Here is a 183,208-nt window from a genome sequence, read left to right as displayed (position 1 = left end):
CTCCGGCAGGGCGGCGGCGTCGCCGACCTCCAGCACCGACAGCTCCTCGACGTCGACCGTCGGGACCTCGGCCGACTGCTCGGCCTGCGGGGTGTTGATGGACTCGCTCATGATGGAACTCCGTTTCTCAGTGGGCTTGTTGACGCTGGATCAGCAGCAGCAGGTGGACGAGGAGGAGGAGCAGCACATGGTGCCGCCGCTGGAGGCACCCATCTCCGGCAGGGCGGCGGCGTCGCCGACCTCCAGCACCGACAGCTCCTCGACGTCGACCGTCGGGACCTCGGCCGACTGCTCGGCCTGCGGGGTGTTCACGGACTCGCTCATCTGTGGATCTCCATGGGATCTCATCGGTTCGCTCCGGGATCGGGCCCGTTCGGGCCGCATTCCGGGCTCCACGCGGCGGATGCCGGCGCGGCGGGGCCGGCCCGGGAGGGCCGGCGCTCACCCCTGACGGGGGAGGTCTGTGGGGGGATCAGCCGATCCCGGGGAAAGGGCCGCGCGGGCGGCCGGTCGTTCGGCCTGCGGCGCGGGCGCCTGGCCGGCCACGCGGGTACCTGGTCGGCTACGCGGGTGCCCCGACCTGCGGCACGGGTGCCCGGTCGGCTACGCGGGCGCCTGGTCGGACAGTTCGGCGACCAGCAGGACGCCGGTGTCCAGGCCGTCCAACTGCGCGGCCATGTCGAGCAGTTCCTGGTCGTGCACCCGCGGCCAGCGCACCGCGAAGCCGTGGGCGGCCGCGGCGCGCGCCAGACCGCAGCGCAGGCCGTCCAACACCGCCGGGTCGGTCCGCGGCTCGCCGGCGAGCACGCACCAGAAGGATCCGTCCGGCTGTCCGGCCGGCGTGCCGAGGGCGGCCGCGAAGGCCTCGGCGAAGGCGTGGCCGTGGTACACCCGGTCGCCGAGCGGGAGGAGGACCCGGCCGTACCGGCCCGCCGCCCGCTCCAGCGCGAACCAGCGGCCCTCGGCCGGCGGCGGCCCGACCCTCTCGGCGAGCTCCGGCAGCAGGGTGGCGCAGGCGCGCTCGTACCCGCCGGCCGGGACGGCCGTCGTCCCGGCCGCCGTCCCGGTGACGGTCACGCCGCGGCCGCCGTACGGTGGCCCGCCCAGAGCTCGATCAGCACGCTGAGCAGGAAGACCTCCTGCTCGGGGCCGAAGCCCAGCCGGTTGAGCGTCATGTGCAGGTGCGAGGCGAGGATCTCCGGCGGGCTGGAGCTCAGCTCCCCGGCCAGGGCGGCGTCCCGCCAGACGTCCATGGCGGCGCCCAGCCGCTCCGCCCACCGGTCGGCGGCCCGGCCGGCACCCGGCAGGGCGCCCGGCCCGCCCGGGAAGCGCTCGGCGAGCAGTTCCGCGGAGCGCAGCGACGCCTCGCGGGCGGCGAGCGGGTTCATGCCCGGGTGCTCGGCGCGCCCGGCCCAGGTCAGCCAGGAGGTGCGCAGTCCGCGCAGGAACCGCTCCTGGGAAACGTGGTCCGGATCGGCCGCGCGGACCGCCGCCGCGATCGTGAGCAGGGCGAATGTCACCCGGCCGTTCCAGGTCGGACGGGCCCGCAGGACGGCCGTCACCAGCTCGCTGCTGTCGCCGAACAGCGACTCGCTGAGCCCCAGCAGGGCCGGCCCGCCGTAGCGGTCGGTCTCCGGGGCGTACGGCTCACGGTGCACCCCGCCCGGTCGCAGCTCGGCCAGCGGCAACGCCTCGAAGCCGTCCGCGCCGCCCTCGCCGGCCTTGGCGATCGGGCCGGTGCTCCGGTGGTACTGCTCGGTGCTCATCCGTTCGCCGTCCGGGACGCCCGCGTTGACCGGGGCAAGCCGTTCGGCGAGCGCAGCCGTGACGCCGGGCTCGGCCGACTCGTCCAGACCGGCGAGCCGCAGCCGCAGGTGCGGCCCGTGCTGCCAGTACCGGATGAAGAACCAGCCGGTGATCGCGTCGTCGGCCCGCAGCTCGCGCACCACCGGTTCGACCACGTCCAGCAGGACGGTGTCCACCAGCGCCGGTGCGGCGGAGTCGAGGTGGAGGTGCCAGCAGCTCCAGCGGGGTCTGCCGTCCAGGGTGCCGGTCATGACCGCAGGTCCAGCATCGGCTCGCGGAACCGGCCGGTGCCGCAGACCACCTGGAAGACGGCGGTCTGGTCGCGGTCCAGCTCCAGCGTGCGGGCGATCCGCACCTCGTCGAAGGCGCGGGCCGGCCGGGCGTACATGCCGTACGCCGCGGCGCCGAGCACCAGGCCCTGTGCCGACCAGCCGCACGCGTACTGCAGCAGCTTCCACGCGCTGGGCCCGAACTCGGCGAACAGCGCGCGCAGGTCGGCGGTGAAGGTCCAGACGAAGGTGGCGTGCCGCACCGGGCAGTCGTTGCCGCCGCTCAGCGGGTACCCGAACTGGGAGTCCAGCGCGGCGTGCACGCCGGGCCGGGCGAGGTGCCCGGTGAGCCTGTTGCCCTCGACGCAGTGGATGCCGTCCGGCAGCCCCTCGACGTCCTGGACGCAGAGGGTGAGCCGGATGTGCCCGGCGACGGCGGCGAGCAGCGGGGACGGCGGCGGCGCACAGGCCAGCGCCAGGCTGTCGGCGGCGGCCGCGTACGGCTGGGGCGCCCGGACGCCGGAGAAGCCGCCGATCCCCTCGGGGGTGCGCCCGGCCGTACGGTTCCAGAGCACCTCGGCCCAGCTCAGGCCGTTGCCCTCGACCGGGTACGGGCCGGTGCCGGTGGCCTCGGCCGCCGGGGCGGGCGCCCCGGACGGCCGGGTCATCCGGTCGATCCGCAGCACCCGGTCCAGTGCCTGGTCTCCGGTGGGCGCCGGCCGGTCGGTACCGGGACGCCAGCGCGGGGTCGCGCCGTCCAGCCGGACCGCGACCGGGTAGGCCCAGCCCTCGGCGGGCCGGATGCCGATCCGCTCGGCCAGGCCCTCGGGGTGGGGGGTCGGCAGTTCCAGCTCCGCCCGCACCCCGAACAGCTGGGCCGCGAGGTACAGGCTGCGCAGGTTGTGACCGATTTCGAGGTCCACCAGCGGGCCGCGCAGCAGCGCGTACTGCGGCGGCAGGTCGGTGTGCCGCCCGGCCAGCACCACGGTGGTGCCGTGCTCGCCGGGGGCGGCGGGGGTGCCCTCGACGTCCAGGAGCGCGTGGCGCCGTACGTCCAGGTAGCGGGTGGCGCCGTCCTGCAGCAGGTAGGGGCGGACCGGGAACTTGCTGCGGACCGACGGCACGACGCGGTGGTCGTTGAAGGAGTTCGACGGCTCCCGGCGCTGCAGGCCGAACGCGGTGACCAGCAGATGGTCCAGGGTCTCCTCACCGGCTGCCGGCCCGTCCTCCGGCCGGAGGCCGGCGGGGAAGGGGGTGCGGCGCAGCAGCCGGGAGGTGCCGAGGGCGAGCGGGCGGCCGGCGTCGGGGCGGACCGCTGCGGGGAGCTGCCCGCTGGTGGTGCCGATCGAGGGGTCGATCTGCGGGCCCGGGGCGACGAAGGCCTTGCCGGCGCCCTGTTCGAAGGCGAAGCGGCGCAGTTCCCGCAGGTCGTCGATGCCGTTCGGGGCGTCGGTGCGCCGCGGTTCGGCGGTGCCCCGCGGTTCGGCGGTGCCGGGCAGAGCGTCGCGTTCGAGTGTCTGGCTCATCGGTCCTCCTCTCACGGGAACGGGTGGGGGTCGAGCGGAAGGTCGTCGGCGGTGACCGGGCGGCCGTCGACCAGGAGGCCGTCGGTCAGCCTGGTGAGGCCGAGCAGCCGCTGGTTGGCGTGGCCGAAGGTCATCGGCAACGTGCCGGGGACGATCACCTTGGCGGCGGCCAGCCCCAGGTCACGGTGGTCCCGGGTGGACTGGTCGACGACGATGGCGGTGTCCATCCCGGCGTCGGCGTACAGGCCGAGCACGGTCTCCAGCGAGGCCCGTACGTCGGGACGCGCGCCGGCCGCCGGGCGCAGCGCGTCGGGCCAGCCGGGGAAGGCCTCGTCCAGCCGCACGACCGGGCCGCCCAGCACCTCGGTGACGCGGGGCAGCAGTTCGGGCCGCTTGTAGAGCTGGTAGTGGTCGTCGAGCACGCGCACCTCGAACGGGTCGGCGATCATCCGCTCCACCGCCGCCGGGTCGAACGGCACCCGCTCGTGGACCAGTTGTGCCAGTTCCCACAGGCCGGCCTCGACCGCGGCCTCCGGGTCCGGGTGGGTACCGGCCGCGGAGTAGCTGGCGGGGAACAGCCCGTCCCGGTGGACGGCCAGCACCCACACCGAGGGCAGCGGGATGTCCTGGCTCGCCGCCAGCAGGTGCACGTCGTAGCCGCGCGAGCGGATCAGGCCGATCAGCTCCCGGCTGCGCTCCCGGCGCACCGACGCGGGGTCGATGGCCGGCAGCGGGCGCCGCCGGTGCCAGGCGAGCAGGAACGCGTCGCGCTCGGTGACCTCGAAGAGGGCGTGCAGCGCCGCCTCCTCCAGGCTCGCGCCGAGCGCGCAGCCGCTGGAGGACTCCAGGAAGTGGATCTTCCGGTCGCCTTCCCGCTGCAGCTTGTACTGGTAGAAGCCGACTTCGGCCGGCACCAGCACCGGCTCCCCGGTGGGGATGCGGTGGCCCCAGACCCAGTCGGTCGGGGTGTCCGGCGCGTACGGCAGCACCCGGCAGTAGGGGTGGGCGAGCTGTCGCGCGGTGTGCCCGCCCAGCGTGGCCGGGTCCAGCGCGGGCAGGTCGATGTCCTGGTGGGCGAGGTTCCTGACGACCCGTCCCGTGCCGTACGGGAACCCGCCGATCCGCTCGTACATCTCCAGGATGGCGACGGGATCGCTCTCCCGGTAGGTGGCGCCGCGGCCGTGCCCCGCGCCGACCGGTCCGCCGGGCATCACGGCGTTGCTCATCGCGAACGGGGCCTGGGTCTCCCGCTGCACCCCGACGAAGGGGCCGAAGCGGGCGTCGACCGTCCGCCGGTGCAGCTCGTCGGCGGGCATCGGCAGGCCGGGGCGCTCGCGCAGCGGCAGTCGCTGTGGCGACGGACGGTCGGAGAGCACCAGGGGCTCCGGCGTCCGGACGGGCGGCGCGGCGGTGCGGTCGTGGGGCATGCCCGCGTCCCCGCAGACCGGGCAGGCGTGGTACCGGGCGATCCGGTGCCGGCGCAGTCCGCCCGGACGGACGGACAGCAGCTCGCCCGGGGCCAGGGGGGTTCCGGCGGCCAGCGCGGCCCGGGCCAGCAGCGGGAGCAGCGGCGACGCGCCGGTGCCGGAGCGCCGGGCACCCCACTCGCGGGCGATCGGGTGGCCGCCGGCGATCGGTGCGGCGAGTCGCTCCCGCGCCTCGGCGCAGCCCGCGCAGGAGGGCGCGGGCGCGGCCGGGTCCCACAGCGGGCCGATCTGCACCTCGTCCGGGAGGACCCGGACGGAGAGCAGCGGCACCCCGGCCTCGCGGGCCGCCGTCCAGGCGGCGCGCTCCACCTCGGTGTCCCAGCCCTCGCTCATGCTGAGGCGGGCACCGTGCAGCTCGGCGAACTCCGCCCAGGGGGTGGACGGTTCGGTGATCGTCAGGACAGCCATACCGGCCCCCAGCACAGCTTCTGCTCCCCGGCCAGCGGGTCGGCGACGACACGGACCCCGAGCGGACGCACCCCGTGGGCGTGGCAGTACGCCTCGATGTCCCCGGCCAGCGCGTTCAGCTCGGGCTCGGTCATCAGGTCGATCAGTTCGGTTCCGGGCGCCGGGTCGACGGTGCCGGGGTGACCGGCCTGTTCGGCCCGACGGGCGCCGTGGGCCGCGGCCAGCGCCAGGCCGGCGGCCCGGTCGGTGCTGTCGCCCCAGGCGGAGCCCAGCACGGCGCCGGTTCGGGCGTCCGCCACGGTGACGGTGCACCAGGGGCCGGCGAGTCCGGTGGGGCGGCCGAGCGTGAGCGCGACCGGCTGGTCCTCGTACTCCTCCAGGGTGCGCCAGAACCGCAGGGTGTCGTGGTCGGTGACGTCGTCCCAGCCCAGGACGGTGGCCGGCGTCGCGGCGGAGCGTGCCAGGATCCGCAGGACACCGTCCAGCAGCCAGCGCGCCTCGGTGGTTCCGGCGGCCGACACCGAGCGCTCCAGGACACGGATCCCGGGCGGGTACGGCACGGCGGCCAGGACGCGCAGCCCGGCGAGGATCGCCTGGACGGCGGCGGAGCCGTGGTCGATGCCGCGGCGGACGAGGGGCCCGCCGAAGTCGGGGGTGAGGCCTTCGAGGACGGCCAGGGCGGACGGGAGCTGCGGCAGGTCGTCGGGGGCGATCCACCGGAACGGGCCTGTCCAGGGTGCGAACAGCGGCAGCGAGTCGGTGAGCACCTCCTCGGTCACGACCGGCGCGAGCCCCGACGGGTCGGCGTCGCCGAGGCTGCGGATGCCGCTCCACTCGGCCTGACCCGATCCGGCTAGCACGGCCTCGTCGGACTCCAGCGCGGGACCGTGCACCACCGAGACGGAGCTCTCCGGCGTGCCGAGGCCGATGTGCTGGAAGGCCCGGTGGGCGGCGAGCGCACCGGCCATGATGGCGCCGGTGGGCGACGGTACGGTCCGCGCCTGGTCACCCTGCCGGATCACCGCACGCTCGACCAGCCTGCCGTGCAGACCGGGCGCCTCGCCCGCCGTCCGCAGCGGGCCGACGACCTGGGGGCCACCGGCCCGCGTCGCGTCCGAGGTGGTCACCGGGACGATCGCGGCACCGGGCGCGAGTTCGGCGGTCGCGTCGACCGACGGCGCGGCGTCCACGACCACCGCCACGCAGGCACCGGACAGCAGTCCGGCGGCCTCGGCGGCGGAGGCGGGCAGCACGACGCGGTCGAGCTCCGGGTCGAGCAGCAGCAGCCCGGACGGGTCCGGGGCGCTTCCGTCCGTACCGGCCAGGACGACGCTGCCGAAGCCGGCCGCGGCCAGGCCGCGGGCCGCCGACTCGGCGGCGGGCCCCCGGCCGAGGACGGCCGCCCGGCCCTCGCGCACCCGGCGGAAGGCGGTGTACGGCTCGTCGCTGCGGGTCTCCAGGTAGGCGAGCGTGTCGCCGTACGCGGCGCGCTCGTCCGGCCCGGGCTCCGGGGTGTCCAGCCGGTCGAGGTCGAACAGCAGCTCGCGCAGGAGGAGCTGTCCGGCCACCCAGCGCACGACACCGCGGGTCTTCTCGGCGCCGGCCGCCGCGACCAGTTCGTCCTCGGTGGCGCCGCGGTCCAGCAGCGGGGTCAGCCGGTCGACCAGCTGGAACAGGCTCGCCGGGCCGGCCAGCAGGAACGCCCCTTTGGCGGCGGAGACGTACACGCCCTTGCTGACCGGTGCGTAGTGCACGCCGGGGCGGGATCGCACGCCGCGGAGCGGCAGCGGAGAAGGTGCGGCAGACATGGGTCCTCGATCGCGGGTCGGATCAGCGCAGATCAGGTCGGGTCAGGTCAGGTCGGGTGGGCGCGGCCGGGTCGGGCTCCGGCGGGGCCCGCGGTCACTCCCAGCGGAGGTCGCCGTGGCCGCCGTCCTTGCCCGGCTTGTGCCCGACCGGCTTCGGGACGAGGTGCAGCGGGTCGGCGTCCGGCCCGGCCGCCGACGCGGTGGCGGTGCCGGCGGTGCCGGTGGTGGCGGTGGCGGTGGCGGCGGCGGTGCCGGCGGTCACGGTGCCGGCGGTCGCGGCGGACGCCGGGCCGGCCATGACCGCGGTGGCGAGAGCGGTCAGAACGAAGCAGGAAGCAAGGCGCTTGCCCATGGTGTTTTCCCCCGTTGTGTCGATCGCCGGATCACGGCGTCGTACGTTCCCTCGGACTCCTCCGCCGTTTCCGGCCGGGAGCCGCACCTGCTTTCCGGTGCAGCTCCACAGTGGCCCGCCGGTTGGGGGGATCTCCACCTCACGCCCCTGTCATAAAGTTGCAGCGCAGCGAAATCACTATGATCAAACGGGGGCAATCATGGTCAGTCCGGACATCCTTCCGTCACTTTCAGGCCGCCTCGACGAGACGGCCGCGAGAGTGTTCACCTGGGCCGTCAGACACGGCCGGCTGGATGAACGGGCAGCTGACGAGCTCGGCCTGACCTCCGGCCAACTGGAGCAGGCGACCGGCGCCCTCTCCGAGCTCCGCCTGCTGCGCCCCGCTCCCGACGGTTCCTCGGCGCTGATCGCCACCAACCCCGAGCTCGCCGCGGCCGAACTGATCGGCCCCATCAACGCCGCGCTGCAGGCGCGCCAGCAGCAGGCCGCCCAGGTGCGGACCGAGCTGCTCGGGCTGGTGCCCTTCTACTACGAGATGAGGCGCGAGCGCAGCAGCTCCGAGGCGATCGACGTGATGGACAACCCCGACGACGTCCGCGCCATGTTCCAGGAGCTGGCCGGGAACTGCCGTACAGAGGTGTTCAGCGCACACCCGGGCATCGGCTCGACCGAGGGCATGGCGGACGCGCTCGAGCGCAACCTCGAACTGCTCGACCGCGGCGTACGGATGCGGGCGCTGTACCAGCACACCGTCCGCGTCAATCCGGCCATGCAGCACTACGCCAGCCAACTGACCGCCTCCGGCTGCGAGTTGCGCACCGACAACGAGATCGTCGACCGCGTCGTCATCGTGGACCGCGAGGTCGCTTTCATTCCCCGGACGGGGATCGGCGCACCCAGCGGCGCCGTCATGGTGCGCGAGCCCGCCCTCGTCGACTACCTCTACCGTTCGCTGGAACAGTGCTGGGGCCGGGCCCTGCCGTTCGGCCAGGAGGAGACCCGCAGCGTGGTCGCGGGCTACGGCGAGGCCGGCGCGGCGATCAAGAGCTCCATCGCCCGGATGCTCGCCGAGGGCAGCACCGACGAGCAGGCCGCCCGGCGCCTGGGCATGTCCGTCCGCACCTGCCGCCGGCACATCGCCGAGCTCATGGACAGCCTGGGCGCGGACAGCCGCTTCCAGGCCGGCGTCCTCGCCGAACGGGCGGGCGTCGTCACCGCGGCGGCCGCCTGAGCGGACCGCCGTCCGCCGCGGGGGACCGCGGCACCGGACTCCGGGACCGCCGCGGACTCCCGGACCGCCGCACCGCTCCGGCGGGTGCGACGGGCCCGCCCGGACGACCGGGGCTCCCGGCCGTGAGCGGAGCCACGGCCACCGTCACAGCAACGCGTAGAGGGCCGAGGCGTCGTCGTGCGCCTTGCCGCGCGGCCAGCGCTCGCAGGCGGCGTCCGCCCGCTCGACCGCCCGTACCTGGGCGATCAGCTCACCCGGCCCCGACTCGGCGAGCAGCCGCAGCGCGTCGGCCCAACTGCCCAGACCGAAGCGCTCGGTGTAGCGCGAGGCGCCGTCGGTCAGCGCGGCCACCGCGTGCAGCCGGTCCACGCCGACGAAGCCGGTCTCGGCGTGCTGGGCCGCCTTCGGGCTGGCGGCGGCGATCCACGGGCCGTTGCCGGTGTTCCGGGCGGCGCGCACGGCCAGCGCGTACTCCAGGTGCAGCGCGGCGCGCTCGGCCGAGCCGGGCACCGTCGACCAGACCTGCCGGCGCAGCTCCTCGCCGCCGGGGAAGCGCTGGTTGTCGCCGATCACCTTCGGCGGGCCGTCCTTGAACTGGAGCACCAGCAGCGAGTCTCCGAGCACCAGGTACTCCAGCGCGGCGCCGTGCCGACGGGCGGCGACCACCATGGCCGCCGGCGTGTTGGGGTGGCCGAGGTCGCAGCGGCCGCCGTGCAGCGCGGCCGTCTCCGCGATGGCGTCGGCCAGGCACTCCCCGATCGAGCGGTCCGCGCGGTCGGTGAGCCGGGCCAGCAGATGCACCCCCAACCGCCGTACGTACCAGGGGGTGCCGTGGCGGCACCCGGACTCCAGGCCGGTCGGCGAGCTCGAACCGTCGAGCAGTACGAGCGCCTCCGGCGAGGCCGCCGCGAAATCCTCGCTCTCGCGGTCCGGCCGCCGTGCTTCCCCTGCGAGCTGTACCTGCATCCCGACAGTGTGGCCGCCGACGGCGCGCAGGCCCAGACCCGTGCACGCGGCGCGCGGGTTCGTCCCGGTGGCAACGGGAGTAATTCGGCCATACCGTCGGATACCGAGTGGACAATTCGGCCAATCAGGGCCTGCGGGGTTTGGGATCTCCTTCGGGGGGCCCGGCCTTCCGGCGCTGACGGGCCTCCCCAGGACTGGCGAGGAGCGAGAAAATGGTCTGGCAGTTCTTCGTGCTACTGGCCGCCTCGATCGGCTTTCCGATCGCCGCGCTGCTCTTCCTGATCGGCGGACCGCGCTTCCCCGACGAGCAGCGCGACGGGCGCTGAGCCCGGCCCCGGGCCGGCGGGCGGCGTCCACGCCGGGTCGCGGCCGAGCAGCGCCAGCGCGCGGTCGAACGGCCCGGCGCCGTCGGCCTGCTGACGGCGCTCCCGGAACGCCCGCCCCGGCGCCCGGTCCGCGGGCGCGGCTGGCACCAGCCCGGCCACCGACAGCAGGGCGGCCGCGAGCCGCTCCTCGCCGTCCACCGCCTCGGCGATCCCCTTCGGCACGCCCAGCGCCGCCGCGACGTCCCAGGCGTGCACCAGGGTGTCCAGCAGGTGGAAGCCGACGGCCTGGCGCAACGGGAAGGGGCCGCCGTCGCGGATCTCGGGCAGCCAGAGTTCGCGTCCGGCCGTGGCGTGCGCCTCGGTGAAGGCCGCCGTCAGCTCCTCGGCCGAGCGCCGGAACGCGCCCGCCGGATCGCCGTCGACCGGGACGTCCCGCCAGAGTGCCCGGTCGGCCCCGGCACCCCGGGCGGCCGCGGCGAAGCCCCGGTGCTGGCCGACCACGTGCTCCAGCAGGCGGCGGAGCGTCCAGCCGGCACAGGGCGTCGCCAGCACCAGCTGTTCGGGCTGGACGGTGGTGATCACCTCGGCGGCCAACGCCAGGGACCGGGTGTGCAGTTCGAGCAGGCTCATGCGGCACCGACCTCCTGCGCGACACCCTGTGCGACATCCCGCGCGACATCCCGCGCGAGGTCCGGGCCGCCAGGACGGCCGGCCGCCAGGAAGCCGACGGCGTTGTCGATGACGGTGGCTTCGGTGAGGATCCGGCGGTGGCCGAGGCCCCGGGTGACGACCAGGTCGAGCCGGTCGCCGTACGCGGCCTTGAGCCGGCGGGCGTGGCCGACCGCGACCACGTCGTCGCCCTCGTCGTGCAGCACCAGGATCGGCAGGCCGATCTCCTCGGGGCGGCGGGCGGCGTCGAAGTACTCGGTGACGTCGCCGACGCCGGGGAACATCTCGCGCTCCATCAGCCGCCGCAGCCGCCGCTCGACCACGCCGTTCAGCCCGGCCTGGGCACAGAAGGCGGCCGGCATGAAGGAGATCTCACTGACCCCGGCGATCGCGACCAGCCGCCCGGCCCGCAGGCCGCCCCGCAGGGCCAGGAAGGCGGCGTTGACGCCGAGCGAGTGCGCCACCACCGCCTCGAAGTCGCCGTACCGCTCCTGGAGCCGGCCGGCCAGCTCGCGGAGGTCGAGCACGGTGCTGGTGCGGCCGCCGGAGTCGCCGTGGCCGGGGGCGTCGAAGGCGACCGGGCTCAGGCCGAGCGCCCTCATCCGGGGCACGAAGGCGGCGAACCGCGAGGCGCGGGACTGCCACCCGTGCAGCAGCAGGACGGGCCGACTGCCGTCGCCCCAGCGGTAGACCACCACGGGCTCGCCGCGGACGGAGAGCCGCTCGGTGACGGCCTGTGCGTGGACCTCGCGTTCGAGGGTGCGTACCCGGCCGCGCCGCAGGGGGTGGCGGAAGAGCCGGAACGCGGCCTGGCCGGCCAGGCCGGGGGCGATCAGCGAGGTGGCGTTGAGGGTGGTGCGGATCAGTGCGACGGCCGGGTCCATCGGGGACTCCCTGTCGGTGTTGACGGGTCTGCCTGGGTGCGGGGGCCGAACTGCGGAAGATATTAGCACGATCGTTCGTGCAGTTTTATGCCCCAGAGCCGGCCACCGGGACACCACGTGGGAATCAGGCGCGGGACCGGGCACGCGGGATCAGACAGGTCGGCGCCGGGCAGGGGTGGCCGGGCAAGGGTGGCCGGGCAGGGGGATCAGGCGCGCGGGATCAGGCCAGCTCGGGCGCCCGCGGGTCGGCCGCCTCCGCCCGCAGCAGCCGCAGCGCCACACGCCCCGCCCGGTCGTACGGGGTGTCCTCGCCGAAGAGCAGGGCCTGCGAATTGGCCGTCTCCAGCACCGCGATCAGCGCGAACGCCAAGTCCTCCAGGTCGGCGTCGGCCCGCAGCCCGCCCGTCGCCCGGGCCTGCGCCAGCGTGTCGAGCAGCAGGTCGCGCCACTCCCGGGCGCAGCCGGCCAGCGCGTCGCGCAGCGGGCCGGGGCGGGCGTCGAACTCGGCGCTCACCTCGTAGAAGAAGCAGCCGCCGGGGAAGACCCTGGCCCGCGAGTACGCCAGCCAGCTCTCGCAGAGCCGCCGGGCCCGGCCGAGGCCGGGGGCGGTGTCCTGGACGGGGGTGACCACCGCGTCCGCGAAGATCCGCCGGGCGGCGCGGACGGTGGCCAGCTGCAGCTCCTCCTTGGAGCCGAAGCCCGCGAACACCCCGCTCTTGCTCAGCCCGAGGTCGGTGGCCAGCCGACCGATCGACAGCGCGTCCAGCCCCTCGACGGAGGCGATCTCGACCGCACGGCGCAGCACCGCCCGGCGGGTCTCCTCACCGCGCTGGACCCGTCCGTCGGCCCGCCCGTCGGCACGGACGGCCGCGCGTCCGTCGGTTCGCGGGTCCGTGTGCCGGTCCGTGACAGAGCCGCTCACAGTCCACCTCTGCTGTCCGTCGGGACGGGAGACCCGTCGTAGCGGGAGCGCCGCCGGGCGGCCCACAGTCGTGAGCCGCCCGGTGCGCCTGCGTCCCGCCAGGGTATAGCGGTGGACGCCCCCGTTCACTTGGCCGGGACTCCGAGGGCCGGCGCCCGCAGGGCCGGCCGGGCCGGGAGGGTGGTGGCGGCCAGGGCCAGCACCGCGGCCAGCGCCAGCACCCCGGCGTAGCCGGTCCAGCCCCAGGCCACGTCGGCCGTGCCGGTCATACCGAGGCTGAAGGCGGTGAGCACCGCGAAGGCGATCGCCGAGCCGAGGGTGACACCGGTGACCGCCACGGCGACCGACTCCAGCCGCAGCATCCCGAGGATCTGGCGCCGGGTCGTGCCGGTCAGCCGGAGCAGGGCGAACTCCCGGCGGCGGTCGGCGGTGGCCATGGCCAGGGTGTTCACCACCGAGATCGCGGTGAAGCCGAGCACCAGGGCCATCCCGAGGTAGTTGGCCTCGGCGCCGTTCTGCCGGGCCTCGGCCGCGATCTCGCCGCTCTGCGCCCGGTCGAGGACCCGGACCCCGGGGAATCCCGCCACCGCCGCGCCCAGCCGCTCCCGGGTGACCTGGCCGTCGGCGGCCACCAGGACGGCGGAGGCGAGCGGATTGTCGACGTGCCGGGCCAGCAGGGCATGCGAGAGCGTGAGGTCGCCGAAGCCGAGACCGCGGGCGTAGACGGCCCGGACGGTGAGGGTGGCGGGGGTGCCGTCGCCGAGGACCAGCCGCACGGTGGAGCCGGGGCCCACCCCGAGGCTGCCGGCCGCCGTCGCGCTGACCGCGAGGTCGCCGTCGCCGAATCCGGCCAGCGTGCCCGCCGTCACCTCCGGGTCCCAGCTCGCCGCCAGGCCCTCGGTGGTCACGCCCTGCACGGTGTACTTCTCCAGGTCGATCCGGGCCGAGCTGCGGAGCACCTCGGTGACCGCGGTGACGCCGGGCAGCGCCCGCACCGCCTGCGCCGCCTGGCCGGGCACGCCCGGCGCGCTCGCGGCCAGCGTCCACGGGGCGCGGACGCCGTCCTCGGCCTGCCGGGCGGCCGCGCCTCCGAGGGTGGACTGCGTGAACAGCACCGTGCAGACCATCGCGGTCAGCAGGGCCAGCGGCGCGGCGGCGGCGCCGAGCCGGCGGGACTCGGCCCGCAGGTTGGCGGCGGCCAGGTGGCCGCTGACCGGGAAGACCCGCAGGGCCCCGCCGATGGCGGCGGACGCGACCCGGGCCAGCACCGGGCCGAGCAGCGAGACCGCGATGGCCAGCACCACCACGGCGGCGAAGGTCACCGGGGTGGCCGCCTTCTCGGTGTCCAGCACGGCGAGGACGGCGACCAGGACGATGCCGCCGACCAGCACCAGAGCCCCCGCCAGTGCCCGCGCCCAGCCGGCGCCCGGCACCTCGACCGCGGCCTCGGACAGGGCCTGGCCGGGGCGGATCCGGGACGTCCGGCGGGCCGAGATCCGGGCGGCGGCCCAGCCGGCCAGCAGGGTCGCGACCACCGCGGCGAACATCGGGAAGACGCTCAGCGTGTGGTGCAGGGTGTCCGGCACGGCGCCGAGGTCGACGAAGCCGTCGTACAGCCACCCGCCGGCGGGCAGCCCGGCCAGCGAGCCGAGCGCGCCGGCGGCCAGGCCCAGCAGCAGCGCCTCACCGCCGATCATCCTCCGTACCTGGCCGGGCGTGGCCGCCACCGCGCGCAGCAGGGCGATCTCCCGGCCGCGCTGCTGGATCATCAGGGCGAAGGTCCCGCTGACCACCAGGACGGCCACCAGCAGCGCGGTGCCGCCGATCGCCGCGCCCATGCTGACCAGCTTCACCCGGGCACCGGCGGCGTCCGGGAACTCGGCCTGCCCGCGGTCGGCGCCGCGGTGGACGACGGCGTTGCTGCCGGCCAGCGCCGGGGCGAGGTCACGGGCGAGCTTCGCCGGATCGGTGCCGGGCGCGGGCAGGACGGCGACCGCGGCGACCTGGCCGGGCCGGCCGGCCAGCCGCCCGGCCTCGGCCGGGCTGAAGAACAGCGCGCTCTGCTCGGTGAGTTCGACGCCCCGGGCGGCGGCGATGCCGGAGATCCGGTAGGCGACGGGCGTCTGCGTGGAGCGGACGGTCAGCCGGTCGCCGACGTGCAGCCGGGCCCGCGCGGCCAGGCCCGCGTCGACCACCAACTCGTCGGCCGCGCCCGGCGCCCGGCCCTCGGTGAGGGTGAACGGGGTCAGCTCGGCGGAGGCCCAGGAGTGGCCGTAGCCGGGGAGCCGGTCGGAGGCCACCGGCTGGGCGGGGAAGGTGAGTTCGGGCACGGCGGCGCGGACACCCGGCACGGCGGCGATCCGGTCGGCCAGCCCGGCGGGCAGCCAGGCCCGTTCGGCGAGCGGCTTGGCCTTCTCCTTGGTCTTGGTCTTCCCGTTGCCCTTGTCCTTGACGGTCGTCTGGTGCACCTGCTGATCGCCGGCCACCACCAGGGGAGCGCCCGCGTACCGCTCGGTGCGGATCTCGCCGCGCAGGCCGGTCTCCAGCAGGGTGCCGCAGGCGGTGACGGTCAGGGCGGCGAAGAACAGCGCGCAGAAGGCGCCCACGAAGCTGGACCGGCGGGCGTTCAGGCTCTGGAGTGCGTAGGAGAACAGCATCAGACCCACGCTCCCGGGCGGGTCGGGGCGAGGACGGCCCGGCGGGAACGGCGCTGCGGGCTGGGGTGGCGGGGCGGCTTCGGCATGGACTCACCCTCCCGCGCACCCGGGTGCGGGCGCAGTGCGGCGGTCCGGCGGATCCGGGCGGGGGTTAACCCCCCGTCCGCGCTACCCGCCGGCCCCCAACACCCGTTCCAGCACGGCCGCCTGTGCCAGCAGCCGTTCGTCGGCGCCGGCCGGGCCGACCACCTGGAGGCCCAGCGGAAGTCCGTCCGCCGTCGTACCGGCCGGCAGGCTGAGCGCGGGGAGCCCGGCGTAGCTCCACGGCAGCGACATCACCGCCTCACCGGTGCTGCCCAGCCCGGACGGGGCCGGACCGGTCGCGGCGGGCGCCACCACGAGGTCGGCCCCCGAGGCCGCCCAGGCCTCGGCGATCCGGCCGCGGAGGTGTGCGCGGGCGCGCAGCGCGGCCGCGTAGTCCTCCGGCTGGACGGCCTGGCCGTGCCGGATGCCGGCCACCGTCTCCGGCCGGTAGAGGCCGCCGAAGCGGGCGAACCAGTCGGCGTGGGTTCGGGCCTGCTCGAACCGGTTGATCGTCTGCAACTGTCGTACCAGGTCGGCGAAGTCGGGCAGCAGATCGATCCGACGCACCGTCATGCCCGCTTCCGCCAGCAGCTCCAGCTGCTCGTCGAAGGCCTTCCGCGCCTCCGGCAGGGCCCGCTCCAGATAGGGGCCGGCCGGCACCCCGAGGACGGGCGTCCGTCCGGCCGGGCGGGCCTCCTCGGCGCGCCAGTCGTCGCAGAGCAGGGGCGCCGCCAGCGCCGCGCCCGCCAGGTCGGCGGTGAACAGGCCCAGGGTGTCGAAGCTCGGCGCGTTCGGGATCACCCCGTCCACCGGGATCCGCCCGTAGGTCGGCCGGAACCCCACCACGGCGCAGTAGGCGGCGGGCCGGATCACCGAGCCGACGGTCTGGGTGCCGATCGCCAGCGGTACCAGCCCGGCCGCGACGGCGGCCGCCGAGCCGCTGCTGGAGCCGCCCGGGGTGTGTCCGGAGTGGTGCGGGTTCCGGGTCGGGCCGGGGGCGGTTCCCGCGAACTCGGCGGTCACCGTCTTGCCCGCGACCAGCGCGCCCGCGGCCCGCAGCCGGTCCACCACGACGGCCTGCGGCCCGGCCAGCACACCCGGCGGCAGGGCGGATCCGGCGTGCGTCGGCAGACCGTCGACGTGCACGATGTCCTTGACCCCGACCGCCACCCCGTACAGCGGCGGCGCGGCGGCCGGGTCGGGGTACCGCGCGGCCAGCGCGCGGGCCTCGGCGTGCAGCCGCTCGGGACGGCCGGGCTCGGGCACGAAGGCGTGGATCAGCGGGTCCACCTGCTCGATCCGGCCGCAGAGCCGGTCGACGTGGACGGCCAGGCCGGGGCGGCCGGCCCGCAGCTCGGCGGCCTCGCGCACCAACGACCGCGGCCGGACCAGGGATTCCTCCATACCGACCACGGTAGACCCGCCTGACGGCCCACGGTCGCTACTGGTGCTCCGGCGCCAGGTACGGCGTCTCGCGCAGGTAGTACGCGCCGCAGGTGTGGCAGCAGAGTTCGGGCGTTCTGCCCCACTCCACCGGCTCCCGCAACGGCGCGTCCTCGTCCAGTTCCCGGCCGCACATGGCCACGGTGTCGGAGCCGCGGACCATGTGCCACAGCCTCACCCCGGCGGCCGGGCCGCCGTCGCCGTACTCGGCGCGCATCTGGTGCATCATCTCCCCATCGTCCGGCGGCGGTCCGGCACCGGCAACCGGGGGAGTCCGCCGGCCGGACCGGGTGGCCGCGGACGACGCCGGCCGCCCGCGGGACGGGGTCAGACCAGGCTGCCGTGCAGCCGCAGCCGGGCGATGCCGCCGTCGGGGAAGACGTCGAGCCGGACGTGGGTGGCGGGCCGGGGCGCGTCCAGCACCAGGCGGTGGACGGCGTCGGGCTGGAGCCTGGTCCGCGGCACCAGCTCGAACCACGCCTGCGGGTCCGCGGCCTGCTCGTCCCGCCCGTACAGCGCGGCCCAGCCGGCCGCGTTGCCCACGTAGTAGCCGGTGTCGATCTCCACCGCGCGGATCGCGCCGCGCCCGGCCAGCCGGAGCCGGACCCAGTCGTGGCCGTCGTCCCGGCGCCGGCGGTTCTCCCAACCGTCGCCCATCGCACGGGACCTGCCCGGCAGCGCGAGGTTGGACGGGGGCGAGAAGAAGCGGTCCGAGGCGTCCTCGACGGTGCCGCCGTGCTCGATCGCGGCCAGGTCGAAGGTGCCGAGTGCGGCCAGCCAGGCGGCGTCCGGCCGGGCCTCGCCGTGCACCCGCAGCCGGGCGATGCCGCCGTCGGGGTACTGGCTGAGCCGCAGGTGGGTGAGACGGCGGCCGCCCTCGACCGCGAAACCGTTGGCGGCGTGGCCGCGCACCGGCGAGCGGGGCACCAGCGGGTGCCAGACGGTGGAGCCGGCGAGCAGCTCCTCCGGGCCCGGGGTACCCGGGAGTTCGGCGCCTTCGACGCTGATCTGCAGCGGGTGGTTGCCGCGGAAGTGCGCGGTGTCCACGATCACGCCCTGCACGACTCCCGGCACGCCCAGGCGGATCAGCGCCCAGTCGTGGTCGTCGGCGGTCGGGTGCGGGCGGTCGGTGCCGGCGCCGCGGCGGCGGCGGGTCTCCCAACCGTCCATGATCTGGCCCTTGTTGCCGAAGGTGTGCGGGCGGAACTCGGCGGGCTCGGGCAGCAGCAGGTTCTCGCGCTCGGCGAACAGCTCGTCGTTGGCGGCGATCACGGCGCCGCCGAGCCGGCGGTCGGCCAGGTCGGTCAGCGCGGTGAAGGCGAAGTCGCCGGTGCGGTAGTCGGCGTAGGGGTTGCCACCCGCGTAGGGCAGCGCGTCGGCGTCGGGAAGGGTCCTGGGAGCGTTGTCGGTGGCCATGAATCCACCTTGGCCCCGGCCCACTCGTCAGGTCCATCACAAAGAACTGAGCAAACCGTTCACTCCTGCTGAACGGTCGCCGCGACCTCGACCAACGCGGCCAGCACCCGGCGCAGCGGCGGCGTCGCCTCCGTCCCGGCCCGGACCGCCGCGACCACCCGGCGGGTCGGCAGGTCGGCGGGCAGCGCCCGGACCACCGCCCCGCCCCCGCGCCCCGCCGACGCCAGCCGCGGCACCAGCGCCACCCCGAGGCCGGCCGCGACCATCGCCAGGATCGCCGCCCAGTCCGCCGCGGTGTGCGCCCGCTCGGGCCTGAACCCGGCGTCCGCGCAGGCCGCCAGCGTGATCTCCCGCCAGGGCCCGGCGGCGCCGTAGATCCAGGGCTCGCCGGCGAGATCCGCCAGCCGCAGCCCCGGCGCGCCGGCCAGCGGGTGGCCGGGCGGCAGCGCCACGTCCAGCGGGTCGCTCAGCAGCACCGACTCCACGAACCGCGGGTCGCCGCCGGCCGGCTGCACCGCGAGCGACAGCGCCAGGTCGACGTCGCCCGCCGCCAGCAGCCCGTACGCCCCGGCCGCCTCCGCCTCGACCACCCGCACGCCCAGCCGGGGTGCCGCCTCGCGCAGCCTGGCGATCGCCGGCACGAGCAGCCCGCCGATCGCGGTGGCGAACGCGCCGACCCGCACCTCGCCGGCCTCGCCGTGCAGATACCCGGCGAGCTCCGCCTCGGCCCGCTCCAACTGCCCGAACACCAACTCGGCATGGTGCAGCACCAGCCGCGCCGCACTGGTCAGCCGGACCCGCCGGCCGTACGGCTCCAGCATCGGCGCGCCCAGCTGCTTCGCGAGCGCCGACACCTGCTGCGAGACCGCCGACGGCGACAGGCAGAGCCGCTCGGCCGCCGCCGTCACCGTGCCGCACTCACCGACCGCCCGCAGCACCCGCAGCCGTCGCAGATCCCACTCACCCACCGCACCCATCGCGCCACCGTAGATCCCTTCCGGCCACCCCAGCCGAAGCCCGGCGCCCACCCCTCGATAGGGTGCCGCTCCTGCGCACCGCCGGTGATCACAACCAGGCGTCAAGTCGCGCGTAAAGAGACATCATTCACCTCAATGGGGGCAAAGATCGTGCGCTCTTCCCGCCTACTGGCCGCGTCCACGCTGCTCGCGCTCTCCCTCGGCGCGACCGTCGGCACGGCCACCGCCGGCGCCGCCGCCATCTCGCCGAGCCCGAGCGCGACCACCTCGGCCACGCCCACCCCGGCCGGGACCCCGACCCCGACGGGCACGAAGTCGGCCACCGCGACGGCGACCGGCTCCCCGAGCGCCTCCCCGACGGGCACCCCGTCGGCCACCGCCACGGCGAAGCCCACCGTCCGGCCGACCAGCCCTGCGCCGACGCCCACGTTCAACGACCGCTGCCACGGTGGGGTGTACCAGAGCTCGCTCCTCAAGGTCACCGGCACCGGCCTGTACGGCACCACCCTGGTCAAGGGCGGCCCGGCCGCCGAGATCACCGTGACCTGGGAGAACAACAGCGGCGTCGACCTGCCCGCCGTCCACAACTCCCTCTATGTCACCGACGAATTCGGCGGGGACGGCGGCCCGGTCCAGTGGAGCACCGAGTTCTTCGACGTCCAGCTGAACAGCGGATCCGGCTGGAAGCCCGCGAAGCTCGACGACCGCGCGCTGCTGGTGCCCGACTTCAAGCTGGCCAAGGGCGAGAAGCACACCGTCCAGGTCCGGATAGCCGCCACCGCCAAGGCCCCGGCCGGGAAGTACGGAGCCAATTACGACTCCGGCTCGGACGCGTTCGACAACGACAAGGTCCCCACCCCGGCCAACAACAAGCCGAACGCCTGCACCCAGTTCTACGGCTACTACGAGGGTGAGTTCAAGGTCGCCGAGGCCGGTGCCGCGACCACCACCACCGCCCCGGCCACCAGTGCCGCCAAGGTCGCCACCAGCCCGGCCGCCGGTCCGCAGCTGGCCCAGACCGGTTCCAGCTCCAACACCCTCCCGATCGCCCTCGGCGGCGCCGCCGTGCTCGCCGCGGGCGCCGGCACCCTGCTCGTCCTGCGCCGCCGCAAGGCCGGCGCGCACAGCTGACCCCGGTCGTCAACAGGAGAAGGGGTACGGGCGCGCCGCCCGTACCCCTTCGGCGTACCGGGGATCAGCAGGCCCGGAGGAGGGCGTCGTCCTGCCACTTGAGGATCTTGTCGAAGCTGACGATCGCGCCGCGCAGCGGGTGGTTGCGCAGCTGGACGTGGTCGGTGAGGGCGTGGATCAAGAAGAGGCCGCGGCCGGACTCGGCGGTGAGGTCGGGGAGGGTGTCGAGGTCCACCGGGCGCAGCGTGGGGGCCGGGGGCCGGCAGGGCAGTACATGGGTGTCGTAGGGGCGGCCCTCGCGACGGGGGCGGTGGGCGGTGAGGACCGGCCCGGGGACACTGGCCCGCCCGCGCCGGCTGCGGCGGGGCCCTCGGCCGGCCACCGCGGGGCGGGCCGGCGGGGCGGCCGGCCGCCGCAGCGGAAACGGTCCGGGCGCGGCGGGCGCGGCCGACGCGACAGGGCCGGTGGCGGGGGCGGAGACGCCGGGCCCGGAGTCGGTCACCTCGATCCGCAGCAGGTCGCCGTTGATCGACGCGGTGACCTGGAAGCCCTCGTCCGGCCGGCCGCCGGCGCCGTGCTCGACGGCGTTGGCACAGGCCTCGCTGAGGGCGACACCGAGGTCGTGGGCGACCTGCGGGTCGACGCCCGCAGTCGCCATCGCACCGAGCAGGATGCGCCGGGCCAGCGGAACGCTGGCCGGGTCGCGCTTGAGGTGCAGAGTCCACCAGATGTCCACGGGAGGTCCCTCCTGGCTGCGGCTCCACATACAACTAGGTATCTCCGGGCGATCCGGCGGCGAACCGTGCCGAAGGTCCGCCACCGCCCGTTCGGCGGATGGACTGGGGCCGCGGACTGTGCCGAGCGGCGCACACCGGGGGTCGCACGCCGGGGCCGAACGGGGCATTCGTAGGGATTTCCCACCCTGCCCGTGTCCCCCCTGTAGGCGATGAGATGATGGGCCCCGCCATGACTGCCCTCGCCGCCGCCCCGCACCCGGGCGCCCTCGCACCGGACGCGCCGGTGGGGGACGCCGCCTGGGATCTGCGGCTTGCGCGGGCGGTGCCGTTCGCCCTGGTCTGCACGCTGATCGCGGCCGCCGGGCACGCCCTGGCCGGCGGCGGGAACGTGGCACCGGCCGCGCTCGCGACCGGCTTCGCCGCCGTCCTCGCCCTCGCGGTGGCCTTCGGCGGGCGGGAGCGCTCGCTGGCCGCCATCGCCGGTGCGCTCGGCGCGGGCCAGCTCGGCCTGCACTGTCTCTTCCACGCTTTCGGCGGGCACGCCACCGCGGCGGCCGGCGCCATGGCCGGCATGCACCACGGCGGCTCCGGGCCGCTGACCCTGCCGCAGGTGGCCGGCCGGCTGATCTGCAACGAGGCCCGCCCCGGCACGCTGGCCGGTCTGCCCGGCAACCCGTCCGCCGAGCAGCTGGTCTCCAGCGCGGGCCTGGACCCGCAGGCGTACGCCGTCCCGCCCTGGTGGCAGGGCGGTCTCTTCGGCATGACGCCGTCGATGCTCGCGGGCCACCTGGCCGCCGCCCTGGTGGCCGGCTGGTGGCTGCGCCGCGGCGAGGCCGCGCTCTGGCGGCTGGTCCGGATCACCGCCGCGGCCGCCCGGGAGCACTGGGCGACGCCGTTGCGGACGGCGTTCGCACTGGCCGCCGTCCTGCTGCGCGGCCTGCTCGGCACGCCCGGCGGCCCGGCCCGCCGGTTCGACGCGCGCGGCGGGGAGCACCCGCTGCCGGCCGGTGCCGCGCTGCGGCACAGCGTGGTGCGGCGCGGCCCTCCGTTCGGGGCGCTCGCGTACTGACCCGCCGTCCTCGGAGCGCCCACTCGCTCCGGGCCCCGGGTGTACGCGGCAGCAGAGCCGTACCCGCACCCTCGCGCGGTCAGCGGCCTCCCCCACTCGTCCCCACGCCGCGCGGCCCCGCCGGCGCACGGATCACCGTGCCCGCAGCGGGCCTGCCGCCGAGCCTCCGAACGGAGACCCCGCCATCATGCGTTCCCTTCCCGCCCGTCGTATCGCCGCCGTCGCCCTCACCGCCGCCGCGTCCGTCGTGGCCCTGGCCGGCCCGGCCTTCGCGCACGTCACCGTGAACCCGGGCAGCGCCCCGCAGGGCGGCTACACCGCCGTCGACTTCCGGGTGCCGAACGAGAACGACACCGCCTCGACGGTGAAGCTGGAGGTCAACCTCCCGCTGGACCACCCGCTGGCCTCCGTCCGGACCCTCCCGATGCCGGGCTGGACGGCGACCGTCGAGAAGTCCAAGCTCGACAAGCCGATCAAGGTGCACGGCAACGACGTCAACGAGGCCGTCTCCAAGATCACCTGGACCGCCGACGCGGGCACCAAGATCGCCCCCGGCCAGTTCCAGGAGTTCCGCGTCTCGCTCGGCCCGCTGCCGACCGACACCGACAAGCTGACCTTCAAGGCGCTGCAGAGCTACGACAACGGCGACGTCGTCCGCTGGATCGACGAGGCCAAGGACGGCCAGCCCGAGCCGGCCAAGCCCGCGCCCGTGCTCGCCCTCACCAAGGCCACCTCCGAGGACGGCCACGGCGTCACCGCCTCCGCCGCCCCGGCCGCCGACGGCCACGGCCACGACGGCGCCAAGGACGAGGCCACCGGCTCCACCAAGTCCAGCGACTCCACCGCCCGGGTCCTCGGCGTGGTCGGCATCGTGGTCGGCGTGATCGGCACCGCGTTCGGCATCCTCGGCCTGCGCCGCAGGAGCGGCGGCTCGGCCTCCTGACCCCTCGCACCGGCGGGGCCGTCCCCGCGCCGCACCCGTGCCCGGGGACGGCCCCGCCGGTGATCCACCGCGCACGATCGGATCCCCCATGGCCCGCACCCCCCGCACCACCCGCCTGGCCGGCGCCGCCGCCGTGGCCCTCGCCGCCGCCCTCACCCTGACCGCCTGCGGCTCCGACGGCGGCAGCGGCACCAGCCCCGCCAAGGTCACCAAGCAGAAGGCCGACTCGCCCTACGAGGGCACCGTGCTCGGCAAGAACTTCGAGAAGCCCGACCTCCAGCTGACCGACACCGCCGGCCAGCCGTACGACCTGCGGCAGAAGACCAACGGCAGGACCACGCTGCTCTTCTTCGGCTACACGAGCTGCCCGGACGTCTGCCCGACCACCATGGGCGACATCGGCGTGGCGATGAAGAAGCTCTCCGCCGAGGAGCGGCAGAAGGTCAACGTCGTCTTCGTCTCCACCGATCCGCAGCGCGACACCCCGCAGGTGCTGCGCACCTGGCTGGACTCGATGGGCACCGACTTCATAGGCCTCACCGGGGACCTCGCCAAGGTGAAGACGGCCGCCAAGTCGCTCGGCATCATGATCGAGGACCCGGTGGTCAACGCCGACGGCACGGTCACCTCCACCCACGGCGCGCAGGTGCTGGCCTTCCTGCCCTCGGACGACAAGGCGCACGTCCTCTACCTCAGCGGCACCGAGGAGAAGACGTACGAGCACGACCTCCCGCTGCTCGCCAAGGGGGTCCCGGCGTGAAGGGCACCGGCGTGCTCGGCTTCCGGCGGACGGCGCTCGCGGGCGCGGTGCTGGCGACGGCACTGGGCGGCGGCGCCATCCTGGTCGCCTGCGGTGCGGGCGGCCAGGACGGCGCCGCCGCAGCTGCCGACGGACCGGCCAGGCTGAGCGTCGCCGACTCCTACATCCCGCTGCCCCCGGCGGGCGGGATGGCGGCCGGCTATCTGACCGTGCGCAACGACGGCGGCGGGGACCAGCTGGTGAAGGTCTCCAGCCCGGCCGCCAGCTCGGTCACCATGCACCGCTCCACCGCATCCACCATGGAGCAGGTCGAGCGTCTCGACGTCCCCGCGCACGGCGCGTTGCAGCTCGCCCGCGGCGGCAGCCACCTCATGATCATGGGATGGCAGAAGGCCCCCGTCCTCGGTGACGAACTCGAGCTCGACCTGACCTTCGCCCGGACCGGCACCATCACGGTCAAGGTGCCGGTCAAGGAGCTCACCTACCGCCCCGGCCAGCAGTAAAGGGACCCGCGAGATGCTGAAGGCCGCGTTGCCGCAGACCACCCGCCGCAGACTCGCCGGGCTGCTCGGCGCCCTCGGCGCCGTCCTCGCGCTGATGCTCGCCGGCGCCGGACCGGCCTCGGCGCACGCCACCCTGGAGTCCACCGACCCGCACCAGAACTCGGTCGTCGCCACCGCGCCGCAGACCGTCACCCTGACCTTCAGCGAGTCGGTGTCGCTCTCCGGCGACTCGGTACGGGTGCTCGACCCGGCCGGCAAGGCGGTCGACACCGGCAACCCGGCGCACGCCGACGGCAAGGGCAACACCGCGCGCGTCGGGCTGAACAGCGGGCTGGCCAACGGCACCTACACGGTGGCCTGGCGGGCCGTCTCCGAGGACTCGCACCCGATCGGCGGCGCGTTCACCTTCTCCGTCGGCGCGCCCTCGGACACCTCCGTGTCCGCCACCGCGCTAAGCGGCGCCGAGGCCGACGGCGTGGTCGCCGCCCTCTACGGCGCCGGCCGGACCGTCGCGTACGGGGCGTTCGCGCTGCTGGCCGGCGTGGCCGCGTTCGTGCTGATCTGCTGGCCCGCCGGGGCGGCGCAGCGCGCGGTCCAGCGGCTGCTGATGTCCGGCTGGGTGGCGCTACTGGTCTCCACCGTCGCGGTGCTGATGCTGCGCGGCCCGTACGAGCGGGGCTCCGGGGTCGGACAGGCCCTCGACCTGTCGCTGGTGCGCGCCACGCTGGACGAGCGGATCGGCACCGCGCTGGCCGCCCGGCTGCTGCTGCTCGCGGCGAGCGGGGTGTTCCTGTCGCTGCTGGTCGGCCAGCTCGGGCAGCCGCAGCGGACCACCGGTCCCTCGGCCGCGAGCCCGGGTACCGACACCGGCACCGGCACCGGCACCGGCACCGGCACGGAGGACGCCGAGGAGAGGGAGCTGCGCGAACTGGAGCAGCGCGCCGCCGAGCGGCCGCTGCGCGAGGCCCGGCTGGGCCTCGGAGTGGCCGGGCTGGTGCTGGCGGTCGCCCTCTCGGCGACCTGGGTCGGCGCCGACCACGCCGCGGTGGGCATCCAGGTCTGGCTGGCCCTGCCGCTCGGCGTGCTGCACCTGATCGCGATGGCGCTCTGGCTGGGCGGCCTGGCCGCTCTGCTGGTCGGGCTGCGCCACGGGATCGGCGCGGACGTCGCCGACCGCTTCTCCAGGCTCGCCTTCGCCGCGGTCGCCGTGCTCACCGCCACCGGGATCTACCAGTCCTGGCGCGGCCTGGGCAGCTGGGGCGCGCTGACCGGCACCGAGTACGGGCGGCTGCTGCTGGTGAAGACCGGCTGCGTGGTCGCGATGCTCGGCGTCGCCTGGACCTCCCGTTCGTGGCTGGCCCGGCTGCGGGCCACCCCCGAGGAGGCGGTGGCGGTCGCGCCGGCCGAGGCGCCGGAGCCGGTCGCCGTGGCCGCGCACTCCGACGACCCGGTCCGGCAGGCCCAGCTGGCCCGCCAGCAGGCCGCCCGGGAGAGCGCCGGGCGCGACCGCGGGCTCACCCCGACCCGGGCCGGGCTGCGCCGCTCCGTCCTGGTCGAGGCGCTGGTCGCGGTGGCCGTGCTGGTGGTCACCACGATGCTCACCAACTCGCCGCCCGGCCGGGTGGCGGGCGAGGTCGCGGCCGGTGCCCCCGCCACCGCACCCGCCGCGGGCGCCACGCCCGCCCCGCAGACCGTGCCCGGCCAGACCCTGGAGCTGAAGCTCCCCTACGACACCAAGGGCCGCACGCCGAACGCCAAGGGCACCGCCACCGTCACCCTCAACCCGGCCCGGACCGGAGCCAACGAGGTGCACCTCAGGCTGGACGGCGCGGACGGACAGCCGGTCGACGTCCCCGAGGTGCAGCTCGCCTTCACCCTGCCGGACCGCGACCTCGGCCCGCTGCCGGTCACCCTGACCGCCGAGGGCACCGGCCGCTGGAGCGGCACCGCGCAGCTGCCACTGGCCGGCAACTGGGTGGTGTCGGTGCAGGTCCGCTCCTCGGACATCGACCAGACCACCGAGATCAAACCGCTGAAGATCGGGTGAGCGCGATGGACGGCACGACGGGTACGGAGAGCACGGAGAGCGCCGCGAGCGCGGGAGAGGCCGGCCGCAGGCCGCGCGGCGGCGTCACCCGGCGGGCCCTGCTGGGTACCGCCGGGGCCGGGCTGGTGGCCGGGGCGGCGGGCGCGGCCGCCCTGGACCGGCCCCCGACGGCCGCGCCCGCCGCGGCCGGCCCCACCCTCGGCGCGGGGCGGCTGCCGTTCCACGGGGAACATCAGGCCGGCATCGTCGAGCCGCAGCAGGCCCGGGTCCAGCTGGCCGCCTTCGACCTCGCCGGCGGGGCCGGCCGGAACGCCCTGCGGGCGCTGCTCCAGCGCTGGTCCCGGACGGCCGCCCGGCTGGCCGTCGGCGAGCCTGCCGACGAGTTCGAGAACCAGGTCGCGCTGGACGCCGGCCCCTGTTCGCTCACCCTCACCTTCGGCTTCGGCGCCACCCTGTTCGACAAGGCCGGGCTGGCCGACCGCCGCCCGGCCGCGCTGGAGCCGCTGCCCGCCTTCCCCGCGGACGCCCTCGACCCGGCCCGCGGCGACGGCGACCTCCTCGTCCAGATCTGCGCCGACGACGCGCTGGTCGCCGTCCACGCGCTGCGGGTGCTCCAACGTCAGGCGGCCGGTACGGCGGCGCTGCGCTGGCAGGCGGCCGGTTTCGCCCGCGCCCCCGGCGCCGCCACGCACGGGATCACCGGGCGCAACCTGATGGGCCAGATCGACGGCACCAACAACCCCAAGCCGAGCCAGGGCGACTTCGCCGCCAAGGTGTTCTGCACCGCCGGGGGCGACCAGCCGGCCTGGCTGGCGGGCGGCTCCTACCTGGTGTTCCGGCGGATCCGGATGCTGCTGGACAACTGGGAGGCGCTGCCGCTGGACCGCCAGGAGCGGGTGATCGGGCGGCGCAAGTCGGACGGCGCCCCGCTCTCGGCGGCCCCCGGCAGCAGCGAGTTCACCCCCGCCGACCTGGCCGCGCAGGCCTCCGACGGCTCGCTGGCGATCCCGTCCGACGCGCACATCCGGGTCGCGGCGCCGGCCGCCAACGGCGGCGCGGCGATGCTGCGGCGCGGCTTCTCGTACCACGACGGCCTGCTGGCCGACGGTTCGCCGGACGCCGGGCTGCTCTTCCTCGCCTTCCAGGCCGACCCGCGCAAGGGCTTCACCCCGGTGCAGCGCAAGCTCTCCCGGGGCGACGGCCTCTCCCGCTTCCTGCGGCACGAGGCGAGCGGCCTGTACGCCGTCCCGCCGGGCGCGCCGGAGAACGGGTACGTGGGGCAGACGCTGCTGGAGTAGCGCCCGCCCACGGCCGGGACGAGCCACCGGGGGCGTGCCCGCGGAACCCCCGCCCGCCGACTCCGCCGTCCGCCTCCACCGTCCGGCTCCCGGCCGCCCGCCGAGCGGCCGGGAGGCGGCGTGCACGCCCCGTGCACCCCGCCCCGCCCGCCACTTCCCACGGACCGGAACACCCCCGTGGGGAGCCTGCGAAATGGTTAAGGTGGCGTGCTCGGTAACCCTTTCGCATGGAGGCGCGGCATGTCGGCGACCCGCTACACCTACCTCGGCCCCGCGGGCACCTTCACCGAGGCCGCGCTGCGCACCCTGCCCGAGGCGGCGACCCGGGAGCTGGTCCCGCTGGCCTCGGTGCCGCTGGTGCTGGACGCGGTGCGCGGGGGCGAGGCCTCCGGCGGGTTCGTGCCGATCGAGAACTCCGTCGAGGGCGCCGTCACCGCGACCAACGACGAACTGGCCTCCGGCGCCCCGCTGATGATCTACCGCGAGGTGCTGCTGCCGATCTCCTTCGCCCTGCTGGTCCGGCCCGGGACGGAGCTGGCCGGGATCAAGACCGTCACCAGCCACCCGGTGGCCCAGCCGCAGGTGCGCCGCTGGCTGGCCGCCAACCTGCCCGACGCGCAGTGGGAGTCCTCCGCCTCCAACGCCGACGGCGCCCGGCAGGTCGCCGAGGGGCGGTTCGACGGCGCGTTCGCGGGCGAGTTCGCGGCGCCGATCTACGGCCTGGACCCGCTGGTCAAGGACATCGCCGACGCGGCCAACGCGACCACCCGGTTCATCCTGGTCGGCCGGCCCGGCCGGGTCTCCTCGCCGACCGGCGCCGACAAGACCTCGATGGTCGTCTGGCTGCCGGACGACCACCCGGGTGCGCTGCTGGAGCTGCTCCAGGAGTTCGCGGTGCGCGGGGTCAACCTGATGCGGATCGAGTCCCGGCCGACCGGGGAGGGGCTCGGCAACTACTGCTTCCTCATCGACTGCGAGGGGCACCTCGCCGACCGGCGGGTGAGCGAGGCGCTGATGGGCCTCAAGCGGACCTGCCCGCAGGTGCGTTTCCTCGGCTCCTATCCGCGGGCCGACCAGCAGGTCTCCGAGCACCAGCGGCCGGGGACCTCGGACACCGCTTTCACCGAGGCGGCCGACTGGCTCTCCCGCTGCCTCGACGGTCGCGGCGACATTTGAGGCCCCGGCGACATCTGACCGTCGGCTTTTGTCTTCCTGACCTTTTCAGACCGTTTTCGACCCCGCCCGGACGGCGGGAGGGGTGACCGCACCCGCCGTCCGCCCGTCGTCCACAGGGGCCCTCACCGCCGGAACCGGCTGTCCACAGGGCCGCCCGCTGTCCACAGCCCGAAGTTATCCACAGCCCTGGGGATGAGTCGACAAACCGGTATAGCCACTGCCCGTTTCGGTCGGATCAGCGGTTAGCGTCGCAGAGATGACTTATCGGACCAGAGTCACCCGTGTGCCAGCAAATCACCCGTCCGAGTGCTTCAATTCCCTCACCCGGGAAGGTCAAATGAGGTTTGAAACCTCAATTCCTTGGTTGCGTGCGCCGTCCACCCCCGAGGCCCGACCATCCACAGCCCGCCGGGCCCGCCTGTGGATAACCCCCGGGGGCGGAGTTCCCCACAGAAGTTATCCACAGGCTCCGGTGAGTTATCCCCAGGGGAAAACCCGTACCGGTGGAAGGGCCCCCGCCCGGTAGGCTTGGGCCCGTGATTGACCTTCGCCTGCTCCGTGAGGACCCTGACCGAGTGCGCGCCTCGCAGCGCGTCCGTGGCGAGGACGTCGACCTGGTCGACGCCCTCCTCTCCGCCGACGAACGGCGCCGGTCCTCGGGCAGTCGCTTCGACGAACTGCGCAACGAGCAGAGGACGCTCGGCAAGCAGGTGGCCAAGGCCCAGGGCGAGGAGAAGACCGCCCTGCTCCAGCGCACCAAGGAGCTGGCCGCCGAGGTCAAGGCCGCCGACGCCGAACAGGGCGCGGCCAAGGAGGAGGCCGAGCGCCTGCTCCGCTCGCTGGCGAACCTCATCGACCCGGCCGCCCCGGTCGGCGGCGAGGAGGACTTCGTCACGCTGGAGGAGATCGGCACCCCGCGCGACTTCGCCGCCGAGGGCTTCGAGCCCCGTGACCACGTCGAGCTGGGGCAGATCCTCGGCGCGATCGACACCGAGCGCGGTGCCAAGGTCGCCGGCGCGCGGTCCTACTACCTGACCGGTGTCGGCGCGCTGCTGGAGCTCGCCCTGGTCAACATGGCGATCGCCCAGGCCACCGCGGCCGGCTTCACCCCGATGATCACCCCGGCCCTGGTCCGCCCGGCCGCCATGGACGGCACCGGCTTCCTCGGCCAGGCCGCCGAGAACGTGTACTTCCTCCCGGAGGAGGAGCGCTACCTCGTCGGCACCAGCGAGGTCCCGCTCGCGGCGTACCACATGGACGAGATCATCGACGCCGAGAAGCTGCCGCTGCGGTACGCCGGCTACTCGTCCTGCTTCCGCCGCGAGGCCGGCACCTACGGCAAGGACACCCGCGGCATCATCCGCGTCCACCAGTTCGAGAAGGTGGAGATGTTCGTCTTCACCTCGCCCGAGGACGCCGAGAACGAGCACCGCCGCCTGCTCCAGTGGGAGAAGGACTTCCTCAACGCCCTGGAGCTGCCCTACCGGGTGATCGACGTCGCCTCCGGCGACCTCGGCTCCTCGGCCGCGCGCAAGTTCGACATCGAGGCGTGGATCCCGACCCAGGGCAAGTACCGCGAGGTCACCTCGACCTCCAACACCACCGAGTACCAGTCCCGCCGGCTCTCCATCCGGATGCGCGAGGAGGGCAAGGTCCGCCCGCTGGCCACGCTGAACGGCACCCTGGTCGCCGTCCCGCGCACCATCGTGGCGATCCTGGAGAACCACCAGCAGGCCGACGGCTCGGTCGTCGTGCCGGAGGCGCTGCGGCCCTTCCTCGGCGGTCGCTCCGTCCTGCCGCCGGTCAAGTAGCCCCCGGCAGGACCGGTACCGCCGCAGCACCCGCACCACCTGCACCACCTGCACCACCGCCCGAAAGCAACTCCCGGGAGACGCACGGCCCATGAGCAGCATCAGCCCCAGCCCCGTCTCCCTCGTCGACGGTGGCGGCCTGCCCTTCCGGCTGGTCGCCACCGACCTCGACGGCACCCTGCTGACCAGCGACGAGACCGTCTCCGCGCGGACCCGCGCCGCGCTGGCCACCGCCACCGGCGCCGGGGCGCTGCACATCATCGTCACCGGCCGCTCGGCCGCCTGGGCCCGGCCGGTCTTCGACGAGATCGGCTACCGCGGTATAGCGGTCTGCGGCCAGGGCGCCCAGGTCTACGACGCGGGCGCGCACAAACTGCTCACCTCGCTCACCCTGGACCGCCGGCTGGCCGCGGTGGCGATCGCCAGGATCGAGGCGGAGACCGGGCCGCTGGCCGTCGCCGCCAACCAGGACGGCCTGGACGGCGAGGTGCTGGCCGGCCCCGGCTACGAGCTGCTGATCGGCTCCGACCTGCCGGTGGTCCGGGTCGACAAGGACGAGCTGTTCACCGCCCCGCTCAGCAAGCTGTACGTGCAGCACCGCGGACTGACCGACGACGCCCTCGCCGAGGTCGCCCGCCGGGTGGCCGGCGACCTGGTCGGCGTCGTCATGGCGGGCGCCGGCATCGTCGAGCTGCTGCCGCTCGGACTCTCCAAGGCCACCGGGCTGGCCGTCGCCGCCCGCCGCCTCGGCGTGAAGGCCGCCGACACCATCGCCTTCGGGGACATGCCCAACGACGTGCCGATGTTCGGCTGGGCCGCGCACGGCGTCGCCATGGCCAACGCGCACGAGGAACTGCTGGCGGTCGCCGACGAGGTCACCGTCAGCAACGACGAGGACGGCGTCGCGGCCGTCCTGGAGCGGCTCTACCCGGCGGGGTGAGCCGCGGGGGTCCGGCGGGGGCCGGGGCGGGGGCGGATCCGGTCACGAATTGTTCCGACGGCACCCGGATGCTGACCGTCACAGAAAGAGTTTGTATGCTCCGCTGAAGCTCCGCGTCTCCCGGTGCGGTGCTCCTGTGCGGTGCTCCCGGCGGACCCGGGCCGTGCCCCCGGACACGTACAGGATTGCTGCTTCCGCCGCTGAGAGGTACGCGCATGTCAGGCCAGTGGGACGAGAGCACGTCGGGGGCGGACGGGCGGCGGCGCGCCGAGAACGGCTCGCGCGGCGGCGGTTCCCCGCGCGGCGCCGGACCGCGCGGCGGCTCCCAGGGCGCCGGCACATCGCGTGGCGGCGTGCGCACCGAGCGGCCGGCCGAGACGGGCGGGCGCGTCCCCGCACCCCGGCCCGGCGGCCGGGCCGAGGCCCGGCGGGCGGCCCAGGGCAAGGGCGGCGGCCGCGGCAGGCCCGACGGCGGCCAGGGCGGCGGGCGTTCCAACGGCGGCCAGGGTGACGGCGGGCGGGCGGACGGCGCCCCGGCGGGCGGCCGCGCGGCCGCCCGCAACAGCCGAAAGCCGAAGCGGAACGTCAAGAAGATCGTGACCTGGTCGGTGGCCGGCGCCCTGGTGGTGCTGGCGGGCACCGGCGGCGCGATCTACTACAAGCTGAACGGCAACATCAAGTCCTTCGACGCGGACGCCATCGCCACCGACCGCCCGCCGGAGGCGGTCGCCGACGCCAACGGCAACAAGCCGGTCAACGTCCTGCTGATCGGCTCCGACTCGCGCGCCGGGAACAACAGCGACCTCGGCGGCGGCAACGAGGACGGCGCCCGCTCGGACACCACGATCCTGTTGCACGTCTACGCCGACCACAAGCACGCGGTGGGCATCTCGATCCCCCGCGACGCCCTGGTCACCATCCCCCCGTGCAAGCTGCCGAACGGGAAGTGGACCAAGGAGCAGCCCGGGCAGATGTTCAACTCCGCCTTCTCGGTGGGCAACACCGAGACCGGCAACCCGGCCTGCACCCAGAACACCATCGAGAAGCTCACCGGCATCCGGGTCGACCACACCATCGAAGTGAACTTCGAGGGCTTCGCGGCGATGACCCAGGCCGTGGACGGTGTCGACGTCTGCCTGCCCAACGACATCTACGAGGGGAACATCAACCCCAATCTGGGCAAGAAGGGCAAGCTCGTCCTGCCCAAGGGCAAGCAGAAGGTCTCCGGCCAGAAGGCGCTGGACTACGTCCGGCTCCGGCACGGCATCGGTGACGACTCGGACGTCGGCCGGATGAAACGCCAGCAGGCCTTCCTCGCCTCGATGATGGCCAAGGTCAAGGGCGAGGGTCTCAGCCCCACCACGCTGCTGCCGCTGGCCGACGCGGCCACCAAGTCGATGACGGTCGACCCCGGCCTGGACTCGGCCAAGAAGCTCATGGACTTCGCGCTGTCGATGAAGAACATCGACCTGCACGACGTCAAGTTCCTCACCACGCCCTGGCGCTACAACGGCCCCCGGATCGACCTGGTCCACCCGGCCGTCGACAACCTCTGGAAGACCCTGCTGGCCGACCGGACCATCGACGGCCAGGACGCCACCGGCAAGCAGGAGGACGCCCCGCAGACCCCGGCCGCCGCGCCCGAGACCACCCCGGCCGCGCCGCCCGCGCCCGCCGCCGTGGAGACCCCGGTCAAGGTCGCGGTCTACAACGGCACCACCGCGAACGGGCTGGCCGCCAAGGCCGCCGACACGCTCAAGGCCGCCAAGGTCACCGTCACCGGCGTCACCACCGCCAAGAACACCAACAAGGCGACCACCACGGTCGAGTACGGCAGCGGGCAGAAGGCCAACGCGGAGAAGGTCGCGGCGATGTTCCCGGGCGCCGCCCTGACCCCCACCTCGGCGGCCGGGATCAGCCTCGTCCTCGGCAAGGACTACGCGGCGGCCAACGCCACCACGGCCCCCGCCGCCGGCGCCGCCCCCAGCGCCCCGGCCCCGCTGCCCAGCGAGGTGGTCAACGAGGCCCGCTCGGCCGACGACGACATCTGCAGCAACGTCTCCTACGGGTAGGACGTACCCCGCGGACCGGGTCGGCTGACCCGGTCCGGTCCGCGGGGCACACCCTCACCGCCGCCGGCCCGCTCCGACCCGGGCGGCTCAGAGCGCCGCGCGGATCCAGCCGTCGACCAGGCCGGTGAGGTCCTCGCCGGCCTGGCCGTGCTCGACCACGTGGGTGCGGATCACGTCGCCGCCGCCGTGCCCGAAGAGGCCGCCGCGCTTGTCCGCCTCCAGCACCACCTCGACCTTGTGCGGGGTGGTGACGAAGCTGACCTCCAGCGAGTTGCAGGAGTGCGCGTACTGCGGCGCCGGGGAGAACTCGATCTCCTGGTAGAACGGCAGCGTCTGCCCGGTCCCGCGGATGTGGCCGGCCTCCAGGTCGGCCGAGCGGAACCCGAAGCCGAGCTGGAGCAGGGTGTCCAGGATCCGGCGCTGCACCGGCAGCGGCTCGACCTCCAGCGGGTCGGAGTCGCCCTTGTCCAGCGCGCCCGCGATGTCCACCTCGGTCCGAACGTCGAGCTGCATGCCGTGCAGGCGCTGCCCGGCGACGGTGGTCACCGGCGTCTCCCACGGCACCTGGACGGCGAACGGGATCGACCGGTTCTCCCCGGGCGCCAGCACCAGCGGGGCCGTCACCGAGAACTTCGCGAACGGGTAGAGCCCGGTGCTCTCCCCCTCCTCGTGCTCGATCTCCACCCGCGCGACCAGCGTCAGCGTGATCCCCCGGATGTCCGCCTCGACCGTCCCGCCGGTCAGCTCGACCGTCCCGTGCAGCGTGCCGCCGGGCTGCACCACCGGCGTGGTCAGAACGGTGTCGACGCCGGGACCGCCGACGCCCAGGGCACCGAGCAGCTTCTTGAACACCATGCGGGCGCTCTCCTCGTATAGGGGTGGACCGAAGTCGTCGGGAGCAACGCCGGGACGGCCCGGACGGTTCCCGGGCAGGTCGCGGGGCAGTTGTAGGATGACCGGGCAATCGGTTGTAGGATGACCGACGACCAGGACCTGAAGGGAGCTCCGCCATGACCGCATCCGGCCACAGCCAGGACACGTTGCAGGCCGCCGGGCGGCGCTCCCTGGTGGACACCACCATCGACCAGCTGCGCGAGCAGCTCGCGGCGGGGGCCTGGCCGGTCGGCTCGCGGATTCCGACCGAGCACGAACTGGCCGAGCGGCTGCGGGTCGGGCGGAACACGGTGCGGGAGGCGATCCGGGTGCTGGTGCACGCCGGCATGCTGGTCTCCCGGCAGGGCGAGGGCACCTTCGTGCGCAGCACCAGCGACCCGGCCTCCGTCCTGCGGGGCGTGCAGCGCTCCGGCGTACGGGACGTGCTGGAGGTCCGGGCGGCCCTGGAGGCCGAGGCGGCCCGGCTGGCCGCGCTGCGGCACACCCCCGAGGACATCGTCCGGATGCGGGCCGCGCTGGCCCGCGAGGCCGAGGTGATCGCGTCGCACCCCGAGCGGGCCGGCCGCGAGGCGACCGTCGAGCACGACCTGGAGTTCCACACCGCCGTCGTCGAGGCCGCGCACAACCCGGCGCTGGCCGAGGTGTACCGCTACTTCGGCGCCTCCGTGCGCGAGTCGATGCGCACGGCCTTCGGCGACCACGAGATGCCCGAGGTGGTCGTGGCCACCCACGAGGCGCTGGTGGACGCGATCGAGAGCGGCGACCCGGACCGCGCCGAGAGCGCGTGTCGCGCGCTGCTCGCCGAGCCGACCGCGGCCGTCGAGCAGCTCCTCGCGGCCATCGCGGCCCGGAAGTAAGCGGCGCCCGCCCCTTCCGCCGTCCGCCTCCCCGGTTCCACGTCTCACGTTTCACGAAAGAGCAGCACGCCCCATGGCAGTCACCCGTGCCCCGCAGCCGGTTGTCACCACCTCCCCGCTCCCCGTCCGCAGCCGGCTGGCCCACCCCGCGCTGCTGCTGACCGGCATCCTGCTGGTCGCCCTCAACATGCGCGCCTGCCTCGCGGCGATCTCGCCGATGGTCGCCGAGATCCAGCGGACCTTCGGCCTCTCCGCCACCGCGAGCGGTCTGATCACCACCGTGCCGGTGCTCTTCCAGGGCGTCGGCGCCCCGCTCACCCCCCGGCTGACCAGGCGGTTCGGCACCGAGCGGGTGGTACTCGGCGCGGTGCTGGTGCTCGGTGCGGGCGTGCTGGTGCGGGTGCTGCCCTCGGTGGCGGCGCTGTACGCGGGGTGCGTGGTGATCGGCGTGGCGATCGCGGTACTGAACGTCTCGATGCCGGGCCTGGTGAAGCGCGAGTTCCCGGGCCGGGCGGCGGCCATGACCGGCGTCTACTCGACCACCATGCTGGTCGGCGCGACGCTGGCGGCCGGGACGTCGGTGCCGCTGGAGCACGCCCTCGGCGGCGGCTGGCAGGCCTCGCTGGGCGCCTGGTCGCTGCTGGCGCTGGTCGCCGCGGTGGCCTGGCTGCCACAGGTGCTGCGCACCGCGAACGGGCGCAGGGGCACGGCGCCGGCCCCGGCATCGGCGTCCGCGACGGCGAACGCGAAGGCCTCGGAGCAGGAGCGCCCGGCGGCGGGCCGGGCGGACGCAGCCAGCATCTGGCGCACCCCGATGGCCTGGCAGATCAGCCTCTTCATGGGCATCTCGTCGCTGCTCGTCTACACCCTGGTGGCGTGGATGCCGACCATCCTGGCCGACCACGGGATGGACCGCGGGGAGGCCGGCCTGGTCTTCGCCTTCTCCAACCTGGTCCAGGTGGCCGGTGCCTTCCTGGTGCCGCTGCTGGCCGGCCGGATGACCCGGCAGCGGGGGCTGGCGGTGGCGATGGCCGCGCTGAACGCGCTCGGCATCGCCGTCCTGCTGATCGCACCGGTGCCCGGCGCCTGGGTGTCGGCCACCATCCTGGGCGTCGCCCAGGGCGGTTCGCTGGGCCTCGGCCTCGCCTTCATCGTGCTGCGCACCGACAGCGCCGCCGGCGCCGCCCGGCTGGGCGGCATGTCGCAGGCGGTCGGCTACCTGGTGGCGGCGGCCGGGCCGGTCGGCGCCGGGGCACTGCACCAGCTGACCGGCGACTGGACCACCCCGCTGGCACTGATGCTGGTGCTGGCCGCCGTCGTCGGCGTGGCCGGCTGGGGCGCCGGGCGCAACCGGACGCTCTGAGGCCCCGGCCGCGCCCCGCCGCCGCGGGTCACTCCTCGGCGGCCAGGGTCAGCCCGGCCAGCTTCACCGAGGCCAGCACCGTCGCCGCCACCGTGAGCACCAGCAGCATCGGCACCGCCACGCCGAGCCCGACCGGTGCGGTGACGGCGCCGTCCGCGGCCACCGCCTTGGCCAGCGACAGCCCCCACTGCTGGACGCTCAGCGTCCGGGCGCCCTCGACGAAGTTGCCGATCAGGGACTCCCAGATCAGCGCGTAGGCCAGCCCGGCCACCACCGCGTGCCGGGTGACCACGCCGAGCAGCAGGAACAGCGCGCTGTACGCGGCCCCGGCCACCAGCGTGGCGACGGTGTAGCCGAGCGCCAGCCCGTCCTCGGTGCCGTACATCAGCAGGCCGGCGAGCAGCGTCGGGATCGCCGCGAACGCCCAGGTGGTGCCGACCGCGACCACCAGCTTGGTGGTGATGATCTTCCAGCGGGGCAGCGGCTTGGCGAGCAGGTAGACGATCGAGCCGTCGTCGATCTCGGTGGCGATGGCGCCGGTGCCGACGACCAGGCCGAGGATCGGCAGCAGCGTGCCGAGGCCCAGCCGGCCGAGGATCGTGACGGTCAGGTCGTGCTTGTCCCCGCTGGATCCGCTGGCGATCGCCGAGACGAGTAGCAGCAGGGCGGGGACCACCAGCAGCAGGACGCCGCGGCGGCGGCCCAGCAGGCCGCGCAGCGTCAGCCTGGCGACGGTCGGGTTCATGGTGTGGTCGGCCTTCCTGGGGTCCGGTTCCGGGTGGGTGCTACGCGCCCGCGCCCTCGGGCGCCGGGTTCGTCCGTCGGACGGCCCCTAGGCGGAGACGAGGTACGAGAAGACGCTCTCCAGCGACTCGTCCGCCGGTGCGACGGTGTACAGCCGGATGCCGGCCTGCTGGGCGACCTTCGGCAGCAGGGTGGTGAAGCCCTGGAAGTTGACCGCCTGGACGCGCAGTGCCTTCTCCTGCCGGTCCAGCTCGATCCCGGCCGTCGACGGGTCGGCGATCAGGGCGGCCGCGAGCCGCCGGTCGTCGCTGGAGCGGACCAGGTAGCGGTGCGGGCGGTCGGTCATCAGCCGGCGGATCTTCCGGAAGTCCCCGGAGGCGGCGTGCCGGCCGGCCACCACGACCTCGATGTGCCGGGCCAGCTGCTCGACCTCCTCCAGGATGTGCGAGGAGAAGAGCACCGTCCGGCCGTCGGCGCCGAAGCGGCGCAGCAGCTCCATCAGCTGGAGCCGCTGGCGCGGGTCCATGCCGTTGAACGGCTCGTCGAGCAGCAGTACGGACGGGTCGTGGACCAGCGCGGACGCCATCTTGACGCGCTGCTTCATGCCCTTGGAGTAGGTGCCGGTCCGCCGCTCCTGGGCGTACTCCATCTCGACCAGGGCCAGCGCGCGCCCGGCGGCGGCGCCCGGGTCGGCGAGGCCGTGCAGTTCGGCGTTGGCGAGGACGAACTCCCAGCCGGTCAGGTAGTCGTACATGGACTCGCGTTCGGGGACCAGCCCGATCTGCCGGTACACCTGCTGGTTGCGCCAGATCGGCGCGCCGTCCAGGGTGACCGCCCCGGCGGAGGGGGCGAGGAAGCCGCTCATCATGTGGATGAGGGTGGACTTCCCCGCGCCGTTCGGCCCGAGCAGACCGGTGATGCCGGGACCGATGGCCATGCTGACGTCGTTGACGGCGACCACGTTGCCGAACCAGCGCGAGACCTTGTCGATGGTGATGGTGGCCATGACGCCCTCCCAGATCCTGCGGTTGTCAGATGCGGTGGTAGCGGCGCAGCAGCAGCGCGTACGAGCCGGCCACCATCGCGACGGCGGCGGCGGCGAAGACGACCACGCCCAGGGTGCCGGGGGCGTGCATCCGGCCCGGGTCCTTCCCGAGGTCGAAGAGCTGGTTGACCAGGCTCTCCACGAGGCCGCCGGGCGAGAGCAGCGCCACCCACTGCGCGGAGTCCGGCACGATGAGGGAGGGGCCGCTGCTGATGCCCACGACGATCCCGACCACCGCGGTGGAGACCGCCAGGTACCCCATGATCGCGGCCACCCCGAAACCGCGGCGCGGCGTGGCGGCGGCGATCACCAGCGCCACCGAGGTGGGCACCACCGCGTAGAGCACCGCCGCGACCAGGCCGTACAGGAAGTGCGCGCTCTGGTGACCGAAGCTCATCCCCGCGAGCAGCGCGCCGACGTAGAGGACCAGCAGCGGGGCGGCCGTCAGCAGCAGCTGTGCCGTGGCCATCGCGGCGAACTTGGCCCGGACGTAGTCGGCCCGGGTGATCGGGCGGGAGAAGTAGAGCGGGACGGTCTGGTGGCGGAGGTCCCGGGAGAGCAGGACGGGCGCCTGCGAGGCGAGGAAGATCGAGACGACCAGGCCGAACATCCCCAGGTACTCGGGGTAGTCGACCGGCAGGTCGCTCCGGTTCTGCATCAGCGCGAAGGCCACCATGAACACGGCGGGCACGGTGATCGCGCCGAGCACGACCATCGGCAGCACCTTGGACTTGCCGGAGCGCCCGAGCCCGTACGCGGCGCGCAGGCTCTGGGTGAACAGCGAGCGGGTGGCGTACGCCCGGCCCAGCCGGGGGCCGGTGTAGCCGCGGTAGCCGATGTCGTGGATGACGCCGGTGTCGGCGGGCCTGGTCTCAGGAGGCAGCGACATCTGCGGTACCTCCCTCTGCTGCGGCGGTGTCGGTGTCGGTGTCGGTGAACAGCTCGGCGACCCGGTGGCGGCGCTGCTCCAGCCGGACCAGCCCCAGGCCGAGGTCGGCGACGGCGTCGCGGATGGCGTCGTACGTCTCGTCACCCGTGAGCCGGACCAGCAGGATCCGGGGGCCGTCCGTCTCCGCCGCGTGCCCGGCGGCGGCCAGCCGCTCCCGGACCGCCGCGCTCGCGTCGAGGGTGTGGTCGGACGGGAGGTCCGTCACCTCGACGGCGAGGGTCGCCGTGGCGCCGGTGAAGGAGGCGGTGGACGAGGACCGCAGCAGCTTGCCGCCGTCGATCACCACCAGGTGGTCGCAGGTCCGTTCCAGCTCGCCGAGCAGGTGGGTGGTGACCAGCACCGAGATGCCGAAGTCGGTGTACACCCGGCGGATCAGCGCCAGCATGTCGTCCCGGCCGACCGGGTCGAGACCGTTGGTGGGCTCGTCCAGCAGCACCAGCTTCGGGTCGTGCACCAGCGCCTGCGCCAGCTTCACCCGCTGCTTCATGCCGGTCGAGTACCCGCCCATCGGCCGGTACCGCTCCTCGTAGAGCCCGACGTGCCGCAGCGTGTCGGCCGTGCGTTCCCGCGCGGACGCCGCCGGCAGCCCGGCCATCCGCGCCATGTGCACCACGAACTCGGTGGCCGAGACGTCCGGTGGCAGGCAGTCGTGCTCCGGCATGTAGCCGACGCGCTCGCGGATCTCCGACCCCTGCGTGGCGATGTCCAGTCCGAGGACCTGCCCCGTACCCGACGTTGCGGGGGCCAGCCCGAGCAGGATCTTGATGAGTGTGGACTTGCCCGCGCCGTTCGCCCCGACCAGGCCGACCACCCCGGGCTCCACCTCAACGGTGAGCCGATCGAGGGCGGTGACCCGGGGGAACCTCTTGGTGAGGCCGTCCGTCTTGATGACAGTGGACACGTTCCACACCGTAGTGTGCTCACCGCGTGCAGGTCATGAGCTGGAATGACGACGCTCCCTGCTGCTGCGGTATGACCTTTCCCCACCTGTCCCCTAGGGGTCGGCAGTGACGATCTCCGCTTGTACTCTTGTCGGAATCTTTACGGGGGCGTTCGGGCCAAACTGCCCGACCGGGACGGAAGTGGACTGATGACGGATCGCGCGACCGAGTTCGACCGGATGATGAATCCCTGGGCGTACGACGCCAACGGCAATCTGACGGCAAAGGCCCAGCACCAGGAGACCGCCCGCACGCGGCTCAACTCGAGCAACGCCCCGGGTGACGGCGGCGGCACGGTCGGCGTCGACCCGGCCGCGCTGGACGCCGCCGCCGGCTCGTCCGACGAGATCCACGGACGGGTGAACGGCGACGGCCGGGCCGCCGACGACGAGACCTCCAAGGTGTCCACCTCGCTGGCCAACTGGAGCACCGGCAAGGCCGCCGCGCAGACCGCGTCCACCTGGGACCAGCAGATCGCCGCGCTCAACTCCACCATCGGCGAGATCACCCAGGCACTGCGGCAGAGCGCCACGAACTACCGGAACAACGACACGGCCGTCAAGCACGACATGGGCGCCTGAGGGGTACGGACAGATGGTCGACTTCCACGAACTGAGCACCGCAAAGCTGGACTCCCTCGGCGAGGCCGCCACCGCCTGGGAGGACGTGGTCAAGAAACTGCAGGCCATGGACCGTGACTGGGACAGCGCGGTGGTCGGCAAGGTCAACTCCGCCAACTGGAGCGGCCCCTCGGCCGACCAGGCCCGGCCCAAGATCCAGCGCGTCAACGAGCAGATCACCGCCGCCGTCACCCAGGCCACCGCCATCGCCACGGTCTTCAAGGACGCCGGCAACGACTTCCGGGCCGCCAAGGCCAAGCTGGACAAGGCCGTCGCCGACGCCAAGGGCGCCGGACTGACCGTCACCGCCGACGGCACCGTCAGCTGGCCGCCGGCCGACAACGCCACCCGGCACGACCCGGAGGCCAGCCGGGCCTACAACGACGAGTACCACACCAAGGCCGAGGTGTCGCGCAAGGCCATCGACTCGGCCGTCCAGGAGGCCACCGAGGCCGACGAGCGGGCCGCCTGGGCACTGCGCTCCGACAGCACCACCGACGAGCTGAAGTCCTTCAACGCCAAGGCCGTCGGCGCCGGCCCGGACGCGGACGGGATCCGCGCCGCCCAGCTCGCGGCCAAGGGCGGCAAGATCTCGGACGCCGAACTCACCGAGCTCAACTCGCTGTTGGCGGCCAACCAGAACGATCCGATCTTCTCCACCCGGTTCTACCAGGACCTCGGCCCCAAGGGGACGCTCCAGGCCTGGAACAACATGGTCGGCGACGAGTCACAGTTCAACGGCGCCAGCGACGCCCGCTGGAAGCAGTACCAGGAGCTGCAGAAGAACCTCGGGCTCAACCTGGCCACCGCCACCCGCACCACCAACGTGCCCCACCTGCCCGACCAGTGGGCCGCCGACCTGCGCAAGGCCGGTGCGGAGCCGCTCTGGGACAAGCCCTACCGGCAGAGCGGCCTGGACTACGCCCCCTACGGCTACCAGGTGCTGTCCGGCATCCTGCGCACCGGTGACTACGACCCGCACTTCCTCAACCCCATCGCCGAGCACGTCACCCAGCTCGACACCGACGAGAAGTACTGGCCGGCACCGGTCTACGGCCCGCGCAGCGACCGGCGCGGCTACAACCTGCTGGGCCAGGACGGCGGTTCGGGCTTCGAGCCGACCACGGCGATCCTGGAGGCCCTGGGCCACAGCCCGGAGGCGGCCACCAAGTTCTTCCACGACGCGCCGACCGCCTACAACACCGACGGCACCGTCAACCCGAACGGCAAGGTCAAGCCGGCGGACTACCTCAACTACTTCACGCACGACAAGGAGTACACGCCGGACACCGTCTCGCAGAAGAACGACCTGCGCCAGGCCGGCATGAAGAGCGGCCCGGACGCGCTCGGCCACGCGCTGGAGGCGGCCACCACCGGCCGGCCCTACGACGACCACTCCGGCACGCCGGTCAAGCACACCGCCGACCAGGCCGACGTCATGAACAAGGTCGTCCAGACCTTCGGCACCCACGGCAACGGCGGCGTCCTCGACGAGGTCAAGGGCGAGGACGGCAAGTTCGCCCCGCTGCGGGACAGCCTCGGGCACATGTCCGCCGACTACATCGGCGACGTCCAGCGGGCGCTCTCCCCGCACAAGGACGACCTGCCGGTGAACGGCGCCGCGGCCAACCTCAAGGAGGCCCCGGTCCGCGGCCTGCTGGACGCGCTCGGCCGCGACCCGGACGCCTACGGCGCGGTGGCCAACGCCAACCAGGCCTACTCCACGGCACTGGTCCGCGGCCACATCGAGAACGGGGCCGACTTCGCCCGGCTCGAGTCCGACATCGACTCCACCTCACGGGCCGGCGGCGTCATCAGCGGCATCCTCAACGAGGCCCGGATCAACGAGGTCCACCAGGAGCACGCCACCTCCGACAAGGAGTACAACGAGGCCCTGGAGAAGAACGCCGGCTACGCCCAGACGGCTTTCACCACCACCATCGGCGCCGTCACCGAGAAGGTGCCGATCGCGGGCGAGGCCGCCAACTTCCTGGTCGAGCAGATCACCGACAGCGTGGTCGAGGCCAACCAGCGGGACACCACCGAGGACGGCAACCAGGAGGGGCGCGACTTCGTCGCCGAAGGCCGGGAGGGCACGGCACTCGGCGCCAAGCAGGCCGTCATCGATGCCGCCAACGGCACCAAGCTCAGCCCCGAGGACGTCCGCCGGCTGGCCGACAGCGCCGGCGACCGGGCCCTCGACGGATACACCGACGGCTCCGGCGGCAGCCAGAGCTCCAACGCGAAGGTCTCCGGATGATGAGGGCAGCACGCCGGACGGCGGGAGCCGCGATCGCGCTGTCCGCCGTCCTCGGCCTGGCCGGGTGCGGCGGCGACGGCTCCGGAAAGGCCTCCGCCGAGAGCACGGCGTGCGACGGCGTGGTCCGCACCGACCGCGCCGGCGCGCTGCTCGACGAGGGCGCCGCCCCGGCGTTCAAGCTCGACAAGCAGCTCGACGCCGCCCAGCAGCCCGGGCTGCAGCTCCTGGACTGCACGGCCGAGGCCAAGCAGGGCATCGGACTCAGCGTCCGGCTGACCGGCAGCGAGACGCCCGGTGGCGGCCTCAAGCCGCCCGCCCCGCCGGCCGGCGAGCCGGTGTACTCGCTCGGCTTCGGCGACCACAGCACGGTCACCCGCTGGGGCGCCCGGCTGACGTTCCGGTGCGACGGCACCTACGCGAAGTCGGGCAAGTCGCTCTACTTCACCGTCCAGGCCGCCCCGTACCAGGCCTCGGGCCCGGCACCACAGTCGCCCGCGGCACGGTGGACCGCCGAGGCCTGGGCCAGGCTCGCCACCGACAGCGCGCAGCGGGCGGCCGGCGGTCTGCTCGGCTGCTCGGCGCCGGTCGCCTGGCCGAGCGGGGAGCCGGTGCTCTCGCCGGCCACCACCGCGCCGGACCCGTCCGGGACCTCCGGGTGACCGGAAGACCCCCCGGCGCCGCCGCCGCCGACCCGCGGCTGCGGCGCCGTCTGCTGCTCGGCGCCCTCGGCGTGGCCGTCGTGGGCGCCGGGGCGGTCGGCTACCTGGACTGGAGCCGGCACCGGCCGGCCGAACCGGCCGGGCGGGCCGCGACGCTGTGCGACCTGCCCACCGGGGCCGGGACACCGCTCGGGCGGCTGCTGCCGGACGGCGGCCAGGAGACCGAGGAACGCGCGTTCCGCTGGGTGCTCTCCACCGAGCCGAAGGGCTGCTCGGTCCGGGTGGACGGCCGGGTGGCGCTGACCGTCCGTGCCGCCGTGCACGACGGCACCGTGGAGCAGCTTCCGGTCGCGAGCGCCCGGCCGGACGAGGTGAAGAGCTTCGACGCCGGCTCCCGCTCCGCCTCCTGGCCCTCCGGCGCGGCCGTGGCCGACTACTGCCCCGGGAAGCAACTGCCGATCCGGCACGTGGTGGTGGAGGTCGCCCCGGGCGAGGCGGCGCGGACCGGGCAGCCGGACAGCGACCGGGCGGACTTCGAGGCCGTCGCCCGGGACCTGCTCGGCGCCTACCAGAAGGCGGTGTGCGCGTGAGGACGACCCGTACCGGCGCACGGCAGGCCGGAGCCGCCGCCGGCGTCCTGGTCCTGCTCGGAAGCGGCCTGGCCGGCTGGCACGCGTACCTCGACGCCGCGACGGACCACCCGCCCACGGTGTCGCTGACCCATGGCGAGTGCCGGGGAGCCCTCGCGGACGAGCGGGTCGGCCGGCTGCTCGGCCCGGCCCGCACGGTGCGGGTGGAGAGCGATTACTGGCCGGCGCAGGACGGCCGGCCGCCGCGGCTCCGCTGCTTCGCCGCCGGGCGGGGCGAGCACGCGCTCTCCTTCGAGGTCGAGGCGGCGCGGTCGGCCGACGACCGCGCCGACGCCGCCGCGAGGGCGCTCCCGAACGGGGCCCGCAGGTTCGACGACGGCGGGGCCGACCACCGCACGGGCGTGCTCCGGTTCGACTGCGTGGTCAAGACGCCGGGGACCGGGGAGGAGCGCACCGCCTACTACCTGGCCACGGTGAAGGCCGGCCCGCGGAACAAGCCGCCGGCCATCGGGCCCGGTGCGGAGACGATGGCCGAACTGGCCGTCGTGCTCAGCCGGCAGGCGGCGGAGCAGGTCCTGGGCTGCACCGGCCCGGTCGACTGGCCGGCCACTCCGGTGCAGTTCGCGTAGCGGACCGGCGCTTCCGGGTGGGCGGCTCGATCGGGTGAGCAACACCTTGGGGTGAGCGGCGCTTTCGGGTGACGCTCCCGGGTGGGCGGCGCGTACTGCGCCCCGCCCACCCGGGAGCGGTCGGACCGGGAGGTCGGACTGGGAGGTCGGACCGGACGTCAGGCCAGGAGGTCGGACTGGAGGGTGACGACCTGACGGAAGGCGGCGGTGGCGACGCCCTTGGGGTTGGTCATGGTGACGACGCCGACGAGGTCACCGGCCGACAGGTAGGCCACCCGGCCGGTGGGGCCGGCACCGGCACCGGTGGCCGGGGTCTCGCGGGTGGCGAGGTCGACGCCGGAGACCGAGTCCCAGCCCTGGGTGGGGCCGGTCCTGAGGCCGGGGATGTCCTTCGGGTCGCCGTTGGCACGGAGATCGGCGAAGACGTCCCAGGCCTCGGCGGACGCGCCGAAGGCGAGGAGGCGGACCTGGGTGCGGGTGCCGTCGGTGGCGGTCCACTCCCGGACGGTGGCGGCGCGGCAGGCGTTCTGCAGCAACAGGGCGCGCAGCTTGGCCGGTTCCTTCTGCTCGCCGGCGAGGGCGTCGCAGGGCACCCAGTCGGCGGTCGGAGCGGCGGACGCGGAGCCGGCGGACGCGGAGCCGGCGGAGGCGGACCCGGTGGGCGTCGCGGACGAGGTGGCGCCCGGGCTCGCGGCGGTGGAGCCGGACGCGCCCGGCGACGCCGTCGCACTCGCCGTCGCGGTCGGGGGCATGGTCGGGGTCGGGAAGACCACCGGCCCGGTCGAACCGCCGGCCTCCTTGGGTGCGGGCAGGAGCAGGTACCGCAGGTCGGCGGCGTGGCGGCTCTTGCTCTCCCTGGGCACGGCCTTGCCGGAGGGCAGCGGCGGCAGCGCCAGGGCAGGGAAGGTGTAGCGGCCGTCGTTCTCGGTGGCCAGCCCGGGGATGTCCGTGCGGTCGGGCGTCGTCACGGCCACCGCGGCCTCGGTACCGGCCAGCACGCAGACCAGGGCGGCGACGCCCCAGCGCACGGCCGCCCGGCGCCGGCGGGTGCGGCGGGCCGCGAGTTCCTCGGGACTCAACGGCACCGCGAACACCTGCGGGACGGGGAACGCCTGCGGGTCGGGGGCGCCCCACGGGTCGGCGGGGGCGGTCCCGCCGGCCGCGGTGGCGGCCTCGGGCGCGGGTGGCGCGGGTGGTGCGAACGCGGCCGGGGGTGCGGCCGGCGGCGCGACGGGCGGTGTGACGGGCGGCATGACGGGCGGTGTGACGGGCGGGCCCGCCGGCTCGTCGGCTGGAGTGGCCGCGCTGTCGTGCGGGGTGGCGTGGTCGGTCATGCGGACGCTCCCGGGGTGGCGAGGCGGTCGAGCTGCTGGGTGAAGAGGGCGACGATCCTGTCCTTGGGCAGCGGCGCCACACCCTCCGCCTCCATGACCACCAGGAGGTCGCCCTCGGCGGCCGAGCACTCCAGGTAGTCGATCGGCGCGGACGGCGGGGCGGGCATCAGGTAGCAGTGCGCCTCGGGGTGGTTCGGGATCGCGGGGCCGATGCGGAAGATCCCGGTGTCGCCCGTGAAGACGGCGGTGTACTCGTTCAGCTTCTGCACCTCCTGCTGGTTGAACTGGCGCAGCTTCATGCCGATGACCAGGTCGTCCGCCTTGGTCTTGTAGGTGCGCACCCCGGTGGCCTTGACGTGCAGACCGTCCCAGTACTGACGGAGCTTCTCCTGCTTGTCCTTGGGGATCTGCTGGAGGCCGCTGTCCAGCTCGGCGGAGAGCTGGTCCGCGCTCAGCTCGACGTCGTTGCCGTAGCCGCCCTCGTCCGGGCCGAGCGCGTAGTCGGCCGGGACGGGCAGCAGCAGGTCGCGCAGGGAACCGAAGTGGTTGCCGTTGGACTTGGCGCCGAAGGGCGTGGGGGTGGCGGACGGGGCGGGCGCGGCCGTCGGCCCGGCGACGGTGACGGGCGCCGGGTCGTCGTACTGGGTCTTGATGATGCCGACGCCGATGACCACGCCGACCAGGGCGGCCGCCACGGTCGCGCCGGTGGCGCGGAGGAGGCGGGAGGACGGGGCGGGGGCCGCTGGCGGCACGGGCGCCTCGACGGCGGGCGTCGCCACCGGGGGCGCGTCGGCGGGCGTCGCCACCGGGGCCGCGTCGGCGGGCATCTGCTCGGGGGTCCCGGCGGCGGACGTCAGTACGGGCGCCTCGACGGCGGGCGTCTGCTCGGGGGGCGTGGCCCCGGTCACGGTGCTGTCGCTCATACCAGCCGCTCCCACTGCTGCTTGGCAATGCCCTTCACGACCTCGGGGTTCACCGACTGGGTGCCGAAGACCTTGATCTCCATCACCACCGTGCCGCGCTGCGCGAGGGCGGTGCCGAGGTAGTACTGCTCGGTGGTGTCGGCCCAGTACGAGGCCTGGCTGTCGACCTGGTAGCCGCCGTTGGCGTCGTCGGCGAACGGCTTGAGCCGGTAGCCGGACGCCCGGGACTTGGCCTCGGCTGCACGGTCGACCGAGTACTGGATGAGCGAGACCCGGACCTTCAGGCCGTCCTTCTGCCAGTCGACCTCGGCGGCGCGGCGGAACTCCTTGGAGTTCAGGCTCTTGAAGACCTCCGCCGACCGGCCGCTGTGCTCGGCGAGTTCGCCGACGGAGATCCAGCTCGGCGAGTCCGGGTAGTCACCCCAGGCGGTGCTGCCGGTCGGGGCGGTCATCAGCAGCTTCCGCAGGTCGCCGTCGATGGCGAGCGGCTTCGGCGCGGCCGCGGCGGCTGCCGCCGCGTCCACCGGTGCGGCCGGGTAGGACGGCAGCGCGACCTGGATCGGCGGCAGCGGCGTCGGCGGGCGGCTCGCCTGGATCGCGTATCCGACGGCGCCGCCGACCACGGTGCCGAGCACCAGCCCGGACACCGCCAGCAGCACCGGCCGCGGACGGCGGGGGCGGCGCACGGGCGCGGGGGCCTCGGCGGGCGGGAAGGCGGAGGCCTCGGCCGGGACGACGGTGGGGCCCTCGGCAGCGGACGGCACAGCGGACGGTACGGCGGACGGTTCGGCGGCGGGCGCGGGTGGCGGGACGGCCGGCCCGGCGGGCGTGGCCGGCGGAGGCGCGTCGGCGGGCGACGGCTCCACGGATTCGGTGGTCACGGAGTGGCTCCAGAAAGGGAAAGGTGACGTCGGGCGTGAGCGGCGGCGGGACTCAGCCGCCGGAGGACAGCCACTCGCGCTGGCGCTTCATCAGCTCGCTCAGCAGTGCCTTGTCCGGAGTGCCCTTCACATCGACGTCGATCGTGTACTGCACGTCGCCCTGGCTGGAGATTCCGGTCATCGAGCCGGTGTAGGCCTGCTGCTTGGGCTTGTGCACGTAGCCGTGGGCGTTGGGGTCCCCGTCGATGGCGATCGGGTCCAGCTTCATCGTGTAGTTGCGGGCGAAGTCGCCCGCCTGCCCGGTCGATCCGAAGTGCAGCAGGGTGACCGTGACCTCGGCCTTGCCGTCGGCCGTGCGGTACGTCCGGCTGGCGGCGTCCTTGTACCCGTAGGAGCCGAGGATGCGCATGATGCCGTCCTGGTTGCCGAAGTTCGCGGCCACCTCGTCGTCGGTCATCGTCATGCCGTCGGCCGGCCCGTAGGACTCGCCGCCGTCGGGGATCGGGAGCAGGAAGTAGCGCAGGTCGCCGGCGTGCTTGCCGCCGCTGACGCTGCCCTTGACGGTGCTGGCCGGCTTGGGCGCGGGCGGGGCGGTGGTCGGCGCGGCGGTGGGCGTGGCCGAGGCGGCGGCGGTGGCGGAGGGCGACGCGCTCGGGCTCGCACTGGGGCTGACACCGGGCGAGGCGCCGGCCGCTCCGGCGACGACGGCGGGCCGGGCGTCCGGCTTGCCGACGGCCACGGTGACGGCGGCACTGGTCGCCGTCACGGCGAGCAGGCCCGCGGTGGCCAGGGCGACGCCGACCGCGCGCGGCAGCTTCCGCGCGGGCGCGGGCGCCGGCACGGCTTCGGGTCCGACGGACGCGGGCGCCGGGGCGTACGGACCGCCCTCGGCCACCGTTGCGGAAACCGCACCGGAATCGGGTGCGACATCAGTTTTCTCGAATGACGGCCCCTTTGCCGGATCAGCGGCAGGCGGCACGTTTTCGGGCGCGGACAAGGAACTCCCCCCGGGACATGTGGAATGTCGCGTGCGGGCCCCTTGCAGGCCACCCCCCGTGGCTCCCAGGCCGACCGTCACGCGTCTCAGCAGGAATTATGAGAGCCGGTCCACACCCGTGCCAACAAAGTTAATCACCGCACTCCCCCGCATGATCGACTAATCGGACACGCCGTGATCGAACCGCAATGGGCGGGCCGGCCGCCGTCGCCGACCCGCCTGCGAACTCCCCGATCCCCCGGTCAGGAGTGGGCGCGCTCGGTGGCCTCGACGACCTTGCCGGAGGAGTCGATCGCGATCTTGTAGTCCCCGCCCGAGCAGGGGTAGAAGCCCTTGGTCGCGGTCGGGTCCGCGAGGCACTCGCCGATGTGCTTCACCAGGTCGGCGACGTTGACGTCCTTCGGCGGCGCCAGGACCGAGTTCAGGTGCCCCTTGGCGGTGGGCGCGAACGGCGCGCTCTTGTCGGCCCCGGTCGGCTCGAAGACGACGTCGTTGACGCCGCACGCCGTCTTGGTGTCCTTGTAGACCAGCGTGGTCGTCGTCGTCCCCTTCGCCGGGTAGACCCACTTCTGGCCCGCCGGCAGCGGCGTGGCGTCACAGAACCCCTCCGGCCCGTCGCTCGCCCCGCCCGAGGGCTTGGCCGTCCCGCTGGGCTTGCCGGTCGTGCCGCCGGGCTTGTCGGTCGCGCCGCCGGTCGGCGCCGCGGTACCGGTGGCGGCCGGCGCGGTCGTCGCCGCGGCCGTGGCGGCGGGCGCGCTGCCACCCGCCTGGTCGGAGGAGTTGTCCGGCCCGCAGGCGGTGAGCCCGAGCGCGGCCGTGGCGACCAGTCCGGCACCGAGGAGCCGCTGGGCGGTGGTCATTCCCTGGAAAGCAGGCATGCTGAAGAAACCCCCGTTTAACGCATGATCAGATCGCGTGGTGCGGCGGAAAGACTAGCGCCTCCCCCCGTCACCGCTCCGCCCCCTTCGCTCGACGGTCGGCTACCGTGAGCCTTGGCGGGGCGGGGGGTCCCGCCCGTGGACAACGTTCCGGGGGGAACGCACGCCCAGCCCCTGGCCTGGCCTCAGAGCAAGGGCAACGGACGGGCGATCGTGTCGCTTCGTCTCTCCCTGCGTCTGGCCGGACGGAACCAGGCCGCCCGGTTAGGGCCCAGGTCTGGGCCTCCGGGGGCTGCACCGCTCCAGGATCAGTGCCCGCGGTCCGACGCCCGGTGCTCGTAGGCGGCCCGAGCCGCGTTCACGTCGTTGATGTACCGCTCTGCCCAGTCCCGGACCGCGCCGAGTGGGGCCTCCAACGTCAGCCCCAGTTCGGTGAGACGGTACTCGACCTTGGGCGGCACGGTCGGATGGACGGTGCGGCTGACGAGTCCGTCGCGTTCCAGACTCCGCAGGGTCTGCGTGAGCATCTTCTCGCTGATGCCGTCGACGGTCTCGCGCAGCTCGCTGAAGCGCAGCGTTCCGTTCGCCAGGGCGCCGACGATCAGCGCGGTCCACTTGTCGGCGATCCGGTCCAGGGCCGCGCGGGACGGACAGGGCGCACTGTAGGCGTCGGCCGGCTTGCCGTCCGGCAGCCAGGCCAAGACCCGGCCGGGGGTTCCCGGCCGGGGACGGGCGGTACGGGGGGCGGGCATGCTCGTACGCTAGTCCACCGCCGGTGCCGCGAGGGGTGCCGGCCCGTCGCCGCTACCCCGCTGCGACGGCGGCGGGACCGCCGGCCCAGGTCCGCCGCAGCGCAGGAGGGACGACCCGCCCGAAAACATGACCGGCGAAGTGACCTCCAGCCAGGAGTGTGTCCCCGTCCTCGAGTTCCTTGAGGAGCCGGGCGCGGGTGCGCAGGCCCTGCTCGGGATCGTCGTCGAACACGCACGTCCACTGATCCTGGGTGATCTGCACCTGGCAGTGCATGACGTCGCCGAGGATGATCAGGCGCCGGTTGTCGGCACCGGACGGATCCGTGACGATCAGACTGCTGTGACCCGGCGTGTGCCCGGGCGTCGAGAGGATCCGTACGCCGGGCGCGATCTCCTCGCCGTCCACGACGAACGCGACCACGCCCTCGAGCGGGGCCTGCACCGACTTCGCATCCGGTCCGGGAAACGCCCCCCGCCCTTCCCAGTGCCGCCACTCCGCCTCGCTCACCAGGTGCCGGGCCTCGTGGAACGTCAGTCCGCCGGCCTCCCGGCCGTCAGGGAAGTGCGGCGCCGGAGCGACGTCGCTGGTCCACCCGACGTGGTCGTGGTGCAGGTGGGTGTAGACGACGGCGTCCACATCGGCGGGTGAGAGGCCCTCCGCGGCCAGACTCCTCACCAGCGCACCCGCCTTGAAGGAGGCCACGTCGGGAATCGCGTAGTCGACGGCGCCAAGGCCCAGGTCGACAAGGACGGACCGCCCGCCGGCGCGGATCAGGAACGAACCGATGCTGACCGGGAACCGGCCGTGCTCGTCCAGGAACTCCGAATGCGTCGCCCAACCGTCCGGCATGCTGCAGGGAAAGAAGGCGGCCGGATCGAGCCATCCCTCTCCGTCGGGCAGGTAGGTCACCGTCGTCTCGCCGATGGCGATCTGGGCGCGAAGCGCGGGCTGAACCACAGTTCTCTCCTCAACAGGCTGGCACGCTCGGCGCGGCCGGAAAGGCGCACCGTTCGCTACTGACTATTGGAGAGCGGCAACACATGGGGAAGTACGCACTTGCAAGTGCGTCCCCACCGCGTCCGCAAGGTCCCGCGGCAGTTCGAAGGCCGTTGAGCGTGGCGGCGGCGCGTCCGCGCTCCGTGCAGGCGGCGGCCGGATTCTCCGGCTGCCCCGCGACCACGGCCGGGGCCTGCTCGACCGGCACGTCCGCCGCGCGGTCGCGTCGCATGTCGTCGGCCAGGGTTCGGAGTTCGCGTTGGCCTTCGAGGCGGACGTCGGCGATCAAGACATCGAGCGCCAGGTGTTCCTCAAGACCCTTTCGCTCGACGTCTGCGAGGCGGTCGGGCCGGCGCATGATCGCCCCTGGGCGCGCGAGCCTCTTCGATGTCCGGGGCCCGCTCCGCCCGCCGGCGCGGGCGGAGCGGGGCTGCCGTTCAGGAGCCGAGGCGGTTCAGTGCTGCGGCAACGATGCCTTCGACACGGGTCGGGGCGTCGGTGGGCCGGCCGGTGAGCTCGACGATGGCGACCCTGGTGCCGCTGCGAAGGACCGCGACCCCGCCGCTGACGGTGTTGTCGCCGTTGTAGGCCGGGTACCAGCGGGCGGCGCCGCCGGCGACGGTCAGGGTGTGGGCCGCGCCGTAGTGCCAGTGGCCCGCGGGCTCGTCCTGGCAGTCCTGGACGAGCGCGACGAGCTGCTTCTCCCAGGTGTCGGCCGCAGTCCCGGTGGGGGCGCTCGCAGCCGACTCGGTCAGTCGGCCGTCGGTGTCGAAGATCCAGGTCACGGACGCGTACGCGGTGGCCTTGTCCTTGGTCAGGTCGCGCATCGTCTCCTCGCCGGAGCACGCGGACAGCCCCTGGCGTCCGGTCAGCGCAACGGTCGCGCCGACCGGGTTCAGGCCCTGCTGGAAGTCCTCGCTCTGGACGAGGTCGGAGGAGCCGAGTCCGGGCGCGGCGACCGCAGCCGGGTGGGCGGCGGTGACCGGGTGGGCGGCGACCGCGGTGCGGTGCGCGGCGTTGTGATCGGCCCCGTCGGCGGTGGCCGACTGGGTGCCGACGACGCTGGCCGTGATCAGTGCGGCGGCGAAACAGGCCGCGGCGGCGACCCGGTTGCGGCGAACGGACTTCTGCTGGACGGCCTGGTTCTCGGTCATCTGGTCCCCCTGCTGGTCGGGACGCCTGCTGCGTCCTCGTACAACCGGGGAGATGCCGCCGGAGAAGGGAAAGTTGGAGCCCTGACCGGCTGTTTCACAGCTGTGACAGAGCGGTCCTGACGACGCGGTCCATCGCGGCCGCCCCCAGGCAGGCATCGACCTCCAGCACCCCGTAGTGGGTGCCGCTGCGCAGCACGGCGATGCCGCCGCAGGGTTCCTTGCCCTCGGGCGCCGTACCGGTGGTGTTGAGGGATCCCTGGTAGGCGCCCATCCAGCTCGCGGTGACGTCCGGGGCGAGCTGCACCGTCGTGGTCCTTCCGTAGACCCAGTGCCCTGGCACCGCCTCCTGGCAGGGCACCTCCTCCAGCAGCAGGCGCTCGGCGAAGTTCTGCGCCAGGGAGGGGCTCCGGGTCTCGGCGGCGACCTCGCGGGCGACCTGGTCGACGTGGGCGGCGGCCAGCGTGGGGTCGGCCGGGGAGGTGCGGGTGCCGGTCATCAGTCCGCGGAAGTGGGCACCGGGCCCGCCCAGGGTCTGGGTGAGGGTCTTCTCGCCGGAGCAGGCCGCGTTGGCGTAAGCCCCGTCGCCGTACCGGTCGGTGACGTGGATCTGCCCGATGCCGGCGTCCGGGCTGAAGGCCGCGGGGCCCAGAAGGTTCGCGGCCGTCACCAGCCCGGTCGCACCGGTCGGCGAGGCGGAGCCGGAGGCCGAGGACGCGGGCGTCGGGACGGACACGCCGGGCGTCGCATGAGCGGGCGCGTCCTGGGATGCCCCGCCGACCACGGCACCCGACCGCGCTGCCGGGTGCGCGGTGGCGCCGGGGGGCGGTGGCAGGACGAATCGGCCGGTCGCCAGCCCGAGCGCGGCGGCTGCCACCAGGGCGGCGACGGCGGATCGGGGCCGGACCACGGCGTGGCCGCCGCCCGCCGCGGGACCGCCGTTCACAGACCGGTGCCCAGGCGCTCGCGCATGAAGCGGCGGGCCTGGTGGATACGGTCCTTGACCGTGCCCAGCGGGGCGTCCAGCTCCTCGGCCACCTGGACGTAGGTCAGGTCGCCCAGGTCGCGCAGTACGAAGGACTCCACCAGGGTGGGGTGCTGCTGCTCCAGCGCGGCCAGCGCCTCCATCAGGTCGAGCCGGGTCCCGGCGATGACGCTGGTGGTGCGCGGGTCGACGGACTCGGGGAGGTCGGCGTGGCTGTCCTCGGCGCGCCGGCGCATCGAGCGGTAGGTGGACCGGGCGGCGTTCGAGGCGATCACCGTCACCCAGCCCAGGAAGGAGCCGTGGCCGCCGTACTCGCCCAGGTGCGCGCTGATGGACAGCAGCGCGTCCTGCGCGGCCTCCTCCGCGTCGGCGTGGTGGGGCAGGAAGCGCGAGCAGCGGCGCAGCACCACCGGCCGCAGCGTGGCCAGCAGGTACTCCATCGACCCCGGGTCCCCCGCCTGAGCAGCCGCCACGAGCCGTTCCAGCTCGCCTTCCTCGAACACCCGGATCCCCCGTTTCGTCCCGCCTGGCATCCCACCCGTCGAATGGGAGTTCCGCACTCCCCCCGATTCCGGCAGAATGCTGCCACATGCGCAACCTCGGCCGTTACCTCCTCCTGGAGCGGCTCGGAGCCGGTTCCTTCGCGACGGTCTGGAAGGCCTACGATCCGGAGCTCGACACCGAGGTCGCGGTGAAGGTGCTGGCCGAGAACTGGGCCGCCAACGCCGATGTGCGCGAGCGGTTCCTGGCGGAGGCGAGGCTGCTGCGCCGGATCGCCAGCCCACGGGTGGTCCGCGTGCACGACGTCGGGGTGCAGGAGGACCGGCCCTACTTCGTCATGGACTACGTACGCGGCGGCACCCTGGCGGACCGGGTCGGGCAGTGCGGCCCGCAGGAGGCGCTGCGGCTGGCCGCGGAGGCGGGCTACGCGGTCCAGGTCCTGCATGATGCGGGCGTGGTGCACCGCGACGTCAAGCCGTCCAACCTGCTGCTCGCCACCGGCCCTGCGCCCGCCGCGGTGCTGGTGGCGGATCTGGGCAGCGCCAAGCAACTGGCCGACGCATCCGGGCTGACGGTGACCACGGGCACGCCCGCGTACATGGCACCGGAACAGGCCTTCCAGACCAGCGGGTTCGACGGGAGGGCCGACGTGTACGCGCTGGCCGTCGTGGCCTACGAGCTGCTGACCGGGCAGAAGCCGTTCGGCCCGGGCGGACGCGCCGCAGCCCTGATGACCGCCCAGCCGACCGCCTCGACGCTGCCGGCGCTCCCAGCCGGAGCGGAGCTCCCACCGCACGTCGCCGTGCTGCTACGGGCCGCGATGTCCGTCGAGCCGGCGGACCGACCGCCGACCGCCCAGGCCTTCGCAGACGCGCTGCTGGCTCCGGTCCCGCAGTCCCAGCCTTTGGAAGGCTCCGGGTGGCTGACCCCGCGCGCGGTCTGTCTGGCGTCGGGCACGGTGTTCACGGCGACGACCCTGCTGAGCTGGCTGCAGCGTTGAATCCGACAGGGAGCCGGTCCCGACCCTGACGGCGGCCGCGACGGCGACCGGGCGGATCCGCCTCGGCACCCTCGTCACCTCGGTCAATCCTCTTTCACCCATCGCATGCTGACCTGCGGGAACACCAACCGAGAGGGTTCGAGTCCCGCTCGGGCTCAGATTGCGATGAGCCGTACGCGGGCGCCGCAGAGCTTGGCCATGTCGTCGACGTCCGAGGAGAGCATGGCCACCGGCCCCGGCTGCCGCAGCGCCATCTCTGCCACGGTCGCGTCGATCGCGTACTTGTGCCCGTGCAGTCCGGCCTGCTTCAGCAGCCTGGCCGAGGCCCTTGCGGCCTGATCGGTGACCGCCTCCACCTTGACTCGGGAGAGTGTCCAGTTCAGCCGGGCTTCGTTCACACGGGCGTGCGTGACTTCCACGATCGTGTTCGCGCCGACCACGAAGTCGGCTCCCATGGCGTGGAAGACCTGAAGCATCGCCAACACGCCGCGGTCCTGTGTGATCCACGAGGACAGTCCCTCGGAGTCCAACACGACCGTCTCGAAGCGTTCGGTCACGCGGCGCTCGCCGAACCCGCCGACCCGGCGGAGCCGATGATCCTGGCATGCGCCTCTAGCAGCTCCTCATCGGTGAACGCGCCCTGCTCATCCTGGTAGCGGCGAAGATCGTCCGCGAGCAGCTGGTGCCGAATCTGGCGGGCTACTGCCTCCGCGACATACCCGGAGACGTTGTCGGTGAGCTTTCTGAGCTCGTCCACCTGTTCCGTCGGGAGAGTGACGGTGATGCGCGTGGTCGCTGCCATGAAAAGAGCATACTCCGGTATGCACCTTAGTGGCAGGCTGTTCGGGACATAGGGTCGGGTTCATGCGACTGAGCACGGTGATCCTCCCCATCCACCGGTGGAGCGAGGGGCAGAAGACCTGGCGGCGGGCCGAGGACCTCGGCTTCCACGCCGCCTACACCTACGACCACCTCTCCTGGCGGTCGTTCCGGGACGAGCCCTGGTTCGGGTCGGTCCCGACCCTGACGGCGGCCGCGACGGCGACCGAGCGGATCCGCCTCGGCACCCTCGTCACCTCGCCGAACTTCCGCCACCCGGTGACCTTGGCGAAGGAGCTGGTCACGCTGGACGACGTCTCGGGCGGGCGGGTGACGCTGGGGATCGGGGCCGGCGGGACGGGGTTCGACGCGACGGCGATGGGGCAGGAGGCGTGGTCGCCCAAGGAGCGGGCGGACCGGTTCGGGGAGTTCCTGCCGCTGCTGGACGAGCTGCTGCGCAAGGACGCCACGACGCGCGAGGGGACGTACTACTCGGCGGTCGAGGCGCGGAACATCCCGGGCTGCGTCCAGCAGCCGCGGGTGCCGTTCTACGTCGCCGCGACCGGGCCGCGCGGGCTGCGGCTGGCGGCGGAGTACGGGCAGGGCTGGGTCACCTACGGCGACCCGCGCGGGCCGGCGGACGTCCCGGTCGAGCAGGCGCCCGCGGTGATCGCGGCGCAGCTGGCGAAGCTGGCGACGGCCTGCGAGGCCACCGGCCGGGACGTCGGCGAGCTGGAGAAGGTGCTGCTCCAGGGGTCGACGGCGGAGAAGCCGCTGCAGTCGCTGGACGCCTTCGTGGACTGGGCGGGCACCTACCAGGAGCTCGGCATCACCGAGCTGGTGATCCATTGGCCCGTGCCGGACTCGATCTTCGAGAACGACCTCGCCGTCTTCGAGAGGATCGCCACCGAGGGCCTGGCCCAGCTGTCCTGACCGACCACGCGGAAGGAGCGCTCACCCGTCGGGTGGGCGCTCCTTCCGCGTGTCCGCCCGCAGGCCGCCCACAGGCCGGCGGCGCGGCCGCCGATCCGGCCGCCGGCCTGTGCGGAGATGGGGCGGGTGCGATGGATAGGGCGTGGATAGGCGGGTGGTAGCGGCGCCGGTTCGGGCGGATAGCAGGGGCCGGGAGAGTGGTGCTCACCAAGGCGACCTCCGCCGAATCGTGAGGACACTCAAGATGATCGATTACCAGACCCGCCCGGCGTCGAGGGGGGCGACGTCCCCTGATGCCGCTGTGCTCAGCACCGTCGTCAAGCGCTTCACCAGCGCCAAGGGCGAGGAGTTCACCGCCGTGAACGGGCTGGATCTGCGGATCCGGCGCGGCGAGGTGGTGGCGTTCCTCGGGCCCAACGGTGCCGGCAAGTCGACCACCATCGACATGCTGCTGGGGCTGACCCGGCCGGACTCGGGACAGGTGGAGCTGTTCGGGCAGGCGCCGCAGCAGGCGGTGCGGGCCGGGAAGGTGGCGGCCGTCCTGCAGTCGGGCGGGCTGCTGCCGGACCTGACGATCGAGGCCACGGTGCACATGCTGGCCTCGCTCCACCCGGGTGCCGACCCGGAGCGGTGCATGGCCCGGGCCGGCGTCAGCGAGCTGCGCAACCGCCGGGTGTCGGCGTGTTCGGGCGGTGAGCAGCAGCGGCTGCGGTTCGCGGTCGCGCTGCTGTCGAGCCCCGAGTTCCTGGTACTGGACGAGCCGACGGCCGGGATGGACGTGGGGGCCCGCCGGGACTTCTGGGCCGCCGTCCGCGAGGACGCCGGGCGCGGGATGACCGTCATGTTCGCCACGCACTACATGGAGGAGGCGGACCAGTTCGCCGACCGGGTGGTGATGATCAACAAGGGCTCGGTGGTGGCCGACGGTTCGGCCTCGTCGATCCGGGCCGCGATCAGCGGGCGCACGGTGTCCGCCGTGATCAGCCCGTACGAGGCGGAGCTGGTGGCGCGGTCGGCCGGGGTCCGGGCCACCACCAGCCGCGGTGACCGGTCCTACTTCAACTGCACCGACTCGGACGCGCTGTTGCGGGTCTTGGTCAACGAGACGTCGGCGACCGAGATCGAAGTGGCTCCGCGCAGTCTCGAAGAGGCCTTCATGGCCATCACCGACAACGGCCGCACCGTCCAGAAGGGGATCTGATGGCCGCCCTCCCGGCGCCGAGCGCCGCCCGCCCGAGCACCTCGCCGTTCGCCGGCGTGAACCCGACCTTCGTCCGCTACGAGCTGCGGCGGCGGTTCAACCGCCAGACCACGATCTTCACGGTGCTGCTGCCGGCCGTCCTCTACCTCGCCCTGTTCCGGACGAGCCCGAACAACGCGACGCTGCCGCACGGCAACTTCGCCGCCTGGATGATGATCGGCCTGGCCGTGTACGGCGCCGCGACGGCGGCCGTCAGCTCGGCGGCCACCATCTCGGTGGAGAAGTCGGTGGGCTGGATGCGCACGATCGCGCTGAGCCCGCTCACCCCGCCGGGGTACCTGCTGGTCAAGGTGGTCTGCTCGGTGCTGATGGCGGGAGTGCCGGTGGCCATCGTCGGGGTGCTGGGGGTCGCCACGGGGGCGCAGGCCGATGCCGGCGTCTGGGTGACGTCGCTGCTGGTCGCCTGGTTCGGTGCGGCGGTGTTCGCCGCGCTGGGCATCGGGATGGGCCTGGCCCTCAAGCCCGACGTGGTGATGCACATGCCGGGCCTGACCATGACCGCGCTCGCCTTCCTCGGCAACCTGTTCATCCCGCTCAGCGGGACCATGCTGGAGATCTCGCGGTTCACCCCGATGTACGGGGTCGCGACCCTGGCCCGCTACCCGCTCACCGAGGGGTACGCGTTCAGCGGGGAGCACTCCAGCGTGGCGGGTGCCGTCTTCAACCTCGTCGCCTGGTTCGCCGGGTTCTCGTTCATGGCGATCCGCCGCTTCACGAAGAGCACCGGCCGGCCGTAGCCGCGACCGCCTCCGCACCAGCGGCACCGCACCGCACCGCACCGCACCGCACCGCACCACCGCTTCCGCACCATCCGACACCGCACCGGGCGCAGCGCGCCGTGCGAAGGGCACCAAACACGAAAGGGGGATAGAACACATGTTCGCATTCATAGCGCCGGGCCAGGGCTCCCAGACCCCTGGGATGCTGGCCGGCTGGCTGCGGGACCCGGTCCACGCCGAGCGCGTACGGGCCTGGTCCGAGGCCGCCGACTGCGACCTGGTCCACCTGGGCACCAAGGCCTCGGCCGCGGAGATCGCCCGGACCGAGAACACCCAGCCCTTGCTGGTCGCCCAGGGCCTCCTGGCGCACGGGGCCCTGGACCGGACGACGCCCGAGGGCAGTGCGGTGGCGGCCGGCCACTCGGTGGGCGAGCTCACCGCCGCCGTGTACGCCGGGGTGCTGAGCGCCGCCGACGCCGTACGGCTGGCCGCGATCCGCGGCCGCGCCATGGCGGCGGCCTGCGCCGACGCGCCCACCTCGATGGCGGCGGTGGTCGGCGGGGAGCAGGCCGAGGTGCTGGCCCGGATCGCCGAACTCGGCCTCACCGCGGCCACGTTCAACGGCCCCGGCCAGATCGTGGCCGCGGGGCTGACCGAGCACCTGGAGCAGCTGGCCGCCGCACCGCCGCCCTCGGCGACGGTCAAGGCGCTGCCGGTCGCCGGGGCCTTCCACACCCCGTACATGGAGTCGGCGCGGCAGACCGTCGCGGCCGCGGCCGGGGCGATGCACTTCGCGCGGCCGGCCCAGCTCCTGCTCTCGAACGCCGACGGCGCGGTGGTCACCTCGCCCGAGGAGATCCGCCGGCGGCTCGTCGACCAGGTGGTCCGGCCGGTCCGCTGGGACCTCTGCCTGAAAACCCTCGCCGAGCTGGCGCCCGAGCTGACGGTCTCGCTGCCGCCGGCCCGCACGCTCGCCAACATCCTCAAGCGCCAGCACCCGGACCTCGACGTCCTGTCCGTCAACTCGCCCCGGGAGCTCACCCGGGCCTACGAGCGGCTCGCCGCCGCTGTCGGAAAGGGGGAGCCCGCTCATGCTGGTGTCTGATCTCCTCGACCGTCCGCGCGCCGAGCGCGGCGACCACCCCGCGGTGATCGACACCGAGGGCACGCTCAGCTACCGCGAGCTCGGCACCGCCGTGGACCGCGCGGCCGGCTGGCTGCGGGGCCAGGGCGTCGCCCCCGGCGAGCGGGTCGTCTACGCCGGCGGCAACGACCGCGCCTTCCTCGCCCTCTTCTACGCCACGCTGCGGATCGGCGCGGTCTTCGTGCCGGTGCACCCCGAGCTCACGGACGTCCAGGTCGGCCACATCGTCGACGACTGCTCCGCCGCGCTGGCGATCTGCGCGCCCGCCGCGGGCCGGCTCGCCGGGCGCACCGTGGAGGTGGAACGGGCCTGGGAGGAGATCATGCGCGGCCCGGCGGACGGCTTCGCCGCCGAGATCCCGGACGACAGCGTCGCGATGCTGATCTACACCTCGGGCACCACCGGCCGGCCGAAGGGCGTGGTCTGCCCGCACCGGCAGATGATCGCGGCGGTCGAGGCGGTCAACGCCTGCCTGCGGTACGACGCCGACGACGTCGTCCTCTGCCGGCTGCCGCTCTCCTTCGACTACGGGCTCTACCAGGCGCTGCTCTGCGCGCTGACCGGCGGCACCCTCGTCCTGACCCGGCGCAGCCACGACGTCGGCCTGCTGCGGACCATCGAGCGGCACGGCGTGACGGTCGTCCCGCTGGTCCCCTCGCTGGCGCAGATGCTGACCCTGCTGCAGGGCAAGCTCCGCCGGCCGACCAGGGTGCGGCTGTTCACCAACACCGGCGCCCGCCCGGGCCGGGCGGTGATGGCCGAACTGCTGGACGTGTTCCCCGGATCGTCCTTCGCCTCGATGTACGGCATGACCGAGTGCAAGCGGATCTCGATCCTGGACCCGGCCGAGTACGCGGCCCACCCCGACTCGGTCGGGCGGCCGATCCCCGGCGACCACGTACGGATCGTGGACGGCGACGGGCGGACAGCCGGCCCGCGGACGACCGGCGAGATCGTCGTCTGGGGCCCGACGGTGATGGCCGGTTACTGGCGGATCCCGCTCGCCGGGCAGAACCGGTTCGTCCCCCGCGCCGACGGCTCCCTGGAGCTGCACACCGGCGACCGCGGCTACCTCGACGAGGACGGCCGGCTCTACTTCGTCGGCCGCGACGACGACGTCATCAAGCGCCGCGGCATCCGGCTGGCCCTGACCGAGATCGAGGACGCCGCCGAGCGGATCCCCGGGGTGACCGCCGCCGTCGCGCTGCGCCCCGAGTCGGAGGACGCGCCGCTGCACCTCGCCGTGCAGAGCGCCCTGTCGCCGGAGGAGATCCGCGCGCACCTCACCGACCGCCTCGACCACGCCCGGATGCCCGACCTCATCGTCCCGATCCCCGCGGTGCCGCTGACCGCGAACGGCAAGCCGGACCGCGCCGCCGCCAAGCGCCTGACCGAGGCGCCGGACCGCGCGCCCGGAGCACCCGAGCCCACGGCACCCGCGCACGACGCCACGCAGCCTCCCTTCGCACAGACGAGGACCATCCATGAACCAGTCGCAGTTTGACCAGCTCGTCGAGCGGATCTGCTCGGTCAAGGTCACCGACCCGCAGACCCCGCTCGTGGACCTGGGCGTGGACTCGCTCCACACCATCGCCCTGGTGATGGCCGTCGAGGAGGAGTTCGGGATCGAGGTCGACCCCGACGCCCTCGCGGACCCCGCCCTCGCCTCCCCCGCCGGCCTGCTGCGCTACGTGCAGACGCGGGTCGACGCCCCGGCCCCGGCCGGGATCTAGGAACCGGAAACCGATACCCATGTGGACCGACACCAGACCCGCGGCCGAGATGCCCCGGCTCTTCGAGCGGGGCGGGGATCTGATCTCCTTCGCGGGCGGCCTGCCCGACCTGGACGTCCTCCCGCTGGAGGCGATCTCCGGTCAGCTCTCCCGACTCGTCCGGCTCGGCGGGAAGCTCGCCCTCCAGTACACCACCCCGCACGTCGCCAAGGCCCTCGTGCCGGCGATCGACGACCTGATGGCCCGTGAGGGCGCCCCCGTACGGGCCGCGAACCTCGTCCCCACCAGCGGCTCCCAGATGGGGCTGATGGCGGTGGCCCTCGGGCTCGCCGCGCCGGGCGAGAGCATCCTGGTCCAGACGCCCGCCTACCCGGGCGCCACCGCGGCCTTCCGCACCGCCGGCCTCACCCTGCACTCGGTGGCCGACGACCAGGACGGGACGGACCCCGCCGAGCTGCGCCGGACGGTCCTGGGCCTCCGTGCGGACGGGCGGACCGTGCGGCTGCTCTACTGCAACCCGACCAACCAGAACCCGACCGGCCGGACCCTCTCCGTCGAGCGCCGCAAGGAGCTGCTGGCGGTCTGCCAGGAGCTCGACCTCCTGCTGATCGAGGACAACCCGTACGGCCTGCTTTCCTTCGACGGCGGGACCACCACCGCGTTCCGGGCGCTCGACCCGGACCGGGTGGTGTACCTGGGAACCTTCTCCAAGATCTTCGCCCCCGGCCTGCGGGCCGGCTGGATCGCCGCCCCCGACCACGTCCTGCCGGCCCTCAGCCGCACCGCCGAGGTGATCGCCCTCTCCCCCTCCGCCCTGGCCCAGTCCGCCCTGGCCGCGTTCTACACCCGGTCCGGCTGGTCGGAGCTGATCGACGGTTACCGCGCGAGCTACCGGGAGCGCTGCGCCCTGATGGCCGACGCCCTGGAGCAGGAGCTCGGCACCTCGGGCCCCTGGACGTGGGAGCGCCCGAACGGCGGCTTCTACATCTGGCTGCGCCACCGCGAGGGCGTGGACACCGCCCGGTACGCCGCGGCGGCGGCCGAGCACGGGGTCTCCTTCGTGCCCGGCACCCACTTCAGCGTCGACGGTGAGCACGCCGACGGCCTGCGGCTCTGCTTCAGCCACGTGCCGAAGAAGAAGATCGCCGAGGGCGTCGCCCGGCTGGCCGCCGCACTCGCCGGGCCCGCGCAGGCGCCGGAAGGCGGGGAGGACCGATGACCGGCACCCTCGAAGCGACCGGCACCCCCGTGGCGGCCGCCACCCGTGAAGCAGCGACCGGCACCCGCGAACCCAAGACCGGCGCCGGCGAGACGGCCGCTGCCGTCGACTGGTCCGCGTTCGCCCCGTCCTACCGGCTGGGCAGCACCGACTGGCGGGTCTGGGGGGTCGGCCTGCTCCGCAACGCGGGCTTCCCGGTCTCCGGCGTGAACCTGCTCGGCGGCGAGCACGCCCCCCGTGCGGCGGCGCAGCTGGAGAGCGGCGCGGCCGGCCACGAGGCCTTCCTGGCCGCGTACCAGGCCGACTGCGACGCCGAGACGGCGCAGCTGGCCCGCCTCGCCACCGACGAGAAGGTCCGCCTGGCCATCGCCTGGCAGAACCGCACCGTCCACCAGATCCTCGACTCCCTCGCCTCCGGCAAGGGCAAGGAGACCAAGCGCCGGCAGCGCGAGCGCACCCTGGCCATGTACTGGCTGCGGTACTGCGCCAAGGCCGAGACGATCGGCTTCTTCGGCCCGGGGGCGTGGATCTCCGTCGGGCGGGGCCGGCAGGCCGTCGAGTTCGAGCACGGCCCCTCTCTCACCTCGGCGAGCCGCACGTCCTTCGAACACTGGACGGTGGCCGCGCTGGGCGACTGGATGGCCGGGCAGCCCGGGGCCCGCTGGTGGTTCCCGCCGGTGCTGCGGCCCGACGTCCACCTCGACGGCGACCGGCTGGTCATGTCGAACCGCAAGGTGGTGCGGCTGCGCGAGGACGACGCCGTGGTGCTGCGCCTGGCCGACGGCGACCGCAACGGCGAGGCCATCGCCGACGCGCTGGTCGCCGGCGGGCAGTGGGACGCGGCGACGGCGCGGGAGCGGGTGGACAAGGTCCTGAACCGGCTGCTCCGGCAGCGGGTGCTGGCCTGGGACGCCAACATCCCGGTCGACGTGCGGGCCGAGGAGATCCTGCGCAGGCGGGTGGCGGCCGTCGGCGACCCGGAGCTGTTCGTCCGGTTCGACGGGGTGCTCACCGAGCTCGGCCGGCTGCGCGACGGCATCGACCGCGCCGCCACCGCCGAGGAGCTGGTCGGGGCGCTCGACGAGCTCGACGCTTTCTTCGTGGCCACCACCGGGCAGGCCGCCTCCCGCGAGGAGGGCAAGGCGTACGCCGGCCGCACGCTCTGCTACCAGGACGCCCTCCGGGACTGCCGGATGGACCTGGGGCGGGACTTCCTGGACGGCATCGCCCGCCCGCTGACCCTGGTCGCCGACGCGGCGGACTGGTTCGGCAACCGGCTGGCCGAGCTGGTGGAGGCGGAGGTCGCGGCGCTGGTCCGGGCCGCCACACGGCGCCACGGCACGGTGACCCTGGCCGACGTCTGGCCGCAGGTGCTGGCCCTGTTCTGGGGCGAGCACAACGTGCCCGTCCAGGCCGCGACCCGCGAGCTGGCGCAGAAGTGGCGCGAGGTCATCGCGCTGGATCCGCAGGCCCCGCCGTCCGAGCACGTCCGGCTCTCCGTCACCGGGATCGAGGACCGCGCCCGCGCCGTCTTCGCCACCGGCCCGGTCCGCTCGCCGCACCTGGCCGTGCACAGCCCGGACCTCCAGGTGGTCGCCCCGTCCGTGGAGGCGGTGAACGCCGGCGACTACACGGTGGTCCTCGGCGAGCTGCACGCCTGCCTGGCCACCCTCGACCTGCCGTTCCTGGACTGGACCACCGACCGGGGGTCGCTGCGGGACAAGGTCAACGAGGCGATCGGCGCGCCGCGGCTGGTACCGCTGCTGCCGGTCGGCTGGAAGCGCAACAGCGGCCGGATGGTGCCCGCGCCGATCGGTGCCGGGGACCGGCTGATCGGCTTCACCCGGGCACCGTTCGACGAGCGCGACCGGATCGAGCCGGCGGCGTCCGTCACCCTGGCCGAGTCGGACGGCACCGTCACCGCCACCACGGCGGACGGGCGCACCTGGACCGTCCCGGAGCTGCTCGCGGTGCTGATCTCGATCATCGCCTGCGACGCCTTCAAGATCGGCCTCGACCGCAGCCACGCCCCCCGGGTCACCCTCGACGACCTCGTGCTCTTCCGCGAGACCTGGCGGCTGCCGGCCGAGGGCGTCGCCCTGGCCCCGAAGGCCGACCGCCACCGCGACTACCTGGCGGTGCGCCGCTGGGTGACCCGGCAGGCCCTGCCCGACCGCGCCTTCGTCAAGTTCCCCGAGGAGACCAAGCCCTCCCTGGTCGACTTCACCAGCCCGACGCTGGTGCTCTCCTTCGCCAACCTCGTCCGCCGGGCACGGCAGCTCGACCCCGACGCCGTCGTGACCGTCAGCGAGCCGCTGCCGGCCCCGGAGGAGTCCTGGCTGCCGGACGCCGCCGGCGAGCGCTACGTCAGTGAGCTGCGGCTCCAGATCAGCAGGAAGGTGCCGGAATGACCGTCCTCGTCCCCGACAGCGCGGCACTGCGGGTCCGCCCGCACCGTTCGTCGGAGCCCGACATCGTCGCCACGATCGGCGGGACCCCGCTGGTCGCCCTCGACCGGCTGTTCCCGCCCTCGCACTTCCAGGTGTACGCCAAGTGCGAGCGGTTCAACCCCGGCGGCAGCATCAAGGACCGCGCCGCCAAGTCGATGATCGAGCAGGCCATCAGGACCGGCCGGCTCGTCCCCGGGGTCTCCACCGTGGTGGAGTCCTCCTCGGGCAACCTCGGCATCGCCCTCGCCCAGCTCTGCAACTTCTACCGGCTCGACCTGATCTGCGTGGTCGATCCCCGGACCACCACGCAGAACCTCGCGATCATGCGGGCGTACGGTGCGCGGGTCGAGGTCGTCGAGCACCGCGACCCGGCCACCGGCGAGTACCTGCCGGCCCGGATCGGCCGGGTCCGGGAGCTGCTGGAGAGCGTCCCCGACGCCTGGTGGCCCAACCAGTACGCCAACGAGGACAACGCCCGGGCGCACCACACCACGATGCGCGAGATCTGCGAGGCGCTGCCGGGCGGCCCCGACTACCTCTTCCTCGCGGCCGGCACCTGCGGCACCCTGCGCGGCTGCGCCGAGTACATCCGCGACAACGGCCTGGAGACGAAGGTCGTCGCGGTGGACGCCGTCGGCAGTGTCATCTTCGGCCCGCCGGAGCCGTGGGAGAGCTCGCACAGGCGCACCATCCCCGGGCACGGTGCGGCGGTCGTCCCGCCGCTGCTGCTGCCGGGGCTCGCGGACCGGGTGGTCAAGGTGACCGACTCCGAGTGCATCCGCGGCTGCCACCAGTTGCTCGCCCAGGAGTCGATCCTGGCCGGCGGCTCCTCGGGCGCCGTGATCGCCGCCCTCCGGCAGGCCCCGGACTGGATCGAGCCGGGCGCCACCTGCGTCGCGGTGCTGCCCGACGGCGGCGACCGCTATCTCGACACCATCTACTCCGACCAGTGGGTGGAGTCCTACCTCCGGCAGTACCTGCCGGAGCACGACCAAGAAAGGAGTGAGTCATGAGGATCCTCGGCCGCGACGACGTCCGCGCAGCGCTGCAGGGCCTGGACTCCACCGTCCTCGACTCGGTGCGGACCGCCTACGTGCTGCACAGCCAGGGCCAGTCAGACCTCCCGTTCTCCACCTTCCTCCGCCCGCTCGGGCGGCCGGACTCCCGGATCATCGCCCTGCCCGCCTACCTGGGCGGACCGGCGCCGGTGATGGGCCTCAAGTGGATCTCGTCCTTCCCGGAGAACGTGAACCGGGGACTGCAGCGGGCCTCCTCGCTCTGCATCCTCAACGACCTGGAGTCCGGCTACCCGGTGGCCCTGATGGAGGGCAGCCAGATCTCCTCGGTGCGGACGGCGGCGAGCGCCGCGCTCGCCAGCGGTCTGCTGAACGCGGGCCGCCGGGTGCGCACCGTCGGGCTGATCGGCTGCGGCACCATCAACCACCGCGTCATCTCCTACCTGACGCAGGTCCACCCGGACATCGAGACGGTGCTCCTCCAGGACGCCTTCCCCGAGCGGGCCGAGGTCTTCGCCGGCGAGCTGGCCGCGGAGTACCCGGGCATCACCTTCGAGGCCGTCGACGTGGCCCGGGCCCTGAGCGCCGAGACCGTCTCCATCGCCACCACCGACTCCACCTACTGGCTCGACCTGGCCGACCACCCGGACCGGCCGCACGGCCAGGTGATCCTGCACCTGTCGCTGCGCGACCTGAGCACCTCCTCGGTGCTGGCCGCGTACAACGTGGTCGACGACGCCCAGCACGCCGTCCGCGAGCAGACCTCCCTGCACCGCGCCGAACAGCAGGCCGGGCACCGGGAGTTCGTCCACGCCGAGATCGGCGCCGTGCTGGACGGACGGACCGGCCCGGGCGACCTCGCCCGTACGGTCGTCTTCTCGCCCTTCGGCCTGGGCGTCCTGGACCTCGCGGTCGCCGAGGCCGTCCTGACCGCCGCCACCAAGGCCGGCCTGGGCACCGAGGTCGAGGGCTTCGACCCGGGCAGCCACAAGGTCACCTCGACGCTCGCCGGGGGTGCGGCATGAGCGCCCCGGGACGGCTCTTCGCCGAGGGCACCAAGGCCCTGGTCACCGGCGCCTCGCGCGGCATCGGCGCGGCGATCGCGGTCGCCCTGGCCGAGCACGGCTGCGACGTCGCCCTCAACTACCGCTCCAGCGCGGGGAAGGCGGAGGAGGTCGCCGAGCGGATCCGGGCGCTGGGCCGCAGCGCCCTGCCGGTCAAGGCGGACGTCTCCGACGAGGCCCAGGTGGCCGCGATGTACAAGGAGATCCGCGGCGCCTGGGGCAACCTCGACGTCGCCGTCCTCAACTCCGGGGTGACCGCCGACGGCCACATGGCGGCGATGAGCTCCGCGAAGTGGCAGGAGGTCATCGGCACCAATCTGACCGGCGCCTTCCTCACCGCCCGCGAGGCCACCAAGCAGATGTACGCGAGCGGCGGGTCGATCGTCCTGATCGCCTCCACCAGCGGCATCGCCGGCCGGGTCGGCCAGGCCAACTACGCCGCCAGCAAGGGCGGGGTGATCGCGATGGCCAAGACCCTGGCGTACGAGACGGCCGGCCGCGGCATCCGCGTCAACGTGGTGGCGCCCGGGTTCATCGACACCGACATGGTGAAGAAGGTGCCCCCGGCACAGCTCAAGGAGGCCGCCCAGGCGATCCCGCTCGGACGCATGGGGACGCCGGAGGAGGTGGCCCAGGCGGCCGTCTTCCTGGCCAGCCCGGCCGCGTCCTACATCACCGCCAAGGTCCTCACGGTCGACGGCGGAATGCTCTACAGCTGACCGACCTGCCCGCACGGCAGACGAACCGCCCCTCCATCAACTCCCCAGAAAGGGAACCCCCATGTCCGTCGCCACCTTCGAGGACGTCCGCGCCCAGGCCGAGCAGCGCCTGGAGAAGAACATGAAGATCAAGTCGATGATCATCGACCGCCTGGGCCTGGACGCCGAGCCGGGGGTCGTCTCCGACAACCAGCCGCTGTTCGGCCGCGGCCTGGAGATGGACTCGCTGGACACCCTGGAGATCGTCGTCATGATCAACAACGAGTACGACGTGCTGATCAGCGACGACGACTTCGAGGCCTTCGGCTCGATCAACGCCCTGGTCGACTTCATCGAAGCCCGCGAGGTCTGATCATGACGATCGCGCCGGAGACCGCGCCCGCGCCCGCGCGCCGGGCCGTGGCGGTCAAGGAGCCCAAGGCGGCCAAGGAGACCTTCGGTTACTCCTCGGACGACATCAAGCGGATGCTGCCGCACCGTTGGCCGATGCTGATGATCGACCGCGCGTACGACGTCGTGCCCGGCGTCTCCGGGCGCGGCATCAAGAGCGTCTCGGTGAACGAGCCGTTCTTCGCCGGCCACTACCCGGACCACTCGATCATGCCCGGCGTGATGATCGTCGAGGCGATGGCCCAGCTGGTCGCGGTGGTCTACGTGGCCGAGCTGCTGGAGTCGGAGAACGCCGGCACCGGCGACCCCTCGGCCAGCGTCGGCTACCTGGGCTCCATCAGCTCGATGAAGTTCTCCCGGCTGGTCGTCCCCGGCGACCAGCTCCGGCTGGAGGCCAAGCTCGGCCAGAAGCTGGGCGGGCTCCGCTCGGTCTCGGTCCGGGCCAGCGTCGGCACCGAGCTGGCCGCGGCCGGCTCGCTGATCGTCACCACCGAGCGCAAGGGCTGACCCCCGCCCCCACCCAGCGGAACCAGAAGACAAGGAGGTGTGGAATGTCCATCACGATCCGCCCGTACCAGGAGGGCGACGCGCATGACATCGCAGAGCTCTACAGCCGTCACCGCGACAACCCCAACCCGGTGGCCGGCGGGATCAGCGGCGACGAACTGGAGCGCGAGCTCGCCGAGCGCGACACGGCGACGTTCCTGGTAGCCGTCGACGACGGGCGTGTGGTGGGCACTTTCGGGCTGTTCCACAGCACCGGCCGGCGGTCCGCCCGGGCCGGCGAGCTCATCGCCGACATGTTCTTCGTCGCCCCGGCCTACCGCAACGGTGTGATCACCGGGCGGTTGTTCACCGAGGCGGTCGAGTGGATGATGCGGTGCGGCTGCCTCGTCCTGCGACTGACCGTCAACCCGGCCAACACCGTGGCGTTCAGGCTGTACCGCCGCGTCGGCTGCGTCTCCGTCGGCGAGACCGTGCCCGGCGAGGACGGCAACGTCGAGCTGCACAACTACATCCCGCTGATCCTGCGGAGCGTCTTCGCCGACCTCGACCCCGAGGCCGTCGCGGCCCTGGGCGGGCTGAGCAGCTTCGCCAACGTCGCCGGCGGCCGGGACGACGAACTCCGGTCCGACGTAAGGCTGGTGGACGGAATCCGCACCATCGCCTACGCTCTGGCCCTCGGCGAGTACCGGATCGACGCGAGCATCGACGTGGACCGCGGCCTGATGCTCGGCGCCGAACTCACCGCGCCGGACGGCACCACCCGGCCGCTGAGAATCGCCGAGCCGCCGTACCGGGTGAAGACCGCCCGGCAGACGCAGCCGCACCGGTTCGGGTCCGACGGCCTGGTCTGCGAGATCGACGGCGGCGACGGGACGGTGACCGTCCGCTCGGCCGGCCACCACGGACCGCTGCTCGTCTCCACCTGGCCCAGCTGCGAGGCGGACCGGTCGGCGGGCTGGCGCGAGGGCCAGCCGCGCGACCTCGACGTCGTCCCGGTCGAGAACGGGCTCCGGGTCGCCGAGCGGTCCGGGGAGGACGAGGTCGTCGGCACCATCACCCTGACCGACGGGGTGCTGAGCCAGGACTTCACCTTCACCACCCGGCCCGGCCGGATCTTCCAGACCATCGGGCTGCGGCAGGGCGTCTTCACCCTGTCCGACCCGGCGGACGGCACCACCGGGCGGCACCTGCTGGGCACCGGCATCGGCGTCCGCGACGCCTCCGAGGTGGTGGCGGCCGCCCAGGTCGCCCCGGCCGGCAGCGAACTCGCCTGGAGCGACACCACGACCCGGATCGAGGTGCCGGCCACCCGGCCGATCCGGCTGATCCACAGCGGCCTGATCGAGCGTCACCTGGAGCAGGAAGCGGACGGCGTGGCCCGGCTGCGCACGGTGTTCCGCACCGGCACCGACGCCGACGCCGGCACCGACGCCGAGGGCGCAGCACGCACCACCGCGGTGCCGCAGCCAGCCGCCGAGACCCGCAGGCTCCGGGTCCAGGCCTCCGCCGCGGGGGTCACCTCGTGGACGGAGGGCGCCGTCAAGGTCCTGCGCAGCCCGCACCCCCGCACCCGCGCCTTCGGCTGCAACCCGCGCTGGACGGCGGGGATGTGGGTCACCCGGGAGCACAGCCGGTTCAGCCGCGCCTCCGGCCTCGGCTGGGGCGTCCCGGCCGGCACGGAGTGGGAGGAGAAGCACCCGTTCGGCCTGGCCGCCCCGCAGGAGCGGATCGGCTGGGAGGTCTCCGCGCCGGAGTCCACCGCCGAGCCGGTCCGGGTCGACGTCCAGGCCCCCGGCGCCGAGGAGGAGATCGTCCTCTGGATCACCCCGAACACCCCCGCCCGCACCACCGTGGTGCTCGACTCGGCCGGCACCCGGTGGGAGCTGGACTCCCCGGACTTCCGGCAGGTCTGGGCCACCGCCGCCGCCGTCCGGCTCGCCGACGGCAGCTGGCTCGACGTCCGGCCGGCCCGGGAGGGCGCCGGCGAGGCGGAGATCGTCCTGCGCACCACCGCCTCGGGCCTGCTCATCGGCTGCGTGTCCGCGGCCACCGGGCCCGAAGGCGTCGACACGGCCTGGCAGTTGGCCGTGCACCGCGAACCCGTCATCTGATCCGCCGCTCCACCCCGCACTTCATCCCCTGGTCCATCCCCGTGAGAGGAACCCGCACATCATGACCACGACCGTTGCCGTGCCCCGCACCGCACAGGACGACTACACCACCGTTCGCACCGCCATCGGCGTCTACCGGATCAGCGCCCCGCTGGTGCGGGTCTCGGGCGGCGACCGCTACACCCTGCTCGACCGGTTCCTGGCCAAGTCGAGCGAGTACGTCGAGCCGGACTCCGTCCGCGAGGCCCTCGCGCTGAACGCCGACGGCACCCCGTTCGCGATCGTGCTGCACTTCGAGATCGGCGACGACTCCTGGCTGCTGCCGCGCACCCCGGTCACCACCGAGGCGCTGCGCAGCTACCTGGACGAGCTGGAGGCCCCCGAGGACGTCACCGTCGAGATCGAGCCCGAGGGCTGGGGCGCCACCGCGTTCGAGGGCCCGCGGGCCTGGGCGGCGGCCTCGGCGTTCGTCGAGTTCGACATCTCCGGCCTGACCCTGCACGGCGTCACCGAGTCCGCCGTCCCGTCCGACCCGACCGCCCTGGCCCACCTGGCCCGCGTCGGCACCACCGGCGAGTACGGCTACCTGCTCATCTCCAACGCGCCGCAGGCCGCCCACGAGGCCGCGGTCGCCGCCGTCCTGGCCGAGGGCGGCGCGGAGGTCGGCCCGGAGGGCCTGGCCCGCGTCCAGGCCGAGGCCGGCATGGCCGTCTACGCGGCCGGCTTCGCCGGTCTGCCCGTCCACGAGGCCGACCTCGCCTGGATGATCGACTGGAACCGGATCGGCGAGTTCACCGGCTCGGACGACCTGGTCAAGCCCACCACCGAGCTGGCCCGGATGACCGCCCTGGCCGCCCCGGCCGGCACCGGCTTCGCCGTCGGCACCGAGGTGACCGCCGGTGGCCGGAGCGTCGGCACCGTCCTCTGGCAGGCCCCGGCGGCCAACCCCGACGAGGAGCTGGTCCTCGCCCTCCTGAACGCCCCGTTCTGGGTCCCCGGCCTGGAGCTGGCGGCGCAGAACGAGGACGGCACCGAGAGCCCGCTGCGCACCGTCACCCTGCCCCGCGTCATCGCCCGCTCGCTCACCACGAGGATCTCCTGATGACCACCGAGCGCATCGCCCTCACCGGCCTGGGGCTGATCACGGGGGCCGGGGACGACGTCGAGAAGAGCTGGTCGTCCATCTCCGAGGGGGTCTCGGGCATCAAGACCAACACCCTCTTCGACACCGCCGAGCTGCTGACCGACTGGGCCGGCATGGTCACCGCCGAGCAGCCGGCCGACCTCGACCGCTGCTACAGCCTGGCCGCCACCGCGATCCGGGAGGCGCTGCGCGACAGCGGCCTCGACCTGGACACGGTCGACCGGGACCGGGTCGCCGTGGTGGTCGGTTCCAGCCTCGGCGCGATGCCGACGCTGGAGAGCGTCCACCGGGGCCTGGTGCTGGGCGGCGAGCTGGACGCCCCGCAGGCCGCCTCCTCCCAACTGCCCTGCGTGGGCGACTACATTGCGGCCGAGTTCGACCTGCGCGGCCCGCGGGTGGTGCTCTCCAACGCCTGCGCCGCCAGCGCGGTGGCCCTGGGCTACGCGGCGGAGCTGCTCTGGAAGGGCGACGTCGACTACGTGATCTGCGGCGGCGTCGACCCGCTGGCCGAGCTCTCGGCCTACGGGTTCAGCGCCCTGGGCGCCCTCGACCCGGAGCCCTGCTCCCCGATGTCGGCCTCCACCGGCCTGACCCTCGGCGAAGGGGCCGGCTTCATGGTCCTGGAGGCCGCGGACCGGGCGGCCGCACGCGGGGCCCGCGCCCTGGCCGAGCTCGGCGGGTACGGCCTCTCCTGCGACGGCTACCACCAGACCGCGCCGGACCCGAGCGGCAAGGGGGCCGCCGCCGCCATGGCGCAGGCCCTGGAGACGGCCGGCCTCGGCCCCGAGGACGTCGACTACGTCAACCTGCACGGCACCGGGACGCCGGCCAACGACGTCTCCGAGCCCAAGGCGGTCAAGCTGCTGTTCGGCTCCGAGGTGCCGCCGGCCAGCTCCACCAAGTCGATGCTCGGCCACACCCTCGGCGCCGCCGGGGCGGTCGAGGCGATCGTCAGCACGATGGCGATCGACCGCGGCACCCTGCCACCGACCGTCAACTCCCGTGGCGTGCCCTCCCCGTTCGGGCTGGACATCGTCCCCGACACCGGCCGCCCGGCCGACCTCGGGGTCGTGGTCTCCAACTCCTTCGCGTTCGGCGGCAACAACGCCACCGTGGTCCTCAACCGGCCGGGCCGGCCGAGCCGGGGCCCGCGGCGCACCGCCCCGGTGCAGGGCGTCGTGGTGACCGGCGTGGCCGGTCTGGCCGGCTCGGCCGGCTCCACCGCCGAGCTGACCGCCGCCCTGGCCGAGGGCCGGGCCGGCTTCACCGGCCTGGAGCACGTCGAGGGCATCGGCGAACGGCCGATCGGCCGGGTCGACGTCAAGGCCGCCTCCCGCAAGCTCAACCCGAGCCGGGCCCGCCGGATGGACCCGCTGGGCCTGCTCGCCGCCGCGGCCGTGGGCGACCTGTACGAGCGCCACGGCAAACCCTCGCGGGCCGAGGCCGAGGGCACCGGCATCGTCTTCGCCACCGGCTACGGCCCGGTGACCTCGGTGCTCCAGTTCCACCAGGGCGTCATCAGGCAGGGCATCACCGGGGCCAACCCCGCGATGTTCGCCAACACCGTGGTGAACGCCGCGGCCGGCCACGTGGCGATGCTGCACCGCTACCGCGGCTACACCGCCACCATCGCCAACGGCGGCACCAGCTCGGTCCTGGCGCTCCAGCTCGCCGCCCGGGTGATCGCCCGCGGCGCCGCGGACCGGATCATGGTCGTGGTCGCCGACGAGTTCCCCGAGCAGGCCCTGGCCACCCAGGCCCGGCTGCCCGGGTACGCGCGGACCGCCGAGATCGTCCCCGGCGGCCGTACCGGGACGGTGCTCAGCGAGGGCGCCGCCGCGATCCTGCTGGAGAGCGAGGCGTCGGCCGCCGGCCGGGGCGCGTCCGTCCTGGCCTCGGTGAAGGGCTTCGGTGCCTCCGGCGAGTCGGTGGGCATCGGCCGGATCGGCCGGGACGGCGAGGCCTGGGCCCGCGCCCTGCGCGCCGCGATGGCCGAGGCCGAGTCCTCCCCCGGGGAGATCGACACCGTGGTGTCGGCCGCGTCCGGCTACAGCCTGGTCGACCTCGCGCAGTCCCGGGCCCTGGGCCTGGCCGGGCTGGCCGACCGCCCGACCGTGGCGCCGAAGGCGCTGCTCGGGGAGACGTACGGCAGCGCCGGTGCGCTGGGCCTGGTGGCCGCGCTCGGCAGCGGGACGCAGCCGGGACGGCTGTTGCTGTCCAGCTTCGCCTACGGCGGCAGCTACGCCGCGGCAGTGTTCGACGCGAGGCCCTGATGGGCACGGCGTTGACGGACGCAGCGCCGGGGGAGGGCCGGGCCGGCGGGGCGGGGATCGACTGCCTCGTCACCCGCCACCCCCACCAGCCGAGGGACCGGATGGGCAACCGCCTGAGCGACGCCGGCCGCTGGCTGATCACCGGGGCGGTCGGCCGCCTGTACGGGCTGACCGTCACCGGGCGCGACCTCGCCCGGGACGAACACCGGCGCTGGAGCCTGCCGGCGTACGGCCTGACCGCCTCGGTGGCGCACTGCGACGGGTTCAGCACCGTCGCCCTCTCCACCGGCCCGCAGGTGGGGGTGGACCTCCAGGACCACCGGGACCGCCCGTACGCCATGCAGTGGCTCGGCGCCCTGCTCGGCAAGCCTGGCGAGGAGCCCGCGACGATGCGGGACTTCGCCGAGTGCGAGGCGCTGATCAAGGCCTCGCACATCCGCAAGGAGACCTTCGCCGGCGTCCGGCTGCCGGCCTGGCAGCCGGGCTGGCGCCCGACCAACGTGGGGTACCTGGTGCGGTCGGCCGTCCTCGGCCGGGGCCTGCACCTGGCCCTCGCCGCCGATGCGGCCGCCCCGGTCCGGTGGTGGTGGCAGGCCGGCCCCACCGAGCACGCCACCCGCACCGACGTCCTGACAGGGGAGCCAGCAGCATGACCGCCACCGCGACGGAGACCAGCACGGCGCAGAACAGCACGGCGCGGACCACCACGGCGCGGACCACCACCGCGACGGCCGCCCGCCCGTACACCCGCCGGATCTCGCAGATCGAGCGCGGCTACCTGAACGCCGCCGCCACCGGGACGCCCCAGCTGATCCAGATGGTGATCGAGGGCGAGGGCCGGATCGACCCGGACCGCCTCCGGGAGGCCGTCCGGGTCGCCACGCTCGCCGGCCCGGGGCTCGCCGTCCGGCGGCGGGGGGCGTCCTGGCGCGCCGACGGAACCGTCCCGCCCGTCGTCGAGCTGCCGGCCACCGCCGGGTTCGACCACCCGTTCTTCCACCGCGACCTGGACGTCGTGGCCGGCCCGGTCTGCGAGGTCGGCCTCGCCGACGGGCCGGTGACCACCCGGCTGGTCATCCGGGCCAGCCACATCGTCACCGACGGCCGGGGGCTGCGGCACTGGATCGAGGACGTGTTCCGGGTGCTGCGCGGCGAGGAGCCGGCCGGCGCCGCCGCCACCGTCGACGACACCCACTTCCGCACCGCCGCCGGCACCGTGCGCCCCGCGCCGGCCCCCGCCCGGGTCGAGGGCTTCCCCGCGATCCTCGGCAGCGGACCGGCCGACGGCACCCCTCTCTGGCTCCGGCGGAGCGTCCCGGCCTGCCCGTCCGCGGTCACCGCCCGGGTGGCCGCCGCCGTCTCCCGCCGGCTGGCGACCGCGAGCGGCCGGCTGATCGTCCCGGTGGACCTGCGCCGGCACGACCGCTCCGTGCGCTCCACCGCCAACCTGACCTCCCAGCTGGTCCTCGACCTCAAGCGGGACGACAGCTGGAACCGGCTGCACGGCCAGCTCCTCGCCGCGATGCTGCGCAAGCGCGAAGTGGCCGTGCTGGACCGGGACTTCCTGCGCAGCAACCCCTTCGCCAACTCCCTGCGCGAGGCCCAGGAGCTGGACGGCGACACGTTCCCCTGCACGGCGATCCTGACCGACCACGGCCGGATCGACACCGAGCTCTACCGCACCGACCGGTTCCGTCCCACCGAGTACTTCACGCTGCCGATGCTCGTGCCCTACGCCGAGATGTTCCTCAGCACCTGCCGGATCGGCGACCGGACCGAAGTGACCCTCTCCTGCCGCGACCGCCCCGGCGCGCGCGAGGCGAGCGAGGCGATCCTCGACGAGGTCGAGCGCGGCCTCGTCGACGCGGACTGACGTGGCTCAACCACCCTGCTGACGATGAAGGAAGCCCGAAGATGCCGACAACCAAGCTGAGCACCAAGGAAGCGCCGAGCCCGCCCGAGCCGCTGGACCTCGCTGCAGAGCTCCCGGCCGAGCCCGCCCCGGTGGAGGAGCCGGCCGCCCAGGCCGAGGCCGTCTCCGATCCCGCGGCCGAGGCCGGACCTGCCGCTTCGTCAGACCACGTGGCGGAGGAGGCGGAGAAGGCGCCGGAAGCCGAGGCCGAGCCCGACGCCACTCCCGAGGCCAGTCCCGGCGCCACTCCCGAGGCCGCCGGGACCCCCGGGCCCCCCGAGCCCTCCGAGGCCTCCGGACCGTCCGCCTCCGCCCTGCTGACCATGGCCGCCGCCATCACCGGCGGCTTCCTCGCCCTGCTCGACACCACCATCGTGAACGTGTCGATCGAGGACACCACCGCCCGTTTCGGCGGCATCAACCAGGTGCAGTGGGTGGTCACCGCCTACCTGATCGCCCTCGCCGCCGTCATGCCGGCCACCGGCTGGCTGGCCACCCGATTCGGCGCCAAGCGCGTGTTCGCCACCGCGACCGCCCTGTTCGCCCTGGGCTCGGTCGGCTGCGCGGCCAGCCAGACGCTCACCGAGCTGATCGCCGCCCGCGGCCTGTCCGGCGCCGCCGCCGGTGTGCTCACGCCCGTGTCGACCATCCTGCTCACCCGCGGCGTCCCGCGCGAACACCTGGGCCGGGTCCAGGCGTTGAACGGCAGCGTGATGCTGATCAGCCCGCTGCTCGGGCCGACCATCGGTGGTCTCCTGGTCGCGGCCGGCGGCTGGTCCGCCGTCTACCTGATCAACATCCCGCTCTGCCTCGCCCTGTTCGCGGTCACCCTGCGCTGGGTGAGGAAGGACGCCCCGGACGGCCGGAGCGCCCGGCCGCTGGACGTGGTGGGGCTGCTCTCCTCGGCGACCTGCACGGTCTGCACGGTGCTGGCCATCCACGAGTTCGCCGAGAAGGGCGCGACCGCCTCCGCCGTCCTGCTGGTGCCGCTGGCGCTCGCCGTGGTGAGCGGCGCGGTGTTCGTCGTCCGCGAGCTGCGCACCCGGTTCCCGCTGCTCGATCTACGCCTGTTCAAGAACCGCGTCTACGCGACCGCGGTGATCAACGTGTTCTGCCTGGGCTTCGTGCTGTACTCGCCGATGATGCTCATCCCGCTGTACTTCGAGAGCGCGCGCGGCGAGACCTCCGTGACGACCGGTCTGCTGATGTCCACCGGCGGCCTCGGCGTGGTGACGGCCGCCTGGCTGTCCCGCGTCCTGCTCAGGAAGCTGGGCGGCGGCGCCACCGTCGTCATCGGCATCACGCTGACGATGCTCGCGACCGCCCCGCTGACCGCGCTCTCCCCGGACACGTCCTACCTGCTGATCTGCGCCAGCCTGGTGGTCCGCGGCCTGGGCACCGGGCTGACCATCGTGCCGACCATGACCCGGGCGTTCCAGTCGATCCGTCAGGAGTCCATCCCGGACGCCTCGTCGCAGCTCAACCTGACCCAGCGGATCGGCGGCGCGCTGGCCATCGCGGTGGTCACGGTGGTCCTCACCCGGGCCGCCGAGGAGCGCCACGGGCTGGTGCCGGCCGCCTTCGCCCACTCCTTCGGCTGGCTGCTGGGGGTCTACGCGCTCACGCTGATCCCCGCCCTGGCGCTGCTCGCGGCGGACCGCCGGGAGGCGCGCCAGGGCGGCTCGGACGCTTGACGCCTGCTGCCCGTAGGCGTCCGGACGTCCGGAGTCAGCGAGTGGCGGGGAGCCAGCCGTCCTGGACGGCGTGCACCCCGGCCTCGAACCGGCTCCGGGCGTCCAGGCGTTCCATCAGGTTGGCGGCGAACCGCCGGGCGGTCCGCGGTGAGACCCCCATCCGCTTGGCGATCGCCTCGTCGGTGTAGCCCTGGGCGAGCATCTTGAGCACGGCGTGCTCCTGCGGCGGCATCCCGTTCGCGTCGCACTTCGGGGTGTCGCCCACCGGGATGGCGGTGCTCCACACGCCCTCGAACAGCGCGCACAGGGCCGCGACCGTCCCGGCCCCGCGCAGCACCACGGCGCCGGCCCGGGTGTTGTCGGTGTCGATCGGCAGCACCGCCTGGCGCTGATCGAAGATGATCATCCGGATCGGCAGGTCCGGGACGGTACGGACCTGCCCGCCATGGGAGTTGAGCCAGGTCACGTGGTCCAGAGTCGGCCGGTGGTTGCGGACGCTGTCCAGGTAGACCGTCCGCATCTGCACCCCGCGTTCGAGCAGCGCGGAGTTGGGCTCCCGGCTGGCCCGGAGGTCCTCCTCCGAATGGGCGCCGCCCGGTGCGAAGGTGGCGACCTCCTGCCGGGCCGATGCGGCCAGCTCCGCCAGCCGTTCGCGGATCGCCTCCGGTCCGATCAGCTGCTCCGAGGCCTCGTCGGTGGCGGCCGGACGCAGCGCGGAACACTCGGCGATCAACTGGGCCGCGGCGGCGCGGGAGGCCTCCACCCGCATCTGCTGGGCCGCCAACTCCGCCTGCTGGCGGGCCAGCAGGACCTCCATCGCGGTCTCCGGGCCGACCGCCCGGAACCCTATCCCCTCCCGGGCCGAGGGCTGGATCAGCGCGAGTTCACTGAGCCTGTCCAGGCCGGTGCGGACTCGCTCCTCGGTCAGGCCCAGTCCGGCCGCGAGTGCCGCGACACCACCCCGCGGATTGCTGAGCATTCCCCGGTAAATGGCCTCGGCCTCGGCGTCGAGCCCCAAAACGTCCAGCATTGATGGGATCTCCCTCGATCAGCGCCAGCGGTTCATCAGGAAGGAGAGCTTACTGACCTTGAGTAGCCGTGTGCTGACTCCGGCGTTCCCAAAAGATGTCGGGTTCACGGGCCGTCCGGACGGCGGGGGTCGATCGGCGGGAGGCGGCAAGCCGGGTCCGGACGGCCGGCATCGGAGGGGCGGTATCAGAGGGCCGGATCGGAGGGCGGGATCGGGGAGCCGGGCGGAAAAGCCCCCCCTGCTACACCGCGTCGAGCAGAGCCGCCTGCCCCACCGGACCGACGTGCGACGGGAATTCGGCGACCGCCCCCTCGACGAGCAACTCGCGGGTGCAGTCCCGCACCAGACGGTGGAACGAGAAGAGGGCCGGCGTCTCCTGCCGGATGAGGTTGTTCTCGAAGAGCACGTCGACGTAGCACTCGACCTCGTCGGCGGTCAGCCCGGTGATGGCCGCCGCCCGGGCGAGGTCGAAGGAGGCGGCCGGGTGCAGGCTGATCAGCCGGCTGAACCGCTGCTGGGCGCCGTCGAGATGCTGGTAGGAGGCCCGTAGCAGGGACATCACGTCGCGGTCGGCGGTCTGCAGGCACCGCGCCCGGCGGGCCGTGCTCGCCAGCCGGTCCACCAGGTCGGCGACGTCCCAGGCCGGACGGTCGCGCAGGCGGGTCGCGGCGATCCGGACGGCCAGCGGCAGGTGGCCGCAGAGCTCGACCGCCTCCGCCACCCGGGCCGGCTCGCGGGCCACCCGGTGCTCGCCGGCGATCCGGCCGAACAGCGTCACCGCGTCCCCGGGCGGCAGCACGTCGAGGGGGAGGGTCAGCGCGCCGTCGAGCGCGGTGAGCTTGCGCCGACTGGTCACCAGCACCAGGGAACTGCCGGTGCCCGGCAGCAGCGGCCTGACCTGGGCGGTGTCCGCTGCGTCGTCGAGGACGACCACGCAGCGCCGCCCGGCCAGCCGGGAGCGCCAGAGGCCACTGCGCTCCTCCAGGCCGTTCGGGATCTCGTCCGGGGCGAGGCCGTCGGCCCGCAGCAGCGCGGCGAGCGCCTGCTCGGGCGGCAGCGGCCGCCGCGTCGCGCTGAAGCCGTCCAGGCCGATGAAGTACTGCCCGTCCGGGTAGTCCGGGGTGGCCCGGTGGGCGACCCGCACCGCCAGGGTCGTCTTGCCGACCCCGCCCATGCCGTCGATCGCGAGCATCAGGGGCGTGCCGGCGGGCCCCCGGCCGACCGCGCCCAGCAGGGTGTGCAACTCGGCGGCGCGGCCGGTGAAGTCGGTGAGGTCGTGCGGGAGGCAGTTGCGGTGGTTGCGGGGCTCCGGCGGCGTGGCCGCGACGGGCACCGCTCGGCCGTCGGGTCTTGGCGGGTGCTGCGCCGCGGCGCGGTCCATCGTGGTGCCGGGGCCCGCGGGGCCGTGGACGCCGGGGGCGTCGGCGAGGATCTCCGCCTGGAGCGCCCGGAGTTGGGGGCTCGGTTCGAGGCCGAGCTCGTCCGCGAGGAACCGCCGGCCCTCGTCGTAGACGGCGAGCGCGTCGGCCTGCCGGCCGCTGCGGCACAACGCGATCATCAGGCTGCCGCGCAGCGAGTCCCGCAGCGGGTACTCCGCGAGCAGCGCGTGCAACTCGCCGACTAGGGAGCTGGATTCGCCGACCTTCAGGCGCAGCGCCATGAGGTCCTCGATGGCGGTCAGGCGCTGCTCGTTGAGCTTGACCGCGGCGCCGGTGACCGCGGGGCAGTGGATGCCGGCGAAGGCGTCACCGCGCCAGAGGTCCACGGCCGACTGCAGCAGCCGGATCGTCTCGGCCGGCCGGCCCTCGCGCTCGGCCGCCCTGGCCTCGCGGACCCGGCTGGTGAAGCGGTGGGCGTCGACGGCGTCCTCGGGGACGACGAGCCGGTAGCCGACGTCCACGGTGACCAGCCGGCACTCGCTGGAAGCGGACAGGACGCGGCGCAGATCGCGGATCGCGTTGTGCACCTGCGGCCGGGCCGACAGCGGCGGGTCCTCCCACAGCTCGTCCACCAGCACGTCCATCGGGACGACCCGGTTGGCGTTGAGGAGCAGCAGCGCCAGGAGCCTCTGCTGCCGCATGCCCCGGACGTCCACCAGTTCGCCCGACTGGCGCGTCTCCAGCGCGCCCAGAACCAGGAATTCCATCATCTTCGCCCCCGTTGTGCTTCGCCCGAATGCAGCGCCCATTTCCGGGAGCTGCCGGTCATCTCCGTGACATCCGGCCGGTCTGCATGACTGCCGGGACTCGTCAGCCCCAGGTGACGTCGTCGAGGCGGTCGTTGTTCGCGGCGATCTGGACGGCGGCGACTTCGTGCGAGGTGTTCTCGGAGAAATCCGCGACGGCCGTCATGGTGATCCCGCCGAAAGCGATGAGCGCGAGAGCGACGAACTTGGAGACACGGGTGGCCAGCATGGGTTTCTCCTCCAATGATTTCCGCATTCTTCCCGGAGAGATCTCCCGGGGTCCTCGCCGGCGTTCGCTCCTGCCGACATCTCTACTGTGCTGGACGGCCGGGCCGGAGGGAACAGGAGTCGGCTGGACGGAACATGCACTGTCCTAAGCCGTCCACCCCGGGCCTTCGACGGCCGGCCCCCGCCCCTCGGGCGCAGCGCCTCGACACCCGTACTGACCTGCGATGACGTGTCCGGACGGAGCCGTGGTGACGGCGGCCCGAAGCGGTCATTCGAGGCCCCACCACGAGCCCGGCACCAGGGCCGCGCCGACGGACAGGACGGCGAAACCGGCCAGGTCGGGGTGGTCGGCCACGGCGCGGGCCGACACGCGCGCCGCGCCCGCCTCGGCCTCGGCCAGGTCGGGCGCCAGGCTGAAGAACCCGAGCGTCACGCCCCCCGGCCCGTCGGGATGGACCGCGACGTGCTCCAGGCTGTCGCGCTCCTCCGCGCAGGAGCTGATGATTCCCGCCAGGCCGGGCGGAACGGCCGTGCCACCGGGGGCCCGGAGGCGCACATGGATGAGGTACATACGCTCCATCTTCGGCTCCGGAATTCCGTACTCGGGCCGGTCGGCGTAGACGGTTTATGCCATGGCATAAACCGTCTACCCCGGAATCAGTACGACAAATTGCCCTCGGACTGGCCCCATCGATTCGAACACGGGCGATGTCCGCGCAGGTCAGGCCGGATGGACGGAAGAGGACAACCCGAGATCATCGAGGCGCCCGGGAGGTGAATCCCCGGCCGCCCGGGGCCGGGACCGTCCACGCCGGCGCGCCGGCGTGGACGGTCCCGGCCGGCGCGCCGGCGCACGACGGAACGCACCGGACGGCCTACGGCAACGGGCGGCCGCCCGTGGACGCGCGCACCACAGCGGCCGCCGGCGGCAGCCCGCCGGACGGCCGCCGTCAGGGGTGGGGGCGGGTGCGCTGGGTGGGGAAGGGCGGCGGCGTGGTGGCGCGGCGGCGGGCGATCTCGGCGAGGGTGTCGACGATGATGTCGCCGATCAGGACGGGATCGCGCCGGGTGTCCGGCGTCCACGGCCGGTCCGGGGCGGTGGTCGGTGGGCGCTCGTCTTCGAGGTGGCGAGGTGGCATGGCTCTTCCTGCCGACGGGGTGGCCGTAAGCGGTCATGCCCATCCGCGCCGGTAGGGACACCCCGGGCGGGGCCGAATCGGCCGGAAACCTCGGCCCGGGGGCCGAAACGTACGCGATCCCCATACGGGTTGGGGGTATTGTCGGCCGGGTGACGGCTGGCGGGCGGCGGGTTGTGCGGCAGAACGGCGGGCGGGCGACCGCCCGGCTGCTGCTGCTCTGCGCACTGCTGGCCGGACTGTTCCTGATGCACGGCTCGCCGACCTCGGCCGGCGGCTGCCACGAGCCGGAGCCCTCCGCGGCGGTCGCGGCGCCCGTCCTGGTGCAGCACCACGGCGGGCCGGACACCGGCCCCAGCCTGGCCGGGCCGCGGGCGCACGGCGGCGACCGGCCGGCCGTCTCCTGCGTGTCGGCCCGGGACCGGGACGGCGCCCAGCTGCCCGCGCCCGGCCCGCATGCCCTCGCGCCGGCCGCCCTCCCGCTCGCCGCCCTCGCCGGACCGCGCCGCCGGCCGGCCGACGGCCCGCGGGCACCGCCCGCCGCCGGGCGGCACCTGCTGCTCCGGGTGTGCGTCGCACGGACGTGACCGGGCCCGCGCCGGAGCTCCCCGCGAAGGGAGTCCGGGCGCGCCGCGTCCTGCCCGTACACACCGGAAGCGAACCCACCAGATGTCCCTCCCCACCCGTACCCGCCACCGCGCCCTGGCGCTCGCCGCCCTCTCCCTCACCCTGGCCGCCTGCGGCTCCGACGCGATGAGCGGGATGGACCACGGCGCGAGCCCGGCGGCGGCCACGTCGCCCGCCGGCACGGCCGCCGGCGGCCACCAGGGCCACCGGATGCCCGGTGCCGACGCCGCCGGCACCCCTGCCTCCGACGCCCCTGCCGCCGGCACCGCCCCCGGGCTCGCCGCCGAGCGGAACGGCTACCGCCTCACCGGCGCCACCGAGACGCTCACCGCCGGCGCCCCCGCCGAGTACCGGTTCGCCGTCACCGGCCCGGACGGCAAGCCGGTCACCGCGTTCCTGACCGACCAGACCAAGCGGATGCACTTCTACGCGATCCGCTCCGACCTGACCGGCTTCCAGCACCTGCACCCCGAGATGGCCGCCGACGGCACCTGGACCGCCCCGCTGGCCGCACTCACCGCCGGCACCTGGCGCCTCTACGCCTCGTTCGTCCCGGACAGCGGCGCCGGCCGGGGCACCGGCCTGGTGCTCAGCCGGACGGTGACCGTCCCCGGCGAGGGAGCGGCGGCCGCCGCCGAGCTGCCCGCCCCGACCGGCACCGCGACCGTGGACGGGTACACCGTGGCGGTCGCGGGCACCCCGGTCGCCGGGAAGGCGGGCGAGCTGGAGGTCACCGTCAGCAAGGACGGCAAGCCGGTCACCGACCTCCAGCCCTACCTGGAGACCTTCGCCCACCTCACCGCCTTCCACGCCGGCGACCAGGCGTTCGCCCACCTCCACCCGGAGGCGAAGGCCGAGGCGGGCGGCGCCGGCGGACCGACCCTGGCGTTCCACGCCGAGCTGCCGGCGGCCGGGGACTGGCGGCTGTTCCTGCAGTTCCAGACCGGCGGGCAGCTGCACACCGTCGGCCTGACCCTCAGGGCCGGCTGAACCCGTCCGCGCCGGGAGGCCGCCGCAGCAGCGGTGACCTCCCGGCGGCGGTAGGCGAAGATGGACCGGTGACCACACCCCGCACCGCCCCCCGCCTGATCGCCACCGACCTGGACGGCACCCTGCTCTGCTCCGGCGGCACCGTCAGCGAGCGGACCGCCGCCGCCCTCGCCGCGGCCGAGGCGGCCGGCGTGCAGGTGGTGTTCGTCACCGGCCGGCCGCCGCGCTGGATGCAGCAGGTCAGCTCGCACATCGGCGGCCACGGGGTGGCGATCTGCTCGAACGGCGGCGCGGTGGTGGACGTGCGGCGCGGCGAGCTGCTGGAGTCGTTCCCGCTCGACGCCGGGACGGCGCTCGACGTGGTGGCGGCGCTGCGGGCCAAGCTGCCCGGCACCGCGTTCGCCTTCGAGTACTCGGCCGGGTTCGCCCGCGAGCCCCGGTACGAGGTGCCGATGTGGGGCCAGAACGAGGACCACCCGATCGGCCCGGCGGAGGAGCTGCTGGGGGCCGGCGGCCCGGTGCACGGCCTGTTCAAGCTGCTGGCCAAGCACCCGGACCTCGACCCGGACAAGCTGCTCTCCGAGGCCCGCGAGGCGGCCGGCCACCTCGCCGAGATCACCCGCTCCGCGCCGATACCGCTGCTGGAGATCAGCGCGCCCGGCGTCACCAAGGCCAGCACGCTGGCCCGCTGGTGCGCCGGGCGCGGGATCGACCGGAGCGAGGTGGTGGCCTTCGGCGACATGCCGAACGACCTGGAGATGCTGGCCTGGGCCGGCACCGCCTACGCCGTCGCCAACGCGCACCCGCAGGTGCTGGCGGCGGTGCCGCTGCACACCGTGAGCAACGAGCAGGACGGCGTCGCGGCGGTACTGGAGCAGCTGATCGGCCGGTGATCCGGTTACCCGAAACGGCCGTTGACGTAGTCGGAGGTCCGCTGGTCGCGCGGGCTGCCGAACAGCTGCCCGGTCGGGCCGGCCTCGACGATCCGGCCCGGGGTGTCGTGGGTGGCCAGGAAGAACGCGCAGGACTGCGAAACCCGCTGCGCCTGCTGCATGTTGTGGGTGACGATCACGATGGTGAGCCGCCCGCGCAGCTCGGCGATGGTCTCCTCGACTTGCCCCTGCTGCGGTGTGACCGCGGCCCGACGCGTCCACTGCTCCCCCAGTCCGGTACCTCTCCGAGACGGGAGTAAAGCTATGTGTGCACACGAGCGCGCCGGAAGGCGGGAAATGCACAACTTGCTCCGTTGGCCGGGAAGTTCTCCCTCGTTAAACTTTCACCGACTGCACACCAACTGCTCGTCTGCCCCCCCCTCTCCCTTACAGGCGGTTCGAAGACGAGTCGTCGATGACCCGCCCTAGAGGCGGGCCGTCCAACGCACCATCGTCCCCTTCCCGTACGGCCCCGGCTCGTGCCAGGCGTCCCCGCCGAGCACCTCGGCCCGCCGGGTGAGGTTGCGCAGGCCGCTGCGCCGGCCGCCGGGCGGGATGCCGACGCCGTCGTCGGTGACGGTGAGCAGCACTCCGGGGCGCCCGGCGCGGTCCAGCGACTCCGGGTCGCCGCTCACCGGGTGGCCCTCGTCGTCCAGGTGCACGGTCGCGTCGACCTCCACGCCGACCCGCGAGGCCCGGGCGTGGCGGGCCGTGTTGGAGAGCATCTCCCTCAGTGCGGCCAGCAGTTGACGGCTGGTCTTCTCACCGACCAGGCTCTCCACCGGGCCCGTGAACGTCACCGAGGGCTTGAAGCCCAGCGCCGCCGCGGCCTGGCTGCCCTCGCGCAGCACCCTGGTCCGCAGGGTGTCCGGCGCGTCGCCGTGGTTGTCGTGCTGGAGCGCGTAGATGGTGGTGCGGACCTCCTGGATGGTGGCGTCCAGCTCGTCCACCGCATTGCCGATGCCGACCTTCACCTCGGGCACGACGGACCGCCGGGCGGCGCTCTCCAGCATCATCCCGGTGGCGAACAGCCGCTGGATCACCAGGTCGTGGAGGTCACGGGCGATCCGGTCGCGGTCCTGGAAGACGGCGAGCCGCTGCTGGTCCCGCTGGCCCTCGGCGAGCCGCAGGGCGAGCGCGGCCTGCGAGGCGAAGGTCTCGGCGAGCTGCTTCTCCGCGTCGGTGAACGGCAGCGCGCCGCGCGGGCGCCAGACGCAGAGGCCGCCCAGCACCCGGCCGGCGGCGACCATCGGCACCGCCATCGACGGGCCGAAGCTGCGCGCCAGCCGGATCGTCACGGTCGGGTCGCTGGACATGTCGTCCAGGTAGACGCTCTCGCCCCGCAGGAGCCGGGCGGCGAAGCTGTCCTGCGGCAGCAGCTCGCCGCGGACGAACTCGGCCGCCTCGCCGGAGGCGTGGGCGACCCGCATCTGCCCGTCCTCGCCCCCGTCCGCGGTCGGCAGCAGGATCATGCCGAGGGCGGCGTCGGCCAGCTCCCGGACCTGCTCGGCCGCGACGGTCAGCGCGACCTCCGCCTCGTCGGCGGAGAGCAGGGCCGTGGTCACGGCGGACGCACCGGCGATCCAGCGCTCGCGGCGCCGGCCCTCCTCGTAGAGCCGGGAGTTCTCGATCGCGACGCCGGCCGCCGCGGCGAGCGCGTGCACCACCTGCTCGTCCTCGGGGGTGAAGGCGCCGCCGCCCTTCTTCTCGGTGAGGTAGAGGTTGCCGAACACCTCGTCGCGGATCCGGATCGGCTCGCCGAGGAAGGTCCGCATCTCGGGGTGGTGCGCCGGGAACCCGGAGGAGCGGGGGTCGGCGCCGAGTTCGGGGAGGCGCAGCGGCTCGGGCCGGTCGATCAGTGCGCCGAGGATGCCGCGGCCGGCCGGGAGTTCACCGATGGCGGCGGCGGTCGCGTCGTCGATCCCGACGTGGATGAAGTCCGCCAGGCCGTGCCCGCCGGGCGCGATCACCCCGAGCGCCGCGTAGCGGGCGTCGACCAGTTCGGCGGCGCCGGTGGCGATCCGGTGCAGCGTGGCGTGCAGGTCGAGCCCGGCGCCGACCGAGACCACGGCCTCCAGCAGCCGCTGCATCCGGTCGGTGACGGCGGCCGCCGACTGGAGGCGCTCCGCCACCTCGGTGACCAGCGTGTCCAGCCCGAGCGAGGAGATCTCGGGCACCCGGTGGGGCGTCGGGTCCGGTGCCGGGTGGGGTGCGGCGGCGTCGGGCAGGTCGGGCATGGGGTCCATGGGGACGAGCGTAGTTTGTACGGTTTTCTGCCGAAGGACGGCGCGACCGTCAGCGCCCGGCCAGGCTCTCCTCCAGCAGCCCGTCCGCCTCCCGCTCGCGCTCCCGCATCGCCCGCAGCCGGCTGCCGGGCTCGGCCAGCAGCGCCGACCAGGTGCCGCGCTCGGCCACCCGGCCGCCGTCCAGCACCAGCACCTCGTCGACGGTGGTGGCGTCCAGGCCGGCCAGCCGGTGGGTGATCAGCACGGTGGTCCGGCCGGCCGTGGCGGCCAGCAGGTCGGCGGTGAGCGCGTCGGCGGTGGGCAGGTCGAGGTGCTCGGCGGGCTCGTCCAGGACGAGCACGGGGAAGTCGGCCAGCAGTGCGCGGGCGAGCGCGAGCCGCTGGCGCTGGCCGCCGGAGAGCCGGGCGCCGTGCTCGCCGACCATGGTGTCCAGCCCGGCCGGCAGGGTGTCGGTCCAGTCGAGCAGCCGGGCGGCGGCGAGCGCCGCGCGCAACTCGTCCTCGGTGGCGGCGGGCCGGGCGAGGCGCAGGTTCTCCCGGAGCGAGCTGTCGAAGACGTGGGCGTCCTGGGCGCAGAGCCCGATCACCCGGCGGACGTCGTCCCCGGCCAGCTCCCGGCTGTCCACAGCCTGTGGACGGCCGGCGGCGAGGGTGACGCTGCCCGCCGTCTGGTCCAGGAACCGCAGTAGTGCCTGGGCCAGCGTGGTCTTGCCGGAGCCGGACGCGCCGACCACGGCGATCCGGCGGCCGGGGGTGAGGTCGAGGTCGACGCCGGCCAGCGCGTCCACCGCCTGCCCGGGGTGCCGGACGGTCAGGCCGCGCACCGCGATCGGCAGCGGCTGCCCGGGCAGCGCCGCCGGGGCGGCGGGTTCGGCGACGACGGCGGGCGCGTCCAGCACCTCGGCCAGCCGCGCCGCGGCGGCCCTGCTGCGCCGCCGGGCCTGCACCGCGAGCGGCATCCCGGTGACCGCTTCGAAGGCGGCCAGCGGGGTCAGCACGACCACCGCCAGGCAGACCGGAGCCAGCGCTCCGGCCTGCACGCCCTGGATGCCGACGGCCGCCGCGCCGGCCACGGTCAGCCCGGTGAGCAGCGCGATCAGCCCGGTGCCGAGCGCGATGGTGGCGGCCGAGCGGGCGGCCAGCCCGGTCAGCGCGGCGTCGGCGGAGCGGACGGCGGCCAGCCGGCCGGGCAGCGCACCGGCGACGGTCAGCTCGGCCGTCCCGGTGAAGGCGTCGACCACGGCGGTGGCCAGCCGGCCGCGGGCCGGGGCCTGCCGCTGCTCGGCGCCGGCCGACCAGCGGGCGGCGAGTGCGGGCACCAGCGCCCCGGCCAGCAGCAGCCCGAGGCCGAGCACCAGGCCGGCGGCGGGCAGGAAGGCGGCCATCGCGGCGACGGCGGCCAGCGACACCACGGCGGCGACGGCGGCCGGCAGCCGCCAGCGAAGGTAGTGGTCCTGGATGGCGTCGACGTCGGAGACCAGCCGGGAGAGCAGGTCGCCGCGGCGAAAGGCGGGCAGCCCGGCCGGGGCTAGCACGGTCAGTTGGCGGTGGACGGCGGCCCGGAGCGTGCCGAGCGTGCGCAGCACGGCGTCGTGCGAGACCAGCCGCTCGGCGTAGCGGAAGACGCTGCGGCCGATGCCGAAGGCGCGGACCGAGGTGACGGCCATCATCAGGTAGAGGACGGGCGGCATCTGGGAGGCGCGGGAGATGAGGTAGCCGGAGGTGGCCATCAGCGCGACGGCGCAGCCGAGGGCGAGCGCGCCGAGCAGCACGGAGAGCGCCAGCCGGGGCTTCACCGGCTCGGTGCCGGGCCCGTCGGCGCCGGTCTCATCGCCGGCCTCCGCGCCGTCCTCCGCGGCCGGCACCGGCCGGCCGCTGTGCGCGAGCACGGGCCGGCGTGCAGCCGCCGGCAGCCTGGGCCCGGCCAGCCGGACCCGCCGGTCGGCGGCCGCCAGCAGCGCCGGCCGGTGGGCGACCAGCAGCACGGTGCGCGCCGGGTCGGCGGCCAGTGCCCGGACGGCCTCCACGACGGCCGCCTCCGACTCGCCGTCCAGGTGGGCGGTCGGCTCGTCCAGCAGCACCAGCGGACGGTCGTCGGCGAGCAGCACCCGGGCGAGCGCCAGCCGCTGCCGTTGGCCGGCCGACAGCCCGGCGCCGTCCTCGCCGAGCACGGTGGCGAGCCCCTGCGGCAGCCGCCGCACGAAGTCGAGCGCGTGCGCGGCCCGCAGCGCCGTCCGCAGCTCGTCCTCGGCGGCGTCCGGCCGGTAGAGCCGCAGGTTGTCGGCGACGGTGCCGGCGAACAGGCGCGGGTGCTGCGGCACCCAGGCGATCTGCCGCCGCCAGCTCGCCGGCTCCAGCTCGGCCAGGTCGTACGCGCGCCCGTCGGCGGCGGTGACGGTGACGCTGCCGGCGTCCGGCACGGTGAGGCCGAGCAGGACGGCGAGCAGGGTGGACTTGCCGGCCCCGCTGGGGCCGGTGAGCGCGGTGGTCTCCCCCGGGCGCAGCGTCAGCGCGGCGCCGTCCAGCGCGGGCGCGGTCCGGCCGGGGAGCAGCACGGTGAGGCCGGCGGCCTCGACGACGGCGCCGCCGAGGGCGGGCGCGGTGACGGTGCCGGCCTCCGGCAGCGGGGTCTCCAGCACCTGGAAGAGCTCGTCGGCCGCGGTCAGCCCCTCGACGCTGGAGTGGTAGAGCGCGCCGACCTGGCGGATCGGGAAGTACACCTCGGGCGCCAGGATCAGGATCAGCAGCCCGGTCTCCAGGTCGAGCGTGCCGTCCACCAGCCGGAAGCCGATGGAGACCGCGACCAGCGCCACCGAGAGGGTGGAGAGGAGCTCCAGCGCGAAGGAGGAGATGAAGGCGATCCGCAGGGTGCGCAGGGTGGCCCGGCGGTAGTCGGCGGTGATCCGGGCGATGCCGGCGGCCTGGGCGCGGGCCCGGTTGAACACCTTGAGGGTGGGCAGCCCGGCGACCACGTCCAGGAAGTGGTGCGAGAGCCGGGAGAGGGTGGCCCACTGCCGGTCCATCCGGGCCTGGGTGGCCAGGCCGATCAGCACCATGAAGAGCGGGATCAGCGGCAGCGTCCCGGCGATGATCGCGGCCGAGGTGAGGTCGGCGCCGACGATCCGCAGCAGCACGATCACCGGGACGACCACGGCGAGCGCCAGCTGCGGCAGGTAGCGGGCGAAGTAGTCGTCGAGCGCGTCGATGCCGCGGGTCGCGAGGGTGGTGAGTTCGCCGGTGCGCCGGCCCGCCAGGTAGGCCGGGCCGAGCGCGGTGGCGTGGTCGAGCAGCCGGCGCCGCAGGGTGGACTTCACCCGGGCGACGGACCGGTGCGCGGTGAGTTCGGTGAGCCAGCCGACCAGCCCCCGCCCGGCCGCGGTGAGCGCCAGCAGCAGCAGCGGGGTGGTCAGCTCGCCGAGCGTGGCCCCCTGCTGGAAGGCGCGGACCACGATCTCGGCGATCAGGCTCGCCTGGGCGACCACCAGGGCCGCGCCCGCCCCGCCGAGGATCACCGATCCGGCGAGGAAGGCACGGGTGGTGCGGGCGTGGCCGAGGAGGCGGGGGTCGACCGGCTTCACGGCGTCAGGCCTGGTCGAGCGTGGCGGCCGGGTCGTGCCCGGGGATGTGCTGGACACCGATCCGCTTGCGGAACACCCAGTACGTCCAGCCCTGGTAGAGCAGCACGAGCGGGGTGAAGACCGCGGCCACGATGGTCATCAGCTTCAGCGTGTAGGCCGAGGAGGCCGCGTTGCCGACGGTCAGGCTCCACTCGGCGTTCAGGGTGGAGGGCATCACGTCCGGGAAGAGCGACAGGAAGAGCATCGCCACCGCGGCCACGACGGTCGCCCCGGAGAGGAGGAACGCCCAGCCCTCGCGGCCCAGCCGGTTGGCGGCCAGCGCGCCGGCCAGCGCGACGACCGCGGTCACCAGCGCCGCCAGGCTCCAGCCGTTGCCGTTGTCGGTCTGGGTCCAGAGCAGGAAGGCCAGCGCCAGCACCGCCGTCACCAGGCCGAGCCGCAGCGCCGCCGCCCGCGCCCGCTCCCGGATCCCGCCGACCGTCTTGAGCGCGGCGAACAGCGCGCCGTGGAAGGTGAACAGGCTCAGCGTCACCAGACCGCCGAGGAGCGCGTACGGATTGAGCAGGTCCCAGAAGGTGCCGACGTAGTTCTTCTGCGCGTCGATGTCGACGCCGCGGACGATGTTGGCGAAGGCCACGCCCCAGAGGAAGGCCGGGAGCAGCGAGGTCCAGAAGATGGCCTCCTCCCAGTTCCGCTGCCAGCGCGCCTCCGAGCGCTTGGCCCGGTACTCGAAGGCGACTCCGCGGACGATGAGGCAGACCAGGATCACCAGCAGCGGGATGTAGAAGCCGCTGAACAGCGTCGCGTACCAGTCCGGGAAGGCGGCGAAGGTGGCGCCGCCGGCGGTCAGCAGCCAGACCTCGTTGCCGTCCCAGACCGGGCCGATGGTGTTGATCAGGACGCGCCGCTCGGCGGTGTTGCGGGCCAGCGGCTTGGTCAGGATGCCGATGCCGAAGTCGAAGCCCTCAAGGAAGAAGTAGCCGATCCAGAGGACGGCGATCAGGACGAACCAGACGTCGTGGAGTTCCATGGTCAATCGGTCCTATCGATCCTCGGTGGTCCTCAGTGGTTCTCGGTGGTCCGCAGCGGTTCTCAGTACGCGAAGGCGAGCGGCTTGTCGGCGTCGTCGTCCGAGGAGGGGCCGCGCAGCGACGGGTCCTCGGCGGGCGGCTGCTCGGAGGTGACCGGGCCTGCCTTCGCGTACTTGACGAGCAGCCGGACCTCGATGACGGCGAGGACCGCGTACAGCGCGGTGAAGGTGGTCAGCGCGCCGATCTGCATGCCGATGCCGACGTTCGGCGAGACGGCGCTCGCGGTGGTCATCAGGCCGAAGACGGCCCACGGCTGGCGGCCCATCTCGGTGAAGATCCAGCCGAAGCTGTTGGCGATCAGCGGGAACCCCATGGTGAGGATGCCGATCCGCCAGCTCCACTTGGTGAGGAAGGGGCCCAGCTCCCGCTTGGGGGTGAGCATCAGCCTGGGCACCTCGGTGTCGCCGGTGCGGAACTCCGGCGCGAGGAAGCGCCGCTTCCTGGTGGTCCAGAGCCCGATCACGCCGGCCACGAAGGAGGTCATCCCGAAACCGATCATGAGGCGGAAGCCCCAGTAGGTGACGAAGATGCTCGGGATGTAGTCCTTCGGGTCGCCGCCGTACTTGGCGGCCTCCGCGTTGGCGGTGTCGTTGATGCCGGGCACGGAGGAGCTGAAGTCGCTGTTGGCGAGGAAGGACAGTATCCCGGGGATCTCCAGCTCCACCGAGTTGTGGCCCCTGCCGACGTCGCCGACCGCGAAGACGGAGAACGGCGCCGGCGCCCGGGTGTCCCAGAGGGCCTCGGCGGCGGCCATCTTCATCGGCTGCTGGCGGAACATCACCTTGGCGAGCGAGTCGCCGCTGAGCGCGGTGCCGAGGCCGAAGACGACGGCGAGGACGAGGCCGAGGCGGAGCGAGGTCCGCATCACGGCGGTCTTCCTGGGGTCGGCGGTGTCCGGCCGGCGCTTGGCCTTCCAGAGGTGGAAGGAGGCGATGCCGACCATGAAGGCCGCGCCGGTGAGGAAGGCCGCGGTCAGGGTGTGCAGCACGACGGTGACGGTGGTGTCCTGGAACAGCACGCGTGTGATGTCGGTCAGCTGCGCCTTGCCGGTGGCCGGGTCGATCGTGTAGCCGGTCGGGTGCTGCATCCAGGAGTTGGCGGCCAGGATGAAGTAGGCGGAGAGCACGGTGCCGAGCGAGACCATCCACATGCAGGCGCAGTGGAGCTTCCTCGGCAGCTTGTCCCAGCCGAAGATCCAGAGCCCGATGAAGGTCGACTCGAAGAAGAAGGCGATCAGCGCCTCCATCGCGAGCGGGGCGCCGAAGACGTCACCGACGAACCGGGAGTAGTCCGACCAGTTCATGCCGAACTGGAACTCCTGGACGATGCCGGTGACCACGCCCATCGCGATGTTGATCAGGAAGAGCTTCCCCCAGAACTTCGTGGCGTGGAAGTACTTCTCCTTGTTCGTCCGTACCCAGGCGGTCTCCAGCCCGGCCACGATGGCGGCCAGGCTGATGGTGAGCGGGACGAAGAGGAAGTGGTAGACGGTGGTGATGCCGAATTGCCATCGCGCGATGGTCTCGTGAGCGATTGCCAGTTCCACGTCGCCCTCTCTCCAACCGGCCCATAAGGGCATGTTCCGGACAAACTTCATCTATATCCGTAGACCGCTGCACACCAGCGCAAGCTTGTCCGCTTGTGAACGTGAACACGTTCACAAGGTCAGTATCCATCATGCTTACGAGTGGTTTGCAGGCGGGGTGGGATTGACCGGCGGTGCCGTGCGCACAGTCTGCGGAGCCGCCCGTGGGCGCCACAACGAGCGGCCGGGCGAGTGTCGCGGCGATCTTGGACGATCCGGCGCTTGACAGGCGCCGGACCGTCCTCTTGGTACTAGTGGCTGCCGTACGGCCGGGTGATGATCTCCAGACCGTGACCGGCCGGGTCGAGGAAGTACAGCCCCCGACCACCGTGGTGGTGGTTGATCTCGCCGGGCAGCTTCAGCTGCGGGTCGGCGTAGTAGGCGATGCCGTCCGCCTCGATCCGGGCGAAGGCCGCGTCGAACTCCTCGTCCGAGACGAGGAACGCGTAGTGCTGCAGGACGATCGACTCCGCCGGCACCGTCGCGAAATCGAGGGTGACGCCGTTGTCCGTGGCCACGGGGACGAACGGCCCCCACTCCGCCCCGACCTCAAGGCCGAGGATTCCCGCCAGGAACTCGGCGGACTCCCGGTTGTCCCGGGCGTGGACGATCGTGTGATTGAACTGGACTGCCATGCTTCGAATGCCTCCGTAAGGCACTCACGGGCTACCTCCATGCCTCACCCGGACGGTGACCGACACGCGATGCCGTACCACCGATCCTAGAACGGACCCCGGGCTCCCCCGCAAGGGCCGGTTCCGGCCCGTGCCAGACTCCTTCCCGTGCGGACGATGCAGACGATCATCGAGTCGATGGCCGGGCAACTGGCCGGAGTGCCGGGCGTGGTGGGCGTGGCGCTCGGCGGCAGCCGGGCCCGCGGGGAGCACCGGCCGGAGTCGGACTGGGACCTCGGCGTCTACTACCGCGGCGCGCCGGACCTCGACGCGCTGCGCGAGCTCGCCGGCCCCGGCGTCGAGGTGGCCGGCCCCGGCGCGTGGGGGCCGTGGGTCGACGGCGGGGCCTGGCTGGAGGTCGACGGGACGGCGGTGGACTGGATCCTGCGCGACCTCGACCGGGTCGGCCGGGTCTGGACGGACTGCCGCGCCGGCCGCTACGAGGTCGGCATCCAGGCCGGACACCCGCTCGGCTTCTGGTCGCCGTGCTACCCGGGCGAGCTCGCGGTCGGCCGCATCCTGGCCGACCCGAGCGGCGAACTGACAGCACTCCAGGCGGAGTTGGCCGAGTACCCCGAGCCGCTGCGGGCCGCGCTGACCGCGAGCACCTGGGAGGCGGAGTTCCTGCTCGCCGGAGCCGCCAAGGGCGCGGCCCGGGCGGACACGCTGTACGTCGCGCTCTGCCTCTCGCGCGCCGTCGGCATCCTGGTCCAGGCCCTGCACGCGGACGCGCGCCGCTGGTGCCTCAACGAGAAGGGGGCCTTCGACGTCGCCGCGGGCCTGCCCGCCGCCCCGGCCGGCTTCGGGCCGCGCGCCCGCCGCCTGCTCGCCGCCCCGGGCGGCACCCGGGAGGAGCTGACGGCGACCGTCGCCGACGCCCGCACGCTGGTCGCCGACACCGTCGCCGCGCTCCGGGCAGGCCCGGAGGCGTAGCCCCGGTCGGCCCTCCGGCGTCCGGCCTCCCGGCGACGCCCGGACGCGCCCTACGGCCGCCCCAGCAGCTGGGTGCCGGCGGCGGAGGGGCTGCGGGCGGTGAAGTAGTCGGTGAAGCCGCGGAGGAACTCCGCCTCGGTGATGGTGCCGTCCCCGTCCACGTCCAACTGCCGGAAGCCGTGCGAGAGGTCGGCGGGGTGGACTCGGGGGCCGCCGAACACGGCGCGGTACTCGGCGGCGTCGAGGGTGCCGTCGCCGTCGGTGTCGGCGGCGGTGAAGACGGCGCGCAGCGCGGGCAGCAGGCCGCGTTCGAGGTAGTCGGGGTCGCGGTCGCAGCCCGCCAGGGTGGCGGCGACGAACTCGCCCCGGCCGATCCGCCCGTCGCCGTCGGCGTCCATGGTCGAGCGGAGCTGCTCCCACCAGCCGTCGAAGGCGGCGCGGACGCGGCCCTCGGCCTCCTCCGTGAGCTCAAGCTGCCAGCAGACGTTGTGCGCCATGGCCTGGAGGTCGGGTGCGGTGAGGTAGCCGTCGCCGGTCTGGTCGAGGACCTGGTCGAAGAAGCGGTCCAGCCGGGGCGGCCGGGTGTCCCGCCGGGGCGGCCGCCGCCGCTGCGCCGGAACCGGCGGCCGCTGGTAGCGGTAGCGGCGCCGCTCGGGCAGCCTGGTCATCAGCGCCCGCCCGCCGTGGTGCAGCAGCCGGGAGAGCAGGGCCGCGCGGCGGGTGCGGACGAGGCCGAAGCGCTCGCGGTAGACGGCCGGGAGGTCGGCGACGGTGAGGGTGGTGACGACCCGGGCCGCGACCGCCCGCAGCAGCCGCCAGCCGACCGGTCCGAGCCAGTGCAGCCGCCGCGGGCAGGGCGCCTCGTGCAGCATCTCGTACAGCAGGTGGCGGGCCTGGTCGGTGAACTCCAACTGCTCGCGCACCATCGTGCGGAAGTAGCCGGGCAGTTCGGCCGCCGTGCGCGGCAGCGAGCCCTCCGGCAGCCGGAACGCGGCGATGGTCGCCGTGAACTCCCCGTACACCGCCTCCAGTTCGTCCGCCGCATACCGGTCGCCGCTCAGCTCCCTCATGGTGACGACCGATTCGAAGAGGGTGAGCAGCACCCAGGCCCGGGTGGCCGGGTCTTCGGCGTCGTACGGCCGGCCGCCCGGCGCGGTGCCGCGGATGCGCCGGTGGGCCCGGTCGAGGCGCCCGACCTCGCGGTGGAGCGCCTCCTCGTCCGCCTGGAACAGCCGTTGACCGCTGCCCATGGTGTGTTCGACCCGCCGCCACGGGTGGCCGCGGTAGGTGGAGTGCTCGGTCATCCCGGCCGAGACCACCGGGTGGGAGGCCTGGAGGACCAGCAGCCGCCAGGCGACGAGCGCGATCCGCCATTCGCTGAGATCCCGGCGGAAGGAAGCGCTCGGCCCGGACGACGACAGTGGCATGGAAAAGCCCCCGTGATTCTGTGAGTTTCCGCGTCGGCGGCGGCCTTCCCGCTGGTTCGACGGCGAAACTCCGACAGAATTAGACGGATTTACCTACCAGTTGGGGCTACTGACCCTGGGCCAGCCCCGCCAGCTCCACCAGATCCTCCGGCGCCAGCCGCAGCGAGGCCGCGGCCACGTTCTCCTCCAGATGGGCCGGGGAGGAGGTGCCCGGGATGGCCAGGACCGTCGGCGAGACGGAGAGCAGCCAGGCCAGCATCACCTGGGCGCGGGTGGCGCCGTGCCGGTCGGCGACGCGCTGGAGCGCCGGGTGCTCGGGCACACCCGTGCCGCCGAGCGGAAAGAAGGGCACGAAGCCGATGCCCTTGGCCTCGCACGCCGCCAGCACCGCGTCGCCGTGCTCGGTGTCCAGGACGCTGAACTTGTTCTGCACCGCGACCACCGGCGCGATCGCCTCCGCCTCGGCGAGTTGGGCCTCGTTGACGTTGCTGACGCCGAGGTGCCGGATCAGCCCCTCCTCGCGCATCTCGGCGAGCGCGGCGAAGGGCTCGGAGATCGACGACTGGCTGGGCATCCGCCGCAGGTAGACCAGGTCGAGCCGGTCCACCCCCAGCTCGCGGAGGTTGCGGTGGACGGCCTCGCGCAGCTCGGCCGGGCCGGCCGGGTTCATCCAGGTGCCGTCGGGGTGGCGGCCCGGGCCGACCTTGGTGGCGATCACCAGGTTCTCGGGGTACGGGTGCAGGGCCTCGCGGATCAGCGTGTTGGCGAAGAGGTCCTTGTAGAAGTAGAACCAGGCGGTGTCGATGTGGTCGACACCGAGTTCGACCGCCCGGCGCAGCACCGCGCGGCTCTGCTCGGGGTCGCAGGCCGGGCCCTGCCAGTCCCGCATCGGCAGCTTCATCGCGCCGAAGCCCATCCGGGCCACCGACAGGTCGCCACCGAGGAGCAGGGAGCCGGACGCGGTGAGGTGAGGTGAGATCGTCATGGCATCAAGCCTCCGGCCCGCTCGCCAACCGGCCCTCCGATCTGGCAGCTTGCTGCCATGAGTACCGATCGGATCATCACGCTGCACGGCGAGCAGGAGCTCGTCCGGCGCGCCGGCCACCTCTTCGTCGGCTCCCGCGAGGAGTTCCTGGTCGCGGCCGCGGACCTGATGACCTGGTCCACCGGCGTCAACGCCGCCTTCCGCGAGGGCAAGCGGCCGCACATCGTCCCGGGTCTCACCATGCGCAAGATGTACACCCGGCGGGCCCTGGCCGACCCGGAGTCGGAGCGGCGGCTGCTGCGGATCGCCGCCTCCGGCGTCGAGATCCGGATCTGCGACGGGCCGCTGGCCCGCGAGGCGATCATCATCGACCGGCGCACCGCGATCCTGGCCGGCGCCCCGGTGCGCGGGGTCCGGACGTTCACCGTGGTGAGCTCGCCGGAGGTCGTCGACGGCGTGCGCTCGCTGTTCCGTGCCACCTGGGAGGCCGCCACGGACCTCGCCGACTGCGCCCGCCCGCCGGACCTCACCGAGCAGGCCCGCCACATCCTCCGCGCCCTCGCCGCCGGCCACACCGACGAGACCGGCGCCCGGCTGCTCGGCCTCTCGCTGCGCACCTACCGCCGCCGCGTCGCCGAGGTCATGACCGCTCTCGGCGCCACCTCCCGCTTCCAGCTGGGCCTGCTGGCCCAGGGCCTGCCGGACGAGGGGATCGGTCCCGCCGGCCGCCCGTGATCCCCGGACCGATCGCGAAGCCCTTCGCCGGCCCCTCCGGGATCACGGTCTCCTCGCCGTACGGCGTCCGGGCGGAGCGGGCCCCGTGCCATCTGCACCAGGCCGCAGCCGTACGGTCGCACCCGGCCGGGGAACCCGGGGGATGAACAACCTCGGTTCTCCCGATCAGGTGGTTACCGCTGCCACAGGTCCGGATGGAAACGCCGCGGGGGAGGCCGGTGATCCGGCCTCCCCCGCGGGGTCGGGTTCGCGTCCGCCTCCCGATCGGGCGCGAACGGATGGTCAGGCGGGCTGGCCGGCCTTGCGGCGGGAGACGTAGACGGCCGCGGCACCCAGGCTGATGGCGAGCCCGGCACCCAGGGCGAGGTACGGGGTGGCCGGGTTGGAGCCGGTCTCGGCGAGCTCGGCACCCGTCGCGGTCGACGCGGTGGTCGAGGACGTGGTCGAGGACGTGGTCGAGGTGGTGGTCTTGGCGCCGGTCTTCGCGGCGGTCGTCGTGGTCGACGACGCGGTGCCGGCGGTCCCGGCCGTGGTGACGGCCGTGGTGTCGGCGACCTGGGTGACGGCGGCGGGCTGCTGGGCGGCGGGGGCCGGGTCGGCGACCTTGGCGGGCTGCTGCGCGGCGGCGGCCTTGGCGTCGGCGAGGGCCTTGTCGGCGGTGGCCTTGGCGGCTGCGGCGGCCTTCTTGGCCTCGCCCAGCGTGTACAGCTTCCGCAATTCGGCGACCCTGGCGTCGTCGAGCTCCTTGCGCGCTGCCTGGCTCGCGGCATCCGCGGCGGTCTTCGCGGTGGCGGCGGCCTTGGCCGCCTCGGTGGCCTTGTGCAGGCGGGTCAGGATGGCGACCCGCTCGTCGTCCGAGGCGGCCGGGTCGTCGAGCTTGGAGGTGGCGGCCGTGGCGTCGGCAAGTTCCTTGTCGGCGGCGGCCTTGACCGCTGCGGCCTCCTTGGCGGCGGCACGCGCGGCCTCCTCCTTGCCGAGGTAGGGCTGCGAGTCGTTCATGAAGGCCTCGACCCTGGCCTGCTGCGCGGCCTCGGCGGCGGCGGCCGTGTCGTACGCCTTGGCGGCGTCGGCGGCGGCCTGCTCCAGGGCGGCGATGGACACGTCCTGGGCCTGGGCCGACGCCGCGAAGGCGGGTGCCGCGGAGAACACGGCGGCGGGCGAGATCACTGCGGCGACCATGGCAGCCGAGACCAGGGTACGGCGGAGGTTCACGGGGATCCCTTTCGGATCGTGGAACAGCAAAAGCCGTTGTGAGAACGGTGGTTACCGCTCAGCGGCTTGATCATATGCAGACGGATCCCGTACGCTCCATGCCGACTTCCGGCAAGGAGAACGGCCTCCGGACTTCCCGATCCGTGACGGGACCGACGACCTGCCTGCCGGTCATGCCCGGCCCCTCCGCGCAGGACCGCTGCCCGGCCCCTCCGCGCGGCCCCTCAGCGCTGGTGCGGAAGCTCCACGCGGAAGGTCGCGCCGGTGCCGGGGGCGGTGTGGAGGGTGAGGGTGCCGCCGTGGGCGTGGGTGAGGGCGGTGGCGATGGCGAGGCCGAGGCCGGCGCCGCCGCCGTCGTGGCGGCTGCGGGAGGCGTCGACGCGGTAGAAGCGGTGGAAGACCAGGGCGGCCTGGTCGGCGGTGAGGCCGGGGCCGGAGTCGGCGACCTCCAGGAGGCAGAGCCCGCCCGCGGTGCCGACGCCGATCCGCACCGGGGTGCCTGGCGGGGTGTGCTTGACGGCGTTGCCGACCAGGTTGGTGACCACCTGCCGCAGCCGGGCCTCGTCGCCGAGCACGGGCGCCGGGCCGGGGGCGCCGGTGCCGGCCGGGCCGGTGAGGGCGACCGGGCGGGACGGGTCGAGGGCGGTGAGGTCGTGCAGGGCGTCCGCGGCGAGGGTGCGCAGGTCCATCGGGGCGAGGTCGAGCGGGCGTTCCTCGTCGAGCCGGGCGAGCACCAGCAGGTCCTCGACCAGGGTGCCCATCCGGACGGCCTCGTTCTCGATCCGGAACATGGTCCGCTTGACGTCGGCGTCGGTGGGCAGCGCGCCCATCCGGTACAGCTCGGCGAAGCCGCGGATGCCGGCGAGCGGGGTGCGCAGCTCGTGCGAGGCGTCGGCGACGAACCGCCGCATCCGGGCCTCGGACTCGGCGCGGGCGGCGAACGCGGCCTCGATCTGGGTGAGCATGCCGTTGAGCGCGATGGAGAGCCGGCCGACCTCGGTGCGCGGCGGGAGCGCGGGCATGCGGTGGGAGAGCTCGCCGGAGGCGATCAGTTCGGCGCCCTCCTCGATCCGGCGCAGCGGCCGCAGACCGGCCCTGACGGCGAAGAAGCCGAGCGCCCCGATCAGGACCAGCACCGCGCCGCCGATCGCCAGGAACGCGGCGCGCAGCCGGCCGACGGTGGCGTCGATGTCCTCGCGGGAGACGGCGACCATCAGGTACGAGGCGGTGGGGGTCGGCGCGGCGAAGGCGCTGGCGGGGGCCGGGGGCCGTTGGAGCGGCAGGACCAGCGCCCGCCAGGTGCGGTTGCCGCGCTGGTCGGGCAGGTCGAAGGGGGTGTCGGCGGTGGTGGCGGCCGGGTCGAGGCCGGTCAGCTGGGGCGCGGGGTCGTTCTCGGAGACGGGTTGGCGGACGACCTGCTGCACCTTGCCGTCGGCCGAGAGGTACTGGACGAAGTACTGGCTGGGCAGAGCCGCCAGGTAGTTGGGGGCGCCCCGCTTGCCGGTGACCGCCGGCTGCCTGTTCTCGGGCCAGGTGACCCGCCCGGGGGCGCGCTTCGACAGCGGCTCGGCGAAGCGCTGGAGCTGTTCGTCGAGCCGCTGCACCAACTGCACCCGGACGGTGCCGAGCACGACGGTGTCGCTGACGGCGAGCCCGGTGGTGACCAGGGCGAGCACCAGGACGAGCAGCCGGGCGCGCAGGGACAGCCGGGTGAGCATCGGCATCGGGGCGGGGCCGTCAGTTCTGCGGGGGTCGGCGCATCGCGTAGCCGATGCCGCGCACGGTGTGGATGAGCTTGGGGCCGGTTGCGGGGCCGGAGTCGAGCTTGCGGCGCAGGTAGGAGATGTAGGACTCGACGATGGAGAGGTCGCCGCCGAAGTCGTACGCCCAGACGTGGTCGAGGATCTGCGCCTTGGAGACCACCCGGCCGACGTTGGCCATCAGGTAGTGCAGCAGCTTGAACTCGGTGGGCGAGAGCGCGACCGGGGTGCCGCCGCGGGTGACCTCGTGGGCCACCGGGTCGAGGGTGAGGTCGGCGACGACCAGCCGGCCGTCCTCGGCGGGTCCGCCGGCCCGGCGCAGGATGGCCCGGATCCGGGCGATCAGCTCCTCCAGGCTGAACGGCTTGGTGACGTAGTCGTCGGCGCCGGCCGCCAGGCCCTGGACCTTGTCGCCGACTCCGTCCTTGGCGGTGAGGAAGAGCACCGGCAGGTGGTCGCCGGGGTGGCCGTGGGCGGGGCCGGCGATCTGGCCGCGGCTGGTCTGCTCGCGCAGCCGCTCGACCACGGTGAAGCCGTCGAGGTCGGGGAGCATGACGTCGAGGACGACCAGGTCCGGGCGCTCGACGGCGATCAGTTCGAGCGCCTCGGTGCCGCTGGCGGCGGAGGCGACCCGGAAGCCGGAGAACCGCAGCGAGGCGGAGAGCAGCTCGCGGATGTTGGGTTCGTCGTCGACGACGAGGAGGAACGCCTCGCCCGGGCCGCCGGCCACCGCGGAGGTTCCTGGTGTGGACACAGTGCCTTGCACGGGGGTTCCGCCTCCCGGTCGGACGATGACGTTCAGCTTGAGGCTAGCCCGGGGAGGCTATGCGCCATCGATGAATGTTGGATTAACACCTTATCGGGCGGATTTGGGCCAACGGGCCCGCAGGGCCGGGCTGGGTGGTGTGCGCACAGGCCGGGACGCGGAAAGCGCGCAGCCTCGACGGGCCCGGGGGCGGCCCTGCTGGCCGCCCGGAAGGCGCGCCACGAGGCGCACCCGGACCGGGAAAAACGCGCGGCCCGGCCGCCGGAGGTGTTCGGCCGGGCCGCGCGGACGTCCGGAGACTGCGGGGTCAGCCGCCGGACGATCCTCGGGTGCCACCTCCGCCGCCGAAGCCCCCACCAGCGCCGCCGCCGAAGCCGCCCGCCCCGCCGAAGCCGGTCGCGCCCTCGACGAGCTGGGTGGCGTTGTAGCCGCCGTCGGCACCCGGGGTGCCGACCACGGTGACGCTCTGGCCGGGCTGCAGGTCGGTGACCTTGCCCTCCTTGTTGAGCTGGACCTTGGTGGCGTCGCCGGTGGTCACCTTGACGGTGTTGCCGTTGGCGTCGGTCAGGTAGACGGTGGTGCCGTCGACGGCCTTGACCGTGCCGCGGGTGAACCCGCCCTGGCCCTGACCGCCCTGGCCCTGGCCCTGCCCGCCGTTGCGGCGGCCGCCGTTCTGCCCGGTGCCCGCCGTGCCCCCGGACGCCCCCGGACGCTGCTGCCCGCCCGCGGCCACCGCCTTGCCGGAGCCGCCGGACCCGTGGCCCTGCTGGTACCAGACGCCGCCGGCGAACGCCGCCGTGGCGATCACCGCGCCCGCCAGCGCGAGGGTCAGCCAGGGCAGCTTCCGGCGCGGCGGCGCGGCCAGCTCGGCGGTGACGTCCCGGGCGTCCGGCGGGGTGGCGAGCAGGACGACCTGCTCGGCGGGGGTGCCCGGGGTCACCGGGGCGATCTCGTTGCTCATGGGTGTCACGTCCTACTCGTGCTACTCGTGGCGGAGGGCGTCGATCGGGCGCAGCGAGGCGGCCCGGTTGGCGGGGTAGCTGCCGAAGAACAGCCCGATGGCGACGGCGATGCCGAACGCGCCGAGCACCGACTCGGGGATCACCACCGGCTTGATGCCGACGATGCTGAAGTGCGAGCCGGCGATCCCGGCCAGCACGCCGAGCCCGGCGCCGATCACCGAGAGCAGGGTGGACTCGGTGAGGAACTGCCCGAGGATCACCCCGCGCGGCGCGCCGAGCGCCTTGCGGATGCCGATCTCCCTGGTCCGCTCGGTGACGGTGACCAGCATGATGTTGGTGATGCCGATCCCGCCGACCAGCAGCGAGATCGCGGCCACCGCGCCGAGCAGCACGGTGAAGGTCTTGGTGGTCGACTCCCGCGCGGTGAGCAGCGAGGCCTGGTTGCCGATCCGGAAGTCCGCCTTGCTCGGGTCGGCGATCGCGTGGGTGCCGAGCAGCACCCGGGTGATCTCGGCCTGGGCGGCGGTGGTGCTGTCGGCGGAGGTGGCCTGCACCAGGATCTGGCTGACCGGGCCGAAGCCGGTGAAGGCGTTCTGCACGGTCGGCAGCGGCGCGATCACCACGTCGTCCGGGTCGGTGAAGCCGGTGCCGCCCTTGGCCTGGAGCACGCCGACCACGGTGAACGGCGTGCCGCCGACGGTGATCTGCTTGCCGACCGGGTCGGCGGCGGCGAACAGCTGCTTGGCGGTGGTGGCGCCGAGCACCGCGACCTTGCGGGAGCCGAGCACGTCGTCGGCGGTGAAGTACTCGCCGTGGCCGACCTTCTGGTTGGCGGTCTCGAAGTACGCGGGGTAGGTGCCGACGATCGAGCCGGGGCTGTACGAGATGTCCCCGTACAGCGCGGTGCCGCTGGTGGTGACCACCGGCGCGACGGACTTGATCGCGGTCGACTCCGTGTCGCTCGCCAGGGCCTTGGCGTCGGCGACCGTGAGCTTCTTCGCGGTGGACGCGGTGCGCGAGCCGCCGAAGGACGAACCGGCGCTGACCGTCAGCGAGTTGGTGCCGAGCGAGGTGATCGACTCCTTGACCGCCACCGAGGAGCCGTTGCCGACGGCGAGCAGCAGGATCACCGAGGCGACGCCGATCAGCACGCCGAGCATGGTGAGGACGGAGCGCACCTTGTTGGCGGCCAGGCCGCCGACGGCGAAGCGGAGCATCTGCCAGAGGATCACGCGAGCACCCCCTGGACTCCTGCGGCCGGCCGCAGCGCGGGCGGCGGACCGTCCACCGGGGCCTGCCGGACGTCACTGATGATCGCGCCGTCGACCAGCCGGATCACCCGCTTCGCGTGCAGCGCGACCTCGTCCTCGTGGGTGATCAGGACGACCGTGCGGCCGGTCGCGTTGAGGCCGTCGATGATGGCCAGCACCTCGTCGGTGGAGCGGCTGTCCAGGTTGCCGGTGGGCTCGTCGGCGAGCAGCATCGCCGGGGCGGTGACCAGCGCCCGGGCCACCGCGACGCGCTGCTGCTGGCCGCCGGAGAGCTCGTTGGGCTTGTGCCCGGAGCGTTCGGCGAGGCCGACCAGCGACAGCGCGGCCAGCGCCCGGCGGCGCCGCTCGGCGGCCCGCACACCCGCGTAGGCGAGCGGCAGTTCGACCTGGGCGAGCGCGGTGGTGCGGGGGACGAGGTTGAAGGACTGGAAGATGAAGCCGATCTTGCGGTTGCGGACCAGCGAGAGCTGCTGCTCGTCCAGGTGGCCGACGTCGATGCCGTCCAGCAGGTAGCGGCCGGCGGTGGGCACGTCCAGGCAGCCGAGGATGTTCATCAGGGTGGACTTGCCGGAGCCCGAACTGCCCATCACCGCGACGAAGTCGCCCTGTTCGATGTCCAGGTTGACGCCCTGCGGCTCGCCGGTGGCAGGGTCGGAGGGGCCGCGCAGCGCGTGCACGGTGGCGTCGCCGTGGCCGTAGGCCTTGGTGAGCCGGCGGATCTGGATGACCGGTGGTGGTTCTGAGGGCACCCGCTTGTCGATGACGTGACGCATCATCCGCGGTTACCGCCTCGGCCCGCGCCGCCGGTGCTGCCGCCGACCCCGGCCACGCCCGCGCCTGCTCCGCCGCGGCCGCCCTGGCCGCCGTTCGCGCCCGGGAAGGAGCCGTTCGGGAAGCCGTTGCTGCCGCTGGTGGTGGCGAGTTCGACCTTGTCGCCCTCCTGCAGCCCCGAGACCACCTGCACGGTGGTGTCACCTTCGACGCCCACACCGACGGTGACCCGCTCGGTGGCCCCGTCCGGGTGGACGACGGTCGCCGTCCGCTCCGCGCCGGTGCCGGCCAGGGCCGCGGTGGGCAGCGAGAGCGCGTTGTCGGCCTCGCCGGTGACCACCGAGACGGTCGCACTGAGGCCCGTCCGCAGCTTGCTGGTGTCCCCGGTGATCTGCAGCGTCGCCGCGTACTGCACGGCGGTCGCGCCGCCGGTGCCGCCGCTGCTCGCGGGCAGCGAACTGACCGAGAGGACGGTGGCGTTGAGCTTGGTGTCGGACTGCGCGTTAAGAGTGACGGTGGCCGCCTCGCCCTTCTTCAGCTTGAGCGAGTCCAGCTCGGAGAAGTTGGCGCTGACCTGCATCCCGGTCGGGTTGGTCAGCACGATGAAACCGCTCGGGGTGGCGGAGGTCGCCGCCGTCCCGCTGGACTTGCCCGTGGAGGAGCCGCTCGCGGTGCCCCCGCCGAGGGTGTCGCCCACCTTGCCCGTGATCGACGCGACCGTGCCGTCCACCGAGGCGGTGAGCGTCGTCCCGGCCAGCGCCGCCTGGGCGTTGGCGAGGTTGGTCCGCGCGGTGGCGACCTGCTGCTGCGCCTGGGCGACCGCCGCCTCGTCCACCTTGGTGGTGGTGATCGTGGTGGTCTGCGGAGCGGGCGTACTGCTCACGCCCGCTCCGCGCTCCCCACCACCCGCGGCGCCGCCGCTGCCGGCGTTGCCGCTGCCGCCGCCACCGCTGGACGGCTGCGCGGTGCCCGGGATCTGCTGGGTCGTCGTGGTGGTGACCCCGGCCTGGGCCTTGGTGAGGTTGGCGTTCGCCGTGGTCAGCGCCGTCTGGGCCGCGTCCACCTGCTGCTGGGCGGCCGTCGTGTCGACGGTGGCCAGCACCTGGCCCTTCTTGACGGCGTCGCCGACCGCGACCTTGACGGCGGTCAGCTTGCCGCCGGTGGTGAAGTCCTGGGCCGCGTCGGTGGGCGAGGTCAGGGTGCCTGTTCCGGACACGGTGGCCAGGACCGTGCCCTTGGCCACGGTCGCCGTCCGGACCTGCGCCTTTCCGGCCGGCGTGCTGGTACCGCTGTCCAGGGTGGTGTACGCCAGGGCCGCGGCGCCCACCAGGGCCACGCCGAGCGCGGAGTTGACGAGGACGGCACCACGCCGTCGCGGGAACACCTTCATGCCGCACAGCTTCGCGGGGCGCTCTTGCGGAGCCCTGGGCGCGAGCTGGGAGAACGCTGACCGTCCGAATCCGGGCATTGCGGGGCAGGCCACCCTGCCCGGGCAGTCGCTTTGGCCACCGCCTGGCCGGCCGTTGACCGGATTCCCAGCAGACTCCCAGCCGTCCCCAGGCATCCGGGAGGGCGCGCACCGCTCACCACTCGACAGATAGTCGTCGCGCAGATAATCTATGGATACATCATCTGGTCGGAGGAGGCCCCCATGTGGGAGTACGAGCACACCATCGAAACCAGCGCCACCCCTTCGGCGATCTGGCGGCTCTGGGCCGATGTCGAGAACTGGGGCGCCTGGAACGCCGAGATCGAGAAGATCGAGATCAGCGGCCCGTTCGCGACGGACAGCCGGATCACGATGACGCCCCCCGGTGACGACCCCGTCCTGCTGCGCATCGCCGAGGCGGTCGAGAACGAACTCTTCGTCGACGAGGCCGTCTTCGGCGACCTGCTGCTGCGCACCACCCACCGGATCGACCGGATCGACGGTGAGCGGATCCGCGTGGTGTACCGGATGGAGATCACCGGCGCCGGGGCCGACGAGGCCGGCCCCCGGATCGGCCCGGGCATCACCGCCGACTGGCCCGACACCATGGCCTCGCTGGCCGAACTGGCGCTGCGCTGATGCCCCTCAGCCCCGGCGAGAGCCCCGGGTTCCTGCTCTGGCACGCCACCCTTCGCTGGCAGCGCGAGATCGCCGCGGCCCTGGCCCCCCTCGGCCTCACCCACGTGCAGTTCGTGCTGCTCGCCTGCACCTGGTGGCTCAACACCCAGGGCGAGCACCCCAATCAGCTGGCGGTCGCCCGCCAGGCCGGCACCGACGTCAAGATGACCTCCCAGGTCCTGCGCACCCTGGAAGGCAAGGGCCTCATCGAGCGCGAGGTCGACCCGGCCGACACCCGTGCCAAGCGCCTGCGCGTCACCGACACCGGCGCCGAGCTGGCCCCCCGCGCGATCGCCGCCGTCGAGCTCGCCGACGCGCACTTCTTCCAGCCGGTGCCCCTCGACGACGCGATCTCCCTCCTCGGCCGCCTGGCCCACCCCCAGGCCTGAGACACCCCGCAGGCCACCGGCCCCGGAGTGGAAAGTCAGCCCCTCCGACTTCCCACTCCGGGGCCGGCCGCGCTCCACGAGCCCGAGGCGGCGTGGCGGTGCCCCAGGAGGGGCTCCAGCGTAGCGTTCACCCTCAATTCATTGCAACGAACAGGTGGTCGCCGTTGCATTATCTGCAGTCCTATTGCAACAATATTCGTGCTCTGACCTGCATTGATGCTGATTGTGCGCAACAAGCTTGTTGCCTGATGCTCGAACGCAACGTAGCTTTTGCGAAGTCAGAAACAACGAGTGCAGGAGAGACACCATGCAGAAGTTCGCCACCGCCGCCCCGATCGCCGCCGTCCTGGACATCCCCGCCGGACGCATCCGCCTCATCGCCGCCGACCGGGCCGACACCAACGTCGAGATCCTCCCCGCCAACCCCGCCAAGAGCCGCGACGTGAAGGCGGCCGAGCAGATGACCGTCGACTACCGCGACGGCGTCCTGCGGATCGAGGCCCCCGCGGCCAAGAACCGGATCCTCGGCAACTCCGGAGCCGTCGAGGTCACCATCCAGCTGCCCGCCGGCTCCCGCGTCGAGGCGAAGACCGCCACCGCCGAACTCCGCGGCGTCGGCCGCCTCGGCGACGTCACCTACGCCAGCGCCCAGGGCACGGTCAAGCTCGACGAGACCGCCAACGCCACCCTGACCCTCCAGGACGGCGACATCACGGTCGGCCGCCTCGCCGGCCCCGCCCGCATCACCACCCAGCGAGGCGACATCGACATCACCGAGGCCATCCACGGCACCGTCGAACTGGGCACCCAGGCCGGTGACATCACCGTCGGCGCCGCCCGCGGCGTCTCCGCCTCCCTGGACGCCGGCACCGCCCACGGCCGCATCCACAACGCGCTCAAGAACACCGACGGCACCCCCGGCCTCACCATCCACGCGACCACCTCCTACGGCGACATCAGCGCCCGCAGCATCTGACGGCCGGCCCGAAAAGGCCGACGAGACCGTCGAGTTGCATGGCCGCACTTCCTACCGCGACATCACCATCGACCGCCACTGATCCATCTCCGGCCCTGGAAGAAGGCACATCATGACCAGCAAGCAGTCCGCCTGGACCGGCATGGTGGCGATCGATGACACCGCACTGGCCGTCACCGACACCGGCGGGCCCGGCCGTCCCGTGGTCTACCTCAATGGCTCCTACGCCGACCAGTCGCACTGGCGGCGCGTCATCACCGACCTCGGCGGCGACTACCGGCACATCACCTACGACGAGCGCGCCCGCGGCAAGTCGAAGCGCGCCACGGACTACTCGTTCGAGGCATGCCTGCGCGACCTCGACGCCGTCCTCGGCGCCAGGGGCGTGGACCGGCCGATCCTGGTGGGCTGGTCGTACGGCGCCATGCTCGCCATGCACTGGGCCGCCCGAAACCCGGACCGCGCCCTGGGGGCGGTGTCCGTGGACGGCGCCCTGCCGCACGAGTGGCTCGACGACGCCGCCCGGGAGCAGATCCGCAAGCTGTTCCGCCGGATGAGCCCGCTGTTCCCGATCGCCCGCCCGCTCGGCCTGGCCGCGCGGATGAGCGCCGCGCAACACGCCGAGATCAACATCGAGGCCAACGAGCTCTGCGCGCCCGCCGCCCTCGACCCGGTCTTCGACCGTCTGACCGTACCCACCCGGTACGTGCTCGCCACCGGCGGCAACCTGGGCGGCGACCCGAAGCTGATGGAACAGATCCGCGCCAACCTCGACCCGGTGGTCGCCCGCCACCCGAACATCCGGGTCAGCGCGAAGGTCGCGAGCAACCACTCCAAGATCCTGCGCAACGACTTCCGAGCCGTCGCCGACGCGGTTCGGGAGCTCGCCGCCACCCGGGTCCACCAGGTCGCCTGAGCCGCGGAGGCGCCGTCCTTGCCGGTGCTCAGGTCGCCCCCCAAGCGCGGCGACGGCCATCACCAAACTCGGCACAGGTGGCCGCAGGGATCTGCCAACGGCCGGTGCTCTCGCCACGCTCCGCCATCGCCGGCACGGTCAACCCGGCTCTTGACCCTCACGCAACGGGAGACCTTACGGTCCCGAGTCATGAAGATCGTTGTTCACGACACGGCGTCCGCCATGACCGACCTCCTGCAACGCCCGGTGGAGGAACGACCCGACGCCCTACGGGAGATCTACAGCCCGCTCCGGAGCGTGATGTCCAAGGTGATGGGCGATGTGGACCTGGTCCGGATGCACCAGCAGCTGGGCAGTGGCTTCCGGATCGACCGTGAGGACGCACGGTACCTGCCGGCCGTACGTCAGATGCAGGACGCCGGGGTGTGGAACCGGATCGAGGACTCCCTCGCCGCCGCGTGGGAGCGGATCAGCCGCGCGGTGCCCGGCGTGAAACACGCCGAGACCGTGCACGTCGTGGTGGTGCTCGGCAACCCCGACGATCACCACCTGACGGTTCGCAGTGCCGGCTTCTTCGGCTCGGGCGGATTCCCGGGCGCGATCCAGCTGACGATCTGGCCCACCGACACCAGCCTGAAGAAGATCGGCCCCGCCGCCGCACACGAGCTCCATCACAACGTGCGCTACGCGAACGTGGTCTGGAACCCGGCGACCGTCACGGTCGGCGAGCAGGTGGTCGCCGAGGGGCTGGCCGAGGCTTTCGTGCGGGAGCTGGCCGGCGAGGAGGCCATGGGCCCGTGGACGAAGGGGCTGACCGGCGCCGAGCTCGACAGCGCCTACGAAAAGGTCACGGCCGGGATCGACGTGGCCGGGATGCAGAACCTGCCCGCGTACGTCTTCGGCGACGCCACCGCACAGCTCATGGGGCATCAACCCGTGGGGTTGCCGGACTTCGCCGGGTACTCGACTGGACTGCGGATCGTGGACGCACACCTGGCGGCCTCCGGTCTGACCGCCGCCCAGAGCGTCGCCCTGCCGGCGCGCGAGATCCTCGTCAACGCGGGCGTGCCGACCGGCGTGTAACCGCCCCGTGGCAAACCCGATCGGCCTCCGGGCCGGACACTGCACAACCCCGGCCCGGAGCGGCGCCTGGGAGTCGACGACGCCACCGGGTGCGGCGACCCGGAATATCGCGTGCGCATCCTGCGGACCAGTCGGGACTTCTGCGATGACGAGGACGGCCGGGCCTGGCACGAGGCCGAGGCTGACATGCGGGCCTACCTGGATGCTCTGGCCGCAGCGCTCACGACACGCTGCGGCGCTCCCGTCCTTGTCGACCTGTGGTCCATTATCTGACTGCCGGCTTGGATGTTCCGCTGTCCGCGGCGTCGTCAACATCGTCAGCTGACGTGCGCCGGGCGTCCGCTGAGCTTGATCTTTAGTCCAACACGGGAAAGTTGCCGGGTCGGCGTAGACACGCCTTCCAGCTCTCCCTAGCGTCAGGACCTGACGGCCCGTTCGGGCCAGTGCGAAGGGGCGATCACAATGACCGACAGCCCGACTCTGACGCGGCTGACCGGTACGTACAACGGTCCGAACTGCGATGACGACGACTGCCCGAACGTCTACGCCACCGACCGCGATACGTTCGTGGTCCAGGGCGACCACTTCGCGGCACTCACGGTTCCGAAGGGCGAGTCCGCGGCGGAGATCCCTCGGCACGTTCTGGAGGAGGCTGTCCGTGCTCTTGGATGGTGACCAGTGGCGCCGACACTTCGACGGGTACCGGCGCGACGCGTTCCGGCTTGAGGCCCAGCCCGCGTACACAATGCCGCGCGAGACCGAGAATCTCGCGAGGTTCCTGCGTGGCGAGCCGAAGCCTGAGAGCCACAATGCGGCCTGGCATCAGCGGGTTCAGGGGTTCGTGTCGTCCGGCAGGACGATCGGCCGCGTCCGGGTGGTGCGCCAACCGCTGACGGACTACCAGCGATATCAGTTCGCCTGGGGGATCCCGGGCAACATTGCGGCCGGTGAGGACATCCGGATTCTGGATGCCACCGACGAGGACTACGGCATCCCTGACCAGGACTGGTGGATGTTCGACGAGAAGTCGGTCGTGCATCTCAACTTCCGCCCGGACGGCACGCAGATCAACCGCGAGTTGGTTGACGAACGGGCGATCGAGTGCCAGGAGTTGAAGAGGCTGGCAATCGCGCGTTCGGTGCCCTTCTCCGACTACGTGAAAGACCACGGGTGACGCTCGATCCCGATCAGCTCGGCCGGTCGAAGCAGGATCTGGCCGGGAGCCTGAGGAAGCTGCGGCTGCAAGCCGGTCTCACCGGAGACCGGCTTGCAGTGCGTTGTGGCATAAGTCAGAGCAAGATCAGCAAGATCGAGACCGGTAGAACCACGCCTAAGGGCTGTCCCGCAATGATCAAGAAGCCCCGCTCGCGGACGCAGGAGCTGTGAGAGGAGATCGCGCGCCATCCGAGCCGACATGAGGTCCGCTGAGCCCGGAAAAACCGTTGGACCCGTGGACGGGGGCGCGTCGTAGGGTTCGGGGCGCGGAGACGCGGTCGGCGGAGAAGGAACGGTGGATGGCGGGACTGTACGAGATCTGGCAGCGGGCAGAGGTGTCGCGCAGGCTCGACGTGTTGTCGGGCTTCATCGCGATGTGCGTGGCGGGGGACGACGACGCGCGACGCCGTCTCGCCCAGCTGGCTACCGACGCGGACGCGGCCCTCTCCATCTCGCCCCCGGATTTGGTGGTCGCCTCGGAGTGCCTGGACGAACTCGTCTGGTGGGCTGACACGGAGTGGGCCGATCACCCTTACCGTCCCGTGGAAGCCCGGCCGGAGGAGGCCGACCGGCAGACGCGTGACTACGCCAAGGATCTCCGGCACGCCGCACTCCCGGTCCACGTCCGGCACGAGATGGTCCGCATCGAACTCAGTCTCGAGGTGCGGTTCCTGGCCTTGTGCCGCCGACCAGGGTTGGACTGTCGGATCCGCCAGGACGTCTTCTACGTCGCCGGGCGTGCCGCGATGGCCCTCGACCTCGGGTACTTGGAGGCGGCAGAGCGGGAGATCCAGCGCATGGAACAGGTGGGTTCCCTGGAGCGGGAGAGCCACTGCAGCTGAATCGCGACTTCCGAGGTCCATAGGTGTGGAACGATCTCATCACGTGGCTGGTGTGATCACGGTATCGGAACCGCATTGGATAGCCCCGTTCAGCGGACTGCAACCGCGCGACTTCCGCAGACTGATCGCTATGTTGCGCCGAGAAGGTGCTGAGCTGACTCGGCGAGGGCGTCCCTGGTCACTGCCGCTGGAGGACCGGGTGCTGCTGGTCATCGCCTACTGGCGCACCAACCTGTCGCTGCGGCAGCTTGCCCCGCTGTTCGGTGTGTCCAAGTTGGCGGCCGACCGGATCGTCGACCACATTGGGCCGTTGCTGGCGCTCAAGCAGCGGCAGCGTTTCCGCGCCGGCACCGTGCTGATCGTCGACGGCACCCTGGTCCCCACCCGCGACCACACGATCGCCGAGCAGTCCAAGAACTACCGGTACTCCACCAACCACCAGGTCGTCATCGACGCTCACACCCGGCTGGTCGTCGCCGTTGGCAAGCCCCTGCCGGGTAACCGGAACGACTGCAAGGCCTGGGAGGAATCCGGCGCCAAGGACGCGGTAGGCCGGACCACGACGATCGCTGACGGCGGCTATCCGGGCACCGGCCTGGTCATCCCGCACCGCCGACCCAAGGGTGGCGAGCTCACCGAGTGGCAGGCCGAGCACAACCGCGAGCACAAGCAGGTCCGGGCCCGCGTCGAGCACGTCTTCGCCCGGATGAAGACCTGGAAGATCCTGCGCGACTGCCGCCTCAAGGGCGATGGCGTGCACCACGCCATGCTCGGCATCGCCCGCCTGCACAACCTCCTCCAGGCCGCGTGAGGCGGGCAACGACCGAGCATCGACTTGCATCCGAGACGTCCGAAGATCAATTACGGGACAGCCCTTAGCCTGGTCGATGTGGAACGCATTCTGCGAGCGCTAAATGCTCCGAAGGATCTGGTCCAGGAGATAACCTCACTTGCAAGAATGGCGAACACCGAGTGGCAGGACAAGCGGTCCTCGTGGCGTCGCGGAATCGAGAAGCGACAGGCCGAGCTGTCGGCCCTGGAGGCCGGCGCCACCGAGATGCGTTGCTTCCTCCCCGCGATGATCACCGGTCTGCTTGCCACGCCGGAGTACATGCACGCCAGCCTCGGGCACTCGACGGGCGACAGGTCAGCGGTCGTCAACCGAAAGCTCGGAAGGCAGCCTGTGCTCTACAACGACTCCAAGTCCTTCACCTTCATCCTGACCGAGCAGGCGGCCAGGTGGGCTCTGCTGCCGCCCCTCGCCATGGCCCTGCAGATCGATCGGCTCGCCTCGGTGGCCCAACTGCCGTCCGTCCGGATCGGTGTGCTGCCGCTGGGCAGATCGCTGACGCGTGGCCCGATGAACACGTTCACGGTCTATGACGATCGACTGGCAACGGTGGAGACCTTCACCAGCCGACTGGTTTTCCGCGACCCCAGAGATGTTGCTCGGCACCTCGACATCTTCGCAATGTTCGAGGAGCGTGCAATATTCGGTGAGGAAGCGAGAAGCCTGCTGGCCGCATGGTCGGCCGCATATCGGGCGTGAACTGCCGCCGGTGGGAACTTTATTCGAGGTCGGGAATTCCGTTGATGGATCGACCTTGGCTACTTAAGTTGATATCTGCACAGAGAGGCCGGTAGGCGTCGACGTTCTGCGCCGACGGACACAAGGAGGCAGGCCGATGAAGCAAACGCTCGTACCCCCGTGGGGCACGACCAGGATGCAGCCGTTCGCGGAGGCCGTCGCGATTCCGGCGTTCACGCCGGTGATCGATCCCGGGACCCAGGTTGCCGTGATCGTGGACGACGACGGCCGCGTGGTCGAGTTGGGGAGCCATGGCACCAGTACGAGCGGCCTGACGCCCACCATGACGAGCCCCGGCGACGGGTCGGGGCCGGGCGGGGCGACCGATGCGGATTCCACTGAGTCGTACGACCAGGACCAGAGTTCCGGCTGATGGCCGACCGATGCGGGTCGGTGTTGGTGATGACCAACTCCCGTGATGTCACCGCGGATGTGGTGCTGCGCGTCCTGGCCGAGCGTGGCGTTCCAGTGGTCCGGCTCGATCCCGGTGCAGACCTCCACGCCAGTGCCTCGCTGACCGCCATGTACGGCATGGGCGGTCAGCGAGGCAGCCTACGCACCCGGAGTCGGGAGCTGGATCTCACGCGGGTCCGGTCCGTTTGGGTGCGCCGGGCCTCTCCGTACGGGGGTCCCGCCCAACTGGAGGAGCAGGACCGGCGGTTCGCGGCCGCCCAGGCGCTGTGGGGTGCCGGAGGGATCCTTGCCTCGCTTCCGGGGGCGCACTACGTCAACCATCCGTGGGCCAACCGGGGGGCCGAGTACAAACCGGCACAGCTCGCGGTCGCGCGGCGGCACGGGTTTCCGGTGCCGGACACGCTGATCACCAACGAACTGAGTGCTGCACAGGAGTTCGTGGCGGCCCAGGCCGGCGGGGTGGTCTACAAGCCGTTGTGGAACACCGCGTACGAGGTGGACGGTCTACCGCGCCAGGTGTGGGTACGGGAGGTGCGCGGCAACGAGCTGACCGCCGGGGTGGAGGTCTGCCCGCACCTGTTCCAGGCCAAGGTGGACAAGGCCTTCGACGTGCGGGTGACGGCAGTCGGTGACCGGCTCTTCGCCATCCGAATCGACAGCCCCGATCTCGACTGGCGTCACCGGCAGGGCCTCATGGAGTGTGCACCGGTTGTGGTGCCCGGGGAGGTGTCGCGCGCTGTCGCGGGCTACCTCGGTGAACTCCGGCTCGTGTACGGCGCGTTCGACTTCGCCGTGACCGGAGCCGGTGAGTGGTACTTCCTTGAGTGCAACCCCAACGGGCAATGGGCATGGCAGCTGCCCGAGACCACCGACGCGATCGCCCAGGCCATCGCTGACCAGTTGCAGAGAGGCCCCGACACATGAGCCCATCCGCAGAACTCCGTGCCGCCCTGGTCGACGGGCTGGCCGAGGACGGCACGCTGACCGATCCCACGTGGCGCAGAGCGGCGGAAGCCGTACCACGTGAGGTGTTCGTCGATTCGTACTTCGAGCCGGTGCCGGAGAGTTCGCCGACCGTCTACCGCCCGGTGCGGCGGAGCGAACCCGGCTGGCTGGAGGGGGTCTACGACGACCGGACGCTGATCACGCAGCTCGACGGCGCGATCCGTCCTGGTGATGTGGACGGGGAGCCGGTCGGCGGCTCCCCGTCCTCCTCGTCCACCCTGCCGTCGCTGGTGCTAGGGATGTGGCAGCAGCTCGGTGCCGCAGACGGGCACCGGGTGCTGGAGGTCGGCACCGGGACGGGGTACTCGACGGCCCTTGGCGCGCACCGGCTCGGCGATGCCAATCTGACGAGCATCGAGTACGACCCGATGGTGGCCGCGGCCGCAGCGGTGGCGCTCGAGGAGGCGGGCTACGCGCCTCGACTGATCACCGGGGACGGCCTGCGCGGGGATCCACACGGTGGCGGGTACGACCGGCTGATTGCCACCTGTTCGGTCCGGTACATCCCGATGCCGTGGCTGCACCAGGTGAAGCCGGGCGGCCGGATCCTGGTCACGCTGTCCGGTTGGAGCTACGCGTCCGGGCTCGCGCTGCTGGCGGTCACCGGGCCGGGGAGCGCGACCGGCCGGTTCCTGCCCGGTTACACCAGCTTCATGATCGCCCGGTCGCACGACCGCCCGCCCCGGCCGGCCCTCGCCCTGCTGCCCGGCCAGGAACGGCCGAGCCGGATCGATCCCGCGATCATCGGCACGTGGACGGGCAGTTGGGTCGCCCAGCTGGCCGCACCCTCGGCGGAACGGATGGGGGCGGGCGGAGCGCAGGTTCTCGTGGACGTGGCCACGGGTTCGCATGCCCGGACGATGCCCGACCCGGGCGGCGGCTGGACCGTGAGCCAGCGCGGGCCTCTGCGGCTCTGGGACCAGGTCGAGCGGGCGGTCGAGGAGTGGCAGGAGGCCGGCGCGCCGCATCAGGAAGGGTTCGGGATCACTGTGTCGGGAGCGGGCCAGCGCGTCTGGATCGGCACGGAGAACGGCCCGGGCTGGGACCTACCGATCTGAGCAGGATGAACCAAAGGAGTCGGCCCCTCGCTCGGGTGAGCGAGGGGCCGATGGGTTCAGGGAGTGGGCTGGGCGTGGCGGTCGAAGTCGCCCGCCTTGATGCCCCGGAGGAACGTGGCGAACCTGGCTGCGGAGGCGCGGAGGACGACGTCGCCGTCATCGGATTCGCGGAGTTCGACCAGGCTACCCAGCCTGCGGACTTCAACGCACGCATTGCTTGAGCCGGAGTAGCTGGACTTCTGCCATGCTGGGCTACCCATTTTTGCTCTCTATCTCTTTCATGACAGTTCGGATGAAGTCTCGGGAATCTTCTTCCGAGAGGGCTACGGACTTCATTCGAGCCAGGATCTCCCGATAGCTCGTCAGTTGGGCCGGCGCATCAAAGAGCGGGCAGCCAAAGCTGAAGTCGATTTGCACGGTGTCCAGTTCAGGCACCGGGCCGTTGATGTAGGTAAAGTTCTCGCTGGGGCCGGGCAGCGACTCGATGTCGAACGGAACAACTCGAACTGAAATTCCTGGGCTCTCGGAATCCTGGATGAGGGCACTGAGCTGCTTGGCAAGGACTTCCGGCCCGCTGAACTGCATGCGAAGTGCGGCTTCATGGACAAACGCGGTGTAGGGCGTGGAGCCCGATCGAACAATGTGCTGCCGCTGGAGCCGGAAGGCCATCCTGAGCTCAATATCCGATCGCGGAAGCGGCGGGATCGCACGAGCAAACACCGAGGCTGCATATGCGGGCGTCTGAAGTAGCCCTGGAATGAAGGTAATGGTGTAGGTGGCGATCCTCTCGGCGTAACCCTCGATCTCCGCCACGTCGAGCAGGTCAGTGGTCAGGCTGGGGCGGTACTCATCCCACCAGCCCTTCCCTCGCTCCCCGATCATGTCGGCGAGTGCGTCGATCAGGGGCTGATTGGCGCACATGCAGGCCGCCGCGATCGCACGAAGGCGTTCCACGCTGACGCCGGTCTTCCCGTTCTCCATCTGCGTCACCTGGGCAGGGGTCACCCCGAGCGTGCGGGCGAGGTGGCTGCCTCCGAAGCCGGCTTGCTCTCTCATCCTTCGCAGTTCGGCGCCGATCCGGCGCTGACGAAGGGTTGGGTTGGGGCGAAGGGCCATGGCGTCCTCTCTGCTCTGCTGAGGTCAGTGTGCCGCGCTGGCTGCGAAGGGGTCCATCGAGGGACGGGCCGCCTCGCCGGGGGCCGGCATCCCACCGGAGAGGGAACCTTGCCGCATCGGGCTTAAATTTCTGGCGGCGTGCGTTATGGTCGTTCTGACATCGATCCGACGGATCGTCAGTAATGCCTGTTTCCAGGGCAGTAGGCGCCTGCTGCCCGCGCACCGCAGAGCAGCCACGCGTGGCATCAACCAGCTCCGCCCTGGCCTGGCTCACGGCGACGTATCCGCCGGTTCGCCGACACCCCACTCCACACGACCTCATCCGGAGGTTCCTCATGCGTGCCTTCAACCCGCCCGACTGGTCCGCCGCCCGCGAGGAGCTGCGCTCCGCCCTCACCTGCGCCTCCTGGCCGGACGACCTCATCCACGACGCCGAACTCGCCCTCCATGAGCTGTACGTCAACGCCTGGCGCCATGGCGGCAGCCCCGCCCCCACCGTGGTCGTCGTCCTCAACCCCGACCGCACCCTGCGCGTCTCCGTCGCCGACGACAGCCCCACCCTCCCCGAACCCCGCACCTGCGCCGACCCCTACCAGCTGTCCGGCCGAGGCCTGCACCTCGTCCGCTCGCTCACCCACCGCTTCGGCACCGACCCCCGCAAGCACGGCGGCAAGGTGGTCTGGTTCGAGCTGGAGGCCGCCGCGTGACCGGCCCCCGCATCCCGCTCTCCCCCGACGACCCCCGCATGCACGACTACACCGACGCCCACGTCACCGCCCTCCTGCGCGAACTCCACGACCGCGGAGCCTGGTTCGGCATCCAGTGGGGCTCCGCCACCACCCACCACAGCACCGTCGACGGCCGCATCCTCGTCAACTTCGGCCACGCCCCCGTCGCCACCCTCCTCAACCTCCTCCACCTCCTCCGCGCCACCGAAAGGGACCAGCCGTGGGAGTCCTGATCCCGATGGCCGGCCAGGCCGTCCACACCGAACGCACCACCCTCGCCTACCTCACCGTCGAGCGCGTCCCCGACGCGGCCCTCCAGCTCCGCGCCGCCGTCGACCTCGACGTCCACGCCGCCCCCGGCGAACACCTCGCCCTCCCCCTCACCCACGACCAGGCCCACGAACTCCTCCACGGCCTCGCCGCCCACCTCGGCCACCGCGTCATCGGCATCCACCGATGAGAACCGGCACCGCGAGCTTCCTCGTCGCCGCCGCCCTCCTCACCCTCCTCGCCCTCGCCCTCGCCACCGTCGCCCTCGGCGTCGTCACCGCCCTCAGAGTCAACGACGAGGACGACCGGCAATCCCCACCCCCCATCACCCGACACGGCCGCTGGGAACTGCGCCAACTACCCGACGGCACCCACGAATACGCCTGGATCGCCCGCCAGGCCGGCCACTACGGCCCCGAAATCCGCCAACCGTCCACCAGACCCGGCCGCCACCGCATACCCAACTGACCCACCGCAGCACGGCACCCGGGCCCTCGCCTCCCAGGCGAGGGCCCGCCGCACGAATCGGCGATCACGCCGCGTGACGGACGCCACACCCAGCGGTCGAAACCACGCGGCCCGTTCCCCCATCAGATCCCCTGACCGATCGGATCGTCAGGGCCATATCAGGGGGAGAAGATGGCGGATGGGCCAGCAGCAGGAGGTCCCGGGTTCAACGTCCGGCCACAGGACCTGAAGACGGCCGCGCCGGCCTTCGCGAAACAGAGTCAGGACCTCAAGACCGCGCTCGACAAGCTGACGCACAGCCTCGCCGACGCCGGCAGCCCCTGGGGCGACGACAAGCAGGGCAAGGAGTTCGCCCAGGCCTACCAGGGTCCGCACGACCACGTGCTCTCCGCGCTCGACGTCCTCGTGAAGGGCCTGGCCAGCATCCACGACGGCCTGGTCGCCCACGCGGACAACCACCTCGACGCCGACCGCCGTGTCCACAAGGACCTCTCCGCATGACCGCGCCGACAGGCGGCCGGCCGTCGCAGGGGGAGCCGGACCATGGGTGAATCCGCAGCCGCGAAGATCGTCCGCAAGACCACCGGCATGTGGTGGCCCGACGCGGACCCCGGCAAGCTCCGCAAGGCCGCCGCCGCATGGGACGCGATGGCCACCGCGATCGACAACGTCACCGCCCCACCAGCCAGGCCGCGGCCGCCCTCATCGAGAACAACCACGGCCCCGCAATGGACGCCTTCGCCACCTTCTGGCACCGCTACTACGAGGGCGGCAAGGGCTGGCTCCCCGACAGCGCCAAGGCCTGCCGCAACCTCGCCGAAGCGCTGCGGAAGTTCGCCGACGAGGTCGACAAGGCCGTCAAGAAGTTGGAGGAGGAGGCCGCCATCGTCGGCGCCTCCCTGGTCGCCGGCACCGCCCTCGCCTTCTTCACCGCCGGACTCTCCGAAGCCGCCGCAGGCGTCGCCACCGCAGGCGTCATCGCCGCCGCCGAGGCCCTCGGCGTCGCCGTCTCCGAAACCATCGCCGCGATCGCCGGAACCGTCCTGACCGGCGTCGTCTTCGGCGCCGTCGAAGCCGTCACCGTCGACCTCGCCGTCGCCCAGCCCATCCGCGTCTCCTTCGGCGACGGCGGCTACAGCCTCACCGAAGCCCTCTCCGCCGCCGAGACCGGCGGCGTCATGGGCGGCGCCGGCAGCGGCCTCGGCGCCGGCGGCCGCGTAGTCGCCACCGCCGCCGAGAGCGCCGACAGCGCCTCCGTCGCCCTCGCCGCCGCCGGCAAACTCGCCGCCGCCGCCGACACCATCCCCGGCCGCATGGTCACCGGCGCCGCCCTCACCGCCGGCGCCGGCGAGGTGTTCCAGACCGGCCCCGTCATGCCCCTCGACCTCGTCCTCGGCGCCGTCGGCGGCGCGGCGGCGCCCGGTCGCGCGAAGACGCCGCACACCGACACCGAGGGCTGGGCCGGCGCGGGATGGGTCGCCGAGCCCTCGGAGTTCGCCGGCAAGGCGTACGAGCAGATCCGCGCGACCGACAACAAGGTCGACCTGCCGAAGATCGCCAAGACCACGGGCGTCGACGAGACCGTGCTCCGCCAGATCAAGGCCCATCTCTTCCGATCGCAGCACGAGGTCGCAACCGGCCCACTCACCACGAAGAAGGGGCTCTTCACCCCCCGCGACGACATCGCCCAGAACTGGCTGGACGCCCAGGCGGGCACGATTAAGCCCAAAAAGCTCGAGCAGTTCAAGGCACTGCTGGCCCACGAGTACATCGAAAGCGAGTTGATGAAGGCCGGTCTGCCCTACGTGTCGAAACATCCGGATGTCTGGGACGAGACGGGTTGGAAGCAGTTCCCGAGGGATTTGGACAACGCCGGCGCCCACGACCTGGCTCCACACTCCGACGAGGGCCACTTCAGACACTGGCCGAAGCTCGGATTGGAGCCACCTTCCACCCTTGCTGGCGATCTTTCGAACATTGATAGCGTGGTTTCCGAGATCAAGCAGGAGCTGCGCAAGAACGGAGTGAAGCTCAAGTGACAGAGGATCCGTCGCGCGTCGTGCTGGACCGTCTGCAGGCCGCCCCTTGGGGTGACTGGGACCTCGCGTACAGCCACGCCCGGTCCCGGGCGCATCTGATGAGCGAGTACCTGCGCCGGTCCGCCTGCTGGGCGAACGCCTTCGGCGCCGAGAAGCTTTGGCCATTCTTCGACATCGGCCAATACATCGACCCGACCGTCCGCGCCGCTCCCGACGTCATGGCCGAACTCGACGAGTTCGTCGACAACACCATTGGCAGGCGCACGCTTGAGGAGACCTGCCGCGGCGCTGTGCACTGGCCCGCCTTCTGCCGCGAGACGACCGCCGACCTTCCCGATCTGCCCGACCCCTACGAACCGCTGCTGCTCATGTTCGAGCGGGGAGGCGGCTTCTACGTCGAGGAAATGATCGAGCTGGACGGCATCGCCATCCCCCTGCGCCGACTGTCCCACTACCTCTCCTCCGCCCCCGCCGTCACGCTCGACCACACCACCCTCGACGCCCTCGATGCCGTCGACACAGCCCGCTGAACGGCCTCAGGACACCCGCAGGCCTGGCCGGTCGACTGCTCGACGTCGAATGGTCCCCCGAGGATTGGGACACTCGCCTGCGCATCTCGCTGATGCGGGAGTTCCTGCGGCGCTCGGCGCTCTGGGCGCAACAGCTCGGTTCGGACGCATGGCCGTTCTTCGACGTGGCCGCCCTGATCGATCCGTCCGTACGCGCGGATTCCGATGTGGTCGAGCGCATCTCACGGAGCTGCGTCCAGCAGCAGTCGGCCGTTCAGCGGAGCTGTGAATGGGCGCTGCATTTCGCCGCTCTCGAAGAGGCCGGCGGAGTCCCGTTCCAGCTCCCGAACCCCTTCGAACCGCTCGTCTCCCTCTTCGAAAACGGCGGCGGCTTCGCCCTCGACGGGACGGGGATGATCAACATCGACGCGGACGCGAGCATGAGCAAGGGCAAGCTGGACGACTGGCTCCGACCGGCTGACACTCCGACGCGGGGCCGAGATCTGCGGACCCGAGAATTCGCAAAGCGCTCCGGAAGAAGACCTGACACCCATCAAGTCCGGCGACCGCAAAGTGGCGCAGATCCTGGAGGAGTACTTTGAGCGAGCATTCCGAGAGCTACGAGGTCACCGCGCATCCGACGCTCGACGCCGACGGCGTCACCATCTGGCAGAAGTACGGCGGAAGGGCCCCGGAGGGGTACTTTTACGACGGGTGGCACAAGATCGTGCCCGGGGACCCCCGCTACGACGAGCTGCTCGCGCAGGCACGGCGGAATCCGCAGCAGAACGCGTATGACGAGGACGACGACGAGGAAGAGGCCACGGTTCACCCCGAGACCCTGGCCATCCTCCAGGAGATGCAGCGGAAGACACGGGAGCGGAACTCCGGCCACGCCCCCGGCGGCCGCCACCGCAAACCCAGCTGAGCACGCACTCGAAGGCCCTCGTCCGCTCCTGGGCGAGGGCCTCGCCGCACGGAAAGAATTCCCGGTGCCGTACGGCAGTGCGGCCCTATCCTGCCTGCCGTGACCGACTGGAGCAGGATCGAAGCCGACGACTGTGCCGTACCCGCCGACCGCTCCCTGGAGGAGCTGGTCCGCGAACTCTCCGCCGCCTTGGCGGATCCCGATCCGTCGGTCCGGGACGGAGCGCCCTACGCCGTCCTCTCGACCTGGATCGAGCGCGGGGTGATCGACGCACCCCGCCGGCTGGCGCTGGGGGACGAGATGGCCGCCCGCTTCCAGGACCGGGAGATCCAGGCCCGCACCTTCGCCCCCCTCGTGCTCGACATGCTGGTGGAGAAGGGGGACTTCAACTCGGCCTGGGTGGACGCGTTCGAGCGTTGGTACCCGGCGGAGCAGGACCTGCGCGGCCATGACGAGAAGCTCGGCTGGCTCCATGCCGTCGCGCACGGCGCGGACCTGCTGGACCGGTTGGGCCGACACCCCGACGTGGATCCGGTACGGATGCTGCACCTCGCCGCCGCCCGGCTGACGGCGCCCACCGATCACGTGCTCGACCAGCTGGAGGACGACCGGCTGGCGAGGGCGATCGCCCGTGTCCTCACCCGGACCGACCTGAGCGAGCACGACGCGACCACGTGGCTGGACCCGATCGCCGCCCGCTTCGGCTCCGACCGCATCATCACCCCGGTCCCCGCGCACGTCACCAACTGCCTGCGCACGCTGCGCCTGCTCTACGTCCTCGCGGACCGGGGCGTCCGGCCGCCGGGCACCGACGCGGCGCCGGAGGCCCTCCACCACGCGGCGGCGGTCAAGGAACGCGTCGCCGCCGTCCTCGACCGGATCGTCAAGCGGTAGGCGCGGAGTTCGGGAGGCCCAGGGCGGCGGTCGGCGCCGCAGCGGCGCTGGCCGCCAGCAGTCGCAGCCCGGCCTCCGACGACGAACCGGGCGCCGCGCTGAAGAGCAGCATCCGGTGGCCGGACGCCTCCGGCAGGGGCAGCGCCTCGAAGTCCAACTCCAGCTCCCCCACCACTGGGTGCCGGAACTCCTTCGTCCCGAACAGGCAGTCGTGCACCGGGTGGCGTGACCAGAGCGCCGCGAACTCCGCGCTCTTCATCGACAACTCTCCGATGACCTCGGCCAGTTGACGATCATCCTGGTAACGCCCTGCGGCCAGCCGCAGGAACGCCACCTGGGCCCGCGCCTCGGTCTCCCAGTGCGGGTACAACTCCCGGGTGCGCGGATCGAGGAAGAGCAGCCGGCTCAGGTTCGGCCGGTCCGCCGGCCGCTCGGGGGCCGCAAGGTCGACGTGCCCGGCCAGCAGGGCGTGGCCGAGCGGGTTCCAGGCCAGCACCTCGTTGCGGCGGCCGACCACCACCGCCGGGACGTCGACCATCGCCGCGATCAGCTGCCGGACGGCCGGCCTCGCCCGCTCGAACCGCTCGGCGGCCGCCCGCCCCTTCGCCGAACGGCCCGGGCGGGCCAGGTTGCGCAGGTGGGCGTGCTCGTCGGCGTCGAGCCGCAGGGCCCGGGCGATGGCATCCAGCACCTCGTCGGAGACGTTGCGGCTCTGCCCCTGCTCCAGCCGCGTGTAGTAGGTGATGCTGACGCCCGCCAGCTGGGCCAGCTCCTCGCGCCGCAGGCCGGGCACCCGTCGCCTCGTCCCGTACGTGGTCAGGCCGACGTCCTCGGGTTGCAGCCGGGCGCGGCGGGTGCGCAGGAACTCGCCCAGCTCGGTCGGTGTCTCGGGTGCGGTGGCTGCGGTCATGGACTCCAGTCAACACCGCCGGGCGCCACGGAGCCTGTCACTGTCAGTGCCACCCTTCGCGGGGGTCTGGGTACCCCGGGCGCCGCCGCACAGGCTGATGCCGCACCCCGAGACCTCGTCGAGTCGAAAGGCAGCTGACCGATGACCGCCACCCTGTCCGAAGCACCCGAAGCACCCGGAACACCCGAAGCCCCCGGAACATCCGGAACATCCGGAACACCATCAGCCCCCAGGACCACCACCGGCATGACCGGCCGGCAGCGGCTCGTCCTGGTCGTGCTGCTGGCAGCCCAGTTCATGCTGGCCGTGGACTTCTCGATCCTGAACGTCGCCCTGCCGGTGATCGGCCAGGGCCTCGGCTTCGGGCTCGGCAGCCTGCAGTGGATCGCCACCTCGTTCGCCCTCGCCGCCGCCGGCTTCACCCTGCTCTTCGGGCGGGTGGCCGACCTCGTCGGACGGCGCCGGGTCTTCCTGCTCGGCCTGGCCGTGCTCGGCGTCTCGTCCCTGGTCGGCGGCCTGGCCACCAGCCCCGGAATGCTGCTGGCCGCCCGGGTCGCCCAGGGCCTGGCCACCGCCGCCGTCACCCCGGCCGGGCTGGCGCTGCTCACCACGGCCTTCCCCGAGGGGCCGCTGCGCGCCCGGGCGCTGGGCCTGAACGGCGCACTGATGTCGGCCGGCTTCACCTCGGGCGCGGTGCTCGGCGGGCTGCTCACCGACCTGCTCAGCTGGCGCTGGGCCTTCTTCGTCAACGTGCCGGTCGCCCTGGCCGTGCTGCTGGTCGCCCCCCGGGTGATCGCGGAGAGCCTCCCCCGGCCCTCGGCCGGGGGGACCCCCTTGCAGGGGCGGAGCCGGATGGACCTTCCGGGCGCGGTCACCGTCACCGGCGGCCTGCTCGCCCTGATCTACGGGCTGACGACGGCCGGCGAGCACGGCTGGGGCGACCCGCTGGCACTCGGGGCGCTCGCTCTGGCCGCGGTGCTGCTGACGGCGTTCTGGTTCGTCGAGCGGTCCGCCGCGGCCCCGCTGGTGCCGGTCCGGGTGCTGCGGCGGCGCACGGTGGTCTGGGGCAACGCGGCCGGGCTGCTGGCCTTCGCCACCGAGACCTCGCTGGTCTTCCTGCTGACCCTCTACCTGCAGCGGGTGCTCGGCTTCTCCCCGCTGGCCACCGGCCTGGCCTTCGGCGTGCTGGGCGCGGGCACCGTGGTCGGCGGGGTGGCGGCACCGCGGCTGATCGGCCGGCTCGGCAGCCGGGGCGCGCTGATCGCGGGCTTCCTCGTCCAGGCGGTGGCGACCGCCTCGCTGGTCCTGCTCGGCGCGGACCGGGCCTGGCTGGGCCTGCTGCTGGCGGCGACCTTCGTCGGCGGGGTGGGCAACATGCTGGCGATCGTCGGCTTCATGGTGACGGCCACCTCGGGCCTGCCGGACGAGGAGCAGGGGCTGGCCACCGGCGTCGCCACGATGACCCAGCAGGTCGGCATCACCCTGGGCACCCCGGTGATGAGCGCGGTCGCGACCGCGGCCGCCGCGGGCACCACCGTGCTCACCGGCGTCGGCTGGGCGATCGCCGTGAACGCCGCCCTGGTGCTGCTGGCCGCCGCCGCCTCGGCGCTCTTCCTGCGGCGCGGGTGAGGCCGGCGGCAGAACGACGGAGTGGGAAGTCGGACCGACCGACTTCCCACTCCGTCGTGGTGCGTGGCAGAGCCCCTCGCGCGTCCTACAGCTCCTTGCGGAAGGCCTCGGCCACCGCGAGGAAGATCGAGTTGCCCTCGACCTCGCCGATCGAGATCCGGACGCCCTCCGGGAACGGGCGGACGATCACGCCGGCCGCGGCGCAGGCGGCCGCGAACTCCTGCGAGCGCTCGCCGAGCGCCAGCCAGACGAAGTTGGCCTGCGAGTCCGGGATCTCCCAGCCCTGGGCGCGCAGCCCGGCGACGACCCGGGTGCGCTCCTCGACCAGCGCCTCGACCCGGACCATCAGGGCCTCCTCGGCCCGCAGCGAGGCGACGGCGGCGTCCTGGGCGAGCTGGGTGACGCCGAACGGCACCGCGGTCTTGCGCAGCGCGGTGGCCACCGGCTCGTGCGCGATCGCGAAGCCGACCCGCAGGCCCGCCAGGCCGTACGCCTTGGAGAACGTCCGCAGCACGCAGACGTTGGGGCGGTCGCGGTAGAGCTCGATGCCGTTGGGGACCTCGGGGTCACGGATGAACTCGATGTACGCCTCGTCGACGACCACCAGGATGTCGGCGGGCACGGCGTCCAGGAAGCGCTCCAGCTCGGCGCGGTGGATCACGTTGCCGGTGGGGTTGTTCGGGTTGCAGACGAAGATCAGCCGGGTCCGCTCGGTGACGGCGGCCAGCATCGCGTCCAGGTCGTGGTCCCCGCCCTCGGTGAGCGGGACCGGGACGGGGGTCGCGCCAGCGACCTGGGTGATGATCGGGTAGGCCTCGAAGGAGCGCCAGGCGAAGATGACCTCGTCGCCCGGGCCGGCGGTGGAGAGGATCAGGGACTGGGCGACGCCGACCGAGCCGGTGCCGGTGGCGATGTGCTCGGCCGGGACGCCGAAGTGCGCCGCCAGCTCGGCGGTCAGCTCGGTGCCCGCCATGTCCGGGTACCGGTTGAACGAGCCGGCCGCCTTGACCGCCGCGTCGAGCACGCCGGGCAGCGGCTCGTACGGGTTCTCGTTGGAGGACAGCTTGTAGGCGTCGGCGCCGGCCGGCTTGCCGGGCTTGTAGGTGGGGATGCCGTCCAGGGTCGGCCTCAGCCGGGGCCCCTGCGGTGCCGTTCCACTCACGGTCCTGCTCCTTCTCTTCCACTCGGTCGAGCTCGGTCGAGCTCGCGGCGTTCTCACCGCTTCGAGCTGCTTCCGGCGCGTCCACGCCCGTCTCGGACGGGATCGCCGCCCGGCCCGGGAACTCGCAACGCACCCGGACCACCCCGGTCGGGTGCCCTGAACGATACCGACCGCGCTCACCCGTAGGAGTGAGATGCCCGGTCGGGTTATGGGCGCAGATCAGCCATTCTGGCGGGTTCCATTGGCACATGTCAGAGGTAAGACGGCTGGTTTCGTGCGGGTATCGAAGGGGCGCGCAGAGGCTCACTCTTGGAGAAACGTATCTCCAAGGGCCCCCGATGCGCCGGTCACAGACCCTTGTCAGGAGCCATACGATCGGTCCGCCATGACAGCAGCAGCCAACCAGAGCGGTCGGCGACCCACCACCTCACGGCGTCTGGAGCGGGCCGGCATCCGGGATGTGGCAGCAGCCGCAGGAGTGTCGATCACCACCGTCTCCGACGCGTTGAACGGTAAGGGCCGCCTGCCCGACGAGACCAGAAGCCGGGTGCGCGAGGTCGCCGAACGCCTCGGCTACCGCCCCTCGGCCGCCGCCCGCACCCTGCGCACCGGGCGCTCGGGCCTGATCGGACTGACCGTCACCACGTACGGCGAGGAACCCTTCACCTTCACCGAGTTCGCCTACTTCGCCGAGATGGCCCGCGCCGCGACCAGTGCCGCGCTCGGCCGGGGCTACGCGCTGGTGGTGCTGCCCGCCTCCTCCCGGCACGACGTCTGGGGCAACATCGCCCTCGACGGCACCGTGGTGATCGACCCGCCCGACCAGGACCCGCTGGTCAGCGAGCTCTACCGGTCCGGCGTCCCGGTGGTCAGCGACGGCAAGCCCGGCAACTGCCCGGTCACCGCCTGGGTCGACAACGACCACGAGGCCGCCGTGCTCGGCATCCTCGACCACCTCTCCGAGGCCGGCGCCCGCCGGATCGGCCTGCTCACCGGCACCAGCACCGACACCTACACCCGGCTCTCCACCGAGGCCTACCTCGCCTGGTGCGCCAAGGTCGGCCAGGAGCCGGTCTACGAGGCCTACCCCGCGCACGACCCGGCCGCCGGCGCCGTCGCCGCCGACCGGCTGCTCGCCCGCCCCGACCGGCCCGACGCCGTCTACGGCCTCTTCGACCCCAACGGAACCGACCTGCTCGCCGCCGCCCGCCGGTACGGCCTGCGGGTGCCGGACGACCTGCTGCTCGTCTGCTGCAGCGAGAGCGACGTCTACGCGGCCACCGAGCCGCCGATCACCACGCTCTCGCTCAAGCCCCGGCGGATCGGCACCACCGTCGTCAACCTGCTCATCGACGCCATCGAGGGAGTGGACTCCGGGACGGGCGTCGACATCGCCCGACTCTTCCCGCCCCGGTTCCGCACCGCCGGCAACGGCCCGCCGCCCGGCACCCTGATGCCCACCGAGCTGATCGTCCGCGCGTCCTCCCAGCGCCGGAGCCCGCGCACCACGGTCAGCCCGCCGCGCCCGCCGGGCGAGGTGTAGGACCGCCCTGGGCTCGCCGCCCGCACCCGTGCGACGAGCCCAGAGGCGGTCTAGACCATACCTAGCCGGGACAAAACGGACCTGACGGACCACCCGGCTGACGCTCCGGAGGATTGGATACCCACCAGGTGACGACGCCGGGAGAGTGGTCTTCCTATGATGGGCGAATGACACCCGAGGACCGCTTCCCCGGGCCTGAACACCCGGACTCAGGCCCCCGCCACCAGCCGGACCTCGACGTGCTGCCCTACGGCACCTACTACGAACCGGAGCCGGCCGGGTACGCCGAGGCGGCGTACGAGTCGGAGACGTACAGCGGCTACGGCGGCGCCCGCTACCTCGAACAGCACTGGCCGGGCGCCGGACACCCGGAGAACGGCCACGATCCGCAGCGGGACGGCCACGGCCGGCCGGAGCACCACCACCCGCAGGACCACGGCCTGCCGGACCACCACGGCCCGCAGAACCACGGCCGCCAGGACCACCACCCGCAGGACCACCACGGCCCGCAGGCCGCGCACGCCGGGTACGAGCCGACGCTCCCCGACCGGCCCTCGCCCGCGCACCAGAGCGACGACCCGCCGACCATCGAGCTCGGCCCCCCGTTCGCCGAGCCCGGACTGCCGTACCACCCCTACCCCGCGCCCGCCCCGAACGAGCCGCCCGGCCCGCTCTACGTCGTCGGCGACGTGCACGGCTACCTCGACGAACTGCTCGCCGAGCTGCGCCACCAGGGCCTGATCGACGCCGACGGCCACTGGTCGGCCGGCCGCTCCCGGATCTGGTTCCTCGGCGACTTCACCGACCGCGGCCCGGACGGCATCGGCGTCATCGACCTGGTCATGCAGCTCGCCGCCGAGGCCGCCGCCGCCGGTGGCTACTGCCGGGCCCTGATGGGCAATCACGAACTGCTCTTCCTCGGCGCCTCCCGGTACGGCGACGAGCCCGTCCAGTCCACCGCCGGCACCGCCTCCTTCCTCGCCGCCTGGCGGCTCAACGGCGGCCAGCAGCACGACCTGGACCGGCTGGAGGCGCACCACGTCAGCTGGCTCTCCCGGCTCCCCGCCATGGCGCTGGAGGACGGCCACCTGCTGCTGCACTCCGACACCACCGCGTACCTGGAGTACGGCGAGTCCATCGCCGAGGTCAACGACGCCGTCCACGACCTGCTCGCCGACGAGGGCGTGGACGAGTGGTGGGACTGCTTCCGCCGGTTCACCAAGCGCTTCGCCTTCCGCGGCGACGCCGGGCCGCAGGCCGTCCACGAGCTACTCGACACCTACGGCGGCTCGCGCATCGTGCACGGGCACAGCCCGATCCCGTACCTCACCGGCGCGGTGCACGCCGACGACGGCGCGCCGCTGCACATCCCCGGGCCGTACATCTACGCGGACGACCTCGCCGTGGCGATGGACGGCGGCGTCACCATGGAGGGACGCCTGCTGGTCGCGCGACTGCCGATCTGACGGTCAGACAGTCCTACCGGGCCGCTGGGCCGGAAGTCCGCCCGGGCGGCCCACCGAACACCCGTTCCCGGCGCCCGGGCCGGCCCGCACGCGCGGCCCGGGGCGCGAAATTCCGGAAAGTTACTGTCAGCGCGACCGCACCCGCCCCTACCATCGAGGCACACCACACCCGGCCGCCCGTGTGGCGGCCGTCTCCGTGCCCGTCCCTGCCCGCCCGCGGGCCTGGGCACGGGGGTCCCCCCGGCCGGAGGCCGGGGGATGGGTTCGCATGAACGGGGTCCCCATGAACAACGCCCCGCACCTGCTCGCCGAGGACCGCCCGGACTTCGAGCGCCTCCTCGACGAAGCACTGCGCGACGGCACCATCCTGACCGCCCTGCGCACGCCCGGCGCCCTCACCGGCGACCAGCTGCGCATCCAGACCCTGCGCGCCGCCGACGGCGTCGCGGCAGCGGCGGCCACCGAGTACCAGCACTACCTCCGGCTGCGGGAGAGCCTGCGCAGCACACCTCCGCCCGCCCAGGACGGTGAACCCACCGCCCCCGGGCTGCTCACCCAGCTGCGCTCCGCCAACGGCGGCGCCGGGCTCTTCCCGGTGCTCACCGTCCTCACCCCGATCCTCGCCTGGACCGCCGCACTGGTCCTGCTGCTCCTCGGGTACGGGCTGCGTGCCGCCGACCCCGAGATGGCACTAGCCCGCTCGGTACTGACTGCCGGCTGGCTCGCCCTGGCCGCCGGGGTCGCCGCGATGGCGGTCGGCATCGTCGGGCTGATCCTCACCGCCCTGCGGGACGGCTCCACCGTGCCCGCCCCGGCCGGGGCCGACCCTGACCTCGCCGCCGAGCTGGCCGAGGCCCGGCGCGAGTGGCAGCGCGCACTGCGCGACCGGGCGCTGCTGCCGTACCTGCACACCGCCCTGCGCGCCGACCCGGCACCGCCGACGGCCGCCGTCATACCGGCGCAGGCGGGGGAGGCGGCCCGGCCCGACGCACCCCGGCCCGACCCCTCCCGGCCCGATTTCAGCAGCCCCGACTTCAGCAGCCCCGGCTACACCGGACCGGGTTTCAGCAGCCCCGGCGCCGAGGGGCTCACCGACCAGGAGGGCCGGGAGCCGCGCACCGCCACCTTCACCACCCCGGACTTCACCGGCCCCGGCTACACGCCGCCGGCCTTCACCAGCCCCGACGACGTCTGAGGCCGAGGACCCGCCCCGGCCGCACCGGGGCGGGCGGGGCGGGCCGGGGCGGGCGCCCGCAGCAGGGCCGGGCCGTCGGTCGCCGGGCCGCAGCCGGCGGACGGGCCGCCGGATCGATCACTCGTCCGTCGCGGCGGCCTCCGTAGCGGCGGCATCCGTCGCGGTGGCATCCGTCGCGGTGGCATCCCTGGCGGTGGCATCCGCAGCGGCGGCATCCGTCGCGGCGCGGACGAATGCGCGGACCCGCTCGGTGGTGTTGCTCTCCCTCCAGACCAGCCCCCGTTCGATCGGCGGCGCGTCGTGGACCGGCACGTAGGCGATGTCGGGGCGGGGGTAGTACCGCCGGGAGTGCTCGCCGACGGGCAGCACACCCTGGCCCAGTGCGACGAGGGTGAGCATCTCCGAGAAGGTGTTGCCCACCGGCCCCTTCGGCACCGGCCGGCCGGACGGGGTCCGGTCGGCCGTCCGGTCCCGCTTGAACCCGGCCGAGGTGGCCGCCGGGTACTGCACCACCGGATGGTCGCCGAGGACTTCGGCCGACACCCGGGCCTCCCGCGCCAGCGGATGCCCGGCGGCCACCGCCAGCACCCGCCGCTCCGAGAGCAGCACCGGCCCGCAGACCAGGCCGTCGCCGTCGAAGGGGTAGGCGGCGATGAGCAGGTCGACGGAGCCGTCCAGCAGGCTCGGACGGGAGTTGAAGAGCTGCACCTCGCGCACGTCGACCCGGCAGCCGGGGTGGCGCTCGCCGAACAGCCGGACGGCCCCGAGCAGCACCGGCGCGGTCCACTCCCCGAGGAACGCGACCCGCAGCTCCCCGGTCACCCCGCGCCCGGCGTCCACCGCCCGCCGCACCGCCTCCTCGAACCCCACGACCAGCGGCGCCAGGTCGTCCGCCAGGCGCTGCCCGATCGCGGTCGGCCGGACGGTACGGCTGGTCCGCTCGAAGAGCCGGGCGCCCGTCCGGCGCTCCAACTTCCCGATGACCTGGCTGATCCGCCCGGTGGTCACGCCCAGTCGCTCGGCGGTCCGCCCGAAGTGCAGCTCCTCGGCGAGCGTCAGGAAAGCCTCGATCTCGTGCCGCTCCCACATACCCCGACATCCGATCGTTGAGTCCGACTCAACGATCCTAGTGCAGACGTGCGTTGATGACGCCCCCCGAACAGCGGATCATGGAACACGTCACCAGGACCACCGCCCACCCCCGGGAGCCCACCATGGCCGCCGTCCGCATCAAGGCCTTCGACCACCTCGTCCTCAACGTCCAGGACGTCGAGCGCTCGCTGGAGTTCTACGTCGGCCTGCTCGGCCTGGAGCCCGTCCGGGTCGACGAGTGGCGGGCCGGGAGCGTCTCGTTCCCCTCGGTGCGGATCACCCCGGAGACCATCATCGACCTGAGCCACCGCGAGCGCGGCGAGTCCAACGTCGACCATCTCTGTCTGACGGTGGACCCGCTGGACTGGCAGGAGGTCATCGACTCCGGCGTCTTCACCGTCCTCGAAGGCCCCGTCTCCCGCTACGGCGCACGCGGCAACGCGACCTCCGTCTACGTCCAGGACCCGGACGGCAACACCGTCGAGCTCCGCTGGTACCCGGAGGACGCGGCGCAGTAGCCGGCCCCGCACATCCACGCGGCCTCCTTCGCGACTCGCGGCCTCCTTCGCGGCCCGTCCAGGTCACGGCCTCCTTCACGGCCTCCTTCACGACCCCCGGTTCAGGCGAGCAGCTCGGCCGCCGGCGTGTGGTTGCCGGCCGCAGCGGCGCCCGCCATCGCGAACGCCGCGATCCCCGGGTCGGTGCCGGGCGGAACCACCAGCAGGAGGAAGTGGTCCTGGAAGCCCCGGGTGAGGCTGATGGTCTCGTCGCTGGCGGCGAACCAGCCGATCCGCACGACGAGCCCATCCACCACGACCGACCGGGGAATGTCGCTCCAGGCCGCGGAGTCCAGGCCGACCCGGACGATCCGGCCCAGGTGGACGCCGAGCGCGGTGATCAGATCCGGCAGCTCGGCCTGGATGTCGTTGGACCGGGGCCACCACGCCCCGTCGAACACGCCCGCGCGCGACATCGTCGGCTCCAGCACGAGACGCGGAAGCAGCGGGACCCCAGGGGTCGACCACGGCCCCGCGGCGGAGATGGGAAGAGGAATCGGCATCATCACGAGCCGCCCGTCAGGCCCTTCGGGAAGGACCGCATCATGACCCAGGGCGACACCGGTGCGAGTACCGGTATTCCACATGTCCTCGGTTGCCTCCCAGGCTACTCCGGCCGGACCCCCGGGAAGGCCCCGCCGGGAGTAGCCTGGACCTATCCAGGGCAACTCGTATCCCGGTCACCGATCCGGCCTCGTTCTGGGTGTACGACAGCACCGGGCAGCCGCAGACGGGCCGCCCGGAGGCGGGCTCGGGCGACACCATGACCGTGACCATCAGAAGCACCCCTCCCGCACGGCCGGCCGGCCCCGCCCTCACGGTCGCCGACGCCATGGAGCCGTACGAGTACCAGATCACCGACGACAGCACCGTGGACCAGGCGAACGACATCCTCCACAGCGCGAACGTCGCCTACCTGGTCGTCCGCGACCACAACGGGCTCTGCGCGGGCCTGGTGACCCGGATCGGGCTCCGCCCGTTCCTCGCCCGCTCCTGGTACACGGAGCACATCCCGGTCCGCGACACCATGCACCAGCGCGGCCCGTTCGCCTGGCCCACCATGGCCCTGGACAGTGCCGCCCTGGCGATGCGGATCAAGCGACTTGCGGTCTGGCCCGTCATCGACGACGACGGCTACCTCCTCGGCATCCTCACCGCCGAGCGCGTCACCGCCATGACGGCCGCCCGCGCCGCCGCGTGACGGCGCAACCGACCGAGCACCGGAGCACGGCGGTGCCGGCCCGGAGACACTCCGGGCCGGCACCGGCGAGCGACGCGGCGTCAGTCAGTGAGCAGGAGGCAACCCCACCGGGGACACCGGGTGTTCACCCCTGCCAGGGCTAATGCCGCCGGCGGGCAACGGCTCGTCCGCTTCGCCTCACGAGGACGACGAGTGCGCCTCCCAGGACGACGGCGATCGCCGAACCCACCGCGATGCCGACGGATCCGTCCGAGCCGGTGGCTGCGAGTGCCTGCTCCGACCCCTGGTGCTGAACGGGAGCGCCCTGCTCGTGACCGACCGGGGCGTTGTTGTGGGTGCCCTGGTCATTGCCGTGACCGACCGGGGCGTTGCTGTGGTTGCCCTGGTCATTGCCGTGACCGACCGGCGCATTGCTGTGGTTGCCCTGGTCATTGCCGTGACCGACCGGCGCATTGCTGTGGTTGCCCTGGTCATTGCCGTGATCACCGTGCTCATGACCACCGTGTCCCTGGTCGCCGTGACCAGGAGACTGGGGTGGCCCCGCCGGCCCCGCCGGACCTGCCGGACCCGCCGGACCCGCCGGACCCGCCGGACCTGCCGGGCCCGCCGGACCGGGAGCACCCGGCGAACCGTTCGCACCCGGCGAACCGTTCGCACCCGGCGAGCCGTTGGCACCCGGCGAACCGTTCGCACCCGGCGAGCCGTTGGCACCGGGCAGGCCATTCGCACCCGGCGAGCCGTTGGCACCGGGCAGGCCATTCGCACCCGGCGAACCGTTCGCACCGGGCAGGCCATTCGCACCCGGCGAACCGTTCGCACCGGGCAGGCCGTTCGCACCCGGCGAACCGTTCGCACCGGGGGCGCCGGGCGCACCGGGGGCGCCGGGGGCGCCGTTGGGGCCGGCGGCACCCGGAGAGCCGGGCGCGCCGGGCACGCCGGGCGCACCGTTGGGGCCGGGCGCACCGGGTGCACCGGGAGCACCGGGGGCGCCGTTGGGGCCGGCGGCACCGGGCGAGCCGTTCGCACCAGGCGCACCGGGAGCACCGGGAGCACCGTTGGGGCCGGGCGCACCGGGCGAGCCGTTCGCACCGGGAGCACCGGGAGCACCGGGAGCACCGTTGGGGCCGGGCGCACCGGGAGAACCGGGTGCACCGGGCGCACCGTCAGGCCCAGGAGCACCGGGCGCACCGGGCGCTCCAGGCACACCGGGGGCACCGTTAGGTCCTGCGGCACCCGGAGAGCCAGGCGCGCCGGGCACGCCGGGCGCACCGTTGGGGCCGGGCGCACCGGGGGAACCGGCCGCACCAGGAGCACCAGCAGGACCGCTCGGACCCGCCGGGCCACTCGGACCCGCCGGCCCGCTCGGACCCGCCGGCCCGCTCGGTCCGGGCGGGCCACTCGGTCCGGGCGGGCCGACGGTGCAGGCGGCCCGCGTGATGGTGTTGTCGTCCAGCGTGACGGCCCCCGTGCGCGCCAGGGCACGGCCTTCGATCACCGAGGCGTGATTCACCGTGATGGACGCGAGGGCCATGATGTTGCCCTTGAAGAAGGAGTTGACGTCGATGGTGGCGGAGCTTCCCACCTGCCAGAAGACGTTGCAGGCCTGGGCCCCGTTGACCAGGCTGACGACGCTCGACGGGGCAGTGATGAGGGTGGAGGCGATCTGGAAGATGAAGACGGCGCTGGGATCGCCCAGGGCGTCGAGAGTGACGGTCCCGGTGAGGTTCAGCGACGACGTCGCCTTGTAGACGCCGGGCGTCAGTGTCAGTCCGCCGATGTCGCCCGGAGACGTCAGGCTGGCCGTGGGGGCCCGGCCTGCGGCGTCGTTGTAGGCGATGACCAGGTCGGACTGGGCCTGGGCGGCCTGGGCGTCGTTGACGTGCTGGACTCCGTTCACGATCCCGGGCGGAAAGCCCGTCACGCTGGTGCCCGGGCTGAGCCCCAGGTCCCCGTTGATCACGCTGGGACCGGTGTTGGTGACCGTTGTGGCACCCAGGACCGCGTAGCTGGTGTCGGTCCCCAGCGTCACCGGCGCGGGTGCGGCGTGTGCGGGGCTCGCGACCAGACCTGCCGTCGCAAGCAACGTGACCCCGGACAGCAGAGCGAGCGCCCCCGTGAGTCGGGCACGTCTGCGCCCTCTCTCAGGTGGGGCGGACGGAATGGCATCGACTGCCATAGGACAGGACCCTTTCTTTTCGCCGTTGAGCTCCGTCACCCGAAAAGAGGATTTCGGAGCGCCGATGGTGAGTTCTGGTCGGACCACAAGCCCTCGTACACGCCCCTTGGGCGCCACGGGCGGCACCCCGGGAGGTCCGCAGAGCGCAGTCCGTCAGGGGTGGTGATGCACCGTCACCAACTGAGTACACCGTGCAACAGGAACATGAAAAGGAAAGAATGATAAAGATGCAAAAGGGTGACGCACTGCCGCCAGTGGGGCATTTTCCCCACGCTCCGGCGTGTCGTTGGCCTACGCACTCAACGACTCGTATAAGGCCGTCGGCTTCGGATTCGGTCGGCCCCCTCGGATACGGCCACGCCCGCGGCACCCGGCATCGCCCTCGCCGGAACCCGTCAACCCGACCGTCGTCGCGGCCCCCCCCAAAGGCCCGGCGGCGCCTTAGCAGTACCGTTTTTCCTCTTGGCTGCGTCCAGGGTGGTGAAATGACGTATCGCCCGGTGGAGGTAGTCGTTGGCCCGAATATGAACGACCCAACGAATCCGCAGGGCAGACTTCTCACGGAGGCCGAGGGCAACGCCGGCACCGTGGCCGACCGCTGCCGCCTCGCCGGCGGCCTGCTCAGAGTCACGCTCGGGGAGCTGCGCGAGGAGCTCGGATACCGGAGACTCGGCAAGTACGTCCTGGACGAGGTCGCCGAGAGCCTGGCAGCGGAGGGGCTCGGCTGGTTTCCCGCCTGGCGGCTGTCACCGAGGGAGAACGGCGAGCCGCGCAAGGAACACGACGTGTGGGTGTTCGTCCGGGACGGCGGCCTGCGGTGCCAGGTCATCGACGCCATCCAGGCGCCCGACGGCTCCGACGTCCCCAGCATCCTCAACGGGTTGCTCGCCGACCGCCCCCGGGACCTCTCCCCCGAGCGCAAACTCGGCCTCATCCGCGAGATCCTCGGGCTATGACCCCACCCCGGGCGTCCCGCTCACCGGACACCGGCCGGCCCGACCCGTCAGCTCGTCACCCGGGCCGTGTCGACGGCGAAGCTGAGCAGATAGGTGTGGAGAACAGCGCTGCTCAGGCTGGTCACCGGCTCCGGATGGCGGACCGGCGGGTACGCCGCGACGATCACTGCACGCACCCGCTCGGCGTCGGCCAGGTCGACGGATCGGACCTCCACGTGCACCAGATCCTGCGGGATCGGACTCGCCCCCGCCCGGGGGTCCCCGGACGGGCCGGGATCAGGGAGGCTCCTCCCCGTCGCGGCCACGGGAGCGACATCGACCACCAGGCGCCGGTAGACCCCCTTGGTCCACAGCCCGCCGTGCAGCCCGCTGATCGGGGTGAGGCAGGCGGCCACAGCCGCGATCACCCGCATCGGCGCATCGCCGCCCTGACCGACGACGGTGAGCTCGGCGAGGCCCGGTCGGAGCATCTGGCTCATACGTCCATGGTGCGCCTCGACCCGGGTCGACGGTCGCTACCCCGCGGCACGACACCGGCTCGCGCCTTCCCCTCCGAGGCGCGGGCCGGTGTCGTCCGGAATGGTCAGTCCGCGAGCGGGAGGTAGACCCGGTTGCCCTGGGCGGCGAACTCCTCGGACTTGGCCTGCATGCCGGCCAGCGCCTCGGCGTCGAAGTCGCTCGGGACCGCGCTGGAGCCGTCGCGTGCTCGTCCCGGATCTTCTGCGAGATCTTCATCGACGACGACTTCAGTCCGAAACCAGCACATCGCGTCTGAATGCGCCGACGTGATGCCTTCTGGGCGGCATCGAGGCGCGACTCGGGGACGGCTCGGCGTGCCGTGGCAGGGTCAGCGCCGCGGGTAGACGAGGACGGGGCCGATGCCGGTGTCGGCGCCGAAGACCGCGGCGTCCGCACCGATCAGGTCCGGGACGAGTGTCCCGGCCGGGAGCGCGGATGCCTGGCCGGTGGCCAGGACGACCGAGGTCGGTGTATCGCTCAGGCCGCCGGTGTTCTGGTCGGGTGTCTTGGCGTTGCCGTACGCCGTTCCGTCCTTGTCCACCGTGGTCAGTTGAACGGGGTTGCGGGCGCCGGTCGCCTCGAAGCAGTAGCCCTTCTTCGCCTGCAGGTCGAAGACCGCGAAGTCGGCGATCAGGTAGCGGCCGTCGGACGACAGTCGGGGCGTGGCCTTCTTCCCCGTGCACTCGACCGTGGCGAGCACTTGGCCGGTCCCGCCGTCGTGCACGGCCCAGACGGACCTGTCGTTGTCGTACCCGGTGGGCGGCCACGCGGCCACGACATGGCCATCGGGTGATCCGTAGGCCGTCACTGTGCTGGAGCCCACGATGGCGCTCGCCCCTGCGGGTACCACGTCGCCGCTGAACCAGCCGCCGAGCGCCCAGAAGGCGCCCCGGCCCTGAACCAGCGGGCCGGCCGGGGTCAGCGCTGTGACACCCGTACTGGTGTTGCAGGAGCCGAAGGCCAGCTCGCAGGGCTTGGGGGCGTTCAGGGCGGCGTTGTTCCGGTCGTACGTGGTGACCTGGCCCGAGAGTACGTCCACCACGGCCGTGGACCGGCCCAGTTGCACCGCGGCGAGGCCGCCGTCGCGCTGAACGCCGTAACCGGTGGCCTTGTCCGGGACCGTGGTCTCCTTGACCGGCGCCGCCTCACCGCTGGACGCCGTGTCGTACGCGGCAAGCCGTGTGACGCCGCTCGCCCGGTTCACGCCGTCCCCGCCTTCGGCACCCGTGACCGCGAGGACCGCGTATTCCTTACCGGCCTTGTGCGTGACGAACACCATGGCGTCGGCGTCCAGGCTGTCGCGCGTGGGATTCGCGACCGGCTTGCTCCGCCAGCGGATCGCGCCGGTCTTCGCGTCGTAGGCGAGGACGCTCGCGGTCTTCTTGTCCTCGGAGACCGAACAGAACAGGATCAGTCCCGCGTCGGATGCGACAGCCGGACCACGCAGGTTCCCGTCCTTGCCCGCCTCGACCTCCCATCCCCTTGTACTGTCGAACGCCGCCGGGATCGGTTTGGCCGGCTCGGCAGACCGGGACGGCACGGCAGACTGGGACGGCACGGCAGCCGAGGTCTGCGTCCGGGACTCCTTGGGATCACCTGCAACCGACGAACCTCCACACGCGGTGAGTGAGAGTGCCGCGAGCGTCACGAACGCTCCCGCCTTCGCCATTGATCTGACCATGCGCTTCCCCCAAAGCCAGCTCTGTGCAGCCACTATGACGGTACGACAGGTTTCCCATTCCCAGCACGGAGAACCGTCCCACCATGGCAGCACCCGGCCGCCCGCCTCGTCCACGGGATTTCGGGTGCCCGGAGACAGCAGAGCGCCGCCCCGAGGTGATCGGGGCGGCGCTCAGGTGTCCTGGGTCAGTCGGCCATCGGCAAGTAGACCTTGTTGCCGTGGGCCTTGAACTCCTCGGACATGGTCTTCATGCCCTCGACAGCCGTCTCGTCGTACTCCGGCGAGGCCTGGCCGTTGCCGAACTTCTCATTGATGGATTTGCTGATCTTCATCGAGCAGAACTTCGGACCGCACATGGAGCAGAAGTGGGCGGTCTTGGCGGGTTCGGCCGGGAGGGTCTCGTCGTGGAAGGCACGGGCCGTCTCCGGGTCGAGGGCCAGGTTGAACTGGTCCTCCCAGCGGAACTCGAAGCGGGCGTCGGAGAGGGCGTCGTCCCACTCGCTGGCGCCGGGGTGACCCTTGGCGAGGTCGGCGGCGTGGGCGGCGATCTTGTAGGTGATGACGCCGGTCTTCACGTCGTCGCGGTTGGGCAGGCCCAGGTGCTCCTTGGGCGTGACGTAGCAGAGCATCGCGGTGCCCCACCAGGCGATCATCGCGGCGCCGATGCCGGAGGTGATGTGGTCGTAACCGGGCGCGACGTCGGTGGTGAGCGGGCCCAGCGTGTAGAACGGGGCCTCGTCGCAGATCTCCTTCTGGAGATCCATGTTCTCCTTGATCTTGTTCATCGCGACGTGGCCGGGGCCCTCGATCATCACCTGGACGTCGCGCTCGCGGGCGATCCGGCCCAGCTCGCCCAGCGTCTGCAGCTCGGAGAACTGCGCCTCGTCGTTGGCGTCGGCGGTGGAGCCGGGGCGCAGGCCGTCGCCGAGCGAGAAGGTGACGTCGTAGGCCGCGAGGATGTCGCAGAGCTCCTCGAAGTTGCTGTAGAGGAAGTTCTCCTGGTGGTGCGCCAGGCACCAGGCGGCCATGATCGAGCCGCCGCGGGAGACGATGCCGGTCTTGCGGCGGGCGGTGAGCGGCACGTAGCGGAGCAGCACGCCGGCGTGGACGGTCATGTAGTCGACGCCCTGCTCGCACTGCTCGATGACGGTGTCGCGGTAGACGTCCCAGCTGAGTTCCTCGGCCTTGCCGTCGACCTTCTCCAGGGCCTGGTAGAGCGGCACGGTGCCGATCGGCACGGGGGAGTTGCGCAGGATCCACTCGCGGGTGGTGTGGATGTTGCGGCCGGTGGAGAGGTCCATGACGGTGTCGGCGCCCCAGCGGGTGGCCCAGGTCATCTTCTCCACCTCCTCCTCGATCGAGGAGGTGACGGCGGAGTTGCCGATGTTGGCGTTGATCTTCACCAGGAAGTTGGTGCCGATGACGGCCGGCTCCACCTCGGGGTGGTTCACGTTCACCGGGATGACGGCGCGGCCGCGGGCCACCTCGGCGCGGACGTACTCCGGCGCCAGGCCCTCGCGCAGCGCCACGAACTCCATCTCCGGGGTCACGATGCCGCGCTTGGCGTAGGCGAGTTGGGTGACGGCGGCGCCGCCGCGGCCGCGCAGGGGGCGGCGCGGGCGGCCGGGGAAGACGGCGTCGAGGTTGCGCAGGTTCCCGCCGCGCGGCGAGGTGTGCTTGATCCCGTCGTCCTCGGGGCGGGCCTCGCGGCCGTCGTACTCCTCGACGTCGCCGCGCTGGCGGATCCAGGGGTCGCGCAGCGCGGGCAGGCCGCGCCGGACGTCGGGTTCGTAGGACGGATCGGTGTACGGGCCGGAGGTGTCGTACAGCGGAACGGTCCTGCCGTTGGTGAGCACGACCTCGCGGTACGGAACGCGCAGGTCGGGACGGGACCCGTCGCGGTAGGCCTTGCGCCAGGCCGGGGTCGGGTAGCCGGTGCCCGCGCTGCTGACGGCGGTGTTCTGGGCAGACTGCGGCTGTGCGTCGAACGTGGTCATCAGACCCTCTACTCCCTACGCCGGCATTACCCGGTCAGGTTCCTGCGGTCGACGCAGCGGTCGGCACGTCCAGCGACGTACCGGTCAGCGTCCTCTCAGCCCGGTGCTCCGAGCTCCCGTGTCCGCAGGCGGTGTTGCCTGCGCATGACGTCCAACACCGTAGCGAGCGGATCGCCGCTGGTCCAGACGGGTTCCAGCCAGTGGGCAGGGGTGGCACACTGGCGGCATGGTGGGGGCTACCGGCCGGGTGACCGGGAAGATCGGACCAGGACTGGTCGGCGAGGTGCTGGTCCACGTCCGCGAGCGGCAGAGCACCGAGGCGTTCCTCGCCCACCCGGCCGTGCCCGGCGAGGTGCTGGCGGTCGGCACACCGGTGGTCGTGGTGGAGTACCAGCCGCCGCGCACGGTCTACGTCGCTCACGCGCTGGGCTGACGCGCCCCACCCTCCGGGGCCGTCCACGGCGTCCTGCCAACGCCCTTCCGACGTGCTTCCGGCGGCCTCCCGACGTGCTTCCGACGTCCTTTCTGGCGTCGTTCTGACGCCCCCTTGACGCGATCTTGACGGTCCTGGTGCGAACTCGGGACGAAATGTCCTTCCAACTGATCCACGGGAGGCGCAGAATCTCCTGCTGCCACCGCGTTCCGCGCCATCCTGCAACAGAGCGCAGCCACGGAGCCGGTGTGCCCTGAAGGGGGAATTCGCCGATGCTGATCGGCATTTCGGGGGCGGTCGTCGCCTCCATCGTCATCCTGGTCGTACTCTTCAAACTCATGTGGCGGGTCGCCGAGCCCAATGAGGCCCTGGTCATCTCCGGTTCCAGGCACCGCGCCGAGGGGGTCGGCGAGGGGATGGGTTTCAGGATCGTCACCGGCCGCGGCACGCTCGTCACCCCGGGCGTGCAGGTGGTGCGCAAGCTCTCCCTCGACCTCAACGAGGCGGACCTGGACGTCGAGTGCGTGACGTCGCAGGGGATCCCGGTGCACGTCAAGGGCGTGGTCATCTTCAAGGTCGGCGACGACACGGTGTCGATCGCCAACGCCGCCCGCCGCTTCCTCGACCAGCAGCAGATGATGGGCCACCGGGTCCACAACGTCTTCGCGGGTCATCTCCGCTCCATCGTCGGCGGGTTGACGGTCGAGGACATGATCCGCGACCGCGAGCGGCTGACCGGGGAGACCCGCGCCGCGTCGGGCACCGAGATGGAGAAGCTCGGCCTGATCATCGACTCGCTCCAGATCCAGGAGATCCTCGACCCGACCGGGTACATCCAGAACCTCGCCGCCCCGCACGCCGCCGCCGTCATGCGCGACGCCCGCATCGCCCAGGCGGAGGCGGACCGGCAGGCCACCGAGGCCGAGCAGGAGGCCTTCGCCCGCAAGGCCGAGGCGACCCGTAACAGCGGTATCCAGCAAGCCGGTTACCAGGCCGAGCTGGAGACGGCCACGGCCCGCGCCCAGCAGGCGGGACCGCTGGCCCAGGCCGCCGCCCGGCAGGAGGTCGTGGTCCAGGAGACCAAGGTCGCCGAGTTGGAGGCGCACCGCAAGGAGCAGCAGCTCCAGGCGGACGTCCGCAAGCCGGCCGACGCCCGCGCGTACGAGACCCGGACCAAGGCCGAGGCCGACCGCGACGCCCGGATCTCGGCCGCGCAGGCGCAGGCCAAGGAGACGGAGCTCAAGGCGGCCGCCGAGGCGAACCGGGTGAAGGTGGCCGCGGGAGCCGAGGCGGAGGCCACCAAGGCCCGCGGCCTGGCCTCCGCCGAGGCCACCCGGGCGACCGGCCAGGCCGAGGCGGCCGCGGCCGAGGCCAAGGGTCTGGCCACGGCCGAGGCCACCCGTGCCCTCGGTCTGGCGGAGGCCGAGGCGATCAAGGCTCGGGCCGCCGCCCTGGCCGAGAACCAGGAAGCCGTCGTCGCCCAGCAGCTCGCCGAGAAGTGGCCCGAGATCGTCCGCGCCGGCGCGGAGGCCTTCGGCAATGTCGAGCACATGGTGCTGCTGAACGGCGCCGAGGGCATGGGGGAGATGTTCGCCAAGGCCCTCACCATGGGCGGCACCGGCCTCGGCCTGGCCCGCCAGCTGCTCGCCGGCATGAACGGCCCGGACCGGCCGGAGCAGACCGGACGCCCTGCGCAGCCGGAGCCGGCCACCCGGGCGAGCGCGGTGGTGCCCGTCCAGCAGATCCCCGTCACGGACTGACCGGGGCTCCTCACGTGCCCGTCCGCCGTACCGGCGGGCGGGCACGCGTGCGCCGTCGATCGTTATCAGCCACCCGGTGACCGAAACGATCACCCCTGGCACCATAATGCTCACAACTGCTCCGCAGATACTTCTCCACCGCCCCACCGGTGCAGGTGACGAACGCGTCGAGCAGCAACAGACATTCACAAGCCAGGGGGAAGCACAAAGTGCGCCTTCGTCATGCCGTCGGCGTCAGCGCCGCCGTGGTCTCCGCAGTCGTCGGACTGCCGCTCCCGGCGGTCGCGGCCGAGCCCGCCACCGTCCTCTACGTCGACAACGGCCGGTCCGCCGGCTGCGACGACCACGGCACCGGCACCTCGGCCAAGCCGTACTGCAGCGTCCAGGCGGCCGCCGACGCGGCCCTGCCCGGACAGACCGTCCAACTCGCCCCGAACAGCGAGCAGCTCGGGGACCTCGTCATCACCCGCTCCGGCGAGATCGGCAAGCCGATCACCTTCCGCGGCAGCGCGCTGGCTCCGCTGAGCACCTACCAGCAGCCGTCGATCACGCCGTCCTCGGGCACCCCGATCCGGCTCACCAACGTCCACGACGTGGTCATCACCGGTATCGGCCTGGCGCACACGGAGATCGCCGGCTCGGCCCGCGTGGAGCTGTCCGAGAACTGGTTCGAGGACGCCGTCGAGACCGCCGGGCCGCCGGCGCCCGCGGTCGCCGTCAAGGGCCAGAGCGAGGCGGTCACGGTCACCCGGTCGGTCTTCTACCACACCCGCGGGCTCTCGGTCGGCGCCGGTGCGCGGTTCACCACCGTCTCCGCCAACCAGTTCAGCCAGTCGACCGCCACCGCGATCGACGTCACCGACGCGACCGGCACGGCCGTCACCAACAACACGCTGACCAACGGCATCACGATGGGCCTCTCGCTGAACGGCGCCTCCACGGGCTCGGCGGTCGTCAACAACATCGTGAACGGGTCGAGCGTGTCGCTCTCGGCGGGCGCCGCCGCCGACGCCAAGGTCGACTACAACGTCGTCCACCCCGTCCAGGGCCTGCCCGCCTACAGCTGGGCCGGCACCGGCTACCAGTCGGCCGCCGAGCTGCTCGCCGCGACCGGTCAGGGCGCCCACGACAACAACGCCGCGGTCACCTTCGAGAACGCCTTCCTGCCGCTCGCCGTCCCGACCCTGGACAACAGCAGCTCCGTGATCGACTCCGGCGACCCGGTGCCGCCCCGCGGCAACGTCGACCTGGCGGGCAACTACGCCACCGACCACCCGCTCGTCGCCAACAGCGGCCCGAACGGCAGCTTCCGCGACCGCGGGGCGTACGAGGTGCAGGGCCTGCTCGGCGTCGAACTGAAGGCCGCCGGCACCGTCCACCCGGAGCCCACCGGCCCCGGCCCGCTGACGGTCGACCTCACCGCCGTGGCCGACGACAGGTGGCACAGCGCGCTCACGTACACGTTCGACTTCGGGGACGGCAGCGCGCCGGTGACCACCCCGGAGAAGACCGTCCGGCACACTTACACCAAGGCCGGCGGCTACACCCCCACGGTCACCGTCATCGACGGCCGCGGCGGACGGAAGAGCGACGCCGTCGACTCGCCGGTCAGCGTGACCCAGGACGGTCAGATGAACCTGCTGCTGACCGGTCGCGTCAACAACATCCAGGACTCGCTCGGCTTCGAGGCGGACGCCACCGGCACCACCTCGCCCTGGGCGATCACCGGCTACACCTTCGACTTCGGCGACGGCACCGCGCCCGTCACCAACACCACCGGCAAGGCGTACCACGCCTACGCCCAGCCCGGCGGGCACACGATCAAGGTGACGGTGACCGACGACTCGGGCCAGAGCCGCAGCGGCAACCTCCCCACCACCGTCGACTACGACCCCGCCGGCTTCAAGGCGCTCTCCCCGACGCGGGTGCTCGACACCCGCTGGGCCGGCGCCCAGAACCACAAACTCGGCGCCGGCGAGACGCTCGACCTGGACGTCCGCCACCCCGTCGCCAACGGCGGCGCGACCCTGGTGCCGTACGGCGCCACGGCGGTCGTCCTCAACCTGACCGCGACCGAGGGCACCGCGGACAGCTTCCTGAGCGCCTACCCGACCGGCGGGACGCGGCCGATCACCTCGAACGTCAACTTCGGCCCCAACCAGGACGTCGCCAACCTGGTGACCGTCCCGGTCGGCCCCGACGGCCGGGTCACCATCCGCAACAACGCCGGCTCGGTGCACGTCGTCGGGGACGTCCTCGGCTACTTCGACCCGACCAGCAACCAGTGGTACCAGCCGGTCGCGCCCGCCCGGCTGATGGACACCCGCAGCACCAACGCCCCCCTCGGCCCGGACTCCACCCGCCGGCTGAAGGTGGCCGGAGTCGGCGGCGTCCCCGCCGACGCGACCTCGGTGGTCCTCAACGTCACCTCCACCGAGTCCACCGCCAACAGCTACTTCGCCGTCCACCCGGCGGGCTCCCAGCTCCCCGTGAACGGCTCCAACCTCAACACCGTTCCGGGCCGGGACATCCCCAACCAGGTGGTCGTCCCGGTGGGCGGTGACGGCTCCGTCGACATCTACAACCACGCCGGCAGCACCCACGCCATCGTGGACGTCTTCGGCTACTACAGCCCCAACGCCCGGGGCCGGTTCACCCCGGTCGTCCCGAGCCGGCTGCTGGACTCCCGCGACGGCGGCGGCGCCAAGTTCGGCCCCGGGGGCACCCGCACCGTGACCGGCGTGCCGGCCGGCGCCGTCGCGGCCGCGGTCAACCTGACCGCCACCGAGACCGACACGACCACCCACCTCATCGCCTGGGCCACCGGCTCGGCCCGCCCCGGCACCAGCAACCTCAACGCCTCCCCGGGCCTGGACGTGCCCAACCACTCCACCGTCCCGGTCGACGGCCAGGGCCGCTTCGACCTCTACAACAACGCCGGCTCCACCCACGTGATCGCCGACCTCTTCGGGTACTACAAGAACATGTAGCGCCCCGCGGGCGGGCCCTCCCACCGGACGGCCCGCCCGATCGAGTAGCCCGCCCGCGCCCACCTGAGTACCCGTACTCAGGTGGGCGCTGCGCTGCCCGCCGGAGCATGGAGGCATGCACCCAGCAGCCACCGCGCGGATCGGCATCACCGCCGTCGGATCCCACCTGCCCGCCCTCCGCCTGACCTCCCAACAGCTCCAGGACGAGGTCACGGCCGGCGGCCGGCTCCGCCTGCCGGAGCGGATGTTCGAGAAGGCGACCGGCATCGTCACCCGGCACTTCGCCGCCGACGGCGAGTACGCCTCCACGCTCGCGGTCGGCGCCGCCCGGCGCGCCCTCGACGCCCGCGGCCTGGACCCGTACGACATCGACCTGCTGCTCTACGCCTCCGCCACCCGCGACATCTGCGAGCCGGCCACCGCCCACCTCGTCCAGGCCGAACTCGGCTCGCACGCCCACGCGCTGGACGTCAGCAACGCCTGCAACAGCTTCCTCAACGGGATCGACCTGGCCCGCGCGATGATCCTGGCCGGACGGGCCCGGCGCGCCCTGGTGGTCACCGGCGAGACGCCCAGCCGGGCGATGCGCCGCGACCCGGGCGGGCTCGCCGACTTCCGCGACGGCTTCGCGGGCTACACCTTCGGGGACGCCGGCGCGGCCGTCGTGGTCGAGGCCGTCGAACGCGGCGGCATCCTCGACGTCGAGACCGAGACCGCCTCCGAGCACTGGGAAGCCGGCGGCATCCCCGGCGGCGGCTCGCGCCACCCGCGCGGCGACGAGTACAGCTACTTCCGGGGCGGCGGCAAGGAGTTGCGCGGCGTCTTCGAGAAGATCGGCGGCGCCATCCTGACCCGGGTGGCGGCCCGCACCGGCCTCGGCTGGGACGACTACGCCCGGGTGCTGGTGCACCAGGTCACCGTCCCGTACCTGGAGCGCTTCGTCGAGCTGACCGGGGTGCCCGCGGAGAAGCTGGTCCTCACCGTGCCGGAGCTCGGAAACATCGCCAGCGCCACCATCGGCGTCCAACTCGACCGAATACGGCCGGAGCTGGAGCAGGGAGACAAGGTGCTGCTGATCGGCCTCGGCGGTGGCGTCAGCCTGATGACGATGGTCTGGGAGGCGTCATGACCGACCTGTGGGTGGTCGTCCCCGCCTACCAGGAGGAAGCCCGGATCGAGGGCACGCTGAACGCCCTCGCCGCCCAGCGGGACCGGGAGTTCACCCTGCTGGTGGCCGACAACGGCTCCACCGACGCCACCGTGGCGAAGGTCCGGGCCTTCGCCGGGCGGGCGCCGTTCCCGGTCGAGGTGCTGGTCGAGCCGGAGAAGGGGGTCGGCTCGGCGATCGACACCGGCTTCCGGCACGCCATCGCACACGGCGCCACCCTGCTCGCCCGCACCGACGCCGACTGCCTGCCCGAACCCGGCTGGACGGCCGCCGCCCGGGCGGGGATGCTCGAAGCCCGCGGCCTGGTCTGCGGCCGGGTCACCGCCCGCCGGGACGAGCACGGGCCGGCCGGGCGCGCGGTCTTCCTGGCACTGGTCGCGGTCGGCGCGTTCTTCGGCCGGATCCGGCCCGCGCACCGCCGCCGGCACGGCTACCTCACCCCGTACCGGATGCACGCGGGCAACAACATGGCGATCACCGCCGAGCTGTACGAGGCGGTCGGCGGGATGCCGCGCCGGCCCTCGCCCACCGACCGGATGTTCATCAACCGGGTGCGCCGGCACACCACCGCGATCGTCCACCGCCGCGACATGGTGGTGCAGAACTCCACCCGCCGGATCCGCGCGTACGGCGTGGTCGGCACCGCCCGCTGGTACCTGGAGCGCGGCGCCGGCCCGCGCTCCGCCGACGTCCGCTGAACCGCCGCTGCTCGCCCGCCCCGCTGGGCGCCGCCGGCCGCCCGCCGAACGCCCACCGAGCGCCCGCCGCCGGCCGCCCGCCGACCGCTGACCGCTGACCGCTGACCGCTGACCGCCCGCCCAACGCCCGCTCACCGATCCCGCTCCGCTGAGGACACACCGTGCTCGACCGGCTCGCCCACGCCCTGCGCACCGTCCACCCCGACCGGCCCGCCGTGCTGCACCACACCCGCACCGGCGCGGCCAGGGTCCGGATCCGCCGCGGCGACCTCGCCGACCTCGCCGACGTCTACGCCGCCGCCCTGCACGCCCGCGGCCTCACCGACGGCGCCACCCTCGGCGTCGCCGTCCGCCCCGGCCCCGGGGCACTCGCCGTGATGCTGGCCGCGCACCGGCTCGGCCTGCGGATCGCCGTCCTCGACCCGGCCGCCGGACCGGACGTCCTCGCCGCCCGCCTCGCCCTCGCCCGGCCCGACCTGGTGCTCGCCGACGCCGCCGCCCAGGCGGTGGCCGGCTGGGCCGGTCCGCTCGCCCGCCGCGCCGACCTCGCCCTGCCCCGGCTGACCTCACTCGGCCCGGTCGCCACCCTCGGCCGCCGGCTGCCCGGCTGCGCGCCCCGGCTGCGGACCGGTGCCACCACCGCTCCCGCGCCCCGCACCGGCGGCCGCGACACCGACGCAGTGATCGTCTTCACCTCCGGCACCACCGCCCGCCCGCGCGCCGTCGTCCACACCCGGGAGGGGCTGGCGGCCGGCCTGCGGACGGTCACCGAGCTGGTCGGCCCCCGCCCCGGCACGACCGTGCTCGGCGGCACCTTCTTCGTCCTCGTCCCCTCCCTCGCCGCCGGCGCCACCGTCGCCCTCCCGGCCCGGACGCCCGCCGCGCTGGCCCGCCAGCTCACCCGGTCGGCACCGGCCCAGACCTACCTCACCCCACCCCAGCTGCGCGCCGCCCTCCGCTCCGGGGCACGCTTCCACGGCCGCGTCTGGACCGGCTCCGCCCCCGCCGACGCCGCCCTGCTGCGCCGGGTCAAGGAGGCCGGCGCCGACCAGGCCTGGGGCGTGTACGCCCTCACCGAGCTGTTCCCGGCCGCCGCCGTCGAGGAGGCCGAGAAGAGCGCCTTCACCGGCCCCGGAGACCTCGTCGGCGCACCCCTGCCGGGCGTCCGCACCGACCTCGGCCCGGACGGCGAGCTGCTGCTCACCGGCCCCGGCGCCCGCCACCGCTACCTCGGCGAGGAGCCCGACCCGTGGGTCCGCACCGGCGACCGCGCCGCCCTCGCCCGGGACGGCCGGATCGTGCTCGCCGGACGCCTCAAGGACATGGTGCTGCGGGGCGCCGAGAACATCTACCCCGGCCTGTACGAGCCGGCACTGCACCTGCCCGGCGTCGAACTCGCCGTCCTGGTCGGCGTCCCGCGCGCCGGCGCACCGGGTGACGAACGGCTGGTCGCCCTGGTCCAGCCCCGCCCCGGCACCGACCCGCACGGGCTGCGCACCGCGCTGCAGGGCCCGCTGGACCGGATGGGCTCCGCCCGCCCGGATGCGGTGCTGTTCGGCGAGGTGCCGCTGGCCGGCCGCTCCCGCAAGCCCGACCGGACGGCCGCCTCGGCCTACTGCGCACGGGAGTTGACCGCATGAGGACCGCCTCCACGACGCCCACCACCGCCTCCGCCGCGACCGCCGCCTCCCTCCTGACCGCCGCCTCCTCCCGGGCCGCCCGCCGCCGCGACCGCCGGGTCTACCTGCGCAGCCACCCCGTCCTGTTCGCGCTGCTCTGCGGCACCCGCCGCCGCCCGGTCCTCCGGCTCGGCCGGACCGTCCTGGTGCACGGCACCGACGCCTACCGGGAGACGCTCACCCGCGTCCCGCTCGACCGCACCGCACCCGGCACCACCGGCGGAGCCGCCTCCGAACTCACCGACGGCGGAATGCTCTTCGACCAGGAGGGTGACGAACACCGCTCCGCCCGCCGCGCGTTGGCCGCCGACCTGGCCGGGGGAGCGCTGGACCGGATCCGCCCGCACTGGCAGGCCGTGCTCGCCGAGCGCGTCCCGGCCCTCGCCACCGGCTCACTCGAACTCGTCGACCTCGCAAGGGAGCTGGCCGGCGTGACGGCCGCCGCACTGACCGGCTCCGACGCCGGCCCGCGCACGCTCGCCCGGGCCGCCGCCGAGGCCGCCGCGGCCGCCGCCGGCGACCACCTGCCCGGCCCGCGCCTCCCCGGCCGCCGCGCCGCCGCCACCGCAGCCGCGGCCGAACTCACCGCCCTGCTCCCCGACCCGCTCCACGCCATGCTCACCGTCGCCGCCGTCAACACCACCGTGGCCGCCCTCCCCCGCGCCGCCGCCTGGTGCGCCGACGCCGGCCTCTGGCCCGCCGTGGACGCCGCGACCGCACCCCGGCTGGCCGCCGAACTCCTCCGGCTGACCGCCCCCTCACCGCTGCTCCCCCGGGTGGCCGCCGCCGACGCCACCGTGGCCGGCTACCCGGTCCGGGCCGGCGACCGGCTGGTCCTGGTCGCCCGGCACGCCGCCCAGGCCCACCGGACCGCCCCCGCCACCACCGCGTCCGCCACCCAGGCCGTCTTCGGCGCGGGCCCGCACGCCTGCCCCGGCGCCGGCCTGGCCCGCGCCCAGCTCGCCGACCTCCTGCTCGCCCTCGCCCCCCACCGCCCGGTGGTCGCCCGCGCCCGCGTCGACCGCCGCTCCGCCCTGCCCGGCTACGCGGAGCTCACCGTCCACGCGGGGGCCGGCCGATGCGGATAGCCGTCACCGGCGCCGGCGGCTTCTGCGGCTCGCACGTCGCCCTCGCCGCCGCCGCACTCGGCCTCGACGTGCACTGCTACGGCCGCTCCCCCGGGCCGGTCGGCCGGCACGTCCGCTGGGACGCCACCGTCGAGGAGCCGGACCTGACCGGCGTCGACGTGGTGGTGCACTGCGCGGCAGCCGTCGCCGACCTGCCCCCGGGCTCCCCCGGCGAGGCCGGCCAGTACGCCGTCAACGTCACCGGCACCGAACGCCTGATGCGCGCCGCCGCCGGCCGCCCGGTCGTCTGGGTGAGCAGCGCCAGCGTCTACGACCCCCGGATCGGCCGCGAATCCGTCATGGAGCACCACCCCACCGACGGCGGCCACCTCAACGCGTACGGGCGCACCAAGGCGGCCGGTGAACGGATCGCGCTGGCGGCGGGCGCCGTCGTGCTGCGCCCGCGCGCCGTCTACGGGCCGGGCGACCCGCACCTCGCCCCGCAGCTGCTGGCCCGCGCCCGCCGCGGTCTGCTGCTGCTCCCGGGCGGCGACGTCCGGATCAGCCTCACCGCCGTGCAGAACCTCGCCGACGCCTGCCTGGCCGCACTGGGCCTGACCGGTCGCGCCGCCTGGACGCCGGGCGCGTACAACATCGCCGACGGCCGGCACTACCGGCGCGACGACGCCGTCCGCAGGGTGCTCGCCGCGCACGGCGTCCGGGCGCGGATCGGCCACGTGCCCGCACCCCTGGCCCGGCTGGCCGCCCGCACCGGGCGTCTCCCCGGCCTGACCCCGTACGCGGTCGACCAGCTCGCCCACAGCGTCACCCTCGACCTCTCCCGCGCCCGCGCCCAGCGCTGGCAGCCGTTCTGGGACCTCGACACGGTGCTGCTGCTCGACCGGGCCGCCCGCACCGGCGTGCCCGCGAACGACTGACGCCCGCACCCCCGCCGACGGGGTACGGGCGTCCGAAGGGCCGGTGGCTAGCTCTTGGCGGCCTTCTTCACGAGGATCACGACGGCGGCGGCGATCCCGACCACCACCAGCAGCTTGAAGGCCAGGCTCAGCAGCGCGCCCACCACGCCGAAGACGAATCCGATGACGTTCCAGGCCAGGATCAGCACCAGCACCGGGACGACGATGTTGCGCACCCACGAGGGCAGCGACTTCCAGAACTCAGCCATGTCCGTTCCTTCTCTCCCCTCGGGCCGGCTGCCGTCCGGTGCCGCATCCCGCTTGCTTTCGATACTTCGATCGTACGGGGACGCAAGTGCCGGAACGAGAGCCAACGGCCCGGAGAGAACCCGGAGATCGCCCCTGACCCCGCCCCGGGGGGAAACCCTCGGAATGTGCGCGGGAACACCCCGGAAAGATCTTCGAAACCGGCAGCGACCCACCGGCGGGTCGCACGTCTCTCAGTACACGGACCTCCGGGGGGAGTTCGGAGGTCACTGTCCGAGGGGATTCCCGTCATGCGTGTTCGACCCGCCCTCTCCGTGGCCGTGCTCACGGCCCTGAGCCTGACGCGCCCGTCGCCGCGGGCGCCGCTCCGGCCGCGGCCCCTCACGTCGCCCCGGCCGCGGCCCCGGCGATGATCCGCCCGGCGGCCCGTTCCCCCGGTGGGGGCGGGCCGCCCGGCGCGGCCGGGTAAAGGTTCGCCCGAGCCCCACAACCTTTTCCCCGCCCGTCGGTCTACCCAGGCAGAGACCTCCGGGTCGAGGCCGGAGGCTGCCGTCGCAGGGGGAGTCCGCATGCGCGCAAGACCCGCCACCGCCCTCGCCGTCCTCACCGCACTGGTCCTCACCGGGCCCGCCGTCCTCGCGGCCCCGGCCGCCCTCGCCGCCCCGGCCGTCGTCGCCGCCCCGCCCGTCGTCGCCGCCCCGGCGGACGACTTCACCACCCCGGCCGGCTTCACCGGGATGAGCCCGACCCGGGTACTGGACACCCGGGACGCCCTGTTCGTCCCGAACGGCCAGCAGCGGCCGCTCAACCCCGACGAGTACTACACGACCCCGCTCGTCGCGTTCAGCTCGCACATGCCGCCGGCCACCTACCCGGTCGTGCCCGCCGACACGACGGCGGTGGTGGTCAACGTGACCGCCACCGACCCGACCGCCGACGGCTACCTCTCGCTCAGCGCGGCCGGCCACCCCGGTACCGTCCCGGCCACCTCAAGCCTCAACTTCACGGCCGGCAAGACGGTGTCGAACCTGGTCACCGTCGCGGTCGCCCCCGGCACCAATCCGGCGATCACCGTCTACAACCACGCCGGCACCACCGACGTCGTCCTGGACGTGGTCGGCTACTACCGGGCCGGTGCGGCCGACAAGTACGCGCCCCTGACGCCCTCGCGGCTGGTCGACAGCCGAACCGACGGCGGCCGGCTCGGCTGGGGCGGCGTCCGTTCGGTCCAGGTCGCCAAGCCGGAGCTCGGCACGGCCGACGCCCGCGCGGTGATCCTCAACGTCACCGCCACCGAAGGGACCATGGACAGCTACCTGACGGTCTACCCGACCGGCAGGGAGCGGCCGTACGTGGGCTCGAACGTCAACTTCGCCCCGGGACGGACCGTTGCGAACCAGGTCGTGGTCCCGGTCGGCGCCGACGGGAGGATCGACGTCTTCAACCACGTCGGCTCGGTGGACGTCGTCGTCGACCTCGTCGGCTTCTACGGCCCCTCCGGTGCCGGGCTGTTCAGCGCGCTCACCACCCCGGTCCGGGCGTACGACACGCGGAGCTCGACGCCCCTGGAACCCGGCGGCACCCGCACCGTCCCCGTGGTCCAGAACCACCTCATGGGCGCGGCCCTCAACGTGACCGCCACCGAGCCGACCACCGACGGCCACCTCACGGTGTACCCCGCCGCCGCGGCGGCCAGGCCTGACACGTCCAGCCTCAACTTCACCGCCGGCCAGACCGTGGCCAACTCCGTCACCACCAGAACCGACGGCGGACTCGTCAGCATCTACAACAACGACGGCTACACCCACGTGATCGCCGACCTCACCGGCGTCTTCGTCGCGGGCTGACCGCGTCCGTGCGTTCCCTCCCCGCGCGGCCGCGGGGAGGGAACGAGGTCAGACCGGCCAGGTCTCGCCACGCCAGGCGGCGTCCCAGAACATCCACTCGTACCGCGAGGTGGTGGTGAAGTGCTCCACCACCCGGCGGCGTTCGGCAGGGGAGATCTCCTCGCCGAGCCGGTCGGTGAGCGCGAGGACCCGGCGCACCACGGACTGGAACGCCTCGTCGCCGTAGGTGGCGATCCACTTGGCGTACAGCGGGTCGGGGGAGCCCTTGGCGAGCAGTTCACCACCGACCCTGGCGTAGATCCAGTAGCAGGGCAGCACCGCGCCGACGGCCTCCGCGAAGGAGCCGCCGTAGACGGTGGCCAGCAGGTAGCTGGTGTACGCGCGGGTGGTGGGCAGCACCGGCTCGGCGGCGGCCGCCTCCGCGCTGCCGCCGAAGGCGGTCATGAAGTCGGCGTGCATGCCCTGCTCGGCCGCCAGCGCGCCGACCGCGTCGTCGGCGAAGGCCCGCACGTCCTCCTCGCCGGGCGCCTTGGCGGCGCAGACGGCGAGCGCGCGGGCGTAGTCGCGCAGATAGTGCGAGTCCTGGACGACGAAGTGGCGGAACGCCTCGCGCGGCAGGGTGCCGTCGGTGAGACCGCCGATGAAGGGGTGGTCGAGGATCTTGGCGTAGACCGGCTCGATCGCCGCCCAGAGTTCTTCCGTCAGGCTCAGGCTCATACCCCGACCCTAACCGGGCCGCCGCCCCGGCCACGGAGCCGTTCAGTCCTCGGGCGGGGAGCCGTTCAGCCCCCGGCCGCGGAGCCGTTCAGTCCTCGGTCGCGGACCCGTTCAGTCCTCGGGCGGGGAGAACACCACCAGCACCCGCAGTTCCTCGGTGATGTGGTGGAACCGGTGCGGCACGCCCGCCGGGACGTAGACCACCGTCCCGCGGGCGACCGTCGTGGTCTCGTCGCCGACGGTCAACTCGGCCCGGCCGCTGATCACCTGGTAGATCTCGTCCTGGGCGTGCGCGGTCTGCGGATCGGTGTCGCCGGGGGAGAGCGCGTAGAGGCCGGCGGACATCCGCGGCTCGCGCAGGAAGCGCAGATAGGCGCCGTCGTTGGCGGCGCGCTCGGCGTCCAGTTCGTCCAGCCGGAACAGCTTCATCGGGGGCGCCTTCCTCGTCCTGGCCCGGGTCCTGGGGCATTCAACACCAAACATGCCGGTCCAGACCTTCCCCCCGCCCGACCGGCCTGCGACGCTGGCCCCATGAAGGGTTTCGTCATCAAGACACTTATCAACGCGGCCGCCATCTGGGTGGCCGCCTGGATCGTCACCGGCATCACGCTGACCGGCGACGACTGGCAGCACAAGACCCTGACGGTGATCGCCGTGGCGCTGGTCTTCGGCGTGGTGAACTGGCTCATCAAGCCGGTGGTGAAGCTGTTCTCGCTGCCCCTGTTCATCCTCACCCTGGGGCTGATCACCTTCGTCATCAACGCCCTGATGCTCTGGCTGACCTCCTGGGCCTCGGACAAGCTCAACCTGGACTTCCACGTCGACGGCTTCTGGGCCGCGCTGTTCGGCGCGCTGATCATCAGCCTGGTCTCCTGGGGCCTCAACCTGGCGCTCGGCGACGACGACTGAGCCGCCGCCCGTGGCGCCCCGTACGAGCAGCGCCCCGTGCGAAGGGGCCCGCACCCGGTTCTCACCGGGTTCGGGCCCCTTCCGCCGTTCCGGCCGGGCGACCGGTCACCGCTCACACCCTCTGAGGATGTCCGCGAGCTGGGCGTCGAGTTCGCCGCCGGTGAGCTCCTGCCCCATCGGCACCAGCCGGTCGGTGCGGGCCAGGAAGGCGATCAGCGGGGGCGCGGAGGCGCGCAGCACGGCGTCCCCGCCGGGGGAGTGCAGCACGATGCAGACCTCGGAGAGCTCCTCGCCGACCGGGTGGATGTGCACGTCGCCCTCGCCCGCCGGCCCGCTGATCCCGTCGAGCAGCAACTCGCGGGCGAAGACCCAGCTGACCGGCTCGTCGCCGGGCAGGTGGAAGGTGCACCGGAGCGCGTACGGGTCGACGGGGTCGTAGCCGAGGTCGACCACGATGCGGAAGGAGAGCTCGGGGGAGACCACCAGGTTCATCAGCAGGTGGCCCTGGATCGTGCTGTGCTGCATGGCGCCAGTACCTCTCGTTCTGCCGGGAAGTGCGGGCCGTGGGTCCGCGGGTGGCCCGGCATGTGCAGTTCGCTGACATGGGAGGGAGTGCGGCTGTGCGGGCCGTGCGGCCGATTTGACGGTTTTGCGCCACCTCTCCCCGTTCCGCCCTCATCGTCCATGCCGGGGAACGCGGTGGACAAGGTGTGCTTCTTCCGACGGTGCACGAGGGGGATCGGGGTGGGCAGCCCATGGGGCACGAGGAGGGTCAGAGGACGGAGGGCGGGTTCATCGCGCCGACACTGCGGGGCAGTTGCCCGGCGACGGCGGCCAACCGGCCGGCCTGGGCGACGGGTGGGGAGACGGGCGGGGAGACGGCCGTGGGCTGCCGGCCCGTGCGCGACGGTGTCGTGCGGTCTGCGATCTGATCCATGGCCACACCCAGCCCCCAGCCCGAGTCATTGCACAGCAGGGCATGCGGAGTGAGGTGCTCCGATTCGCCCGATAGTGGCTCATTGCAGCACAGGGAGCACGCGGCTGCAATCACTCTCACACCGTTCTCTCGGTAATTTCCTTGGAATCAAAGGAAAAAGTTCGGACTTTGCCGATAATTACATGATCTGCATAACGTTCATCTTCACTATCCCAGATCCATCGCCGCCGTGAGCACCCCGCTGACGGACGGACCCGCACGCCCCGGTGTTTCGGCCCCCGCGGCCTGCGGGAGACTCCCGCACAACGCTCCAGCCCCGGAGGTCGCCATGGGCACCCCGCCCCGCCCCGTCGTCAAACGCACCGCCCGGGCGATCCTGCTGGAAATCGACCCGGACGACCCGCACGGCCCGGCCTCGATCGTGCTGATCAAACGAACCCGGCCCGGCTCCCCGCACCCGTACTGGATCACCCCGGGCGGCGGCGTCGAGGATGGCGACCGCACCGTCGTCGACGCCCTGCACCGCGAGGTGGACGAGGAGCTCGGCGGCAAGGTGGTGGACGTCGTCCCCGCCTTCGTCGACACCGTCAGCCACACCCACCCCCACCCTCCGGGCGGGGGGACCCCCGTCGACGACGGCACCGTGCTCCACCCGCACGGGGTCAAGGTGCAGCACTTCTTCGTCTGCCGGCTCGCCTCGATGGACCTCACCCGGCGGCACGGCCCCGAGGTGGAGGAGCCCAACGGGGAGTACGAGGTGGTCCGGCTGCCCTTCACCCGGGAGGGCGTCACCTCGGTCAACGTCGTCCCGCCCAGCCTGCGCGCCTACCTGGCGGCCAACATCGAGGGCGTCCGCGCGCTGCTCGCGCCCGACCTGGGCTGAGCCCGGCCCGCCGTCGGCCCGGGCCCTCCCCGGGCCGAGCGCACCGGTCAGCCCGCTGCGAGGTCCCCCACCAGGTCGTGCCGGATCCGGTCCGCCGTCACCCCGGCCCGCAGCAGCACGCCGACCCCGCGCCGGACCATCGCGGCCGGCCCGCTGAGGTACGCCTCCCGGCCGGCCCATGGTCCGAACCGGCCGACCACCTCGGGCAGTTCACCGGTCAGCGCCCCGCTGCCCGAGGCGCCGGGTCCGGACAGCACCGGGCGCACCGAGAGCCACGGGTGGCGCCCGGCCAGCTCGCGCAGCGCCTCCAGCTCGTACAGCTCCCCGGCCTGCCGGGCGCCGTAGAAGACCTCCACCGAACGGCCGGCCGCGCCGTGCGCGGCCACCTCCTCCACCAGCGCCCGGATCGGCGCGATGCCGGTGCCGCCGCCCAGACAGAGTAGGTCCGCGCCGGCCGCGTGGTCGACGGTCATCGCGCCGGCCGCCGGGCCCAGCCGCAGGACGTCCCCCGGCGCGGCCCGGTGGACGAGCGCGTTGCTCACCCAGCCCGCCTGGACGGCCTTCACGTGGAAGGTCAGCAGGCCGTCCGGCCGGGGCGCGGAGGCGAACGAGAAGTGCCGCCAGACCCTCGGCCACCAGGGCGTCTCCAGGCCGGCGTACTGCCCGGCGCGGTACGGATAGGCCTGGTCGGGGCGGACGGTGAGCACCGCGACGTCCCGGGTGCGGAGCTCGTGGGCGACCACCTCGCCCTGCCACCACGGCGGCGAGGTACGGGCGTCCTCCTCGGCGGCGTCGATCATGATCGAGGAGACCAGCCGGTACACCCGGCGCCAGGCCAGCTCGGTCTCGGCGTCCCAGCGGCTGCCCGCGTACCGGGCCAGCGCCTGCACCAGGCACTCGCCCACCGGGCCGTAGTGGCCGGTCAGCGTCCCGTACCGGCGGTGGCCGCGGCCGAGCGCGCTCAGGTAGGTGCGCAGGCCCTCCGGGTCACCGGCGCTGCGGGCGGCCATCAGCAGGGCGCGGAAGAGGCGGTCCCGCTGGACGTCCATGGCGGCCGGGAAGAGCGCGCGGATCTCGGGGTGGTGCAGGAAGATCAGCGCGTAGAAGTGCGCGGTGGCCCGGTCGGCGACCGGCTCGACCACCGCCAGGCTGGTCCGGATCAGCTCGATGTCCCGGGCGGTGGGCGGCTGTTCGGCGGCGGTGCGGAGGTCGGGCGCGGGCGCGGCGACCTGCACCGGGCGGGCGTCACCGAGGGTCTGCAGTGCCCAGGCCCGGCTCATCGGGGTCCCCTCGGCCGGAGGCTGGGGGAGGTCGCCCGGACCGGCCCAGTTGAGGCCGGGCGCGTGGGCGAACAGCGGCTCGACCACGGGGGCGGGCGGCCCTGCGGGCGTGGACGGCGCCGGAACGGCGGGCGGCCGGGCCGGCGGGTCGGGGATCGGCAGGGCGGCGGCCACCGGTGCGAGGACGGCGGCCGGCGCCGACACCGGCGGCAGGTCCGGCGGGTCCAGCGGCATCGGCGGGAGCACCATCGTGGCGTCCGCCCCGACGCCGGGAGCGGCCACCGGCGTGACGGCCGGAGCCGCGACGCCCGGAGCGCCGAGCGACGCGAGGTCCGCCACGGGCTCCGGCACGCTGTCCGGCGTGACGTCGGGCAGGGCGCCCGGCGTGGCGCCCGGAGCCGCGACGCCCGGCATCCCGGGTACGGCCGCGACGCCCGCCGAACCGTGCCCGCTACGGACCAGAAATGTTCTGCGGGACTTCACCGCAGCGTTTCGAGTACCCAAGAGAATCGTTTCGCCTCCGGCCGGCCTGCGCCACCACCTGGCTTGTCTCTGCTGACGCCCAGGCAGCGTGGCACGCCCGAAGTGCTCATCCGACAAATCGCGCGAAGCCCGGACACCCGCCCTCCGCACGCGCTACTCTCAGTCGATCTGCGGTCGCCTTGCGTGGCGGCGCGGCCACGCAAGGCGATCACCCGCAGGTCACAGCTGTCGCAGCAGCATCCCCGGCTGCTCCACGCAGTCCGCGACGAACCGCAGGAACCCGCCCGCCGTGCCGCCGTCGCAGACCCGGTGGTCGAAGGTGAACGACAGCTGCGTCACCTCGCGCACCGCCAACTCACCCTGGTGGACCCAGGGTTTGGCGACGATCCGGCCGACGCCGAGCATCGCCGCCTCGGGGTGGTTGAGGATCGGGGTCGAACCGTCCACGCCGAACACCCCGTAGTTGTTCAACGTGAACGTCCCGCCGGTGAGTTCGGCCGGCGTCAGCGAGCCGACGCGGGCCGCCTCGGTCAACCGGCCGAGCTCGGCGCCGAGTTGCTCGGTGGAGAGCTGCTGGGCGTCCCGCACCACGGGGACGACCAGGCCGCGCTCGCCCTGCGCGGCGAAGCCCAGGTGCACCGCCGAGTGTCGCAGGATGCCCGAACCATCCTCCGTCACACTGGAGTTGAGCTCGGGGAAGCGCGCCAGCGCGACCGTGCAGATCCGGGCCAGCAGCGCCAGCACGCTCACCTTCGGCCTCGGGGTGGCGTTCAACTGCCGCCGCAGTGCCATCAGTTCGGTGGCGTCGGCGTCGACCCAGCAGGTGGCCGCGGGGATCTCGCGGTGGCTGCGGGTGAGCTTCTCGGCCACCGCCCGACGCAGTCCGCGCAGCGGGACGACACCGTCCGCGGCCGCCGCCGTGGCCGTGGAGCCCGGCGCGGCGGCCGGAGCGGGCAGCGACTTCGCCGCGGCCGCCCGTTCGACGTCCGCACGCATGATCAGCCCGTCCGGGCCGCTGCCGGTGAGCGCCGCCAGGTCGATCCCGTGCTCCCGGGCCGCCCGCCGCACCAGCGGCGAGATCACCGGCACGACCACCGGAGCCAGGGCAGCCACCGGGGCCACCGAAGCCGGGGGAGCCACCGGGGCCACGGGAGCCGCCGGAGCGGCCACAGCCACGGCAACGGGAGCAGGAGCCGTCGGCACCCCCACCCGCCGCCGCCGGCCGCCCCGGTCCGGCTCGGCGACGCCGTACCCGACCAGCGGCCGCTCCACCTCCGCGGTGACCGGCCGTCCGGCCGCCCCGAGGCCCTCCGCGGGCCCCTCCGCAGGCGCCACCGCGACCGTCACCAGCGGCGCGCCGACCGCCACCTCCTCGCCCGGCTCTCCGTACCGGGCGGTGACCACCCCGCCGTACGGGCAGGGCACCTCGACCACGGCCTTGGCGGTCTCCACCTCCACGACCGGCTGGTCGACCGCGATGACGTCGCCGACCTCGACCATCCAGCGCACCACCTCCGCCCCGGTGAGTCCCTCACCGAGGTCGGGCAGGGTGAACTCGCGCACGACGGGCATCATCCTCAGTCCTCCCACTGCAGCCGGGCGACCGCGTCCAGGATCCGGTCCACCCCGGGCAGGTGGTGGTGCTCCAGCATCGGCGGCGGGTACGGGATGTCGAAGCCGGTGACCCGCAGCACCGGTGCGGCCAGGTGGTGGAAGCAGCGCTCGGTGACCCGGGCGGCGATCTCCGCGCCGGTGCCGCCGAAGCCGCTCGCCTCGTGCACCACGACGGCGCGGCCGAGCGAGCGGACCACCCGGCAGACCGTCTCGTCGTCGAACGGAACCAGGGTCCGCAGGTCCAGCACCGCGAGGTCCCAGCCCTCGGCCTTCGCCGCCTCGGCCGCCTCCAGGCAGACCGGCAGCGAGGGCCCGTAGGTGATCAGCACCGCGGACGTCCCGGTCCGCCGCAGCACCGCCCGGCCGATCGGCTCGACCGGCGCCGACGGGTCGAACCCGGTCTTGCCCCAGTAGAGCCGCTTGGGCTCCAGGAAGACCACCGGGTCGTCGGAGGCGATCGACGCCCGCAGCAGGCCGTACGCGTCGGCCACCGTGGCCGGGGTGACCACGTGCAGGCCGGGGGTGGCGGTGTAGTACGCCTCGGAGGCGTCGCTGTGGTGCTCGACGCCGCCGATCCCGCCGCCGTACGGGATCCGGACGGTGATCGGCAGCGGGAGCTTGCCGGCCGTACGGTTGCGCATCTTGGCGACGTGCGAGAAGAGCTGCTCCAGCGCCGGGTAGGCGAAGGCGTCGAACTGCATCTCCACCACCGGGCGCAGCCCGTACATCGCCATGCCGATCGCGGTGCCGAGGATGCCCGCCTCGGCCAGCGGGGTGTCCAGACAGCGGTCCGGTCCGAACTCGGCGGTCAGCCCGTCGGTGATCCGGAAGACGCCGCCGAGCGCGCCGACGTCCTCGCCGAGCACGTGTACGGACGGGTCCTCGCGCAGGGAGTCGCGCAGCGCCGCGTTGAGCGCCTGCGCCATGGTGGCCGTGCGCGGGGCGTCGGAGGAGTGCCGCGCGGCGGCCCCGCCGAGGGTGGCGGCGGGCGTCGGGTGGGCGGTCTGGTTCATCGGTCGTGCACCTCGGCCTCGGCGGCCAGCTCGGCGGACAACTGGGCGGCCTGCTCCCGCAGTTGCGGGGTGGGCTCGGCGTAGACGTGGGAGAACAGGGCCATCGGGTCCAGCTCTGCGTCGGTGTGGAACTCGGCCCGCATCCGGGCCGCCAGTGCCTCCGCCTCGTCGGCCGCCTCCTGCACCAGGGAGTCGTCCAGGACGCCGAGTCCGCGCAGGTGGCGTTCCATCAGCAGGATCGGGTCGTGCTCCCGCCAGGCGGTCACCTCGGTGTCGTCCCGGTAGCGGGTGGCGTCGTCGGCGTTGGTGTGCGCCTCGATCCGGTAGGTGAGCGCCTCGACCAGGGTCGGGCCGCCGCCGGTCCGGGCCCGCTCGACCGCCTCGGCGAGCACGCTGTGCACCGCGGGCGCGTCGTTGCCGTCCACCAGCCGGCCCGGCATGCCGTAGCCGACGGCCTTGTGGGCCAGGCTCGGCGCGGCCGACTGCGCGGTGAGCGGGACGGAGATCGCGTATCCGTTGTTCTGCACCAGGAAGACGACGGGCGCCCGGAGCACCGCGGCGAAGTTCAGCGCCTCGTGGAAGTCGCCCTCGCTGGTGCCGCCGTCGCCGAGCAGCGCCAGCGCGACCACCGGCTCGCCGGCGAGCCTCGCGGCGTGCGCCAGCCCGACGGCGTGCGGGGCCTGGGTGGCCAGCGGCGTGCAGAGCGGGGCGGTGCGGGTGGCACGCGGGTCGTAGCCGGTGTGGGCGTTGCCGCGCAGCAGGGTGAGCGCCTCCAGCGGGTCGACCCCGCGGGAGACCACCGCGAGGGTGTCGCGGTAGCTGGGGAAGAGCCAGTCGCGCTCGCCGAGCGCCAGCGCGGCGGCGACCTGGCAGGCCTCCTGGCCGGTGGAGGCCGGGTAGACGGCGAGCCGGCCCTGCTTGGTCAGGGTGGTGGCCTGCTGGTTGTAGCGGCGGCCGACCACCAGGCGGCGGTAGAGCTCGCGCAGCAGCGCGGGGTCGTACTTCTCCAGCTCGGGAGTGCCGAGCACGCGGACCGGCGAGGCGTCCGGGAGCAGGGGCGCCGGGTCGGTGCGCGGGGCGGTCGCCCCGGGCAGCCAGCCGGGCACCGCCGTGTGGTGTCTGTGGTCGAGAACGGTCATCTCGGGCACCTCCAGGGGTGGCGGGGGCTCCCTACCGATTGTTCGGTCGTCTGTTCATCTTGACCAGAAGCGTGACAAGGTGCTGGACAATCGGCCCGGGTGGCGGTCGACTGGTGGCATTGCGTCCAATCAGCAGGGGTGGGGGGTCATGTCGACTGAACAGACGTCCAGGCTCGACCGTGTCGACCGGGCGATCCTGCGGCTGCTGCAGCAGGACGGTCGCGCCTCGATCCGCTCGGTGGCCGAGCGGGTGCACGTGTCCCGGGCGAATGCGTACGCCCGGATATCCAGGATGGTCGAGGACGGCGTCATCCGCGGCTTCACCGCCCGCGTCGACCACGAAAAGGCAGGTCAGGGCGCATCCGCGTACGTCACCCTGAAGATCGTGCAGAACTCCTGGCGGACGGTCCGCGAGCAGCTGCTGGCGCTGCCCGGGGTGGCGCACATCGCCCTGGTCGGCGGGGACTTCGACGTGCTGCTGCTGGTGCACACCGCCGACAACCACGCGCTGCGGGAGCTGGTGCTGGGCAGCATCCAGTCCATCCCGCAGGTGCTCGGCACCCGCACGATGCTGGTCTTCGAGGAGACGGACCAGGTCCCCCCGGACTGAACCGGCCTACCGGGCCCGCAGCCCGTCGAAGGCCAGGTGGACCACCGCGTCGGCGACGCCGTCGGCCGCCCTGAGACCCGGCCGGTACCACTCCACGATCGAGTTGATCATGCCGAAGAGCAGCCGGGTGGCCAGCCGCGGCTCGACGTCCGCCCGCAGCGCACCGTCCGCGACGGCCGCCCGCAGCAGCTCGGCGACCTGGTGGTCGAACTCCCGGCGCCGCTCCAGCGCCCACTGCTCGGTGGCCGTGTTGCCGCGCACCCGCAGCAGCAGGGTGACGTACGGCAGCTCCGCCAGCAGCACCTCCGCGGTCCGCCGCACCACGTGCTCCAGCCGCTCCACCGCCGGGCCGCCGACCGCACCCGGCTCGGCGAGGATGCCGAACAACCCGTCCAGCGCCCGCCCGACGGCGAGCCGGAGCAGCTCCTCCTTGCCGCGCACGTGGTGGTAGATCGAGGACTTGGAGATGCCAGCCGCCCGGGACAGGTCCTCCATCGAGGTGCCGTCGTATCCACGCTCGTTGAAGACGTCGACGGTCACCGCGAGCAGCGACTCCACGGTGTAGGCGGTGCGCGTGGTGTGATCGGCCATCCTCCGAGTATCCCCGCCCCCGCTGCGCCGGACGTGATCGGGTCGGGTGGTCCGTGCCGGCTCCCGGTTGGTCCGCACCAACTCCGCGACCGCACGTTCTAGACTCGGCGGACGATCGTCCAAGGCCAGCAGGGTGGGGTCCAGTCTGATGAGCGAGCGCAGCGAGGTAGGGGCATGAGCGCAATACCGGCAGTCGCCTCCGACGTTCCCGAGCAGCGCAGCGACGACCCGGGATCCGCGCCGGAGTCAGGCCTGCGCGAGCGCGCCCGTGCCCTGGCCCTCCGGTTCGGGCCGGCCGTCTGGTGTTACGCCGTGCTCAAGCTGCTCGGCTTCACCGTCTTCATGAAGCTGTTGTCGTTCTCCGGCGACTACCTCAAGAAGCACCCCCGGTTCGGCGGCGGCGCCAACCCCTGGGACGTCCTGGCCAGCTGGGACGGCTGGTGGTACCAGCAGATCGCCCAGTTCGGGTACCACCCGGCCCTGGTCCCGGTCCCCGGCGGCCTCCCCGGCTTCACCATCGAGCAGAACTCGGCGGCCTTCTTCCCGCTCTACCCGGGGCTGATGCGGCTGGTCTCGGACGGCACCGGGCTCGGGCTGTACGGCGCCGGGATGCTGGTCTCGGTGGTGGCCTCGTTGTTCGCCGCCGCCGGCATCTACGCGGTGGTGGACAAGCTGGCCGGTCCGCGGGCCGGCGTGATCGCGGCCGGGCTCTGGGCGATCGCCCCGGGCTCCGGCGCCGAGTGGGCGCTCTACTCGGACTCCCTGTTCGTCGCGCTGGCCGCCTGGGCCTGCTACTGCGTGATGACCAAGCAGTGGATCGCCGCCGGCGTGATCACCCTGGTCGCCGGACTCAACCGGCCGACGTCCGCGGCACTGATCGGCGCCGTCGGCCTGGCCGCGCTGGTCGAGCTGTACCGGCGGGAGAGCGGCGTCGCCCGCCCGCTGACCGCGATGCTGCTGGCCCCGATCGGCCTGCTCGGCTACGTCGGCTGGGTCGGCTGGCGGACGGACGACTGGGGCGGCTACTTCAAGCTCCAGCACGATGCCTGGCTGCACTACTTCGACTTCGGCCACGGCACCTTCGAGGCGATCCGCGGCGTGCTGCTGGGCCGGTCGGACTACCCGTTCGCCTGGCCGGTGACCGACCTGCTGGCCACCCTGATCGTGCTGACGCTGCCGGTGCTGATCGTGCTGCTGGTCCGGCTCCGCCCGCCGCTGGTGCTGACCGCGTACACCCTGGCCACGATCGTCTCGGTGCTCGGCAGCCTGGGCATCTTCGGCAACACCTCGCGCTACCTGCTGCCGGCGTTCCCGCTGCTCATCGCGCTGGCGGTGGCGATGCGCAAGCTCAGCTGGCCGGTGCTGGCCGCGGTGCTCGGCACCGGCGCGCTCGCCTCCGGCTGGTACGGCGGGTACGTGATCTTCGAGCTGGGCATTCCGTAGGCCGCGGGCTCAGGACTCCTACGGGGGCGCGTCCACTCCGGACGCGCCCCCGTCTGCGTCCGGCAGCCGCCCCGCGCCGGGATCGGGCCGCGCCTGCGAACTGCGGTCGGACGGACCCTCTTGAGCCGACCGATCGTTCGGTTACTCTGTGACGTGTCCCGTCCTCCCCTCTGAGGAGCGCACACCATGTCCGCAGCGGTCACCCACCCCCTCGTCGCCGAGCTCGCCGAACGCCACCAGGCCACCCTGGACGCCGCGCTCGCCGCCGCCGCGAAGCGCGACTACTGGTCGCCCTACCCCGAGTTCCCGAAGGCCTACGGCGAGAGCGGGGCCGCGGACGGCAAGGCCGCCTTCGAGGCCCTGCTGAACAACCCGTTCTCCCTCGATCACCACCCCGCCGACGGCGACCTGGTCGGCGGCGAGGCCTCCCCGTACGGCGTCGAGCTGGGCATCGGCTACCCGCACGCCGAGCCGGACGCGCTGATCGCCGCGCTGACCGCCGCCCGGCCCGGCTGGGCCGCCGCCACCCCGCTCGACCGCGCCGTCGTCTGCCTGGAGATCCTGGCCCGGATCAACGCCCGCTCGCACGAGTTCGCGCACGCGGTGATGCACACCACCGGCCAGGCGTACGGCATGGCCTTCCAGGCCGGCGGCCCGCACGCGCAGGACCGCGGCCTGGAGGCGGTGGCCTACGCGTACGCCGAGCAGACCCGGCTGCCGCGGCAGGCCGGCTGGTCCAAGCCGCAGGGCAAGCGCGACCCGCTGGTCATGACCAAGGAGTTCACCGTCGTCCCGCGCGGTCTCGCGCTGCTGATCGGCTGCAACACCTTCCCCACCTGGAACGGCTTCCCCGGCCTGTTCGCCTCGCTGGCCACCGGCAACCCGGTGCTGGTCAAGCCGCACCCGCGCGCCATGCTGCCGCTCGCCCTGACCGTGAAGATCGCCCGCGAGGTGCTCGCCGAGGCCGGGTTCGACCCCAACCTGGTCTGCCTGGCCGCCGAGCACGAGGGCGGCACCGTCGCCCAGACGCTCGCCGTCCGTCCCGAGATCAGGCTGATCGACTACACCGGCTCCACCGCCTTCGGCGACTGGCTGGAGGAGAACGCCCGGCAGGCCGAGGTCTACACCGAGAAGGCCGGCGTCAACACCGTCGTCGTCGACTCCACCGACGACTACCGGGGCATGCTGAACAACCTGGCCTTCTCGCTCTCGCTCTACAGCGGCCAGATGTGCACCACCCCGCAGAACCTGCTGATCCCGCGCACCGGCATCGAGACCGACCAGGGCGCCAAGTCCTACGACGACGTGGTGACCGACCTCGCCGCCGCCATCGAGGGCCTGCTCTCCGACGACGCCCGCGCCGCCGCCCTCCTCGGCGCCGTGGTCAATCCCGGTGTGCTCCAGCGCACGGTCGCCGCGGCCGGCGGCGAGTACGGCGAACTCGCCCTCGCCCCGCGGGTGGTGACCTCGCCCGAGTTCCCCGCCGCGACCGTCCGCACCCCGGCGCTGATCAAGCTGGACGCCGACAAGCCGGACGACCGGGCGGTCTTCCGGAGCGAGTGCTTCGGCCCGGTCTCCTTCGCCGTCGCGGTCGAATCCACCGCCGCCGCAGTGGAGTTGATGCGTGACACGGTCCGCACCCAGGGTGCGATGACCGCCTCCGGCTACACCACCTCGCCCGAGGTGGAGTCGGCCCTGGTCGAGGCCGCGCTCGACTCCGGCGTCTCGCTCTCGCTCAACCTCACCGGCGGCGTGTACGCCAACCAGACCGCCGCCTTCTCCGACCTGCACGGCACCGGCGCCAACCCGGCCGCCAACTCCGCCTACTGCGACGGCGCGTTCGTCGCCAACCGGTTCCGCACCGTGGAGGTCCGGCGCCACAGCTGAGTCACCCCCTCCGGGCCCCGGCGGCACGACGCCGGGGCCCGGAGATTCACAGCCCCACCCCGGGCAGCGATGATGGAGCCGGGAGAACGCCGCCGACCGCGGCCAACCATCGTCCGATCACGGGGAGCTGACACATGACAGCCAAGCAGACCGTCACCGACGTCCTGATCGTCGGCGCCGGACCGACCGGGCTGCTGCTGGCCGGGGACCTGGCCACCGCCGGCGTCCGGGTCACCGTCCTGGAGAAGCGCGGCAGCGAATCGAACCTCACCCGGGCCTTCGCCGTGCACGCCCGCACCCTCGAAATGCTGGACGCCCGCGGCCTGGCCGACGAGCTGATCGCCACCGGCGTCCCGCTCGGCTCGCTGCGGCTCTTCGACCGGCTCCGGGTCGACCTCGGCAGCCTGCCGACCCGGTTCCCGTTCGTCCTGATCACCCCGCAGTCGAACACCGAACGGCTGCTCCAGGAGCGCGCGCTGAAGGCCGGCGCGACCATCCTGCGCGGCGCCGAGGTCACCGGGCTGCGCCAGGACGCCGAGGGCGTCACGATCGAAACGCTCCCCCACGCTCCGGGCGGGGGGACCCCCATGGACGGCGCCCCCGTCACCCACCGGGCCCGCTACGCCGTCGGCACCGACGGCGTCCACTCCACCGTCCGCGACCTGCTCGGCATCCCCTTCCCCGGCGAATCCGTGGTCAACTCCGTGGTGCTGGCCGACGTCCGGCTGGAGCGCGCCCCCGACGAGGTGATCACCGTCGGCGCCACCGAGGACGGCTTCGCCTTCCTGGCCCCGTTCGGTGACGGCTGGCACCGGGTGATCGCCTGGGACCGGCACGACCAGCACCCCGACGGCACCCCGCCCTCGCTCGAGCGGATCGCCGAGATCACCCGCGACACCCTCGGCGAGGACTACGGCCTGCACGACGCCCGGTGGTCGTCCACCTTCCACAGTGACGAGCGTCAGGCCCCCAACTACCGCTCCGGCCGGGTCTTCCTGGCCGGCGACGCCGCCCACTGCCACTCCCCGGCCGGCGGCCAGGGCATGAACACCGGCCTCCAGGACGCCGCCAACCTCTCCTGGAAGCTCACCGCCGCCGTCCAGGGCTGGGCCACCGACGCCCTGCTCGACACCTACCAGACCGAGCGGCACCCGGTCGGCAAGATGGTGCTGCGCAGCTCCGGCGCACTGGTCAGGCTCGCCCTCGCGCACTCCGCGCCCACCCGCGCCCTGCGCGGCGCCCTCACCACCGTCGCGGAGCACCTCGACGTGGTGGCCGAGCGCGGCGCGAAGATGGTCTCCGGCATCGGCATCAAGTACGCCGCGCCCAAGGACGCCCACCCGCTGGTCGGCCGGCGCGTCCCGGACCTTCGGCTCACCGGCCTGGAGCAGCCCCAGGAGGGCGGGCCGGCCGCGCCCGAACGGCTCTACGAGGCGCTCCGCGCGGGGAAGTTCGTGCTGGTCAGCAATGACGAACTGTCCGCCGCGGCCCCGTGGGCGGACCGCGTGGTCACCGCCGCCCCGGCCGACCCGCACGGCAAGCTGCGGGACACCGTCCTGCTGATCCGCCCCGACGGCTACGCCGCCTGGGCCGCCGTCGACCCGGGCCGCGGCGAACTCCGCACCGCCCTCGCCCAGTGGCTCGGCGCCCCCGCCGACGCCTGACCCCCGCCCCGCGGGCGTAAGGGCGCCCCCGCCCCTACGCCCGCACCCGGGCCACGCGTCACCCCGGCCTTCTCAGGCCTTCACCTTCTCGTAGTGCCGCGCCGCCTTCGCCCGGTTCCCGCACACCGCCATCGAGCACCACCGCCGCCGCCCGTTCTGCGACGTGTCGAAGAAGTGCAGGATGCAGGCCTCGTGCGCGCACTTCTTGATCCGGTGCGTCCCCTGGCCGAGCAGGCCGAGCAGGTCGTCCGCCGCCAGCCAGGCCGCCAGCCACTCCGGGCGGTCCACCTCGACGCTCTCGGCCGGCCCCTGCGGCCCGAGCTCCCGCCGCAGCCGCCCGTGCCGCAGCACCTCGTTCAGCCCGGCCACCGCCTCCGCCCCCGGCGCACCGTGTTCGTCGAGGTCGCGGACGACCGCCGCCAGCGCCTCCCGCGCCTGCCGCAGGGCGGCGAGCCCCGCGTCCCCGGCCGGGCAGCGCGCGGCGAGTCCGGCGGAGGCGAGCCAGATCCCGAGCCCCTCCGGTCCGGCCAGCAGGTCGTTGACCGGCGTGCCCCTCCAGCGGGTGTTCAGCAGGTCCAGCGAGAGCGGCTCGCCGATCAGCGGGCGCGGGTCCCGCGGGTCTGCTTTCCGGTCCGTCATCGGTTCTCCCTCGGTCGCGCCCGATACCCGATTCTACGTCCGGCCCGGTCTGTCCCGAATTCGTCCGGCCCGGTCTGTCCCGAATTCGTCCGGCCGGAATCGGTCCGGTCGGAATCAGGGATCCGATCGGGGGCCGAACCGGAATTCCCGCCATTAACTGTATGGAGCCGTCTCCATTCGGTTCTCCACAGTTGACTGTTTTTTAGCAACGGATTGCTTGACCATAAGCCAATTGCCGGACCCCTTCTGACATGTTCTAGCCAGCGTCTCACCCCAGCGACGCCCTGGCCCCTGCCGGCCCCCACACGCCGGCCAGAGGAGGATTCCGTGCGCCCCCGCTCCCTTGCCCTCGCCGCGGCCCTTGCCGTTCTGCCGCTGACCGCCGTCTCGCTCGGCGTCACCGCCGCGCAGGCTGCCCCGAACCCCAACGCCTCCGCGCCCCGCGTCTCGCTGCCGAACACCGTGACCCCCGCGGTGGCCCGTTCGGAGAAGAAGGGCGACGTCCCCGCCGAGCAGCAGCTCACCGTCGCGATCAGCCTCAAGCTGCGCAACACCGCCGAGCTGGACCGCTTCCTCACCGCGGTGGCCACCCCGGGCACGCCCGAGTACGGCCGGTTCCTGACGCCGCAGCAGTTCACCGAGCGCTTCGGCCCGACCCAGGCCGGCGTCGAGCAGGTCAAGTCGTACCTGGCCGCCCAGGGCCTGACCGTCTCGGGAGTCAGCGACAACCGCCAGGTGGTCAACGCGCACGGCACCGCCGAGCAGATCGCCAAGGCGTTCGGCACGCACGAGAGCGCCTACCTGGACCCGCAGCAGCAGCGCACCTTCTTCGCCAACGACGCGGCCGCGTCCGTCCCGGCGGACCTGGCCGACGTGGTGCAGGGCATATCCGGCCTGAACAACCACACCGTCCGGACGACCCGCAACATCAAGCCCTCCAGCACGCCGGCCGCCCCCAACGCGACCACCGCCGCCCCGAGCGGCTTCGGCCCGGGCCAGTACGACGGCGCCTACAACCTCGACAAGACCGGCGCCGACGGCACCGGAGTGACCGTCGCCCTCTGGGAGTTCGACGGCTACAGCGCCAACAACCTGAAGACGTACGACTCCCAGTACGGTCTGACCGGCCCGGCCGTCTCCACGGTCTCGGTGGACGGCGCCAACTACGACAGCAAGCCCGGCGAGGGCCAGGGCGAGGTCGAGCTGGACAGCGAGATCGTCCGCGGTGTCGCCCCCAAGGCGACCCAGCTCGTCTACGAGGCGCCCAACAGCGACCAGGGCGAGATCGACATGGCCGCCAAGATCGTCGCGGACAACCGGGTCTCGGTCATCTCCATCTCGTGGGGCTCCTGCGAGCCGGACACCACCGCCTCCTCGATGACGGCGGTCGACAACTCGTTCAAGCAGGCCGCCGCCCAGGGCATCTCGATCTTCTCGGCCTCCGGCGACGACGGCTCCCGCGACTGCACCCGCTCCACCAGCGGCTCCTCCGTCAAGGCGGTCGACTTCCCGGCGTCCAGCCCGCACCAGACCGGCGTCGGCGGCACCAACCTCAAGGTCTCCGGCAGCGCCTACTCCTCCGAGAGCGCCTGGAGCACGGCCGGCGGCGGCGTCTCCACCGTCTTCCCCAAGCCGAGCTGGCAGACCGGCACGGGCGTGACCGGCACCATGCGCACCGTCCCGGACGTCTCCTCCAACGCCGACCCGGCCAGCGGTTTCGCGATCTACACCGCCGGCGGCTGGCAGGTGTACGGCGGCACCAGCGCGGCCGCGCCGCTCTGGTCCGGCTACGCCGCCCAGTTCAACCAGAAGGCCAAGGCCGCCGGTCAGCCCGTCCTCGGCGAGGCGAGCCCGAAGCTGTACGCGGTCGCCAACAGCAGCAGCTACGGCACGACGTTCCACGACGTGACCACCGGCAAGAACCAGGACTTCTCCACCAAGGCCGGGTACGACCAGGTCACCGGCTGGGGCAGCCCGATCGCGGACGCCCTGAACACCGCGCTGCTCGGCACCACCCCGCCCCCGTCCGGCGGCTGCACCGCGACCCAGCTGATCGGCAACGGCGGCTTCGAGACCGGCACCGCCGCGCCGTGGACGGCGTCCAGCGGCGTGGTCGACAGCAGCACCGGTGAGGCCGCTCACTCCGGTTCCTGGAAGGCCTGGCTGGACGGCTACGGCAGCTCCCACACCGACACCCTGTCGCAGACCGTCTCGATCCCGGCCGGCTGCAAGGCCACCCTCTCGTTCTGGGTGCACATCGACACCGCCGAGACCGGCACCACCGCGTACGACAAGCTGACCGTCCAGGCCGGCTCGACCACGCTGACCACCCTGTCGAACGCCAACGCGGCCGCGGGCTTCGTCCAGAAGTCCTTCGACCTCTCGGCCTTCGCCGGCCAGACGGTGACGGTCAAGTTCACCGGCACCGAGGACACCTCGCTGAAGACCAGCTTTGTCCTGGACGACGCCGCTCTCAGCGTCTCCTGACCAGTCTCGCCCCCACCCCGTCGGGGCGGTCCGCACCTGGACCGCCCCGGCGGTGTGTTTCCGCACTGTTTCGAGATCGCTAACCTTGCTGTCGAACACCCGTGACTACTGTCATACGCACGACTGATGACGTAGCCTCTCGACCGTGCATAGGGTTCCCCACAGCTCGGTGAAGCCGCTGACGGCGCGCCTAGGCGCCGGACCGGCCGCGCCGAACCCGCCTGCTGGGGAAGGTAACCGTATGGGCTCACAACACCCCCAGGACGCCCGGCTCCGGCTGGTCGGCCCGCGCCCCGGCGCGCCCGCACCCGCCACCACGCCGATCCCGCCCTCCGCCGCGGCACCCATGACCGCAGCACCCGCGACCCCGGCGCCCGCGACCGCAGCGCCGGGCCCCGGCCGCCCCGCGCCCGCCGGGGGCTTCGCCGACGCCCTGAACCTGGCGATCGAGGCCAGCGGCCTGAGCCTGGACCGGATCCGCGCCGCACTCGCCCAACGCGGTGTCAGGGTCAGCGTCACCACGCTGAGTTACTGGCGGCGCGGCCGCAGCCAGCCCGAGCGGGCCAGCTCACTGCGCGCCGTCCACCTGCTGGAGGAGCTGCTCGGCCTGCCGCACTCCACCCTCTCCGCACTGCTCGGCCCGCCCCGTCCGCGCGGGCGCTGGGCCGCCGCCGCGAACACGGCGCACCTGCGGCTGGAGGACGTCTGGCCGGGCGAGCAGGAGATCGCCGACGTCTTCACCGAGCTGAACGCCCCGCCGGTCGGCGAGCTGGAGCGGCTCTCCATCCACGACTCGTACTACGTCGACTCCGAGCGCCGCGGCAACCTGCTGCGGATGCGCCAGGTCGTCCGCGCCACCGTCGGCGGGGTGGCCCGCTGCCTGGTCGTGCACAAGGCCGACGAGGAGGCCACCGGCTGCCCCGAGATCACCTCGGTCCGGCACGGCCGGCTGGGCAGGGTCCGCCGCCGCCCGGAGGTCGGCCTGGTGGTCGGCGAGCTGATGCTCGACCGGCCGCTCGCGCTGGGCGACAGCACGGTCTTCGAGTACGAGGTGGAGATCCCGCCCGGCGGCCCGACCCTGGAGTACAGCCGCCGCTTCGCCATCCCGGTCCGCGAGTACGTGCTCCAGGTGCACTTCGACCCGGCGGCCGTCCCGGTCCACTGCGAGCGCTACGACCGCGCCCCGGGCGAGGACGTCGACCGCCGCCGCGAGCAGCTCTGGATCGGCGCCTCCGCCAGCGCCCACGTGCTCGCCCCCGACCAGCAGCCGGGCCACGTCGGCATCCGCTGGGAGTGGGAGTAGCCCACCGCGCACCGCGCGACCGGCCTCCGCTCCGCCATCTTACTCATTTGTCATGACACCGCCACCCCCTTCTCTATCTAACCCCTTCATACCCGAGCACTGGTTGACGCCCCTACTGTCTAACCACTAATATCTATAACAACAGTTAGACATCGGCGTCCGCGGACGTCCCAGCCACGGGAGTGACCAGCCATGTCCAGCACCACCCTCAGCAGCGGCACCCTGCAGACCGGTCACGTGGGCCTGAACGTCACCGACCTGGACCGCTCGGTCGCCTTCTACCGGCGCGCCCTCGGCCTGGAGCTGATCAACGAGGGCACCGACCCGGACCGCCGCTTCGCCTTCCTGGGCCGCGACGGCCGGCTGCTGATCACGCTCTGGCAGCAGAGCACCGGCACCTTCGCCACCGCCGCACCCGGCCTGCACCACCTCTCGTTCCAGGTCGACTCGCTGGACGAGGTCCGCGCCGCCGAGCAGGTGCTGCGCGAGCTGGGCGCCGAGTTCGCCCACGAGGGCGTCGTCCCGCACCGCGAGGGCGCGGCCTCCGGCGGGATCTTCTTCACCGACCCGGACGGCATCCGGCTGGAGATCTACACCCCGAAGGGCGTGGACGAGACCGAGGCCGCCGCCCCCGCCGGGTCCGCCCCGACCTGCGGCTTCTTCTAGATCCGCGCGGACCTGCGGCTTCTCCGAGATCCGTCCGTACCTGCGACGTCTTCCGGACCCGTCCGGACCAGCGGCTTCTCCCGGGTCCGGACGGACCGACCACCCCGCCAGGACAGGAGGCACGCCATGACCGGAAGTACGCCCTACCACCCGGGCGAGCGCGCGGTGCAGGCCCGGGCCGGCCGCAGCGACCGGGCCGACCACTCGGGCCGCGCGATCGGCAGCACCATCCCGGCCGTGGCCGCCCGCTTCCTGGCCGAGCGGCAGCTCCTGGTGGTCGGCGCCGCCGACGCCGACGGCCGGCTCTGGGCCACCCAGCTCACCGGCGGGCCAGGCTTCCTGCGCGCCCGCGACGACCGGACCCTCACGGTGGCGGCCCGTCCCGCCGACGACGACCCGCTGGCCACCGCACTGGCCGGGCCGGCCGAGGTCGGCACCATCGCGCTGGATCCGGCCGGCCGGCGCCGGATGCGGCTCAACGGCCGCTCCGTGCCGGACGGCCGGGGCGGCCTGGTGGTCACCGCCGACCAGGTCTACGCCAACTGCCCGAAGTACATCCAGCGCCGCAGCCCGCTGGCGCAGCCGGCCGCCGGGACCCCGCACGCGGTGGCCGCCGGGCCGGTCCTCTCCACCGTCCAGCAGCTGGCCGTGGCCACCGCCGACACCTTCTTCGTCGCCACCGCCGGCCCGGACGGCCGGGTGGACGCCTCGCACCGGGGAGGCAACCCCGGCTTCCTCAGGGTGCTCGGACCGGACCGGCTGCGCTGGCCCGAATACGCCGGCAACAGCATGTTCATGACCCTCGGCAACCTGGAGCTCGACCCGCGCGCCGGCGTGCTGCTGCCGGACTTCGAGACCGGCGGGGCACTGCTGCTCACCGGCGAGGCCCGGACCGACTGGTCCGGGCAGGCCGCGGCCGGCCTGCCCGGCGCCGAGCGGGTGGTCGACCTCACCGTCACCGGCGTCCTCGAACTGGCCGACGCCACCCCGCTGACCTGGACCGATCCCGAGTACTCACCCGCCAACCCGCCGGCCGCCGCCTGACCGGGCGTCGCACGGCCGGCCTGACCGCCCGCCAGATCCCTCCCGGCACTACCGTCCCTCTTCCGCCCGCGCCGCGCCGGGGCCGCCGAACGGCCGTCACCCTCCCAGCCCAGCCCGCCGCGCCGAACACCCGTCCGGTTTGGGAGTTTGGTCCCGATGACACATGCCATCGGCCTGGAAGGTCTGGCCCTGTCGAGCCGTCAGGGCCAGACCGGGAAAGAGGCGGAGAATGACCCGTACCGACCAGCTGACCCCGTTGCTGCAGTTCGACGAGGTCGAACCGGACGACGACTGCATATGCGGGGGCTGCAGCGCCCGTCGCCGGGCCCGGCTGCACGCCGCCCCTGTCCACGAGGGCGGCCATGCCGCGTCCCGCAGCGCCCGCCGCCGCGCCGCCGTGCTGATGGCCGCCGTCGGCACCGCGCTCGGCGGCGGTGCGGCCGGATCCGCCGCTGCAGCCCCCACCCCCACCCCCAGCCCGGGCGGCAACAGCGCCACCCAACCGCCCAGGACCCCGCAGGGCGAGGTCAGCGACCCCTACGGGGACGACGGCCGCGGGTTCGCCGCCCCGCGCGCCACCGCGGTGCCGGTCACCCGGGCGCAGATCATCCAGCGGGCACAGAGCTGGGTCGACCAGAAGGTCCCGTACAGCATGAGCAGCTACTGGTCGGACGGCTACCGCCAGGACTGCTCCGGCTTCGTCTCGATGGCCTGGGGCCTGGGCAGCAGCCAGACCACCTGGACCCTGCCCGACTTCGCCGACCGGATCACCAAGGCCGACCTCCAGCCCGGCGACATCCTGCTCTTCAACAACCCGGCCAGCCCGCAGGCCGGCTCGCACGTCGCCGTCTTCGGCGGCTGGACGGACTCCACCCGCACCCGCTACCTGGCCTACGAGCAGACCTCCCCCGGCACCACCCAGCGGGACACCCCGTACGCGTACTGGTCCAACTCCGCCTCGTACGTCCCGTACCGCTCCAGGGAGCTCTCCGGCGGAGGCAGCGGCAACGACGGCTCCTCGTCGACCGCCTTCCCCGGAGCCGACGCGTTCGGCCCGGGCGCGAACAACACGTACGTCACCAAGCTCGGCCGGATGCTGGTGCAGCGCGGCGGCGGAAGGTTCTACACCGAGGGCCCCGGCCCGCGCTGGAGCGAGAGCGACCGCAAGGCCACCGAGGCGTTCCAGCTCGCCCAGGGCTGGCGCGGCGCCGAGGCCGACGGCCTGCCGGGCAAGGACACCTGGGACCACCTGGTCAACGGCAAGGGCCGCGACATCGACGGCGCCACCCCGCTCCCGCCCCCGCCGGCGACCCCCGGGGTGCCCGCCTTCCCCGGAGCCGACCGGTTCGCCCCCGGCGCCGCCGACGACCGCCGACCAGCCCCCGGCCAACCGCCCGCCCGCTAGCCCACGCGTCCGCCCGGCAGGGGAGCACCGGGCGGGCGCCCCGACATCCAGTGGAAGAGCCCCATCGCGACGCTGGTCGCCAGGTTGAAGCTGGAGACCCCGGGCTGCATCGGCACCGCCACCAGCCGGTCGGCGCGCGCCTTCAGCTCCTCCGAGACGCCGTGCCGCTCGGTGCCGAAGGCGAGCAGCGCGTCGTCCGGGAAGGACACCGTCCGCACGTCGGCCCCCTCCGGGTCCAGGACGTAGAGCGGGCCGGCCGGCAGCTCCGGCAGCGCCAGCCGCTCGACGGCGGTGGCGAAGTGCAGGCCGGCGCTGCCCCGGACGACGGTGGGGTGCCACGGGTCCAGGTCGCCGGTGGTCACCACACCGGTGGCGCCGAAGCCCGCCGCCAGGCGGATCACCGCGCCGACGTTGCCCAGGTTGCGCGGGTTCTCCAGCAGCACGACCGGAGCCGTCCGGGGCCGCCGGGCGAGTGCGGCCAGGTTCGCCCCGGCGGTGGGCCGGGCGGCCAGCGCGATCACGCCGGTCGGGTGCAGCCGCGGCGCGAGCTCCCGCAGCTCCGCCTCCGGCACCTCGGCCGCCAGGCCGTCCAGCGCGGGCACCACGTCCTCGGCCAGCTCGGCGGCGAGCGCCAGCAGCGCCGCCCGGTCGGCGGTCAGCACCTGCCGGACGTCCCCGCCGAAGCGCAGCGCGTGCTTCAGTGGGTGGAAGCCGTCCAGCAGCACCGTCCCGGGCGCCCGGGCGCCCGCCCGCCAGGCCCGCACCAGCTCGTCGTTCATGCCGCTCACTCTGCCACCCCGCCGTCCGGCGGCCGCAGCCGCCCGGGTCCGCCGCCCTGGCCATGGCCGTCGCCGTGGCCGTCGCCCTGACCGTCGCCGTGACCGTCCGGCACGCCCTACCGGGCCGTCGACTCCTGCGCGCGCTGCGCCGGGGTGGCCGTGCCGCCCCCGCGCAGTGCCCGTTCCAGGTCCTTCAAGGCCTGGAGCAGCAGCCGGGTACTGGACCGGACGACGTCCCGCTGCACGCCGGGCGGCGCCCCGGCCAGGCGCTCCTCCAGCTGGGCGTGCGCCTCCCGGACCGCGCCGAACTCCACCGGCCGGCCGGTGAGCAGCGCGCCCGCCGCCAGCGCGGTGGCCAGCCGCAGCTCCTCCGCGAACTCGGCCGTCCCGGGCACCGGTTCGGCGTCGGCGGCCGGCAGGTGGGCCTCCAGCAGGACGGCGACCCGCCCCAGGTGGCCGACCGCGGCCCGGGCCCGGTCGAGCTGACGGCGGCTCACCCCGGGCAGCCCGGAGGCGTGCCGGCCGGGTTCGGCGTCGGCCCGCTGCATCGCCTGGAGCAGCTCGGAGCGGGCCTCCCGGGAGTCCAGCAGGGCCGACCTCACCTCCCGCCCGCGCGGCGCCGCCGGGTGCTCGTAGACGGCGACCACGGCGGCCGCGTACCGCCCGGCGGCGGCCAGCCACTCGGCCAGCCGTTCGCCGAGCCGGGCGGTCTGCCAGGTCGGGAAGAGCGCGTAGACGAGCAGCGCGACCGAACCGCCGAGCAGCGTCAGCCCGACCCGCTCCACCGCGGTGACCAGCGGGTTCCCGGCCTGCAGCCCGAGCAGGAAGACCACGTACGAGGAGACTCCGACCGTCATCAGCGCATAGCCGGTGCGCAGCGTCAGGTACGCGACGCCGATGCAGAACACCGCGAGCGCGGCCAGCACCCTCCCCCCGGGGTGGGCCAGCTGCACCACCAGGGTGGAGACGGCGACGCCGACCATCGTCCCGGCCAGCCGGGCCACGCCCCGGCTGTAGGTCTGCGCGAAGTCGGGCCGCATCACCATGGCGGCGGTCATCGGCGCCCAGTAGCCGTGCTCGAAGCCGGCCAGCCGGGCGAGCAGGTAGGCGAGGGTGACCACCGCGGTGAGCCGGACGGCGTGCTGGAAGACGGCCGAGTGCGGCTGGAGCTGGCGGCGCACCGCGCGGACGGCGACCGGCAGCATCCGGGAGAGCGGCGGTTTGCGCAGCGCCCCGCCGGCCCCGACCACGGGGGTGCTGATGGTGTCCTCGTCGCCGCGTTCCAGGGTGTCGGCGGCCTTGCGCAGCAGCCCGGCCAGCCGGCGGGCGGCCCGCCGGGCGGCGCCCCGCAACTCCGGGCCCTCGACCGGGACGGCCAGGGTGAGGGCCGCTCGGAGCGGTGGGGGCACGTCCGGCCGGAGGCTGGGGGAGAGCTGCAGCGGGTCCCCGGTGCGGATCGCCTTGGCGAGGGCGTCCATGGCCTCGGCGGCGGCGGCCAGGACGGCCCGCGCCCGGTCGCGTTCCGGGCCTTCCGCCGGGGCGCCGACCTTGGGGTCGGCGAGCGCGGCGAGGGTGGGGCGGATCCGTTCGGCGAGGCCGCGCAGGCCGCGCATCTCGGGCGGCCGGTGGCGGTCCTGCCAGGGGGTCAGCGCGGCCGCGTGCCGGGCCGTCATGAACGGTGCCGGGTCGACGTGCGCGGTCGGGTCCTGGCGCAGCCGGCGGGCGTAGTCGGCGAGTTCGGCGTAGGTGTCGGCGAGCGCCTCGCGCTGGGCGGTCCAGCTGCCGATCGGCCAGAGCGTGATGACGACCGCCTGGACGAGGCCGCCGAGCGCGCAGACCAGCCCGTGGCCGAGCGCGGCCGGCACGCTGACCGGCAGCTGGACCACGACCAGCATCACCGCCAGGGTGTTGGCCGCGACCACCCCGGCGGTGGGCCCGATCGCCCAGGCCAGCCCCGCGCCGAAGGCCCAGACGGCGAGCAGCACGGGGAAGGCGCCGGGCACGCCGGCGGCCAGGTAGCCGAGGAAGGTACTGGTGCCGAGCCCGATCCCGGCCGCGACGGCGAGCGAGGCCCGGGGCCGGAAGCTGCGCTGGAAGGTGGCCGTCCCGGCGATGAAGGCGCCCATCGCGGCCGAGGTGGCGAGCCGCGGCCCGCCCAGTGCCAGTGTCGGGAAGAGCACCAGCGCGACCGCGACGGCGCCGCGGACCGCCCGTTTGGGGTCGGTGAGCGCCCGGTCGAGCGTCAGTCCGGTCCGCGCGGTGTCTCGGAGTGCGGCGAACCAGGACATACCGGTCAGCTTAGGGGAGGGGCTCCTCCGGGAGCCGGACGCCCCGGACGCGCGCCCCCACGCCCCCGATCCGCGCGGCCGCCCAGAGCAGCGCGGCCGTCGGCAGGAAGACCGCGTCCGCCGCGACCATCGCCAGCGAGAACACCGGCAGCCCGAGCAGCACCGCGATCCCCAGGTGCTCGGCCATCATCACCACCAGCAGCGCGTTCTTGACCCGCCGGCTGACCAGCGTGAACGGGAACGCCACCTGGAGGATCACCGTGCCGTAGGAGATCAGGAAGACGGGAAGCAGGGCCGAGGCGACCAGCCCGGAGAGCCACGGCCAGGGCGTGAAGTAGTCAAGGTGCAGCGGGTAGTAGAGCGCGGTGCCGTCCTGCCAGCGCGAGCCCTGCACCTTGTACCAGCCGGCCGTCGCGTAGATCAGTACCACCTCGGCGGCGATCACCAGCATCGCGCAGTTGTGCACCATGGTCGCCAGCGCGTCCAGTACCGCCCGCGGTTCGCCGTCCGGCCGCAGCCGTCCGAGTGCCCACCAGAGCCCGGCCACCGCCCAGAGGCCCCAGAACACCGGGGACCAGCCCAGGTACGGGAAGGCCGCGGTAGTCCAGGTCAGGCTCTCCCCGGAGAAGCCGCCGAGCTGGCAGACCAGCAGCACCGCGCCGAGCACCGCCCAGAGCACCACCCCGCCCGGGCCGGCCGCGCGGCGCCGGGCGTCCAGCGACCAGACCTCGGCGCAGCGGGTGAAGACCAGGTAGACCGCCATCAGGTGGACGACGTTGTCGCCGCCGTCCCCGAGGAAGACGTTGCGGTTCTGCAGCGACAGCACGGTGACGAGGAACAGCACGCTGCTCGCCCTGGTCCGCCAGCCGAGCGTGACCGCGACGGCGGCCAGCACCGCCAGGTGGTAGACCAGCTCGAACCAGAGCCGCCCGCCGAACCAGGGCAGCACGGTCAGCGCCCCGTTGTCGGCGAGCAGCCGCTCGGCGAGGTCGAGCGACCAGGGTGAGGTGTCGCCGTACAGAAGCCGCCGGTTGGGCCACTCGCGGAGCAGGTGGGCCAGCCAGACCAGGCCGAAGCCGATCCGCACCGCCGCCGCCTGGTGGCGGCCGAGCACCTGCCCGGTGAACGCGCCGAAGGCCCGCGCGCACAGCGCGCCGACACCGGGGCCCGGCCGCCGCGGGGCCGGTGCCGGGGCGGGCACGGGCTGCTGGGGGACCGCCGGCAGCAGCTGGTCCGGCGCCGTCTCGTTCACCCGAGCCCCCCGTAGTCCTCGTCGTTCACCGGCCACCACGGCAGTTCCCGGACCTTCGGTCCCGGCGGCGCGGCCTCCCCGCTCCAGACCGGAGGCGGCACGGTGGCGGTCGTCACCCGGAACTCGATCTCCATGATCCGCTCGCCGTCGGCAGCGCGGCCGATCCGCTGCAACGCGATCCGCTTGAGGTACTGCTCGGCGAGCTTGCCGCGCGGGTTGGTCAGCGAGTCGTCCTGGGCACTGTGCGAGCCGTCGTAGAAGTCCCAGGCCCGGCGCAGCAGGTTCTGGTCGGCGTGGCTGGGCGCCGGGTTGCCGCGGATCGCGGCGATGTCGCGGGCGGTCAGCCCGACCCAGTCGTGGGTCCGGGTGGCGCCGCCGGCCACGACCGTGCGGACCCGGGCGTCCAGGCTGACGTTCTGCTGGAGCGGGTTGGGGGCGAACAGCTTCCAGTTCTGCTCGAACTCCGGGTACACCACGCCGTCGACCTGCTCCCGGTACTCCCGGGAGAGCGAGTTGGCCGGGGCCACGTGCAGGAACACCGCGCCGAGGAAGAGACCGGTGACCGTGACCAGCGCCACGGCGGCCGCGGCGAGCACGGCCAGCGCCGGCGTCGACCAGGCCCTCGCGCCGGGCGGGTCCTCCGCGCTCTCGGTCATGCACTCTCCCCCAGCCTTCGGCCGGGAGGTACCCCCACCCGGCAGCCTTCGGCCGGGAAGTCACCCACCCGGCAGCCTTCGGCCGGGAAGTCACCCACCCGGCAGCCTTCGGCCGGGAAGTCACCCACCCGGCAGCCTTCGGCCGGGAAGTCACCCACCCGGACG

The 183,208-nt window shown here is 73.3% G+C and carries 175 protein-coding genes; 95 read left to right on the top strand and 80 right to left on the bottom strand.

The window, feature by feature from the left end:
- Positions 1 to 150: 150 nt before the first annotated feature.
- The 7 genes from ACZ3YO_RS14480 to ACZ3YO_RS14450 all read right to left on the bottom strand — a co-directional run bounded on the left by ACZ3YO_RS14480 (position 151) and on the right by ACZ3YO_RS14450 (position 7,656).
- Positions 151 to 324, bottom strand: a complete 174-nt coding sequence (locus ACZ3YO_RS14480; protein ID WP_465569179.1) for a thiazolylpeptide-type bacteriocin — start codon at positions 322 to 324, stop codon at positions 151 to 153.
- A 279-nt stretch (positions 325 to 603) separates the two neighbouring features.
- On the bottom strand, positions 604 to 1,077 hold the full coding sequence (locus tag ACZ3YO_RS14475; RefSeq protein WP_465569177.1) for a hypothetical protein: 474 nt from the start codon (positions 1,075 to 1,077) through the stop codon (positions 604 to 606).
- The gene (locus tag ACZ3YO_RS14470; protein ID WP_465569175.1) at positions 1,074 to 2,057 is read right to left on the bottom strand and encodes a thiopeptide-type bacteriocin biosynthesis protein; all 984 of its coding nucleotides are present in this window, start codon (positions 2,055 to 2,057) and stop codon (positions 1,074 to 1,076) included. The genes ACZ3YO_RS14475 and ACZ3YO_RS14470 overlap by 4 nt, the downstream gene beginning before the upstream one ends.
- Complete coding sequence (locus tag ACZ3YO_RS14465; RefSeq protein ID WP_465569173.1) at positions 2,054 to 3,601, bottom strand: nitroreductase family protein; 1,548 nt, start codon at positions 3,599 to 3,601, stop codon at positions 2,054 to 2,056. The genes ACZ3YO_RS14470 and ACZ3YO_RS14465 overlap by 4 nt, the downstream gene beginning before the upstream one ends.
- Before the next feature lie 11 nt (positions 3,602 to 3,612).
- Complete coding sequence (locus tag ACZ3YO_RS14460; protein ID WP_465569171.1) at positions 3,613 to 5,496, bottom strand: YcaO-like family protein; 1,884 nt, start codon at positions 5,494 to 5,496, stop codon at positions 3,613 to 3,615.
- On the bottom strand, positions 5,484 to 7,268 hold the full coding sequence (locus tag ACZ3YO_RS14455) for a serine/threonine-protein kinase (protein ID WP_465569169.1): 1,785 nt from the start codon (positions 7,266 to 7,268) through the stop codon (positions 5,484 to 5,486). Before ACZ3YO_RS14455 ends, ACZ3YO_RS14460 begins: the two co-directional genes overlap by 13 nt.
- A gap of 130 nt (positions 7,269 to 7,398) precedes the next feature.
- Positions 7,399 to 7,656 carry a hypothetical protein gene (locus ACZ3YO_RS14450; protein WP_465569167.1) on the bottom strand — a complete coding sequence of 86 codons (258 nt, stop codon included), beginning with the start codon at positions 7,654 to 7,656 and terminating at the stop codon, positions 7,399 to 7,401.
- A gap of 199 nt (positions 7,657 to 7,855) precedes the next feature.
- Here ACZ3YO_RS14450 and ACZ3YO_RS14445 point away from each other — a divergent pair, with 199 nt between their 5' ends.
- The gene (locus ACZ3YO_RS14445) at positions 7,856 to 8,887 is read left to right on the top strand and encodes a helix-turn-helix transcriptional regulator (protein WP_465569165.1); all 1,032 of its coding nucleotides are present in this window, start codon (positions 7,856 to 7,858) and stop codon (positions 8,885 to 8,887) included.
- 144 nt (positions 8,888 to 9,031) lie between these two features.
- Here the strand turns inward: ACZ3YO_RS14445 and ACZ3YO_RS14440 are convergent, their stop codons facing one another.
- The 9 genes from ACZ3YO_RS14440 to ACZ3YO_RS14400 form a co-directional block, all read right to left on the bottom strand.
- Positions 9,032 to 9,853 (bottom strand): integrase, encoded by an 822-nt coding sequence (locus ACZ3YO_RS14440; protein WP_396322807.1) that lies wholly within the window; start codon positions 9,851 to 9,853, stop codon positions 9,032 to 9,034.
- Positions 9,854 to 10,086: 233 nt separating this feature from the next.
- Complete coding sequence (locus ACZ3YO_RS14435) at positions 10,087 to 10,809, bottom strand: TIGR03086 family metal-binding protein (protein WP_465569162.1); 723 nt, start codon at positions 10,807 to 10,809, stop codon at positions 10,087 to 10,089.
- Positions 10,806 to 11,732: an alpha/beta hydrolase gene (locus ACZ3YO_RS14430; RefSeq protein ID WP_465569160.1), complete on the bottom strand. Its 927-nt coding sequence runs from the start codon at positions 11,730 to 11,732 to the stop codon at positions 10,806 to 10,808. Before ACZ3YO_RS14430 ends, ACZ3YO_RS14435 begins: the two co-directional genes overlap by 4 nt.
- 220 nt (positions 11,733 to 11,952) lie before the next feature.
- Positions 11,953 to 12,537 (bottom strand): TetR/AcrR family transcriptional regulator, encoded by a 585-nt coding sequence (locus ACZ3YO_RS14425; RefSeq protein WP_396322995.1) that lies wholly within the window; start codon positions 12,535 to 12,537, stop codon positions 11,953 to 11,955.
- A gap of 242 nt (positions 12,538 to 12,779) precedes the next feature.
- Positions 12,780 to 15,311, bottom strand: coding sequence for an FtsX-like permease family protein (locus tag ACZ3YO_RS14420; protein ID WP_465569158.1), 2,532 nt, complete (start codon positions 15,309 to 15,311; stop codon positions 12,780 to 12,782).
- 168 nt (positions 15,312 to 15,479) lie between these two features.
- On the bottom strand, positions 15,480 to 16,799 hold the full coding sequence (locus tag ACZ3YO_RS14415) for an amidase (protein WP_465569156.1): 1,320 nt from the start codon (positions 16,797 to 16,799) through the stop codon (positions 15,480 to 15,482).
- A gap of 37 nt (positions 16,800 to 16,836) precedes the next feature.
- Entirely contained in the window at positions 16,837 to 17,067 is a 231-nt protein-coding gene (locus ACZ3YO_RS14410) for a hypothetical protein (protein ID WP_465569154.1), read from the bottom strand.
- A gap of 98 nt (positions 17,068 to 17,165) precedes the next feature.
- Positions 17,166 to 18,254 carry an allantoicase gene (alc, locus tag ACZ3YO_RS14405; protein WP_465569152.1) on the bottom strand — a complete coding sequence of 363 codons (1,089 nt, stop codon included), beginning with the start codon at positions 18,252 to 18,254 and terminating at the stop codon, positions 17,166 to 17,168.
- A gap of 59 nt (positions 18,255 to 18,313) precedes the next feature.
- On the bottom strand, positions 18,314 to 19,231 hold the full coding sequence (locus tag ACZ3YO_RS14400) for a LysR family transcriptional regulator (RefSeq protein WP_465569150.1): 918 nt from the start codon (positions 19,229 to 19,231) through the stop codon (positions 18,314 to 18,316).
- Between the two features lie 150 nt (positions 19,232 to 19,381).
- Between ACZ3YO_RS14400 and ACZ3YO_RS14395 the strand changes: the two genes are divergently transcribed.
- Positions 19,382 to 20,362, top strand: coding sequence for an LAETG motif-containing sortase-dependent surface protein (locus ACZ3YO_RS14395; protein WP_465569148.1), 981 nt, complete (start codon positions 19,382 to 19,384; stop codon positions 20,360 to 20,362).
- A gap of 64 nt (positions 20,363 to 20,426) precedes the next feature.
- Here the strand turns inward: ACZ3YO_RS14395 and ACZ3YO_RS14390 are convergent, their stop codons facing one another.
- Positions 20,427 to 21,098 carry an ATP-binding protein gene (locus ACZ3YO_RS14390; protein ID WP_465569146.1) on the bottom strand — a complete coding sequence of 224 codons (672 nt, stop codon included), beginning with the start codon at positions 21,096 to 21,098 and terminating at the stop codon, positions 20,427 to 20,429.
- A gap of 230 nt (positions 21,099 to 21,328) precedes the next feature.
- Between ACZ3YO_RS14390 and ACZ3YO_RS14385 the strand changes: the two genes are divergently transcribed.
- The 10 genes from ACZ3YO_RS14385 to ACZ3YO_RS14340 all read left to right on the top strand — a co-directional run bounded on the left by ACZ3YO_RS14385 (position 21,329) and on the right by ACZ3YO_RS14340 (position 33,718).
- Positions 21,329 to 22,168, top strand: a complete 840-nt coding sequence (locus tag ACZ3YO_RS14385) for a hypothetical protein (RefSeq protein ID WP_465569144.1) — start codon at positions 21,329 to 21,331, stop codon at positions 22,166 to 22,168.
- A 187-nt stretch (positions 22,169 to 22,355) separates the two neighbouring features.
- Positions 22,356 to 23,111, top strand: a complete 756-nt coding sequence (locus ACZ3YO_RS14380) for a YcnI family copper-binding membrane protein (RefSeq protein ID WP_465569142.1) — start codon at positions 22,356 to 22,358, stop codon at positions 23,109 to 23,111.
- A gap of 88 nt (positions 23,112 to 23,199) precedes the next feature.
- A complete protein-coding gene (locus ACZ3YO_RS14375; protein WP_465569140.1) occupies positions 23,200 to 23,871 on the top strand; it encodes an SCO family protein in 672 nt (223 codons plus the stop codon).
- Positions 23,868 to 24,374, top strand: a complete 507-nt coding sequence (locus tag ACZ3YO_RS14370) for a copper chaperone PCu(A)C (protein WP_465569138.1) — start codon at positions 23,868 to 23,870, stop codon at positions 24,372 to 24,374. The genes ACZ3YO_RS14375 and ACZ3YO_RS14370 overlap by 4 nt, the downstream gene beginning before the upstream one ends.
- Before the next feature lie 13 nt (positions 24,375 to 24,387).
- Complete coding sequence (locus ACZ3YO_RS14365) at positions 24,388 to 26,421, top strand: copper resistance CopC/CopD family protein (RefSeq protein WP_465569136.1); 2,034 nt, start codon at positions 24,388 to 24,390, stop codon at positions 26,419 to 26,421.
- A 5-nt stretch (positions 26,422 to 26,426) separates the two neighbouring features.
- Positions 26,427 to 27,719, top strand: a complete 1,293-nt coding sequence (gene efeB, locus ACZ3YO_RS14360; protein WP_465569134.1) for an iron uptake transporter deferrochelatase/peroxidase subunit — start codon at positions 26,427 to 26,429, stop codon at positions 27,717 to 27,719.
- A 240-nt stretch (positions 27,720 to 27,959) separates the two neighbouring features.
- Entirely contained in the window at positions 27,960 to 28,895 is a 936-nt protein-coding gene (gene pheA, locus ACZ3YO_RS14355) for a prephenate dehydratase (RefSeq protein ID WP_465569132.1), read from the top strand.
- 536 nt (positions 28,896 to 29,431) lie between these two features.
- Positions 29,432 to 30,706 (top strand): serine--tRNA ligase, encoded by a 1,275-nt coding sequence (serS, locus tag ACZ3YO_RS14350; RefSeq protein ID WP_465569130.1) that lies wholly within the window; start codon positions 29,432 to 29,434, stop codon positions 30,704 to 30,706.
- Between the two features lie 91 nt (positions 30,707 to 30,797).
- Positions 30,798 to 31,646: an HAD family hydrolase gene (locus tag ACZ3YO_RS14345; protein WP_465569128.1), complete on the top strand. Its 849-nt coding sequence runs from the start codon at positions 30,798 to 30,800 to the stop codon at positions 31,644 to 31,646.
- Between the two features lie 215 nt (positions 31,647 to 31,861).
- Positions 31,862 to 33,718 carry an LCP family protein gene (locus ACZ3YO_RS14340; RefSeq protein WP_465569126.1) on the top strand — a complete coding sequence of 619 codons (1,857 nt, stop codon included), beginning with the start codon at positions 31,862 to 31,864 and terminating at the stop codon, positions 33,716 to 33,718.
- Positions 33,719 to 33,805: 87 nt separating this feature from the next.
- On the opposite strand, the gene ACZ3YO_RS14335 is transcribed toward ACZ3YO_RS14340, so the two are convergent.
- A complete protein-coding gene (locus tag ACZ3YO_RS14335) occupies positions 33,806 to 34,573 on the bottom strand; it encodes a sporulation protein (RefSeq protein WP_465569124.1) in 768 nt (255 codons plus the stop codon).
- Positions 34,574 to 34,728: 155 nt separating this feature from the next.
- Between ACZ3YO_RS14335 and ACZ3YO_RS14330 the strand changes: the two genes are divergently transcribed.
- Together ACZ3YO_RS14330 and ACZ3YO_RS14325 are read left to right on the top strand one after the other, a co-directional pair.
- Complete coding sequence (locus ACZ3YO_RS14330; protein ID WP_465569122.1) at positions 34,729 to 35,469, top strand: FadR/GntR family transcriptional regulator; 741 nt, start codon at positions 34,729 to 34,731, stop codon at positions 35,467 to 35,469.
- Positions 35,470 to 35,542: 73 nt separating this feature from the next.
- On the top strand, positions 35,543 to 36,832 hold the full coding sequence (locus ACZ3YO_RS14325) for a CynX/NimT family MFS transporter (protein ID WP_465569120.1): 1,290 nt from the start codon (positions 35,543 to 35,545) through the stop codon (positions 36,830 to 36,832).
- 28 nt (positions 36,833 to 36,860) lie between these two features.
- Here ACZ3YO_RS14325 and ACZ3YO_RS14320 read toward each other — a convergent pair whose 3' ends face one another.
- From ACZ3YO_RS14320 to ACZ3YO_RS14305, 4 genes are all read right to left on the bottom strand, one after another.
- Complete coding sequence (locus tag ACZ3YO_RS14320) at positions 36,861 to 37,577, bottom strand: ABC transporter permease (protein ID WP_465546645.1); 717 nt, start codon at positions 37,575 to 37,577, stop codon at positions 36,861 to 36,863.
- A gap of 87 nt (positions 37,578 to 37,664) precedes the next feature.
- Positions 37,665 to 38,582 carry an ABC transporter ATP-binding protein gene (locus ACZ3YO_RS14315; RefSeq protein WP_465546644.1) on the bottom strand — a complete coding sequence of 306 codons (918 nt, stop codon included), beginning with the start codon at positions 38,580 to 38,582 and terminating at the stop codon, positions 37,665 to 37,667.
- A 25-nt stretch (positions 38,583 to 38,607) separates the two neighbouring features.
- Positions 38,608 to 39,510 (bottom strand): ABC transporter permease, encoded by a 903-nt coding sequence (locus tag ACZ3YO_RS14310; RefSeq protein WP_465569118.1) that lies wholly within the window; start codon positions 39,508 to 39,510, stop codon positions 38,608 to 38,610.
- Entirely contained in the window at positions 39,494 to 40,471 is a 978-nt protein-coding gene (locus tag ACZ3YO_RS14305; RefSeq protein ID WP_465569116.1) for an ABC transporter ATP-binding protein, read from the bottom strand. The genes ACZ3YO_RS14310 and ACZ3YO_RS14305 overlap by 17 nt, the downstream gene beginning before the upstream one ends.
- 189 nt (positions 40,472 to 40,660) lie before the next feature.
- Here ACZ3YO_RS14305 and ACZ3YO_RS14300 point away from each other — a divergent pair, with 189 nt between their 5' ends.
- The 5 genes from ACZ3YO_RS14300 to ACZ3YO_RS14280 are packed head-to-tail and all read left to right on the top strand — an operon-like array spanning position 40,661 to position 45,269.
- Positions 40,661 to 41,092, top strand: coding sequence for a WXG100 family type VII secretion target (locus ACZ3YO_RS14300; protein WP_396322833.1), 432 nt, complete (start codon positions 40,661 to 40,663; stop codon positions 41,090 to 41,092).
- A gap of 13 nt (positions 41,093 to 41,105) precedes the next feature.
- Positions 41,106 to 43,391, top strand: a complete 2,286-nt coding sequence (locus ACZ3YO_RS14295) for a hypothetical protein (protein WP_465546640.1) — start codon at positions 41,106 to 41,108, stop codon at positions 43,389 to 43,391.
- A complete protein-coding gene (locus ACZ3YO_RS14290; protein ID WP_465569114.1) occupies positions 43,388 to 44,050 on the top strand; it encodes a hypothetical protein in 663 nt (220 codons plus the stop codon). The genes ACZ3YO_RS14295 and ACZ3YO_RS14290 overlap by 4 nt, the downstream gene beginning before the upstream one ends.
- Positions 44,047 to 44,640, top strand: coding sequence for a hypothetical protein (locus ACZ3YO_RS14285; protein WP_465569112.1), 594 nt, complete (start codon positions 44,047 to 44,049; stop codon positions 44,638 to 44,640). Before ACZ3YO_RS14290 ends, ACZ3YO_RS14285 begins: the two co-directional genes overlap by 4 nt.
- Positions 44,637 to 45,269, top strand: a complete 633-nt coding sequence (locus ACZ3YO_RS14280) for a hypothetical protein (protein WP_465569111.1) — start codon at positions 44,637 to 44,639, stop codon at positions 45,267 to 45,269. Before ACZ3YO_RS14285 ends, ACZ3YO_RS14280 begins: the two co-directional genes overlap by 4 nt.
- A 158-nt stretch (positions 45,270 to 45,427) precedes the next feature.
- On the opposite strand, the gene ACZ3YO_RS14275 is transcribed toward ACZ3YO_RS14280, so the two are convergent.
- From ACZ3YO_RS14275 to ACZ3YO_RS14230, 10 genes are all read right to left on the bottom strand, one after another.
- Complete coding sequence (locus tag ACZ3YO_RS14275; protein WP_465569109.1) at positions 45,428 to 46,603, bottom strand: hypothetical protein; 1,176 nt, start codon at positions 46,601 to 46,603, stop codon at positions 45,428 to 45,430.
- Positions 46,600 to 47,526, bottom strand: coding sequence for a hypothetical protein (locus tag ACZ3YO_RS14270; protein WP_465569107.1), 927 nt, complete (start codon positions 47,524 to 47,526; stop codon positions 46,600 to 46,602). Before ACZ3YO_RS14270 ends, ACZ3YO_RS14275 begins: the two co-directional genes overlap by 4 nt.
- On the bottom strand, positions 47,523 to 48,407 hold the full coding sequence (locus ACZ3YO_RS14265) for a hypothetical protein (RefSeq protein WP_465569105.1): 885 nt from the start codon (positions 48,405 to 48,407) through the stop codon (positions 47,523 to 47,525). The genes ACZ3YO_RS14270 and ACZ3YO_RS14265 overlap by 4 nt, the downstream gene beginning before the upstream one ends.
- A gap of 52 nt (positions 48,408 to 48,459) precedes the next feature.
- Positions 48,460 to 49,248, bottom strand: a complete 789-nt coding sequence (locus ACZ3YO_RS14260) for a hypothetical protein (RefSeq protein ID WP_465569103.1) — start codon at positions 49,246 to 49,248, stop codon at positions 48,460 to 48,462.
- Positions 49,249 to 49,646: 398 nt separating this feature from the next.
- Positions 49,647 to 50,282, bottom strand: a complete 636-nt coding sequence (locus ACZ3YO_RS14255; RefSeq protein ID WP_465569101.1) for a hypothetical protein — start codon at positions 50,280 to 50,282, stop codon at positions 49,647 to 49,649.
- Positions 50,283 to 50,590: 308 nt separating this feature from the next.
- Positions 50,591 to 51,034 carry a winged helix-turn-helix transcriptional regulator gene (locus tag ACZ3YO_RS14250; RefSeq protein ID WP_465569099.1) on the bottom strand — a complete coding sequence of 148 codons (444 nt, stop codon included), beginning with the start codon at positions 51,032 to 51,034 and terminating at the stop codon, positions 50,591 to 50,593.
- A 52-nt stretch (positions 51,035 to 51,086) separates the two neighbouring features.
- A complete protein-coding gene (locus ACZ3YO_RS14245) occupies positions 51,087 to 51,992 on the bottom strand; it encodes an MBL fold metallo-hydrolase (protein WP_465569098.1) in 906 nt (301 codons plus the stop codon).
- Positions 51,993 to 52,468: 476 nt separating this feature from the next.
- A complete protein-coding gene (locus ACZ3YO_RS14240; protein WP_465569096.1) occupies positions 52,469 to 53,185 on the bottom strand; it encodes a hypothetical protein in 717 nt (238 codons plus the stop codon).
- Between the two features lie 94 nt (positions 53,186 to 53,279).
- On the bottom strand, positions 53,280 to 54,128 hold the full coding sequence (locus ACZ3YO_RS14235) for a hypothetical protein (RefSeq protein ID WP_465569094.1): 849 nt from the start codon (positions 54,126 to 54,128) through the stop codon (positions 53,280 to 53,282).
- Entirely contained in the window at positions 54,125 to 54,670 is a 546-nt protein-coding gene (locus ACZ3YO_RS14230) for an RNA polymerase sigma factor (RefSeq protein WP_465569092.1), read from the bottom strand. Before ACZ3YO_RS14230 ends, ACZ3YO_RS14235 begins: the two co-directional genes overlap by 4 nt.
- A gap of 86 nt (positions 54,671 to 54,756) precedes the next feature.
- Here ACZ3YO_RS14230 and ACZ3YO_RS14225 point away from each other — a divergent pair, with 86 nt between their 5' ends.
- A complete protein-coding gene (locus tag ACZ3YO_RS14225) occupies positions 54,757 to 55,668 on the top strand; it encodes a serine/threonine-protein kinase (protein ID WP_465569090.1) in 912 nt (303 codons plus the stop codon).
- 155 nt (positions 55,669 to 55,823) lie between these two features.
- Here the strand turns inward: ACZ3YO_RS14225 and ACZ3YO_RS14220 are convergent, their stop codons facing one another.
- The gene (locus ACZ3YO_RS14220; RefSeq protein WP_465569088.1) at positions 55,824 to 56,225 is read right to left on the bottom strand and encodes a DNA-binding protein; all 402 of its coding nucleotides are present in this window, start codon (positions 56,223 to 56,225) and stop codon (positions 55,824 to 55,826) included.
- Positions 56,222 to 56,470, bottom strand: coding sequence for a hypothetical protein (locus ACZ3YO_RS14215; protein WP_465546615.1), 249 nt, complete (start codon positions 56,468 to 56,470; stop codon positions 56,222 to 56,224). The genes ACZ3YO_RS14220 and ACZ3YO_RS14215 overlap by 4 nt, the downstream gene beginning before the upstream one ends.
- Positions 56,471 to 56,532: 62 nt before the next feature.
- On the opposite strand from ACZ3YO_RS14215, the gene ACZ3YO_RS14210 reads away from it, so the two are divergent.
- The 19 genes from ACZ3YO_RS14210 (at position 56,533) to ACZ3YO_RS14120 (ending at position 78,776) form a co-directional block, all read left to right on the top strand.
- Positions 56,533 to 57,420, top strand: a complete 888-nt coding sequence (locus tag ACZ3YO_RS14210) for an LLM class flavin-dependent oxidoreductase (protein WP_465569086.1) — start codon at positions 56,533 to 56,535, stop codon at positions 57,418 to 57,420.
- Positions 57,421 to 57,721: 301 nt separating this feature from the next.
- Entirely contained in the window at positions 57,722 to 58,621 is a 900-nt protein-coding gene (locus ACZ3YO_RS14205) for an ABC transporter ATP-binding protein (protein ID WP_465569085.1), read from the top strand.
- A complete protein-coding gene (locus ACZ3YO_RS14200; RefSeq protein WP_465569083.1) occupies positions 58,621 to 59,418 on the top strand; it encodes an ABC transporter permease in 798 nt (265 codons plus the stop codon). Before ACZ3YO_RS14205 ends, ACZ3YO_RS14200 begins: the two co-directional genes overlap by 1 nt.
- Before the next feature lie 139 nt (positions 59,419 to 59,557).
- Positions 59,558 to 60,505: an ACP S-malonyltransferase gene (locus tag ACZ3YO_RS14195; protein ID WP_465569081.1), complete on the top strand. Its 948-nt coding sequence runs from the start codon at positions 59,558 to 59,560 to the stop codon at positions 60,503 to 60,505.
- On the top strand, positions 60,492 to 62,048 hold the full coding sequence (locus tag ACZ3YO_RS14190) for a class I adenylate-forming enzyme family protein (protein WP_465569079.1): 1,557 nt from the start codon (positions 60,492 to 60,494) through the stop codon (positions 62,046 to 62,048). The genes ACZ3YO_RS14195 and ACZ3YO_RS14190 overlap by 14 nt, the downstream gene beginning before the upstream one ends.
- Entirely contained in the window at positions 62,029 to 62,277 is a 249-nt protein-coding gene (locus ACZ3YO_RS14185; protein ID WP_465569077.1) for an acyl carrier protein, read from the top strand. Before ACZ3YO_RS14190 ends, ACZ3YO_RS14185 begins: the two co-directional genes overlap by 20 nt.
- Before the next feature lie 19 nt (positions 62,278 to 62,296).
- Positions 62,297 to 63,496: an aminotransferase-like domain-containing protein gene (locus ACZ3YO_RS14180; protein WP_465569075.1), complete on the top strand. Its 1,200-nt coding sequence runs from the start codon at positions 62,297 to 62,299 to the stop codon at positions 63,494 to 63,496.
- Positions 63,493 to 65,907, top strand: a complete 2,415-nt coding sequence (locus tag ACZ3YO_RS14175) for a lantibiotic dehydratase (RefSeq protein WP_465569073.1) — start codon at positions 63,493 to 63,495, stop codon at positions 65,905 to 65,907. Before ACZ3YO_RS14180 ends, ACZ3YO_RS14175 begins: the two co-directional genes overlap by 4 nt.
- Positions 65,904 to 66,959, top strand: a complete 1,056-nt coding sequence (gene sbnA, locus ACZ3YO_RS14170) for a 2,3-diaminopropionate biosynthesis protein SbnA (protein WP_465569072.1) — start codon at positions 65,904 to 65,906, stop codon at positions 66,957 to 66,959. The genes ACZ3YO_RS14175 and sbnA overlap by 4 nt, the downstream gene beginning before the upstream one ends.
- Positions 66,956 to 67,987, top strand: a complete 1,032-nt coding sequence (gene sbnB, locus ACZ3YO_RS14165; protein WP_465569071.1) for a 2,3-diaminopropionate biosynthesis protein SbnB — start codon at positions 66,956 to 66,958, stop codon at positions 67,985 to 67,987. The genes sbnA and sbnB overlap by 4 nt, the downstream gene beginning before the upstream one ends.
- Positions 67,984 to 68,745 (top strand): 3-oxoacyl-ACP reductase FabG, encoded by a 762-nt coding sequence (fabG, locus tag ACZ3YO_RS14160; protein WP_465569069.1) that lies wholly within the window; start codon positions 67,984 to 67,986, stop codon positions 68,743 to 68,745. The genes sbnB and fabG overlap by 4 nt, the downstream gene beginning before the upstream one ends.
- 61 nt (positions 68,746 to 68,806) lie before the next feature.
- Entirely contained in the window at positions 68,807 to 69,097 is a 291-nt protein-coding gene (locus ACZ3YO_RS14155) for an acyl carrier protein (protein WP_465569067.1), read from the top strand.
- A 2-nt stretch (positions 69,098 to 69,099) separates the two neighbouring features.
- Positions 69,100 to 69,642, top strand: a complete 543-nt coding sequence (gene fabZ, locus ACZ3YO_RS14150; protein ID WP_465569065.1) for a 3-hydroxyacyl-ACP dehydratase FabZ — start codon at positions 69,100 to 69,102, stop codon at positions 69,640 to 69,642.
- A 44-nt stretch (positions 69,643 to 69,686) separates the two neighbouring features.
- Complete coding sequence (locus ACZ3YO_RS14145) at positions 69,687 to 71,753, top strand: GNAT family N-acetyltransferase (RefSeq protein WP_465569064.1); 2,067 nt, start codon at positions 69,687 to 69,689, stop codon at positions 71,751 to 71,753.
- A 61-nt stretch (positions 71,754 to 71,814) separates the two neighbouring features.
- Entirely contained in the window at positions 71,815 to 72,855 is a 1,041-nt protein-coding gene (locus ACZ3YO_RS14140; protein ID WP_465569062.1) for an aminomethyl transferase family protein, read from the top strand.
- On the top strand, positions 72,855 to 75,170 hold the full coding sequence (locus tag ACZ3YO_RS14135; protein WP_465569061.1) for a beta-ketoacyl synthase N-terminal-like domain-containing protein: 2,316 nt from the start codon (positions 72,855 to 72,857) through the stop codon (positions 75,168 to 75,170). The genes ACZ3YO_RS14140 and ACZ3YO_RS14135 overlap by 1 nt, the downstream gene beginning before the upstream one ends.
- Before the next feature lie 11 nt (positions 75,171 to 75,181).
- Positions 75,182 to 75,823, top strand: coding sequence for a 4'-phosphopantetheinyl transferase family protein (locus ACZ3YO_RS14130; RefSeq protein ID WP_465569059.1), 642 nt, complete (start codon positions 75,182 to 75,184; stop codon positions 75,821 to 75,823).
- Positions 75,820 to 77,043, top strand: coding sequence for a hypothetical protein (locus ACZ3YO_RS14125; protein ID WP_465569057.1), 1,224 nt, complete (start codon positions 75,820 to 75,822; stop codon positions 77,041 to 77,043). The genes ACZ3YO_RS14130 and ACZ3YO_RS14125 overlap by 4 nt, the downstream gene beginning before the upstream one ends.
- Positions 77,044 to 77,084: 41 nt before the next feature.
- Positions 77,085 to 78,776 (top strand): MDR family MFS transporter, encoded by a 1,692-nt coding sequence (locus ACZ3YO_RS14120; protein WP_465569055.1) that lies wholly within the window; start codon positions 77,085 to 77,087, stop codon positions 78,774 to 78,776.
- A 34-nt stretch (positions 78,777 to 78,810) separates the two neighbouring features.
- Here ACZ3YO_RS14120 and ACZ3YO_RS14115 read toward each other — a convergent pair whose 3' ends face one another.
- The 5 genes from ACZ3YO_RS14115 to ACZ3YO_RS14095 form a co-directional block, all read right to left on the bottom strand.
- Positions 78,811 to 79,806 (bottom strand): LuxR C-terminal-related transcriptional regulator, encoded by a 996-nt coding sequence (locus ACZ3YO_RS14115; protein WP_465569053.1) that lies wholly within the window; start codon positions 79,804 to 79,806, stop codon positions 78,811 to 78,813.
- Between the two features lie 241 nt (positions 79,807 to 80,047).
- Complete coding sequence (locus ACZ3YO_RS14110) at positions 80,048 to 81,955, bottom strand: AfsR/SARP family transcriptional regulator (protein ID WP_465569051.1); 1,908 nt, start codon at positions 81,953 to 81,955, stop codon at positions 80,048 to 80,050.
- 100 nt (positions 81,956 to 82,055) lie between these two features.
- On the bottom strand, positions 82,056 to 82,220 hold the full coding sequence (locus ACZ3YO_RS14105) for a hypothetical protein (RefSeq protein WP_465569049.1): 165 nt from the start codon (positions 82,218 to 82,220) through the stop codon (positions 82,056 to 82,058).
- Positions 82,221 to 82,487: 267 nt separating this feature from the next.
- Positions 82,488 to 82,799 carry a hypothetical protein gene (locus tag ACZ3YO_RS14100; RefSeq protein WP_465569047.1) on the bottom strand — a complete coding sequence of 104 codons (312 nt, stop codon included), beginning with the start codon at positions 82,797 to 82,799 and terminating at the stop codon, positions 82,488 to 82,490.
- A 370-nt stretch (positions 82,800 to 83,169) separates the two neighbouring features.
- A complete protein-coding gene (locus tag ACZ3YO_RS14095; RefSeq protein ID WP_465569045.1) occupies positions 83,170 to 83,358 on the bottom strand; it encodes a hypothetical protein in 189 nt (62 codons plus the stop codon).
- A 149-nt stretch (positions 83,359 to 83,507) separates the two neighbouring features.
- Between ACZ3YO_RS14095 and ACZ3YO_RS14090 the strand changes: the two genes are divergently transcribed.
- The 3 genes from ACZ3YO_RS14090 (at position 83,508) to ACZ3YO_RS14080 (ending at position 85,865) form a co-directional block, all read left to right on the top strand.
- The gene (locus ACZ3YO_RS14090; protein ID WP_465569043.1) at positions 83,508 to 83,942 is read left to right on the top strand and encodes a hypothetical protein; all 435 of its coding nucleotides are present in this window, start codon (positions 83,508 to 83,510) and stop codon (positions 83,940 to 83,942) included.
- Positions 83,943 to 84,024: 82 nt separating this feature from the next.
- Complete coding sequence (locus ACZ3YO_RS14085; protein WP_465569041.1) at positions 84,025 to 84,972, top strand: hypothetical protein; 948 nt, start codon at positions 84,025 to 84,027, stop codon at positions 84,970 to 84,972.
- A gap of 68 nt (positions 84,973 to 85,040) precedes the next feature.
- A complete protein-coding gene (locus ACZ3YO_RS14080; protein WP_465569040.1) occupies positions 85,041 to 85,865 on the top strand; it encodes an HAD family hydrolase in 825 nt (274 codons plus the stop codon).
- A 5-nt stretch (positions 85,866 to 85,870) separates the two neighbouring features.
- On the opposite strand, the gene ACZ3YO_RS14075 is transcribed toward ACZ3YO_RS14080, so the two are convergent.
- From ACZ3YO_RS14075 to ACZ3YO_RS14050, 6 genes are all read right to left on the bottom strand, one after another.
- Positions 85,871 to 86,044 (bottom strand): hypothetical protein, encoded by a 174-nt coding sequence (locus tag ACZ3YO_RS14075; RefSeq protein WP_465548993.1) that lies wholly within the window; start codon positions 86,042 to 86,044, stop codon positions 85,871 to 85,873.
- A gap of 285 nt (positions 86,045 to 86,329) precedes the next feature.
- Complete coding sequence (locus tag ACZ3YO_RS14070; protein WP_465549199.1) at positions 86,330 to 88,141, bottom strand: sensor histidine kinase; 1,812 nt, start codon at positions 88,139 to 88,141, stop codon at positions 86,330 to 86,332.
- Positions 88,142 to 88,199: 58 nt separating this feature from the next.
- The gene (cydD, locus tag ACZ3YO_RS14065) at positions 88,200 to 91,727 is read right to left on the bottom strand and encodes a thiol reductant ABC exporter subunit CydD (RefSeq protein ID WP_465569037.1); all 3,528 of its coding nucleotides are present in this window, start codon (positions 91,725 to 91,727) and stop codon (positions 88,200 to 88,202) included.
- A gap of 4 nt (positions 91,728 to 91,731) precedes the next feature.
- A complete protein-coding gene (gene cydB / locus ACZ3YO_RS14060; RefSeq protein ID WP_465569035.1) occupies positions 91,732 to 92,757 on the bottom strand; it encodes a cytochrome d ubiquinol oxidase subunit II in 1,026 nt (341 codons plus the stop codon).
- 62 nt (positions 92,758 to 92,819) lie between these two features.
- Positions 92,820 to 94,364, bottom strand: a complete 1,545-nt coding sequence (locus tag ACZ3YO_RS14055) for a cytochrome ubiquinol oxidase subunit I (RefSeq protein WP_465569033.1) — start codon at positions 94,362 to 94,364, stop codon at positions 92,820 to 92,822.
- A 290-nt stretch (positions 94,365 to 94,654) separates the two neighbouring features.
- Complete coding sequence (locus ACZ3YO_RS14050) at positions 94,655 to 95,038, bottom strand: VOC family protein (protein WP_465549001.1); 384 nt, start codon at positions 95,036 to 95,038, stop codon at positions 94,655 to 94,657.
- 156 nt (positions 95,039 to 95,194) lie between these two features.
- Here ACZ3YO_RS14050 and ACZ3YO_RS14045 point away from each other — a divergent pair, with 156 nt between their 5' ends.
- On the top strand, positions 95,195 to 96,010 hold the full coding sequence (locus ACZ3YO_RS14045) for a nucleotidyltransferase domain-containing protein (protein WP_465569303.1): 816 nt from the start codon (positions 95,195 to 95,197) through the stop codon (positions 96,008 to 96,010).
- A gap of 50 nt (positions 96,011 to 96,060) precedes the next feature.
- Here the strand turns inward: ACZ3YO_RS14045 and ACZ3YO_RS14040 are convergent, their stop codons facing one another.
- Both ACZ3YO_RS14040 and ACZ3YO_RS14035 read right to left on the bottom strand, forming a co-directional pair.
- Positions 96,061 to 97,437 (bottom strand): oxygenase MpaB family protein, encoded by a 1,377-nt coding sequence (locus tag ACZ3YO_RS14040; RefSeq protein WP_465569031.1) that lies wholly within the window; start codon positions 97,435 to 97,437, stop codon positions 96,061 to 96,063.
- A 106-nt stretch (positions 97,438 to 97,543) separates the two neighbouring features.
- Entirely contained in the window at positions 97,544 to 98,422 is an 879-nt protein-coding gene (locus ACZ3YO_RS14035; protein WP_465569029.1) for an aldo/keto reductase, read from the bottom strand.
- A gap of 57 nt (positions 98,423 to 98,479) precedes the next feature.
- Here ACZ3YO_RS14035 and ACZ3YO_RS14030 point away from each other — a divergent pair, with 57 nt between their 5' ends.
- Entirely contained in the window at positions 98,480 to 99,157 is a 678-nt protein-coding gene (locus ACZ3YO_RS14030) for a helix-turn-helix transcriptional regulator (RefSeq protein WP_465569027.1), read from the top strand.
- 282 nt (positions 99,158 to 99,439) lie between these two features.
- On the opposite strand, the gene ACZ3YO_RS14025 is transcribed toward ACZ3YO_RS14030, so the two are convergent.
- The 7 genes from ACZ3YO_RS14025 to ACZ3YO_RS13995 form a co-directional block, all read right to left on the bottom strand.
- Positions 99,440 to 100,369: an LAETG motif-containing sortase-dependent surface protein gene (locus ACZ3YO_RS14025; protein WP_465569026.1), complete on the bottom strand. Its 930-nt coding sequence runs from the start codon at positions 100,367 to 100,369 to the stop codon at positions 99,440 to 99,442.
- 224 nt (positions 100,370 to 100,593) lie between these two features.
- Entirely contained in the window at positions 100,594 to 102,093 is a 1,500-nt protein-coding gene (locus tag ACZ3YO_RS14020; RefSeq protein WP_465569024.1) for a sensor histidine kinase, read from the bottom strand.
- Positions 102,094 to 102,106: 13 nt separating this feature from the next.
- Positions 102,107 to 102,883, bottom strand: a complete 777-nt coding sequence (locus ACZ3YO_RS14015) for a response regulator transcription factor (protein ID WP_465569022.1) — start codon at positions 102,881 to 102,883, stop codon at positions 102,107 to 102,109.
- A gap of 319 nt (positions 102,884 to 103,202) precedes the next feature.
- Positions 103,203 to 103,856 carry a hypothetical protein gene (locus tag ACZ3YO_RS14010; RefSeq protein WP_465569020.1) on the bottom strand — a complete coding sequence of 218 codons (654 nt, stop codon included), beginning with the start codon at positions 103,854 to 103,856 and terminating at the stop codon, positions 103,203 to 103,205.
- 21 nt (positions 103,857 to 103,877) lie between these two features.
- The gene (locus tag ACZ3YO_RS14005) at positions 103,878 to 105,089 is read right to left on the bottom strand and encodes an ABC transporter permease (RefSeq protein ID WP_465569018.1); all 1,212 of its coding nucleotides are present in this window, start codon (positions 105,087 to 105,089) and stop codon (positions 103,878 to 103,880) included.
- A complete protein-coding gene (locus tag ACZ3YO_RS14000; RefSeq protein ID WP_465569016.1) occupies positions 105,086 to 105,904 on the bottom strand; it encodes an ABC transporter ATP-binding protein in 819 nt (272 codons plus the stop codon). The genes ACZ3YO_RS14005 and ACZ3YO_RS14000 overlap by 4 nt, the downstream gene beginning before the upstream one ends.
- Positions 105,901 to 107,289, bottom strand: a complete 1,389-nt coding sequence (locus ACZ3YO_RS13995; protein WP_465569014.1) for an efflux RND transporter periplasmic adaptor subunit — start codon at positions 107,287 to 107,289, stop codon at positions 105,901 to 105,903. Before ACZ3YO_RS13995 ends, ACZ3YO_RS14000 begins: the two co-directional genes overlap by 4 nt.
- A gap of 261 nt (positions 107,290 to 107,550) precedes the next feature.
- Between ACZ3YO_RS13995 and ACZ3YO_RS13990 the strand changes: the two genes are divergently transcribed.
- From ACZ3YO_RS13990 to tgmC, 14 genes are all read left to right on the top strand, one after another.
- Positions 107,551 to 107,967, top strand: coding sequence for an SRPBCC family protein (locus tag ACZ3YO_RS13990; protein ID WP_465569012.1), 417 nt, complete (start codon positions 107,551 to 107,553; stop codon positions 107,965 to 107,967).
- On the top strand, positions 107,967 to 108,395 hold the full coding sequence (locus ACZ3YO_RS13985) for a MarR family winged helix-turn-helix transcriptional regulator (protein ID WP_465569011.1): 429 nt from the start codon (positions 107,967 to 107,969) through the stop codon (positions 108,393 to 108,395). Before ACZ3YO_RS13990 ends, ACZ3YO_RS13985 begins: the two co-directional genes overlap by 1 nt.
- Before the next feature lie 307 nt (positions 108,396 to 108,702).
- On the top strand, positions 108,703 to 109,371 hold the full coding sequence (locus ACZ3YO_RS13980; protein WP_465569009.1) for a DUF4097 family beta strand repeat-containing protein: 669 nt from the start codon (positions 108,703 to 108,705) through the stop codon (positions 109,369 to 109,371).
- Between the two features lie 112 nt (positions 109,372 to 109,483).
- The gene (locus ACZ3YO_RS13975) at positions 109,484 to 110,287 is read left to right on the top strand and encodes an alpha/beta fold hydrolase (protein WP_465569007.1); all 804 of its coding nucleotides are present in this window, start codon (positions 109,484 to 109,486) and stop codon (positions 110,285 to 110,287) included.
- A 189-nt stretch (positions 110,288 to 110,476) separates the two neighbouring features.
- Positions 110,477 to 111,370: a DUF2268 domain-containing putative Zn-dependent protease gene (locus ACZ3YO_RS13970; RefSeq protein WP_465569005.1), complete on the top strand. Its 894-nt coding sequence runs from the start codon at positions 110,477 to 110,479 to the stop codon at positions 111,368 to 111,370.
- Between the two features lie 462 nt (positions 111,371 to 111,832).
- Positions 111,833 to 112,045, top strand: coding sequence for a hypothetical protein (locus ACZ3YO_RS13965; protein WP_465569004.1), 213 nt, complete (start codon positions 111,833 to 111,835; stop codon positions 112,043 to 112,045).
- Complete coding sequence (locus tag ACZ3YO_RS13960; RefSeq protein WP_465569002.1) at positions 112,029 to 112,544, top strand: DUF6879 family protein; 516 nt, start codon at positions 112,029 to 112,031, stop codon at positions 112,542 to 112,544. Before ACZ3YO_RS13965 ends, ACZ3YO_RS13960 begins: the two co-directional genes overlap by 17 nt.
- Positions 112,472 to 112,756, top strand: a complete 285-nt coding sequence (locus tag ACZ3YO_RS13955) for a helix-turn-helix domain-containing protein (RefSeq protein ID WP_465569000.1) — start codon at positions 112,472 to 112,474, stop codon at positions 112,754 to 112,756. The genes ACZ3YO_RS13960 and ACZ3YO_RS13955 overlap by 73 nt, the downstream gene beginning before the upstream one ends.
- Before the next feature lie 128 nt (positions 112,757 to 112,884).
- On the top strand, positions 112,885 to 113,427 hold the full coding sequence (locus ACZ3YO_RS13950) for a hypothetical protein (protein WP_465568998.1): 543 nt from the start codon (positions 112,885 to 112,887) through the stop codon (positions 113,425 to 113,427).
- A gap of 43 nt (positions 113,428 to 113,470) precedes the next feature.
- Positions 113,471 to 114,238: a transposase gene (locus ACZ3YO_RS13945; RefSeq protein WP_465568996.1), complete on the top strand. Its 768-nt coding sequence runs from the start codon at positions 113,471 to 113,473 to the stop codon at positions 114,236 to 114,238.
- A 78-nt stretch (positions 114,239 to 114,316) separates the two neighbouring features.
- The gene (locus tag ACZ3YO_RS13940; protein ID WP_465568994.1) at positions 114,317 to 114,976 is read left to right on the top strand and encodes a DUF5753 domain-containing protein; all 660 of its coding nucleotides are present in this window, start codon (positions 114,317 to 114,319) and stop codon (positions 114,974 to 114,976) included.
- 136 nt (positions 114,977 to 115,112) lie between these two features.
- A complete protein-coding gene (gene tgmA / locus ACZ3YO_RS13935) occupies positions 115,113 to 115,388 on the top strand; it encodes a putative ATP-grasp-modified RiPP (RefSeq protein WP_465568992.1) in 276 nt (91 codons plus the stop codon).
- Between the two features lie 29 nt (positions 115,389 to 115,417).
- Entirely contained in the window at positions 115,418 to 116,353 is a 936-nt protein-coding gene (tgmB, locus tag ACZ3YO_RS13930) for an ATP-grasp ribosomal peptide maturase (protein WP_465568990.1), read from the top strand.
- Positions 116,350 to 117,492, top strand: a complete 1,143-nt coding sequence (tgmC, locus tag ACZ3YO_RS13925) for an ATP-grasp peptide maturase system methyltransferase (protein ID WP_465568988.1) — start codon at positions 116,350 to 116,352, stop codon at positions 117,490 to 117,492. Before tgmB ends, tgmC begins: the two co-directional genes overlap by 4 nt.
- Positions 117,493 to 117,548: 56 nt before the next feature.
- On the opposite strand, the gene ACZ3YO_RS13920 is transcribed toward tgmC, so the two are convergent.
- Both ACZ3YO_RS13920 and ACZ3YO_RS13915 read right to left on the bottom strand, forming a co-directional pair.
- Positions 117,549 to 117,752: a DUF397 domain-containing protein gene (locus ACZ3YO_RS13920; RefSeq protein ID WP_465549042.1), complete on the bottom strand. Its 204-nt coding sequence runs from the start codon at positions 117,750 to 117,752 to the stop codon at positions 117,549 to 117,551.
- On the bottom strand, positions 117,745 to 118,608 hold the full coding sequence (locus ACZ3YO_RS13915; protein ID WP_465549044.1) for a helix-turn-helix domain-containing protein: 864 nt from the start codon (positions 118,606 to 118,608) through the stop codon (positions 117,745 to 117,747). Before ACZ3YO_RS13915 ends, ACZ3YO_RS13920 begins: the two co-directional genes overlap by 8 nt.
- Before the next feature lie 335 nt (positions 118,609 to 118,943).
- Between ACZ3YO_RS13915 and ACZ3YO_RS13910 the strand changes: the two genes are divergently transcribed.
- The 10 genes from ACZ3YO_RS13910 (at position 118,944) to ACZ3YO_RS13865 (ending at position 124,444) form a co-directional block, all read left to right on the top strand.
- The gene (locus tag ACZ3YO_RS13910) at positions 118,944 to 119,315 is read left to right on the top strand and encodes an ATP-binding protein (RefSeq protein WP_465568986.1); all 372 of its coding nucleotides are present in this window, start codon (positions 118,944 to 118,946) and stop codon (positions 119,313 to 119,315) included.
- On the top strand, positions 119,312 to 119,569 hold the full coding sequence (locus tag ACZ3YO_RS13905) for a hypothetical protein (protein WP_405360668.1): 258 nt from the start codon (positions 119,312 to 119,314) through the stop codon (positions 119,567 to 119,569). Before ACZ3YO_RS13910 ends, ACZ3YO_RS13905 begins: the two co-directional genes overlap by 4 nt.
- Positions 119,557 to 119,796: a hypothetical protein gene (locus ACZ3YO_RS13900; RefSeq protein ID WP_465568984.1), complete on the top strand. Its 240-nt coding sequence runs from the start codon at positions 119,557 to 119,559 to the stop codon at positions 119,794 to 119,796. Before ACZ3YO_RS13905 ends, ACZ3YO_RS13900 begins: the two co-directional genes overlap by 13 nt.
- Positions 119,793 to 120,074 carry a hypothetical protein gene (locus ACZ3YO_RS13895; RefSeq protein WP_465568982.1) on the top strand — a complete coding sequence of 94 codons (282 nt, stop codon included), beginning with the start codon at positions 119,793 to 119,795 and terminating at the stop codon, positions 120,072 to 120,074. The genes ACZ3YO_RS13900 and ACZ3YO_RS13895 overlap by 4 nt, the downstream gene beginning before the upstream one ends.
- 171 nt (positions 120,075 to 120,245) lie before the next feature.
- The gene (locus ACZ3YO_RS13890) at positions 120,246 to 120,575 is read left to right on the top strand and encodes a WXG100 family type VII secretion target (protein ID WP_465568980.1); all 330 of its coding nucleotides are present in this window, start codon (positions 120,246 to 120,248) and stop codon (positions 120,573 to 120,575) included.
- A gap of 137 nt (positions 120,576 to 120,712) precedes the next feature.
- Complete coding sequence (locus ACZ3YO_RS13885) at positions 120,713 to 122,113, top strand: hypothetical protein (RefSeq protein ID WP_465568979.1); 1,401 nt, start codon at positions 120,713 to 120,715, stop codon at positions 122,111 to 122,113.
- Positions 122,110 to 122,643 carry a hypothetical protein gene (locus tag ACZ3YO_RS13880; protein WP_465568976.1) on the top strand — a complete coding sequence of 178 codons (534 nt, stop codon included), beginning with the start codon at positions 122,110 to 122,112 and terminating at the stop codon, positions 122,641 to 122,643. The genes ACZ3YO_RS13885 and ACZ3YO_RS13880 overlap by 4 nt, the downstream gene beginning before the upstream one ends.
- 92 nt (positions 122,644 to 122,735) lie before the next feature.
- The gene (locus ACZ3YO_RS13875) at positions 122,736 to 123,224 is read left to right on the top strand and encodes a hypothetical protein (RefSeq protein WP_465568973.1); all 489 of its coding nucleotides are present in this window, start codon (positions 122,736 to 122,738) and stop codon (positions 123,222 to 123,224) included.
- Positions 123,221 to 123,550, top strand: coding sequence for a hypothetical protein (locus ACZ3YO_RS13870; RefSeq protein ID WP_465568972.1), 330 nt, complete (start codon positions 123,221 to 123,223; stop codon positions 123,548 to 123,550). Before ACZ3YO_RS13875 ends, ACZ3YO_RS13870 begins: the two co-directional genes overlap by 4 nt.
- Positions 123,551 to 123,649: 99 nt before the next feature.
- Complete coding sequence (locus ACZ3YO_RS13865) at positions 123,650 to 124,444, top strand: DUF2785 domain-containing protein (protein WP_465568970.1); 795 nt, start codon at positions 123,650 to 123,652, stop codon at positions 124,442 to 124,444.
- Here ACZ3YO_RS13865 and ACZ3YO_RS13860 read toward each other — a convergent pair.
- Positions 124,434 to 125,354 (bottom strand): helix-turn-helix domain-containing protein, encoded by a 921-nt coding sequence (locus tag ACZ3YO_RS13860; RefSeq protein WP_465568968.1) that lies wholly within the window; start codon positions 125,352 to 125,354, stop codon positions 124,434 to 124,436. The genes ACZ3YO_RS13865 and ACZ3YO_RS13860 overlap by 11 nt on opposite strands.
- A 246-nt stretch (positions 125,355 to 125,600) precedes the next feature.
- Between ACZ3YO_RS13860 and ACZ3YO_RS13855 the strand changes: the two genes are divergently transcribed.
- Positions 125,601 to 126,983, top strand: a complete 1,383-nt coding sequence (locus ACZ3YO_RS13855) for an MFS transporter (RefSeq protein ID WP_465568966.1) — start codon at positions 125,601 to 125,603, stop codon at positions 126,981 to 126,983.
- Positions 126,984 to 127,068: 85 nt separating this feature from the next.
- Here ACZ3YO_RS13855 and hisC read toward each other — a convergent pair whose 3' ends face one another.
- The gene (gene hisC / locus ACZ3YO_RS13850; protein ID WP_465568965.1) at positions 127,069 to 128,145 is read right to left on the bottom strand and encodes a histidinol-phosphate transaminase; all 1,077 of its coding nucleotides are present in this window, start codon (positions 128,143 to 128,145) and stop codon (positions 127,069 to 127,071) included.
- Positions 128,146 to 128,530: 385 nt separating this feature from the next.
- Here hisC and ACZ3YO_RS13845 point away from each other — a divergent pair, with 385 nt between their 5' ends.
- The 3 genes from ACZ3YO_RS13845 (at position 128,531) to ACZ3YO_RS13835 (ending at position 132,349) form a co-directional block, all read left to right on the top strand.
- The gene (locus ACZ3YO_RS13845; protein ID WP_396322911.1) at positions 128,531 to 129,688 is read left to right on the top strand and encodes a LacI family DNA-binding transcriptional regulator; all 1,158 of its coding nucleotides are present in this window, start codon (positions 128,531 to 128,533) and stop codon (positions 129,686 to 129,688) included.
- Between the two features lie 167 nt (positions 129,689 to 129,855).
- Positions 129,856 to 131,154: a metallophosphoesterase family protein gene (locus ACZ3YO_RS13840; RefSeq protein WP_465568963.1), complete on the top strand. Its 1,299-nt coding sequence runs from the start codon at positions 129,856 to 129,858 to the stop codon at positions 131,152 to 131,154.
- Between the two features lie 268 nt (positions 131,155 to 131,422).
- The gene (locus ACZ3YO_RS13835; protein WP_465568961.1) at positions 131,423 to 132,349 is read left to right on the top strand and encodes a hypothetical protein; all 927 of its coding nucleotides are present in this window, start codon (positions 131,423 to 131,425) and stop codon (positions 132,347 to 132,349) included.
- A gap of 117 nt (positions 132,350 to 132,466) precedes the next feature.
- On the opposite strand, the gene ACZ3YO_RS13830 is transcribed toward ACZ3YO_RS13835, so the two are convergent.
- Complete coding sequence (locus ACZ3YO_RS13830) at positions 132,467 to 133,438, bottom strand: LysR family transcriptional regulator (RefSeq protein ID WP_465568959.1); 972 nt, start codon at positions 133,436 to 133,438, stop codon at positions 132,467 to 132,469.
- Positions 133,439 to 133,563: 125 nt separating this feature from the next.
- On the opposite strand from ACZ3YO_RS13830, the gene ACZ3YO_RS13825 reads away from it, so the two are divergent.
- Positions 133,564 to 133,959, top strand: a complete 396-nt coding sequence (locus tag ACZ3YO_RS13825) for a VOC family protein (protein WP_465569301.1) — start codon at positions 133,564 to 133,566, stop codon at positions 133,957 to 133,959.
- 101 nt (positions 133,960 to 134,060) lie between these two features.
- On the opposite strand, the gene ACZ3YO_RS13820 is transcribed toward ACZ3YO_RS13825, so the two are convergent.
- Positions 134,061 to 134,501 carry a DUF5994 family protein gene (locus tag ACZ3YO_RS13820; RefSeq protein ID WP_465569299.1) on the bottom strand — a complete coding sequence of 147 codons (441 nt, stop codon included), beginning with the start codon at positions 134,499 to 134,501 and terminating at the stop codon, positions 134,061 to 134,063.
- A gap of 266 nt (positions 134,502 to 134,767) precedes the next feature.
- Here ACZ3YO_RS13820 and ACZ3YO_RS13815 point away from each other — a divergent pair, with 266 nt between their 5' ends.
- Positions 134,768 to 135,199 (top strand): CBS domain-containing protein, encoded by a 432-nt coding sequence (locus ACZ3YO_RS13815; RefSeq protein ID WP_465568957.1) that lies wholly within the window; start codon positions 134,768 to 134,770, stop codon positions 135,197 to 135,199.
- A gap of 139 nt (positions 135,200 to 135,338) precedes the next feature.
- Here the strand turns inward: ACZ3YO_RS13815 and ACZ3YO_RS13810 are convergent, their stop codons facing one another.
- On the bottom strand, positions 135,339 to 137,414 hold the full coding sequence (locus tag ACZ3YO_RS13810; RefSeq protein WP_465568955.1) for an ice-binding family protein: 2,076 nt from the start codon (positions 137,412 to 137,414) through the stop codon (positions 135,339 to 135,341).
- A gap of 485 nt (positions 137,415 to 137,899) precedes the next feature.
- On the opposite strand from ACZ3YO_RS13810, the gene ACZ3YO_RS13805 reads away from it, so the two are divergent.
- The gene (locus tag ACZ3YO_RS13805) at positions 137,900 to 138,331 is read left to right on the top strand and encodes a hypothetical protein (RefSeq protein WP_465568953.1); all 432 of its coding nucleotides are present in this window, start codon (positions 137,900 to 137,902) and stop codon (positions 138,329 to 138,331) included.
- Between the two features lie 47 nt (positions 138,332 to 138,378).
- On the opposite strand, the gene ACZ3YO_RS13800 is transcribed toward ACZ3YO_RS13805, so the two are convergent.
- The 4 genes from ACZ3YO_RS13800 to thiC all read right to left on the bottom strand — a co-directional run bounded on the left by ACZ3YO_RS13800 (position 138,379) and on the right by thiC (position 142,528).
- Complete coding sequence (locus ACZ3YO_RS13800; protein WP_465568951.1) at positions 138,379 to 138,810, bottom strand: hypothetical protein; 432 nt, start codon at positions 138,808 to 138,810, stop codon at positions 138,379 to 138,381.
- Positions 138,811 to 138,914: 104 nt separating this feature from the next.
- On the bottom strand, positions 138,915 to 139,097 hold the full coding sequence (locus tag ACZ3YO_RS13795) for a thiamine biosynthesis protein ThiC (protein WP_465568949.1): 183 nt from the start codon (positions 139,095 to 139,097) through the stop codon (positions 138,915 to 138,917).
- A gap of 81 nt (positions 139,098 to 139,178) precedes the next feature.
- Positions 139,179 to 140,645, bottom strand: a complete 1,467-nt coding sequence (locus tag ACZ3YO_RS13790) for a hypothetical protein (protein WP_465568947.1) — start codon at positions 140,643 to 140,645, stop codon at positions 139,179 to 139,181.
- A gap of 71 nt (positions 140,646 to 140,716) precedes the next feature.
- The gene (gene thiC, locus ACZ3YO_RS13785; RefSeq protein ID WP_465568945.1) at positions 140,717 to 142,528 is read right to left on the bottom strand and encodes a phosphomethylpyrimidine synthase ThiC; all 1,812 of its coding nucleotides are present in this window, start codon (positions 142,526 to 142,528) and stop codon (positions 140,717 to 140,719) included.
- A gap of 226 nt (positions 142,529 to 142,754) precedes the next feature.
- On the opposite strand from thiC, the gene ACZ3YO_RS13780 reads away from it, so the two are divergent.
- From ACZ3YO_RS13780 to ACZ3YO_RS13745, 8 genes are all read left to right on the top strand, one after another.
- Entirely contained in the window at positions 142,755 to 142,961 is a 207-nt protein-coding gene (locus tag ACZ3YO_RS13780) for a hypothetical protein (protein WP_465549084.1), read from the top strand.
- 272 nt (positions 142,962 to 143,233) lie between these two features.
- Entirely contained in the window at positions 143,234 to 144,721 is a 1,488-nt protein-coding gene (locus ACZ3YO_RS13775; protein WP_465568943.1) for a flotillin family protein, read from the top strand.
- Positions 144,722 to 144,930: 209 nt separating this feature from the next.
- Entirely contained in the window at positions 144,931 to 147,711 is a 2,781-nt protein-coding gene (locus ACZ3YO_RS13770; protein WP_465568941.1) for a PKD domain-containing protein, read from the top strand.
- Positions 147,712 to 147,826: 115 nt separating this feature from the next.
- Positions 147,827 to 148,840 carry a 3-oxoacyl-ACP synthase III family protein gene (locus ACZ3YO_RS13765; RefSeq protein WP_396322928.1) on the top strand — a complete coding sequence of 338 codons (1,014 nt, stop codon included), beginning with the start codon at positions 147,827 to 147,829 and terminating at the stop codon, positions 148,838 to 148,840.
- The gene (locus ACZ3YO_RS13760; protein WP_465568939.1) at positions 148,837 to 149,577 is read left to right on the top strand and encodes a glycosyltransferase family 2 protein; all 741 of its coding nucleotides are present in this window, start codon (positions 148,837 to 148,839) and stop codon (positions 149,575 to 149,577) included. The genes ACZ3YO_RS13765 and ACZ3YO_RS13760 overlap by 4 nt, the downstream gene beginning before the upstream one ends.
- Positions 149,578 to 149,738: 161 nt before the next feature.
- The gene (locus ACZ3YO_RS13755) at positions 149,739 to 151,217 is read left to right on the top strand and encodes a class I adenylate-forming enzyme family protein (RefSeq protein WP_465568937.1); all 1,479 of its coding nucleotides are present in this window, start codon (positions 149,739 to 149,741) and stop codon (positions 151,215 to 151,217) included.
- A complete protein-coding gene (locus tag ACZ3YO_RS13750; RefSeq protein WP_465568935.1) occupies positions 151,214 to 152,344 on the top strand; it encodes a cytochrome P450 in 1,131 nt (376 codons plus the stop codon). The genes ACZ3YO_RS13755 and ACZ3YO_RS13750 overlap by 4 nt, the downstream gene beginning before the upstream one ends.
- Entirely contained in the window at positions 152,335 to 153,261 is a 927-nt protein-coding gene (locus ACZ3YO_RS13745) for an NAD-dependent epimerase/dehydratase family protein (RefSeq protein ID WP_465568933.1), read from the top strand. The genes ACZ3YO_RS13750 and ACZ3YO_RS13745 overlap by 10 nt, the downstream gene beginning before the upstream one ends.
- A 47-nt stretch (positions 153,262 to 153,308) precedes the next feature.
- Here the strand turns inward: ACZ3YO_RS13745 and ACZ3YO_RS13740 are convergent, their stop codons facing one another.
- Positions 153,309 to 153,509 (bottom strand): DUF5326 family protein, encoded by a 201-nt coding sequence (locus ACZ3YO_RS13740; RefSeq protein ID WP_396322933.1) that lies wholly within the window; start codon positions 153,507 to 153,509, stop codon positions 153,309 to 153,311.
- A gap of 567 nt (positions 153,510 to 154,076) precedes the next feature.
- On the opposite strand from ACZ3YO_RS13740, the gene ACZ3YO_RS13735 reads away from it, so the two are divergent.
- Positions 154,077 to 155,354: a hypothetical protein gene (locus tag ACZ3YO_RS13735; protein WP_465568931.1), complete on the top strand. Its 1,278-nt coding sequence runs from the start codon at positions 154,077 to 154,079 to the stop codon at positions 155,352 to 155,354.
- A 48-nt stretch (positions 155,355 to 155,402) separates the two neighbouring features.
- On the opposite strand, the gene tenA is transcribed toward ACZ3YO_RS13735, so the two are convergent.
- Positions 155,403 to 156,071: a thiaminase II gene (gene tenA / locus ACZ3YO_RS13730; RefSeq protein ID WP_396322936.1), complete on the bottom strand. Its 669-nt coding sequence runs from the start codon at positions 156,069 to 156,071 to the stop codon at positions 155,403 to 155,405.
- A gap of 111 nt (positions 156,072 to 156,182) precedes the next feature.
- Complete coding sequence (locus ACZ3YO_RS13725) at positions 156,183 to 156,500, bottom strand: cupin domain-containing protein (protein WP_396322937.1); 318 nt, start codon at positions 156,498 to 156,500, stop codon at positions 156,183 to 156,185.
- A gap of 102 nt (positions 156,501 to 156,602) precedes the next feature.
- Here ACZ3YO_RS13725 and ACZ3YO_RS13720 point away from each other — a divergent pair, with 102 nt between their 5' ends.
- Complete coding sequence (locus ACZ3YO_RS13720) at positions 156,603 to 156,980, top strand: phage holin family protein (protein WP_396322938.1); 378 nt, start codon at positions 156,603 to 156,605, stop codon at positions 156,978 to 156,980.
- A 105-nt stretch (positions 156,981 to 157,085) separates the two neighbouring features.
- On the opposite strand, the gene ACZ3YO_RS13715 is transcribed toward ACZ3YO_RS13720, so the two are convergent.
- A complete protein-coding gene (locus ACZ3YO_RS13715; RefSeq protein WP_465568929.1) occupies positions 157,086 to 157,505 on the bottom strand; it encodes an SsgA family sporulation/cell division regulator in 420 nt (139 codons plus the stop codon).
- Positions 157,506 to 157,752: 247 nt separating this feature from the next.
- Entirely contained in the window at positions 157,753 to 157,917 is a 165-nt protein-coding gene (locus ACZ3YO_RS13710; protein WP_465568927.1) for a hypothetical protein, read from the bottom strand.
- A 328-nt stretch (positions 157,918 to 158,245) separates the two neighbouring features.
- Here ACZ3YO_RS13710 and ACZ3YO_RS13705 point away from each other — a divergent pair, with 328 nt between their 5' ends.
- Positions 158,246 to 158,800 (top strand): NUDIX domain-containing protein, encoded by a 555-nt coding sequence (locus ACZ3YO_RS13705; RefSeq protein ID WP_465568926.1) that lies wholly within the window; start codon positions 158,246 to 158,248, stop codon positions 158,798 to 158,800.
- A 47-nt stretch (positions 158,801 to 158,847) separates the two neighbouring features.
- Here the strand turns inward: ACZ3YO_RS13705 and ACZ3YO_RS13700 are convergent, their stop codons facing one another.
- The 4 genes from ACZ3YO_RS13700 to pdhA all read right to left on the bottom strand — a co-directional run bounded on the left by ACZ3YO_RS13700 (position 158,848) and on the right by pdhA (position 164,329).
- Entirely contained in the window at positions 158,848 to 160,563 is a 1,716-nt protein-coding gene (locus ACZ3YO_RS13700) for a globin domain-containing protein (RefSeq protein ID WP_465568924.1), read from the bottom strand.
- 219 nt (positions 160,564 to 160,782) lie between these two features.
- Entirely contained in the window at positions 160,783 to 162,135 is a 1,353-nt protein-coding gene (locus ACZ3YO_RS13695) for a dihydrolipoamide acetyltransferase family protein (protein WP_465569298.1), read from the bottom strand.
- Positions 162,136 to 162,140: 5 nt separating this feature from the next.
- On the bottom strand, positions 162,141 to 163,103 hold the full coding sequence (locus ACZ3YO_RS13690) for an alpha-ketoacid dehydrogenase subunit beta (RefSeq protein WP_396323000.1): 963 nt from the start codon (positions 163,101 to 163,103) through the stop codon (positions 162,141 to 162,143).
- Positions 163,104 to 163,186: 83 nt separating this feature from the next.
- Positions 163,187 to 164,329 carry a pyruvate dehydrogenase (acetyl-transferring) E1 component subunit alpha gene (gene pdhA / locus ACZ3YO_RS13685; RefSeq protein WP_396322943.1) on the bottom strand — a complete coding sequence of 381 codons (1,143 nt, stop codon included), beginning with the start codon at positions 164,327 to 164,329 and terminating at the stop codon, positions 163,187 to 163,189.
- A gap of 148 nt (positions 164,330 to 164,477) precedes the next feature.
- On the opposite strand from pdhA, the gene ACZ3YO_RS13680 reads away from it, so the two are divergent.
- Complete coding sequence (locus ACZ3YO_RS13680; RefSeq protein ID WP_396322944.1) at positions 164,478 to 164,939, top strand: Lrp/AsnC family transcriptional regulator; 462 nt, start codon at positions 164,478 to 164,480, stop codon at positions 164,937 to 164,939.
- A 6-nt stretch (positions 164,940 to 164,945) separates the two neighbouring features.
- Here ACZ3YO_RS13680 and ACZ3YO_RS13675 read toward each other — a convergent pair whose 3' ends face one another.
- Entirely contained in the window at positions 164,946 to 165,530 is a 585-nt protein-coding gene (locus tag ACZ3YO_RS13675; RefSeq protein WP_465549113.1) for a TetR/AcrR family transcriptional regulator, read from the bottom strand.
- A gap of 174 nt (positions 165,531 to 165,704) precedes the next feature.
- Between ACZ3YO_RS13675 and ACZ3YO_RS13670 the strand changes: the two genes are divergently transcribed.
- The 3 genes from ACZ3YO_RS13670 to ACZ3YO_RS13660 all read left to right on the top strand — a co-directional run bounded on the left by ACZ3YO_RS13670 (position 165,705) and on the right by ACZ3YO_RS13660 (position 170,524).
- Positions 165,705 to 166,973, top strand: coding sequence for a hypothetical protein (locus ACZ3YO_RS13670; protein ID WP_465568922.1), 1,269 nt, complete (start codon positions 165,705 to 165,707; stop codon positions 166,971 to 166,973).
- A 186-nt stretch (positions 166,974 to 167,159) separates the two neighbouring features.
- Complete coding sequence (gene paaN / locus ACZ3YO_RS13665; RefSeq protein WP_465568920.1) at positions 167,160 to 168,860, top strand: phenylacetic acid degradation protein PaaN; 1,701 nt, start codon at positions 167,160 to 167,162, stop codon at positions 168,858 to 168,860.
- 134 nt (positions 168,861 to 168,994) lie between these two features.
- Entirely contained in the window at positions 168,995 to 170,524 is a 1,530-nt protein-coding gene (locus tag ACZ3YO_RS13660) for an FAD-dependent monooxygenase (protein ID WP_465568918.1), read from the top strand.
- 72 nt (positions 170,525 to 170,596) lie between these two features.
- Here ACZ3YO_RS13660 and ACZ3YO_RS13655 read toward each other — a convergent pair whose 3' ends face one another.
- Positions 170,597 to 171,163, bottom strand: a complete 567-nt coding sequence (locus ACZ3YO_RS13655; protein WP_465568916.1) for a CGNR zinc finger domain-containing protein — start codon at positions 171,161 to 171,163, stop codon at positions 170,597 to 170,599.
- 327 nt (positions 171,164 to 171,490) lie between these two features.
- Here ACZ3YO_RS13655 and ACZ3YO_RS13650 point away from each other — a divergent pair, with 327 nt between their 5' ends.
- From ACZ3YO_RS13650 to ACZ3YO_RS13630, 5 genes are all read left to right on the top strand, one after another.
- Complete coding sequence (locus tag ACZ3YO_RS13650; RefSeq protein WP_465568914.1) at positions 171,491 to 173,650, top strand: S53 family peptidase; 2,160 nt, start codon at positions 171,491 to 171,493, stop codon at positions 173,648 to 173,650.
- Between the two features lie 241 nt (positions 173,651 to 173,891).
- Positions 173,892 to 174,953: an XRE family transcriptional regulator gene (locus ACZ3YO_RS13645; RefSeq protein WP_465568912.1), complete on the top strand. Its 1,062-nt coding sequence runs from the start codon at positions 173,892 to 173,894 to the stop codon at positions 174,951 to 174,953.
- A gap of 192 nt (positions 174,954 to 175,145) precedes the next feature.
- Positions 175,146 to 175,619: a VOC family protein gene (locus ACZ3YO_RS13640; RefSeq protein ID WP_465568910.1), complete on the top strand. Its 474-nt coding sequence runs from the start codon at positions 175,146 to 175,148 to the stop codon at positions 175,617 to 175,619.
- 126 nt (positions 175,620 to 175,745) lie between these two features.
- Complete coding sequence (locus ACZ3YO_RS13635) at positions 175,746 to 176,663, top strand: pyridoxamine 5'-phosphate oxidase family protein (RefSeq protein ID WP_465568908.1); 918 nt, start codon at positions 175,746 to 175,748, stop codon at positions 176,661 to 176,663.
- A gap of 229 nt (positions 176,664 to 176,892) precedes the next feature.
- Entirely contained in the window at positions 176,893 to 178,068 is a 1,176-nt protein-coding gene (locus tag ACZ3YO_RS13630; RefSeq protein WP_465568906.1) for a peptidoglycan-binding protein, read from the top strand.
- Here ACZ3YO_RS13630 and ACZ3YO_RS13625 read toward each other — a convergent pair.
- From ACZ3YO_RS13625 to ACZ3YO_RS13610, 4 genes are all read right to left on the bottom strand, one after another.
- Positions 178,065 to 178,847, bottom strand: a complete 783-nt coding sequence (locus ACZ3YO_RS13625) for a TrmH family RNA methyltransferase (RefSeq protein ID WP_465568904.1) — start codon at positions 178,845 to 178,847, stop codon at positions 178,065 to 178,067. The genes ACZ3YO_RS13630 and ACZ3YO_RS13625 overlap by 4 nt on opposite strands.
- Positions 178,848 to 178,963: 116 nt before the next feature.
- Entirely contained in the window at positions 178,964 to 181,135 is a 2,172-nt protein-coding gene (locus ACZ3YO_RS13620) for an FUSC family protein (protein ID WP_465568902.1), read from the bottom strand.
- A 10-nt stretch (positions 181,136 to 181,145) separates the two neighbouring features.
- Positions 181,146 to 182,387, bottom strand: coding sequence for an HTTM domain-containing protein (locus ACZ3YO_RS13615; RefSeq protein ID WP_465568900.1), 1,242 nt, complete (start codon positions 182,385 to 182,387; stop codon positions 181,146 to 181,148).
- A complete protein-coding gene (locus ACZ3YO_RS13610) occupies positions 182,384 to 183,043 on the bottom strand; it encodes a DUF5819 family protein (RefSeq protein ID WP_465568898.1) in 660 nt (219 codons plus the stop codon). The genes ACZ3YO_RS13615 and ACZ3YO_RS13610 overlap by 4 nt, the downstream gene beginning before the upstream one ends.
- Positions 183,044 to 183,208 lie beyond the last annotated feature (165 nt).

The organism is Kitasatospora sp. NPDC022785, from assembly GCF_055561295.1.
Note: the sequence above shows the minus strand (reverse complement) of the source record. Positions and strands in the feature narration are given on the sequence as shown.

Excerpts from the sequence above, each read along its gene's own strand:
- ACZ3YO_RS14480 (WP_465569179.1), bottom strand. The coding sequence starts at position 324 with ATGAGCGAGTCCGTGAACACCCCGCAGGCCGAGCAGTCGGCCGAGGTC.
- ACZ3YO_RS14470 (WP_465569175.1), bottom strand. The coding sequence starts at position 2,057 with ATGACCGGCACCCTGGACGGCAGACCCCGCTGGAGCTGCTGGCACCTC.
- ACZ3YO_RS14465 (WP_465569173.1), bottom strand. The coding sequence starts at position 3,601 with ATGAGCCAGACACTCGAACGCGACGCTCTGCCCGGCACCGCCGAACCG.
- ACZ3YO_RS14460 (WP_465569171.1), bottom strand. The coding sequence starts at position 5,496 with ATGGCTGTCCTGACGATCACCGAACCGTCCACCCCCTGGGCGGAGTTC.
- ACZ3YO_RS14450 (WP_465569167.1), bottom strand. The coding sequence starts at position 7,656 with ATGGGCAAGCGCCTTGCTTCCTGCTTCGTTCTGACCGCTCTCGCCACC.
- ACZ3YO_RS14445 (WP_465569165.1), top strand. The coding sequence starts at position 7,856 with ATGGTCAGTCCGGACATCCTTCCGTCACTTTCAGGCCGCCTCGACGAG.
- ACZ3YO_RS14440 (WP_396322807.1), bottom strand. The coding sequence starts at position 9,853 with ATGCAGGTACAGCTCGCAGGGGAAGCACGGCGGCCGGACCGCGAGAGC.
- ACZ3YO_RS14435 (WP_465569162.1), bottom strand. The coding sequence starts at position 10,809 with ATGAGCCTGCTCGAACTGCACACCCGGTCCCTGGCGTTGGCCGCCGAG.
- ACZ3YO_RS14430 (WP_465569160.1), bottom strand. The coding sequence starts at position 11,732 with ATGGACCCGGCCGTCGCACTGATCCGCACCACCCTCAACGCCACCTCG.
- ACZ3YO_RS14420 (WP_465569158.1), bottom strand. The coding sequence starts at position 15,311 with ATGCTGTTCTCCTACGCACTCCAGAGCCTGAACGCCCGCCGGTCCAGC.
- ACZ3YO_RS14415 (WP_465569156.1), bottom strand. The coding sequence starts at position 16,799 with ATGGAGGAATCCCTGGTCCGGCCGCGGTCGTTGGTGCGCGAGGCCGCC.
- ACZ3YO_RS14410 (WP_465569154.1), bottom strand. The coding sequence starts at position 17,067 with ATGATGCACCAGATGCGCGCCGAGTACGGCGACGGCGGCCCGGCCGCC.
- alc (WP_465569152.1), bottom strand. The coding sequence starts at position 18,254 with ATGGCCACCGACAACGCTCCCAGGACCCTTCCCGACGCCGACGCGCTG.
- ACZ3YO_RS14400 (WP_465569150.1), bottom strand. The coding sequence starts at position 19,231 with ATGGGTGCGGTGGGTGAGTGGGATCTGCGACGGCTGCGGGTGCTGCGG.
- ACZ3YO_RS14385 (WP_465569144.1), top strand. The coding sequence starts at position 21,329 with ATGACTGCCCTCGCCGCCGCCCCGCACCCGGGCGCCCTCGCACCGGAC.
- ACZ3YO_RS14380 (WP_465569142.1), top strand. The coding sequence starts at position 22,356 with ATGCGTTCCCTTCCCGCCCGTCGTATCGCCGCCGTCGCCCTCACCGCC.
- ACZ3YO_RS14375 (WP_465569140.1), top strand. The coding sequence starts at position 23,200 with ATGGCCCGCACCCCCCGCACCACCCGCCTGGCCGGCGCCGCCGCCGTG.
- ACZ3YO_RS14365 (WP_465569136.1), top strand. The coding sequence starts at position 24,388 with ATGCTGAAGGCCGCGTTGCCGCAGACCACCCGCCGCAGACTCGCCGGG.
- efeB (WP_465569134.1), top strand. The coding sequence starts at position 26,427 with ATGGACGGCACGACGGGTACGGAGAGCACGGAGAGCGCCGCGAGCGCG.
- pheA (WP_465569132.1), top strand. The coding sequence starts at position 27,960 with ATGTCGGCGACCCGCTACACCTACCTCGGCCCCGCGGGCACCTTCACC.
- ACZ3YO_RS14345 (WP_465569128.1), top strand. The coding sequence starts at position 30,798 with ATGAGCAGCATCAGCCCCAGCCCCGTCTCCCTCGTCGACGGTGGCGGC.
- ACZ3YO_RS14340 (WP_465569126.1), top strand. The coding sequence starts at position 31,862 with ATGTCAGGCCAGTGGGACGAGAGCACGTCGGGGGCGGACGGGCGGCGG.
- ACZ3YO_RS14335 (WP_465569124.1), bottom strand. The coding sequence starts at position 34,573 with ATGGTGTTCAAGAAGCTGCTCGGTGCCCTGGGCGTCGGCGGTCCCGGC.
- ACZ3YO_RS14330 (WP_465569122.1), top strand. The coding sequence starts at position 34,729 with ATGACCGCATCCGGCCACAGCCAGGACACGTTGCAGGCCGCCGGGCGG.
- ACZ3YO_RS14325 (WP_465569120.1), top strand. The coding sequence starts at position 35,543 with ATGGCAGTCACCCGTGCCCCGCAGCCGGTTGTCACCACCTCCCCGCTC.
- ACZ3YO_RS14320 (WP_465546645.1), bottom strand. The coding sequence starts at position 37,577 with ATGAACCCGACCGTCGCCAGGCTGACGCTGCGCGGCCTGCTGGGCCGC.
- ACZ3YO_RS14315 (WP_465546644.1), bottom strand. The coding sequence starts at position 38,582 with ATGGCCACCATCACCATCGACAAGGTCTCGCGCTGGTTCGGCAACGTG.
- ACZ3YO_RS14310 (WP_465569118.1), bottom strand. The coding sequence starts at position 39,510 with ATGTCGCTGCCTCCTGAGACCAGGCCCGCCGACACCGGCGTCATCCAC.
- ACZ3YO_RS14300 (WP_396322833.1), top strand. The coding sequence starts at position 40,661 with ATGACGGATCGCGCGACCGAGTTCGACCGGATGATGAATCCCTGGGCG.
- ACZ3YO_RS14295 (WP_465546640.1), top strand. The coding sequence starts at position 41,106 with ATGGTCGACTTCCACGAACTGAGCACCGCAAAGCTGGACTCCCTCGGC.
- ACZ3YO_RS14290 (WP_465569114.1), top strand. The coding sequence starts at position 43,388 with ATGATGAGGGCAGCACGCCGGACGGCGGGAGCCGCGATCGCGCTGTCC.
- ACZ3YO_RS14275 (WP_465569109.1), bottom strand. The coding sequence starts at position 46,603 with ATGACCGACCACGCCACCCCGCACGACAGCGCGGCCACTCCAGCCGAC.
- ACZ3YO_RS14270 (WP_465569107.1), bottom strand. The coding sequence starts at position 47,526 with ATGAGCGACAGCACCGTGACCGGGGCCACGCCCCCCGAGCAGACGCCC.
- ACZ3YO_RS14255 (WP_465569101.1), bottom strand. The coding sequence starts at position 50,282 with ATGCCTGCTTTCCAGGGAATGACCACCGCCCAGCGGCTCCTCGGTGCC.
- ACZ3YO_RS14250 (WP_465569099.1), bottom strand. The coding sequence starts at position 51,034 with ATGCCCGCCCCCCGTACCGCCCGTCCCCGGCCGGGAACCCCCGGCCGG.
- ACZ3YO_RS14240 (WP_465569096.1), bottom strand. The coding sequence starts at position 53,185 with ATGACCGAGAACCAGGCCGTCCAGCAGAAGTCCGTTCGCCGCAACCGG.
- ACZ3YO_RS14225 (WP_465569090.1), top strand. The coding sequence starts at position 54,757 with ATGCGCAACCTCGGCCGTTACCTCCTCCTGGAGCGGCTCGGAGCCGGT.
- ACZ3YO_RS14215 (WP_465546615.1), bottom strand. The coding sequence starts at position 56,470 with ATGGCAGCGACCACGCGCATCACCGTCACTCTCCCGACGGAACAGGTG.
- ACZ3YO_RS14210 (WP_465569086.1), top strand. The coding sequence starts at position 56,533 with ATGCGACTGAGCACGGTGATCCTCCCCATCCACCGGTGGAGCGAGGGG.
- ACZ3YO_RS14200 (WP_465569083.1), top strand. The coding sequence starts at position 58,621 with ATGGCCGCCCTCCCGGCGCCGAGCGCCGCCCGCCCGAGCACCTCGCCG.
- ACZ3YO_RS14195 (WP_465569081.1), top strand. The coding sequence starts at position 59,558 with ATGTTCGCATTCATAGCGCCGGGCCAGGGCTCCCAGACCCCTGGGATG.
- ACZ3YO_RS14190 (WP_465569079.1), top strand. The coding sequence starts at position 60,492 with ATGCTGGTGTCTGATCTCCTCGACCGTCCGCGCGCCGAGCGCGGCGAC.
- ACZ3YO_RS14185 (WP_465569077.1), top strand. The coding sequence starts at position 62,029 with ATGAACCAGTCGCAGTTTGACCAGCTCGTCGAGCGGATCTGCTCGGTC.
- ACZ3YO_RS14180 (WP_465569075.1), top strand. The coding sequence starts at position 62,297 with ATGTGGACCGACACCAGACCCGCGGCCGAGATGCCCCGGCTCTTCGAG.
- ACZ3YO_RS14175 (WP_465569073.1), top strand. The coding sequence starts at position 63,493 with ATGACCGGCACCCTCGAAGCGACCGGCACCCCCGTGGCGGCCGCCACC.
- sbnA (WP_465569072.1), top strand. The coding sequence starts at position 65,904 with ATGACCGTCCTCGTCCCCGACAGCGCGGCACTGCGGGTCCGCCCGCAC.
- sbnB (WP_465569071.1), top strand. The coding sequence starts at position 66,956 with ATGAGGATCCTCGGCCGCGACGACGTCCGCGCAGCGCTGCAGGGCCTG.
- fabG (WP_465569069.1), top strand. The coding sequence starts at position 67,984 with ATGAGCGCCCCGGGACGGCTCTTCGCCGAGGGCACCAAGGCCCTGGTC.
- ACZ3YO_RS14155 (WP_465569067.1), top strand. The coding sequence starts at position 68,807 with ATGTCCGTCGCCACCTTCGAGGACGTCCGCGCCCAGGCCGAGCAGCGC.
- fabZ (WP_465569065.1), top strand. The coding sequence starts at position 69,100 with ATGACGATCGCGCCGGAGACCGCGCCCGCGCCCGCGCGCCGGGCCGTG.
- ACZ3YO_RS14145 (WP_465569064.1), top strand. The coding sequence starts at position 69,687 with ATGTCCATCACGATCCGCCCGTACCAGGAGGGCGACGCGCATGACATC.
- ACZ3YO_RS14140 (WP_465569062.1), top strand. The coding sequence starts at position 71,815 with ATGACCACGACCGTTGCCGTGCCCCGCACCGCACAGGACGACTACACC.
- ACZ3YO_RS14135 (WP_465569061.1), top strand. The coding sequence starts at position 72,855 with ATGACCACCGAGCGCATCGCCCTCACCGGCCTGGGGCTGATCACGGGG.
- ACZ3YO_RS14125 (WP_465569057.1), top strand. The coding sequence starts at position 75,820 with ATGACCGCCACCGCGACGGAGACCAGCACGGCGCAGAACAGCACGGCG.
- ACZ3YO_RS14120 (WP_465569055.1), top strand. The coding sequence starts at position 77,085 with ATGCCGACAACCAAGCTGAGCACCAAGGAAGCGCCGAGCCCGCCCGAG.
- ACZ3YO_RS14115 (WP_465569053.1), bottom strand. The coding sequence starts at position 79,806 with ATGCTGGACGTTTTGGGGCTCGACGCCGAGGCCGAGGCCATTTACCGG.
- ACZ3YO_RS14110 (WP_465569051.1), bottom strand. The coding sequence starts at position 81,955 with ATGATGGAATTCCTGGTTCTGGGCGCGCTGGAGACGCGCCAGTCGGGC.
- ACZ3YO_RS14105 (WP_465569049.1), bottom strand. The coding sequence starts at position 82,220 with ATGCTGGCCACCCGTGTCTCCAAGTTCGTCGCTCTCGCGCTCATCGCT.
- ACZ3YO_RS14100 (WP_465569047.1), bottom strand. The coding sequence starts at position 82,799 with ATGGAGCGTATGTACCTCATCCATGTGCGCCTCCGGGCCCCCGGTGGC.
- ACZ3YO_RS14095 (WP_465569045.1), bottom strand. The coding sequence starts at position 83,358 with ATGCCACCTCGCCACCTCGAAGACGAGCGCCCACCGACCACCGCCCCG.
- ACZ3YO_RS14085 (WP_465569041.1), top strand. The coding sequence starts at position 84,025 with ATGTCCCTCCCCACCCGTACCCGCCACCGCGCCCTGGCGCTCGCCGCC.
- ACZ3YO_RS14070 (WP_465549199.1), bottom strand. The coding sequence starts at position 88,141 with ATGCCCGACCTGCCCGACGCCGCCGCACCCCACCCGGCACCGGACCCG.
- cydB (WP_465569035.1), bottom strand. The coding sequence starts at position 92,757 with ATGGAACTCCACGACGTCTGGTTCGTCCTGATCGCCGTCCTCTGGATC.
- ACZ3YO_RS14050 (WP_465549001.1), bottom strand. The coding sequence starts at position 95,038 with ATGGCAGTCCAGTTCAATCACACGATCGTCCACGCCCGGGACAACCGG.
- ACZ3YO_RS14045 (WP_465569303.1), top strand. The coding sequence starts at position 95,195 with ATGCAGACGATCATCGAGTCGATGGCCGGGCAACTGGCCGGAGTGCCG.
- ACZ3YO_RS14040 (WP_465569031.1), bottom strand. The coding sequence starts at position 97,437 with ATGCCACTGTCGTCGTCCGGGCCGAGCGCTTCCTTCCGCCGGGATCTC.
- ACZ3YO_RS14035 (WP_465569029.1), bottom strand. The coding sequence starts at position 98,422 with ATGACGATCTCACCTCACCTCACCGCGTCCGGCTCCCTGCTCCTCGGT.
- ACZ3YO_RS14030 (WP_465569027.1), top strand. The coding sequence starts at position 98,480 with ATGAGTACCGATCGGATCATCACGCTGCACGGCGAGCAGGAGCTCGTC.
- ACZ3YO_RS14020 (WP_465569024.1), bottom strand. The coding sequence starts at position 102,093 with ATGCCGATGCTCACCCGGCTGTCCCTGCGCGCCCGGCTGCTCGTCCTG.
- ACZ3YO_RS14010 (WP_465569020.1), bottom strand. The coding sequence starts at position 103,856 with ATGAGCAACGAGATCGCCCCGGTGACCCCGGGCACCCCCGCCGAGCAG.
- ACZ3YO_RS14000 (WP_465569016.1), bottom strand. The coding sequence starts at position 105,904 with ATGATGCGTCACGTCATCGACAAGCGGGTGCCCTCAGAACCACCACCG.
- ACZ3YO_RS13995 (WP_465569014.1), bottom strand. The coding sequence starts at position 107,289 with ATGAAGGTGTTCCCGCGACGGCGTGGTGCCGTCCTCGTCAACTCCGCG.
- ACZ3YO_RS13990 (WP_465569012.1), top strand. The coding sequence starts at position 107,551 with ATGTGGGAGTACGAGCACACCATCGAAACCAGCGCCACCCCTTCGGCG.
- ACZ3YO_RS13985 (WP_465569011.1), top strand. The coding sequence starts at position 107,967 with ATGCCCCTCAGCCCCGGCGAGAGCCCCGGGTTCCTGCTCTGGCACGCC.
- ACZ3YO_RS13980 (WP_465569009.1), top strand. The coding sequence starts at position 108,703 with ATGCAGAAGTTCGCCACCGCCGCCCCGATCGCCGCCGTCCTGGACATC.
- ACZ3YO_RS13975 (WP_465569007.1), top strand. The coding sequence starts at position 109,484 with ATGACCAGCAAGCAGTCCGCCTGGACCGGCATGGTGGCGATCGATGAC.
- ACZ3YO_RS13970 (WP_465569005.1), top strand. The coding sequence starts at position 110,477 with ATGAAGATCGTTGTTCACGACACGGCGTCCGCCATGACCGACCTCCTG.
- ACZ3YO_RS13965 (WP_465569004.1), top strand. The coding sequence starts at position 111,833 with ATGACCGACAGCCCGACTCTGACGCGGCTGACCGGTACGTACAACGGT.
- ACZ3YO_RS13950 (WP_465568998.1), top strand. The coding sequence starts at position 112,885 with ATGGCGGGACTGTACGAGATCTGGCAGCGGGCAGAGGTGTCGCGCAGG.
- tgmA (WP_465568992.1), top strand. The coding sequence starts at position 115,113 with ATGAAGCAAACGCTCGTACCCCCGTGGGGCACGACCAGGATGCAGCCG.
- tgmB (WP_465568990.1), top strand. The coding sequence starts at position 115,418 with ATGACCAACTCCCGTGATGTCACCGCGGATGTGGTGCTGCGCGTCCTG.
- tgmC (WP_465568988.1), top strand. The coding sequence starts at position 116,350 with ATGAGCCCATCCGCAGAACTCCGTGCCGCCCTGGTCGACGGGCTGGCC.
- ACZ3YO_RS13920 (WP_465549042.1), bottom strand. The coding sequence starts at position 117,752 with ATGGGTAGCCCAGCATGGCAGAAGTCCAGCTACTCCGGCTCAAGCAAT.
- ACZ3YO_RS13915 (WP_465549044.1), bottom strand. The coding sequence starts at position 118,608 with ATGGCCCTTCGCCCCAACCCAACCCTTCGTCAGCGCCGGATCGGCGCC.
- ACZ3YO_RS13910 (WP_465568986.1), top strand. The coding sequence starts at position 118,944 with ATGCGTGCCTTCAACCCGCCCGACTGGTCCGCCGCCCGCGAGGAGCTG.
- ACZ3YO_RS13895 (WP_465568982.1), top strand. The coding sequence starts at position 119,793 with ATGAGAACCGGCACCGCGAGCTTCCTCGTCGCCGCCGCCCTCCTCACC.
- ACZ3YO_RS13890 (WP_465568980.1), top strand. The coding sequence starts at position 120,246 with ATGGCGGATGGGCCAGCAGCAGGAGGTCCCGGGTTCAACGTCCGGCCA.
- ACZ3YO_RS13885 (WP_465568979.1), top strand. The coding sequence starts at position 120,713 with ATGGGACGCGATGGCCACCGCGATCGACAACGTCACCGCCCCACCAGC.
- ACZ3YO_RS13875 (WP_465568973.1), top strand. The coding sequence starts at position 122,736 with ATGCGGGAGTTCCTGCGGCGCTCGGCGCTCTGGGCGCAACAGCTCGGT.
- ACZ3YO_RS13860 (WP_465568968.1), bottom strand. The coding sequence starts at position 125,354 with ATGACCGCAGCCACCGCACCCGAGACACCGACCGAGCTGGGCGAGTTC.
- ACZ3YO_RS13855 (WP_465568966.1), top strand. The coding sequence starts at position 125,601 with ATGACCGGCCGGCAGCGGCTCGTCCTGGTCGTGCTGCTGGCAGCCCAG.
- ACZ3YO_RS13845 (WP_396322911.1), top strand. The coding sequence starts at position 128,531 with ATGACAGCAGCAGCCAACCAGAGCGGTCGGCGACCCACCACCTCACGG.
- ACZ3YO_RS13840 (WP_465568963.1), top strand. The coding sequence starts at position 129,856 with ATGACACCCGAGGACCGCTTCCCCGGGCCTGAACACCCGGACTCAGGC.
- ACZ3YO_RS13835 (WP_465568961.1), top strand. The coding sequence starts at position 131,423 with ATGAACGGGGTCCCCATGAACAACGCCCCGCACCTGCTCGCCGAGGAC.
- ACZ3YO_RS13830 (WP_465568959.1), bottom strand. The coding sequence starts at position 133,438 with ATGTGGGAGCGGCACGAGATCGAGGCTTTCCTGACGCTCGCCGAGGAG.
- ACZ3YO_RS13825 (WP_465569301.1), top strand. The coding sequence starts at position 133,564 with ATGGCCGCCGTCCGCATCAAGGCCTTCGACCACCTCGTCCTCAACGTC.
- ACZ3YO_RS13820 (WP_465569299.1), bottom strand. The coding sequence starts at position 134,501 with ATGCCGATTCCTCTTCCCATCTCCGCCGCGGGGCCGTGGTCGACCCCT.
- ACZ3YO_RS13805 (WP_465568953.1), top strand. The coding sequence starts at position 137,900 with ATGAACGACCCAACGAATCCGCAGGGCAGACTTCTCACGGAGGCCGAG.
- ACZ3YO_RS13800 (WP_465568951.1), bottom strand. The coding sequence starts at position 138,810 with ATGAGCCAGATGCTCCGACCGGGCCTCGCCGAGCTCACCGTCGTCGGT.
- ACZ3YO_RS13795 (WP_465568949.1), bottom strand. The coding sequence starts at position 139,097 with ATGTGCTGGTTTCGGACTGAAGTCGTCGTCGATGAAGATCTCGCAGAA.
- thiC (WP_465568945.1), bottom strand. The coding sequence starts at position 142,528 with ATGACCACGTTCGACGCACAGCCGCAGTCTGCCCAGAACACCGCCGTC.
- ACZ3YO_RS13780 (WP_465549084.1), top strand. The coding sequence starts at position 142,755 with ATGGTGGGGGCTACCGGCCGGGTGACCGGGAAGATCGGACCAGGACTG.
- ACZ3YO_RS13775 (WP_465568943.1), top strand. The coding sequence starts at position 143,234 with ATGCTGATCGGCATTTCGGGGGCGGTCGTCGCCTCCATCGTCATCCTG.
- ACZ3YO_RS13765 (WP_396322928.1), top strand. The coding sequence starts at position 147,827 with ATGCACCCAGCAGCCACCGCGCGGATCGGCATCACCGCCGTCGGATCC.
- ACZ3YO_RS13760 (WP_465568939.1), top strand. The coding sequence starts at position 148,837 with ATGACCGACCTGTGGGTGGTCGTCCCCGCCTACCAGGAGGAAGCCCGG.
- ACZ3YO_RS13750 (WP_465568935.1), top strand. The coding sequence starts at position 151,214 with ATGAGGACCGCCTCCACGACGCCCACCACCGCCTCCGCCGCGACCGCC.
- ACZ3YO_RS13745 (WP_465568933.1), top strand. The coding sequence starts at position 152,335 with ATGCGGATAGCCGTCACCGGCGCCGGCGGCTTCTGCGGCTCGCACGTC.
- ACZ3YO_RS13740 (WP_396322933.1), bottom strand. The coding sequence starts at position 153,509 with ATGGCTGAGTTCTGGAAGTCGCTGCCCTCGTGGGTGCGCAACATCGTC.
- ACZ3YO_RS13735 (WP_465568931.1), top strand. The coding sequence starts at position 154,077 with ATGCGCGCAAGACCCGCCACCGCCCTCGCCGTCCTCACCGCACTGGTC.
- tenA (WP_396322936.1), bottom strand. The coding sequence starts at position 156,071 with ATGAGCCTGAGCCTGACGGAAGAACTCTGGGCGGCGATCGAGCCGGTC.
- ACZ3YO_RS13725 (WP_396322937.1), bottom strand. The coding sequence starts at position 156,500 with ATGAAGCTGTTCCGGCTGGACGAACTGGACGCCGAGCGCGCCGCCAAC.
- ACZ3YO_RS13720 (WP_396322938.1), top strand. The coding sequence starts at position 156,603 with ATGAAGGGTTTCGTCATCAAGACACTTATCAACGCGGCCGCCATCTGG.
- ACZ3YO_RS13715 (WP_465568929.1), bottom strand. The coding sequence starts at position 157,505 with ATGCAGCACAGCACGATCCAGGGCCACCTGCTGATGAACCTGGTGGTC.
- ACZ3YO_RS13710 (WP_465568927.1), bottom strand. The coding sequence starts at position 157,917 with ATGGATCAGATCGCAGACCGCACGACACCGTCGCGCACGGGCCGGCAG.
- ACZ3YO_RS13705 (WP_465568926.1), top strand. The coding sequence starts at position 158,246 with ATGGGCACCCCGCCCCGCCCCGTCGTCAAACGCACCGCCCGGGCGATC.
- ACZ3YO_RS13695 (WP_465569298.1), bottom strand. The coding sequence starts at position 162,135 with ATGCCCGTCGTGCGCGAGTTCACCCTGCCCGACCTCGGTGAGGGACTC.
- ACZ3YO_RS13690 (WP_396323000.1), bottom strand. The coding sequence starts at position 163,103 with ATGGCGCAGGCGCTCAACGCGGCGCTGCGCGACTCCCTGCGCGAGGAC.
- pdhA (WP_396322943.1), bottom strand. The coding sequence starts at position 164,329 with ATGACCGTTCTCGACCACAGACACCACACGGCGGTGCCCGGCTGGCTG.
- ACZ3YO_RS13680 (WP_396322944.1), top strand. The coding sequence starts at position 164,478 with ATGTCGACTGAACAGACGTCCAGGCTCGACCGTGTCGACCGGGCGATC.
- ACZ3YO_RS13675 (WP_465549113.1), bottom strand. The coding sequence starts at position 165,530 with ATGGCCGATCACACCACGCGCACCGCCTACACCGTGGAGTCGCTGCTC.
- ACZ3YO_RS13670 (WP_465568922.1), top strand. The coding sequence starts at position 165,705 with ATGAGCGCAATACCGGCAGTCGCCTCCGACGTTCCCGAGCAGCGCAGC.
- paaN (WP_465568920.1), top strand. The coding sequence starts at position 167,160 with ATGTCCGCAGCGGTCACCCACCCCCTCGTCGCCGAGCTCGCCGAACGC.
- ACZ3YO_RS13660 (WP_465568918.1), top strand. The coding sequence starts at position 168,995 with ATGACAGCCAAGCAGACCGTCACCGACGTCCTGATCGTCGGCGCCGGA.
- ACZ3YO_RS13655 (WP_465568916.1), bottom strand. The coding sequence starts at position 171,163 with ATGACGGACCGGAAAGCAGACCCGCGGGACCCGCGCCCGCTGATCGGC.
- ACZ3YO_RS13645 (WP_465568912.1), top strand. The coding sequence starts at position 173,892 with ATGGGCTCACAACACCCCCAGGACGCCCGGCTCCGGCTGGTCGGCCCG.
- ACZ3YO_RS13640 (WP_465568910.1), top strand. The coding sequence starts at position 175,146 with ATGTCCAGCACCACCCTCAGCAGCGGCACCCTGCAGACCGGTCACGTG.
- ACZ3YO_RS13635 (WP_465568908.1), top strand. The coding sequence starts at position 175,746 with ATGACCGGAAGTACGCCCTACCACCCGGGCGAGCGCGCGGTGCAGGCC.
- ACZ3YO_RS13630 (WP_465568906.1), top strand. The coding sequence starts at position 176,893 with ATGACCCGTACCGACCAGCTGACCCCGTTGCTGCAGTTCGACGAGGTC.
- ACZ3YO_RS13625 (WP_465568904.1), bottom strand. The coding sequence starts at position 178,847 with ATGAACGACGAGCTGGTGCGGGCCTGGCGGGCGGGCGCCCGGGCGCCC.
- ACZ3YO_RS13620 (WP_465568902.1), bottom strand. The coding sequence starts at position 181,135 with ATGTCCTGGTTCGCCGCACTCCGAGACACCGCGCGGACCGGACTGACG.
- ACZ3YO_RS13610 (WP_465568898.1), bottom strand. The coding sequence starts at position 183,043 with ATGACCGAGAGCGCGGAGGACCCGCCCGGCGCGAGGGCCTGGTCGACG.